Source organism: Paenibacillus sp. FSL P2-0136, assembly GCF_037975325.1.
Lineage (GTDB): Bacteria > Bacillota > Bacilli > Paenibacillales > Paenibacillaceae > Paenibacillus_AQ > Paenibacillus_AQ silagei.
Genome location: NZ_CP150244.1, coordinates 1,497,980 through 1,728,665 on the forward strand (window position 1 = coordinate 1,497,980; position 230,686 = coordinate 1,728,665).

At 54.6% G+C, this 230,686-nt stretch carries 179 protein-coding genes, 1 tRNA gene, 1 riboswitch and 1 other annotated feature (1 of these 182 only partly in view); of the genes, 140 read left to right on the top strand and 40 right to left on the bottom strand.

Annotation, left to right across the window (positions count from 1 at the left end; translation table 11 throughout):
- The first annotated feature begins 140 nt into the window (after positions 1–140).
- From iolG to NYE26_RS06340, 19 genes are all read left to right on the top strand, one after another.
- Positions 141–1,190, top strand: a complete 1,050-nt coding sequence (gene iolG / locus NYE26_RS06250; protein WP_339254688.1) for an inositol 2-dehydrogenase — start codon at positions 141–143, stop codon at positions 1,188–1,190.
- Between the two features lie 39 nt (positions 1,191–1,229).
- Positions 1,230–2,063 carry a 5-deoxy-glucuronate isomerase gene (gene iolB / locus NYE26_RS06255; RefSeq protein ID WP_036725770.1) on the top strand — a complete coding sequence of 278 codons (834 nt, stop codon included), beginning with the start codon at positions 1,230–1,232 and terminating at the stop codon, positions 2,061–2,063.
- A gap of 430 nt (positions 2,064–2,493) precedes the next feature.
- The gene (locus NYE26_RS06260) at positions 2,494–3,504 is read left to right on the top strand and encodes a LacI family DNA-binding transcriptional regulator (RefSeq protein WP_339254691.1); all 1,011 of its coding nucleotides are present in this window, start codon (positions 2,494–2,496) and stop codon (positions 3,502–3,504) included.
- A 1,260-nt stretch (positions 3,505–4,764) separates the two neighbouring features.
- Positions 4,765–5,775, top strand: coding sequence for a 5-dehydro-2-deoxygluconokinase (gene iolC, locus NYE26_RS06265; RefSeq protein ID WP_339254693.1), 1,011 nt, complete (start codon positions 4,765–4,767; stop codon positions 5,773–5,775).
- Positions 5,776–5,822: 47 nt separating this feature from the next.
- Positions 5,823–7,283 carry a CoA-acylating methylmalonate-semialdehyde dehydrogenase gene (locus NYE26_RS06270; RefSeq protein WP_036725762.1) on the top strand — a complete coding sequence of 487 codons (1,461 nt, stop codon included), beginning with the start codon at positions 5,823–5,825 and terminating at the stop codon, positions 7,281–7,283.
- Positions 7,284–7,306: 23 nt separating this feature from the next.
- A complete protein-coding gene (gene iolD, locus NYE26_RS06275) occupies positions 7,307–9,253 on the top strand; it encodes a 3D-(3,5/4)-trihydroxycyclohexane-1,2-dione acylhydrolase (decyclizing) (protein ID WP_339254697.1) in 1,947 nt (648 codons plus the stop codon).
- A 94-nt stretch (positions 9,254–9,347) separates the two neighbouring features.
- Positions 9,348–10,244 carry a myo-inosose-2 dehydratase gene (gene iolE / locus NYE26_RS06280; protein WP_339257353.1) on the top strand — a complete coding sequence of 299 codons (897 nt, stop codon included), beginning with the start codon at positions 9,348–9,350 and terminating at the stop codon, positions 10,242–10,244.
- A 916-nt stretch (positions 10,245–11,160) separates the two neighbouring features.
- Complete coding sequence (locus tag NYE26_RS06285) at positions 11,161–13,428, top strand: helix-turn-helix domain-containing protein (protein WP_339254699.1); 2,268 nt, start codon at positions 11,161–11,163, stop codon at positions 13,426–13,428.
- 411 nt (positions 13,429–13,839) lie between these two features.
- Entirely contained in the window at positions 13,840–15,453 is a 1,614-nt protein-coding gene (locus tag NYE26_RS06290) for an extracellular solute-binding protein (protein ID WP_036725756.1), read from the top strand.
- 137 nt (positions 15,454–15,590) lie between these two features.
- On the top strand, positions 15,591–16,430 hold the full coding sequence (locus NYE26_RS06295) for an ABC transporter permease subunit (RefSeq protein WP_235191891.1): 840 nt from the start codon (positions 15,591–15,593) through the stop codon (positions 16,428–16,430).
- A 25-nt stretch (positions 16,431–16,455) separates the two neighbouring features.
- Positions 16,456–17,328 carry a carbohydrate ABC transporter permease gene (locus NYE26_RS06300; protein WP_036725750.1) on the top strand — a complete coding sequence of 291 codons (873 nt, stop codon included), beginning with the start codon at positions 16,456–16,458 and terminating at the stop codon, positions 17,326–17,328.
- A gap of 31 nt (positions 17,329–17,359) precedes the next feature.
- The gene (locus NYE26_RS06305) at positions 17,360–18,310 is read left to right on the top strand and encodes a TIM barrel protein (protein WP_339254702.1); all 951 of its coding nucleotides are present in this window, start codon (positions 17,360–17,362) and stop codon (positions 18,308–18,310) included.
- A 69-nt stretch (positions 18,311–18,379) separates the two neighbouring features.
- Entirely contained in the window at positions 18,380–20,158 is a 1,779-nt protein-coding gene (locus tag NYE26_RS06310; protein WP_339254704.1) for a hypothetical protein, read from the top strand.
- A 353-nt stretch (positions 20,159–20,511) separates the two neighbouring features.
- Entirely contained in the window at positions 20,512–21,894 is a 1,383-nt protein-coding gene (locus NYE26_RS06315; protein WP_339254706.1) for a radical SAM protein, read from the top strand.
- 63 nt (positions 21,895–21,957) lie between these two features.
- Positions 21,958–22,098, top strand: a complete 141-nt coding sequence (locus NYE26_RS06320) for a hypothetical protein (protein WP_339254708.1) — start codon at positions 21,958–21,960, stop codon at positions 22,096–22,098.
- A gap of 77 nt (positions 22,099–22,175) precedes the next feature.
- Positions 22,176–23,546 (top strand): radical SAM protein, encoded by a 1,371-nt coding sequence (locus NYE26_RS06325; protein ID WP_339254710.1) that lies wholly within the window; start codon positions 22,176–22,178, stop codon positions 23,544–23,546.
- A 28-nt stretch (positions 23,547–23,574) separates the two neighbouring features.
- The gene (locus tag NYE26_RS06330) at positions 23,575–25,530 is read left to right on the top strand and encodes a radical SAM protein (RefSeq protein ID WP_036725741.1); all 1,956 of its coding nucleotides are present in this window, start codon (positions 23,575–23,577) and stop codon (positions 25,528–25,530) included.
- 41 nt (positions 25,531–25,571) lie between these two features.
- Positions 25,572–26,819: an MFS transporter gene (locus NYE26_RS06335; protein ID WP_339257355.1), complete on the top strand. Its 1,248-nt coding sequence runs from the start codon at positions 25,572–25,574 to the stop codon at positions 26,817–26,819.
- A gap of 225 nt (positions 26,820–27,044) precedes the next feature.
- Positions 27,045–27,485, top strand: a complete 441-nt coding sequence (locus NYE26_RS06340; protein ID WP_076079734.1) for a DUF5680 domain-containing protein — start codon at positions 27,045–27,047, stop codon at positions 27,483–27,485.
- 94 nt (positions 27,486–27,579) lie between these two features.
- Here NYE26_RS06340 and NYE26_RS06345 read toward each other — a convergent pair whose 3' ends face one another.
- On the bottom strand, positions 27,580–27,711 hold the full coding sequence (locus NYE26_RS06345; protein WP_339254713.1) for a hypothetical protein: 132 nt from the start codon (positions 27,709–27,711) through the stop codon (positions 27,580–27,582).
- Between the two features lie 16 nt (positions 27,712–27,727).
- Between NYE26_RS06345 and NYE26_RS06350 the strand changes: the two genes are divergently transcribed.
- Positions 27,728–27,952, top strand: coding sequence for a hypothetical protein (locus NYE26_RS06350; RefSeq protein WP_339254715.1), 225 nt, complete (start codon positions 27,728–27,730; stop codon positions 27,950–27,952).
- 82 nt (positions 27,953–28,034) lie between these two features.
- Here NYE26_RS06350 and NYE26_RS06355 read toward each other — a convergent pair whose 3' ends face one another.
- Positions 28,035–29,399, bottom strand: a complete 1,365-nt coding sequence (locus NYE26_RS06355; RefSeq protein ID WP_339254717.1) for a helix-turn-helix domain-containing protein — start codon at positions 29,397–29,399, stop codon at positions 28,035–28,037.
- 366 nt (positions 29,400–29,765) lie between these two features.
- Between NYE26_RS06355 and NYE26_RS06360 the strand changes: the two genes are divergently transcribed.
- The 8 genes from NYE26_RS06360 (at position 29,766) to NYE26_RS06395 (ending at position 39,537) form a co-directional block, all read left to right on the top strand.
- The gene (locus NYE26_RS06360) at positions 29,766–32,045 is read left to right on the top strand and encodes a glycoside hydrolase family 3 C-terminal domain-containing protein (RefSeq protein ID WP_339254719.1); all 2,280 of its coding nucleotides are present in this window, start codon (positions 29,766–29,768) and stop codon (positions 32,043–32,045) included.
- A gap of 61 nt (positions 32,046–32,106) precedes the next feature.
- A riboswitch (guanidine-I (ykkC/yxkD leader) is annotated at positions 32,107–32,218 on the top strand.
- A 58-nt stretch (positions 32,219–32,276) separates the two neighbouring features.
- Complete coding sequence (locus NYE26_RS06365; protein WP_076079730.1) at positions 32,277–32,636, top strand: multidrug efflux SMR transporter; 360 nt, start codon at positions 32,277–32,279, stop codon at positions 32,634–32,636.
- A 2-nt stretch (positions 32,637–32,638) separates the two neighbouring features.
- On the top strand, positions 32,639–32,953 hold the full coding sequence (locus NYE26_RS06370) for a multidrug efflux SMR transporter (protein ID WP_339254722.1): 315 nt from the start codon (positions 32,639–32,641) through the stop codon (positions 32,951–32,953).
- A gap of 110 nt (positions 32,954–33,063) precedes the next feature.
- A complete protein-coding gene (locus NYE26_RS06375; RefSeq protein ID WP_339254724.1) occupies positions 33,064–33,927 on the top strand; it encodes an aldo/keto reductase in 864 nt (287 codons plus the stop codon).
- Between the two features lie 399 nt (positions 33,928–34,326).
- On the top strand, positions 34,327–35,766 hold the full coding sequence (locus tag NYE26_RS06380; RefSeq protein WP_339254726.1) for a PTS mannitol transporter subunit IICB: 1,440 nt from the start codon (positions 34,327–34,329) through the stop codon (positions 35,764–35,766).
- Between the two features lie 108 nt (positions 35,767–35,874).
- Positions 35,875–37,941 carry a BglG family transcription antiterminator gene (locus NYE26_RS06385; protein ID WP_339254728.1) on the top strand — a complete coding sequence of 689 codons (2,067 nt, stop codon included), beginning with the start codon at positions 35,875–35,877 and terminating at the stop codon, positions 37,939–37,941.
- A 16-nt stretch (positions 37,942–37,957) separates the two neighbouring features.
- Positions 37,958–38,392, top strand: a complete 435-nt coding sequence (locus tag NYE26_RS06390) for a PTS sugar transporter subunit IIA (RefSeq protein WP_076079725.1) — start codon at positions 37,958–37,960, stop codon at positions 38,390–38,392.
- Positions 38,392–39,537, top strand: coding sequence for a mannitol-1-phosphate 5-dehydrogenase (locus NYE26_RS06395; RefSeq protein WP_339254730.1), 1,146 nt, complete (start codon positions 38,392–38,394; stop codon positions 39,535–39,537). The genes NYE26_RS06390 and NYE26_RS06395 overlap by 1 nt, the downstream gene beginning before the upstream one ends.
- A gap of 114 nt (positions 39,538–39,651) precedes the next feature.
- Here NYE26_RS06395 and NYE26_RS06400 read toward each other — a convergent pair whose 3' ends face one another.
- Positions 39,652–40,725, bottom strand: coding sequence for a M42 family metallopeptidase (locus NYE26_RS06400; RefSeq protein ID WP_209878110.1), 1,074 nt, complete (start codon positions 40,723–40,725; stop codon positions 39,652–39,654).
- Between the two features lie 148 nt (positions 40,726–40,873).
- Here NYE26_RS06400 and NYE26_RS06405 point away from each other — a divergent pair, with 148 nt between their 5' ends.
- The 17 genes from NYE26_RS06405 to NYE26_RS06485 all read left to right on the top strand — a co-directional run bounded on the left by NYE26_RS06405 (position 40,874) and on the right by NYE26_RS06485 (position 55,828).
- A complete protein-coding gene (locus NYE26_RS06405) occupies positions 40,874–41,050 on the top strand; it encodes a hypothetical protein (protein ID WP_209878112.1) in 177 nt (58 codons plus the stop codon).
- A 134-nt stretch (positions 41,051–41,184) separates the two neighbouring features.
- Complete coding sequence (gene spoVAC, locus NYE26_RS06410) at positions 41,185–41,682, top strand: stage V sporulation protein AC (RefSeq protein ID WP_076079722.1); 498 nt, start codon at positions 41,185–41,187, stop codon at positions 41,680–41,682.
- A 3-nt stretch (positions 41,683–41,685) separates the two neighbouring features.
- On the top strand, positions 41,686–42,720 hold the full coding sequence (gene spoVAD, locus NYE26_RS06415) for a stage V sporulation protein AD (RefSeq protein ID WP_339254734.1): 1,035 nt from the start codon (positions 41,686–41,688) through the stop codon (positions 42,718–42,720).
- On the top strand, positions 42,717–43,067 hold the full coding sequence (gene spoVAE, locus NYE26_RS06420; protein WP_036697920.1) for a stage V sporulation protein AE: 351 nt from the start codon (positions 42,717–42,719) through the stop codon (positions 43,065–43,067). The genes spoVAD and spoVAE overlap by 4 nt, the downstream gene beginning before the upstream one ends.
- Positions 43,068–43,298: 231 nt before the next feature.
- Positions 43,299–44,999, top strand: a complete 1,701-nt coding sequence (locus tag NYE26_RS06425) for a HAMP domain-containing methyl-accepting chemotaxis protein (protein ID WP_339254736.1) — start codon at positions 43,299–43,301, stop codon at positions 44,997–44,999.
- Positions 45,000–45,163: 164 nt separating this feature from the next.
- Positions 45,164–46,120, top strand: coding sequence for a MoxR family ATPase (locus NYE26_RS06430; RefSeq protein ID WP_076079719.1), 957 nt, complete (start codon positions 45,164–45,166; stop codon positions 46,118–46,120).
- A 1-nt stretch (position 46,121) separates the two neighbouring features.
- Positions 46,122–47,372, top strand: coding sequence for a DUF58 domain-containing protein (locus NYE26_RS06435; RefSeq protein WP_339254739.1), 1,251 nt, complete (start codon positions 46,122–46,124; stop codon positions 47,370–47,372).
- Positions 47,369–49,612, top strand: coding sequence for a transglutaminase domain-containing protein (locus tag NYE26_RS06440; protein WP_339254741.1), 2,244 nt, complete (start codon positions 47,369–47,371; stop codon positions 49,610–49,612). Before NYE26_RS06435 ends, NYE26_RS06440 begins: the two co-directional genes overlap by 4 nt.
- Before the next feature lie 95 nt (positions 49,613–49,707).
- Complete coding sequence (locus tag NYE26_RS06445) at positions 49,708–50,232, top strand: YqeG family HAD IIIA-type phosphatase (RefSeq protein ID WP_036697929.1); 525 nt, start codon at positions 49,708–49,710, stop codon at positions 50,230–50,232.
- An 8-nt stretch (positions 50,233–50,240) separates the two neighbouring features.
- Positions 50,241–51,362, top strand: a complete 1,122-nt coding sequence (gene yqeH, locus NYE26_RS06450) for a ribosome biogenesis GTPase YqeH (RefSeq protein WP_339257357.1) — start codon at positions 50,241–50,243, stop codon at positions 51,360–51,362.
- 20 nt (positions 51,363–51,382) lie between these two features.
- Complete coding sequence (aroE, locus tag NYE26_RS06455; protein WP_339254743.1) at positions 51,383–52,261, top strand: shikimate dehydrogenase; 879 nt, start codon at positions 51,383–51,385, stop codon at positions 52,259–52,261.
- A 51-nt stretch (positions 52,262–52,312) separates the two neighbouring features.
- Positions 52,313–52,606 carry a ribosome assembly RNA-binding protein YhbY gene (gene yhbY / locus NYE26_RS06460; protein WP_036697934.1) on the top strand — a complete coding sequence of 98 codons (294 nt, stop codon included), beginning with the start codon at positions 52,313–52,315 and terminating at the stop codon, positions 52,604–52,606.
- 12 nt (positions 52,607–52,618) lie between these two features.
- Positions 52,619–53,209, top strand: coding sequence for a nicotinate-nucleotide adenylyltransferase (locus NYE26_RS06465; RefSeq protein ID WP_339254745.1), 591 nt, complete (start codon positions 52,619–52,621; stop codon positions 53,207–53,209).
- On the top strand, positions 53,193–53,771 hold the full coding sequence (yqeK, locus tag NYE26_RS06470) for a bis(5'-nucleosyl)-tetraphosphatase (symmetrical) YqeK (RefSeq protein ID WP_339257359.1): 579 nt from the start codon (positions 53,193–53,195) through the stop codon (positions 53,769–53,771). The genes NYE26_RS06465 and yqeK overlap by 17 nt, the downstream gene beginning before the upstream one ends.
- Complete coding sequence (gene rsfS, locus NYE26_RS06475; protein ID WP_036725699.1) at positions 53,768–54,115, top strand: ribosome silencing factor; 348 nt, start codon at positions 53,768–53,770, stop codon at positions 54,113–54,115. Before yqeK ends, rsfS begins: the two co-directional genes overlap by 4 nt.
- The gene (locus NYE26_RS06480) at positions 54,112–55,035 is read left to right on the top strand and encodes a S1-like domain-containing RNA-binding protein (RefSeq protein ID WP_339254747.1); all 924 of its coding nucleotides are present in this window, start codon (positions 54,112–54,114) and stop codon (positions 55,033–55,035) included. Before rsfS ends, NYE26_RS06480 begins: the two co-directional genes overlap by 4 nt.
- Before the next feature lie 22 nt (positions 55,036–55,057).
- The gene (locus NYE26_RS06485; protein ID WP_339257361.1) at positions 55,058–55,828 is read left to right on the top strand and encodes a class I SAM-dependent methyltransferase; all 771 of its coding nucleotides are present in this window, start codon (positions 55,058–55,060) and stop codon (positions 55,826–55,828) included.
- 874 nt (positions 55,829–56,702) lie between these two features.
- On the opposite strand, the gene NYE26_RS06490 is transcribed toward NYE26_RS06485, so the two are convergent.
- Together NYE26_RS06490 and NYE26_RS06495 are read right to left on the bottom strand one after the other, a co-directional pair.
- A complete protein-coding gene (locus tag NYE26_RS06490) occupies positions 56,703–56,861 on the bottom strand; it encodes a hypothetical protein (protein ID WP_036725695.1) in 159 nt (52 codons plus the stop codon).
- Positions 56,862–56,979: 118 nt separating this feature from the next.
- Positions 56,980–57,942 (bottom strand): winged helix-turn-helix transcriptional regulator, encoded by a 963-nt coding sequence (locus NYE26_RS06495; protein WP_339254749.1) that lies wholly within the window; start codon positions 57,940–57,942, stop codon positions 56,980–56,982.
- Between the two features lie 461 nt (positions 57,943–58,403).
- Here NYE26_RS06495 and NYE26_RS06500 point away from each other — a divergent pair, with 461 nt between their 5' ends.
- The 4 genes from NYE26_RS06500 (at position 58,404) to NYE26_RS06515 (ending at position 62,780) form a co-directional block, all read left to right on the top strand.
- Entirely contained in the window at positions 58,404–59,801 is a 1,398-nt protein-coding gene (locus NYE26_RS06500) for a sugar ABC transporter substrate-binding protein (protein ID WP_339254751.1), read from the top strand.
- Positions 59,802–59,992: 191 nt separating this feature from the next.
- On the top strand, positions 59,993–60,883 hold the full coding sequence (locus NYE26_RS06505; protein ID WP_036725691.1) for a sugar ABC transporter permease: 891 nt from the start codon (positions 59,993–59,995) through the stop codon (positions 60,881–60,883).
- 18 nt (positions 60,884–60,901) lie between these two features.
- Complete coding sequence (locus NYE26_RS06510; RefSeq protein WP_036697963.1) at positions 60,902–61,744, top strand: carbohydrate ABC transporter permease; 843 nt, start codon at positions 60,902–60,904, stop codon at positions 61,742–61,744.
- Between the two features lie 73 nt (positions 61,745–61,817).
- Positions 61,818–62,780: a family 43 glycosylhydrolase gene (locus NYE26_RS06515; protein ID WP_339254753.1), complete on the top strand. Its 963-nt coding sequence runs from the start codon at positions 61,818–61,820 to the stop codon at positions 62,778–62,780.
- A 519-nt stretch (positions 62,781–63,299) separates the two neighbouring features.
- Here the strand turns inward: NYE26_RS06515 and NYE26_RS06520 are convergent.
- From NYE26_RS06520 to NYE26_RS06540, 5 genes are all read right to left on the bottom strand, one after another.
- Positions 63,300–64,607, bottom strand: a complete 1,308-nt coding sequence (locus NYE26_RS06520; protein ID WP_339254755.1) for a DUF4179 domain-containing protein — start codon at positions 64,605–64,607, stop codon at positions 63,300–63,302.
- Positions 64,546–65,142 carry a sigma-70 family RNA polymerase sigma factor gene (locus NYE26_RS06525; protein ID WP_339254757.1) on the bottom strand — a complete coding sequence of 199 codons (597 nt, stop codon included), beginning with the start codon at positions 65,140–65,142 and terminating at the stop codon, positions 64,546–64,548. Before NYE26_RS06525 ends, NYE26_RS06520 begins: the two co-directional genes overlap by 62 nt.
- 157 nt (positions 65,143–65,299) lie before the next feature.
- Positions 65,300–66,154: an AraC family transcriptional regulator gene (locus NYE26_RS06530; protein WP_339254759.1), complete on the bottom strand. Its 855-nt coding sequence runs from the start codon at positions 66,152–66,154 to the stop codon at positions 65,300–65,302.
- A 130-nt stretch (positions 66,155–66,284) separates the two neighbouring features.
- Positions 66,285–68,882 (bottom strand): beta-L-arabinofuranosidase domain-containing protein, encoded by a 2,598-nt coding sequence (locus NYE26_RS06535; RefSeq protein ID WP_339254761.1) that lies wholly within the window; start codon positions 68,880–68,882, stop codon positions 66,285–66,287.
- 222 nt (positions 68,883–69,104) lie between these two features.
- The gene (locus NYE26_RS06540; protein WP_339254763.1) at positions 69,105–69,632 is read right to left on the bottom strand and encodes a hypothetical protein; all 528 of its coding nucleotides are present in this window, start codon (positions 69,630–69,632) and stop codon (positions 69,105–69,107) included.
- 278 nt (positions 69,633–69,910) lie between these two features.
- Here NYE26_RS06540 and NYE26_RS06545 point away from each other — a divergent pair, with 278 nt between their 5' ends.
- The 5 genes from NYE26_RS06545 (at position 69,911) to NYE26_RS06565 (ending at position 77,542) form a co-directional block, all read left to right on the top strand.
- Entirely contained in the window at positions 69,911–71,314 is a 1,404-nt protein-coding gene (locus NYE26_RS06545; RefSeq protein ID WP_339254765.1) for a transcriptional regulator, read from the top strand.
- 149 nt (positions 71,315–71,463) lie between these two features.
- Positions 71,464–73,071: an ATP-binding protein gene (locus NYE26_RS06550; RefSeq protein ID WP_339254767.1), complete on the top strand. Its 1,608-nt coding sequence runs from the start codon at positions 71,464–71,466 to the stop codon at positions 73,069–73,071.
- 259 nt (positions 73,072–73,330) lie between these two features.
- A complete protein-coding gene (locus NYE26_RS06555; RefSeq protein ID WP_339254769.1) occupies positions 73,331–75,097 on the top strand; it encodes a sensor histidine kinase in 1,767 nt (588 codons plus the stop codon).
- Positions 75,084–76,715, top strand: a complete 1,632-nt coding sequence (locus NYE26_RS06560; RefSeq protein WP_339254771.1) for a response regulator — start codon at positions 75,084–75,086, stop codon at positions 76,713–76,715. The genes NYE26_RS06555 and NYE26_RS06560 overlap by 14 nt, the downstream gene beginning before the upstream one ends.
- Positions 76,712–77,542, top strand: a complete 831-nt coding sequence (locus NYE26_RS06565) for an AraC family transcriptional regulator (RefSeq protein WP_339254773.1) — start codon at positions 76,712–76,714, stop codon at positions 77,540–77,542. The genes NYE26_RS06560 and NYE26_RS06565 overlap by 4 nt, the downstream gene beginning before the upstream one ends.
- On the opposite strand, the gene NYE26_RS06570 is transcribed toward NYE26_RS06565, so the two are convergent.
- On the bottom strand, positions 77,529–79,037 hold the full coding sequence (locus NYE26_RS06570) for an FAD-dependent oxidoreductase (protein WP_339254775.1): 1,509 nt from the start codon (positions 79,035–79,037) through the stop codon (positions 77,529–77,531). The two genes, NYE26_RS06565 and NYE26_RS06570, sit on opposite strands and share 14 nt — an antisense overlap.
- Before the next feature lie 236 nt (positions 79,038–79,273).
- On the opposite strand from NYE26_RS06570, the gene NYE26_RS06575 reads away from it, so the two are divergent.
- The 13 genes from NYE26_RS06575 to NYE26_RS06635 all read left to right on the top strand — a co-directional run bounded on the left by NYE26_RS06575 (position 79,274) and on the right by NYE26_RS06635 (position 97,118).
- On the top strand, positions 79,274–80,497 hold the full coding sequence (locus tag NYE26_RS06575; RefSeq protein ID WP_339254777.1) for a hypothetical protein: 1,224 nt from the start codon (positions 79,274–79,276) through the stop codon (positions 80,495–80,497).
- A gap of 145 nt (positions 80,498–80,642) precedes the next feature.
- Entirely contained in the window at positions 80,643–82,061 is a 1,419-nt protein-coding gene (locus NYE26_RS06580) for an extracellular solute-binding protein (protein WP_339254779.1), read from the top strand.
- Positions 82,062–82,129: 68 nt separating this feature from the next.
- Positions 82,130–83,029 carry a sugar ABC transporter permease gene (locus NYE26_RS06585; protein ID WP_339254781.1) on the top strand — a complete coding sequence of 300 codons (900 nt, stop codon included), beginning with the start codon at positions 82,130–82,132 and terminating at the stop codon, positions 83,027–83,029.
- A 13-nt stretch (positions 83,030–83,042) separates the two neighbouring features.
- Entirely contained in the window at positions 83,043–83,942 is a 900-nt protein-coding gene (locus tag NYE26_RS06590) for a carbohydrate ABC transporter permease (RefSeq protein WP_339254783.1), read from the top strand.
- Positions 83,943–84,033: 91 nt separating this feature from the next.
- Positions 84,034–85,416 carry an FAD-dependent oxidoreductase gene (locus NYE26_RS06595; protein ID WP_339254785.1) on the top strand — a complete coding sequence of 461 codons (1,383 nt, stop codon included), beginning with the start codon at positions 84,034–84,036 and terminating at the stop codon, positions 85,414–85,416.
- A complete protein-coding gene (locus tag NYE26_RS06600) occupies positions 85,356–86,813 on the top strand; it encodes an SGNH/GDSL hydrolase family protein (protein ID WP_339254787.1) in 1,458 nt (485 codons plus the stop codon). Before NYE26_RS06595 ends, NYE26_RS06600 begins: the two co-directional genes overlap by 61 nt.
- Before the next feature lie 857 nt (positions 86,814–87,670).
- Positions 87,671–88,678, top strand: coding sequence for a glycoside hydrolase family 130 protein (locus NYE26_RS06605; protein WP_339254789.1), 1,008 nt, complete (start codon positions 87,671–87,673; stop codon positions 88,676–88,678).
- Between the two features lie 499 nt (positions 88,679–89,177).
- Positions 89,178–90,986, top strand: coding sequence for a sensor histidine kinase (locus NYE26_RS06610; RefSeq protein WP_339254791.1), 1,809 nt, complete (start codon positions 89,178–89,180; stop codon positions 90,984–90,986).
- A gap of 3 nt (positions 90,987–90,989) precedes the next feature.
- Positions 90,990–92,621, top strand: coding sequence for a response regulator (locus tag NYE26_RS06615; protein WP_339254793.1), 1,632 nt, complete (start codon positions 90,990–90,992; stop codon positions 92,619–92,621).
- 171 nt (positions 92,622–92,792) lie between these two features.
- On the top strand, positions 92,793–94,178 hold the full coding sequence (locus NYE26_RS06620; RefSeq protein WP_339254795.1) for a sugar ABC transporter substrate-binding protein: 1,386 nt from the start codon (positions 92,793–92,795) through the stop codon (positions 94,176–94,178).
- Between the two features lie 108 nt (positions 94,179–94,286).
- The gene (locus NYE26_RS06625; protein WP_036725649.1) at positions 94,287–95,189 is read left to right on the top strand and encodes a sugar ABC transporter permease; all 903 of its coding nucleotides are present in this window, start codon (positions 94,287–94,289) and stop codon (positions 95,187–95,189) included.
- Between the two features lie 14 nt (positions 95,190–95,203).
- Positions 95,204–96,040: a carbohydrate ABC transporter permease gene (locus NYE26_RS06630; protein WP_076079688.1), complete on the top strand. Its 837-nt coding sequence runs from the start codon at positions 95,204–95,206 to the stop codon at positions 96,038–96,040.
- 70 nt (positions 96,041–96,110) lie between these two features.
- Positions 96,111–97,118: a glycoside hydrolase family 130 protein gene (locus NYE26_RS06635; protein WP_339254798.1), complete on the top strand. Its 1,008-nt coding sequence runs from the start codon at positions 96,111–96,113 to the stop codon at positions 97,116–97,118.
- A gap of 701 nt (positions 97,119–97,819) precedes the next feature.
- Here NYE26_RS06635 and NYE26_RS06640 read toward each other — a convergent pair.
- Both NYE26_RS06640 and NYE26_RS06645 read right to left on the bottom strand, forming a co-directional pair.
- Complete coding sequence (locus tag NYE26_RS06640; RefSeq protein WP_339254800.1) at positions 97,820–99,022, bottom strand: ROK family protein; 1,203 nt, start codon at positions 99,020–99,022, stop codon at positions 97,820–97,822.
- Positions 99,023–99,224: 202 nt separating this feature from the next.
- Positions 99,225–99,680, bottom strand: coding sequence for a CBS domain-containing protein (locus NYE26_RS06645; RefSeq protein WP_036696539.1), 456 nt, complete (start codon positions 99,678–99,680; stop codon positions 99,225–99,227).
- Positions 99,681–99,799: 119 nt separating this feature from the next.
- Here NYE26_RS06645 and NYE26_RS06650 point away from each other — a divergent pair, with 119 nt between their 5' ends.
- The gene (locus NYE26_RS06650; RefSeq protein ID WP_339254803.1) at positions 99,800–100,234 is read left to right on the top strand and encodes a MarR family transcriptional regulator; all 435 of its coding nucleotides are present in this window, start codon (positions 99,800–99,802) and stop codon (positions 100,232–100,234) included.
- A 334-nt stretch (positions 100,235–100,568) separates the two neighbouring features.
- Here the strand turns inward: NYE26_RS06650 and NYE26_RS06655 are convergent, their stop codons facing one another.
- Complete coding sequence (locus NYE26_RS06655; protein ID WP_339254805.1) at positions 100,569–102,074, bottom strand: amidase; 1,506 nt, start codon at positions 102,072–102,074, stop codon at positions 100,569–100,571.
- Positions 102,075–102,178: 104 nt separating this feature from the next.
- On the bottom strand, positions 102,179–102,760 hold the full coding sequence (locus NYE26_RS06660; protein WP_036696546.1) for a TIGR00730 family Rossman fold protein: 582 nt from the start codon (positions 102,758–102,760) through the stop codon (positions 102,179–102,181).
- Between the two features lie 584 nt (positions 102,761–103,344).
- Between NYE26_RS06660 and tyrS the strand changes: the two genes are divergently transcribed.
- A complete protein-coding gene (gene tyrS / locus NYE26_RS06665) occupies positions 103,345–104,604 on the top strand; it encodes a tyrosine--tRNA ligase (protein ID WP_036725840.1) in 1,260 nt (419 codons plus the stop codon).
- A gap of 535 nt (positions 104,605–105,139) precedes the next feature.
- Here the strand turns inward: tyrS and NYE26_RS06670 are convergent.
- Together NYE26_RS06670 and NYE26_RS06675 are read right to left on the bottom strand one after the other, a co-directional pair.
- Positions 105,140–106,123, bottom strand: coding sequence for an IS3 family transposase (locus NYE26_RS06670; protein ID WP_339257364.1), 984 nt, complete (start codon positions 106,121–106,123; stop codon positions 105,140–105,142).
- Positions 106,009–106,305, bottom strand: a complete 297-nt coding sequence (locus NYE26_RS06675; protein WP_339223802.1) for a transposase — start codon at positions 106,303–106,305, stop codon at positions 106,009–106,011. The genes NYE26_RS06670 and NYE26_RS06675 overlap by 115 nt, the downstream gene beginning before the upstream one ends.
- Before the next feature lie 306 nt (positions 106,306–106,611).
- Here NYE26_RS06675 and NYE26_RS06680 point away from each other — a divergent pair, with 306 nt between their 5' ends.
- Positions 106,612–106,827, top strand: coding sequence for a hypothetical protein (locus NYE26_RS06680; protein ID WP_339254807.1), 216 nt, complete (start codon positions 106,612–106,614; stop codon positions 106,825–106,827).
- 74 nt (positions 106,828–106,901) lie between these two features.
- On the opposite strand, the gene NYE26_RS06685 is transcribed toward NYE26_RS06680, so the two are convergent.
- Together NYE26_RS06685 and NYE26_RS06690 are read right to left on the bottom strand one after the other, a co-directional pair.
- Positions 106,902–107,390, bottom strand: a complete 489-nt coding sequence (locus NYE26_RS06685; protein WP_339254809.1) for a YfbM family protein — start codon at positions 107,388–107,390, stop codon at positions 106,902–106,904.
- A gap of 42 nt (positions 107,391–107,432) precedes the next feature.
- A complete protein-coding gene (locus NYE26_RS06690; RefSeq protein WP_036722636.1) occupies positions 107,433–107,618 on the bottom strand; it encodes a hypothetical protein in 186 nt (61 codons plus the stop codon).
- A 221-nt stretch (positions 107,619–107,839) separates the two neighbouring features.
- Between NYE26_RS06690 and NYE26_RS06695 the strand changes: the two genes are divergently transcribed.
- The 3 genes from NYE26_RS06695 to NYE26_RS06705 all read left to right on the top strand — a co-directional run bounded on the left by NYE26_RS06695 (position 107,840) and on the right by NYE26_RS06705 (position 110,339).
- The gene (locus NYE26_RS06695) at positions 107,840–108,871 is read left to right on the top strand and encodes an FIST N-terminal domain-containing protein (protein WP_339254812.1); all 1,032 of its coding nucleotides are present in this window, start codon (positions 107,840–107,842) and stop codon (positions 108,869–108,871) included.
- Positions 108,872–108,888: 17 nt separating this feature from the next.
- Positions 108,889–110,049: a methyl-accepting chemotaxis protein gene (locus tag NYE26_RS06700; RefSeq protein ID WP_339254814.1), complete on the top strand. Its 1,161-nt coding sequence runs from the start codon at positions 108,889–108,891 to the stop codon at positions 110,047–110,049.
- A gap of 152 nt (positions 110,050–110,201) precedes the next feature.
- Positions 110,202–110,339 (top strand): hypothetical protein, encoded by a 138-nt coding sequence (locus tag NYE26_RS06705; RefSeq protein WP_339254816.1) that lies wholly within the window; start codon positions 110,202–110,204, stop codon positions 110,337–110,339.
- A 132-nt stretch (positions 110,340–110,471) separates the two neighbouring features.
- On the opposite strand, the gene NYE26_RS06710 is transcribed toward NYE26_RS06705, so the two are convergent.
- Entirely contained in the window at positions 110,472–112,460 is a 1,989-nt protein-coding gene (locus NYE26_RS06710; RefSeq protein WP_339254818.1) for a beta-galactosidase, read from the bottom strand.
- 524 nt (positions 112,461–112,984) lie between these two features.
- Here NYE26_RS06710 and NYE26_RS06715 point away from each other — a divergent pair.
- The 9 genes from NYE26_RS06715 to NYE26_RS06755 all read left to right on the top strand — a co-directional run bounded on the left by NYE26_RS06715 (position 112,985) and on the right by NYE26_RS06755 (position 127,689).
- Positions 112,985–113,956, top strand: a complete 972-nt coding sequence (locus NYE26_RS06715) for a sugar ABC transporter permease (protein WP_339254820.1) — start codon at positions 112,985–112,987, stop codon at positions 113,954–113,956.
- Positions 113,957–113,972: 16 nt separating this feature from the next.
- Positions 113,973–114,857, top strand: coding sequence for a carbohydrate ABC transporter permease (locus tag NYE26_RS06720; protein WP_036722627.1), 885 nt, complete (start codon positions 113,973–113,975; stop codon positions 114,855–114,857).
- A gap of 36 nt (positions 114,858–114,893) precedes the next feature.
- Complete coding sequence (locus NYE26_RS06725; protein WP_339257366.1) at positions 114,894–116,501, top strand: extracellular solute-binding protein; 1,608 nt, start codon at positions 114,894–114,896, stop codon at positions 116,499–116,501.
- Positions 116,502–116,591: 90 nt separating this feature from the next.
- A complete protein-coding gene (locus NYE26_RS06730; protein WP_339257368.1) occupies positions 116,592–118,958 on the top strand; it encodes an AraC family transcriptional regulator in 2,367 nt (788 codons plus the stop codon).
- 118 nt (positions 118,959–119,076) lie between these two features.
- On the top strand, positions 119,077–122,298 hold the full coding sequence (locus NYE26_RS06735; RefSeq protein ID WP_339254822.1) for a hypothetical protein: 3,222 nt from the start codon (positions 119,077–119,079) through the stop codon (positions 122,296–122,298).
- A gap of 20 nt (positions 122,299–122,318) precedes the next feature.
- Positions 122,319–122,990 (top strand): DUF1961 family protein, encoded by a 672-nt coding sequence (locus tag NYE26_RS06740; protein WP_339257370.1) that lies wholly within the window; start codon positions 122,319–122,321, stop codon positions 122,988–122,990.
- A 115-nt stretch (positions 122,991–123,105) separates the two neighbouring features.
- A complete protein-coding gene (locus tag NYE26_RS06745) occupies positions 123,106–123,906 on the top strand; it encodes a polysaccharide deacetylase family protein (protein WP_339254824.1) in 801 nt (266 codons plus the stop codon).
- Between the two features lie 112 nt (positions 123,907–124,018).
- Positions 124,019–125,215: an FG-GAP-like repeat-containing protein gene (locus NYE26_RS06750; RefSeq protein WP_339257371.1), complete on the top strand. Its 1,197-nt coding sequence runs from the start codon at positions 124,019–124,021 to the stop codon at positions 125,213–125,215.
- Positions 125,212–127,689 carry a glycoside hydrolase family 88 protein gene (locus NYE26_RS06755; RefSeq protein ID WP_339254826.1) on the top strand — a complete coding sequence of 826 codons (2,478 nt, stop codon included), beginning with the start codon at positions 125,212–125,214 and terminating at the stop codon, positions 127,687–127,689. The genes NYE26_RS06750 and NYE26_RS06755 overlap by 4 nt, the downstream gene beginning before the upstream one ends.
- A gap of 423 nt (positions 127,690–128,112) precedes the next feature.
- Here the strand turns inward: NYE26_RS06755 and NYE26_RS06760 are convergent, their stop codons facing one another.
- The gene (locus NYE26_RS06760; protein ID WP_036722620.1) at positions 128,113–128,292 is read right to left on the bottom strand and encodes a hypothetical protein; all 180 of its coding nucleotides are present in this window, start codon (positions 128,290–128,292) and stop codon (positions 128,113–128,115) included.
- 202 nt (positions 128,293–128,494) lie between these two features.
- On the opposite strand from NYE26_RS06760, the gene NYE26_RS06765 reads away from it, so the two are divergent.
- On the top strand, positions 128,495–129,880 hold the full coding sequence (locus tag NYE26_RS06765; RefSeq protein WP_339254828.1) for an MATE family efflux transporter: 1,386 nt from the start codon (positions 128,495–128,497) through the stop codon (positions 129,878–129,880).
- A 212-nt stretch (positions 129,881–130,092) separates the two neighbouring features.
- Positions 130,093–134,091, top strand: coding sequence for an endo-1,4-beta-xylanase (locus tag NYE26_RS06770; protein ID WP_339254830.1), 3,999 nt, complete (start codon positions 130,093–130,095; stop codon positions 134,089–134,091).
- A gap of 159 nt (positions 134,092–134,250) precedes the next feature.
- Here NYE26_RS06770 and NYE26_RS06775 read toward each other — a convergent pair whose 3' ends face one another.
- The 4 genes from NYE26_RS06775 to NYE26_RS06790 all read right to left on the bottom strand — a co-directional run bounded on the left by NYE26_RS06775 (position 134,251) and on the right by NYE26_RS06790 (position 138,159).
- Positions 134,251–135,432 (bottom strand): MFS transporter, encoded by a 1,182-nt coding sequence (locus NYE26_RS06775; RefSeq protein ID WP_339254832.1) that lies wholly within the window; start codon positions 135,430–135,432, stop codon positions 134,251–134,253.
- A gap of 17 nt (positions 135,433–135,449) precedes the next feature.
- Positions 135,450–136,364, bottom strand: a complete 915-nt coding sequence (locus NYE26_RS06780; protein WP_339254834.1) for an SDR family oxidoreductase — start codon at positions 136,362–136,364, stop codon at positions 135,450–135,452.
- Between the two features lie 175 nt (positions 136,365–136,539).
- Entirely contained in the window at positions 136,540–137,502 is a 963-nt protein-coding gene (locus tag NYE26_RS06785; protein ID WP_339254836.1) for an AraC family transcriptional regulator, read from the bottom strand.
- Between the two features lie 63 nt (positions 137,503–137,565).
- The gene (locus NYE26_RS06790) at positions 137,566–138,159 is read right to left on the bottom strand and encodes a TetR/AcrR family transcriptional regulator (protein ID WP_339254838.1); all 594 of its coding nucleotides are present in this window, start codon (positions 138,157–138,159) and stop codon (positions 137,566–137,568) included.
- Between the two features lie 116 nt (positions 138,160–138,275).
- Here NYE26_RS06790 and NYE26_RS06795 point away from each other — a divergent pair, with 116 nt between their 5' ends.
- The 3 genes from NYE26_RS06795 to NYE26_RS06805 all read left to right on the top strand — a co-directional run bounded on the left by NYE26_RS06795 (position 138,276) and on the right by NYE26_RS06805 (position 140,399).
- The gene (locus NYE26_RS06795; protein WP_339254840.1) at positions 138,276–139,694 is read left to right on the top strand and encodes an MDR family MFS transporter; all 1,419 of its coding nucleotides are present in this window, start codon (positions 138,276–138,278) and stop codon (positions 139,692–139,694) included.
- Between the two features lie 160 nt (positions 139,695–139,854).
- The gene (locus NYE26_RS06800) at positions 139,855–140,133 is read left to right on the top strand and encodes a hypothetical protein (RefSeq protein WP_339254842.1); all 279 of its coding nucleotides are present in this window, start codon (positions 139,855–139,857) and stop codon (positions 140,131–140,133) included.
- Entirely contained in the window at positions 140,133–140,399 is a 267-nt protein-coding gene (locus tag NYE26_RS06805) for a type II toxin-antitoxin system RelE/ParE family toxin (protein WP_339254844.1), read from the top strand. The genes NYE26_RS06800 and NYE26_RS06805 overlap by 1 nt, the downstream gene beginning before the upstream one ends.
- A 55-nt stretch (positions 140,400–140,454) precedes the next feature.
- Here NYE26_RS06805 and NYE26_RS06810 read toward each other — a convergent pair.
- Positions 140,455–140,531 (bottom strand) — tRNA-Pro (locus NYE26_RS06810).
- Between the two features lie 133 nt (positions 140,532–140,664).
- Between NYE26_RS06810 and NYE26_RS06815 the strand changes: the two genes are divergently transcribed.
- The 13 genes from NYE26_RS06815 (at position 140,665) to NYE26_RS06875 (ending at position 156,210) form a co-directional block, all read left to right on the top strand.
- Positions 140,665–140,886 (top strand): hypothetical protein, encoded by a 222-nt coding sequence (locus NYE26_RS06815; RefSeq protein WP_143803737.1) that lies wholly within the window; start codon positions 140,665–140,667, stop codon positions 140,884–140,886.
- A 152-nt stretch (positions 140,887–141,038) separates the two neighbouring features.
- Positions 141,039–143,672, top strand: a complete 2,634-nt coding sequence (gene alaS, locus NYE26_RS06820; RefSeq protein WP_339257372.1) for an alanine--tRNA ligase — start codon at positions 141,039–141,041, stop codon at positions 143,670–143,672.
- Between the two features lie 337 nt (positions 143,673–144,009).
- A complete protein-coding gene (locus NYE26_RS06825; RefSeq protein WP_036696603.1) occupies positions 144,010–144,285 on the top strand; it encodes an IreB family regulatory phosphoprotein in 276 nt (91 codons plus the stop codon).
- The gene (gene ruvX, locus NYE26_RS06830; RefSeq protein ID WP_200869510.1) at positions 144,285–144,701 is read left to right on the top strand and encodes a Holliday junction resolvase RuvX; all 417 of its coding nucleotides are present in this window, start codon (positions 144,285–144,287) and stop codon (positions 144,699–144,701) included. The genes NYE26_RS06825 and ruvX overlap by 1 nt, the downstream gene beginning before the upstream one ends.
- A 13-nt stretch (positions 144,702–144,714) precedes the next feature.
- Entirely contained in the window at positions 144,715–145,023 is a 309-nt protein-coding gene (locus tag NYE26_RS06835; RefSeq protein WP_036696606.1) for a DUF1292 domain-containing protein, read from the top strand.
- Entirely contained in the window at positions 145,016–145,321 is a 306-nt protein-coding gene (locus tag NYE26_RS06840) for a DUF1292 domain-containing protein (RefSeq protein WP_036722601.1), read from the top strand. The genes NYE26_RS06835 and NYE26_RS06840 overlap by 8 nt, the downstream gene beginning before the upstream one ends.
- Positions 145,322–145,503: 182 nt before the next feature.
- Positions 145,504–146,550, top strand: a complete 1,047-nt coding sequence (mltG, locus tag NYE26_RS06845) for an endolytic transglycosylase MltG (protein WP_339254847.1) — start codon at positions 145,504–145,506, stop codon at positions 146,548–146,550.
- Positions 146,551–146,597: 47 nt separating this feature from the next.
- Positions 146,598–147,530: a peptidase U32 family protein gene (locus tag NYE26_RS06850; protein ID WP_339254849.1), complete on the top strand. Its 933-nt coding sequence runs from the start codon at positions 146,598–146,600 to the stop codon at positions 147,528–147,530.
- Positions 147,531–147,786: 256 nt separating this feature from the next.
- Positions 147,787–149,109 carry a U32 family peptidase gene (locus NYE26_RS06855; RefSeq protein WP_036722597.1) on the top strand — a complete coding sequence of 441 codons (1,323 nt, stop codon included), beginning with the start codon at positions 147,787–147,789 and terminating at the stop codon, positions 149,107–149,109.
- 427 nt (positions 149,110–149,536) lie between these two features.
- A complete protein-coding gene (locus NYE26_RS06860) occupies positions 149,537–151,654 on the top strand; it encodes a methyl-accepting chemotaxis protein (protein ID WP_235191751.1) in 2,118 nt (705 codons plus the stop codon).
- Positions 151,655–151,888: 234 nt separating this feature from the next.
- Positions 151,889–153,787, top strand: coding sequence for a sensor histidine kinase (locus NYE26_RS06865; protein WP_339254853.1), 1,899 nt, complete (start codon positions 151,889–151,891; stop codon positions 153,785–153,787).
- 2 nt (positions 153,788–153,789) lie between these two features.
- Complete coding sequence (locus NYE26_RS06870; RefSeq protein WP_339254855.1) at positions 153,790–155,100, top strand: ABC transporter substrate-binding protein; 1,311 nt, start codon at positions 153,790–153,792, stop codon at positions 155,098–155,100.
- A 48-nt stretch (positions 155,101–155,148) separates the two neighbouring features.
- On the top strand, positions 155,149–156,210 hold the full coding sequence (locus tag NYE26_RS06875; protein WP_209878447.1) for a LacI family DNA-binding transcriptional regulator: 1,062 nt from the start codon (positions 155,149–155,151) through the stop codon (positions 156,208–156,210).
- 139 nt (positions 156,211–156,349) lie between these two features.
- Here NYE26_RS06875 and NYE26_RS06880 read toward each other — a convergent pair whose 3' ends face one another.
- Both NYE26_RS06880 and NYE26_RS06885 read right to left on the bottom strand, forming a co-directional pair.
- The gene (locus tag NYE26_RS06880; protein ID WP_339254858.1) at positions 156,350–157,525 is read right to left on the bottom strand and encodes a glycosidase; all 1,176 of its coding nucleotides are present in this window, start codon (positions 157,523–157,525) and stop codon (positions 156,350–156,352) included.
- The gene (locus NYE26_RS06885) at positions 157,525–158,754 is read right to left on the bottom strand and encodes an AGE family epimerase/isomerase (protein WP_339254859.1); all 1,230 of its coding nucleotides are present in this window, start codon (positions 158,752–158,754) and stop codon (positions 157,525–157,527) included. The genes NYE26_RS06880 and NYE26_RS06885 overlap by 1 nt, the downstream gene beginning before the upstream one ends.
- Before the next feature lie 256 nt (positions 158,755–159,010).
- Between NYE26_RS06885 and NYE26_RS06890 the strand changes: the two genes are divergently transcribed.
- The 8 genes from NYE26_RS06890 to NYE26_RS06925 all read left to right on the top strand — a co-directional run bounded on the left by NYE26_RS06890 (position 159,011) and on the right by NYE26_RS06925 (position 169,825).
- Entirely contained in the window at positions 159,011–159,775 is a 765-nt protein-coding gene (locus NYE26_RS06890) for a response regulator (RefSeq protein ID WP_339254861.1), read from the top strand.
- Between the two features lie 309 nt (positions 159,776–160,084).
- Complete coding sequence (locus tag NYE26_RS06895) at positions 160,085–161,461, top strand: extracellular solute-binding protein (protein WP_339257375.1); 1,377 nt, start codon at positions 160,085–160,087, stop codon at positions 161,459–161,461.
- Positions 161,462–161,568: 107 nt separating this feature from the next.
- Positions 161,569–162,450 (top strand): sugar ABC transporter permease, encoded by an 882-nt coding sequence (locus NYE26_RS06900; RefSeq protein WP_036722590.1) that lies wholly within the window; start codon positions 161,569–161,571, stop codon positions 162,448–162,450.
- 4 nt (positions 162,451–162,454) lie between these two features.
- On the top strand, positions 162,455–163,288 hold the full coding sequence (locus NYE26_RS06905) for a carbohydrate ABC transporter permease (protein WP_339254863.1): 834 nt from the start codon (positions 162,455–162,457) through the stop codon (positions 163,286–163,288).
- Between the two features lie 66 nt (positions 163,289–163,354).
- The gene (locus tag NYE26_RS06910) at positions 163,355–164,380 is read left to right on the top strand and encodes a glycoside hydrolase family 130 protein (RefSeq protein WP_036722586.1); all 1,026 of its coding nucleotides are present in this window, start codon (positions 163,355–163,357) and stop codon (positions 164,378–164,380) included.
- A gap of 27 nt (positions 164,381–164,407) precedes the next feature.
- Positions 164,408–165,367 (top strand): alpha/beta fold hydrolase, encoded by a 960-nt coding sequence (locus NYE26_RS06915; protein WP_339254865.1) that lies wholly within the window; start codon positions 164,408–164,410, stop codon positions 165,365–165,367.
- Between the two features lie 144 nt (positions 165,368–165,511).
- The gene (locus tag NYE26_RS06920) at positions 165,512–167,482 is read left to right on the top strand and encodes a methyl-accepting chemotaxis protein (RefSeq protein WP_339254867.1); all 1,971 of its coding nucleotides are present in this window, start codon (positions 165,512–165,514) and stop codon (positions 167,480–167,482) included.
- A gap of 525 nt (positions 167,483–168,007) precedes the next feature.
- Positions 168,008–169,825, top strand: coding sequence for a penicillin-binding transpeptidase domain-containing protein (locus NYE26_RS06925; RefSeq protein ID WP_339254868.1), 1,818 nt, complete (start codon positions 168,008–168,010; stop codon positions 169,823–169,825).
- Here NYE26_RS06925 and NYE26_RS06930 read toward each other — a convergent pair.
- The gene (locus NYE26_RS06930) at positions 169,774–171,015 is read right to left on the bottom strand and encodes an AI-2E family transporter (RefSeq protein ID WP_339254870.1); all 1,242 of its coding nucleotides are present in this window, start codon (positions 171,013–171,015) and stop codon (positions 169,774–169,776) included. The two genes, NYE26_RS06925 and NYE26_RS06930, sit on opposite strands and share 52 nt — an antisense overlap.
- A gap of 223 nt (positions 171,016–171,238) precedes the next feature.
- On the opposite strand from NYE26_RS06930, the gene NYE26_RS06935 reads away from it, so the two are divergent.
- Positions 171,239–172,612: a polysaccharide deacetylase family protein gene (locus NYE26_RS06935; protein ID WP_339254872.1), complete on the top strand. Its 1,374-nt coding sequence runs from the start codon at positions 171,239–171,241 to the stop codon at positions 172,610–172,612.
- Between the two features lie 209 nt (positions 172,613–172,821).
- Here the strand turns inward: NYE26_RS06935 and ilvD are convergent, their stop codons facing one another.
- Positions 172,822–174,507, bottom strand: a complete 1,686-nt coding sequence (ilvD, locus tag NYE26_RS06940; RefSeq protein WP_036722581.1) for a dihydroxy-acid dehydratase — start codon at positions 174,505–174,507, stop codon at positions 172,822–172,824.
- Between the two features lie 259 nt (positions 174,508–174,766).
- On the bottom strand, positions 174,767–175,807 hold the full coding sequence (locus NYE26_RS06945; RefSeq protein ID WP_339254874.1) for a fucose 4-O-acetylase: 1,041 nt from the start codon (positions 175,805–175,807) through the stop codon (positions 174,767–174,769).
- Between the two features lie 213 nt (positions 175,808–176,020).
- Between NYE26_RS06945 and NYE26_RS06950 the strand changes: the two genes are divergently transcribed.
- The 4 genes from NYE26_RS06950 (at position 176,021) to mgrA (ending at position 179,459) form a co-directional block, all read left to right on the top strand.
- The gene (locus tag NYE26_RS06950; RefSeq protein WP_339254876.1) at positions 176,021–176,770 is read left to right on the top strand and encodes an alpha/beta hydrolase; all 750 of its coding nucleotides are present in this window, start codon (positions 176,021–176,023) and stop codon (positions 176,768–176,770) included.
- A gap of 46 nt (positions 176,771–176,816) precedes the next feature.
- Positions 176,817–177,587 carry an HAD-IA family hydrolase gene (locus NYE26_RS06955; RefSeq protein WP_339254878.1) on the top strand — a complete coding sequence of 257 codons (771 nt, stop codon included), beginning with the start codon at positions 176,817–176,819 and terminating at the stop codon, positions 177,585–177,587.
- Positions 177,588–177,627: 40 nt separating this feature from the next.
- Positions 177,628–178,368: an NAD-dependent protein deacylase gene (locus NYE26_RS06960; protein WP_339254880.1), complete on the top strand. Its 741-nt coding sequence runs from the start codon at positions 177,628–177,630 to the stop codon at positions 178,366–178,368.
- Positions 178,369–178,460: 92 nt separating this feature from the next.
- On the top strand, positions 178,461–179,459 hold the full coding sequence (mgrA, locus tag NYE26_RS06965) for an L-glyceraldehyde 3-phosphate reductase (protein ID WP_339254882.1): 999 nt from the start codon (positions 178,461–178,463) through the stop codon (positions 179,457–179,459).
- A 110-nt stretch (positions 179,460–179,569) separates the two neighbouring features.
- Here mgrA and NYE26_RS06970 read toward each other — a convergent pair whose 3' ends face one another.
- On the bottom strand, positions 179,570–180,427 hold the full coding sequence (locus NYE26_RS06970; RefSeq protein WP_339254884.1) for an AraC family transcriptional regulator: 858 nt from the start codon (positions 180,425–180,427) through the stop codon (positions 179,570–179,572).
- A 229-nt stretch (positions 180,428–180,656) separates the two neighbouring features.
- On the opposite strand from NYE26_RS06970, the gene NYE26_RS06975 reads away from it, so the two are divergent.
- The 14 genes from NYE26_RS06975 to pulA all read left to right on the top strand — a co-directional run bounded on the left by NYE26_RS06975 (position 180,657) and on the right by pulA (position 200,330).
- The gene (locus NYE26_RS06975) at positions 180,657–181,835 is read left to right on the top strand and encodes a galactokinase (RefSeq protein ID WP_339257377.1); all 1,179 of its coding nucleotides are present in this window, start codon (positions 180,657–180,659) and stop codon (positions 181,833–181,835) included.
- Between the two features lies 1 nt (position 181,836).
- Positions 181,837–182,823 (top strand): UDP-glucose 4-epimerase GalE, encoded by a 987-nt coding sequence (galE, locus tag NYE26_RS06980; protein ID WP_339254886.1) that lies wholly within the window; start codon positions 181,837–181,839, stop codon positions 182,821–182,823.
- 81 nt (positions 182,824–182,904) lie between these two features.
- Positions 182,905–184,488, top strand: a complete 1,584-nt coding sequence (locus NYE26_RS06985) for a UDP-glucose--hexose-1-phosphate uridylyltransferase (protein WP_339254888.1) — start codon at positions 182,905–182,907, stop codon at positions 184,486–184,488.
- A 265-nt stretch (positions 184,489–184,753) separates the two neighbouring features.
- Positions 184,754–185,917, top strand: coding sequence for an iron-containing alcohol dehydrogenase (locus tag NYE26_RS06990; protein WP_036722565.1), 1,164 nt, complete (start codon positions 184,754–184,756; stop codon positions 185,915–185,917).
- Between the two features lie 178 nt (positions 185,918–186,095).
- Complete coding sequence (locus tag NYE26_RS06995; protein WP_339254890.1) at positions 186,096–186,632, top strand: protease; 537 nt, start codon at positions 186,096–186,098, stop codon at positions 186,630–186,632.
- The gene (locus NYE26_RS07000; protein WP_209878459.1) at positions 186,632–188,215 is read left to right on the top strand and encodes a flotillin family protein; all 1,584 of its coding nucleotides are present in this window, start codon (positions 186,632–186,634) and stop codon (positions 188,213–188,215) included. Before NYE26_RS06995 ends, NYE26_RS07000 begins: the two co-directional genes overlap by 1 nt.
- Before the next feature lie 325 nt (positions 188,216–188,540).
- Positions 188,541–189,248, top strand: coding sequence for an ABC transporter ATP-binding protein (locus tag NYE26_RS07005; RefSeq protein WP_076082681.1), 708 nt, complete (start codon positions 188,541–188,543; stop codon positions 189,246–189,248).
- A complete protein-coding gene (locus NYE26_RS07010; protein ID WP_339254893.1) occupies positions 189,241–190,860 on the top strand; it encodes a hypothetical protein in 1,620 nt (539 codons plus the stop codon). Before NYE26_RS07005 ends, NYE26_RS07010 begins: the two co-directional genes overlap by 8 nt.
- Positions 190,861–191,005: 145 nt before the next feature.
- Positions 191,006–191,869 carry a PRD domain-containing protein gene (locus tag NYE26_RS07015; RefSeq protein WP_339254895.1) on the top strand — a complete coding sequence of 288 codons (864 nt, stop codon included), beginning with the start codon at positions 191,006–191,008 and terminating at the stop codon, positions 191,867–191,869.
- Between the two features lie 252 nt (positions 191,870–192,121).
- Positions 192,122–194,179: a glucose-specific PTS transporter subunit IIBC gene (gene ptsG / locus NYE26_RS07020; protein ID WP_339254897.1), complete on the top strand. Its 2,058-nt coding sequence runs from the start codon at positions 192,122–192,124 to the stop codon at positions 194,177–194,179.
- A gap of 100 nt (positions 194,180–194,279) precedes the next feature.
- Entirely contained in the window at positions 194,280–194,555 is a 276-nt protein-coding gene (locus tag NYE26_RS07025; RefSeq protein WP_036696683.1) for an HPr family phosphocarrier protein, read from the top strand.
- Positions 194,548–196,260 carry a phosphoenolpyruvate--protein phosphotransferase gene (gene ptsP, locus NYE26_RS07030; RefSeq protein ID WP_339254899.1) on the top strand — a complete coding sequence of 571 codons (1,713 nt, stop codon included), beginning with the start codon at positions 194,548–194,550 and terminating at the stop codon, positions 196,258–196,260. Before NYE26_RS07025 ends, ptsP begins: the two co-directional genes overlap by 8 nt.
- 158 nt (positions 196,261–196,418) lie before the next feature.
- The gene (locus NYE26_RS07035) at positions 196,419–197,663 is read left to right on the top strand and encodes an MFS transporter (RefSeq protein ID WP_339254901.1); all 1,245 of its coding nucleotides are present in this window, start codon (positions 196,419–196,421) and stop codon (positions 197,661–197,663) included.
- 267 nt (positions 197,664–197,930) lie between these two features.
- Positions 197,931–200,330, top strand: coding sequence for a type I pullulanase (gene pulA, locus NYE26_RS07040; protein ID WP_339254903.1), 2,400 nt, complete (start codon positions 197,931–197,933; stop codon positions 200,328–200,330).
- 108 nt (positions 200,331–200,438) lie between these two features.
- Here pulA and NYE26_RS07045 read toward each other — a convergent pair whose 3' ends face one another.
- From NYE26_RS07045 to NYE26_RS07065, 5 genes are all read right to left on the bottom strand, one after another.
- Positions 200,439–202,043, bottom strand: a complete 1,605-nt coding sequence (locus NYE26_RS07045) for a sensor domain-containing diguanylate cyclase (protein ID WP_209878404.1) — start codon at positions 202,041–202,043, stop codon at positions 200,439–200,441.
- A 528-nt stretch (positions 202,044–202,571) separates the two neighbouring features.
- Positions 202,572–203,744, bottom strand: coding sequence for an ABC transporter permease (locus tag NYE26_RS07050; RefSeq protein WP_339254906.1), 1,173 nt, complete (start codon positions 203,742–203,744; stop codon positions 202,572–202,574).
- The gene (locus NYE26_RS07055) at positions 203,741–204,442 is read right to left on the bottom strand and encodes an ABC transporter ATP-binding protein (protein ID WP_339254908.1); all 702 of its coding nucleotides are present in this window, start codon (positions 204,440–204,442) and stop codon (positions 203,741–203,743) included. The genes NYE26_RS07050 and NYE26_RS07055 overlap by 4 nt, the downstream gene beginning before the upstream one ends.
- The gene (locus tag NYE26_RS07060) at positions 204,439–205,869 is read right to left on the bottom strand and encodes an efflux RND transporter periplasmic adaptor subunit (protein ID WP_339254909.1); all 1,431 of its coding nucleotides are present in this window, start codon (positions 205,867–205,869) and stop codon (positions 204,439–204,441) included. Before NYE26_RS07060 ends, NYE26_RS07055 begins: the two co-directional genes overlap by 4 nt.
- The gene (locus NYE26_RS07065; protein WP_339254910.1) at positions 205,866–208,412 is read right to left on the bottom strand and encodes a hypothetical protein; all 2,547 of its coding nucleotides are present in this window, start codon (positions 208,410–208,412) and stop codon (positions 205,866–205,868) included. Before NYE26_RS07065 ends, NYE26_RS07060 begins: the two co-directional genes overlap by 4 nt.
- Positions 208,413–208,631: 219 nt before the next feature.
- Positions 208,632–208,908, top strand: a binding site (T-box leader).
- Between the two features lie 59 nt (positions 208,909–208,967).
- Here NYE26_RS07065 and pheS point away from each other — a divergent pair.
- The 9 genes from pheS to NYE26_RS07110 all read left to right on the top strand — a co-directional run bounded on the left by pheS (position 208,968) and on the right by NYE26_RS07110 (position 224,329).
- Positions 208,968–210,002, top strand: coding sequence for a phenylalanine--tRNA ligase subunit alpha (gene pheS, locus NYE26_RS07070; RefSeq protein WP_339254912.1), 1,035 nt, complete (start codon positions 208,968–208,970; stop codon positions 210,000–210,002).
- 345 nt (positions 210,003–210,347) lie between these two features.
- The gene (pheT, locus tag NYE26_RS07075; protein WP_339254914.1) at positions 210,348–212,792 is read left to right on the top strand and encodes a phenylalanine--tRNA ligase subunit beta; all 2,445 of its coding nucleotides are present in this window, start codon (positions 210,348–210,350) and stop codon (positions 212,790–212,792) included.
- Between the two features lie 204 nt (positions 212,793–212,996).
- Positions 212,997–215,462: a hypothetical protein gene (locus NYE26_RS07080; protein ID WP_339254916.1), complete on the top strand. Its 2,466-nt coding sequence runs from the start codon at positions 212,997–212,999 to the stop codon at positions 215,460–215,462.
- Positions 215,463–216,203: 741 nt separating this feature from the next.
- Positions 216,204–217,193, top strand: coding sequence for a sugar-binding protein (locus NYE26_RS07085; protein ID WP_036722668.1), 990 nt, complete (start codon positions 216,204–216,206; stop codon positions 217,191–217,193).
- Positions 217,190–218,623: a sensor histidine kinase gene (locus tag NYE26_RS07090; protein ID WP_339254918.1), complete on the top strand. Its 1,434-nt coding sequence runs from the start codon at positions 217,190–217,192 to the stop codon at positions 218,621–218,623. Before NYE26_RS07085 ends, NYE26_RS07090 begins: the two co-directional genes overlap by 4 nt.
- Positions 218,624–218,659: 36 nt before the next feature.
- Positions 218,660–220,240 carry a helix-turn-helix domain-containing protein gene (locus NYE26_RS07095; protein WP_339254920.1) on the top strand — a complete coding sequence of 527 codons (1,581 nt, stop codon included), beginning with the start codon at positions 218,660–218,662 and terminating at the stop codon, positions 220,238–220,240.
- A gap of 265 nt (positions 220,241–220,505) precedes the next feature.
- Positions 220,506–221,534 (top strand): D-xylose ABC transporter substrate-binding protein, encoded by a 1,029-nt coding sequence (gene xylF / locus NYE26_RS07100; RefSeq protein WP_339257379.1) that lies wholly within the window; start codon positions 220,506–220,508, stop codon positions 221,532–221,534.
- 87 nt (positions 221,535–221,621) lie between these two features.
- A complete protein-coding gene (locus tag NYE26_RS07105; protein ID WP_209878383.1) occupies positions 221,622–223,133 on the top strand; it encodes a xylose ABC transporter ATP-binding protein in 1,512 nt (503 codons plus the stop codon).
- A gap of 2 nt (positions 223,134–223,135) precedes the next feature.
- Positions 223,136–224,329 carry a sugar ABC transporter permease gene (locus NYE26_RS07110; RefSeq protein WP_339254922.1) on the top strand — a complete coding sequence of 398 codons (1,194 nt, stop codon included), beginning with the start codon at positions 223,136–223,138 and terminating at the stop codon, positions 224,327–224,329.
- Between the two features lie 70 nt (positions 224,330–224,399).
- On the opposite strand, the gene NYE26_RS07115 is transcribed toward NYE26_RS07110, so the two are convergent.
- Positions 224,400–224,849, bottom strand: coding sequence for a hypothetical protein (locus tag NYE26_RS07115; protein ID WP_339254924.1), 450 nt, complete (start codon positions 224,847–224,849; stop codon positions 224,400–224,402).
- A gap of 156 nt (positions 224,850–225,005) precedes the next feature.
- Entirely contained in the window at positions 225,006–225,392 is a 387-nt protein-coding gene (locus tag NYE26_RS07120; protein ID WP_036722528.1) for a cupredoxin domain-containing protein, read from the bottom strand.
- 240 nt (positions 225,393–225,632) lie between these two features.
- Between NYE26_RS07120 and NYE26_RS07125 the strand changes: the two genes are divergently transcribed.
- Complete coding sequence (locus NYE26_RS07125) at positions 225,633–226,766, top strand: diguanylate cyclase (RefSeq protein WP_235191749.1); 1,134 nt, start codon at positions 225,633–225,635, stop codon at positions 226,764–226,766.
- A gap of 43 nt (positions 226,767–226,809) precedes the next feature.
- On the opposite strand, the gene NYE26_RS07130 is transcribed toward NYE26_RS07125, so the two are convergent.
- Positions 226,810–227,157, bottom strand: a complete 348-nt coding sequence (locus NYE26_RS07130) for a phage holin family protein (RefSeq protein ID WP_036696706.1) — start codon at positions 227,155–227,157, stop codon at positions 226,810–226,812.
- A gap of 152 nt (positions 227,158–227,309) precedes the next feature.
- Between NYE26_RS07130 and NYE26_RS07135 the strand changes: the two genes are divergently transcribed.
- The 3 genes from NYE26_RS07135 to NYE26_RS07145 all read left to right on the top strand — a co-directional run.
- Entirely contained in the window at positions 227,310–229,676 is a 2,367-nt protein-coding gene (locus NYE26_RS07135; RefSeq protein WP_339254927.1) for an endonuclease MutS2, read from the top strand.
- 32 nt (positions 229,677–229,708) lie between these two features.
- On the top strand, positions 229,709–230,128 hold the full coding sequence (locus NYE26_RS07140; protein WP_036696710.1) for a DUF350 domain-containing protein: 420 nt from the start codon (positions 229,709–229,711) through the stop codon (positions 230,126–230,128).
- Between the two features lie 130 nt (positions 230,129–230,258).
- Positions 230,259–230,686: the 5' portion of a hypothetical protein gene (locus tag NYE26_RS07145; RefSeq protein WP_339254929.1), read on the top strand. It continues 118 nt past the right edge of the window; only the first 428 of its 546 coding nucleotides appear in the window; the start codon lies at positions 230,259–230,261; its stop codon lies off the right edge, out of view.

Below are 230,686 nucleotides of genomic sequence, written 5' to 3' on the forward strand. Positions count from 1 at the left end.
ACTGTATCTATTTCCTATTTTATTTCGGCCTACGCTTATCTGATCTTTTTGAGAAAAGATTTGCTTGAAGCTTTCCCGGGCATGAAGTATACTGTTCTCGGGAAGGTTAAGCGCTTACCCTTCGAGGAGGATAAGCGAACATGGTTAAACCGATTGTAGTTGGCATTATCGGCGCGGGAAGAATCGGCCGCCTCCACGCAGACAATCTGCGTGCGCTGCCGTCGTTCAAGCTGAAGTCCATAGCTGAAGCTATGATGAGTGAGGAATTACTGGCCTGGGCAGAGAGCAGGGGGCTTGGCTCTGTTTTTGCTGCGGGTGAAGATATACTGAATGATCCTGAGATTGAAGCGGTGTTCATCTGCACGCCGACTGATTCGCATGCGTCCTGGATTGAGCGGGCTGCGCACGCGGGCAAACATATCTTCTGCGAGAAGCCGATCAGCCTCTCCTCGGAAGAGACCCAGCGGGCCTTGCAGGCGGCAGAGGACGCTGGTGTGCTGCTGCAAGTGGGCTTCAACCGCCGGATGGACCCCAGCTTCCGTAAGCTGAAGCGGCTGGTTCAGTCCGGAGAGCTGGGGAATCCTCATATTGTGAAGATTACCTCGCGTGACCCGCAGCCTCCCGGTGAAGCTTATGTACGTTCCTCCGGTGGGATGTTCATGGATATGACGATTCATGATTTCGATATGGCCCGTTATCTGGTAGGCAGTGAAGTGGCTGAGGTCTACACCCGGGGGGCGAACCTGATTGATCCGATGTTCGGCCGTTGCGGGGATGTGGACACCGCCGTCATTACATTGACGTTCGTGAACGGGGCCATCTGCGTGATCGACAACAGCCGGCAGGCCGTATACGGCTATGATCAACGGGTCGAGGTCTTCGGAACGCTGGGTTCGGCGACCGCCGACAACTGCCGCCCGACAACAGTGGAGGTATCCACCGCGACTTCGGTTACCCGCGATCAGCCGGAGCATTTCTTCCTGGAGCGCTATAACCAGGCATTCACGGAGGAGATTGCTGCGTTCGCCCGTTCCGTGCGGCTACAGGAGCCGGTGATCTGCAGCGGCCGTGACGGCGAAGCCGCACAGCTCATTGCTGAAGCAGCCAGAGAATCGTATCTGAGCGGACTTCCCGTCAAGCTGTCTGTAACTGCTGCGGAAGCAGGATTTTCTGAACTGCAGGCCTTGTAAGCGGATACAGATTCTGAAGACAGAGGAGGATGAACGAGGATGTCTGATCTACTGATTAAGGCCGGAGCGCCGGATAAGGATGGCTGTATCGCTGCGGTCAGCCCCGAGAGTGCCGGATGGAAGTATGTCGGGTTCGAGGTGTACCAATTGCAGGCCGGGGCTACCCTGGAGCGTGATAGCGGGGGGAACGAGATCTGCCTGGTGCTGCTGGCGGGCAAAGCAGATATAGAGGTGGATGGCGAGCGGTTCGCCGATATCGGCGGACGCATGTCAGTCTTTGAAGATATGGCTCCTTATGCTGTGTATGTTCCGGCCGGAGCGCATTATGAGGTTACTGCACTGACAGAGCTGGAGCTTGGAGTCTGTCTTGCTCCGGGAAGCGGCAAATATCCGGCACGGCTGATTACCCCGTCAGATGCGGCAATTGAGGATCGCGGCTATGGCAGTATGTCACGCAAGGTTGTTAATATCCTGCCTGAGCAGAGTGTGGCCGAGAGCCTGCTGGTGGTCGAGGTGCGTACGGGCGGCGGCAATTGGTCCAGCTATCCGCCGCACAAGCATGACCAGGATAACCTGCCGGCCGAATCCTATCTGGAGGAGACGTACTATCACCGGGTCAATCCCGCCCACGGCTTCGTGGTGCAGCGGGTCTATAATGATGACCGCAGTCTCGACGAGACTATTGCTGTTCCGGATAAGAGCATTGTGCTTGTGCCGGAGGGCTATCATCCTGTCTCAGCACCGCCGGGATATGATTCGTATTATCTTAACGTGATGGCCGGACCGGTGCGCACATGGGTGTTCCACAATGATCCCGATCATGAGTGGCTGTTCAAGCCGGGACAGAGCGGGTCTGCGGCAGCGGCAGAGTGAATAGAGTCGAAGAGGGTAGAAGGTATGTAGCTTGGTAGACAAGCGAATGGTTTATAATGGGGCTTCCGCGCAGCGGGAGCCTTTTTTACTGTAGAGGAAATTATGATTTTCTTCTGTTGTGGATAAATGGCGCTCAGGCATGTGGCCCGAATGTATGCGGAAAACAGCATACATTTGCTGGTACGCAGGCATGTGGCCCGAATATATGCGGAAAACAGCATACATTGTGCTCACATGCAGGCGCATGGCCCGAATGTATGCAAAAAACAGCATACATTTGCTGGCGCGTAGGTAATCTCATTCACCCGTAAGGGTTATTTAAATAGCTGGTTTGTTGAAGACACACATACCCGATAGATAGACAGCGTGGGAGGACTTCCTTATAATCGAAGGATAAGAAGGCATGAACGCAAAGGCGGGCTTAATAACAATGAAACCTACGATCTATGATGTGGCACGGGAAGCAGGCGTCTCTATCGCTACGGTGTCCAAGGTATTGAATAAAAGCGGCCGGATCAGCGACAAGACGCGGGAAAAGGTAGGGCGGGTCATGGAGGAGCTGAACTACCAGCCCAGTCTGGTAGCTTCTGCGTTGACCAGCCGCCGGACGGGTACCATCGGGCTGATGATCCCCGATATTGCCAATCCTTTTTTTGCGGAGACGGCCCGCGGCATCGAGGATTACGCCCAGGAGCAGGGCAGCGACTTAATCGTGTGCAGTACGGACCGCAGCGATGAGAAGGCGGCCCGGTACATCTCGCTGCTGCTGCGCAAACGGGTGGATGGCCTGATTATTGCCTCTCATACGGGGAATCCTGAGCTGATTCGCGGAATGGTGGCTGATCATGTGCCGCTTGTGCTGTTCTCAGCCGATATCCGTATGCTGGAGGGCAACAGTGTCACCGTCGATGATTACAAAGGCGGCTATCAGGCCACGGAATATTTGCTGTCCCTCGGTCACCGCAGGCTGGGAGTGATCTCTGACAATCTGCCGGGGAGCAGGCTGCGTGTGGAGGGATTCCTGGATGCGCTGAAGGCGGCGGGGGTTTCTTTTGACAATCCGGCGAATATGATTCACACCTCGGCTACGTTGGAGAACGGGCGCACCGCAGCGGCAGAGATGCTGAACCAGGCAGAGGACGTACGCCCGACTGCCATCTTTGCCTGCAACGATCTATTGGCGATCGGGGTGCTCAAGGAGGCGCGCAGTGCCGGCCTGTCCATTCCCCGCGACCTGTCCGTAGTAGGCTTCGACAATACGATGCTGGCCGAAATCTGCCATCCCTCGCTGACCAGTATCGCCCAGCCTCTGCGCGAGATGACCGAGCAGGCGATGCTTCTGCTGAATGAATCAATCAGTAACCCCACCAGCCCCAAGCGCAAAATCATGCTGATGCCCGAACTTGTCATCCGCCATTCGACGGGTCCGGTTCCGCACTAACCACACACTATCTATTCAAGACCTGTTCCGGCTGCGGCTGGGAGCGGGTCTTTTTTTGCGTGCTGTAGTGGGGGAAGAGCGCGAGTGTGTGGAGGGACGTGGCCGGATGTATGTAGAAAACCAAATACATTGGGCGGGGCGAGTGTGCGTGGGCGAGATGTAAACGAAAAACCGAACATAATGGATATTGCGGAGGCGCGTGGGCGGAATGTAAGCGAAAAACAGGCATGACAAGACAGAGGCCTTGTCACCCCCAGGAATGAAAATAAGTCGGGTGCATCAGTCGCATCCCGACTTTTATTTTCGTATTAAACCGAACACAATGCACCGCCGCGAGGGGACACAGCCGAATGTAGGCGAAAAACCGAACACAATGCACCGCCGCGAGGGGACACAGCCGAATGTAGGCGAAAAACCGAACACAATGCACCGCCGCGAGGGAACACGGCCGAATGTAGGCGAAAAACCGAACACAATGGGCGCTGTGGAGGCGTGTGGGCGAGATGTAAGCGAAAAACCGAACACAATGTGCCAGTTAGCAAGCGAGCGGACCGAATGTATGCCACAAACCGAAGACAATGGGCTAGCCGACTCTCCCCGCTAGGCAACAACGTGTGCTAAGTCGGAGAACAAGTGGATTTACTACAACTACTGAGGAACGATTGCCCGCCGGAGGAGCAGTAGTTGGAAAAAGGGCACTTAAATAATCCCGACACCCCCCGTGGAGGAAAAATCAATCACAGGAGTTGCTTTTTTTCCACTTGCTTGCTCCTAAGTATCAAAAAACGCGGAATTAAGCTGCGGTTTTCCACCTGTTTTTCCGGGGGGGGATATCCCCCTTCATCTCCTTCCACCCGATTATTGATATCGCTTTCAAATTGAGGATTGCCAAAAGCTCGCTTCTAAACTATACTAAAGTAGAAAATTAGGTTAAGCGCTTACCCTTCCCCCGAAAAGAAATGAAACATTCTGTGCCGAAGGAAACGATTAAATGTTGAAATGCTCAATCCACACGCCAAGCGACTCTTACAGCAGTATCAAAATAATCTTACGCGTATGCGATTTATAGCTGCACTGTACGATCTACAACTTCACCATGCGATCTACCTACAGCTTCACTGTACGAATTACAACTTCACTGTGTGAAATACAGTTTCATTGCTCGATTCACATCTTCATTGTCCAATTCATGACGTTTTACAGCCATTCGTATTACGGAACGAACTACCTTTTCCCTAGCTTGATCAAGGAGGCATCACTATGAACGGTTTACAGTTCGACCCTGACCGGCGGCTGGATGTAGTTGCTGTTGGCCGGTTGTGTATTGATTTGAACGCCAATGAGACCGGGCGGCCGATGGAAGAGACGATGACCTTCACCAAATATGTCGGCGGCTCTCCGGCCAATATTATCATTGGTGCAGCGCGGCTCGGCATGCGTACCGGCTTCATCGGCAAGCTGGCCGACGACCAGATGGGCAGGTTCATCCGCAGCTATCTGCGCAAGGATGGCATTGACGACAGCCAGGTGTGCGTGGACCGGACGGGTGCGGTGACGGGGCTGGCTTTTACAGAAATTAAGAGCCCGCAGGAATGCAGCATTCTAATGTACCGCGACCATGTGGCTGATCTGCTGCTGAACACGGAGGAGATCTCGGAGGAGTACATCGCCAGCTCCAAGGCGCTGCTCATCTCCGGTACGGCGCTGGCGCAGAGCCCTTCCCGCGAAGCGGTGTTCCTGGCACTGGAATTTGCCCGCAAGCATAATGTGACCGTGTTCTTCGATCTCGATTACCGCCCTTATACCTGGACATCAGCCGCTGAAACGGCGGTCTACTATAACCTTGCTGCTGAGAAAAGCCACTGCATCATCGGCACGCGCGAAGAATTCGACATGATGGAGAATCTGTATAATCTGGCTGGCGCCGATGATCAGGCCACGGCAGCCCGCTGGTTCTCGCATCAGGCAGAGCTGGTAGTCATCAAGCACGGCGGCAGCGGCTCAATTGGCTATACAGCGGATGGACAGAGCCACCGGAGCGGGATTTTCCCGGCAAAAGTACTCAAGACGTTCGGTGCAGGTGATTCCTATGCGTCAGCCTTTATCCACAGTCTGATGAGCGGGCACAGTGTCAGCGAGGCGATGCGGCGCGGCAGTGCTTCAGCATCCATTGTCATCTCCCGCCACAGCTGCTCCGATGCTATGCCAACCCTGGAGGAGCTGGAGGAATTCCTGCGAACCAACGAGGAGGTTACAGCAGGAGCGCAATAAGTAAGGTTAGTCAGCAGACTTTATATAGAACAGAAGGAGTGGACAGAATGACAGAGCAAACGGCACAAGTACTCAAAAATTATATCAACGGGCAATGGGTAACAGCCGATACGGAGCAGACGGAGCCGGTAGTGAATCCGGCCACAGGTGAGCTGCTGGGCAGAACGCCTCTATCCGGCAGAGCCGATGTAGACCGGGCGGTGGCGGCGGCTAAGGCAGCTTTTGCAGGCTGGTCCGCAACACCGGTGCCGCGCAGAGCACGGATTCTGTTCAAATATCAGCAGCTGCTAGTAGAGAATTGGGAGCCGCTGGCGAAGATCATCACCCTGGAGAACGGCAAAAGCTTCAAAGAAGCCTACGGCGAGGTCCAACGCGGCATTGAATGCGTAGAATTCGCAGCAGGTGCTCCGACACTGATGATGGGCCGGCAGCTGCCGGATATTGCGACTGGCATCGAGTCAGGCATGTACCGCTATCCGATTGGAGTGGTTGGCGGGATTACCCCGTTCAATTTCCCGATGATGGTGCCTTGCTGGATGTTCCCGCTGGCGATTGCCTGCGGCAACACCTTTGTGCTGAAGCCATCGGAGCGTACACCGCTGCTGGCGGCCCGCCTTGCGGAGCTGCTGGAGGAAGCCGGATTGCCTAACGGTGTGCTGAATGTGGTGAACGGCGCGCATGAGGTGGTGAACGGGTTGCTGGAGCACCCGGATGTGAAGGCGATTTCTTTTGTCGGATCGCAGCCGGTGGCGGAATATGTATACAAAAAAGGAACGGACCATCTCAAGCGCGTTCAGGCGCTGGCCGGAGCGAAGAACCACTCCATCGTACTGGCGGACGCGAACCTGGAGGCTTCGGCCTCCCAGATTGTGAATGCGGCCTTCGGCTCTGCCGGGGAACGCTGCATGGCCTGCTCGGTGGTAACGGTGCAGGAGGAAGTTGCTGATGAGCTGATCTCGATTCTGCTGCGGGAGTGCAACAGCATGACCATCGGGAATGGACTGGAGGAGGATACGTTCCTGGGGCCGGTGATCCGTCAAGGCCATAAAGAGCGGACAGTTAGCTACATTGAACAGGGGATCGCCGAAGGCGCGAAGCTGCTCAGGGATGGCCGTGAGGATGCGGCGGTACAGGGAGACGGTTATTTCATCGGACCTACGCTGTTCGACGGGGTGACAGAGGAGATGAAGATCTGGCAGGAGGAGATTTTTGCGCCGGTGCTGTCGGTGATCCGGGTGAAGGATGTAGCCCAGGCGGTGGAGATTGCGAATCGCTCGCGGTTTGCGAACGGAGCTTGTATCTTCACGAATGATGGCGGGAAAGTCCGTTACTTCCGCGAACATATCGAGTCCGGCATGCTGGGAGTCAATGTTGGAGTGCCTGCACCGATGGCCTTCTTCCCGTTCTCAGGCTGGAAGGATTCCTTCTACGGCGATCTTCATGCGAACGGAAGCGACGGGGTGGAATTCTATACGCGCAAAAAAGTCGTCACTGCCCGCTGGCAGTAGACAAGGCGAAGGGAGGACATGAAGTGGAACGTATCCGATTAACGACAGCGCAGGCGCTGGTTAAATTTCTGAATCAGCAGTATGTGGATTACGGCGGCGGGCCGGAACGCTTCGTGCACGGGGTATTCACCGTGTTCGGGCATGGCAATGTACTTGGATTGGGGCAGGCGCTGCAGGAGGCACCGGGAGAGCTGACGGTGTATCAGGGACGCAATGAGCAAGGGATGGTTCACGCGGCAACCGCGTTCGCCAAGCAGAGCCGCAGACGGAAGATTATGGCCTGTACGGCTTCAGTAGGGCCGGGGGCTGCTAATATGCTGACGGCTGCTGCAACAGCAACGGCGAATCAGATTCCTGTGCTGCTGCTGCCGGGAGATACCTTCGCTACCCGCCAGCCGGACCCGGTGCTCCAGCAGATGGAGCATACGTATAATCTGTCGATCACGGTCAATGACGCCTTCAAGGCAGTCAGCAAATACTGGGACCGGGTCACCCGGCCGGAGCAGCTGATGTCGGCAATGCTGAACGCGATGCGGGTGCTGACGGATCCGGGAGATACCGGGGCGGTTACGATTGCGCTGCCGCAGGATGTGCAGGGCGAAGCCTGGGAGTATCCGGCTGATTTCTTCCGCAAGCGGATTCACCGGGTCATCGCCCGGCTGCCTCATCCGCAGGAGATTGCGGCTGCGGCTGAGCTGATCGCCAGCAAGCAGCGCCCGCTGCTGGTCTGCGGCGGGGGTGTCCGGTATGGGGATGCCGGAGCGGCGCTGCGCGCTTTTGCCGAGAAATTCGCCATTCCGTTCGGAGAGACCCAGGCCGGCAAAAGCGCCGTAGCCAGCAGCTTCGAGTACAACCTCGGCGGCATCGGCGTCACCGGCAACGGCTGCGCGAATGCGCTGGCCCCTGAGGCCGATCTGGTGATCGGCGTCGGCACCCGGTTTACGGACTTCACCACCGCCTCGAAGAGTCTGTTCAGTCATCCTGAGGTGGAATTCCTGACGCTGAACGCCTCGCCATATCATGCGGCCAAGCTGGATGCGCTGGCGGTGGTCTGCGATGCTGCCGAAGGCTTGAACGCCTTAGCCGCAGCGCTGGAAGAGCGGGGATACCGCTCTGGGTATACGGATGAGATCACCCAGGCGAAGAAATCGTGGGCTGCAGAGAGGGAACGCCTGGCTGGTGTGGAGTATCCGGTGAACATCGGCAACACAGGTGCGTTCACCCCGGAGGTAGCCGGACATCTCGATGAGAAGCTCCCGGAATATGCAGAGGTGCTAGGTACTTCGCTGACCCAGACGCAGGTGCTGGGGATCATTAATGAAGCGATTCCGCAGGATGCGATTGTCATTGGAGCGGCGGGTAGTCTGCCGGGAGATATGCAGCGGATGTGGAACTCGGAGATACCGGATACCTACCATATGGAATACGGCTTCTCGTGTATGGGCTATGAGATTGCCGGGGCGCTGGGCATCAAGCTGGCTGAGCCGGGGCGTGAAGTCTACGCGTTGGTAGGGGACGGCAGCTACCAGATGCTGCATTCCGAGCTGGTAACCAGCCTGCAGGAGAACCGGAAGATCAACGTCCTTCTGCTGGATAATGCAGGCTTCGGCTGTATTAATAATCTGCAGATGGAGCAGGGAATGGACAGCATAGCCACAGAATTCCGCCACCGGGGTACGGACGGCCAGCTCAGCGGTGAGCTGATGCGGATCGACTATGCGGCGAGTGCGGCCGGTTATGGGGTGCAGACCTTCCGCGCGTCTACAGCCCAGGAGCTTCGCACGGCCCTGGCGGCGGCCCGCCAATCGGAACGCTCCACGCTGATCGACATCAAAGTGCTGCCGAAGACGATGACCCACGGCTATGGGGCCTGGTGGAATGTCGGGGTTGCGGAAGTGTCCGGCAAGGAAGCGGTACAGGAGGCTTATGACCGGAAGCACAGCGGACTCAAGAAAGCCCGGAGCTACTAAGCGGGCGCTGCATGTGCGCGAACCAAGGCAGACGGCGCACAGTGGATCAAGGATTCTGCCATACTTGGGATTGTGGAAGGGGTAGAACATGAGCATGTTCAGAGACAATGCCGTCCGGCTGGCGATCGCTCCGATTGCCTGGACGAATGATGATATGCCTGAGCTGGGTGGCGGCAATACGTTCGAGCAATGCATCAGCGAGATGGCGCTTGCCGGATATGAGGGCAGCGAGGTGGGCAACAAGTATCCGCGTTCCCCGGAGCTTTTGCACAAGGCACTGGAACTGCGCGGTCTGAGTATCGCCAGTGCCTGGTTCAGCGCCTTCCTGACGGTGCGTCCGTATGAGGAGACAGCGGAAGCCTTCCGTGCGCACCGGGATTTCCTGCATGAGATGGGTGCCAAGGTCATTGTCGTATCCGAGCAGGGCCGGAGTATTCAGGGGCAGATGGATACGCCGCTGTTCGCTGACAAGCCGGTATTTACCGAAGCGGATTGGGCTGCGCTTGCGGCAGGTCTTAGCGGGCTGGGACGGCTGGCGGCTGAGAAGGGCATGACGCTGGTCTATCACCATCACATGGGCACCGGGGTGCAGACCGCAGCGGAGATTGCCCGGCTGATGGAGCTTACAGATCCTAATGAAGTGTCGCTGCTATACGATACGGGACATCTGGCCTTCTCCGGCGAGAATCCGCTGGAGGTGCTGCGTGAGCATCTGCCGCGGATTAAGCATGTGCATCTGAAGGACATCCGTCCGGGGGTAGTCGAGCGGGTGAAGGCAGAGAACCTAAGCTTCCTTCAGGCGGTAAAAGCGGGAGCCTTCACCGTACCGGGCGATGGCTGTATCGCATTCGGGGAGATTTTTGCCGAACTGGCTGCCTCCCCCTACACGGGATGGTTCGTTGTTGAAGCGGAGCAGGACCCGGCGCTGGCCGATCCGCTGGAATATGCGATCAAGGCGCGGCGGTATATCCGGGAACATAGCGGTTTGTAGCCTGCGGGTTTAGGGCGAGCCGCCTCGGGATAGATGATGTATGGGATAGTATATGGTTTGAACATTTCACCCTTCGGGGTGATTTTGTTATTGTACGGGCTGGTAGCTAATTAAGGAAACAAGGGGCATTAGTGCACCTGAATTCGGCAAGTTTGAGCGAAATGAGGAAATGAAGAGCATTAGTGCACCTGAATTCGGCAGATGTGGGCGAAATGAGGAAATGAAGAGCATTAGTGCACCTGAATTCAGCAGATGTGGGCGAAATGAGGAAATGAAGAGCATTAGTGCACCTGAATTCGGCAAGTTTGAGCGAAATGAGGAAATGAAGAGCATTAGTGCACCTGAATTCAGCAGATAAGGGTGAGTGCGGAAGTCCTGCATAAATTGCAACAATGTTGCTCAACAGGAGCGGCCTGTGCGGAAATCCTGCACGAAAAGCAACAATGCCAGCCCTAATTTACTTTATACACTAGGATTCCTGCAAATGCTGCAACAATACGCCACAGCCAGTAACTAATTTAGATAATTCCTGCTCAAAGTGCAGCAATGCTGCTTAATTGGAAGTGGTGAGTTCGGCCCATCACAGTTCATCTAATTAGCCGGTCCCAGACAGAAGTTAGTCCACAGCCAGCAGCTAATCTCCACATTTACCCACTCCAGCCCGTTATTCCCAAGCGGGCATTGGCACAGGTGCGCGGGGAGGGAGGGGCTGCGGGTAGAATGACTTTATCTGGTTAGCTGGAGGGGAAGCGCATGTGCTATAATGGCAGGAATTCGAACGGCGGTCAGTATGGCCGGTTGCCGCAGATGAAATAGATCTGAAGTCCATAGCCGCCCCAGAGCAGCCTTGGACGATATGTATATGAAGCGGCCGGATGCGGCCGGGTATTCTGATGGTTGTGGAGGAGGTTGTCGAATGTCCCGTTCCTGGTATCGCCGGTTGCTGCTGTCTTATTTCCCTATATTTTTGCTGACGGTGACGATTCTGATCTTTGCCTCATTTGTGTTTATTAATGATATCTCCCGGACGGAGACGAAGAAGGCAGACCGCATCTCCGCCAGCTATCTCAGGGATAGTGTGGACCGGACGATCAAGGAAGCCGAGCTGTCGGTGCTGGATGCGGTAGAGCGGAGCGAGGTCTACAAACGTTATTTCAATACGCAGAGCCAGCCGGACCAGGCGACGGTCTATGCGGTTGCCCAGAGTCTGCGAAATCTGATACAGGAATCCTCATATATCCAGTCGGTGTATTTGTATGACCGGGTGCGTGGAAGCGTTCTAACCGATACGGGACTGAAGGAGCTGGAGGGATTCGCCGATGAGGACTGGATCAGGGCCATGACTTCGACTCCGGCAGTACCGGAAGGCTGGCAACCGGTCAGGGATTATCATTCGGGTCTGTCCCAGCGTACAGAAATTCGTGTGCTGACAACCAATAAAGCAATGCCGCTTCCCTTCGGCTCCGGGGGAATACTAGTCATTAACATCAAAGTGAGTGCCCTGGAGCAGCTCATAGACAGCATGGTTAACCAGCAGCTCTCGTTCATGACTATTCTGGACGGCAATGGCAACACCGTGTACCAGGCCCATTCCGATACGGAAGGTGCGGCTGACGGCAAGCTGCTGAACACACTTAAGCTGGAGAGAACCGGCTGGACGTTCGAGAGCGGAATCAAGGCGGGGAATCTGTTCAGTTGGGTCTCTGTGATCTCTTATCTCTGGGTAGCGATTGCGGTGGGGACCGTGCTCTGTGCGGTATTGTATCTGATCTATGTAACCCGGCGCAATTATAAGCCGATCCAGGTGATTATGAACCGGATTGAAGGCCATCAGATCCGCACGATGGATCAGTCTACCGACAGGCCGGACGAGATGATGCTGATTGACGGCGTGCTGGAGAATCTGATTAACCACATGACCGATTATGATACCAAAACCAGGGAGAACCTGCTGCTGCAGCGCAGCAAGCTGTTCACCGATCTGCTGCATAGCGAGCGGCTGGAGCAGGTGACCCGGCGGCTGGAGGAGCTATCTCCGCTTACCGGTGCGAATGCTTCCTCGCGCTTCATCGTTGTGCTTGGGGAGATCAACCGCTATGAGCAGGTATTCGAGGACCGGTATACCCGGGGGGATCAGAATACGCTGAAGTTTGCCCTGATGAATGTATTTCAGGAATTGGCACGGAATGCGGAGCTGCAGGGATGGGCAGAATGGGTGGGAACCGAACGCGCAGCGATTCTGTTCCTGGCGACTGGCAGCGATCAGGAGATGGAGGCCAAGCTCCGGGTCTTCGCGGAGGATTGCCGCTCCTGGGTCGAGCAGAATCTGCGGATCTCGCTCAGCTTCGGTATCGGCTCCGCTGCCGCCGGGCCGGGGATGATCCGGGAGTCTTATGCGGCAGCCGAATATGTGATGCAGCACAAGCTGCTGATTCATGAGGATATCGTCTTGGCAGGCAGCGGCGAAGCGCGCCAGCCGCTGCTTGAGACGTATAAATATCTGCAGATGATTGCTGAATTCGTGAAGTATTTCCGCATGTCGAGCGGCCAGTGGCGGGAGCAGCTGGAACGGATCTTCGAGTCGTTTGAACAGGATTTCCTGAAGGACGAGGATATCCGTTCCCTGATCCAGGCTATGCTGCAGATGCTGAGCCGGGAAGTGGCGGTGATGTCTGAACAGCTGCAGGACGAGCTGTCGGCAGAGAATGCTGAGGTCCGGCTGAAGCAGCTGGAGGAGGCCGAGGCGCTCCATGAAGTGAAGACGGTTCTATTCGAATATGTCACCGACTTATTCCGCACCTATGTCTCTGCCAGCGAAACGAAGAGCTACCGGGCCATGGTCAATGAGATGAAGGATTATATCGAAGAGAATTTCACGAATCCCGATCTCTCGCTGAAGCATCTGAGTGACCGGTTCCAGGTCTCCGGCAAATATGCCAGCTATCTGTTCAAGACCGAATTCAAAATGAAGTTCGTGGATTTCCTAACTGAGCTGCGGATGAAGCAAGCCGAGCAGCTGCTGATAGATACGGATTGTTCCCTCCAGGATATCGCACTTCAAGTAGGGTATGGGAATGCCATTTCATTCGGAAGAGTCTTCAAGCGGATTGCCGGCATCACGCCGGGCGATTACCGCTCCTCCAGACGCCGCGAAGCAGCCTCCAGATTGGAGCCGCAGGACTAGCGTAAGCTGGGGAAATGAAGGAATTCCGTTTGATGGTTAAGCATGGGATTCATCTGCCGCATTCGTGTAAGGTCCAGGCCGCATTTCTCTTACGCCAACCGCTGAACAAGGGGGGCGAATAGCGATGCGGCCTGTGTTTTTGCTGATATGAAAGCGGTTTATTGTACGAAAATCGTTAGTCTGATAAACCGGATGTCCGAATTCAGGCGCTTTATCGCATCCGAAACAGGTTTATTGTCAGACCTCCGAATGTTATGGAATACTGTGGTCATCCCGCAGCAGCAAGCAGCCTTGAAACACTGAGGCCGGCCTACATGAACGGGATGAACGAATAAGACATACGGGCATCATCAAGCTCGGGGGTATCATGAAGTCACCATTATAGCCTGCTAAGGCGAGGGAGATGGAACAATGACAGTGAACGTAAACCAAAGAGTTCTGAAGAAGGCAATCGGCATCGGCTTGACCGCAGTAATGGGAGCTACTCTGCTTGCAGGCTGTTCCTCAGACGGTAAATCGAATTCGGCAGCCGGAGGTACAGACGCACCCGGGAAGAGCGCGGAACGCGTAACCTTGAAGGTGGAGATCTTCGACCGCGGTAAAACGCCGAAGCAATACACCATTACCAACAACTTCGTGTCCCAGATGATTCAGAAAAATTTCGGTGATCCTAATAATATCAATGTAGAATTTGTCCCGGTGCAGCGTTCTGAAGAAGTGACCAAGTTGAACGTGTTGATGGCCAGTAATACGGATGTGCCGGATATTGTCTTCACTTATGATTCCAGTGTCTTCTACCGTTACGCCCAGCAGGGCGGGTTGACCGACGTAGGTTCCTTATTAGAGGAGCACGGCCAGACGCTGAAGAAATTCATTGGTGACGAGACGATGGCCTTCGGCCAGCTCGACGGCAAGCAGTTCGCTATCCCTGGTAAACGGGCGATTACAGGCCGCTACGCTTCATACATCCGCCAGGACTGGCTGGATAAGCTGGGGCTGCCGGTACCGAAGAACACCGATGAGCTATACACTACTTTGAAAGCGTTTAAAGAGAAGGACCCGGGCGGTCTTGGCAGCAAAACCATTCCGATGGGTATGTCCCTCGGCTCGGCTCAGCTGGAGACCCTGATCTACTCCTTCATCAAGCCGATCAGCGGTGACCTTACTTACAGCCAGCGCTACGAGCTGCCGCTGCATGAGGGCTTCAAGGATGCGGCACAGTTCCTCAACAAGCTCTACAATGAAGGGCTGGTCAGCAAGGACTTCAGTCTGGATGAAGACAAAGCCCAGGTATCCAAGGATATTCAGAACGGCAACGTCGGCTTCTGGTCGGAGGATGTGGATAGTATGTTTTATGCCGATGGCACTCTTGATAATCTCTACAAGAATGTGCCGGGCAGCAAGGTGCTGCCGGCGGATATCCTCACCAATGCCAAGGTGGACAATAAATATATCAAATCCCGCTATGCCTCGAACGGTATGTACATCATGATCCCTAAGAGCAGCAAGCGTGCGGTGGAAGCGGTGAAATATCTCGATTGGATGGCGACTGGCAACAACCTGATTGACATTTACAACGGTGTTGAAGGCGAGAACTATGATATGGTGGACGGCATCCCGGTCGTTAAGGCTGATGTTTCCCAGGAATTCCAAGACCGTCTGTTCACTTCCGGGGACACCGCGATTATCTCCAACGGTAAGAACCTCGGCGATCAGGCTACCAATGAGAAAGCCTGGATTCTGGGCTTCCCTGCCAACAACCAGGAGGCGCTGAAGCAGTCTATTGATATTGCCAACACAGATACTGTGGGTCCTATCGTCTTCGGCAAGCCGATTGAATCGGAATCGAAATACGGCACTACGCTCAGCGACAAGCTTAACGTGATCATCGTGAAGACTGCGATGGCGAAGCCGGATCAATTCGATACTATTTTCGAACAGGAAATGAAGGACTACATGTCTCTGGGCGGAGACAAGCTGAAAGCGGAGCTGGAGCAGGCGCTTACAGAGATTTCAGCCAAATAAACTAAAAAAAGTGAAAACCGGGGGGAGCTGGCATGCTGCTCTGCCCGGTTTTTTCTCCATAGGAGGAGAGGAACTTGAGCAAAGCGTCTTACATCAGAAGGTACTGGCAACTATACGCGCTGCTTTCACTGCCCATTATGTATTTCCTGATTTTCCGCTACGGCCCGATGTACGGGGTGCAGATTGCCTTTAAGGATTTCAACCTGTTCCAAGGCATCAACGGCAGTGAGTGGATCGGCTTCGATGCGTTCCGCGAAGTTTTTGGCATGAAGGAGTTTTACAGCAGTCTGCGCAATACGTTTATGCTGAATTTTCTCGATTTGATAGTGTCTTTCCCGGCCCCGATTATTCTGGCTATTATGCTGTATGAAGTGAAGTCGGTATGGTTCAAAAAAATATCACAGACCCTCCTCTACATTCCCCATTTCATTTCCTGGGTGATTATCGGGGGTATCGTCTATCAATTGTTCGGCAACCAATCCGGTATGGTGAACGGTGTACTGGAGAGCATGGGGCTGAATCCTATTCCTTTTTTGACCGAAAAAAATCCATGGCTGATTACCTACCTGTTCACGGGTGTCTGGCAAAGTGCCGGCTGGGGGACCATCCTGTATCTGGCGGCGCTTACCGGTGTCAACCGCGAGCTGTTCGAGGCTGCTGAAGTGGATGGGGCTACCCGGATGAAGAAGATCTTCTACATTACGTTGCCCAGTATCAAACCAACCATTATTACTCTGCTCATTCTCAACCTGGGGAAAATGGTCAGCATCGGCTTCGATCGTCCTTACATCATCGGGAATACGGCAGTGCGCGAATACTCCGATGTGCTTAGTACCTTCGTCTACCGGATTGGTCTGGAATCGGGCCAATATACGCTGGCAACTGTAGTTGGATTGTTCCAGGCGGTGGTTGGACTGGTGTTCATCCTTGGTTCCAATTATATATCGAAAAAAGTGACCGGCGACGGCATTCTATGATTATACAGAAAGGAGGCGGAGTACGATGAGTGAACGTACCTCTAACCGGATATTTGATATCGTTAACGTTACCTTTATTGCGCTGTTCGTGCTGTTCTGCCTGGCTCCGTTTATACACGTTATTGCGGTGTCCCTCAGCTCCACGCGGGCTATTACTTCCGGGGAAGTTACGATTTTCCCGATTGAGCTGAACTGGAAGGCGTATGTGCAGGTCTTCACCGACAATGCGATGATCCGCTCGCTGATCTTCACCATTATTTTGACGGTTGCGACTACGGTATTATGTATGCTTTTCACCGTTGCAGCTGCTTACCCGCTGACCAAAAGCAAGCTGAAGGGCCGTACGATGTTCATGTACCTGATCATCATCACCATGTTCTTCAGCGGCGGTATTATTCCTGAGTACCTGCTGATCCGTGATCTGCATATGATCGATTCTGTATGGTCGCTGATTCTGCCCGGTCTGGTCAGCCCGTTCAACCTGATTATCCTGATCTCCTTCTTCCGCAGCATTCCGCCGAGTCTGGAAGAATCGGCCGAGATTGACGGCAGCTCGCATATCCGCACCCTGCTCAAAATCGTTCTGCCGTTATCTATGCCGGTTATGGCTACACTTGCGCTCTTCTATGCGGTAGGACGCTGGAACGGATTCCAGGATTCCCTGATGTATATCAATAATCCCGATCTGTATCCGCTTCAGCTGAAGCTATTCCAGATGGTTCAGAACAATATGATCACTGAGCTGACGAACCTGGAGGGGGCGGCCCGCACCAAGCTGCCGCCGGAGAGCCTCAAGGCCGCCACTGTCGTCTTCGCCACGGTACCGATTCTGGTCGTCTATCCTTGGCTGCAGAAATATTTCGTCAGTGGTGTTATGCTGGGAGCTGTGAAGGGCTGATTGATATTACTTAGGCGTTGCGAGAGGAGAGATGGTCGTGGAGGATAAGGGAGAATTCTCCTTCTCCACCTGCTGGAATATGAGACGTCATTCTACAGGTGATGGATTACTTAATGAGATCCGGGAGCTGGGGTTCCGCAGGGTGGAGCTGAATTATAATGTGACGGAGGAAATGCTGGTTACCATCGAGCCGATGATTGAACGCGGGGAGATCGGTATATCGAGCGTTCATAATACGTTCCCCCATGTCCCGGACCCTGACTACGGCACGGATTCGGTCCTGCTGGGCTTCGAGGACAAGGAGAAACGGAAGCGGGCGATAGACCTGCTGGTTCGCTCGGCAGAGTACGCTCAGCGTTACGGCGGCGAAGCCGTGGTAGTGCATCCGGGCGAGGTACCGTTCCCGTATGATATCTCCGGGGAGCTGGAGCAGATCTACGAGGGGCAGGGCAGGGATTCGGCAGCTTACCGCAGCAAATGGGCGGAGCTGATGGAGCGGCGTGAAGCGTATAGTACAGGCTATGTGCAGACCATTATAGAGAGTCTGGACGAGGTGTGTAACCGCGCGGTGTCCAAGGGGCTGAATATCCGCTTCGGCATCGAGACCCGCTCCAAGCCGCAGCAGATTCCAACGCTCGCCGAAGCGAAGACGATAATCAATGCGTTAAAAGGAGCGCCGGTCGGCATTTGGTATGATACCGGCCATGCCATTATGATGGACCGTCTGGGCCTGTACGACAGTATCGTGGAAATGGAAGGGCTGATGGATGATATCGTCGGCGTCCATATTCATGAGACGATCGGCCTCTCCGACCACTGGTGCCCTTATGTGAACAGCGGAGATCCGGATTTCTACGATGCCTATCTGCCGATGATTGAACGGGCGCAGGTCAAGGTGTATGAACTGAAGGCGGCCTGCCGCCCGGAAGAGATACATGAGAGCCACCGTCTGCTTACAGCCAAGCTGGCGCGCAGAGGATAGGCCGCAGGCGGATGGGCATCAGAGGAATCAGAGAAATTAGCCAGAGAGCTTCCCGCAAGGAGGAACCTAATGTATAAGCAATTGGTAGAGAGTAATGACAGAGCAGTAGAGCAGGGAATTCCCCGGCAGGTGCTGGATCAGAGCAACCTGTATTATGGGGGAACCCTTGATCCCCATACGGGGATTGCCTGGGTGAATCACACCACTGGTACCCCGACGGATATGTGTTACTGGGGTGCGGCGCTGGTGAACCCGGATTCGAAGTATTACCGGGATGAGGAGCTGCTGGAACAGCTGAAGCTGGCGACGGAGTTCGTGCTGCGCTTCCAGCATCAGGACGGCTCCATCTCCCCGGGCTGGACGAATTATCATTCGCCGCCGGATACGGCCTTCGTTGTGGTCGGCTACGCGCAGTTATATCAGCTGCTGGCGAAGCAGGAGTGGCCGCCGCTTCAGCCGGTGCTGGACAACATGCTCCTGTTCCTGGAGCAGTCCCTCCCCGTAATGCTTACGGGCGGGGTCCATACTCCGAATCACCGCTGGGTGATGTGCGCGGCGCTAGGGTTTCTCTATGAGCTGTTCGGCAGAGAAGAGGCCCGGCAGCGGGCGGATGAATGGCTGGCAGAAGGAATGGACATCACGCCGGACGGGGAATGGACCGAGCGGAGCAACGGCATCTACAGCGCCGTAAGTGATATTATGCTGATTCATGCCGCCCGGCTGCTGGATAAGCCGGAGCTGCTGGAACCGGTGCGCCGGAACCTGCACATGATGGTCTACCTTGTTCACCCGTCCGGCGAAGTCGTGACCGATTATTCCGGGCGGCAGGATCTGGGGGTGCTCCATGATCTGTCTCCTTATTATCTGCCGTATGCGATCCTTGCCCGTTCGGACAAGGATGCCGTGCTGGCCGGTATGGCGGAATGGGCCGGACGCTCCTTGTCCAATCCAGGCGTCTGCTCGGTGAACGCCCTGGTACGTATGCTGCTGGAGCCGGAGCTGCAGCAGCCGCCGGAGGCTACAGCAGAGCTGCCTGTACAGTATGAGCAAATCCTGAACGGTGATTTCCTGCGGGAGCGCTATCTGCAAAGAATGGAGTCAGCGGGTCACCAGGGACGGATCTACCACAGCCGGCTGCATACCGACTTCGGGGCGCCTGTGGCCCGGCTCAGAGACGGGGCGACCAGCGTGACGCTGATCACGGAGACGCCTTCGTTCTTCGCGATGCGTCACGGTGCTGTAAGGCTACTGGCCGTGCAGCTGAATACCAGCTTCTACCCCGGGTTCGTGCCGATGCAGGAGATGACCCGGCTGCCGGAGGGCTACCTGCTGAAGGGCGTGCAGAAGAAGGGCTACTACGGTCCGGTGGAGAGTGCGCTTCTCCCGCCGGAAGCGGGTACGGCTGTCAGTCCGTGGTATCTTTTGCCGCATCAGAGCCGTTCGCTGACCCATGAACAGACGCTGTCTGTGGAGACAGAGATACACCGTACAGAGACGGGCTGGACGATCCGGCTGCACTGCGCGGAGCCTGCCCAGGTCCTGGCTCAATTGTCCTTCAAATTCGGCTGGGAAGGTAACTTCGCTTCAGGTGAGCTAGAGCCAGCGGATCAGAACAACTTCACCCTGGGAGAACTGCAGTCAGTGGACGAGGATAACTTCCTGTGGAGCGGCGGGCAGATTCGGTATACTTCTGGCGGAGAGTGGATCGACCTGACGGGCGGCGAAATGGCCCATCTCGGCAGAACATCCCCGGAACCCGGCCCGCCGAAGAGCTACAAAACCGTGCAGGTTAACCTGGTGACCCCGTTTGACAAGACATTTACGCTAACTCTCTCTCCTGCGCAGTAGAGTTGGCAGAAGTAGTAGCGTGTGGGCGATGGCATGTTCGCTTGGACATGCGCAAAGACACCAGCATCTTCGGAGGCTGGTGTCTTTGGCGTGAGGATACGGTTGGCACAATGAGGTACATTTGTGCACCTGATTTCGGAGAAAGTTGGCGGCAGGTGCGGACTGGAGTGGTTAACCGCTTCTATCTACTTATTGCAAGAGTAATTGGGAATTTCTATTTCCCTGTTTTTTTATCATTTAATAGATTTTTTCCTATTTTATGACTTTTATCATAGTTGTCCATCAGGAAAAGTTTTACATTATTTACAAGTTAGTAAATGCAACTCTATCAGTCCTGAGGAGGATGAGGGCGTATGAGATTGTCTAAGTATAACTACAAATACAGATTAAGCGATGATGTTCTGCTGATCATGAATACATTAACCGGCGCTGTAGACTTGGTTGAGCCTAAGGTAGCCCGTGTTCTTTTTAATAGAAGCTCCGATACATCTGCATTAAACGATCTGGATCCGGAAACGCGTACCCTGCTTAAGAGCAGAGGGTATCTCACGGATATGAACGAAGAACAATATGTCCGTGAATCACTCGAAACCTACTACCGCTCTCATCCGGCCTTACAATTCACAATCTGCCCCACCTACAAATGCAACCTCGCCTGCCCTTATTGCTTCCAATCGGACATTCACCAGGACTCGCCGACGCTTGACTTTGCACAGATTAATGAGATATTTCAGGCGATGGATCAGATGGTGCATCTGAAGCCTGAGGCGGCCGTCCAGTTCGAGCTTTTCGGGGGCGAGCCCTTCCTGGCCCGTAATCAATCTCAGGTGGAGTATATTTTACAGCAGGCTATTGAGCGGAGTTGGCCTATTCTCTCCATTACGAACGGTACCGAACTCGGTGCGTATTTCCCTTTTCTGCAGAAGCACTCGGCGCATTTCCGCCATATGCAAATCACACTGGACGGCCCGAAGGAGATCCACGACCAGCTGCGTAAATACAGGAACAACAGCGGCAGCTATGATCTTATCTGCTCGAACATTACTTTTCTCCTGGAGCACCATATACCCGTAACCGTCCGAATCAACACAGGCCGGGAGAATGTCCGGCATTTGCCGGAGATGTTCGCCGGGTTCGAGCGGCTTCAGTGGACAAGCTCATCTGATTTCTCCTGCCAGATTGCCCCGATCAATGATAATTTCAATACGGGGAAGGTTGCCGGCTTCCAGCCTGAATCTGATCTTCTGAAGCAGCTTCATTTACTCTTCCCGGATTGGGAAGCCACCCGGCGCAGGTATAAGGTCAGCCTGGGGTATTTCATGGAGAAGAAGCTGCGGATACTCCGCAAAGCTATGTTTGACACAGACGATGACCACTATTACTTCGATCTGTCCGGCTGCAGTGCTTCAAAGCGTCATAATCTCGTATTTGGTGCAGACGGGCGGCTGTATCCTTGTGTTGAAACCGTCGGATTCCCGGATTATTCGATTGGAAGCTACCTTCAAGGGCTGCATTTGGATGAAGAGAAGTGGCAGAGATGGCAACGGGATATCGTGGTGAATGACAAATGCAGACACTGTAATCTTGCGCCTCTCTGTGGGGGCGGCTGCGTACTGAAAGGAAGCAGAGACGGGGAATTACGGGATTTCGAATCGAACTGCAGCGATACAAGGCAGTATCTGAAGACCTATCTCGATCTGCACCGGGACCGTCTGCTCGAAAGCTATTGCCAGTGAACTCCATTACCCTGATGTCAAGGTATTTACCTTGCCATAAATATTCTTAGAGGAGAGGAGGTAATGTACATGAAATCACTGACGAAGAACAAGGATCTCTGGACGAATCTCTCAGCCAAAGACCTTGAAGAAATTACGGTTCCAATGGCATGTTGCCAGAAAGCATCCATTCAAATCAACAATCCTACCAAAAAAGCCATCTAACAGCATCCTTATATTTGGGAAATAGCGGGAAGCGCATCCTTATGCCTTCCCGCTGTTCATACCAGGGGGGATAGATATTGTATATTTCAGAATATATTCTTACGTATCGCTTAAGAAACGGCCGTCATCTTATCTTCAATTCCCTGTCGGGCGCAATGGATATTGTGGAAGAGCATATCAGCCAGTTCCTCCAGAAACAACAGCCTGTTGAATATACTCTCACCGCTGATGAAGAACAGTTTCTGGCCGGCAGAGGTTATCTGTACAGGGAGCGTGAAGAGGAGCAAGCCCTGATCCGCCGGTACAAAGAATACCTGGATCAGCATGGCTCGGGTGACATTTCCTTTGTGTTCTGTCCTTCCATGACCTGTAATTTGAAATGTGTCTACTGCTTTGAGCCCCAAGAGATCCGCTCCAGCCATGAACAGATGACTGAAGATCAGGTGCAGGCTGCCTTCCTGGCCATGGATCAAATCATGGAGCAGCAACAGTCTACCCGGCATCATTTTGTTATTTTTGGCGGGGAACCGCTCCTGCCCCTGAACCATTCTATCGTCGGACTTATTCTTGAGCAGGCCAAAGCTAGGGGAATTACAGGAACGGTCATATCCAATGGGGTGTTCCTGTCACACTATCAGGAATTGCTAGAGCCTTACAAGGACATGCTCAGAATCCAGTTAACCATAGACGGCCCCCAGGCGGTTCATGACCGGCGGCGGATCACCCGGGCCAATGAGGGAACCTTTATGAAAATAACCGCTCAGATTGACTCCTTCCTGGAGCATAATTTCGACATCGCTATTCGTGTCAATCTGGATGGTGAGAATATAGAGCATCTGAATGAACTCCTGGATTTCTTCCAGGAACGGCAATGGAATGCTTACCCTAACTTCTCGGTTTCACTGTCTCCCGTTGAGAATTATGCAGGGAATTCCGCCCCGGGCCTGCTGCCCAGCTATCAGCTCACGGAATTCATCAAAGTGCATGTGCCAAACGATAAACTAAAAAGGCTGAATGTCGTATTAAACAGTGATCTAACCAGACTCTCCCTGCCGTTCGAGCACGTGCTGGGAACAGGCCTCGCTAAAGATAACTATTTCCCTAACTATTATTTTTGTGAGGCGGCCGGAGGAAAAACATTCACCTTCTCGCCGGACCACCAGGTCTACCCTTGCACCAGTATTATAGGTAATCCCAAATGGAGTCTTGGAACGTATTACCCTCAGCTTAAGCTGGATGACCAGAAGCTGGCGCTCTGGAAGGAACGTCATGTCTTGAATCAGCCGGAGTGTAAAGGATGCAATATCGCTTTTCTATGCTCCGGGAATTGTCCGGTTCAAGCCGACCGAACCACCGGTTCGATCTTAGGCGCCTACTGCGGAAATGTGAAGCGTGACCTTGACAGCCATCTGGAGCTGCTGAATGCTTCGTTCACCGCCTTAAGTTAAATCTTCTCCTACGTGAGGTGACTGGGAAATGATTCAATTGATATGTCCGCCCTATAATGCAGCTGTGGATACCGTTGATCCTCCGCTCAACCTGCTTGTGCTAGGCGCTGCACTTCTTGAAGCGGGGTACGGGGTATGTCTCACTGATCTGGCATTACTCTATTCAGGCACCAGCCATTTCGATACAGCAGCCCTTGCCGGTATTGCCCGATTAATCATCGGCAAGCCCTCCAGAGTTCTCGGATTCACGGCGATGTGCGGCAATTATTCGATCGCACTGAGAATTGCGGAGGAATGCAAACGGCTGGACCCGGACAGAATCATTATTCTTGGCGGACCCCATGCGAGCTTCGTAGCGGCTGAAACCTTAACCCATTTCCCAGCGATAGACTATATCGTTGCCGGAGAAGGCGAGCTGACGCTGCCGGAGCTGATTGCGGTCCTGGAGTCGGGCCATCCGCTCTCAGAGGTAGAAGGAATCTGCTTCCGTGAAGAGGGGACAATCCGCACCAATCCGCCGCGGCCGATTCTGAGGAATCTCGATGATACGCCCTTCCCTGCCTTTCATCTAATCGAGGATATTGAAGCTTATTTTACCACTCCGGAGAGCCGGTTTTTTCCGGTTGAGGCGGGACGCGGCTGTCCCTTTAATTGCAGCTTTTGCAGCACCTCGACTTTCTTTTCACGAAAATACAGAACTAAAAGTCCTGCACGGATCATCGCCGAGATGAGATACGTCAGGGATCGTTGGGGAATCACCCATTTCAGCTTAACGCATGATAATTTCACGGTTAATCAGAAGTTTGTCAGACAATTCTGCCAGGAGCTGCTGGATTGCAGCGAGCCCTTCACCTGGAGCTGCTCCTCCCGGACGGACCACGTCAATATAGAACTGTTTGAGGTGATGATGCAGGCTGGATGTAATGGCGTCTTCTTCGGGATTGAGAGCGGCAGCCAGCCCATCCAGCAGGTCATTGGCAAAAAGCTCGATCTGAACCAGGCTTATGAGCTGCTCCGCGAGCTTCATCGGCTGGGTCTGTCATGTACGGCTTCATTTATTACCGGATTTCCCGAAGAGACAACCGAAGACCTTAATCAGACGCTGGATATGATTGTCCGGCTGCTCTCCATAGGAATAGCGGATGTGCAGCTGCATCAACTGTCCCTTTTTCCCGGAACCCAATTGTTTGACGCAGCGAAGGGCAGCCTGGTGCTGGACGAGCAGTTCTGGAGCACGAACGATATGAACAGTGATTTCCAGCTATCCGGCATTGAAAAGAACTGGATTGCCAGCTACCCGCAAATTTTCAGCAACTATTACTCCTTGCGGTCTGTGGATACACACACTCTGCACAGGATCAGAAAGCTCTACTACCCGCTGGCCCGTTCGTTCTTCCGCACCTTGTATTATCTCAATCATCTGGCGGCTGTTCCATACACCCGTACAATCGATTATGTCTCTGCCAGGCTGGATATGCATGAGGCAACACCGCCGGAAGCGGAGCTGGCCCTCATTCTTGATGAGCTGGTGCAGGGTCTTGTGCCGGAAACCGGGCGGGTCCTTAAGGACTTCCTGTCTTATGAGCGTGCGGTGATGGAACTGATGCAGCAGGATACAGCTCCGCAGGACACAACTGCTATGAAGCCTGTCAAAGTGATGCAACCGCACTATTCCATCCCTGCGCTGAAGCTGCACAGTCCCCTTCCTGCAGAGCTTGAGCTTGCGGAAGGGCATGAAGATTGGATTCTGCTGGTGCTGGAGAGCGCACCGGCTCTTGAAGGGCGCAGGCGCTACGTCCGGGTGATGAGCATGGACCCTTTAAGCATTGCTATTATTCAACAGATGGAGGACGGGAGCGACTTCAGGACGGTTGTACACAACCTGGCGTTAGAGAATCCTTTTGCTGCCAGCGAACAGGATCGGCAGGAATGGATCAGCCGGGTGTACGACCATTTCCATACGCATGAATTGCTGACTTCTTAGGGTGACAATACCGAAAGAGAGGGGGCCTTTCCTTGTGGAGTATGCTGAAGAACGGAGTGTTCCGCCGGTTATGGTGCACGCAGACCTTATCCTCTGTAGGAGATGAGATCAGGAACTGGGCCATCCTGTTCTGGGTATTTGCGGAAGCGGATCAAGCTGTCTTTTACCGGACGGCTCTTTTGTTTGCCCAGATGCTCCCGGTCTTTATCATGGCTCCTCTTGCCGGAACATGGGTTGACCGCAGGAAACCAAAGAAGGTGCTGCAGGCGACGCTGGTGATCCGGGCTGCGATGTCTTTTGTACTGGCCGGATTGATCTGGATGGAGCAGGTGCCGCTTTTGCTGGTCATGCTGGCCTTTGCGTGTACGGTTCAGCAATTTTTTCAGCCTGCCATCAGTAAATTAACGGTCACAGCCGTGGACAACGAGGATTACGGTACCGCCAGTTCCTCTGTAAAGACGGTAGATACGCTGATCAGTCTTGCCGGGCCTGCAATCGGAGCCTTTGTCTACCAATGGTGGGGGGCGTCAACTTCTTTAATTGTGGACGGCTTTTGTTTCATCGCAGGCAGTCTGTTCATTCTGAGTCTTAAGGTGAGCCCGGCCCCCCTGGCAGCACCCTCCGATTCCGGTCCGGCAACCTCCTTTTGGGTGGATGTCCTGGAAGGCTTCCGGTATATCTTCGCTTCTGCGCTCACCAAACGCTTATTTATCATGTTGGCGGTAATGGGGGCGTGCACAGGAGCGATTAATCTGTTAAATATATATTTCGTAGTGAAAGAGCTGCATTTAGACCAGAATTACTTAGCCTGGGCAAGCACCGCCGGGGGCATCGGTATGTTCGCGGGGGCGCTCGGTCTGAACCTGCTTGGGACAAAATTCAAAAATTATGTGCGAATCAACATTTGGGGAGCAGCGGTCATGACTCTGGGGCTGTTGCTGCTCACGCTCTCCTTCGGCGCTTGGTCCATGCTGCTCAGCCGTGTCATTATCGGGATTGGCATATCCCTGCTGAGCATTACGCTGTCGACTCTGTTAATGACCTATGTTCCTGAGAACCTGCTCGGACGCGTCGGTTCCGTGTTTGAAGGCGGTCCGCTGGCGACCAATATGCTGTCTTATCTATTCTTCGGATGGTTGTATGTGTACACTGGCGCCAGATTGATCTTCGGCATCTCCACTATGCTGTTCTTCATGGCGTTTCTGCTGGCCCTTAGCCTTCAGTCTGTACTCTCCCCGGCCCGGAGAGTCCGTGCCGATCAGCAGGAGTTCATCAGCCCGTCCCAGTAACAGCCTAACCCGGGATGCATCGGCGGAATGACAAATGAGGGGCATAGGTGCACCTGATTTCGGGAGAGGTACTAAGACTAACTGGTTTTAGATGTTGAGCGCCGCTTTTTACTAATTACGTTACGTTCCCTGTTCACGAAGATTTTGCTCTTATGAGATTAGTCACTGTTAAAACAGAACGTATGTTCTATTATGACGGAGATAAATTTCTGGAGGATGATTATTATGTTGGAGCAAATTCAGTTTCTGATTGAAGCCAAGAAAGCTACTTATGCAGGAAAAGGTCCGCAGGGACAATCCTCACGGCCAGCCTCTCATGATTTGGAGTTCATGCGCGGGAACCTAAAGTACATAGATACCTACCTGGGCGCAGAGAAGTTTGCCGGACAAGAAGCTTTGTGGGAGGATGACAAGCCGTTCTGGGCGATGAACTACATAGGGAGAGTAACCGCAGCAGGCTTCAACCCTGATTTTCTGAAGGCTGCTCTGCTCCGGGTCCCGGAAGAGAAGCCCTTTCGTGGACCGGAGCATTATTCGGAGGGTCAGCACAGCTATAAATGCTCCGTAACCGGAGATTTCTCCTGGTTCAGCGGGGTGGAGGAGATTTGGACTGGAGAGACGAAAGTGTATGAATGTGTGTTCCATGGCGGAAGCGTTAAAGAGTAGCCCATTCAGACGCAGCAAGCGTTCCCCGTAATCCATTTCACCACAGAAGCCTCCCAGGCTGCCGCTTCCCGGCAGTCTGAGAGGCTCCATGATTCTATCCGTCAGTCTCCGCCACCGCCACCAGAATCACCGCCACCAGAATCGCCACCGCCTCCGAAATCGCCTCCTCCATGGCTGCTGTGACCTCCGCTATCCCAGCCTCCGTGGCTGCCGTGATGATGATCATGGGTATGATTCCCGTGGTGATGACCCTGATGATGGCTGGCACCGCTGTGCCCGTCCGTGCCTGGATGGATTTTATGTGGGCTGTTTTCGTTGTAGCTGCCCGCATCGGCCCCGGTACCTGTGATGAAATAATGATCTCCCGCGTGAGAGCGGGTTCTATTTCCGTAATTTTTGTACCGCGCATTACGATTACTGCGATTAATAAACATCACCGCAACGAATATGACTGCAACTGCGAATAGTAAGCTTCCCATCATGCAGAACCTCTCCTTTATCCAAATGTAGGATTGCCCTCATAGCAGAATCATACCATAATTCTGGAATCTACCTGGAATGCTGCTTGAATTGTCCCGGGGTGAGGCCGGTGTACTTCTTGAATACCTTAGTAAAATAGCTTTGGTCGTTAAAATGCAGACGGGTAGCGATATCCGACAGCGTGATCCCGGGCAGCTGAATCAGCTGCTTGGCTTCTTCGACCCGCTGCTGCTGGATATAGTCGCTGATGGCGGTTCCGGTTTCTTTTTTGAACAGCTGGGACAGGTAACTTGCGCTCATTCCGGCGTATTCAGCCAGCCTGCCGAGCGGAAGCTCCTCATACAGATGGTTGTATATGAAATTCCGGCACCGGTCGGAGACGCGGGAGTGTCTTGCGCTGCGGCTGCCCTCTACCTGATCGGCGAAGTCGCATAGAGCGGCCAGCATGGCGCTGTCCACCGCCGGAATATCGCGGAGCTCCTCAATATACTGGATATGGAAGTCGCTTAGCGTATAGGCAATCTCCCAGAACAGCCCGCCTTCAATCGCTGCGCGGGTGGCCAGCGTGATGGAGGAGACAGCCAGATTTTTTTTGCTGCGCAGCTGGCTTTTGCGGGACAACCTTCCGTAGCTCTCCTCGCCAAAAGAAGCATGGGTCTGCAGCAGCCCCGCCTTGTCCCCATTGGTAATATAGCGGAACATTTCGCGCTCCTGCATCGGGTCATGGTGCAGCCATGTATGCTCGCGGCGGTAGGACAAGTCCAGATCCGGGCTGTCGTCCGCCGGATGCAGCGGTTCCGCCAGCGGACCCGCCGCCAGCAGCAGCTCCGTTACGGATAATGCCTGCCCGGTGACAAGCGTGTAGAGCAGCAGCGCCGCATGATACCAGCGCTTTCGGCTAATTATAGGGAGGTTGCCGTAATACTCCAGCCAGCTTGCCTGCTGCCCGGGCGGGATGTTGTGGTCGCGCAGCAGGCTGGCTGCATTATCACCGGTAACAGGTGCGTTCAGCGCCGGACCGGTGACGATGGCACCGTCAGCGCCGGGAAGCTGGAGAATAATGAAATTCTCCAGAAAGCCAGTCGTGTGCAGATACGGCAACGCGGGCGAGGCCGCAGCAGCAGTTCTGCCCGTCACCGCGTTAAGCGTCCCGCCTTCAGCTGCTGTCCTGCTACTAACTGTACTAAACGTCTCGACCGTCTCCATGTTAAGCTTCCTGCCCGCCGCCGCTCCTCCATGCCCCCGGACAAGCTCCATCACCTCAACCGGCAGGCCGCCCGTTCCCTGAACGGAAGGGCGGTTCAGTGCAGTCGGTCCCAGGGCTAGACGGGGCGCAGCCGCTTCATCAACCCACAAGACCGGGACCCGGTAAGCTTCGTAGACCAGCTTGCAGATGTACTGTATACCGTCGTCATTCCCGATTCCCTTCACCATAGGCCGCCCCCTTTTTTAAAATATAATTTATATATTTCACGCTATACATTATCTTTCGCCGTTTCCACTTGTTGTTTAGGAAATTATGATTTTCTTCTGTTGTGGTAACAGCATACATTGTGCTCACATACAGGCGCATGGCCCGATTGTATGCGAAAAACAGCATACATTTGCTGGCGCAAAGGCATGTGGCCCGAATGTATGCGGAAAACAGCATACATTTGCTGGCGCGCGTTAATCTCATTCACCCGTAAGGGTGATTTTGTTCTCTACTTAGAATACCAAAAATCGAATGAAAGTACCATAATTGGCGGGAACAGTCATATAGAATGGAGTCAAGAAACCGTATTCATAGGAGGCTATATAATGGCAAAGGACGTAACAGAGCTTCAAAAGCTCATTTCGCAAATGACACTGGAAGAGAAGGCCGGACTCTGCTCCGGGCTGGATTTCTGGAACACCAAAGGCATTGAACGTTTGGGTATCCCCTCAGTGATGGTAACAGACGGTCCCCACGGTCTCCGCAAGCAGCAGGGTGACGCAGACCATCTTGGATTGAATAACAGTGTACCGGCAACCTGTTTTCCGTCAGCAGCCGGACTTGCCTCCTCGTGGGACCGTGATCTGATCTTCCGGGTGGGCGAGGCGCTGGGAACGGAATGCCAGGTGGAGAATGTCGCCGTTCTGCTCGGACCAGGCAATAATATCAAGCGTTCTCCGCTGAATGGGCGGAACTTTGAATATTTCTCGGAGGACCCGTTCCTGGCCTCAGAGATGGCTGCAAATCATGTGAAGGGTGTGCAGAGCCAGGGAGTGGGGACGTCGCTGAAGCATTATGCTGCCAATAACCAGGAACACCGCCGCATGTCAGTGGATGCAGTTATTGATGAGCGGACGCTCCGCGAGATTTATCTAGCCAGCTTCGAAGGCACCGTGAAGCAGAGCCAGCCGTGGAGTGTGATGTGCTCTTATAATCAGGTGAACGGAGAGTATGCTTCCGAGAGCTATGAGCTGCTGACCAAGGTGCTGCGTGAGGAATGGGGCTTCGAAGGCTTCGTTGTGTCCGACTGGGGAGCTGTCAATGAACGGGTAAAGGCACTGGCAGCAGGGCTTGAGCTGGAAATGCCGTCAAGCGCTGGAATCGGAGACGCCAAGATTGTAGCGGCTGTGAAGAGCGGTGAATTGGCTATGGAGACGCTGGATCTCGCTGTAGAGCGGATGCTGGCCTTTATCTTCAAAAGTGTCGAAAACCGCAACCCGCAAGCGGTCTTCGATGCAGATAAGCATCATCAGCTTGCACGCGAAGTGGCCCGGGAGAGTATGGTGCTGCTGAAGAACGAAGGCGGGATTCTGCCCCTCGTGAAGAGCGGCCGGATCGCCGTGATCGGTGAATTCGCCAAGCAGCCGCGGTATCAGGGCGGGGGCAGCTCGCATGTGAATCCATCCCGGATGGATGATGCCTTCGTTGAATTGCAGGCCGTTGCCGGGGATGCGGCCAGCTTCCTGTACGCACAGGGCTATGAGCTGGAGAGCGATGACATCAATGCTGATCTGCTGCGCGAAGCCTGTGATACAGCAGCTAAGGCGGATGCAGCTGTGCTGTTCCTTGGTCTGCCTGACCGCTACGAATCGGAGGGCTATGACCGTAGCCATCTGCTGCTTCCTGCGAGCCATAAGGCGCTTATTGAAGCGGTGGCCGAGGTCCAGAGCGAAATTATTGTAGTGCTGAGCAACGGCGCGCCGGTCGAGATGCCTTGGCTGCATAGGGCGAAGGCGGTGCTTGAAGGCTACCTGGGCGGTCAGGCTTTTGGCGGTGCGGTTGCGGATCTGTTGTTCGGCGAAGTGAGCCCGAGCGGCAAGCTGGCGGAGACCTTCCCTATGAAGCTGAGCGACAATCCGTCATTCCTGAACTTCCCCGGTGAAGGTGATACGGTGGAGTACAAGGAAGGCTTGTTCGTAGGCTACCGTTATTATGACAAAAAAGAAATCGAGCCGCTGTTCCCCTTCGGCTACGGCCTCAGCTACACGGAATTCGAGTACAGCCGCCTGCTGCTGGATCAGACCCGCATTCAGGACACAGATACCGTTCAGGTATCGGTCACTGTCAAGAACACCGGCAGCAGAGCGGGCAAGGAAGTCGTACAGCTCTATGTCAGTGATGTGGAGAGCCATGTGATCCGTCCGCTGCAGGAGCTGAAGGGCTTCGGCAAGATTGAGCTGCAGCCTGGGGAAGAACGCAGCGTAACCTTCACTTTGGATAAACGTTCCTTCGCTTATTATAATGTGCAGTTAGGCGACTGGCATGTGGAGAGCGGGATGTTCAAGATCTCTGTTGGATCTTCCTCACGCGATATCCGACTGAGCACGGAGCTTGAGGTGGAATCCACCGTGAAGCTGACCACCCGGTTCCACCGCAACACCACAGTCGGTGACCTGCTTGCCAATCCGCTGACGGAGGAGAAGGCGAAGAGCTTCAGCAGCGTGTTCGGGCTGGAGGATGTGCTTGGCGACAATCCGGAGATGCTGCTGGCCATGATGAGATACATGCCGCTGCGCGCCATGATCGGCTTCGGTCAGGGCAAGTATACCGAGGCGGATCTGGAAGCGGATCTGCAGGAGCTGAACAGGCTGGCCGGACAGGAGTAAGAGATGCAGGGGTTGCATTCCGCAGCGTGATTTGCTAACATACGTTGTAAGTTCATAAGCAGTTATAGTTCTCTAGGGTTCCGCAGCAGGTACACACCGCTGGCCTGGTCCGAGGGAGAACACACGGATGAAGCCAATCCGTGTATACACGGAGGGACAAAAGCCCGGGAGGTATCGTCAATAATGACGATAACCTTCCGGGCTTATTTTATGACACAGGAGGCAAGGGAAATGAAGAAAAGCACTAAGAGCTGGATCATGATTGCAGGCGCTGCTTGCTTTGAAGTGGTATGGGTCATCGGGCTGAAGCACGCCTCCGCTCCATGGGAATGGGCGGTTACTGTAGCGGCTATCGTGATCAGCTTCTACGCCCTCATCTGGGCCAGCGGCAGGCTGCCGGTCGGGACGGTCTATGCTGTATTTGTCGGACTTGGAACCGCAGGTACCGTTCTGGCGGGTGGAGTTCTGTTCGGTGAACCGTTGCGTCCGTTGAAGCTGTTGTTGATTGGCCTGCTGCTGGCTGGGGTCGTCGGACTGAAGCTGGTTACCCCGGCTCAGGCTGAATCTGAACAGACAAAGGAGCTGAACTGATTATGGCATGGGTGATGCTGATTGCCGCTGGTATATGTGAAATGTTCGGGGTCGCCATGATTGGCAAGCTGCACAAGGACCGCAACTGGCAGTCTGTCTGCCTGCTGGTTCTAGGCTTCGGGGCAAGCTTCCTGCTGCTGTCTCTGGCGATGGAGAGTCTGCCGATGGGGATTGCATATGCGATCTGGACAGGGATTGGAGCGTCAGGGGCAGCGATTATGGGCATGTTGTTCTACGGTGAAGCGAGGGATGTGAAGCGGATTGCCTGTATTGTAGTGATTCTGGGAGCCGTAGCAGGCCTGAAGCTGATCGGCTGAGAATTCCGCTGAAACGTTACTGAGTTGGACACTGATCGGATGTTTCGTTGCCCTGGATATGGTAAGTATAGTAAGTAAGAACATTATTCTTATAAGGAGACTTATCACATATGAGCAGACCTGTATCTGAAAGTATCCGTCTGAAGGACGGAGTCGTGCTGCCCAGACTGGGGCAAGGGACGTGGCGGATTGGTGACCAGCCGGCGAAGCGGGCAGAAGAGATTGCTGCGCTTCGCCATGGCGTGGAGCTGGGGATGAATCTGATTGATACGGCTGAGATGTACGGGGACGGCCGCTCCGAGGAGCTGGTTGGTGAAGCGCTGCGGGGAATCCGCGACAGCGTATTTCTGGTCTCCAAGGTCTATCCGCATAATGCGGGCGGGACTAAGCTGATTAGCAGCTGCGAAGCCAGCCTCAAGCGGCTCGGGACGGACCATCTGGACCTGTACCTGCTGCATTGGCGCGGCAACATTCCTCTGGAAGAGACCGTGGAGGGGATGGAGGCACTGGTTGCTTCCGGCAAAATCGCCCGCTGGGGCGTATCCAATCTGGATACGGCAGATATGCAGGAGCTGCTGAGTATTCCCGGCGGCAATCACTGTGCAGTTAATCAAGTGCTCTATCATCTGGGCTCGAGAGGGATTGAGCATGAGCTGCTGCCTTGGCTGAGAGGACATAAGATTCCTGTCATGGCCTATTCTCCGCTGGCCCAGGCAGGCACGCTGAGAAAAGGGCTGACTGAGAATGAAGCTGTGCAGCAGATTGCCCGGAATTATGAGGTCACTCCGCTGCAGGTTCTGCTGGCCTGGACCATCCGGGACGGGGAGGTCATCGCTATTCCCAAGGCTGCCACCCGTGAGCATGTGAATGAGAATGCGGCTGCCGCTAGGCTTGTGCTCACAGACGACGAGCTGTGGCAGCTCGACGATGCTTTTCCCCAGCCGTCGTGGAAGGTTCCGCTGGACATGATTTAATCATAGCTTAACCGCTGTTGCATGGCATAGCTGTCTCCGTTGAGGGGGCGGCTTTTTTGTTGTCTGGGAAACATAGCCGTATGAGCTACAGCCCTAAGTTCTTACAATATCCATCCGCAGGTTGATTCTGTTCTTTACACTACCTAAGCCTTAAATGATATTATACGTGAAATTGTGCATCCTATGAGGAAGCTTGTAGGCCGATGGGAGCAGGGCGGATACCGGACTTAAGCCCCTTGGCAGGAGCTCTTAAATGTTGTCAACAATGTTCATGCCGAAACCGTGTTTTCAATTTGGTGACAAAGAAAGCGCTTTGATTTACGATGTGTTCAAAGGGAAAACACCTTTCAGTATGCGGTGCGGAAGGTTCCCGTTCATTACAATAAGGGGGCATCTCAAATGGCCACAACGGCAACGAAACAAACTTCATCCGGCGGTGGAAGGGTGAAGGTTCAACAATTCGGACGTATGCTCAGCGGTATGGTTATGCCGAATATCGGCGCTTTTATCGCTTGGGGATTGATTACAGCATTATTCATTCCAACGGGCTGGTATCCTAATGAGAGCCTTGCAGCTCTGGTAGGCCCAATCATTAACTACCTGCTTCCTCTCTTGATCGGTTACACCGGGGGACAGATGGTTCACGGCAAACGCGGTGCTGTCATCGGCGCGCTGGTGACCATGGGGGTTATCGTCGGCTCGACGATTCCAATGTTCCTGGGTGCGATGATTGTCGGTCCGCTGGCTGCCTGGGTGCTGAAGCAGTTCGACAGAGCTGTGGACGGCAAAATCAGAGCTGGATTCGAAATGCTGGTTAACAATTTCTCACTGGGTATCATCGGCGGCGCTTTGACGCTTGGAGCCTTAAAAGGCGTTGGACCGCTGGTTCAAGGGTTGACCAATATCCTCTCGAATGGCGTGGAGTTCCTGGTGAACCATAACCTGCTGCCGCTCATCAACATCATCATTGAGCCGGCCAAGGTATTGTTCTTGAACAATGCTATCAACCACGGCATCTTAACTCCTATTGCTACAGAGGAATCTTTAAGAATAGGTAAGTCCGTTCTTTACATGTTGGAATCTAACCCAGGTCCCGGACTTGGTATCTTGCTTGCTTACTGGCTGGTGGGTAAAGGCTCTGCGAAATCTTCTGCACCAGGCGCAGTCATCATTCATTTCCTGGGCGGAATTCATGAGATCTATTTCCCTTACATCCTGATGAACCCGCGTCTGATTCTGGCAGTAATCGGCGGCGGTGTTTCCGGTACATTCACGTTCCAGCTTCTTGGCGCAGGACTTACAGCGTCACCTTCTCCCGGTAGTATCTTTGCCTACTTCGCAATGACGCCAAAAGGTGGATACCTTCCAATGCTGGCAGGGGTAATTGTTGCTACCATCGTCTCCTTCCTGCTTGCGGCTCTCCTGCTGAAGTCTGTGAAGAAGAATGATGATGAAGAGATGGATCTGGAAGACGCAGCGGCTAAAATGAAAGACATGAAGTCGGCCGGTACAGCAGCACAGACCGCCGCAACTACAGCTGTAGCTTCCAATGTCCGCAGCAAAGCCAATGTGAACAAAATCGTCTTCGCTTGTGATGCAGGGATGGGTTCCAGTGCCATGGGGGCCTCGGTGCTGAGAAAGAAACTGCAGAACGCAGGGGTCAACATTACGGTGACGAACTCTGCTGTTAGTGAAATTCCTGCTGACGCGGATATCGTAGTTACCCAGAAGACGCTTACCGACCGGGCGATTGCCAGCAATCCGAAGGCAGAGCATATCTCGATCGATAACTTCCTGAAGAGTCCGAAATATGATGAGCTCGTAGAACGTTTGAAGTAAGCGGCACAAGTGTAAAATCTAAGTATATAGTTCTCGCTGAAACGGATGCCGTCCCTTATAGGACGGCATATCCGTTTGTACTTGATGCAAGGCGGAGGGTTAGCGGAAATGACGAAAATTACCGCCAGACAGCGCCAGATCCTGTGGCTTCTGCTTGAAGCAAGCGGAGAGATTACCGCTGTGAAAATTGCCGAGGCTACCGGGGTAAGCGTAAGGACCGTACACCGGGAGATGGAGGATATAGAGTCCGCGCTTGAGGACTTTGGTCTTGATCTGATCAAAAAATCAGGCAAAGGCATCCAGTTGAGCGGCCCGGAGGCCGGTCTTGCGGAGCTGCGCCTATTCCTGCGGGAAGAGAAGCCGGCGGATTATTCCGGCGAAGACCGCAAGGTATTCGAGCTCTGCGTGCTGCTGGAGGCAGAGGAGCCGGTGAAGCTGTTCACACTTGCGCATTCCCTCAAGGTTACAGTTGCTTCTATTAGCTACGATCTGGATGAACTGGAGCAATGGGTCCGTAAGTTCGGCCTGGAGCTGGTTCGTAGACGAGGCTACGGCGTAGAAATCACCGGCAGCGAGATCGACAAGCGCCGGGCGATTGGCCGGTTAGCCGCAGAGCATCTGGATTTGTCCGATCTGGTCGGCCATGGTTCTGTGGCTGAGAGCAATCCGGCTTTTCGTGTTCTATTAACTACAGTTGGACAATCCAACCTTATGGAAGTAGAGAATACGCTGTGGGATATGGAATGGAAATGGACGGCGGAGCTGCCCGAAATTGTCTATATGGAGATGCTCCTGGCCCTTGCTGTCACTACCCGGAGGATTGAGCTTAGCCGAAGCATCGACAGCGGGGCGGATGCGGGCTATTCCAGGGTGTCCGATCACCGGAACATTGCCGGAGCCGAGCGATTTGTGGGGCAGCTCGCTGAGGTGCTTAAGCTGAAAATCCCCCGGGTAGAGATTCTGTATATCGCCGGGCTGTTCGACCGGGTCCAGGATTCCTTCTCCTCGTCGGGCTACGCCTATGGCGATATTGAATTAATGGAGATTGTCTATAAACTGACGGAGAGTGTGGTCAAGCGGACAGGGCTGCCCTTCCAGAGTGACCGTACTCTGCGCGAGGGGCTGCTGGAGCATATTGATCCGGCGCTGAAGCGGATCCGGGAAGGCACACGCATCCGCAATCCGCTGCTCGGCCCGATCCGCAGGGATTACGAATATCTGTTCAACATCATCCGCGCAGCCGTGGAGGATATGCAGCTGGAACTGGAGATTCCGGATGAAGAGATCGGATTTCTGGTCATGCATTTCGGAGCTTCCGCAGAGCGGCTGAACCAGCTAAGGCGCAACGTAAGAGCCATTCTGGTCTGTGCCAGCGGCCTTAGCTCCTCCCGGCTGCTAGCCACCCGGCTGACCAAGGAAATGCCGCAGATTGAGATTCTCGGCAACATCTCCTGGTATGAAGCAGCACGCCTGCCGGATGAAGATTACGATCTGATTATATCTACCATTGATCTGCCGATTGATAAGGAGCGTTACATCAAGATCAGCCCCCTGCTCACAGCGGAGGAGATTGAGAAGCTGCTGAATTACATCCAGAATACTACCCTGCGGGAACGAGGGAAGGGGATGTCCGGTGAACCGGAACATGCGGCGCGGGAGGAAGCCTCGCTTGAACGGCTCAGGAGCTACAAGGGTATTCTGGATGAGATCGTCAGCTTGCTAGAGCGGTTCCGCTTCCATCCGATTGATAATAAGGGGATGGATTTGTCAGCGACGATAGTGGAGATGCTGGAGACATTGAATGGAAACGGCGTGGTCGGGGATGCCGGTATTGTGCTGGAGCGTCTGCTCGAACGGGAGCGGATGACCAGCCAAGTGATCCCCGATACCGCATTGGCGTTGTTCCATACCAGAAGCAGCCATATTCACCTGTCATCGCTGACCCTGTACCGGCTTGATCAGCCCGTAATTCTGGAGGGGGATACAGAGGTCAGAGTCATTCTGCTCATGCTGGCTCCGCGCAGACTCTCCAAGGAGAGCCTGGAGGTGCTCAGCGAGATCAGCGCACTGCTGCTGAATTCCGAGCTGGTTCAATTGCTGGAAGAACGTTCAGAGTCAGAGATCCGGGGGTATTTGTCCTCGGAGCTGCTTCATTTTTTCCAAAATAAAAGTTGAAAGCGGGAGAAACCATATGAGTATACTGTCAGAAAATAAAGTGATTATGCACGGTGCGGCAAACGATAAATACGAAGCCATCAAGATGGCGGGCAAGCTGCTGGTCGATGCAGGGCATGTAACGGAGGAATATGTTCCCAAGATGCTGGAGCGCGAGGAAGTGGTGTCCACTTATATGGGCGGCGGATTGGCTATTCCGCATGGTACCAAAGAAGCGCGGCCTTTTATTAAGTCAACTGGGTTGTCTATCATCCGCTTTCCGGACGGGGTGGATTTCGGCGGCGATGAGCCGGCGTTTGTAGTCATCGGCATTGCAGCCGCAGGTGACGGGCATATGGAGGTTCTGACGAACGTGGCGATGATTTTCACCGAGGATGATGCTATTGACCGCGTCATGAACGCCCCTACGGCTGCTGATGTTATTGCAATCTTCGAAGGGGGACTGGAGTAATGAAGGCGGTCCATTTCGGCGCGGGCAATATCGGCAGGGGCTTCATCGGGCTGCTGCTGTCGCAGGCGGGCTATGAAGTTACTTTTGTGGATGTGAATGAGGCCTTTGTTACCCAGCTCAAGGAACGCGGCGAATATCCGGTCACGCTGGCCAGCGACGGTCAGGAAACGGTCATCGTGAAGAATGTAACGGCTCTTAGCAGTGTCACGCATGCGGATGAAGTGGCGGCCGCCATTGCTGAAGCCGATTTGGTTACAACCGCGGTCGGCGTGTCAATTCTGAAGCACATTGCGGGAACGGTGGCGGACGGCATCCGCCGGAGAGTAGCTGTCTCCTCCGCACCGCTGCATGTTATTGCCTGCGAGAATGCGATTGGCGGCAGTGCACAGCTCAAGGAGCTGGTGTACGCGAAGCTCGATGAAGCTGCACGTGAGAAGGCTGAATCTTCGGTTGCTTTTCCTAACGCGGCAGTGGACCGGATCGTTCCGCTCCAGCAGCATAAGGATATTCTGAAGGTGGTCGTTGAGCCGTTCTATGAATGGGTGGTGGACGCCTCGCAGATGATCCCGGGCTATACGCCGGTTGAAGGTGTGCATTATGTAGAGAATCTGGAGCCGTATATTGAACGCAAGCTCTTCACTGTGAACACGGGGCACTGCTCTGCGGCGTACCTGGGCTATCTGCAGGGCTACGAGACCATACAGCAGGCTATGGCGGATGAGGCGTTAACGGTGAAGGTTCGTGAGGTACTTGAGGAGACCGGCGCGGTGCTGGTCCAGAAGCATGGCTTCGATGAAGTAGAGCACAGTAAGTATATCGATAAAATCCTGGAGCGCTTCCGCAATCCGGCGCTGACCGATGAGGTGTCCCGTGTAGGCCGTTCGCCGCTGCGCAAGCTGTCGCCAAATGACCGTCTGGTATCCCCTGCAACGCAGGCGTATGACAGAGGGCTGAGTTACACCGCGTTGACACGTTCCATGGCCGGTGCGCTGCTGTTCAAGGCAGGCGATGACCCGGAAGCGGTGGAGCTGCAAGCCGCAATCGCGGAGCTTGGAGCAGATGCAGCGCTGACGAAGTATACGGGTCTTGCTGCGGATCACCCTATTCATCAGTCGGCGATGGAGCAATACGCGAAGCTGAGCTAAGAACATATGAGCTAACAACATAAAAATACAGCCGCAGGGAAAGCCTATAAGCTTATCCCTGCGGCTGTTTGCGTTAGTCTGTGAGAGCTAACGCCCCACTTTGTGGGGAGGCTATTAGCTGTTCTCCAGAATCGTCTGCAGTGTCGTGCGGTCCAATCCTTGTACCAGCTTAATCAGCAGCTCTTTGGCTGCCGCATAATCATCACTGTGGATGATCGAGGTTGCCGTGTGGATGTAACGGGAGCAGATCCCGATCACCGCTGAAGGAATACCGATTCCGCTGAGATGCACCTGGCCCGCATCCGTTCCCCCCTGGGAGACGAAATACTGGTATTTGATCTTATGGGTGTCAGCCGTATCCTGCACATATTCAATCAGTCCCCGGTGGGTAATCATCGTCGGGTCAAAGATACGCAGCAGTGCGCCCTGGCCCAGATGGCCGAAGGCCTGACGGTCGCCGGTCATATCGGCAGCGGCGCTGGCGTCCAGCCCGAAGAAAATATCCGGCTGCAGCAGATTGGCAGCCGTCCTTGCACCGCGCAGCCCGACCTCTTCCTGAACGGTAGCGCCGCAGTAGAGCGTATTCGGCAAGGCTTGTCCGTGCAGTTCCTTCATTAATTCAATAGCCAGGCCGACACCGTAGCGGTTGTCCCAGGCCTTGGCCATAATCTTCTTCGGATTGGCCAGCGGTGTGAACGGGCAGACCGGCACGACCTGCTGTCCCGGAGCTACACCGAAGCTCTGCGCCTCTTCCCGGCTGTCTGCGCCGATATCGATGTACATCTTGCTGATCTCCCCGGCCTTGCCGCGTTCATCCGCGCTCAGCAGATGGATAGGTGTACTGCCGACCACGCCGTTCAGCGTACCCTTCGGCGTAATAATCTGCAGGCGCTGTGAGGCCACGGCCGAAGCCAGCCATCCGCCCAGCGGTGTGAAGCGGATCATCCCGTTGTCTGTAATGCCAGTAACCATGAAGCCTACCTCATCGAAATGGCCGGCCACCATAATCTTGGGACCGTTAGCTTCACCGCGCATCACACCGAACAGGCTGCCCAGTCGGTCCTGTACGAATTCGTCCGTATAAGGCGTCATTGCCTCTTTGACATAAGCGCGCAGTTCGCGCTCGAAGCCGGAGGCTGAGGGGAATTCAGTCAATGTCTTAAATAATTCAAGTGTGTCTGTATTCATACATATATCGCTCCTTTATGTCATCTAGTATGAACATTGTTGCGCCTCTTGTCCATGCTGGAAGGGCAAATGAACACAGAGGCTCATTGTGCGAATACTATACGGTAAGGGCTCTGCAGGCAGGGGCCGGAGAAAGGAAGCGAGGAGAATGTGGCTCTCGGGGAGCGTAGCCCAGGCAGGCAGCCGGAGCGGTTTCCGGAAAGTGCCGGTCCGCAGGCAGGGCTTGCCCAGGCGGTACCGCCGCCGGTACGGGCGGGAGAATGAGGCAGTGCTGATTCTGGTGCTGTTTCTGCTGCTGATTGTTGTGCTGTTTTATTTTTCCTGAGCAGGAGGGACATAACGGGGCCGCCTGAAGTGAACAATAAGGAAAACTTAATTCTGCATAGCACGAAGGAACGGGACTACAGCTTACCCGCTGCCCGTTCCCTTTCGTATCCAACAGTTCAGGGGGTGTCTGCATTGCCGGCAAAAACAAAAAAGTCAGGCGTCAAGCTGAACCTTGACGGTCTGACCCCGAAGGCTTATCAGGAATTGGCCAAGCCTTACGTGCCTTCTCGTCCTGTATTCAAGAATTGTATACGCGCCTTCCTCTCCGGGGGACTCATCTGTGTGCTGGGACAAGGCATCCAGGAAGCATTCATGGCGATATTCGATATGACCTCAAGAGAGGCGGCAAGCCCGACCGTGGCCATTCTGATTCTGCTCTCCGTCATACTGACCAGCTTCGGGGTGTATGACAAGCTCGCCCAGTGGTGCGGTGCAGGCACAGCAGTGCCCGTCACAGGGTTCGCCAACAGCATGTGCTCTGCCGCACTGGAGCACCGGGCTGAAGGGCTGGTACTGGGCGTGGGCGGGAACATGTTCAAGCTGGCCGGGTCGGTTATTGTGTTCGGTGTCGTTGCCGCTTTTATCGTGGGAGTAGTGTATGCCGTTATGGGCTGGGGAGGTGCACATTAAACGATGAAGCAGCTCGGTAGTCAGACCTGGGAATTTACGAACCGTCCGGTGATCCTTGGGACATCCGCTGTGGTGGGGCCTGAAGAGGGAGAAGGGCCGCTGGCCTCAAGCTTCGACTTCGTCTATGATTCGCTGGAGATGGGCGAGAAGACATGGGAGAAGGCAGAACGCGCCCTGTTCGAAAAAGCCGCCAAGCTCGCTCTGATGAATGCGAATCTGGAGCAGGAGAAGCTGGAGTTCTTCGTCGGCGGGGATCTGATGAATCAGATCATCAGCAGCTCCTTCGCCGCGCGGAAGCTCGGCGTGCCTTACTTGGGAGTGTTCGGTGCCTGCTCCACCTCGATGGAGAGCCTCGCCATCGCCTCCATGATTGTGGATTCCGGCGGCGGCAAGTACGCGCTGGCCGGCACATCCAGCCATAACTGTACAGTTGAGAAGCAGTTCCGCTACCCGACAGAGTATGGCTCGCAGAAGCCGCCCACCGCCCAATATACCGTTACAGGCTCCGGCTGCGCAGTGGTAGGAGTGAACGATGGGACGGTTCAAGGCCCGCATGTGGTGTACGCAACTCTTGGGCGCATCATGGACCTGGGGCTGAAAGATCCGTTCAATATGGGAACGGCCATGGCCCCGGCAGCCGCCGATACCATCACGGCACATTTCCGCGATACGGGGCTGTCGCCTGGTCACTATGATCTGATTGTTACGGGCGATCTGGCTTCCGTCGGCTTGCCGATTGCCAAGGATCTGCTGGCCAAGGAAGGCATCCCAATGGAGCAGACGGTCTTCAATGACTGCGGCCTCATGATGTACGACCTGGACAAGCAGAAGTATGTCATTGCCGGGGGAAGCGGTGCGGGCTGCTCGGCCACAGTAACCTACGGTCATATTATCGGCCGGATGAAGAAGGGTGAGTTGAAACGGGTATTGATCGTGGCGACTGGAGCGCTGCTCTCGCCGCTGTCTTATCAGCAAGGGGAGAGTATTCCGTGTGTAGCCCATGCGGTAGCCCTGGAGATCGGAGGTGAGGGAGCATGATTTATTTATGGGCTTTTCTGGTCGGAGGAGCGATATGCGTGATCGGCCAGCTGATGTTCGATGTGCTGAAGCTGACTCCGGCCCATACCATGAGTACGCTGGTGGTGCTTGGAGCGGCTGCCGATGCTTTTGGCATCTACGATCCGCTCGTGAAATTCGCCGGAGCCGGGGCCAGCGTACCCATTACCAGCTTCGGGAATTCCCTGGTCCACGGCGCGCTGACTGAGCTGGAGCGCGATGGCTGGGTCGGTGTCGTCACCGGGATCTTCGATGTGACCAGCGCCGGGATTTCCTCGGCGATTGTCTTCTCTTTCCTGGCTGCGCTGGTGGTCCGGCCAAAGGGGTAGTGCAGCATAGATAAGTATATTCGGGACCGCTTCAACTTCTGGCGGTCTTTTATAAACGGATGTCGTCCTTATAAGGGAGGCATCCGTTTATGCTTGTTTTTGGGTCTTAACAGGAATTTGAATAAAGAAAAAATATATAATCGAAATATTAACGAAATGTCAGCTTTTGTCGATATAGATGTATGCTTGTGCAATCAAGAGAATACATAAGTTAACGGGGGAAGCGTTGAGATGAAAATAAATATACGATTGAAGATGCTGCTTGCTTTTTTTGTTGTCGTAGCACTGCTGTTTGTCAGTAGCACTGCTTCTCTGCTCAGCCTGAACAAGCTTGGAGATACAGCGAAAGACATCGACTCACACTGGATGCCCAGTGTCACGATTCTTGGTACGCTGAATGGAGATGTCTCGGATGTTGAACGCCTTGCGCTGAATCTGGTGCTTGAGCAGAATACTGCGCAAAGAGACAAGGTTCAAGCCGATTATAATGATGTGCTTAAGAAGGTGGACGACGGACTTAAGGTCTATGAAGCCCTGATCAGCTCCGATGAGGAGAGGGAAATCTACAAGGGCTTTACTGAACAATATGCGTCCTATCTGGCCAAGCTGCCGGAGATTATTAGTGCCGGAGAGGCCAAGGACTATGGCAAGGCCAATATGCTGCACAAAGAATCCTATGGGCTGTGGTATAACGCAAATAACACCATTATGAAGCTGATTGAACTTAATAACAGCGGAGCCGCCTTGATGAACGATGAAGCGGTGGCGAATTACGTTTCAGGACAGCGGATGATCATTGTCTTCAGTGCTGCCGCGATCCTGGTTGCGATTGTGATCTCGATCCTGCTGTCGAACTCCATCTCGCGTCCGGTGCTGAGAATCAGCCGTGCTGCGGAACGTATTGCTGGAGGGGACCTGACCGGTGAACCGGTAACCGTGAAGAGCAGGGACGAGATGCATACACTCTCGCTTGCATTCAATGCAATGGTACAGAATCTCCGGAGCCTCATTCAGGCTGTAAACGCGACGACAGAGCTTGTAGTTACTTCCTCCGAAGAGCTGACAGCAAGTGCAGAGCAGAGCAGCCAGGCGTCTATGCAGATTACAGAGACAATGCAGGAAGTAGCCAGCGGGGCTGCACTTCAGGTGGATATGGTTGGGAAATCTACGCAGGCTATTGAAGAGATGTCCGTTGGTGTAGAACAGATTGCTGTACGCGCCCAGTCTGTCTTCGCATCTGCACAAGGAGCAGCCCAGAGGTCTGCCGAAGGGAATCAGCGGATTCAGGAAGCAGTGACACAGATGAACGCTGTGAATCAGTCGGTTACAGAGCTCGGCGGCATGATGTCGGCGCTCGGAGAACGTTCCAATGAAATCGGCAAAATCGTTAGTGTCATTACCGGCATCGCGGGACAGACCAACCTTCTGGCGCTCAACGCTGCCATTGAAGCTGCGCGTGCCGGAGAACAGGGACGGGGCTTTGCTGTGGTTGCAGGAGAAGTCCGCAAGCTTGCAGAGCAGTCCGCCGGCTCAGCCCAGCAGATTACCGAACTGGTAGAAGCCATCCAATCCGATACTGTTACAGCGATTGAAGCGGTAACGTTGAACGGACAGGATGTCGCTGCTGGTCTGGAAGCCGTCCGCAGCGCCGGTAATTCCTTCGAGCATATTCTGAATACTGTCAATCAGGTTACCGGAGAGATTGAGGAAGTATCGGCCGGATCAGAGCAGCTGTCAGCAGGAACGGATGAAGTGGTCAACTTCATCAAGCAGATATCTGTCGCAGCCGAGAATGGAGCGGCGGGAACACAGCATGTATCGGCTGCTACCGAGGAGCAGCTGGCTTCAATGGAAGGCATTTCGGCTTCGGCCACTTCATTGTCCACTATCGCTGAAGAGCTTCAGGAGCAGATCGGCAAATTCAAGGTTTAATGTCAAGTACGACAGGCACTGCAGCACAATTCCCTTATCCGGGATTTGTGCTGTTTGTTTTGGCATTTACAGTGATATCACCAGCCTAACATGTACTTTCGGTACTCCTATCATGTAAAATGTATATATTACTGCTTATTCTGATATAGGAGGGTTTAATATACATGCCCGTACGTCAAGAATCCACGCAAATTATGAACGCTGTCCGCACTAATCTGGAATCCTGTATTCTCGGTAAAAGCTTTGAAATAGAACTGCTGCTGACTGCACTGTTAGCAGGCGGACATGTCCTGATTGAGGATGTTCCGGGGACTGGCAAAACCCAGCTTATCCGCGCGCTCTCCCGGTCGATGTCCGGCGAATACCGGCGCATCCAGTGTAACCCGGATATTCTTCCGAGTGATATTACCGGCGTATCCGTCTATCATCCGCGTGATGAGATGTTCCACTTTCGTCCGGGTCCGGTGATGACCAATATCCTGCTGGCCGATGAGATCAACCGGGCGACCACCAAGACCCAGTCCGCACTGCTTGAGGTAATGGAAGAACGCAATGTTACGGTCGATGGAGAGACCTATCCTCTTCCGCATCCGTTCATGCTCTGTGCGACCCAGAATCCGATAGATTTCGAGGGAACCTATACCCTTCCCGAAGCTCAGCTGGACCGCTTCATGCTGCGGATCAGCCTGGGCTACCCCGATGCCGATACCGAGAAGAACCTGCTGCTAACCCATCAGCAGGGCCAACCGGTGGACAGGCTGGCTCCCGTAACCAGCATGGAGACGATTGCTGCCATTCAGGAGGAGATCCGCGATGTGTTCATCAGCGAGCCGGTGCTGAACTACCTGCTGGATGTGGTCCGCCAGACGCGGGTGCATCCGCTGGTGCTGCTCGGCGCAAGCCCCCGGGCATCCTTATCATTCATGATGGCCTGCAAGGCCTACGCTTTTCTCCAGGGACGGGATTATGTGCTGCCTGATGATGTGAAGACCCTGACCCCGTATACACTGGGACACCGGATCCTGCTGCGGCCGGAATCACGCCTGGACAACGTCAGTATGGACTCCCTGCTGCAGAAGCTGCTTCAGAGCATTAACGTGCCTGTAACCATGAGGCAATAAGATGAGGGCCTTACTTACGCGGGCTGCCGCTGCGGTTCAGCTGAGGAAGTTCACGGGCGTTCTGGCGATTTGGGTCATTACACTCTTCTACGTGCTGTTTCAGGGCGGCAAAACCTCGTTCATGCTGTTCATCATGGTCTCTGTTCTTTTTCTGTATCTGTTCATTGGCGGTCTTGAAGGGGTCCGGCGGGCCAGAGGCGCACGCAGCTTCTATTCCGAACAGGATAAGCCGGACCTGCTCTATGCCGGGGGTTTTTTAAAGGTGAAGCTGGAAGTGACCATTCCGGGATTTCTGCCTTTGCCCTACGTGGTTGTAAGAGAAATTTTGAAGCGCCATAACGGAGAGTCCTGGGTGTTCGAGGAGAGCCTGATTCCGAACATGGGCGGACGGGGCGAGCTGCTGTTCCAGACGCCGCTGCTGGAGCGGGGCCGTTATTCTTTTGAGAATACGGATATTCTCAGCGAGGATATCTTCGGTCTGATGGAGCATAAGGGGACCTTCAAGGCAGAAGGCCAATTCCGGGTGATGCCCCGGGCCGTCGTAGTGCCGCGCTGGCAGCTGTATGAGCGTAAGGCGCGGCTGTCGGGGCCGCAGGTATCGCTGCTTCAGTCCAGGCGCGAGACCACGCAGATCAACGGTGTCCGTGATTATGTCTACGGGGACCGGCTGACGCGCATTCACTGGAATGCAACGGCGAAGACCGGCGAGTGGAAGTCGAAGGAATTCGAGCATGAATCCGTTCCCAGAACCATTCTGGTGCTGGACGGAACCTCCAGCGGCTATTACAACTCCACACAATTCGAGCTGGCAGTCTCGGTCACGGCTTCTCTCCTCGGCTTCGGCATCCGGGAGCGGATCGGCATCGGCCTGTGCTGTCTGGATAAGCATAATAAGGTGTTCAGTCCGGCGGAAGGCAATGCCGAGCGGCAAAAGATGATTCAATATTTAATAGACATCAACGCAGAAGGCAAGGGGCCGCTGATTGACAGGCTGGAGAGTGTCCAGCGGATGTTCCCCAAGGGATCGTATTTCGTACTGATCAGTCCGCAGAGCGGCAGAGCGGTACTGGATACGCTGCGCTGGGCGGAGAACCGGGGGATGACCCCTTCCCACATTCATGTTCTTCATCCTTCCGGGAAATACCGGGCCGGAGAGTGGCAGAATATTCTGCACTCGCATGGCGTTACCGGACATAGTATCAGCACACTTCAGGAGCTTCCTGCGGTACTTGGAGGTGATTCTGTCCGATGAAGCACTGGTTCCAGGCGATACGTTCCTCATGGCATCACGGGCTGACGCTGCTATGGCTGAGCATTATCGCTATGCAGTGGGTGTCCTATACGGTGCCCTTCTGGCTGCAGGAGACCACCGTTTCTGTGGCGCTAACCCTGCTGGCTGTTACAGCTATTGAAATCATTTTTCCGTTTAAAAGAGTGTACCGCATGCTGCTGGAAGGCGCGGCAGTGGTATTTATTGTATACAACGTGATTATCAGCTACGGGATTTACATTCCCGATCCTCTGCTGCCGGCATTTCTTGACCGGCTGCCCGGGATAGCGGTATCGATGATTCCTTACATCTGGTTTGCGCTGGGGGCCTGGGCGCTGCTGCTTGTGTCCGCCTGGTGGGTGAACGGCAAGGCGCGGATTCTGATGTTCATCGCAGCGAATATCACGGCCTTCGCCGCGCTGGATTCATTCACGACAGCGGTAATGTGGCAGGAGGTAGCCTGGACGGTCTTTGCCGGTATGGGCTGGCTGGTCACCCGGCATCTGAGGAATTTCCAGCTGCATTATCCGCGCGGCTGGACCTATATGCTGAGGTATCCGATGAAGGTTGCCTTGAATATAGCGATTATTTTCTCACTGGTTATCCTTGCCGGGGTGAATATGCCGGGCGTGCGTCCCACCTTGACCGACCCTTATACCGCCTGGCAAAAGTGGAACGGTAACTCCGTCTCGTCCAGACCCTCCTCCGGGAGCGGGGATGCTGCAAGCGGCGGGTCAGCGGCGAACGGGACGACCTCGGGCTACAGCCTGAATGATGACAATCTGGGCGGGGGCTTCAACTTCGATTATTCGCCGGTCATGCAAGTGACCTCCGATCTGCGCACCTATATGCGCGGCGAGATCCGCAGTGTGTATTCGGGCAAAGGCTGGACAGACGATGATACCTCCGGCCGGGGACCGCATAACGAGGTGCAGGTGGGCGAGCCGCTGGAACGTGCTGCCGCCTCCAAGACGGAGACCCGTACGCTCAAGCAGACTGTCAAGCTGCTTGGGGGGAACAGCTATCCGGTTCTGTTCGGCGGCTATTCGATCTCGGGGGTAGACTCGGTGGATGGTCAGGAGCAGAGCAGCGGTTTATCCTGGAGGAGTAAAGACAGTGAACTGCTGTGGAATCCCGGAGGCAAGACAAGGGCTTATCCGCAGACCTATGTGGTCACCTCGGAGGTACCGATCGTTCCCCTTCAGGAGTTAAGCAAGCAGACCTTCGAGCAGCTCTACGGGAACAGGGATATTGACCCGCAGTACCTTCAGCTCCCGGATAACTATCCCGAGCGGGTAAGCGCGCTGGCTGAGGAGATTACAGCGAGAGCGCAGACACCTTACGAGAAGACGATTCTGCTGCAGCAATATCTGCAAGCTTCCTTCCCTTATACGAATCAGCCGGATACCTCACGGGCCAGAAGCAAGGACATGGTCGAGAGCTTCCTGTTTGAGATTAAGGAGGGATACTGCGATTACTATTCCACGGCGCTTGTCACCATGGCGAGGTCACTGGATATACCGGCCCGCTGGGTGAAGGGATATGCTCCCGGGGAGCAGGCCGAGATTCCGGATAGCGTAATGCTTCAGCAGGGCGCTGCCGGTTATGTGAATAACAACTACACGATTACCAATGCGGACGCCCACTCCTGGGCTGAGATCTATTTCGGCGATTACGGTTGGGTTCCTGTAGAGGCAACGCCGGGCTTCGATGTTCCGGTGCTGACGCAGAGTGAGCAGGATAATCCGGATCAGCCTGAAGTAGAGGTTGAGGAGCCCGAGGAGCTTGAACCGGCGGCAGCGGGCCAGACGGACAAGTCCTCCGGATTCCATCCCGGCACCTGGGCCGTGGCTGGAGCAGCTGCTGTACTCCTGCTCTGGACCCTATTCCTGATCTGGCAGCGCCGGCTGAGCCTGCGCTTCCTGATTACCCGTATGCGTCTCGGCGGTCAGCCGACTCCGGCGCAAAAAGTTGTCGCAGAAACGGAGCGCTGGGTAAGGTATATGCGCAGGAAGGGTATGCTGAAGAAAGAGCATGAAACCCTGCGCGAATCCGTGGCACGGTGGAGCGTGGAACGCCCGCAAGCTGCAGGCAGTCTTGCTGCGCTGCTGAAGATGTTCGAGCGGGCGAATTACAGCCCTGAGGTTATTGAAGACAAAGACTGGCACAGCGTGTATACTGAAGCTTTGCGGCTGCGAAAAAGCATGAAGTCCGGCAAGTAATGCCCACTGGTGATGAAATGCTGCCGGACCCTGGGGTTTTTGCAGTCCTATAGAGCCGGGTTACAAGTTTCCTGTATGAAAATGAGGTGAATGTATTGTTTGAAAGATTAGTCCCCAAGCTCCGGGTAAACACGGTGTTTGATATCGCTCTGGAGGAGCTGTACCGCCAAGGCTACCGGGGAATTATTACGGATCTGGATAATACGCTGGTCGGCGCCAAGGCGCCGCTGGCTACTCCTGAGCTGCTGCTCTGGTTCGCCAAGGTGAAGGAGCTGGGCTTCAAGCTTGTGATCGTATCCAACAACAATATGGACCGGGTGTCGCGTTTTGCCACCCCGCTGAATATTGAATTTGTACATCAGGCCAAGAAGCCCAGCAATTCCCCGTTCCTGCGGGCCATGAAGCTGATGGAGCTGGGACCGGAGCAGACGATTGTCGTCGGCGACCAGATGCTGACCGATGTATACGGCGGCAACCGGCTGGGTCTGTTCACGGTACTCGTGCTGCCGATCTCCGTCAAGGATGAGGGAATAGGAACAAGAATTAACCGCAGAGTGGAGCAGATTGCCTTGACCCGTCTGCGGAAGCAAGGATTGTGGCAAGAGGAGGATAAATCTTAATGAATGCAATGAACGATGGAACAGCGCGGCCTGAGAAATGCAGCGGCTGCGGCATTAAGCTACAGAGCGTAGACAAGGAGCTCCCCGGCTATATCCCGGAGGTCGCCTTCGAACGGGAGCCGGTAATTTGCCAGCGCTGCTTCCGGATCAAGAATTACAATGAAGCCTCTTCCGTATCGGTGAATCAGGATGAATTCCTGAAGCTGTTAAGCGGAGTAGGCGAGAAGAATGCACTGGTGATCCATATTGTGGATCTGTTCGATTTCGAAGGCAGTCTGATTTCCGGGCTGCAGCGGTTTGTCGGCAATAATCAGGTCATTCTGGCGGTGAACAAGATCGATCTGCTGCCGAAGGTGACCAACTGGAACCGATTGCGCAACTGGATGCAGCAGCGCTGTAAGGAAGAGGGATTGCGCACGGCGGAGATTGTCCTGGTCAGCGCGAAGCGCAATCAGGGCTTCGACCGTCTGCTGGAGGCCGTTACCGAGCTGCGCGGCCAGCGTGATGTATACGTTGTCGGGGCTACCAATGTAGGCAAGTCCACCTTGATTAACCGGCTGATCTCCGATTACAGTGACCTGGAAGAGGAGTTGACGACCTCCCGTTATCCGGGCACCACCCTCGATATGGTCAAAATCCCGCTGGATGACGGCCATTCCATCATTGATACGCCGGGAATCGTGTACCCGTGGAGGTACAGCGAGCTGGTCGAGCGCAAGGATCTGGGCGCAGTGATGCCCGAGAATCCGCTCAAGCCGGCGGTCTATCAGCTGAATGAAGGCCAGTCGCTGTTCTTCGGCGGACTGGGTCGCTTCGACTTCATTCAGGGGGAACGCCAGTCCTTCACCTGCTTCATCAGCGGCACCCTCAAGATTCACCGCACGAAGCTGGAGCGTGCAGATTCCCTGTATCAAGACCACCGGGGCGAGCTGCTGTCTCCGCCGGGGACTGCCGACATAGACAAGCTGCCGCAGTGGCAGCGCCATGAATTCCGTATCGCCAGGAATAGTGAGACCGACCTGTTCATCTCCGGTCTGGGCTGGATGAAGGTGAACGGTACAGCCGGAGCAGTAGTAGCTGTCCATGTGCCGCGCGGCGTCAAGGTGCTTACCCGTCCTTCGCTGATCTAATTGTACAGGAGGAAGGCGACATGACTGAGACAAACAGGAACACGCAGAGTCACGGGGAGCTCCTGCTGGGCGTGATGGGCGACCCGATTGCCCAGTCCAAATCCCCGCTGATGCACGGGGCGGCGCTCCAGGCGCTCGGTCTCTCCGGCGCTTATGTGCCGCTGCACATTACGCCGGACAAGCTGGGCGATGCGGTGCAGGCGATACGAACGCTTGGCTTCCGGGGCGTGAATGTAACGATCCCCCACAAGGTTGCCGTGATGGAGTATCTGGACCGGCTGGATTCAAGTGCGGTGGATGTCGGCGCAGTCAATACCATCGTCAACGACAATGGTATACTGACCGGCTTCAATACGGATGGGATCGGATATGTCCGCTCACTTAAGACAGAGGCTGCACCGGATCTCACCGGCACCCGTATCCTGGTGATTGGAGCCGGCGGTGCGGCCAGAGGGATTGTCTCGGCGCTGCTGAAGGAGCAGCCGGCAATGGTTCTGATTGCGAACCGTAATGAGGAACGTGCGCATCACCTGGCAGATAGTTTTAGCAGCCGGGGCAGCTTAGCCGGAGCAGGGATGGATGCCGTTCCCGGCGTACTTGCCAGCATGGATATTGTAATTAATACAACATCCGTAGGCATGTATCCGCATATGGAGGACATGCCGATCGATCCGGCCGGGCTGCACGAAGGGATGATCGTCAGCGATCTGATCTATAATCCGCTGCATACCCGGCTGCTTACAGAGAGTCTGAAGCGCGGCTGCACCGTTCACGGCGGGCTGGGCATGTTCGTCTACCAGGGAGCCTACGCCCTGGAGTATTGGACGGGGCTTGTGGCTCCCGCAGCGATTATGCGGCAGACTATTGCGGATTGCCTTGGCCAGGTGCCGGGCAAATGATTTTCACTGAACAGGGTAATAATATATGTTAATTAAGGAGTTTTCACATTTATGTTAACAGGCAAACAAAAACGTTATCTGCGCTCTTTGGCTCATCATCTGGATGCTGTATTTCAGGTTGGCAAAGGCGGCGTAAACGATCATCTGATCCGTCACATTGAAGAAGCTATTGAGAAACGCGAGCTGATGAAGATCAGTGTACTGAATAACAACGCTGATGATCCCAAGGAAATTGGTGCCGCGCTTGCCGAGCAGTCCGGTTCGGAGCTTGTTCAGGTTATCGGCAAGACTATCGTTCTGTACAAGGAATCACGCGACAACAAAACGATCGAGCTTCCAAGATAGGAGGTTGACCTCTTGAGAGTTGGCATAATGGGAGGGACCTTCGATCCTCTGCATATCGGCCATATGATGGCCGCTGAGACGGCGCGCGAGAGCTACAGTCTGCAGGAGGTCTGGTTCATGCCTTCGCATATCCCGCCTCATAAGCATGAGGCCGGGGCAACCGGTGAAGAGCGGCTGGCTATGGTGGAGGGAGCGGTGAAGAATCACCCTGCCTTTGGCATTCTTGACTGGGAAATCGTGCGGGGCGGAGTATCCTATACGCTGGAGACGGTGATTAGTCTGCAGGAGGAATATCCTCAGCATGAATTCTTTTTCATCGTGGGTGCGGATATGGTTCAGTATCTTCCCAAGTGGCAGGGGATCGAAGAGCTGGTGCAGCGGTTGACCTTCATCGGTGTCGGACGTCCGGGCACTCCGCTGGATCTGGGACTGCTGCCGGAGTTCATTGCCGGTAAAGTGCTGCTGGCGGATATGCCGCTGGTCGATCTCTCCTCCACCATGCTCAGAGCCCGGGCCGCCGAAGGAAAGTCGATCCGCTATATGGTTCCGGATGCTGTATATGAATATGTTCAAAGGAGTGGATTGTATGGAGTACAGCCGTGAAGCGCTGATTGAGGCGGTCTCCGGCCAGATGCCGGACAAACGCTGGAAGCATACACTCGGTGTGATGGAGTCTGCTGTGAAGCTGGCGCAGCGGTATGGCGCTGACCCGCAGCGGGCCGAGACCGCCGCCATCCTGCATGATGTGGCCAAATATTGGCCGGTGGAACGGATGCGGGAGATCATTGAACAGAACGGATTATCCGCTGAGCTTTTGAAATATGACAAGCAGCTATGGCATGCTGAGGTTGGTGCTTATACCGCCGAGCATGATTATGGCATTACGGATTCTGAGGTACTGGACGCGATCCGTTATCATACCTCGGGACGGGAGAACATGGGCCTGCTGGAGCGGATCGTCTGTCTGGCTGATTATATTGAGCCTGGACGGGACTTCCCCGGTGTTGAGGAGATCCGCAGGCTATCGAAGGTTAGCCTGGAGGAAGGCCTGATTGCCGGACTGGATTCCACTATACGTGTGCTGCTGGAGAAGCGCCGGGTCGTATTTCCGCTTACGGTGCTGGCGCGCAACGATTTAGTTAGAACATTGGAGGATAAACTATGAGTGTACAATCAAACAAGCTGTTTGAACTGGCGCTACACGCCGTTCAGGATAAAAAAGCAATGAACGTGGTGGCTCTCGATCTGCGCAGTGTGTCGCCGATCAGCGATTATTTCATCATCTGCCACGGTAATTCCGATACCCAGGTTCAGGCGATTGCCACTGAGGTGCGCAAGGTTGTTCATGAAGCTGGCGGAATGATCAAAGGCATTGAGGGGATGGATGCAGCACGCTGGGTACTGATGGACCTTGGCGATGTGATCGTCCATGTCTTCCACCGCGATGAACGTGAATATTACAATATTGAGCGTCTGTGGTCGGATGCCAAGGTCGTGGAGACGGTATGAGTCTGATTGCAGGAACTACGGTTACGCTTGAAGTGATGCGGGAGGTATCCCCTTACGGGTACTTTCTGAGCGCAGGCGACCAGGATATCATGCTTCATTACACCGAGCTTGTGGGCAGCAAGCCGAAGATCGGCGACAAGGTGGAGGTCTTCCTCTTCTTCGATACCGAGGACCGTCCTGCGGCTACGATGAAGAAGCCATATCTGACGCTTGGCGAGATGGCGCTGCTTGAAGTGGCGGATATCCATCCCCGGCTGGGCTGCTTCCTGGAGATGGGGCTTGGACGGCAGCTGCTGCTGCCGCTCAGCGAGCTTCCCGAGCTGGTGGAGCTGCGTCCGCAGATTGGCGACAAGGTCTTCGCAATTATGGAGCATGATAAGCAGGGACGTCTCCGTGCCAAGCTGGCCGGAGAGCAGGAGCTTGCGCCGCTGGCCTTGCCTGCACCGGAATCGTGGCAGGGGCAGACGGTCACAGCCCGGGTATACAAGCCGCTGCAGATGGGCACCTTCGTGCTTGTAGATGCCGGTGTGCTCGGCTTCGGCATCATCGGTATGGTCCACTCCTCTGAACGCGTTCGCTTGCTGCGTCTGGGTGAAGTGATTGAAGCGCGCGTGGCCCATATCCGTGAGGATGGCCGCGTCAACCTCAGCATGGGCCACCGCAAGGAAGTGGGCCGTGATGTGGATTCGGCGGCTCTGCTGGATTTTCTGGCTTCCCGTCCAGGCGGCGGAATGCCATATTCGGATGCTACGCCTCCCGATATTATCAAGCAGCGCTTCGGCATCAGTAAATCAGCATTCAAGCGCGCGCTTGGCAAGCTGATGAAGGAAGGGCTGGTTGTCCAGAAGGAGAACTGGACCTATCTGGCTGCCCGCGAAGAGGAGCAGGCCGGACCGGACAGCGATTCTGACAACCAATAGTATAGAGAAAGCGGTGTACGCAGTGTCTTCCTATGGCAAATTTGCTTATGTATACGATGCGCTTATGGCGGATATGCCGTATCCGGATTGGCTGGCCTTTGCCGAGACGGCATGGGGCAAATACGGCAAGCCGCGCACGGTAGTCGAACTCGGCTGTGGTACCGGCAGCCTGACGATTCCTCTAGCGGGGGCAGGGTATCACATGACGGGGATTGATCTTTCATCGGACATGCTGTCCGTTGCCCAGCGTAAGCTGGAGCAGCAGCCGCAGGGACGGCGCTTTTTGCGGGAGGGCTGTGTGCAGTGGGTTCAGCAGAACATGAAGGAATGGGAGCTGCCGGAGCCGGTAGACGCCGTCATCTCCTTCTGCGACTGCCTGAATTATGTGCTGGAGGAGCAGGACATCCGGTCTGTGTTCTCCAGTACATATGACGGACTGAAGCCAGGCGGGACCTTCCTGTTCGATGTGCATCATCCGAACACGCTGATCCGCTATGAGGAAGAGCAGCCTTTTGTACTGGATGAGCCCGAGGTATCCTACATCTGGACCTGTGAGCTGGATGTGCCGCGCCGGGAGATTGAGCATCACCTGTCCATCTTCGCCCGCGAGGAGGGCCGCTCAGACACGTACCGGCGCTTCGAAGAGACCCATACCCAGCGTGCCTATGACCCGGAGTGGATGAAGCAGGAGCTGCTTGCCGCCGGATTCAGCGAGGTGTCGGTGTATGCGGACTTCGAGTGGGTGGCGGCGGATGATTCGGCGCAGCGGCTGTTCTATGTGGCTGTGAAATGAAGCTGCAAAAGAAAACTAGAAGCGTAATCGTCACTGCGGAGAACATTTGGACTTTTAGCCGCTGGCGTCAACAGAGTTCTTTATTGTATAGAGCACAGATGAAAACTTGAAGCGTAATCGTCACTGCGGTGAACATTTGGACTTTCGGCCGCTGTTGTCACCAGATTTCTTGATTTAAACCACTGTTCGTGGTAGAAATCCGGCGACAAAGGCGGTCGCTACCGCTCCTACAGTTCCAAATTTCCCCTCCGTTCCTTTTTGCTTTTCGTTTTATTATCAAGTGCTTCTTATACAACCGCTTATAGCAGTTGAAATCTGTTGATGACAGCAGAAGTTCCAAATTTCCCTCTTCGTTCCTTTAGCTTTGGTTAAATTCTTTAGAGCTTCTTATGTGGTTTAGGTAGTATGGAGGTCCTTACCCGAATTGGGTAAGGGCCTTTTCGATCTTCAAACACTATAAATGCTGAGCTTGAAATATATGCGAAAAACAGAACACAATCGTCGCTACTGAGCTACACGGACCCAATGTGTGTGAAAAACAGAACACAATCGGCGCTGCTGAGGTACCTGGACCAAATGTATGTGAAAAACAGTATACAATAGGCGCTACTAAAGCATATGGACTGAATGTATGTGAAAAACAGCATACATTCGGCGCGACTGAGGCACATGGACCAAATGTATGTGGAAAACCGAATACAATAGGCACTGCTGAGGTACATGGACCAAATGTATGTGAAAAACAGCATACATTCGGCGCTGCTGAGGTACATAGATGCAGGCGCGAGGTGTGGTGTGTAGCCGTTCCTGCTTGCAAGACATAGCAAACCGGACCCTATCCGAAGGATAGGGTCCGGTCATCTTTCAAGCAGGCTTACCGGTGTTCGAACAAATCGATGGTGCCGAGTACAATATGCGCCAGACCAAATCCAAGAATGCCGGTTGCCGCGATCTTATATCTGCTTCCCAGAAAAGCTGCACTCGAAGCAGTAACTACGGTCCCCAGTACGGCGGGTATCATCCCTTCACGCATTCGAAACACTCCCTCACGGTAGTTTGAAAGACATTCGTTAGTTTGGGTTACGGAGGGAACAATTATACTTAGAGTTTATGCCAGCGGCGGCAGGGAGGCGGCTATCTGTCATAAACAGTCAATCTGCCACTCCTGCAGTGGTCGCCGGCCGGCCGGCCGGATCTTCGACCTCATGCACATTATAGAGCACACGCGCCAGCAGATCCTGGCTGTAATTGCCGAAGTGCTTGCCATAGATGGTCAAGCCGCGTTTGTTGACCGGCTTGTCGGTGACGGCAATGCGGAAGGTCAGTTCGCTCTTGTAATCCAGCTTAATGTCATCCAAGGTGATGTCCGAGATGCGGCAGCCGTCAATGAAGCTGCCCTCCTGGTTAATGCGGATCAGCTTCAGCATGCCATACTGGTTAAGGTGGGGTGGCCACCAGTCCGGGTTGAAGGTGCCGCGCGTATCGCCGAAGTCCCCGGGGCTGGTCCAGAAGCCGATCTCAATTCCGTTCACATAGAAGTACAGATCCGAGGGGTAATTGTCGCTGAACCCGGGAGCCTCGGAGCCGATCTCCATGGAGAACTGGATTTCCCGGAAGGTCTGGTTGGCTTTGAGATAGTTAGGGATGCGGTACTCCAGGAAGCCTTCGGCCATCCAGATAATCTCGGAATCGATCCGCTGGGGATCGGCGAAGTAACGCGGCTCGTCGAAGTCCCCGATGATGCTGTCCTTGGTGGCCAGACCGCAGGTTGGAACGGCCTGATAATTACTGTAATGGCCCACCTGAATCTCGACCTCGTACAGATTATCGACATCCTTGCTCCGCAGATCCACCATCAGCTTATCTTTATTCAGGTAGCAGACCTTCTGAATTCCGTGCTTGCCTACGGCCGTATTAATCTCAATTAAGCCGCTCTCCTCCAGCTTCTTGATATGCATTGTGATGGCCCCGTTGCTGAGATTCAGCTTCTTGGCAATTTCGTTGAGATTCAGGGCCTGATTGGTCGCCAGCAGCTCAAGAATCTGGATGCGGATTTCCGAGCTGAGCGCCTTGAAGATATCAATCCCGCTCATCAGATCTTTAATATAAATCATATTTAGGGTACCTTCTTCCACTGAGGTCATGAGAATCGAAACTATTTTATAAAATTATAAACTAACCCACCCTAAAAGGAAAGTATTCTGCCTTTTTTTGTAGAAAACGATTAAATTTAAGTTAAAAGCAAAAGTTTAAGGCTGTTTGTTTTACATAAATATGAATACTTAATGCGCGGTTAAGTCAATATTAAATGATTTTTTTCAGTAAAAAGACAATTTACAACGTTTAGTTTGAATATCTTTAAAAAGATTTAAACTTTTATATTTACACTCCACTTTATATATGCTATTTTATACCTGTAAGCGAATACATTCAATTGTTTCTCAATTATTTGATTAAAGTGTGAAATATAGTACATCATGCGGTAGCTTGAACTAACAGAGCCGGTGAGGTTCCCTAGTTCTTCTATATAGATTGTATCAATTGAATTGCTCAGCAAATCCTAGGAGGGGTTACAGTGTTAAAGAAAAAGGGCTGGTTCACACTGCTGTCGTTGGTTCTGATGGTATCGGTTGTACTTACAGGCTGCGGCGGGAAGAACAATGCATCGTCCGGGGGCAATAGCGGAAGCGAAGCTACGGCGAATGCCGGAAGCAAGGATTCCAAGGAAACCAAGAATCTTACCTTCATGTTCCGCGGGGGAACCGATGAGCAGAAGGCCTATGAGGGTGTTGTGAAAAAATATGAAGCCGATCATCCGAACGTCAAGGTTAAGATCGTCGTGACTGCGGCAGATCAATATGCAACTAAGCTGAAAGCCTCTATTACCGGGAACAGCGTTCCGGACGTATTTTATTTTGAATCCGGTGACCTGAAGGCTTATGTGAACAGCGGCGTGCTGCTGGACCTGACCAGCTATGTGGAGAAGAACCCTAACATTGATTTGAATAATATCTGGAAATATGGCGTGGATCTGTACCGTTACGACGGCACCATGGCCGGGCAAGGCAATCTGTACGGGATGCCCAAGGACGTAGGCCCTTTTGCACTCGGCTATAATAAGACCATGTTCGAAGCTGCGGGTATCCCGCTGCCGGACAAAGACAAACCGTACACCTGGGATGAATTCATCAAAGTCGCCCAGCAGCTGACGATTGATAAGGACGGGGACGGCAAGCTGGATCAATTCGGCGCAGGCTTCAACGTGCAGTGGGCCTTGCCTTCCTTCGTCTGGAGCAACGGGGCGGACTGGCTGGATGCGACTAAGACCAAGGTTACGATTGATGATCCGAAGTTTATCGAAGCCCTGCAATTTTTCACTGACATGCAGCTTAAATACGGAATTACGCCATCAACGGAACAAGCTCAGACTCTGGATACCTACCAGCGTTGGATGAAAGGTGAAATGGCCTTCTTCCCTGTAGGTCCTTGGGATATGAGCACTTACGAGAAGCTTCCCTTCGATTATGACCTGATTCCATATCCTGCCGGCTCTACAGGCAAATCCGCCACATGGACCGGCTCACTCGGTATCGGTGCTTCCGCCAAAACCAAGTATCCCGATGAAGCCGTGGATCTGATCAACTATCTGACGGCCTCCAAGGAGGGAATGGAAGCGCTGGTGAAGGCTAAGGTGCAAATTCCGAACCTGATGGATATGGCTAAGGAATGGGCTGCTGATACTACGACCAAACCGGCGAACAAGGAAGAATTCCTCCAGGTCGTGAATGAATACGGACGGGTGCTGCCTGGCCACTACACGTACAATGCTGAATGGTATAACCTGTTCTACACGGACATCCAGCCGGTGCTTGACGGCAAGGTTACCCCTGAGGAGTATGTGAAGACGGAACAGCCGAAGATGCAGAAGCTGCTGGATAAAGCGGTTGAGCAAGAGGCGAAATCCAAGAAATAAGCGGTACGCATCGTTCTTATCCAGCATACAAAGTGATGCTCGGTCTCCTGTAACAGCGGGCCGGCATCACTTTATTCTGAGATGAACTTGTATATATTTTGGGGACCCCGCAAAGTATCTGAATACTCATCGGAGCTGATGCATCACTTTGTGGGGAAAGTTATAGACTATCCGAATTTGAGGTGATTCTAATGAACACTAAGCTGGGTCTGTACCGCAAGGAGAAAATCTACGGATTTCTGTTTATCCTGCCTCCGCTGCTGGGACTGCTGATTTTTACGCTGTATCCGATGATCTATTCGATCTATGGCTCATTTACGGATTGGGATGGGCTCGGTCAGATGAACTTCATCGGCCTCGGCAACTTCAAGGATCTGTGGTCGGATGAGCTGTTCCATAAGGCCTTATTCAATACCTTGTTCATGATGCTTGGCATTCCGATCGGCATTACGCTGGCGCTGCTGCTGGCACTTGGGCTTAACCGGGGGGTGCCCGGGACTACAGCGTTCCGGGTCATCTATTATGTTCCGGTCATTTCTTCTCTGGCCGCAGTCTCGATCATGTGGAACTGGGCCTATAACGGTGACTATGGTCTCGTCAACCAGTTCCTCGATCTCTTCGGAATCAGCGGGCCGAACTGGATGGCGAATAAATATACGGTCAAGCCGGCGCTGATCATTATGGCGGTATGGAAGGGCCTCGGGTATACGATGCTGCTCTATCTGGCGGCGCTGCAGAGTGTCTCCAGATCTTATTATGAAGCGGCGGAGCTGGACGGAGCCAGCGGCTTCAAGTCCTTCTGGCATATCACCTGGCCGATGGTGCGCCCGGTAACCTTTTTCATCATCGTGACCAACATTATTGGAGGATCGCAAATTTTTACCGAGATGAACATTATGACCCCTACAGGCGGGCCTGAATATGCTTCAGCCTCCGTGGTGTTCTACATTTGGCAAAAAGCCTTCGGCAACTTCCAGATGGGCTATGCCTCTGCTATGGCGGTATTCCTCGGCGTGTTCATATTTGTTGTGACTCTTATCCAATTCCGAATGAACGAGAAGCAATCGTTCGATGTCGATTAACCGAAGAGGGAGGAGACCATAAATATGACGAGCAGAAGAAGAGTTACCCATAGCATTATCTTTGTTCTACTTTTAATCGGCGCGGTGTTCATGATCGGCCCGTTGCTCTGGATGCTGTCCACCTCATTCAAGGATAAGCAGGATGTGTTCGCCCTGCCTCCGGTGTGGATTCCGCGGCCGTTCCATTTCGATAAATATAGTGAGATATGGGAAGCGGGTCCGCTGCTGAGCGGGATCAAGAACAGCTTGATTATCGCCGTCACGGTAACGATCGTGGGTACGTTCACCTCCAGTCTTGCGGCGTTTTCGTTTGCTAAATTGCGGTTTCCTGGTAAAAATAAAATATTCCTGCTGATGCTGTCATCCCTGATGATTCCGTATCCGGCAGTCATGATTCCGCAGTTCTTCATGTTCTCGAAGCTGGGCTGGATTGATACGCTGCTGCCGCTGATCGTGCCGGGCTTGTTCGGCAATATCGTCATGATCTTCTTCCTGCGGCAGTATCTGAGCAGTGTGCCGAATGCCATTATCGAAGCGGCCAAAATCGACGGAAGCTCGTACTTCCGCCTGTACAGCTCGATTACCTTCCCGCTGATCAAGCCGGCGGTTGCAGCGCAGCTGATCCTGTGGTTCATGGGCATCTGGAACGACTACCTGTCTCCGATTATCTATCTGAATTCACCGGAGAAGCAGACCCTCCAGCTGGTTATCGCCAACTTCAATGCGACCTATGCGATCCAGACGGACTACCCGCTGATTATGGCGGCTTCGATTATTGCCCTGCTGCCGATGCTAATTATCTTCCTTGTTTTCCAAAAGCAAATTATTGAATCTGTTGCCATCTCTGGAGTGAAGGGCTGACCCTTCCTCCGGAATATCAGATTACCGGCTGAGCACTGCCAGCCACCAGTTCAAGACCAAAGGAGAAACCATAATGAATACAAATAGAGAGTACACTAACCCGCTTGTCGAACAGCGTGCAGATCCCTGGGTATACAAGCATACCGACGGCTATTACTATTTCACCGCTTCCGTGCCGGAGTACGACCGGATTGAAGTACGCAGAGCGTTAACGATTGAGGGACTTCGGGAAACACAGCCGGTAGTTGCCTGGCGCAAATATGAGAGCGGCCCGCTCAGCGCCAATATCTGGGCACCCGAAATCCATTATATTGATGGTAAATGGTATATTTACTTCGCGGCGGCCCGGACTACAGAGACGAAGGAAGGGCTGTTCGACCACCGGATGTACGCTCTGGAGAATACATCAGCGAACCCGCTGGAAGGGGAGTGGACGGAGAAGGGGCAGGTGAGAACCGCCTGGGAATCCTTTGCCCTAGACGCTACAACGTTCGAGCATAGGGGCGTGCACTACTATGTATGGGCGCAAAAGGACCCTGAGATTGACGGGAACTCCAATCTGTATATCTCGGCCATGGAGAACGGCTGGACCCTTAAGGGTCCGCAGACGATGATCTCAACGCCGGAGTATCCTTGGGAGGTCATCGGCTTCAAGGTAAACGAAGGTGCTGCTGTGCTGAAGCGGGGCGGCCGGATCTTCATGAGCTTCTCGGCCAGCGCCACCGATCATAACTATTGCCTGGGACTGCTTACCGCAGACGAGGACAGCGATCTGTTGGACGCCGCATCCTGGACCAAGCATCCCGAGCCGGTGTTCCAGACCAGTGAGGAGAACGGGCAGTACGGTCCGGGTCATAACAGCTTCACAGTGGACGAGAACGGCGAGGATGTACTGATCTACCATGCCCGCAGCTATAAGGAGATCACCGGCGACCCGCTTTACGACCCGAACCGCCACACCCGTGCCCAGCGCCTGCGCTGGAACGCGGACGGCACGCCGGACTTCGGCGTGCCGGTGAGGGATGGCAGGGAGTAGGGCAGATTTCAGTCGGGAATAGAGTGGGATAGCACGCTGAACTGCGGAGTTCCGTTGAAGGCCGCTCCGAAGGTGGGCTATCGGCTGCATAGAATGAAATGCCAAAAGTCCCGCAACCCTTTGAAGGGGAGCGGGACTTTTTGGTGCTGAGCTGCGGCAATAGGATATAGGAACAGTGGGGCTGTAACTGTACCTTGCTGTTGCAGTTTGTGCAGGACTTCCACGCTGGCAGCTTCTATTGAGCTACATTGTTGCACTTATTGCAGGAATTTTCTACACTTGTTACTGGCTGAGGCACATTGCTGCACTTTTTGCAGGAATTTCATCAATTCGGTGCTAGTTTGGGCTACATTGTTGCATTTAGTGCAGGAGTTTCGCATAGGCCGCTTCTAATGAACCGCATTGTTGCAATTTGTGCAGGATGTTGGCGTGACTGGCGTCTAATGAGTTGCATTGTTGCATTCCTTGCAGGATTTCCGAGCTGGCTGTTCGCTAGTGCTTTATTCTGCACGAATGCCCTTACTTTTCCCCTAGAGGAACCGGAATAGTGTGTCTATAGAACTTAATATAGTGGAAGCCGTCCATCTCCAGGAATTCCGGCTTCTCTGTGGTCTGGAAGGAATATGTGCGCTCCCACAGGATATTGCCGTTCTTGAGATCCCAAGGGCGGGAATCGGATATCGAACTGACGGGAACGGCGGCTCCTCCGGCTTGAACAGCCAAAGTATCCTTATCCAGCATAGTGAACTGCTTCCCGGCGACCACAATATCATAGCCGTCAGCAGTCCGGGAGACGCTGCGAATCCAGAGCTTCTCCTCGCCGACTGTAACGGAGTGGTCTGAGGGTGAGGCCAGCGGGATCGGCTGACCGACCTTCTGATATCCGCTGAAATTATCCAGTACAAGTTCAACACTTTGCAGCTTGTCTGTTGGCAGCACATCGTATTCAATTATAAATTCCGGGGTTCCCTTTTTGCTGGAATTCGTACCCCGCATCGACCGGGAATTCATTTCCGTCCCATTCACATACAGTTTGGTTACAGCAGAGAATCTTGGATTTTCTCCATTATCCATCTTATAATGTCCCTTTACGATGGTTGACGTAGGAGAAGCCGTAATCGTGTCATAGTAGACGGTTCCCTGATCCACCGCTACAGCCTGGTCAATATCCGCAACGAGCAGGCTTTTCATGGCAAGGTTCGGATCATATTTGAAAGAGATAGGGAATTGAACCAGTTCTCCGCTTGTCAGCTTTGCATTGAAATTCACGGTTAAATTTCTGGAAAAAGGGCTGACCGGCTCAAATTTGTAAACACCCTCGTACCGGGTCCTGTCCGGGCTGTAATCTCCGCCGCCTCCGATAGGATCAGAGTCAGTAAACAAGCCTTTAATATTATTGAAGGAGTAATTCGAGAAGGCCGTCTCATCAAACACCCGGCCGGCCGGAAGCTGTATACTGTAAAGCATCAGCAGATTATTATCGTCTGCAATCACACCTTTGACGGTGAAGACGGTCCCGTCCTTAAGTGTTTTGCTTTGGTTGACCGCTTGTCCGTAACCCTGCTTAACTACTTGAGTGAAGTTCACTGTATTCAGATCAGTCTGACTGAACAGCTTCCCGCCGTAATAGGCTAACGCCGGATACTGATAGACGCCCACTGTCAGTAACATGGCTGCGGCGGCTGTGGCGGCCCATGTTCGTGTCCGTCCAGCCCGTGATTTCCGTCTAACCGGAGCCTGCTCCAGCGCCTTCCGCAATCTGCCTTCAAGTTCTGACGGCGTCATGGTCTGCTGATGCTCCTGTAATCTCTCCTCGATCGTTCTCATAACGGTCACCTCCAATCATAGCTTTTAATTTCTGTATTCCCTGCGATATTCTGGACTTGATCGTGCCGACCGGCGCTTCGGTGATATCGGCAATGGTCTGATACGGCAGATCGTGGACATAACGCAGCTCAATCGCTTCCCGCTGCCGGGGATTCAAATGTGCGAGCAGGACGGACAGATCCATTTCAGACTCGGTATCGCGGTACGGGTTAGTTGCAGTCCATGCCTCCATTGCAGGCTCCGGCGCCTCGTCCTCCTCCAGGGGAACGAACCGGTTCTGGTTGCGGAGGACCGTTTTGCAGCGGTTGACCAGAATGGTTTTGCTCCAGCTGTAGAAGGCCTCGCGCTTCTTCAGTTGTTCCAGCTTCTCATAGAGCGTGACGATCATATCCTCCATTACATCCATCGCGTCATGCTCATTCCTCATGTAGCTATAGGCAAGACGATAATAAGCGTCCTGTTCGGCTAGGATTAGTTCTAATAATGCTTCTTTGTTACCGCGCTGTGCGGCTCTGACAAGACGGCTTATATTCATGTGCTCACCCCTTTCACAGATAAGAGTGCGTAGCGGCCCGGAAAGTTCATTATGCTCTCAAAAAAATATCCACAGCCTATTCCAGAGAAATCGTTAGTCTCTGGGTAGGCTGTGGAGGGAACGAAGAATAGGCAGGAGCTGGCGGATGCTCTCACGCTCATTCATAGAACAGCAGGCGCTTGGCATAAGCGTTGCGGAACTCGGTGGGAGTGAGGCCGACAATTTTTTTGAACGATTTCATGAAATTATGGCAATCCTTATAGCCTAGCTGCAATGACACTTCGCTGACGTTCTGGTTGGTGTCGGTCAGCAGGAATTTCGCCAGCTCCATCTTCTGCTGCAGAATATATTGCTTCAGGGAGATCCCGGAGATGACGGTGAACAGATGGGAGAGATACTTCTCGTTATAGCCGAAATAGGCGGCGATCTGTGATACCTTAATATGCTCGCTGCGGCTCCATTTGATGTAATCTAGAATATCGTTGTAGAGCTGCTCCTGCTTGGTTCTTTTGAACGGATCGGCATCGGTTGGCAGGGTCTGGCTGTACAGCTCGCACAGAATAACGGTAGACATATAGTTGCCCAGCACCGTCTGATTGTAGCTCCGCACCGAGTCCTGGAGCTGCTTCATCATGACGATGATTTTCTCGACATTCCGCAGGGTTCCGTATTGAGGCAGGTGAATTACATATTCTTCCTTGTCGCCGTTTGACGGAGGGGGGCCCGCAGTCTGACTACCGTTCGCAGCATGAAAATGCAGCCAATAAAAGCTACAGTCTGAAGACTTGTACCCGTATTGTCTGGTAAGCGGAGGCAGGAGCAGGAACTCGCCTTTGGAGACGACGAACTGCTGGTTGTCACCCGCCAGGTAGAGCACGCCTTCGGTCATAACTATCAGCTCATAATCCTGTAAAATCCGGCTTAAGTGAATCCACTCCGCCGAGGGGGCCACGAATTTGCCGGTCATCTCCAGATGTACCGGCTTATCTACCAGCAGTGTGAATGCAGTCATGTCATAATCCCCCTCGTTGTGGAAATAGTCTTATCCTATTACCATATCAAATAAGGGTTATCTTGAATACAGCAGAAGCTGCATCCGAGATAACCCTTGAGTGGAACAGTGTATTGCATTATGCCAACTGTTATTCTTTCACAATCTGAAGCTTATATTCCTGCACCGTAACATGATCCTCCGCCTTAACCGTGAGCTTCACCTCAGTGCGGCTATGTGGCAGCTTGATCTCGCGCGGGAGTGAATCCTCAATCAGAATCCCGTCTGCATAGACCAGGGCATTGTGATGGTGTGGTGAAACATTCAACTGTACACGGCTCGCAGCTTGCGGAACGCTCAGGCTATACGTGGTTATCCCGCCGCTGAAGGAGGTAGACAGCGTTCCTTCACTGAAGGCAAGCTGGCGCAGTCCGGTATTGTGATCATACCCGGTCATCATGCGCAGCAGGTCGAAGATGCCATTCTCCTTACCCGGAACCACGAATTTGACTTCCACCTCAGTCTTGCCGCCAACCGCTTCAGCAGGAATCAGATAACTACACTCGTAGAAGCTGCGGGCTTCATCCGTATGCAGCACCTCGCTCGCAATCCGCTCCCCGTCTACATAAATCGCTATTTTCTTACCATTATTTCCTGAGAAATAAGTAACCGAGAGGTAGTTGTCTGTACGCGGCGCCACCTTCATCCGGTAGCTGAACCAGCCGCCGTTCTCCGCTTTGCGGATGTTATATCCGTCCCATGTGGCTACGGAGGTGTTCTCTCCCTCAATGCCATGCTCCAGCTCATACTGGTCATTGCCGACAGGCAGGCTGTCCAGTGTAGCGTCTTGCACACGCTGCCGGATTTTCCCTTGTAAAATATGCTTCTGCAGCTCAGCCGAATCCGCCTCCACCAGACGCCAGTAGATGCCGTAACGCTCACTATGCTGCTTATAATGCGGGGTGAAGACCAGCCGCTGCTCCTCATCCGTTCCCCGCAGTGCAAAGGCCAGTTCTTCCTGCTCCAGCCGGACTACGCGGTCCGCAAGCTGCGCCAGCCACTCCTGCGGGCTCTCGTTCACCGTGGTGATGAAGTCCTTCACCAGCATGTTGCGGGTCGGGACACTTACTGCAACGCCTGTAGCAGACACCGACAGGTCACTCTGGCCCAGAGCGGCACTCAGCACCACGGGCCCATACTTGAATGCGACCACCTGGCGGGCATCCGGCAGGCTGAAATGTGTCAGCTTCATCGGAAGCTTGAGCTGAAGCGTGTCGCCGTCTTCCCATACTCTGCTCGACACCAGGTAACCTTCAATGACCGCTGAGTTCACAGGCTGCCCGTTCAATAGAAGCCCGGGTTCTCCGGCCAGCCAATCCGGCAGACGAAGCTTCAGCGTGGTGGACTGAGCCTGGGGCTGCATCACTGAAATTTTGAACTCTACAGTATCGCTATAAGGCAGATTGGCCGACTGGATCAGCATCAGGCCGTGCGCGGCAGAGTCCAGGGTAGAACTGAGGTACTGGTTGACCACTATGCTGTCCGCATCATGGAAATAAAGGCTGTCATTCAGCTTGGTGAAGCTCTCCATGCCGGTTCCCGTACAGCACCAGAAATGCTCGAACGGCGAGCTGTAGACCTTGAAATACCCGGTCGCCATCGGCTGGAAATACATCGTCATCCCGGTATGCGGGTGTTGTGAGGACACAATGGCATTCAGGTAGGTGTTCTCGTAGAAGTCGGCGTAACGGATATCGCCCGTGATTTTGAACAGCTCGCGGGTCAGCTTGAGCATATTGTAGGTGTTGCAGGTCTCCGCTGTGAAGTTGGAGCGTTCCCGGTCCAGCATATCCGGGTCACCGAAGTGCTCCCATTCGCTGTTCCCTCCGGTGATGTAGCTGTGATGATGAACAACCATCTCCCAGAACTGCACCGCCGCTTCCAGATAAAAGGCTTCGCTCTCCCCGAGCGTCCGGTAACGGTTCAGCGCACCGAGGAATTTCGGAATCGTGGTATTGGCGTGCTTGCCCTTGAGAATATCCTTGCCCTCATGGACAGGAGTGAACAGCGTCAGCTCGTCAAAGCTATGTGCGGCGCTTAAATGGCCTGCTTTTCCGGTGATTCTGTACAGGTCGTACAGGCAGTCATTCATCCCGCCGTATTCCACCGATAATACACGCTGATGAACCTCTTCAGACCAGGAGGCTGTGCGGCGGTACACCCAGTCACCGAGCGTATCCGCGAGGTCATAGGCCGTTTGGCTGCCGGTGGCAGAGTAGGACGCGGTGAGTCCGGCGATGATTTTGTGCATCGTATACCAGGGGACCCAGGCCGGCTGCTTGTTCTCTACATGATCGAAAAGGCGTTCCTCGAACGCGGACAGGTAACCGCTCTCATGCTGGCACAGGGCCAGCTCTCCCAGAAGATAGTTCAGCCTGAACGCCAGCGCGTCATCCCGCGTACAGGCATAGGCCTGGGACAGCGCCGACAGATAGTGGCCCAGCGTGTGTCCGCGGATCTCTGTGTTCTCCCAGCCGGGATATTTGTCGGCACGCTTCGGCAGTCCCCGGTTCTCGCGGAAGCCCGCCAGCAGGCGGTCTGGATCATAGCTGGTCAGATATTCGATCTCCTTGGCAAAGGCGTTCGCGATATACGGATCGGACACACGGACCTGGTCCATGCGGTATTCCTCGTACAAGGGCTTACCCTGAATCGGGGCCGCCAGAGGCTGATGGGGTGTAATTGTCATTTTGTATCCTCATTCCTATGGATTCTGTAGGGTTACTGCTGGATGAATATCCTATATTTAAGCTTATAGATAAAGGGCTTGCGGGTAAATAGTGATAGGATTGAATATGTGTGAAAAGGTTAGATTGGGGAGAGAGATTAGACGCAAAAAAGCCACAACCGCTGCTGGGCAACAGGCTGTGGCTTGAGGTTATTTTATGGAAGGGATTAAGATAGCAGCTCCTTATGGAGTGTACTGCTGCACGATCGATACAATCTGGCCATCCTTGATCGTGAGGTGATAAGGCGAACCGCTTAGATCGAATACATCCGTCTTGGCGAATTCATGAATGAACTTCTCCAAAGTGAGCGACTCGTTCCAGTTCGTATCCAGGTCTTCGAGCTTGCCGGTGCGGTCATAGATCTGCATGGTGACCTTGGCATCCGGGGCTACCGTATAAGTGGTCAGCGTGTCGCTGTCGTTCACGATATAGTAACCGTCCGGGGCACCGCCGATTTCGGCTGCGGATTCCGGCTCCCGCTGGGCGAAGACCGCGTCGGCTGCTGCGCCTTCATACCATTCGATCTCATCCCCGGTAAGGGTCGTCTGACCGTTATGATTCTCTAAGGAATGTATATACACCGTCAGATGCTGGGTTGACCCCTCGCTCTTAGCATCAGCGGTTTTTATGGTTGTGCTTGCCGTAGTCACGAGGGAAAGGAACAACAGGACCAGAACAGGAAGCAGGTAGACGTTTTTGTTTTTTAACATTATGAATTTCCCCCTTGGCGTAATCTTACACGGCGTGAGTCTACACTCTTTATTTACCCTGCCGGAATATTCTCAAACTTGTTTATACCCTAATAAACGTTGGATCAGCAGAAATGTTGCAAAAGATTTTTTAACTGGGTATATATAACAAATATTCCGTCTTTGTCAACCTCTTTTGAACCGTTCAAACCAGATTGACCTGCCTAATTAAGGGATTTATGATATAGGAATATCTGGATTTTTACTAGAATATCTGGTTCTTGAGGGGCGGTATTGGTTTGCAACAGCACACTACAATTCAAACAGAACTGGCTGCTTTTCTTAAAAAAGAAGGCCAGACAATCAATCAGTTCGCAGGAATCTCCGGTGTCAATTCGGGAACGCTCAGCAGCATTATTAATGGTAACCGTCCTATTGCCATGCAGCAGCTGGACCGGATTACCGCCGGAATGGGGCTTCCTGAAGGAACATTTTATGAGTTATATATAGATGAATGTGTCGTACATTCCGCACCCGACTGGCGGCGGCTGGGACCCTTCCTGCACCGCTGTGCGGAGCTGGACAAGCTGGAGTGTATCCGGCAGGTGGTTCAAATCATCATGGACAATATTACATATGCCCCGCTCCTGTTCGATACGGCGGAGGAATTCTACGGGCAAGGCAAGCTTCAGGCAGCGGCTCTGCTGTATGAAGGGGTAGCCGACACTGAGAAATATCAGCATTCGGAGCGGCTGGCCCTGTGTCAGTACCGGCTGTTCATGATCCGGATCGGGCAGAGCCCGGAGGCGGATTTTCGTGCGGCGACCCGGTTTGAATATTTTGTAGAGCGCCTGGAGGAAATAGACCAGTTGGAAGCGCTTCGGCAGCTGGCGGATATCTATATTGCTCTACAGCACTGGGAGAAGGCCAGATTACTGGCAGAGGAGCTCCGTCATAAGACATCTATCCAGTACGAAATCAGATTCTACAAAACGAAAAAGAAGAAGGAGCTGAGGCAGGCGCCCAGACCTCTTTGCTTCTATATACTGTATGCTTACTGGCTGCAATCCAAGGTATGCGAGGAATCCGGTGAATATGAGCGGGCGCTGGAATATGTGGGCCTTTACACTGAAATGAGCTGGATTGTCGAGGAATCGGAAGAGGTTCAGCAGATCCGGGCGCAGTTCAGCAGGCTGGGGACAGTCTACAAGTCTCTATACCGCCTGATGTGCGGTGAGCTGGAGGCTCTTCCCGAGGTGATGGAATCTATCGGCACCCCCGGGCTTGGACTGCTGGACGGGCTGCTTAAGGCAGTTCAAGCGGCTAACCGGTATGGCTGGAAGGTAGATGAGCTTATCAGCCGCTTCCAGCCGCTGCTTGTGCCGGAGGGAACGGCGCTCGGGCAAGCCGAAGGAACTCCGGGCAGGGAGACGCCGGAGCAATATCCGGTACTGCTCTATGAGCTGGCGCTGTACTCTCTCAAAGCAGAGAAGATAGAGCAGGGGATACGTTATATCTTCGGGAGCCTGGAGGCTTCCGCCGCACTTGGCAGCATAGCCTGTGTGATCCGCTGTGTAAGATTATTCGAGCAATTCCGGCCGCACGCTTCAGCGGAAGACCAGGATCGGTATAAGCGTCTGATCAATAAAGTCCAGCTGGCCCACACCGGAGCGAAGAGGACCACAGAATCCCTGCAGGAGTAACGAAGTATCTTTTTCATCCCATCCAATTCCTTCCTCAGCCTATTTTTGTGAATTTTGCAGGTTGTTGCTGTGTTTTTTCTGTTATGATAAGGACCAGTCATGTTTATGGTAACATATTTAGGTTTTGGAAATGGGGTTCTGGAACGACGATGGAGATGAACGATACCGGCAGTTCGGCGATTCGCAATATAGAGGATGCCGCAGACCGGATGATAGAGCTGTTAAGCCAACTTTTCAAGTCAAACACGATTCTGATTTCGGTGCATGGTGTAAGCTCAGATCCCCTGCTGCGGGTGTTCAACCGGGAAGAGCTGTTGGGGCCGGATACACAGGGATCTGTGTTGTTTGATTCTATTGGCAGTCTGATCCTTCTGAATGACAATGGACCGTTACTGGTCTCTGATACGCATAAACAGCCCGCGTCCCCTGCACTTGACTTCATACACACACAGGGAGTACATTCATTCATTGGCGTTCCTCTGCTTACCGAGGATGGCGAATCTCTGGGAACGATCTGCCTGCTGGACCCTGCTGCCGGGCGGCATACGAAGGAAGACCTGGACCTCTTAAGGGCTATGGCTTATTTTTTCACCTATATTATGAACTTGGAACGGAAGCTTGAAGATTTGGAACAGCGGAGACAAACGAAAATGGATCTGTTCGCCATGCTCAGCCATGAAATCCGCACCCCGATGAACGGCATTATCGGCATGACCGATCTGATGATGACGACTGAGATGAACGAGCAGCAGCAGTATTACATGGAGATCATTGAATCGAGCAATGCCAAGCTGCTGCAATTCCTGAACGATGTTCTGGATTTCAGCAAGATGGAAGCGGGCAAGCTGCTCATTGAAAAGGAACCGTTCGATATTATCACCGCACTGGAAGAGAGCGTCTATCTGTTCTCCACCAAGGCTTTTGAGAAAAACCTGGAGGTTATTCTGAATGTGGATTCGGAGATTCCCCTGTATGTTCTGGGGGATGCCCCCAAGATACGCCAGATCATCATGAATATCGTAAGCAACGCCCTGAAGTTCACCCACGCCGGGGAAATTCTGATTGAGCTGAAATCCTTGCCTGTTCACCGTGAAGAAATAGGGATTAGGATCACGGTTACGGATTCTGGAATAGGTATAGCGCAGGACAAGCTGAAGCTGCTGTTCAACAAATATACCCAGGTTCACCAGAGCAGCGAGCTGCATCATTACGGAGGTACCGGACTGGGGCTGGCCATCTGTAAACAGCTGGTGGAGCTGATGGGGGGAGAGATCTCAGCGGAAAGCCAGGAAGGGACAGGGACGAAGCTGGAGGTCACGCTGTATCTTGAGAAATATACAAGCCTGCCCTCGATTCCCTTTGAGAAGGATGTGCTTGACGCAATTAAGATTCTGGTTGTGGATGATAATCAGACCAGTCTGGATGTCATCTCTTCGGTACTTGAGGACTGGAGCGTGGCAGTGTCTTCTGCCCGGACTGCCGGAGAGGCCCTGGAGCTTCTGGCGGCCAATAACGATTATGATCTAATCCTTATGGATAAGGATATTGCGGGGACAGAAGCCACAGAGCTTGCCAAGCACATGCGTCAGCTTGTTCCGGGCAGGAAGCTGCCCGTTATTCTGCTTGCTCCCCTGGGGACGAATCTGGACGAGGAGACCAAAGCGCAGTTTTCCTCCATCATTATCAAGCCCATCCGTAAGGTGCATCTGCTCAATAACATATTGGCTTTGCTGAAGCACAGTAAGCCGGAGTCCTGATGGCGCATACTCCTCCTGGTGTTCTGCAACCAGTGAGATATTCATAGCCATACTTAATATAGCCTGTTTGAAGCCGGTGCCTGCCGGAATTCAAACAGGCTATTTGGTGCAGGCGGAGAGGGAGGCGGCGGGTTGCCCTGTACATACGGTAGATCCATGCTCCGCATACGGTGAATTCACTATTTCGTGCGCTGCGTATTGTCGGACCGGACGTTCAGGTGACATAATCGAAGAGCAGGGCATCTGCACACAGGAAGGCGTGAACGACTTGAACTATTTCCGGAAGCAATCATTCCGCAGCAAATTAAAAACTGCATTCTTAGCCGTGATCCTCCTCTCCGTACTGATGACCGGGGGATTGTCGTATTCCATCTCGGCGGCGACTCTGGAGAAGAATGCGCTGAAGCTTACCCAGGATAACGTTGTCAAATCAGCGCAGATCATCGATGAGAAGCTGAACAAGCTGATGCTGATTATGATGACCTTCATGATCAGCCAGCCTTTTCACGATATGATGCGGGATGTCGTCACCGGGGATACAGGCCGGTATTATACTCATCTGAATGATCTTGATAACGTTTTCTCACAAGCGCGGATTGCGGAGCCGCTGATCCATTCGATCTATGTGTCCACGCCGATCGGGGAGTTCTACCCTTCCTCGATGAACCGGAACCGTCTGACGGAGTTCAAGGATACCTTACTATATGAGCGGATCGAACAGGAGAAGAAGAATACATGGGTTGAAGGCCATGAGGACATGCTCTTCTCCGGGAAGGAACGGGTTATTTCACTGATTCTGGAGCCTATATTTGATACAGCGGTCCGCGGGGTCTATATTATCGTCAACATCCGTGAAGACGGCTTCCGCAAGCTAGTGAGCGGGGATACCGGCGGAGGGGCACGCAGCTTCCTGCTGAACGCGGCAGGCAGCCCCGTCTATTCTGTGAAGGACCCGCTCGTTCTGCAGGCGGTGGAGGGCAGTGATCTGACCGGCATGATCAGCAGCAGCCGGAATCTCAGCAATACCTTCAAGCTGGGCGGCGAATCGTATCTGCTGAACTATGCGCATCTGGGTATTGCTGATTGGACGATGACCACGATCCAGTCCAAGTCTGGTGTGCTGAAGGATATGATCTATGTGAAATGGCTGCTCGTGGTGGTAGCCCTCTTCGCCTTCACTGTTACCATGATGGTATCAGGAGCTTTTACCCGTTATCTGCTGCGTCCGCTGCAAGGTCTGATGAAGGTGATGAAGCGGGTGGAGAGCAATGATCTGACGGCAAGATTCGAGAGCGGGGGCGGAGACGAGCTGGCCCAGGTCGGGATGCGGTTCAACCAGATGCTGGAGCAGATCGTAGTGCTGATCGGAGAGGTCACACAGGCACAGACCAATAAGCGCTCGGCAGAGATCAAGGCCTTGTCGGCGCAGATGGACCCTCATTTCCTGTACAATACGCTGAATACGATCTACTGGAAGCTGAATCTGAAGCAGGTGAAGCAGTCGCAGAGCATGGTCATGTCGCTGTCCCGGCTGTTCCAGCTCGGGCTGAACAAGGGGCAGGAGATCACTACGCTGTCTAAGGAACTGGAGCATGTCCGCATGTATCTGGAACTGCAATGCAGCTGCTATGAAGGGCTGTTCCGTTATGAGATTTATGTCGAGGATGAAGCGCTGGTTACCCTCCCGATTCCGCGCATTCTGCTGCAGCCGCTGGTGGAGAATAGCATTCTGCATGGCTTCCGCAACCGGGAGAGCGGGGGGATAATTGATCTCGAAGTCTTCGATGAGGGAGCGCGCTGGTGTATCAAGGTCAGCGACAATGGAGCTGGTATGGACGAGGAGGCGGTCCGTGCATTGTTCCGGCGGGAATCGGAGAAGGGCTATGCCGTATCCAATCTGATCCGCAGGCTGCAGCTCTACTATGGGGACAGTGCAGCATTACGGGTGGACAGCGGGCCGGGCCGGGGGACGGCGGTTATTATATCTTTACCCAAACGGGAGGAGCATCAGGATGGACGATCATAGCGTAACCCTCTGTATCATTGATGATATTAAAAGCGTGGTAGAAGGCCTGACCTGCATGAACTGGGCGGAGCACGGCATCCGGGTGGCAGGGACCGCGGCCAATGGGGAGGATGGGCTGGACCTGATCGCGGAGCTGCGCCCGGATCTGGTCATTACGGATATCCGTATGCCAAGGATGGACGGGCTGGCCATGCTGCGTGCCGTACTGGAGCATCACCGGGACTGTAAAATCATTCTGGTCAGCGGATATGCCGACTTTGAATATGCACAGCAGGCGGTACAACTCGGCGCATTCGACTTCGTCGTCAAGCCGTTCACGGAAGAGGAGATCATGAAGGCGGTGCTGCGGGCAAAGGCGGAGATTATGGAGCAGCGTTCCAGGCTGGATACGCTCCGGGAGATGGAGAGCAAGCTGCGGGAGAGTCTGCCGGTGCTGCGGCAGGAATATTTCGCCCTGCTGGTCAGCCACCGAACGTCGTGGGAGCAGGCGAAGGCGCGCTGGGAATTCTTAGGCATCGATCTGAACCCCAAGGGGTTCGTGGTGATGCTGCTGGAGATCGATCACTTTCAGGAGCGGGCGGCAGAGCTGTCGATCCGCGAGGTGGAGCTGATCCGCTTCTCCCTGCTGAATATCACCCAGGAGACCATTGCCGGGCATACGCGCTGCGCGGTGTTCCGGGCCAAGCATAACCGCTATCTTGCGGTGATGAATGACTGTGGTCCGGCCAGTGCGGTCGAGATTGCCGAGCGCTGCTGCAAGAACATTGAACGGTATACCAAGTTCACGGTGTCGGCCGGAGTCGGTGGCCGGGTGGAGGAGACCAGCGAGCTGCCGGATTCCTACCGCCAGGCGCACCGGGCGCTGGCCCACCATTTGTTCACCGGAGGCAACGCGGCCATTATGTATGATGATGTTCACCAGAACGGAAGCCAGGAGCCGCTGGCACTGGAGTACAAGGACGAGCTGCTGCTGGCACTGCGCTCCGGCAATGTCAGCCGGACAGGCGCAATTCTGTCAGCCATTTCAGAAACGTTGCAGAGTCTGAGCTCCGGGCATAATCCCGATTATCTGCTCGTTCTGTATGAGGAGCTGGCCGCATCAGCGATCCGCACCTTCTATGAGCTGGTTCCGTACGGGGAGATTCAGCCGCTGATCCAGCGGTTCCGGGCGGTGCAGGGAACAGCGGGGCTGCCGCTTGCTACTCTCCAGCGGATGCTGCTGGATCTGTGTACAGAGGGGGCTGCCCTGGTTCGCAGGAGCAGTCTGTCCGAAGGGCAGAAGGTGATTTATGAAGCGATAGAATATATTAAAAGCCGCTTGTCCGAGGATATCACGGTCGGTGAATGTGCGGCCCATGTACATCTCAGCACCAGCTACTTCTCCAGCCTGTTCAAGAAGGTGAACGGAGTGACCGTTACCCAGTATATCACCGCAGAGCGAATTCACAGAGCCAAGCTGCTGCTGGTGGAAGGGGCACAGGTTCAGGAGGTGGCCTTCGCTGTGGGGTATGAGGAGCGCAGATACTTCAGCGAGATGTTCAAGAAGATCACCGGGCAGACACCGTCGGAGTTCAGGGCGGGGTACCACCCGGACCGCCAGGAGGAGCCCTACCATTGACAGCGTCCGATCCGCACCGGTGCAGCATCCTGTATGCCAACTATTTCACACATACCCAGCCTCACTCCGTTCAGTATCAGGACGGCTTATCCTTCTATCTCTTCAGACTTCAGATGGAAGGGACCTGCCGTGCTCTGGTAGACGGAAAATACGAGACGATCATCCCCGGGGATCTGCTGATCTATGCTCCGGATCAGCCGTATGAGCTGATCGTACAGCCCCGCAGCGCTCCAGGCTCTGGGGGAGTTCAGCCCGCCTCGGATTATTTCCTGATCGGCAAAGGGGAGTGGCTGGACTCCTGGTGGCAGGACCGCAGGCTGCCGGCCCGGACGAATATCGGCTTCGACGATACGGTCATTACCTTATGGAAGCATATTGCCGGCGAGAAGAGGAAAGTAATGCAGCATCAGGAGGAGCTGATGGATTATCTGCTTAGAACGTTCTGCCTGACGCTGGAGCAGATCGTTCAGGCACGGCGGCGCACCAAAGGGGCGGAGACCGCCTACAGGCTGAAGCAGTTCATTGACAATCATGCCCATGAACCGCTCAGCCTGGAGCAGATCTCCGCCTCCGCCGGGTTAAGCATCTCCCGCGCTTCCTCCTTGTTCAAAGCCGCCTTTGGCCAATCGCCGTTCGCCTACTGCATTGATGTCAGGCTGAAGTCTGCCGAGCAGCAGGTGCTCTACAGCACACTGTCACTGGAGCAGGTTGCCGACAATGCGGGCTTCCAGAGCTACGCCCATTTCTGCCGGATGTTCCGGGAACGGTATGGCGCTCCCCCGGGAGAGTACCGGCGCAGCTTCGGCTTCCGGTTCAACCCCGGCTGAGTCCGGTGGTGTACAGCACCTGATTGAACTCAAGCAGTACCGCTTGCAGCTGTCCATACTCCACATCCTGAACCATGCCGTCCCCCTCAAGCGCCAGTACAGCAGCGGCTGCCGCCGATTGACCCAGAATCATGAAGACCGGCTCCATCCGGATGGAGCCGTAGGCCGCATGAGTGGCCGACAAGCAGACCGGTACGATCAGGTTGGTGCATTCGCTGCGTTTCGGCACCATCGCCCGGTAGCTGATCGGATAAGGCTCGGCCAACCGGATATAGAATCCGCCCTCCGTGCTGACATGCCCGTCTTCGTTCACATAGTATTGGGTATGATGCGAGTCCATGGCGAAGGAGCCCATCCCGGCGGAGTCCGGCACCGGGTGCTCCCGCCTTACATCATGCTCTGTCACTACATAATCTCCAGTCATTCTGCGCGATTCCCGGATGTAGAGCTGGGACGGCCAGTGGCCGCTGTCCTCGAATTCATCGAGTGGCAGGCCCCACGGCTTGTAGGCCTCCCGGATCTCCTCCGGCACCCGCGGATGGTTCTGGATCGTCCAGACAACCCCCTGCTGGTAGATGCGGTGGGCCTCCCATATCTTGTCCCGCGCCGCATAATCCGCCTCTGGATAACTGTGGTTCATGCCGTTATAATCCGTAGAAATGCCGCTATTGTTATTGGAATCGGTCTTGTCCGCAGTGACCCGGTTCAGCTTGAAGAAGCGTGAGCGCTGCCCCTGCTCAATGGCCCGGAACAGAAGCTCATAATCGGCTTCGTTATAGCCCTCAGGCTTGCTGATCATCAGGCGATTGCCCGGATTGTCTGTCAGACACATGCGGAAGTTATAGGCTTGCAGCTTACGGTCTCCCTCGCCGGCATCGCCGCCACGGTCCGCATTTACACGCGGGAGTAGTCCGCTCGAAGGCATTCCTTTAATGACATAGGGGTCAATTCCCGGAGGGAGCTCGTTCAGTTCAGGGCCGGGCTGAATGCCGTTTAATGTCTCCCCATACTGTGCGTTCGGCTCCCGGCCGACCACATAAGACACACCGGAATGGCCCATCAGGTCTCCCTCATAAGAGGCGTCAATGAACATTTTGCCGTGATAGACCTTCCCGGATTCCATCGTAATGGACGTGATTCTTGAGCCTTGCCGGGTCACCCCATTCTTAAGCTCCAGCATTTCCCCGCAGACGACTTCAAGGTTATGCTCCGCAACCCAGTCCTGCAGCACCTCAAGCGCAACCTTAGGCTCGAACAGCCAGCAAGCCCGGTCCTGCGCATATTTCCGCGCGATCCGCTGGTAGAATTCCAGAGATAAGCCGCCGACTGCCTCTTTCATTCCTACATCCGTATCACCCAGCCCTCCGGTGGTCATGCCCCCAATTCTCCGGCTCGGCTCGATGACTACCGCACTTTTGCCCATAATAGATGCCTGGACAGCCGCTGTAATGCCTGCAGCCGTTCCGCCGTATATGACAAGATCATATTGTTTCATCCGGCGTACCCTCCTCCTTGGTAACGATTTTGCCTGCAAAAATGATTATAAGCCGCTGCCCGGACCCGCGTGAATGATGGATCTTCCTGTTTCATTTGACGGATCTTACTGTTTTGCCCGGAAGGCGGGTTTCAGGAGAAAAGTCTTTTGAATTCGCGGATGGCCTATGATAAGTTGTTTGCTGAAAACGGAATCTGCCCCTGACCTCAACCTCAGGAGGTAAACCAGGAGGAACTATGAAACCACAATTTCGCTATTTGGACAAACCGGCGCTTGAACCTGTACCAGGCTGTGACTGGGCGGACAAAATGGTTCTGAATCCGGCAATCATCCAGGACCCTGACTCGAATGACATTCATATGCTGTTTCGGGCAACGGGCCCGTGGCCGCAGAAGAGAAGAGAGGGCTGCCATGATCCCTATCCGATTTTTTTGGGATATGCGCGGAGCAGGGATGGGGGAGAGACCTGGGAAGCAGACTTTTCAAGACCTGCTCTTGCTCCGGCCCTCGGGTATGAAGAACATGAATTGTACATTACGGACATTTACGGACAAAGAGTGCGGAATTATGCCAACGGCTGTGTGGAGGACCCCCGTATCTTCTATGTCGGGAACGAGCTGTATGTCACGGTGGCCTGCCGGGCGTTTCCCCCTGGCCCTTACTGGCTTAGCAGCCAGCAGCCTCCGGTCCAGACGCGCTTTGAATACGTGCCGGATTGGATTTTTGCCGGAGAGGGTTCGGACCCGTTCATTCAATCAGCCCGGGCGAATGATACGGTCAGCGTTCTGTACAAGCTGAATTTAGCCAAGCTGAAGGAAGGGGAATATGAAGACGCTTTCGGGTACGTAGGCCCGCTTACCGAGGGGCATGTCAGCGATAACCGTGATGTGTTCCTGTTTCCCGGGAAGATGAGGATTGCAGGTAAATGGCAATATGTGATGCTGCATCGGCCGATGAATGTCCTACCCTTTGCAGGCGGGGGCCAGGCGGGCAAGCCATCCATTTATCTGGCGGCGGCGGAATCGATTGCGGATTTCGCTTCACCTGCGGCAGTCCACCGGCTGCTGGCCAGTCCGCTGTTTGATTGGGAGGAGGATCGAGTGGGGGCAAGCTGGCCGCCGATCGCCTTGGGGGATCAGGAGTGGCTGGTGGCTTATCACGCGAAGAAAAATGTGCAGTTTGGCTATACCCAGTCCTTCATGATCCTCAAGGAGCAGGACAATGATTTTCCGGTTATCATTCACCGGTGCTCTGACCGTCTGATGTATGCCGAGCGGGATTGGGAGATGCCGGAGGATTACCCTACGCCTTGTCTGTTTACCACGGGTGGTATTGTCGTGGGGGAGGATCTAATCATGTCTTATGGCGCTGCAGATCAAAAGGCGGGTATCGCTTGGGTCCATTTTGCGGAATTATTGGAGTATATCCGGACATTTGATGAGAACGGCATCCTGCTGTAACGGGAGAGCCCGGCCGCTGCCGCCTGCCGCAAAGAATAGAATTCTGTCCCTCAAGAGTGAGTCTGCCGCACTCCTTTTGCGGGAGGGGTGGCCTATAATAGAGAACGAGCTCACAATACAAATGTCAATCAAAGGGGTAGAACGTATGCAGAAAAAATGGTTGGGCCTCAGCCTGAGCCTCATGCTGGCCGCCGGAATCGCCGGCTGCGGCGGGAACGGGAACAATAACAAGAGCGGCGGTGCGGCAGAGGGAACATCCGGAGCGGCAACAGCGAGTCCGACAGCTTCGGCCGCAGCAGAAACAGGCGAGCCGGTACAGCTTAAGTACTGGACGGATGACCGTCATGACCAGGAATATATCAAGGAACTGATCAACAAGTTCAATGAGACGAACGGCGAGAATATCCAGGTGGAACTGACAGTCATGTCTGAGAATTACGCGCAGAGCGTTGACATTGCCTTCACCAGCAACCAGGCACCGGATATCCTGCGTTTGAAGAGCGGCAACACCCCCGAATTTGTCAAAAAAGGCTATCTGGCTCCGATTGACGATTACCTGACCGACGAGATCAAAACGAAATTCGGCAGCCTGCTGATCGATAATGTCAACCGTTTTGACGGCAAAGTGTATTCCTTGGCCAATACCGGCCTCACCCTGCGTCTGATCTACAATAAGGATCTCTTTGACAAAGCAGGCATCGCGAATCCTCCGGTATCGTTGCAGGAAATGGTCGATGATGCCAAAAAAATCACTGAAGCCGGCAAAGCCGAGGGCATATACGGCTTCGCGCTGAACTTCAAAAGCCCGAAGGCGGCCTTTGACCGTTCGATCCGCGAGATTCTCTCCTTGAGCGGCTACCAGGGCCTTGGCTTTGACCTGAAGACAGGCCAGTTCGACTTCGCGCCTTACTCTCAGGTTATCGAGTATTTCAAGCAGATGTACGAAGACAGAAGTATTCTGCCGGGGGCGGAGACACTGGATATCGACCCGCTGCGCGCCCAATTTGCCGCAGGCAAAATCGGCATGTACCTCAGCTTCTCGACGGAGCCCGGCGTATACCAGGACCAGTTCCCGACAGAAATCAACTGGGCAGGTGCCCTGGCCCCTACGCTGGACGGGCAGATTAAGGGAACCTCGGAGATCGTATCCGCCGGCACCTGGCTCGGGATCAGCGCGAAATCGGCACATCAGGAGGCCGCCTGGAAATTCATGCAGTACATGTACGGCGACGATATTCTGAAGACGTATCATGAGAAGGGCTTCGGGATTGCTGTAGTGCCGAGTATTGTGGAGCAGGCCAAAAAGCCGGAAATTGGCGGTATGGAAGGCTTCCTGGTCGGTGAGCATGACTCGCTCTGGCCTGCTGTGCCGAACGTCACGCCGGAAGGCTCTACCTATGCGGATGCTTTCTTCAAGTATATGCTCTCGGGCGGGGATGCCAAGGCCATTGCTGCTGATCTGAATACAAGATACAATGACGCATTGTCCAAAGCAGTGGAGAAGGGTGAGGTTACCGTTACACCGGACCCGGCCTTTGATCCAATGAAGCCGCAGGGAGAATAACGGGTTACACAGGGGCTTGTACGGGATTCCCGGATCAGCCCCTTTGCTTTCCCTGAAGGAGACTAATTATGATTTACAAATGGAAAAGACTTGGGGAGAATTCCCTGTTCCTGGCACCGAGCATCATTCTGACACTCACGCTCGGCATCTATCCTCTGATCTGGATGCTGCGCTATATGTTCTATGATTATGCCGGATACGGCGAGGCGCTGTTTACCGGGCTGGACAATTTCAGCCGGCTGCTGCGGGATACCCTGTTCTGGGAATCGGTCGGCAATACCTTCGTTTTTGCCGGAGGGAAGCTGCTGCTGACCCTGCCGCTGTCCCTGCTGCTGGCTGTTATTCTCAACGGCAGACTGCGCGGGTCGAATCTGCTCCGGGGCATTTATTTCATGCCGACGGTTATAAGTACCGCAGTGATCTCTGTTGTTTTTTATAACATCTTCAATTCCTATAACGGCATGGTTAACACAGTTCTGATGAAGCTGCATCTCGTCTCCCAGCCGGTCGACTGGCTCGGTCCGAAGCACGCCATGCTGACGGTTATTCTTGTGGCCGTATGGGGTGCCGTCGGGAACTATATGCTGCTCTTTCTCGCCGGGTTGCAGAGCATTCCGCAGGACCTGTACGAGAGCGCGTCCATCGACGGAGCGAACGCCGGAAGACGCTTCTGGAATATTACGCTTCCGATGCTGGCTCCGGTAGCCCAGATGGTCATTATGCTGGCGATTATCGCTTCACTGAAGGGCTATGAGAGCATCATGGTCATCACCGAAGGCGGACCGATCGGCAAAACGGAAGTCATGTATCTCTATCTCTACAAGCTGCTATTCCCTGTATCCACCGGTTCACCGGTAACGCAGCAGCTCGGTTACGGCAGCGCCGTGGGCTTCGCCACCGCTGTGATTGTCGGAGCGGTAACCGGCCTGTATTTCTTCTTCAGCCGCAAAATGAACAAGGTGTATTAGGAGGCTTATCCATATGAACGAATCTGTGATATCCAAGCAGCCCGGAGGGCGGCCGCAGACGGTGGACCGGACGCCCGGTACTGCCGGGAGAATCGTAACCCGGACACTGATGTGGCTTTTCCTGCTGGCAACGGCGGTCCTGACCTTGTTTCCGCTGCTGATGACGCTGACCGGTTCCTTGAAGACCGGGGCCGAGATGATGACTGGGGGAACGCTTTTTCCCGCCAAGCTGCAATTCAACAATTATGCTGAAGCCTGGAAGCAGGCTAATTTCGCCCGCTATACCTGGAACAGTGCATTTATGAGCGTAATGGTGACGGTGGGGACGCTGCTGGTGGCCTCGATGGCTGCTTATGTGGTGGACCGGCGTGATTTTCCGGGAAAAAGGATCTATGTCACGGTGCAGGCGTCCATGATGTTCATTTCAGTCGGGGCCATTGTCCTGCGCCCGCAGTTCGATCTGATGGTTGCGCTGCATCTGAATACTACGCTGTGGGGGGTTATTCTGATTCTGATCAGCGCCCATTCCAGCACCTTCTTCATGCTGCAGGGCTTCTTCAAGGCGATTCCCCGTGAGCTTGACGAGGCTGCGATGGTGGACGGTTCCGGCTTCATCCGTACGTTCTTCCGCATCATTCTCCCGCTGCTGACTCCGGGGCTTGGCGTGGCTGGACTCTTCGCCTTCCGGCATGCCTGGAACGAATACATTCTGCCGCTGGTCTTCACGATGACTAATCCGAAGCTGCAGACACTGACGGTCGGGCTGGCGAATCTCCGCTATGGCTCTTCGGCCGCGATGCAGATTCACCTGATGATGGCCGGGGCCTGTCTGTCCATCCTGCCAATGCTGCTGGCGTATGTTCTGGCGAATAAGACCTTCATCCAGGTGACGGCCGGATCGGTGAAGGGGTAATAAATTTGAAGATAAGCCTATGCTTCCGAAGCGAGTTTTGCGAGGTGGATTCAGGTGAAGCTACGCTATCAAAACTTTTAGGAGGATAACAATGAATTACGGACATATTACAGTACCACAGGCAGAGGTGCCGGTCTCCCGCGAGGTGGATGTGTTGGTCATCGGCGGCGGGGCGGCAGGGATTGCCGCTGCCATCTCCGCTGCCGAAGGCGGGGCAAGCACCATGATCGTGGAGCAGCGGGGGTATCTGGGCGGAATGGGGACCGTGGCGCTGGTGCCTGCCTTCTGTCCCTATACGGACAAGCTCAAGCCGATTATCCGCGGCCTCGGGCTGAAGCTGATGGAGCGGATGAAGCAAGCCTGTGATCCGGGTTATCAGGAGGAATACCGCGAGATGCTGGACTGGGTGCCGATTGATCCTGAAGTGTTGAAGCGCGTCTATGACAATGCGGTACTGGATAGCGGTGTGACGCCGCTGTTCCACACCTTTGTCTACGATGTGGTGCGTTCTCCGGACGGACAGACGATAGAGGGTGTAATCATTGTCAATAAATCCGGGAGATCCTTCATCCGCTGCCGTTATATCATCGACTGCACCGGGGACGGTGATATTGCTGCCCTGTCGGGCGTGCCGTTCCAGAAGGGAGGCGATGAAGGCGAGCTTCAGCCGGGCAGCATGTGTTATCTGCTTGCGAATGTGGACCGTCCAAGCTTCAACCGCTTCCTGGCGGAGACGGGAGATACAGGTCAATTGCACCGGACGGTGGAGCAGGCCATCCTGGAGGGAGCGCTGCCGGAAGGCCGCAAATCGATCTCCGGCCTGGCCTGGGTGAGCGATCAGCTGGTCGGCGTTAACTTCGGCCATGTGTTCGGGGTGGACGGAACGAAGGCTGAGGACCTGACACGCGGAGCGATTGAAGGCCGCCGGACGGTGCTGCGACAGCTTGAATTCTTCCGCAAGTATGTGCCTGGCTTCGAACAGGCGCATCTGGTGGCAAGCGGAGAGCAGCTTGGCATCCGGGAGACGCGGCGTATCCAGGGGGATTATACGCTGACTGTGGACGACTTCGTGGCCGCGCGTTCTTTTCCTGACGATATAGCGCGCAATGCTTACTATATTGACATTCATCTGGCGACAAGCAAAAGTGATATGACCTTCAATCATCTGCCGCCGGGCGTCTCCCACGGGGTACCTTACCGGGTGATGCTGCCGGTGGGCATCCGCAATCTGTGGGTGGCGGGACGTTCGGTGTCCTCGGACCGGGCGGTGCAAGGCTCCCTGCGCGTCATGCCGAACTGCTTCTCGATGGGCCAGGCCTGCGGCACGGCAGCAACGCTTGCGCTACGGGACGGCACGGACTCCCGAAGTATCTCGATTCCTGAGCTGCAGCAGCGACTGCTGGAGCAGGATGTGTGGCTCGGGGAGAATTTCGTTCCGGGGGCGGCGGAGCAGGATGCGGGGCAGGCGCAGTGAGCGGCGCGGAGAATGTGAAGAGTGTTAAGGGCGTGAAGAGCGTGGGGAACGTGGAGAGTGTGGAGAGCAGGAAAAGTGCGGAGCGAACGGAGAGTGTGAAGAGCGGGAAGAGTGTGGGGAACGGGAAGAGTGTGGGGAACGTGGAGAGTGTGGAGAGCGGGAAGAGTGTGGGGAACGTGGAGAACGAGAAGAGCGCGGAGCGAACGGAGAGTGTGAAGAGCGGGAAGAGCCTGGAGAGCGGGAAGAGTGTGGGGAACGGGAAGAACGTGAAGAGTGTGGAGAACGTTGAGAGTGTGGAGAGCGGGGAGAGCCTGGAGCGCGTGAAGAGCGTGGGGAACGGGAAGAGTGTGGGGAACGTGGAGAGTGTGGAGAGCGGGAAGAACGTGGAGAACGTGAGGAGCCTCCCTTTGCTGGAGGATTGGTTTCATGGGGCGGTCTCGCTGGAGCACCGGCAGGAGGGGATCAAGCCCTGGCGGATTCCGTTCCGGGACTATGATCTATATCCGCCGGATGGGATCGGCGGCAAGGCGGAGATCTGCTCCGGTATCCGGCTGGGGCTGTCCACCAGCTCCAGCACCTTCGCACTCTGGTTTGAACCGCTTGACGAGGACGCAGCGCTGGATTGCGTTGTTGACGGCCGGCTGGTGCAGACGCTCCGGCTTGCTGCGCAGTCTGCGGAGGCCCGCTTCACCGGGCTTCCCCCTGGTGTGAAGGAGCTGGAAATCTATCTGCCGCAGAATACCGGCATGACGATCAGCGGTCTTGCCATTGATGATGATGCCGTTGCCGAACCGCTGGCGGACCTGCGGCCCCGCTGGGTGACGTATGGAAGCTCGATTACCCAGTGCGTAGCGGCTTCTAGCCCGTCGCGCACCTGGCCGGTGATCGCCGCCGGAGAGATTGGCTATCACTTGACCAATCTAGGCTTCTCCGGCAACTGCCTGATGGAGCCGATGGCGGGCCGGCTGATCCGGGATCTGCCGGCTGACCTGATTACCTTGTGCGTCGGCGTGAACATCTACGGCGCAGCGTCCTCCAGCCCGCGGATGTTCAAGCCGCTGCTGATCGGCCTGCTGGAGACGATCCGGGAGAAGCATACAGAGACACCTATGGTTGTCATCTCGGCTATTTACGGAACGGAGCGTGAGACAGAGGAGAATCCGCTCGGCTTCACCCTGCCGCTGATGCGCCGGGAGATCGCGGATACAGTGAAGCTGCTGCAGGCGCGGGGAGACCGCCATCTGCATTACCTGGATGGGCTGGAGTGGTTCGGTCCGGCGGACGGAAACCTGCTGACCGATGGTCTGCACCCCGGTCCCGAAGGCTATGAGCTGCTGGGCAGCCGCTTCAACAGCAGGTTGGCGGCTGCACTTCAGGGCGGAATGCTGCACCAGTAGAGCATCAACTTTAAAATTGTAAGATGAACCTCAGGGGTGTTAAAGGCTGAGCATGAACATCAAGCTAGATGTTGGGCTGATCCTGCACCCGTTACCGCTTTCTGCTCTTACATTCAAGTAGTGATTGTATTTCCTGCAATAGAAAATGGATTACTGGCCGTAAAATGAGATTCTATTGTATTTCATACAGTAGAATGTTGTGTTTTGGGTGAAAACTGGCCTTTGTTCCACATTCAATTGTACGGAATACAATAGATTCACTTTCGAAGCCTTTTTTACAGTATTCTAATGTACAAAATGCAGTTACTATCGTTCCAGCGCCTAAGCATCCGAATGAGACGCTGGCTCGTTAAGGTCCGGTAATGGTCCCATATTCACAATATTAAATCTGATGCTGCACCAGTAGAGCATCCAATCTCACTCTGAGGGTTTGCTATGACCCGATTAAGTACCAGCAATAGGCTTAAGTGTATTTTGTACAACTAAATCTTATGATGTACCGCTGAATATGCATTTAGTTGTATTTCATACATTTAAACTGGCATCCCTACCTGGGTTATCGCCCATTCCGGCAGATTTAGTTGTACAAAGTACAGCTAGAAGAGGCGAACCTTTCTTTTCACGGTTTTTAGATGTACAGAATACAACTATCGCCGAATACTCGGTTCAAATGCAACTTTAACGTTACCATAATTATTAACTAAATTCAGTCCTTGTGCTCTAATGCTCTACTAGCTGAAAATGGAAGATTTCATGTGAACATTTTATAGATTAACTATGCAAGATGATGCATAATAGGGGATGCAAAGACACTGGTTGCGCTTTCATCTATTAACTTACAGAGGGGAATCTGCACAATGAACGATCTGAAGACAGGAACGCTGACTTCAAGTCCGGTGATGGTCCGGCATCCGCTTAACCCGATTCTGAAGCCTTCTGATGTACCCTATGGACCGGCGATGGTATTCAACGCCGGGGTGACGAAATTCAAGGGCAGATATGTCATGGTGTTCCGCAATGATTACGGGGATGAGAGCAAGGGAATCGTGGCTCCCCATCATACCACCAATCTGGGGCTTGCCTTCAGCGATGACGGCGTCCATTGGGAGGTACAGCCGGAGCCTTGCTGGTCCTGGCATGATGAAGAGGTGGTCCGGGTGTATGACCCGCGCCTGAGTGTCGTCGGAGACCGCTGTTATATGTGCTTCGCGGTCGATACGCGTCACGGGCTGCGCGGAGGGATCGCTGTCACTGACGATTTCCGTTCGTTTGAAGTGTTAAGCCTGTCGCTGCCGGATAACCGCAATATGGTACTCTTCCCGGAGTTGATCGGAGGCAAGTATGTAAGGCTGGAGCGCCCGCTTCCGGTCTACAGCCGGGGCGGCCGCGACCGCTTCGATATGTGGATGAGCGATTCCCCCGATCTGAAGTACTGGGGGAACCATAAGCTGCTGCTGGCCGTGGAGCAAGTGGCTTATGCCAACGATAAGGTAGGTCCAGGTGCGCCTCCGGTGAAGACGGACAAGGGCTGGCTGACCACCTTCCATGCAGTGGATCTCGATCCTGCCCGGGGCAAGAACGGCTGGGAGGACACCTGGAAGAAGCGCTACACCGCCGGAATTATGCTGCTGGATCTGGAAGATCCGAGCAAGATTATCGGCCGGGCGGAAGCCCCTCTGCTGGTGCCGGAGGCAGCGTATGAAATTTCAGGCGGCTTCCGCAACGATGTCATTTTCCCCGGCGGGATGATCCTGGAGGACTCGGGCGAGGTCAAAATCTATTACGGTGCAGCCGATACGGTGGAATGCCTGGCCACGGCTCATGTGGATGATCTGCTCCGGCTCTGTCTGGAGCCGAAGAGATAATTAGACCGGTTATATAGGCAGGGGGCCTTCCGTTATGCGGGGGGCTCCAGCCTTTTTTTGTTGAGAAATTATGATTTACGCCGCCTGTGGATAGGTATGTACTAAAAAAATGTATAGAAGAATGCTGCAAGAAGTGCAACAATACTGCCCCATAGAAGCGGCCTCTGCCGGAATCCTGCACAAACTGCAACATATCCAGCGATAACTTGCTCTAACTATCAAAATTTGTGCAAAAAATGCAACATTGTACTTCGACCCCGTAACATTTATAGATGAATCCTGCAAAAAGTGCAACAATGCTCTGCCCCCCATCCAAGCAATAGGTGAGAGAAGTCGTCAGCATCCCTTACCCGCAGGATGATTTTGTTCAAATAGGCAGCGGAATCTGCCGAATTATCATGCCCTGTCTTGACGCCGGGCCGGAGCAGCCGTATCGTACAAGTGACAAGAACCGATAACCAAAGGGAGGTACAAGGTACATGCTTCAGAAGGAAAAGCTATGAATACATTCACAGCCTATGGCCGGCAGCTCGGGCGGCAGATCGCCGGCAGGTATTACCGGATATCCATCAAACAGAGGATTCTGTTCTCGTTCATCGTGCTGATCACGCTGTCCATCGGTGCAATGGGCACCTTCTCATATTGGATTGCCGCGCAGGAGATCGAGGATAATGCTTACGCCGGCAGCCGGGAGACCGTAAGCAAAACGGCCCAGCTGCTGGATTCCCGCCTGAATGATGTAGCGCTGTCTGTACAGTCCCTGATGCTGAGCGATGCGTACCGCAAGATGATGCTCGATGTGTTCAGCCATGAGGTGTCGAATTACTATGTACACCTGTCCGATCTGCAATATGTCCTCTCTCAGGCAATGTTCAATCAGCCGATCATTGAGAGTGTGCTAATCGTAACCCCGATTGGCGATTTCTATCCCACTACGCAGATCCGGGCGCAGGACAACTCGTTCTACGGGTCGGAATTATATGATCTGAGCAAGGAGCAGCCGGGCGGCTACTGGGCCAAAGGACATTATGACCGGTTGTTCACAGGCAGCCAGAGGGTGGTCTCCTTCGTAGTCCGGGGAATTTATGAATACCCTTACACGCCGATCAGCAATGTATTTATTGTGGTCAATATCAGGGAGAGCCGGATCGATGAGCTGCTGAATACAGGCGGAGAACAAGCAGGGAGAAATTATTATCTGGTGAGCGGGGAAGGAGAGGCTGTGGTGGAGTCCCGCTGGCCGTTCCGGGGCAGGTTCCCCTGGAAGCCGGTGCTTGTCGAAGCCGGAAAAGCGGCCGATCCGCAGGATCACTACTACAGCTATGGCGGCAAGGAATATCTGGTGAATTATACAAGCTCAGCCGTATCACACGACTGGATCATCTCCGGCATGCAGTCGCGGGACCAGCTGCTGGGCAAGCTGCAGCGGGTGCAGCGGATCACCCTCTATGTCATCGTTGTTTTCCTGCTGGCGACCTGGCTCATTTCGAATAAGCTGACATCTGTACTGCTGAAGCCCCTGTTCAAGCTGCGGCGGCTGATGCGCAGAGTCGAAGAGAACCAGCTCAGTGTGGTGTATGAGAGCCGTTATGAGGATGAGGTTGCCCAGGTCGGCTTTCAGTTCAACCGGATGATGTCGGAGATTAAGACGCTGATCGCGGATGTGAAGACCAAGGAGGAGGGCAAACGGCATGCAGAGATCCGTGCCCTTACGGCGCAGATGGAGCCGCACTTTCTGTACAATACGCTCAATACCATCTATTGCAAATCGGTCATGGGCGAGAATGACGATGTAAATGAGATGATCCTGTCGTTGTCGCAGATGTTCCAGATCGGACTCAGCGGCGGCAAGGATCTGATTACCCTTGCGGATGAGCTGTCCCATATGCGGCAGTATTTTGCCATTCAGCAGAAATGCTATGAAGGTCTGTTCGAATACACGGTGACGGTAGAGGACGAGGCTCTGCTGTCCTGCCTGCTGCCGAAGATTATCCTGCAGCCGGTGGTGGAGAACAGCATTCAGCATGGCTTCAGCGACCGGACCATAGGAGGCAGGATAGACATCACGGTCAGCCGGGAGCAGGGGATGCTGCATATTTGTATTACCGACAACGGACGGGGACTTGATGCTGCACAGGTCAAGCAGGGGATGGCCACGGTTCCGCAGTCGAGGAAAGGTTATGCCCTGTTCAACATCAGGCACCGGCTGGCGCTGTATTACGGGGATGAAGCCCGTATGGATGTGGGCGGCGAGCCAGGTAAGGGATCACGGACGGATCTGTGGATTCCCTCAGAGGAGGAGCGTTGAAGGATGGACTGGAAGCTGGAGCCGGAAAAGTTCAAATTATGTGTAATCGACGATATCAAAAGTGTGGTGGAGATGGTCTCGCGCAAGCCGCCGTGGCAGGAGTACGGTATTGAGGTCGCCGGTACGGCGCTTGACGGCGAAGCGGGGCTGCAGATCATCCGCGAGACCCGTCCGGACATTGTGCTGACGGATATCCGCATGCCAAGAATGGACGGCCTGCAGATGACCCGGGCGATTCTGGAGGTGCTGCCGGACTGCAAGATTATTATTCTCAGCGCCTACTCGGAGTTCTCTTATGCCCAGGAAGCGATCCGGCTGGGGGCACTTGATTTCGTGAAGAAGCCCTTTTCCCTGGAGGAGATTGTGAATGCAGTGCTGAAGGCCAGGGAGCTGTGCCGGGAGGAGCGTCAGGAGACGGCCAGACTTGCTGTGATGGAGGCGAGAATCAGGGAAAGTCTGCCTATTCTCCGCCAGGAATATCTCACCTTCCTGCTGCACCACCAGACGACAGAGACAGATGCCCGTTCCCGCTGGGCCTATCTTGATATCCCGCTGGACCAGCATGATTTCTTCGTGTTTGTCGCCGAGATCGATCATTTCGCGGAGAAGCTGGGCGGCCAGCCTGTGCAGGAGGTCGAGCTGCTGAGGTTCAGCCTGCACAATATTCTTGAAGAGACGATTTCCGCCTGGACCCGCGGCATTATTATCCGGGAGGCGACAGACCGGTACGTCTGCATCATGAACGGTTCGGACCCGGAGACCGCCGCGCTGATTACGGAGGCCTGCTGTACGAATGTAAGCCGTTTCTCGCGTCATACCATTTCTATTGGCGTGGGGCTGGGCACGGCGGCGATTCAGGGGCTGGGTACGGCGTACAGACAGGCGCTGAGCGCCCTGGGGTATCATTTCTATACCGGGGGCAACGGGGTATTTCATTATAGCAATATCGAGAATAAACCTCTCTCGCTCCACAGCTATTCTGCCGCCGCCGAGCAGGAGCTGCTGTTCGCCTTGCGTTCCGGCAATTCCGCCAAAAGCCTGCAGGTGCTGGAGCAGTTGTTCGCGGAGCTGCTGGACAGCGGGCTTTGGCCTGAGCCGCGTTATGTGGAAAGTGTCGGCTATGAGCTGAGCTCCAGGATCTGCCGGGTCCTGCTGGAGCAGTTCCCTTACGGGCAGGTGGAGCCGCTGGAGCTCCGAATTTCCGCCCTGAAGAACCAGATGCATCCTTCCCTGCAAGATATCCGGGACCTGCTGTCCTGGCTGTGCCGGGAGGCCTGTGCGCTGGTTACGGAGGCCCGTTCTCTGGAGTCCACACGGATTATCCGCCAAGCCGTCGAATACATCCATAGTCATCTGGACACGGGGCTGTCACTGGAGCAGATGGCGAAGCAGATTAACCTTAGCCAGGGGTATTTCTCCAATCTGTTCAAGAAGGTGCAGGGAATTTCGTTCCAGCAGTATGTGATGCATGAGAAGATGGAGAAGGCGAAGGCGATGCTGATCAGCGGCCGGCAGGTTCAGGAGATCGCCCAGGATCTCGGGTATGAGCACAGGCGCTATTTCAGCGAGGTATTCAAGAAATATACGAGCATGACTCCGTCGGAGTTCAAATTGCATTATATTGGAAAAGAATAGCAATCAGCAGGGGAGGGATTTCCGCAGGGCGGAGATTGCCTCCCCTGTTTGTATACAACTCCTACAGAAATCTGCCCTTAATGTGGGCTTACCCGCCTTATCTGAATCCGCCTATAGAACTATAATCAAGTTGTAAGCGAATACAGCAGGGTATATAAGGGGGCACTACCAATGATGAAGCGTACGCTAATGACATCTCTGAGCCTGGTCCTGGCACTCGGCTTGGCAGCCTGCGGCAATGGTAACAGCGGCGGCAATGCAGCTGAAGGCAAGGGAGAAGGGGCGAAGGCCGGTTCGGGGGAAAAAACTAAAATCAGCTATTGGACAGGCGACCGCCACGATGCGGATTTTATAAAGGAGAAGGTAGCCGAGTTCAACGCATCCAATCCTGACGGGATTGAAGTGGAGCTGGTCGTCAAGGGCGATGACTTTGATACCGCACTCGATCTGTCCTTCCAGACCTCGGATGCGCCGGATGTGATCCGGGCGAAGGAGAATACCATCCAGACCTTCTACAAAAAAGGCTTTCTCGCTCCGATTGACGAGTTCCTGAGCGATGAGATGAAGACGAAATTCCCGGCCATGCCGGATCTGAACGAATTTGACGGCAAGCGTTACAGTCTGCCGAACTATGGAACGACCATGCGTCTGGTGTACAACAAGGATCTGTTCGCCAAAGCAGGCATTGAGCATCCGCCGACAACCCTGCAGGAGCTGGTGGATACCGCCAAGAAATTGACAGCAGCCGGCAAAACGGACGGTGCTTACGGCTTCGCCCTGAACTTCAAGAACCCCGGCAGTGCGTTCGCACGTTCGGCGCGGGTGGTTGCGGAGATGAGCGGCTATGGCGGCTTCGGGTATGATTTCAAGACGGCCCGCTATGACTTCAGCGGCTTCGAGCCGATCATCAATGCTTTTAAGCAGATCAAGGACGACGGCAGTATGCTGCCGGGTGTAGAATCGCTGGATATTGATCCGCTGCGGGCGCAGTTTGCGGAAGGCAAGATCGGAATGTACATGTCCTACTCCTCGGAGCCGGGCGTCTACAAGAATCAGTTCCCGGCCAAGATTGACTGGGCGGCTGCTCCAGTTCCGACCATCGACGGCAATGTGAAGGGGGCTTCCGGCTTCCTCGGGGGCCAATGGCTGGCGCTCAGCTCGAAATCAGAGCACAAAGAAGCAGCCTGGAAGTTCATGGAGTTCATGTACGGCGATCAGGTGCTGACGGATTATCAGGAAAAAGGCTTCGGCATCTCCATGGTTCCGTCCATCAGTGCAGCAGCCAAGACACCGGATGTGAACGGCATCGAAGGCTTCCTGCCGAACAAGTACGATGGAGTGTGGCCGGTCTATCCGTCTGTAGCACCGGAAGGCATGAAATCGGATGACGCCTTCTTCAAATATATGCTGAACGGCGGCGACCTGAAGGCGATTATCGCTGATCTGAACAAACGCTATAATGCTGCACTGGACAGTGTGATTGCGAATGACGGCGTGAAGGCCGAGCCGGATGCCGGCTTTGATCCCGCCGCTCTGGGCGGCAAGTTCGCCAAATAGACAAAAGGTTAGGGATAGAGATATATAGGCCGGGATAGCGGGGGATGAGGGAGCAGCTTCCTCATCCCTCTGCTCTGGCCGTAAAGGAAAGGAGCCGGAAGAAACCAGATGAACAAAACGAAACATGCCTTATTTTCATACAGCTTTATCTTTCCAAGTGCCTTGCTTACGCTGGTCCTCGGGATTTACCCGATTGCCTGGGCGTTCCGCTATATGTTCTATGATTACAAAGGGTTTGGAACGGCGCGGTTTACCGGTCTGGCCAATTTCAGCCGCATTCTGAAGGATACCCAGTTCTGGGATTCGGTGGTGAATACGTTTGTCTATGCAGGCGGCAAGCTGCTGATCACCATTCCGCTGGCCCTGCTGCTGGCCGCCATATTGAACCGGGGGCTGCGGGGCAGACAGCTGCTGCGGGGGATTTTCTTCATGCCTACCGTCATCAGTACTGCCGTAATGGCTGTAGTCTTCTTCACGATTTTCAACTCGTATAACGGAATTCTCAACCAGTTCCTGATCCGCTCTGGCCTCTCCGATTCGGGTGTGGACTGGCTGGGGCCGAAATATGCCATGCTCACCGTCATTCTGGTTGCGGCCTGGGGGGCGGTCGGCAATTACATGCTGCTCTTCCTCGCCGGTCTGCAGAATATTCCCGAGGATGTGTACGAGGCTTCTTCTCTGGACGGGGCAGGCAAAATCCAGCAGTTCCGCTATGTCACCCTGCCGATGCTCGGGCCTGTCATGCAGATGGTTATTATGCTGGCGATCATCACAGCCCTGAAGGGCTACGAGAGCATCATGGTACTGACTGAAGGCGGTCCTGTAGGCAAGACGGAGGTCATGTTCCTGTATTTGTACAAATTATTTTTCCCTGTCGGCGGGGGCAGCGCGGCGGTTCAGGTCCAGGAGTTCGGATACGGCAGTGCGGTCGCCTTTGTGTCTGCGGTCATTGTAGGGATGATATCACTCATTTATTTCTACGCATCCAGACGTATGAATCAGACCGATTGAGGAGAGAGGCTATTATGAGACTAAGAACCATACTGGGTAAAATCATCCTGTGGATTTTTTTGCTGACTGTTGCTTTTATCACCCTGATTCCGGTCGTAATCACGATCCTGGGCTCCTTCAAGACCAATGCTGAGCTTACTGCGGGAGCGACTTTCCTGCCGGAGAGCTGGCACTTCTCGAACTATGCCGAAGCCTGGTCGCAGGCGAATTTCTCCAGATATACGCTGAACAGCCTGATGGTTTCTCTGGCGGCAGTGGTCGGCACGCTTCTGGTATCATCCATGGCGGCTTATGTAGTGGACCGGATGGATTTTGCCGGCAAAAAATTGTATATCGGACTGCAGTCCTTCACCATGTTCGTGGCAGTAGGGGCGGTTGTGCTGCGTCCGCAGTTCGATCTGATGGTTAAGCTTCATCTGCACAACAGCCTGTGGGGCGTTATTTTGATTCTGATCTCCGCCCATGCTTCGATCTTCTTCATTCTGTTCAGCTTCATGAAGGGGATTCCCCGCGAGCTGGACGAGGCGGCGCTGATCGACGGCTGCTCCCCGGGCCGGACCTTCTGGCGGATCATTCTGCCGCTGCTCGGACCCGGACTTGGTGTAGGCGCCTTATTCACCTTCCGCGGCGCGTGGAATGAATATCTGCTGCCGCTCGTGTTCACGATGACGAAGCCGGAGCTGCAGACGCTGACCGTCGGGCTGGCGAACCTGAAATACGGGATTTCGGCCGCTTCCCAGACCCACTACATGATGGCGGGCGCCTGCTTATCCATTCTGCCGATTCTCGTCGCCTATCTGTTCGCCAACAAATCCTTCATGCAGATGACCGCCGGTTCCCTGAAGGGGTAGCTGTAGGGCTCTGCACAGACTATAGACAACATGAAACACTCAACATTCAACATTTAAGGAGGTACACCCCATGACACTACACATTCCGGCGATTCTGCAATCCGCCCCGTTCATCCGGCGGTATCCGGGCAATCCGGTGCTGGATGCAGCGAAGGTTCCTTACTCCACCGCACTGGTATTCAATGCCGGTGTAACGAAATTCAACGGCAAATATGTGATGATCTTCCGCAATGATTACGGCTCGCTGGCCGATCAGACGCTTGAGCCGCACCACACCACGGATCTCGGCATTGCCTACAGCGACGACGGGCTGAGCTGGACCGCCGGCCCGAAGCCGGTGTTCAAAATGCACGATGAGGAAATTATCCGTGCCTACGACCCGCGCCTGACCGTGCTCGGCGGCCGCTGTTATATGTGTTTTGCCGTGGATACACGCCATGGCATCCGCGGCGGAATTGCCGTCACCGATGATCTGGAACACTTTGAGGTACTCAGCCTGTCCACACCGGACCTGCGCAATATGGTGCTGTTTCCCGAGCTGATTGGCGGCAAATACGTCCGGCTGGAGCGTCCCTTCACGGTGTACAGCCGCGGCGGCCGGGATCGTTTCGACGCCTGGATCTCCGAGTCGCCAGACCTTGTGCATTGGGGCAACTCCAGCCTGCTGCTCGCCGTCGAGCAGGTGCCGTTTGCCAATGACAAGGTCGGTCCGGCTGCGCCTCCCGTCCGGACGGACAAGGGCTGGCTGACCACCTTCCATGCGGTGGATGTAGACCCGGCCAGAGGCAAGCACGGCTGGGAGGACACCTGGAAGAAGCGCTATACTGCCGGAATTATGCTGCTGGATCTGGAGGACCCCCGCAAGGTGCTCGGCATGAGTAAGCAGCCGCTGCTGGCGCCGGAGACGGATTATGAGATTGGCGGGGGCTTCCGTAATCATGTGATTTTCCCCGGCGGGATGATTCTGGAGGATGACGGCGAGGTCAAGATCTATTACGGCTCTGCGGATACGGTTGAATGCCTGGCGACTGCCCATGTGGACGATCTGCTCCGGCTCTGTCTGGAGCCGGGGGAATAAGTAAAGTTGCAAGCTGGCTGAAAGCGGGAATGAGGAGCGGCAGTGGTGGGATGGTGCATTAAGTGCAACAACGGTAGCTTAATAGGAGCGACTTGAGCGGAGAGTGTGCATAAAGTGCAACAATTCTAGCACGATAGTAGCAACCGTGGGCAGAATGTGCAAAAAGTGCAACATTGCAGCTCAATGGGAGCGACTTGAGCGGGGAGTGTGCTTAAAATGCAACATTTCTAGCTCAATTGCAGCGACCGTAGGCAGATTGTGCATAAAGTGCAACAATGCAGCCCCATAGGAGCAGCCAGCGCAGGAATCCTGCACAAATTGCAACAACACAGATCCAATTAGCACCGGTTCGCCGAAATTCCTGTAAAATCTGCAACAATAGCTCCACAGCCAGTAACCAATGTAGAGAAATCCTGCAAAAGGTGCAACATTGCCGGAACCCAGCCAAACCCGCTAACTGAAAGCGGGCGTTGGGGCGGGAATAAGGTGTAAAAGTGCACTTGAATTGGCCGAAAGTGGGCGATGGGTGGAAATGAAGTGCAGAAGTGCACCAGAATTAGCCGAAAGTTGGCGTTGGGCGAGAATGAGGTGTAAAAGTGCACTTGAAATCGCTGAAAGTTGGCGATGGGCAGGAGTAAGGTGCAGAAGTGCACCTTATCCCGGCCTAAAGCAGGCGCAGGGCGGGAATGCGGTACGCCCTCTCAGCTCGTCAACTGGTGCAGCACCAGAGCACATGCACCTGTTGCAACTGCGCGCTCGCCCAGGCTGCTCCGGGTGAAGCGGACATTGTACTGTCCGCGGTAGTAGGTCCGCTCCAGGGCGATCCGCGTGGCGGTCTCGTAGAAATCTGCGGCGAGGAACAGCGGGCCGCCCAGGATGACCTCCTCCGGGTGGAGGATGTTAATCAGGTTCGCCAGCCCGATGCCGCAGGCCACCGCCATCTCATCAAATAACCGGACCATCACACGATCGCGCTCCCGGAGCGCTTCCAGCAGATGGACGAATTCCAAAGCCTCCGCATGCTCTGCCAGAGCACGGAGGCTTGTGCTGCTGTCCAGCCGCCAGGCCTCGCGGGCCTGCCCCTCCAGCGTCCGGACCGACACATAGCTCTCCCAGGCCCCGGCGTTGCCGCCGGGAAGCTGCGGCGGTACTCCCGCGCGGTCAATGATCATCTGCCCGACCGCTCCCTCGGTATCGATTATGCCGTAGAGCAGCCGCCCATCGTTCATAATAGCGGAGCGCAGGCCGATTCCGGCATGGAGATAGAGAAGGTGCTGCTGCATCCGGTTGCTGCCGGCCCAGTATTCGCCGAGCAGTGCCGTATTGGCTCCATTATCCAGATAAACAGGCACCCCCAGGCGCTGCTCCAGCTGTTCCTTGATATGTACTTGTGACCAGCCCTCTGCAGGAAAACGGGCCGGATTCAGGATAACTCCGGCTGTGCGATCCAGCGGACCAACCGCACCGATGCCAAGACCGGCGACCCGGCTAAGCTGGACAGAGGCTGCGTCAAGCATCTGTAAGCCTTGTCTGTGGAGCGACTCCATTAGAAGCTCGGGGGTAAGCCCTGCATCCATGTTCCAGGTATGCTCGCCCAGCAAGCGCAGATGAAAGTCTGTCAGCACAAGCTTGGCATGGGTACGGGAGATCTCCAGCCCCAGCAGATAAGCGTAAGATGGATTCGTCTCATAGAGGGTAGGGCGGCGTCCTCCGGTGGATTCGCCGAAGCCGACCTCAACCAGAAGCTCCTGGGACAACAGTTCATCCAGGATGCGTGTTAACGTGCTTATGGTCAGTCCGCTTTCGTCCAGCAGGGTCTGCTTGGAGACGGTACCGTGTTTTCTGACCGTGAAATAGATCTCTCTGGCTTTGGGATTGGCGATGATTTCATGAATAGGCAGCACAGATGGTTCTCTCCTTATGAAAAGACTATACCTGACGAATGGACTACATCTGCTTCAACAATGACATAAAAAGCAGGGTGCCGCAACTATCACAAGGAGAGCGTAAGCGCCATTTCGAATATGTAGCCGCTGCCGGGGAGAGACGCAGGACAGTCAGGCAGCATATGAGGATAAGCAGGCGTAGTGGAGGGGATTGTTCATCCTAGAGCAGCGCCTTGAAGGAATGGCGGATCACATCGCCGCGGCTGATGATGCCGACCAGCACATGGTTCCGTTCAACGGGAACCTTTTTGATTTGCTTTTTGCCGAGGATAGTGGCGATGGCTTCAATATCTTCTTCGGCATGCACGGTGATGACCTTCTTCTTGGCGATAGCCATTACGTTCAGACCCAGCAGCTTCTGCGCCCGTTCCTCGAACAGATCATTATCCCCGACGAACACATTAATCTGGAAAAAAGAATCCACAATCAGATCCTCATGCCTGCCGATATAGCGCATAATATCCCCGTCGCTGAGGTAGGCGACAATCTCATTCCGGTCATTCACGACAGGCATACCGCTGATCCGGTGGGCAATACATTTCTCAATAAAAGTCCGTACGGTGTCCTCCTGCTTAACCTTATACACCTGACGGACCATGAATTCATGGGCTTTCATACCGGTTCCCCCTGAAAATTAGCTTTTGCAGAAATAAGTTGTATCATGAAAGTATATACTTGTATTATACAAGTGGAAAGAGTAAAGTCAATGAATAAAAGAGAAGAGGGGCAATCGGCATGGACAAACATTCAATTGAGACAATAGAGCTGGAAATGGCGGTTCTGTTCCGCCGTCTCACTTCAATTACCACGTTCAAAAAAATCGGCAATCTGGATCGTGCGGCTTACCTGCTGCTGCATCACATTGCCTCTCGTGAAGGAACTGCCGGGATAAAGGCAATCTCCGATGAGTTTCAGTTGGATATTTCTACGGTCAGCCGGCAGGCTGCCTCACTGGAGAGTAAGGGGTACATCACCCGGGTGCCGGACCCTGTGGACGGGCGGGCTTATTCGCTGCAGATTACGGAGACGGGCCAAGCAAGTCTGGAGGAGAACCGGCAGGTCCGGCAGGAGATGATCGAACAACTGCTAAAGGGCTGGTCAGAGGAGGAGGGACAGCTGTTCGGGGAGCTGCTGCGGAAGTTCAATGCAACTTTTCTGGTAGAGGGCTGATGGGTCGCTGTAGGTAACAGAAACCGCTTAATGGGCTGAAGGGGGCTATAGGCTAGAGGAACCGGACCAAGGAGAGTCGGGTAGGTGCCCGGCCCCGGAAGTATTCTATTGTATTTTGTGCAGTCAGATGAAGCGAAAAGGCTCTATTTCAGCGATCGATTGTACTTCGTACATTAGATTTTTGCGATACAGCCTGAACCGGGCGGATTTGCAGAATTCTATTGCAGTAAATACAGCAGAATGTGTTTTTAAAGGCTTTTACACGGATTCTGCTGTATAAAATACAATCACCTGCTTCATTCCCGCCCTGGGTTCGTATAGGCATCAGGCAAACTCAGGCAAATCCAGGATTCCCGCTCATCCCCACCCACAGCGGGGATTGCTCCAGACAAGCAGCGAGCTGGAGCAGCAGGTCCTCGCGCCCTTTGGAGGCCATGACCTGGACGCCGATCGGCATTCCTTCGGCCGTAAGATGCACCGGCACGCTCATGGCGGGCTGGCCGGTCAGGTTGGCAAGCTGGGTGAAGGGCGTGTACGTCAGGCTCGGCTCGAACATCTCGTAGATCATCCGCCGCTGCGCGTCCTTCGGCAGCCCGCTGATCTGCATCAGCTTCTCTGTCTCCGCCATGGTCTGGGTCAGCTCTCCGACCTTCGGAGCGGAGTCTGCATTAGCCGGAGTAATATACAGATCGAAGCGGTCCATCAGCGCAGCCATTTGCGCAGCGGCTACATCCCATTCGTGCAGACTGTGTACGAACTCTGCCGCCGAGACCTGCTTCCCGGCTTCGGCCAGCACCCAGGTGACAATATCCACTTCCTCTGCCTTAATTGCACGGCCCATGGCGCTCTCAAGCGACAGGAACATGGCGGATACTTCTCCGGCGTTCATCGTATAGTAGTTGTCCATCAGCCGCACCCCGTTGACCGGGCTCAGCTTCTCTTCCACCTCATAGCCCTCGGACTCCAGCCACTTGACCGTCTTCAGCACGGCCTCTACCGCCTCAGCGGATACCGGTGTTCCCACCGGCGAAGCGGTGGTGAAGGCGATCCGCAGCTTCCGCTGCGCAGGCCTCAACAGATCGTCCAGGTAGACGCCCGGATACAGCGGCGTCTGAAAAGCTGCTTCCGGCTGCACCACCTGCAGCAGATCCAGCATCGCGGCGCTATCCCGCACAGAGCGGGTCAGCGCAAAATCAATCGACGCGCCCTGCCACTGGCGGCCGATTCCCGGGCCGACCGGCGTACGCCCGCGCGTCGGCTTCAGCCCGAACAGGCCGGTGAACGAGGCCGGTATGCGGATGGAGCCGCCGCCGTCACTGGCTCCGGCGGCCGGGACGATCCCGGCGGCAACCGCTGCCGCCGCACCGCCGCTGGAGCCGCCGGGTGAACAGGCGGGGTTCCAGGGATTGCGGGCCGGGCCGTGAAGGAGGGGCTCGGTGATGTTTTTCAGCCCGAATTCCGGCGTATTCGTATGGCCCAACGGAATGAAGCCGCCACGCCGGATACGGGCCACATAGTTAGAGTCCCTTTTCGCTACATTGTCCTTCATCAGCAGAGCGCCCGAGGTCAGCGGTTCGCCGCCAATCGCCTGGGAGATATCCTTCAGCAGGAAGGGGACGCCGGCGAACGGACGGGGGGTATCCCCGGAATCAAGGGGCATCCCCGCAGCCTCCTTCAGCGCGGCCTCCCGGCGGGTGCGCACCACCGCATTCAGCAGCGGATTCACCTCATCCATCCGGGCATAGGCGGCTTCCACAAGCTCACTTGCAGAGACCTCCCGTGCCTTCACTAGGGCGGCAAGCCCCAGCGCATCATAACCGGAATAAGCAGACAACGACATAGGTATAACCTCTTTCTGGCAGGAACAGGCAGGCTACATAGTGGTCAGGCTATAGCTGCAGTCTCGCGCATAGTGTATTGCGTTATAAGGAGGGCAGAGACTTTTCAAGTACGCTCATCTGTAAGATATTGCTTCACTGGAGGCGGCGTATACTCTGCGAACTGCTGCAGAATGCCCTCCGGCGTGGTAGCGTTCAGCATGATGGAATGATGCTTCTCCTGCATGAATTGTTCCCGGGCCATGTTGCTGAACAGGGCAATCAGCGGATCATAATAATGATTCACATTAAGCAGTCCGCAGGGCTTCTGATGCAGGCCGAGCTGCGCCCAGGTGAAGATCTCGAAATACTCTTCCATCGTGCCCGGGCCGCCCGGCATAGCAATGAATCCGTCCGCCAGCTCAGACATCTTAAGCTTCCGCTCGTGCATAGAGTCTACCATAATCAGCTCTGTCAGACGGGTGTGCTCGATTTCTCTTTGCTTCAGAAAATGCGGCAGCACCCCGATCACGCGGCCTCCCGCCTGCATCACGCTATCTGCAATAGCGCCCATCAACCCTACAGTAGCTCCGCCATAGATCAGCGTAATGTTACGTGCGGCAAGCTCCTTGCCGAGTAGAATAGCGGATTCCTTGTATACGGGCGAAGCCCCTTCACTGGAACCGCAGAACACTGCGATACTCTTCATAAGCTGCTGACTCTCCTTTGTCTTAAGATAATTTGTAATGTGCTTTGAAGAACGGTTGTTTCCTCTACCTAATGTATCACGGATTCAGGTGCATGTAACATTTTTCTCGCTGCCGGAGCAGGCGGTTTAATTGCGGTGGTGCTCTGCATTGACAACCTTTTGCGGAGCGGCTATACTTTCTGTAATCTTATAGTTGGTATACGTTGAACGAGCCAGTAGCAGCCTTGTCCCTGTTCCCAGAGAGCCGGGGGTCGATGGAACCCGGTACACACAAGCGGACTGCGAATTACGCCTCGGGAGTATCTTGGGTAATGCCAAGCGGAGCTAAGCGAACGATAACTCGCCTGAGAGTGGTATGGACCTGCGTGCAGCATCAGGTCTGTGCAATTTGGGTGGTAACACGGTTAATGATAATCGTCCCTGTGTCTGAATAGACAAGGGGCGATTTTTTTGTTGTCTGTGCGGTTTGCTGGCTGGGTGCGTGGCGGGCTTAAGCTTCTGAGGCTGCTGCGGTAGGGCTGCTGTTTTTTTGACGGATACCAAGGGATATAGAACAATCACTTACACAAAAGGGGCTGTACATGTTGAACATTATCGACGAGCTATTGTGGCGCGATGCCATTAACCAGCAGACAGATGCGGACGGACTGCGTGAATTGACGGAGAGTAAGGCGGTATCGCTGTATTGCGGCGTGGACCCGACGGGCAACAGTATGCATATCGGCCACCTGATTCCATTCATGATGCTGCGGCGCTTCCAGCTGGCCGGTCACCGTCCGGTGATTCTGATCGGGGGAGCTACGGGAACGATCGGCGATCCGAGCGGACGCCAGAGTGAGCGCTCTTTGCAGACGATGGAGCAGGTGCAGGAGAATGTGGATGCGCTGACGGCCCAGATGAAGAAGCTGTTCATTACTGATGGCGACAATCAGGTGCGGATGGTGAACAACTACGACTGGACCAAGGATATGAACGTCATTGATTTCCTGCGTGATTTCGGCAAAAACTTCAGCATCAACACGATGCTCGCCAAGGATGTAGTCGCCAGCCGTCTGGACAGCGGCATCTCGTTCACGGAGTTCGCTTACCAGATTCTGCAGTCCATTGACTACCTGCATCTGTACCAGAACGAGGATGTGCAGCTCCAGATCGGCGGCTCGGATCAATGGGGGAATATTACGAGCGGCCTCGATCTGATCCGTAAAAAAGAAGGGAATGAAGCCAAAGCCTTCGGCCTGACCATTCCGCTCATGCTGAAGGCTGACGGTACGAAGTTCGGTAAAACCGCCGGCGGCGCCATCTGGCTCGACCCGAAGCAGACTACCCCTTACGAGTTCTACCAGTTCTGGGCGAACACCGATGACCGTGATGTGGTTAAATACCTGAAGTACTTCACCTTCCTGAGCAAGGAAGAGATTGAGGCGCTTGAGGAGAAGGTAGCCACTGAGCCGCATAAACGCGAAGCGCAAAAAGCGCTGGCCGAGGAAATGACCCGCTTCGTGCACAGCGAGGAGCTGCTGGAGCAGGCCAAACGTATCAGCGCGGCACTGTTCAGCGGCGATATCCGCTCCCTGACTGCGGACGAGATCGAGGAAGGCTTCAAGGAAATGCCGACCTTCACAGCGGGCACTGAGACCAAGAACATTGTAGACTGGCTGGTGGACCTGGGGGTTGAGCCATCCAAGCGCCAGGCGCGTGAGGATATCACCAAAGGCGCAATCTCGATCAACGGGGAGCGTGTGAATGAGCTGGAGACGGAGATTACAGCTGCAGATGCCATCGGCGGCAAGTTCATCATCGTCCGCAAGGGCAAGAAGAATTATAGCCTGGTGAAGCTGGTCTAAGCGCAAGCTGCCGGGCGATGGTTTGCGGAAGGCGAGTATAGCGGGCCGGATGTTGAGCCAGATCTGGAGCGGTGTTAGGCTGGAACGAGGCTGAGGGTCAACTGGAACGAGGTTGATGGTGGCTAGGGTGAGGTAGATTAGCTAGGGTGAGACAGAGATGAGTGAGGTTTGGCTAGATGAGCTAGGATGAGCCAGAAGAGTTAGGTTTGGCTAGATGAGGTAGAGTAAGATAGATGAGTTAGGTTGAGCTAGATGAGCTAAAGTAAGACAGATGACTTAGGTTGAGCTAGAGTGAGAATGGTGTGAAGTAACTGAGTGATTGGGCTATCCCACTGTCAGCAGTGACAGGGATAGCCTTTTTTGGTGGTCGCGGAAGGTGAGACGGTCTCCCGCCTTCCTCCCCTAATCACCGTAGGCCGGAAGCGTGGCTGCGTCGTGAAATCACAGGGATAAATCCATCTGATTTTTGCTGGATGTAAGCTAAATGAGGAAATCAAGTGTATAAGTGGACTCCTGTCAAGAAAGTAGACAGCAACTACATCGTTGTTCGCTTAAATGTGGCTGCAAACTGAACCGGAGAAACGTAACCGAGCGCCCCATGGATTCGTTTGCGGTTGTAGAAAAATTCAATGTACTGGAAAATGGCATCATACGCCTGTTGCTTCGTTTTAAATCGATTCCAGTACACCAACTCTTTTTTTAAGAGGCTGTGAAAAGATTCGATACAGGCGTTATCATAACAGTTCCCTTTGCGGCTCATGCTTGCCGTCATCTGGTACGTCTTTAGGCGTTCCCGGTAGTCTTCCGAGGCGTACTGGGAGCCTCGATCCGAATGGTGAATTAAGCCCTTCCCGGGGCGTTTGGCCTTGTAGGCAGCGTCCAGAGCGCCTTGTACGAGGTCAGTGGTCATCCGGTCGCTAAGCCGCCAGCCGACAATCTCCCGGGTACACAGGTCCAGCACACTCGCCAAGTACATTCGTCCTTCCCGGCAGGGAATGTAGGTGATATCCGCCACCCACGTCTGGTTCGGCTTTTCCGTGTGAAATTGCTGGTTTAACAGGTTGGGGGCAATGGGTAACGGATGGTTGGAGTCGGTGGTGCATACGCGAAATCTCTTTGCGACACAAGAGCGCAGACCCAGTTCTTTCATGTACTTGCCTACCGTGCGTTCACTGACCTGGTGCCCTTCACGCTCTAGGAGAACCTTGATTTTGGGGCTGCCATAGCGACCCTTAGAGTCATGAAAATGATAGGCAATCCGCTTCAGCAACAAGGTTTTGCGGCTGGCTTGAGGGCTGGGCTTTGCTGTTCTCCATTTGTAGTACCCGCTCCGGGACACCTGAAAGACATTGCACATCTTCTCCACGCGGAACTCGGAGCGATGATCTTCAATAAACTGAAATCTCAGTTCTTTGGATTGCTGAAGATGTGCACGGCTTTTTTTAGGATTGCCATCTCCTCTGTCAGCTCTGCGAGTTGTTGCTCCCGCTCCTTCAGTTGACGTTCCAGCTCTCTGTATTTGTCTGGAGTCACGATGGGCTCATTCTCAAACTGCCGGTACTGTCCTAGCCATTTATGCAACGTTTTGGCGGGGACATCCAGTTCCAGGGCCAGTTCCGCCACCGTTTTCGTCTGCTCCTGGATGTACTTTACGGTCTGTCTTTTGTATTCTTCATTGTAGCTTCTCCGTGTTCCACTCATGGGGACACCTCCTCGTTAAGCTTATTATCTCTATTCTCTTAACGGGTGTCCACGGTTAACACTAACAGCAAAATCCCTCTAATCTTGCTGGAAGTGGGCTGAATGAGGAAATCAAGTGTATAAATCCCTCTAATCTTGCTAGAAGTGGGCTGAATGAGGAAATCAAGTGTATAAATCCCTCTAATCTTGCTAGAAGTAGGCTGAGTGAGGAAATCAAGTGTATAAATCCCTCTAATAGCTGCCGGGTGGGAAGAGGGAGGCCGATGAGGAGCACAAGTGCACCCGAATTCGGCGCAAGCGGCCGAAATGAGCAAATCAGGTGCATTAGTGCACCCGAATTCGGCGCAAACGGCTGAAACGAGCAAATCAGGTGCATTAGTGCACCCGAATTCGGCGCAAACGGCCGAAACGAGCAAATCAGGAGCACAAGTGCACCCGAATTCGGCGCAAACGGCCGAAATGAGCAAATCAGGAGCACAAATGCACCTGAATTCAGCCGAAGAGGCCGAAAGGAGCAAATGAGGTGCATTAGTGCACCTCACCCGTCCAGCCCGCCCTCACCCGTCCAGCGCGCCATCTGACGGGAGAGCCAGGCTTTAAAACAAATAGAAAATAATGCCTTTACCAGCAGCGACAGTCTGGCTGTAGAACCGCTGGATCTCGGTGAAGAACTGGAGCAGATAGGCAAAGAACGCATCCGCGTCATCGTCAGACACCGTATCAGGGTCCAGCGGGTAGACCTCCTCCTCGGCCATGGTCCGGAAATCATAACGCAAGCGCAGCTGAGCTTCATCCAGCCGGGAAATAGCGTCAAGCGCTTCGGCCACTTGTCCGGCACGCAGGCAGAATGCCCCGTATGCCCCGAACTCAATACCCTGGTCTGAATGCAGCGGAACCACATATCCAAGCGGCGCAGGCCCATCCGATATATCACCGCAGAGCAGGTAGTGAATCGCCTCCCAGGTACGGTCGATATCCAGTCCCGGGTACTTGTCTATGTTCAAGCTCGCCAGCGGGGTGCTGCCTGCGGCAATTTGCTGCACCAGTTCATCTTCCATTGCAAAGTAATATCCGCGTATAGCCATTGTATCAGCCTTCCTTCCGTGGTGGGGATAGAGTAGTTGTACTTAATCCTCAAGCAGCGCAAGCTTGTCTTCGAGTTCAGCAATCTTAAGCCGGATAGCTTCTGCCCGGGGCTCGTCCTGCGCTTTCACCGCGACTGCTAATTCATCGGCAGCTATGCTGATCTGATATTCCAGATACGTGTAGTCGGATGCGGCGGCAGGGTGGGTGGAGCGTTGGGAATAGGTCATATGCCGAGGCCTCTTTTCTGTGATCTGTGATATATTCATGATACAGGGTTTGCAGGAACGGCTCAACCTTGTTACATGGGAACCCGGCACAGGCTGCGACATTGTTCACAGACAATGAACCCGGTTCTGGCTTTACCATGAGTAGTATTGAAAATTATAACTTAATTTTTCAGTAACAGTATGCGGGAGAAAATTCCGCAAAGGAAGGTTTGGTATACATAATGATTGCTGTATCTTTTAACACCTTGGACGAGGCCAGGCACCATCTGGAGGAGCTGGATGTGAACCGTGGGCTGGTGCTGTTCGCTGCGGCTGCGGCTGTCCGGGAATTATCCCGTCATGCGCCTTCGCGGGCAGTATTGTGCTCAACCAAGGGGGAATATACTCCGCAGGGCTACCGCAGCGGCGTAATTACTGGTTTTGAATACGAAGCCGGTATAGCGGATATTGTGGGCATTCTGCACCCTCCCGTGCTTAGCGCAAGTACGCTGGAGATTGCTTACCGCAAGGTCCGGGGCAATCCGAATGCTTTTCTGATGCTGCTCTGTGACGGCACAGGCGGGATGGAAGAGATGCTGCTCTCCTCGCTGCATTTTATGGACCCCCAATTCAAGGTGATTGGCGGCAGTGCAGCTGACGATGAGCGCGGCGAGACTTACCTCTATATAGGAACCCGCCGGGTGCGGAACCTGGGGATTTATTTCAATATGCCTGACCGCACCGCCCTGATCAAAGAGAATATATATGTCCCGGCCGGAAAGACGCTGCTGGTGACAGAAGCCGATGTGTTCGGCAGAAGGGTGTTTTCCTTCAACGGGCAGCCTGCAGCCGGGGAATACGCGCGTGTCCTGGGCGTGCCGGAGAAGGAGCTGGCAGAGCATTTTCTGAGCAGCCCGCTGGGCAAAAGATACGAGGATGATCTGATCATAGCCTCCCCGAAGGCGGTTCATCCGGATGGCTCTGTCACATTTTACAGTCAGATTATGTCTAGTACTTATGTGGAGCTGCTGAGTTCAGCCGATCCGCTGGCAGTGCTGGAGGAGACGCTGGGCGGCAGTCCGTTCAAGCCTTCGTTTGTCCTCAATATTAACTGTACGCTGCGGGACCAGCTGTTTACACGGGACGGTCTTTGGGGAGCTTTTGACGAGAGGATGCTTGGGTTCTGCGGCAACACTACAGGCTTCATCAGCTATGGAGAGCAATATTATACTAAGCATGCCAATCAGACTATGATTCTGCTGCTGGTTGAATAAGGGAGAGTTGAAATCGGATGGAGTGGTTAAGCAAACTGCGCACAGCTTGGGGGAGAACCCCCTCTGCTGAAGGCGTTCAAAGTCAGAGTAATACAAGCGGGTTAGCGGAGAGAGCCATGGCAGAGCGTGTGATCGCAGCTAAGGATACGGTTGCATTAACAGAAACGGTTATAGCAGAGGGAAAAGCCGCAGTAGAGGAAGCAGGCACTAACGCACATGTACCTCACAGCGGTAACGATAGCGTAGAACCGTCTGCACATGCTTCAGGCACGGTGTCTTATGGGGAACATGCATATGCCCTGGCGGAGCAGATCCGCCTTGAGACTGGAGCTATCCTGAAGGAAGAGGCCCAACTGGTGGAGGACTTCGAGGCCTTGCGGGCAGGCGGCGGGGAGATGATCGGCCAAATCGCCGGGACTCAGCAGCTCCTGGAGCATTTGAAGACCAACAACGGACAGACTGAAGATCTGATTAATGAAATGTATGGCAGCTTGTCCTACTCATCCAACAAAATCGAATTTGCCAAGGAAGCCAATATCCAGATCTCTGCGGAAATGCAGAAGGCCTCGGAGGTATTTACTGAGTTCGTTGCTTTGAACGAGGATCTGCGGGAGCATTTCCACAGCATTGAGCAGCTGGCCAAGATCATCACGGATATTGCCGAGCAGACGAATCTGCTCTCGCTGAATGCGGCGATTGAGGCGGCGCGGGCTGGTGAGCATGGACGCGGCTTCGCCGTTGTCTCCACGGAGATCCGCAAGCTTGCTGACAGCACCCGCAGCCATGTGAAGGAGATCATGGGTTCACTCTCAGGAATGACCCGCGTCATGGAGCAGATCCACAGCAAGTCCGGGGATGGAATGCTCGCGATGAACGAGACCACGGCGAAGATCGGTGAGTCCACCGTATATATGAATGAAATCGTAGTCGCGGAGGAGCAGGTCTTCGAGCATCTGGAGGCAATCCAGGAGTCCCAGGAGAGCAGCATGGAGGATGTAGAGCAGATCAACAGCGACCTGCTGCGCATTTTGGAAAAATCGGGCCAGGACACAGACCAGTTCCGTAAGCTGGTTCTTACCGTCCAGAAGAAGGCCGACCATTACCAGCAGCTGCTGAATCATCTGCATCAGATCGGGCTGCTCCAGCAGGCGGAAGAAGCAGAGAAGACTAACGTATAAGCAGATATGGTAAAAGGAAAACACCCGGCGGCGGGAGTGAAGCTGCCGGGTGTTTTTGTGTTGTGTCCGGCATGGGCACAGGTAACACTCCTCTTGCTGGTGAAACACCGCTAAGGGGGAGGGGCCCAGCCAGCGTAAGCTTCACGCGCCTTATGACTAGACAACTCGCGTATGATGCGGGAGGGAAAGAGTTGGATAAACTCCACCTGCTGACCGGCAACGGTCCTATGCCAGGACAGCAATTGGATAAACAGCACTTAAATGAACCCGTTTCCCCCAAACTGGCCTAAACGACCATAATTAGTTGTTGTTTATCCACTTGCTTCCGGAAATTCCTTGGAAACCAGCATAGCAAGCTGCGTTTTTCCACTTGTTTGCTGGGAGGCAGCGTTCTCCGCCATCGGCAGGAGGATATTCCACTACTACAGCGAGATCAGCCTGTATTCATAAGCGCCAATGGGCAGCGGACCGGCGGGCACAGGAGTGCCGGTCAACACATCCTGCCCGCTGCGCGGCAGGGTGACGCTGCCGCCAAGGCCGTCCATGTTGACGAGCGTCCACAGCTCCCCGGCAGCGCCGCTTCTCGGGCAGAGAATGGTGCCCGGCGTGACATCACTGCGCCGGGTGACTCCGGCCCGGGCGGCATAATGCTCAATCAGCGCGCATAGCTGCTTGTCGCCCTCGCTGCCCGAGGGCAGCGAGCCAAGCATAACGATGGCTCCCCGGCCATAGGGCTGCTCGGTCAGGTAGGCCAGGTCCGGCGTCCGGCCTTCCGTGATCATGCCGATCACGGTGGCTCCGCCCGGCAGCGGCTCGAAGACGGCGCTCCATAGCGACAGCGGTGCGGAGCATCCGAAGGCCTCCCCGCTGCTGCCCGTCCCCTCCATCGGGTAGACGAAGGTAGTCTTCACTCCGGCGCAGCGCTCCAGTTCTCCCAGCGCAGCATCTGTATGCAGGGTATGCTCGGCGGTGCGGCCTCCGCTAAGCGGGCCAACGATCCAGATGCCGCCAGCCGCGGTGAAGGCGAGCGCCCGCGCCATGTATTCCGGCGACAGATAATGGACAAAGGGCGTGAACAGCAGCTTATAGCCGCTTAAATCGCCGCCTTCCGGCAGCAGGTCACGGTGAATCCCCAGATCGAGAATCCGTCTGTAAAAGTCCCCCAGCAGGGAACGGTAGTTCAGCTGCCGGTGCGGCTCCGTGGCCAGGAACGCCTTGGCCCGGTCCGAATAAGTAATCGCCACCTCGGCCTGCACCGGCCGGGTATTCAGCATGTGCGGCTCGATCTGCAGCCTGGCGGCGGAAGCCGCGCGCACATTGTCATACCCGAGCGCAGGCTGGCCCCAGGCGCTGATAATCGAGCTGTGCGTCTGCTCGCTGCCCGTGCGCTGCTGCCGCCACAGCCAATAGCAGAAGGCGCCTGCCCCCAGCGCGTAGGCGGCCACGGCTTCAGCGGTGAGATAGCCGTCCGGGTGCGGCTCGCCGTAGCTTGTAAGCGAAGCGGCATAGGCCGGGCCAGTCTCCATCAGCCAGAAATTCCGCCCGTGCTTGAAGCCGCGCCAGAGATCACAGTTCAGCAGATAAGCATGCCTGTTCGTCTGGGAGGCATAGGTATCGAACGATGCGAAATCAAGCTCCCGGAACAGCTGCTCATTGTCCAGATGAAAAGGGACATTGCTGTTGTGCGTGATCGGAGCCGCCGAATAGCGGCGGATGATCGCCGCCTGTTCCCCCGCGAACTCCGTGACCTTCTCCATCTGAAACAGCCGGTATTGGGTGACGAGCGATGAATTATGCAGAAAAGGCGTAGCCACCGGCTGCGGCACCTGATCGAACCGCTGGTAGGTGTGGCTCCACACGCCGGTTCCCCACGCTACATTCAGCTCGCCGATGCTACCGTAACGGTGCTCCAGCCACTCATGCCACAGGGAGCGGCAGGACCCGCACATGCATTCCGCCACATGTGCCTTCAACTCGTTGTCGAGCTGCCAGGCAACTAGGCCGGGGAGCTGCCCCAGCACCCGGGCCAGTTCTTCCGTAATTACCGCAGCCCGCTGCCTGAAATAAGGGTTATTCGTGCAGACATGCTGTCTGGACCCGTGGCTCATCACCGCCCCGTCTGCCCGGATGTGCAGACGCTCCGGGTGCCCGTGGGTCAGCCAGACCGGCGGGGTCGCGGTCGGCGTACACATGACCGTATCGATGCCATGGGCATGGAGCTGCCGGATATGCTCAGCGAACGGCCGGACATCGATGGAGTCTTCCTCCGGCTCCAGCAGCGACCAGATGAACTCGCCCATGCGTACCAGATTAATCCCGGTCTCCTGCATGAGCTGAAGATCCTGCTGCCGTTCAGCCTCCCCCCACAGCTCGGGGTACCATGCGGCGCCGTAATATAGCTTTTGCTGCATTCTTATAACCTCCTGGAAAAAGCCCACACGGGCTCTGTATGATCTTATCTTTCTATTCCCCATCCCTAAGCTATATAGTTTGAACTTGAAAACATAAATTTTGGGAGGAGTGGCGGAAGGGAATTTTGGAGCTGCATTAGCGGTAGCGACCGCCTGAAAGCTTTCCGCAGGAAAGCTCGCTATCTACAGCATCAGCTGGCTGCGGATTTCAACCGCGAACAGCGGTCTAATCAAAGAAATCTGCAGACAACAGCGGCCGGAAGCCCAAAAGTTCTCTGGAGTCACGACTCTCCCAAAAATGAAATTATCATTTCAATCTATATAGTGTCCGCCCCCCACATGCAATAGTAAAGTTTTGCCGGTTTTGGACTTTATTGCGGAAGCGGCGCAGAAGGCGTTCAAAGCGCTGTCCAAAAAGTCCGATTGCCGGAAAAACACCCGCCAACCATAATAGAAAGCGCAGCCACGGCAATGTAGTGAAGTGTAGTAGCGGAGGCTGCTTATCCATACGGAGGTGAATGTCAATGAAGCAAGGAGCGGCATTGGGGGCAGCAGAGGTAAGCGCAGGTACAAGCTTCCGCCGCAGCAGGCGCGAGCAGCGCTTCAGACGTCTGAAGCGGGACAAATGGCTTTACATTCTGCTCAGCCCCGGACTCCTGTATTTCCTGCTGTTCAAATATGTGCCGATGTGGGGAGTGCTGCTCGCCTTTAAGGATTATCAGCCTTTTCTGGGCTTTTGGAAGAGCGGCTGGGTCGGCCTGGAGCATTTCCGCACGTTTTTTCAGAACCCTGATTTCTTCATGCTGCTGCGCAATACGCTGGTGCTGTCGCTGTATAATCTGGTGTTCTTTTTCCCGGCACCGATTATTCTGGCGCTGCTGCTCAATGAGATCCGGCTCTCCTTCTATAAAAGGACGATACAGACGCTGATCTATGTGCCCCACTTCATCTCCATGGTCATCGTCGCCAGTATCTCCTACGTGTTCCTTACGACACAGGGCGGCGCAGTCAACGAATTCCTCTTCACGTTCACCGGGCGCAAGATCGATTTCCTCGCCAGTCCCGACTGGTTCCGCCCGATGATTATTCTGCAGACCATCTGGAAGGAGTGCGGCTGGGGGACGATTATTTTTCTCGCTGCTCTGGCCGGTGTCGATGTGGAGCAATATGAAGCAGCCGTGGTGGACGGGGCCAGCCGCTGGCGTCAGACCTGGCATATTACGCTGCCCGCGATCCGCAGTACGATTGTCATTCTGCTGATTCTGCGGATGGGCACGATTCTGGATAACGGCTTCGAGCAGATCTATCTGATGATGAATGCGCTGAACCGTGAGGTGGCGGAGGTCTTTGATACTTATGTGTATGCGCTGGGGATTACCCAGGGAGCGTTCAGCTACAGCACCGCCGTCGGCTTGTTCAAATCGGTCATCGGGGTCGTGCTGGTGCTCGGCACCAACTGGCTCGCCAAGAAGTCGGGCGAATCCGGATTATATTGAAAAGGAGGCATTATGTGTGGCTAAACGTTACCGCAGCGCCGGAGAGATCACCTTTGACGTCTTTAATTACGTGGTGCTGGGCATCATCGGGATCGCAGCCATCCTGCCGTTCCTGTTTGTAGTCGCCGGTTCCTTCGCCACCGAGGCGGAAATTACGAAGCGCGCTGTCTTTTTGATTCCGACGACGATCTCGCTGGACGCCTACCGGTTTATTTTCTCCACAGATACCATTGTCCGGAGCATCGGGGTGTCGCTGTACGTGACAGTGATCGGGACGGCAGTCAATTTGTTCTTCACGGTTACCATGGCGTATCCGATGGCGAAACGGTACCTGATGGGCCGCAATCTGATCCTCAATCTGGTCATCTTCACCATGCTGTTCGGGGGCGGGATGATTCCCACCTATCTGGTGATCCGCGAGCTGCATCTGCTCGATACGCTGAATGCCTTGATTCTTCCGGGGGCGATCAGCGCCTTCAATCTGATTATTGTGAAGAACTTCTTCCAGGAGCTTCCGGCCGAGATGGAGGAGGCGGCACGCATCGACGGCTGTACGGAGCTGGGGCTGCTGTGGAGGATTGTGCTCCCGCTGTCGAAGCCGGTGCTGGCGACGTTCACCCTCTTTTATGCGGTCGGACACTGGAATAACTTCTTCTCGGCGCTGCTCTATATTAATGATCCATCCAAGTGGCCGCTCCAGGTGATGCTGCGTCAGATCGTCATGCTGTCCCAGTCGGCAGCGGGGGATCTCAGCTCCATGGACCCCAATTTCGTGCAGCCGCCGGAGCAGTCGATCAAAATGGCCGTCATCGTGGTCGGCACCCTGCCGATTATGTGCGTGTATCCGTTTCTGCAGAAGCATTTTGCCAAAGGGGTGATGCTGGGTTCAGTCAAAGGGTAACCGGTTAGTCAACATATAAAGGGAGGCCAAGTGATGATGAAGATGAAGCGGAGCCAAGGTTCACGGTCTGTGAAAAAAGGGTTGTTCATGCTGCTGGCTATGATTATGATTCTAAGTGTATTGTCCGGCTGCGGCGGGAATGGGGAGAATACGGGAGCAGGACAGAAGGAGACTGCCGGGGATAGCGGGAAGGCGGACGGCACCGCCAAGGCTGAGGAGCCGCTTGCGCTGACATTGATGCTGCCGATTTTCAAAACCAATTATCCGAAGGACGGCAGTCCGGTCGCCGCCAAGCTGGAGGAGCTGACGAACACCAAAATCCATTTCGAATGGGTGCCGAATGCATCCTATGCCGACAAATTTAACATTACGCTCGCTTCCGGCAAGCTGCCTGATATTATGTATGTAGGTGACGTGAAAGCGTCCAGCTTCGTCAATGCGGCCAGATCCGGCGCTTTCTGGGAGGTGGGTCCGTATCTCAAGGATTATCCGAATCTCAGCGGGGCGAAGGAGGTTATTCTGAATAACTCGGCCATCGACGGCAAGAATTACGGAATCTACAGAGGGCGGGCGCTGGGACGCAACGGTGTGGTGTTCCGCAAGGACTGGATGGAGAAGCTGGGGCTGGAGACCCCGAAGACCGTGGACGATTTCTATAATATGCTGCGAGCGTTCAAGGAGCAGGACCCGGACGGCAACGGCCAGGCGGATACGTATGGCATGGTGCTGGTCAAGTGGACCGGCCAGTGGGCCAGCGGCTTCGATACGATGAAGCTGTGGTTCGGAGCACCGAACAAGTGGGGTGTGCAGGAAGGGAAGCTTGTGCCTGAGCATGAATACCCCGGTTATTTGGAAGCGCTTAAATTCATGAAAAAGCTGTACGACGAGCAGTTGATCAACGCCGACTTCGCGGTGATGGACAGCTCTAAATGGAATGATCCGGTCGTCAACAACAAGGCCGGCGTCATTGTCGATGTGGTCGATAACGCGGCCCGGCTGGATGACAAGATTCATGCCGCTCTGCAAAAGGAAGGCAAAGACGAGCCGGAACGCCATTATATGGATGTCATCGGCGGTGTGAGCGGAGCGGACGGCGCGCTGCATACGCTTCCGACCTCGGGCTTCTCCGGCATGCTGGCGATTCCGAAGTCCTCGGTCAAAACCGAGGAGGAGCTGAAGCGGGTGCTGACCTTCCTGGACCGGCTGAATGACGAGGATCTGCAGACGATGCTGAACTATGGGATTGAAGGCGTGCATTACAAGCTGGTAGACGGATATATCGAACGCTCCAGCGATACCGTTCTGCTGGAATCGGAAGTGGAAGGCCTGAACCAGATGCTGCCGTTCATTCCTGAGGACAAGGCGAAGCAGGTGAAGCAGACGCCGCTGCGGCTGAAGCAGACTGAGGTACAGAAGACGAATGAAGCGACGATTGTGACCAATCCCGCCGAAGCGCTGATCTCGGCAGTCTATACGCAAAAGGGCTCACAGCTCGATAACGTGATCAACGATGCGCGCATCAAATTTATTGTCGGCCAGATCGATGAGGCCGGGTTGAAGTCCGCTTTTGAGGTATGGCGGAAGACTGGCGGAGATGAGCTTGTGAAGGAAATGAATGAATTGTACGCCTCAGGCGGCAAGTAAAGTCCGGTCCTGCTCCAGTCTCCGGCCGGTCTGTCCCCGCTGCGGCTGCATGGCGGCAACCCTAAACTAAGGATTCGGCTGGTGAAACGAATGGAGAATGAAGCGGCAGGAGCACGGAACAGGTATACCGGAGGCCGGGCGGGACGCAAGGGCCGTTATTACCGCAATAATCTCATTATTGTGCTGATCGTCTCGTCCATTCCCGGGCTGATCATTGGACTGCTGGTTTACTTTATGGCCGGGGGAAGTTTGGAAAAGGAGTTGCTCCGGATGCATAACCGGCAGATTGAGCAGCGGGCGGACAACATTAATGATCAATTGTCCAATCTGGAGCTGATGCTGGCCCATTGGGCGTTCGATCCGAAGTTCGACTACGGACTGAGCAACATGGATTTCACCCGGAATCATGAACGGGCCTGGGATATTACGAAGACGCTGGTAGTCATGCAGGGTTCCAATTCCATGGTGCGGCAGGTTGAGCTGTATTTGGCCGGTAATCAGCCGGTCCGCTTCGGCACGGAGTACGGGACGTTGTCTGCGGAGGAGGAAGTGCTGTACGGGAAGCTGCTGAAGCAGGAGCGGAGCACGTACTGGACGGAATGGGCTTTTGATCCGGTGAACCCGGAGCAGAAGGAGCTGACGCTTGTGCACCATATCCCCGGCGGCAGCCGGGAGCCCTTCGGGGCGCTGCTGCTGCGGATGGATACAGAGAAGGTATCCGCGATGCTGCGGACCATGACCCCGTACAACACGGGGGAGGTGTTCATGGAGCAGAAATCCGGCGGACTGTTCATCTCGGGGGGCGGGATGGATGCGCCCACGCCGCTGGTTACGGCGCTGCGGACGGCGATTACAGCCAAAGGCAGCCAGGATAGCGGATCCTTTTTGTATGACTGGAATGGGGTTACTTATGCGGTGACCTATGGTGATTTCTCGCGGATTGCCAGTGAATGGCGGTATGTGTCGGCTTCTCCGATCTCCAGCGTAACCTCTCCAGTGGTCTGGCTGTCCCGGATGATTATCCTGGTCAGCTTGTGCGCCTTGCTGCTGGCGGCGGTCCTGTCCTGGATTGCTTCCCGCAGAATCTATTCGCCGGTCCGCCGCCTGCTTCAGACGCTGCTCCCTGAGCATGCGGCCTCCGGGGACCGGGTGGATGAGCTGACGCTGATCGAGCGGCACTGGCAGAACCTGCACGGGCAGCAGCACGCCCTCCAGTACACGCTCTCGGAGCAGCTTCCGCTGGTGCAGCAGAGCTTCCTGCACCAGCTGTTCCAGGGGTATCTGTATGCCTATTCCGAACAGGATCTGCAGAGCCGGATGAAGCAGTATAAGTGGGAAGTGGAGAACTGTACGTTCGTGGTGCTGTATATCCAATTGACCGGCATCTCCAGCCTGGAGGCCAAGTTCCGCAGCGGCGACGAGAGTCTGGTATCGTTCGCGGCCGTCAATATTACCTTGGAGCTTGCCCGTGAGCATTTCGGCCGGGCGGAGACGGTCAATCTGCATGACCTTACCTCCGGTATGCTGCTGTTGGAACCGGGAAGCGGCCCTGATCCGGCCCGCGTGGGCGCCTTCGGTGAAGAGCTGGCGGCTACCTTGAGCCGGATGCTTAAGCTTCAGGCCACGGTGGCGTACAGTGCAAGGATCGGGAGCATCTCCGCGATTCCGCGGGCGTTCGAGGCGGCGAAGCAGGCGGCCAGCCACAGCAGGTACGGAGGCGGGAACCAGATCATCAGCCTGGAGCAGCTGGAGCGGGAGGGGCAGGGCGCCCCATTGCCGCAGTATTCCTTCGCGCTGGAGCGCGGGCTGATTCAGGCGCTGCGGACCGGTGAAGCAGAGGAGGCGGACCGGCTGCTGGAGGAATTCCTGGAGACGCTCTCCGCAGGCGGCGCGAAGGTGATCGACGTACAGCAGGGCATGCTGCATCTGCTCGGCGCAATCCTTCATGCGGTGCTGGAGGCCGGGATGGCCCAGAGCCAGTTATTCGGCGGCAGGAATCTGTATGCCAGTCTCTCGCAGATTCATGAGCCGGGGCTGATTCTCTCCTGGTTCCGCACGCAGGTCATCGCCCCCTTCCTGAAGGAACTGTGTGAACGATCGGACGCCGGAATAAGAAGGACGATTGATCAGGCGATGCTATACATTCAGCAGCATTATATGGACAATATCTCGCTGGACAGCTGTGCGGATTATACAGGGACCAGCCCTTTTCTGCTCAGCAAATCGTTCAAGCGGGTCACCGGGCAGAATTTCATCGATTATGTAACGGAACTGCGGCTCACCAAGGCGAAGGAGCTGCTGCGGGACACCGATCTGAAGATGAACGATGTCGCCTTGCAGGTCGGCTATCAGCAGAGCTATTTCAACCGGATTTTCAAAAAACAGGAGGACATCACGCCGACACGTTACCGTGAGCTGAGCCGGCAGGAGGGGGAGAAGGAGAACGGGACCCGGTAATCAGGGACCGGGTGAGAATGACAGCGGCTCACTTCCCGTGATCCCGGTGTCCGCAGGCCTCCTGCTCCGGGAACGGTTCATTCGTCCGGGTGATGTCCCATCTAGGAGATGACAGAAGATGACCTCTTTATCCTCAGCCCTGCCAGTCCAGCTACGGTGGCTGAACCCTCCTGCTGCGGCTGCGGGGGTGACCTGGGGTGTACCCTGGTCCAAGGGCGATCTGAAGCGCGGCGAACTGGACGCGCTATGTCTTAGCGGAGCAGACGATGGCTCCTGTCTGCCGCTGCAGAGCCGCCCGGCCGCGTATTGGCCGGACGGCAGCATCAAATGGTCTTTGCATTCTGCCGTATGCCCTGAAGGGAGTACGGCAGGATATACGCTGGAACGCTCTGCCGGGCAGAACACTGTGCCAGCAGCCTTTGAGGTATCCGTGGAAGAGACGGAGGAATCTTATATCGTCGATACCGGCAGCATTCGTTGCACCGTGGTCAAGCATGGCCCGGGTGTGATCTCGCGGATCATCCGCCGGGACACGGCGGAATCCGGGGGACCGGACGGCGATCATGGATATTATGGAGCTTCGGAGGCGGGGTTGGGATTAGGCTCGGGTGAGAGTGCGGGCTTGAGTGTGGGTACGGTGGCTGGTGAGCGTGCAAGTGCTGATGTGAGTGCAGGGGCGAGTGCTGATGTGAGTGCAGGTGCGAGTGCAGGGGCGAGTGCTGATGTGAGTGCAGGTGCGAGTGCTGATGTGAGTGCAGGTGCGAGTGCTGATGTCAGTGCAGGTGCAAGTGCTGATGTGAGTGCAGGTGCGAGTGCAGGTGCACGTGCGGATATTAGTGCAGCTTCAGATGGTGCAGCTGTTGACATAGCGCCGCAGTCCAGCCCTGTAGAGCAGTTGGTGTGCAGCGGTAGCGAATTAGTCTGTCTCCGCGAGCAGCGGGACCTCCTCAGCGGGGAGCTGACGATGCGGCAGGAGCGGTTCACCGGAGTGACGCTGAAGGCCAGTCTGGAGGAGCGGGGACCGGTGCGTGCCGTGATCCGGCTGGACGGGCGGCATAGAAATGCAAGCGGAGCCAGGGAATGGCTTCCTTATACTTTGCGGCTCTATTTCTATGCCGGGCTTGCGTCCATCCGGCTGGTGCATACCTTCCATTATGACGGCAACCCGCAGCAGGATTTCATCAAGGGGCTGGGCCTGCTGTTCAAGGTGCCGCTCAGCGGTCCGCTGTACAACCGTCATGTCCGGCTGGCGGGCAGCGGGGGGATTTTCAGCGAATCGCCAAAGACGCTCCGGACCCGCAGAACCCGGGGCAAATATGGCGAGATGTTCGCCGGGCAGCTCGAAGGGCAGAGCCAGCACTTCGATCCCGTGGAGGATGAATACTTCACCAGCCTGCTCCAGGATTCTGCGGTATGGGATGACTTCCGGCTGGTGCAGAATTCGTCCGAGCATTATGCCGTCCATAAGCGGACGGGGCCGGATTGCGTCTGGATTAAGGGCGCTGAAGGCCGGAGGGCCGGAGGACTGGGCTATATCGGCTGTGACGGCGGAGGACTGGCTGCCGGAGTGAAGGATTTCTGGCAGAAGCATCCGTCCGGGCTGGAGATCAGCGGCACCTCCGGCGCGGAAGCGGCGTTAACCGTCTGGTTCTGGACGCCGGAGGCGCAAGCGATGGACCTGCGCCATTATGATACGAAGACGCATGTCGAATCCTCCTATGAAGGCGCGGAGGAGCTGCGGGCAACCCCTTACGGCATCGCCAATACGAACGAGCTGACCTTGTGGTGTACCTTGCGGACGCCGGATTCCGGGCAGCTCCGGCAGATGCAGCAGCAGGCGGATGAACCGCCGCTGCTGGTCTGTGAACCAGAATATTATCACCGCAGCCGGGCGTTTGGACTCTGGAGCCTGCCGGACCGGAGCACCCCGGCCAAGGCGTACCTGGAGGAACGGCTGGACGGGATCATCCGTTTTTACCAGAAGGAGATTGAGCAGCGGAAGTGGTACGGCCTGTGGGATTACGGCGACTTCATGCACAGCTATGATCCGGTCCGCCATGTCTGGAATTATGATCTGGGCGGCTGTGCGTGGCAGAACGCCGAGCTGGTGCCGAATATGTGGCTGTGGGTGAGCTTCCTGCGGACCGGACGTGCGGATATTTACCGGATGGCTGAAGCAATGACCCGGCATACCAGCGAGGTGGATGTGTATCATTTCGGGGAATATGCGGGTCTGGGCTCCCGGCATAATGTTGTGCATTGGGGCTGCGGCTGTAAGGAAGCGCGGATTGCTATGGCGGGTCTGCACCGCTACTACTATTATCTAACCGGTGATGAGCGGACCGGCGACATCATGGACAGTGTGAAGGATGCGGATTATTCCACGGTGAATCTGGATCCGATGCGGGCATATTTTCCGAAGGATGAATTCAAGACGCATGTGCGCGTGGGGCCGGACTGGGCCGCGTTCAGCTCCAACTGGATGACCCGCTGGGAACGTTATGAGGATACCTTTTACCGTGACAAAATCCTAACTGGCATCGGCTGCATCAAAGCAACCAATCTGCGGCTGATCTCTGGTCCAACCTATGGTTACGATCCCGCAACGGGAATTCTCAGTCCCATGGGCGACGATAACTGGGGCCGGCATCTGGCGATCTGCATGGGCGGGCCGCAGGTATGGTTCGAGCTGGCGATGATGCTGGAGGACCCGGAGTGGGAGGACATGCTGGCGGAGTTCGGTGTCTTCTATAACTTGCCTGAGGAAGAACAGTTGCGTAGATCCGGGGGCGCGATTACAGGCAAGCAGCGCTTCGAGCATCCGGTGTTGAGTGTGGCTATTGCCGCCTACGGCGCATGGGTCAAGGACGATCGGGTGACGGCGGACCGCTGCTGGAGCATATTGCTTGAGAATCCGTTCGGCACCGTCAATCTGCAAGCGGAGCAGAAGCGGGTGAATTATACGGAAGCGCTGGATGAAGTGGACTGGATGAATACGAATGAGGCCTCACAGTGGTCGCTGAATACGATTATTGCACTGGAGCTGATCGCTGAAGCTCTGCCTGCACGGGAAGAAGGTTCCGAAGGAGAAGCCGGAGCCGCTGGAGCTGGAGCTAGTGCAAGAACTGGTGCGGAAACTGAAGCTAGTGCTGGTGAAGAAGGCTATGCGGAAGCTGGAGCCGCTGCAGAAGCTGCAGAAGCTGATACAAAAGCGGGTGCAGAAGCTGGCGCAGGAACTGGTGATAAAGCGGGTGCAAGAACTGATCCCGTAGCTGGGGGTAGCACACAGGCAGGAGCTATTGACGGTGCAGGTCGCGGGAAGGGAGCGGATGTCCGATGACGGTGCAGCAGAACTTAGCAATGATTCCGGAAGGCTGGCACAAGATCTACCGCAATACCCTGGAAGGACCCACACAGGTGGAAGGCTTCCGTATGGAAGGCGACGGAGCAGTTTCGTTTCCGCAGGGACGGCTGCGGCTGGAGAGCACCCGGAGTGCAGAGGAAGGGCAGAAGGCGAATGTGGTCTTTTGGTGCCCGGAGATATTCCCCGCCGAGGTTGCCGTATCCTGGAGGTTCCGCCCGCTGCACGAGCCGGGGCTGGCCATTCTGTTCTTCGCGGCAGCCGGTGCCGGGGGCAAGGATCTGTTCGACCCGTCCCTGCCGGTCCGCACGGGCGAATATGACCAGTACCATCATGGGGAGATGGATGCCTATCATATCTCGTATTTTCGCCGGATGTGGGAGGAGGAGCGGGCTTTTCACACCTGTAATCTGCGCAAAAGCTACGGCTTCCACCTTGTCGCCCAAGGGGCTGATCCGCTCCCGGATACCGCCGATATGACTGAGGCTTACCGGATGCTGATGATGAAGCGGGGGACTGCTGTGACTTTCACAATTAATGAATTGCCGGTACTGCACTGGGTGGATGACGGCTCGTCCTTCGGTCCGCTGCTCGGCGCAGGCCGACTAGGCTTCCGCCAGATGGCCCCGCTGATTGCCGAATATAGCGATCTGATTGTCTATGCTCCGTGAGGATCGCTGGCTGGGCGGATGAACATATGCGTCCACTCCAAACATTCTCTGGAGTCACGGATATCCCATAACAGAAAATATACAAGTTTCAATTTACGAAGGAGGTCTAACTGCAATGCCGGGAGTGTATTACTGCTATCCGCAAGGCCGTCATAAGGCGCTGACCATGAGCTATGATGACGGACGGCGGGCGGATGAACGGCTGGTCGGCCTGTTCAATCAGTATGGAATCAAGGGCAGCTTCCATCTGAATTCGGGGCTGCTTGGCGAAGGAGACCGCATCAGGGCGGACGAGGTTGCGTCTCTCTACCACGGACATGAGGTCAGCGTGCATACGCGGAACCATCCGACGCTGGCGCGCTGCCCGCAGGAGCTGGTCGTGGAGGAGATTATGGAGGACCGCAGGGTGCTGGAAGGACTGGTCCGCCAGCCTGTGCGCGGCATGTCTTACCCGAACGGCTCCTATACGCAGGAGATCAAGGCGCTGCTGCCGCACCTGGGCATTGAGTATGCCCGCACAGTGCAGTCTACCGGCGGGTTCGCCCTCCCGGAGGACTGGCTGGAGTGGCAGGCGACCTGTCATCATAACCGGGAGCTGCTGGCTCACGGGGAGACTTTTGTGGGGCTGCATAAGCGGCAGTATCTGTACCTGATGTATGTGTGGGGACATAGCTACGAGTTCGACAATGATAACAACTGGGAGCTGATGGAGCGCTTCTGCGCCATGGCGGGCGGACGCGGCGACATCTGGTATGCGACCAATCTGGAGCTGGTGCATTACATGAAGGCTTGCCGGGGGCTCCTGTTCTCGGCGGCAAGGGATTTTGTCCATAATCCGGGAGCGGCTGCTGTCTGGCTGGAGGTTGACGGTACGGTGATCGAAGTGCCCGGGGGACAGACTGTAGATTTGAGCTGATACAGAACAGGGATAGAGTGAAGGAGGAAGAATAGTGACTCATACGGATCATAGTCAAAAGCTGCACCGGCTGGCCGAACTGGATATCTCCGTCGCCGGTCCAAGATGCAAAATGCTGCTCGGCGATCTGGACGGGGACGGCCGGGCCGAACTGCTGCTGGTGCAGCCGGATAACCGCCAGGATGTCCGTTATATTCCGCATCAGGTGCAGTGCCTGACGGCTTATAATCTCGATGGCCGTCTGCTGTGGCAGACGGGAAAGCCGGATTCGAACGCAGGCAGCCAAGGCTCCGATTATCCGGCCCAGATTGCCGATATCGATGGTGACGGGGCGCTGGAGGTGCTGTGTGTGATGAAGGACCAGCTGCATATTCTGGAGGGGGCGACGGGCAAGGTCAAAGCAGTTCATCCGCTGCCGGCGAAGGAGGCTCATGACTGTATCATTATTGCCAACCTGTCAGGCGGCAGCTATCCTTCCGACATCATTCTCAAAGACCGCTACCATCAGCTGTGGGCGCTGGATCGGGACTTCCGGCTGCTCTGGACCCATCAGGGCAATGTGGGGCACTATCCTTGGGTGTACGATCTGGACGGTGACGGGCGCGATGAGGTGATGGCCGGATATGATCTGCTGGATGCGGACGGAAATAAGCTGTGGAGCTGCCATGATCTGGACGATCATGCCGATTGCCTGTGGGTCGGCGATGTGAACGGGGACGGGTTACCGGAGCTGGTCATCGGCGGCAGTGTGACGGTGATGTACGACCGCAACGGGCACGAGCTGTGGCGGTACGAAGGCTCTGTCGAGTCGCAGCATCTGGCGCTCGGGCGGTTTCGCCCGGACCTGCCCGGCCTGCAGATTGCCGGACTTGACCGTATGGTCCGCGAGGATGACGGCAAGGGTCTGCGGGGCAAGGATGCCATGTTCCTGCTGGACTGCTCCGGCCGCGAGCTGTGGAAGGAAGAGCGTACCACTGACGGCTGGCTGACCATTGTCGAAGCCGTCAGCCGGTTTTGGCCGGGTGCACCCGACTATATTCTGGCGTACCGCCGGGGCGAAGCGGTGCTTCCCGCACTCTATAACGGCCATATGAATATCGTAGCCGAATTCGCCGAGCAGGGCTACGCCGTGCACGGGGATCTGCTGGGCAGTGGAAGTGAGCAGGTCATTATTTATACGGATGAGCTGGCCGCTGTCTATGCCGGTGAAGCGCTCCCGCTGCAAGCGGCACACCCCGGGCAACAGCTGCCCCAGCCCAAACGGCTGTACAGCTCCACCCTGTACCCCGGCGGTGAGGTGACGTTGTGAAGAGCAGCGGGGAAGTTAGGGGGAGCGGTGCCTTAGAGGATGGCGGGTCAGACAACAGCGTTGAAGCTGTTATGGCTGCTGAGGCCAGCATTCCAGCCTACTTTCATCCGCGTCATTCCATCGTCCGCACAGCCGGAGAGCATACGGAAGCGATGCTTGCCATCATAGCGAACCGCTATATTGGTGCAAATCCGCCGCAGACTCCGGTCTACCGCGTTCATCTGGAGAACAGTTTCCCGCGCCTGTCGGATTGCCGGTATGAGATGAACCTGAAAGAACGGCTGCCTGAGCTGCGGGACGGGGAATTTGTCTATGCCTGGGGGAAGCTGTGGAGCGATACGGACAGCGATATTCCGCTCGCTCTCAGTTGCTTCGGTCCGGTGACGGTTTATGTCAACGGCATTGCCGTGTTCGCGTCCAATCTGAACGATGATGTGTTCCCGGACCGCAAGGCGTTCTTCCGTACCGGGCTGAAGGCAGGGTGGAATCACTTCCTGCTGGAGTGTACCGCAGTTGGTACCGGCTGCGGCGGGGTTTTTGGCACCGGCAGCGTGAAGGGCGCGCCGCTGCATTTTTTGGCCCCGACTGCGGAGCGCAGCGGCTGTGAGGGCTGGATCTATAGCGCGCCGCAGCAGAGCAGATGGACGCTGCAGCCGGAGGGGGGCGGCGTTCCTGAGGGAGAGGCTGCGGCGCACCGCGCGGAGCCTTCGCAACGCGTCCGCTGCGGCGAAGCCGCGGAGGCCGCCGAAGCTGCGCTGGCGGCCCGCTGTGCCTGGTATCCGGCGGCCGGATGGCCGGATACCCAGGTGCAGAGCGGGAACCTCGCGCGCGTTCTCGGCGAGGTTCCCGGCGCGAAGGCGCTGGCCTGGAGCAGGCTGGCGGTGACAGCGCCGGGCGGAATAGACGTCCGGCTGCTCCTCCGCAGCCGGGATGTAGCGGCACTCAAGGTCTGCGTGGATGGCAGGCTTGCCGCCATCCAGCCCGAAGTGAGTGCCGGCCTTGAGTGTGTGCTGCCGCTGAGCTTCGGCAGCCATGACCTGCTGGTCGAGGCTGTGTGCGGCGGCCCCGGGTGGAGCTTCCGCCTGGAAGCGGCGGAGGCTGGGGACACATCAGAAGTACAGGTGGAAGCGGAGTGTAGCGCGGCTTTTGCGGAAGCTTCACCCTGCTGCTCTCCGCAGGGAACCTTGAATAAGGGAGCTGGCGCCAGTGGAGTCCACGGCACAGTGAAGCTGGTGAGTCCTTGCCCGGTGGAAGGGCAGACCGGGCCATGGCTGTACCTGGGTCCGTTTCTGCAATCGGCGGCACCGCAGCCTGCGGAAGCGGCTTCTATGGATGCTCCCTTCGGTGAAGGGGCGGAGGAATGCTTTTGGCGGGTGGACCGTCCTGGCGGGGCAGTCAGGCCATATCTGGAGAGTGCGCTGTACGGACGCTGGAATTATCCGCTGGGAGTGACCCTCTATGGTCTACTGCGTACCGGTCAGGCTCTGGGCGATCCTCATTATTCCGCTTATGCCAGAGGACATATTGAGCAGTGCACCCGGCTTCATACTTATTCGCTCTGGGACCGCAGCCGCTATGGTGCTCCGGGTATTAACCAGCAGCTGGCGCTTATGGACTCACTGGACGACTGCGGCTCCTTCGGTGCGGTGATGCTCGCCGCTCATGCCGAGCAGCCGCTGCATGGAGCGCCCGAAACAGCGGCGTATATCGCCCGGTATATTCAAAATACGCAGTCCCGCGATGAAGATGGGGCGCTCTACCGTACACGGGGCACCACCGACTTCATGCAGGGAACGATGTGGTGCGATGATCTGTATATGAGCACTCCGTTCCTGAGCCGGTATTATCTGTTGACGGGAGATACCGCTTATCTGGATGATGCAGTGTCACAGTTTCTTCATTACCGTAATCGGCTGTTCCAGCCGGAGCTTGGCATTATGCATCATGTGTATGATTACAAATTCAGCAAGCCGAACGGTGTAGCCTGGGGAAGAGGCAATGGCTGGGTGCTGTTCTCGCTGACTGAGCTGCTGGAGGTACTGCCGGAGCAGCATCCGCAGCGGGAAGAACTGCTGGATTATTACCGGCTGTTGTGCGAAGGTTATTTACGGCTGCAGGATGCGGAAGGATTATGGCATCAGGTTCTGACTGATCCCGAATCTTATGCGGAGGCATCGTGTTCTTCGATGTTTGTATATGCTTTTGCACGCGGTGTGCGCAGAGGCTGGCTGACAGAGCCGTATCCATATGCCGATGCAGCGCTGCGCGGCTGGACGGCGCTGGCCGAATACTGTATCGACTATCAGGGGAACGTCTATGGCGTCTGCCGGGGCTCGGGGTATTCCTTCAACAAACTGTATTACAAGGAACAGCTCACCTGGCAGCTCAACGATACTCACGGAATCGGCATTGTGCTGCTGGCCGGTATTGAAGCGCTTGAGCTTAGGCGGGAGCTGGAGGCGCAGCGCATGTAAGAGTTGTAGAGTAATAGAGGCTGCTAAAAAAAGTAATTTATCAATCATAGGCTATTGCTACTCATGCAGAGTTATCTTCAATCTGCTTGAGTTCGATAGCCTCTTCTTCATATAGCCGTACAGCCGCAGAACCCGGGAATCGCGCGTATACAGAATACAGCGAAATGAAAGGGATAAATCCCTCTGAGCCGTCAGTATGAAGAGCAGAAGTGCCCCTGAATTCGCCGAAAGCGGGCGGAGAACGTAAATGAAGAGCAGAAGTGCCCCTGAATTCGCCGAAAGCGGGCGGAGAGCGTCAATGAAGAGCACAACTGCCCCTGAATCCCCCATAGCCACGCAAAAATCCCGCAGGCGAAAATTCGCTTCCTGCGGTTTTTTTGCGCGGAGTGCCTTACGGGTATGTAGCATAGGCAGGCTGTGCGGTTAATCTTTATCGATCAGCTCCAGCTTTTCAAGGATCTTAAGGGTGGTAACGGCGGACAATTGCACAGCTAGTTGAATGCTGGCTTGGCTGTTTCCGCTCTGCTCCAAGGCAGCTTGATTCTCGGATAACACTTCTTCCGTCACCTGCTGGATCAGACTTTTAACGATCTCATTGTTCATAATAGGCTCCTCCTTCCGAATGTAAATACTCTCATTCTATATTTCGGCCGGACCCAGGATTTTACTTAGGGAGCAGGGAATGTTATCCGGTAATCTGAACGAATTCCACTCTTATCACAGACTTGAAGCGGGATCTGTAGTAAACTGGAAGGAATGTATAGTACGCCTGCAATTATTCTACAGAAAAGAATGTGATCAATGTATGCAGCTTCAAGCTCCTCAACCGGCCAAGAAATGGCTGGAAAAATATCTGTCCGGAGACAGCATGGATTACCGGCAAATTATCGCCTTGTTTCTGCCTATTCTCATTGACCAGGCCTTCATTATCGGGCTGAATCTGGTCAACACTGCGATGATCAGCTCGTCGGGTATGGCGGCAGTCAGTGCGGTGAATATGGTGGATTCCCTGAATATTTTTCTGATCAATGTATTTGTGGCGATTGCGACCGGGGGGACGGTGGTGGTTGCGCAGTATAAAGGAAGCGGGAATGACCGCATGGTCTCCCAGGCCACGGCCGGATCGGTTACCTCGGTCTCGCTGCTTGCGGTGGGAATCGGTCTGCTGCTGATGTCCTTCCATACGCCAATTCTGAATTTGCTGTTCGGGACGGCCTCCGCCGATGTGCTGGATAATGCCCGGGTCTATATGATCGGCAGCAGCATTTCGTATCTGGGGATTGCCGTGGTTCAGGCTGTATGCGGTGCGCTGCGGGGCGTGGGCCGGACGCGGGCTTCGCTGATGCTGTCGCTAATTATGAACGTGTTGTATGTTATCCTCAACGTTGTCTTCATTAACCTGCTGGACATGGGTGTGCTGGGCATGACACTTGCGGTTAATATTGCTCGTTATGTGGGGATGGCCTGTGCCTTGATCTATCTGTTCAAGTTCGATTCGGTGCTGCGTGTGCAGTTCCGCGACCTGTTCCATGTACCACTTACGATGCTGCGCAAAATTATGTTCATCGGCGTACCGTTCGCCGCAGAGCAGATGTTCTTCAACGGCGGCAAGCTGCTGACACAGATCTTCATTGTCAGTCTGGGCACGTATGCCATCGCCACCAATGCGATTGCCGGATCGCTGGCGATGGTCTTTCAGATTCCGGCCAGTGCACTGTCGCTGACGATTGTAACCGTGGTCGGCCAGTGTATCGGACGGGGGGATGTAGCGGATGCCCGGAAGTTCATCAAGTCCTTCCTGTGGATCGGTTCCGCCTCTTACGCCCTGGTGGCCTTGATCCTGATGCCGCTGTTCCACCCGCTGGTCTCTATTTTCTCCCCGCCTGCGGAGATTATCGATGATCTATTCGTGGTGCTGCTGGTCAATGCGATTGCCCAGATTCCGCTCTGGGCCTTCAGCTTCATTCTGCCGTCCGCGCTGCGGGCAGCGGGAGACTCCCGCTTCACCTCGATCGCTTCGATGCTGACGATGTGGCTGTTCCGGGTGGTCTTCGGCTATATTCTTGGGATCGTGCTGGGCTATGGAGTGCTGGGGGTATGGCTGGCGATGAACTGCGAATGGGCAGTGCGCGGAGCGGTGTTCCTCTGGCGCTTCCGGGGCAAGAAGTGGTATGCGCACAAGCTGATATAGATACTGCCGGTTAGAAGACTCCTAATTCAGGGGTCTTCTTTGCTATGCAGTCAGCCGGAATCATCTATAAAAAGCACGGTACAACCTTTAGTTTCAGGTAAGACGCACTTTGGTCCGTATGCTACGATTTGGGTGGTGAAGGGGGAGGCTTCCACATTAGCTGTAAGCGCTTAACTCATTGAAACCCAAATTCATACAGAGGAGTGCAACGCATGAAGAGAATAATCAAGCAAGTCTCTCTGGTACTGCTGGCAGCCCTTCTGCTTCTTCCGGCAGGCGGATATCTTCCGGCTGCTCAGGCAGCCGAGGCACAGACCACGGTATATCACGAGACGTTTGCGAATGGCGCAGGCAAGACTAGCCAGTCTGGGGGAGCCAGTCTGAGTGCGGTGAAGGAGGTTCCTTTTGCAGGGAATGCCGATGGTGCAGCATTATACGTAAACAACCGGAAGGATAACTGGGATGGAGTTGATTTCAAGTTCACCGATCTCGGTCTCCAGCATGGAAAAACGTACACGGTAACGGCAGTTGTCTACGTTGATGCGAAGGTGACGCTCCCAGAGGGAGCAGAGGCAGCGCTGCAGACTGTGAACAGCTACGGGAATTATGCAGCAATACCCTATGTGGCAGGGCAATCGGTCACACTGACGAAGACATTTACTGTGGACACCAGTGCCACAGATTCTACTAAGAGAGACCATTCTTTGCGCATCAACTCCAACGATAAGGGAGCCACAGTACCCTTCTACCTTGGCGATCTTCTGATAACGACAGAGTCCACTCCGGGCGGCGGGGAAGAGCCTGTGCGTGAACCGGCTTTGCCGTTCAGTACAGTGACTTTTGAAGATCAGGAATTGGGCGGCTTCACCGGCAGAGCCGGAACCGAGACGCTGACCGTAACGAATGAAGCGAATCATACCGAGGGCGGTTCATATTCCCTGAAGGTCGAGGGCAGAAGCAATACCTGGCACGGGCCTTCCCTGCGTGTGGAGAAGTACGTGGACAAGGGCAGCGAATATACCCTGTCTGCCTGGGTGAAGCTGATCGAACCGGTGAGCGCACAGCTCCAGCTGTCTACACAAGTAGGCACAGACAGCAGTGCAAGTTATGTGACCCTGTCCCCTAAGACGATCAGTACGGCTGACGGCTGGGTGAAATATGAGGGCAGCTACCGCTATAACAGCGTGGGCGGCGAATATCTGACCCTGTACATTGAGAGTTCCAATAATGCAACCGCTTCCTTCTATATCGATGATATTAATTTCGAGCATACAGGTACCGCTCCGGTGGATATTCAGAGAGAACTGATTCCGCTAAAAACAGCCTATCAAAATGACTTCCTGATCGGCAACGCGCTATCCGCCGAGGATCTGGAAGGCGTACGGCTGGACCTGCTGAAGATGCATCACAACGTTGCTACCGCAGGTAATGCCATGAAGCCGGATGCGCTGCAGCCGACCAAAGGCAATTTCACTTTTACAGCAGCGGATGCGATGGTGAACAAGGTGCTGGCTGAAGGGATGAAGATGCATGGGCATGTACTGGTATGGTATCAGCAATCGCCTGACTGGATGAACCTGACGACGGATGCAGCAGGCCATAGCGTTCCGCTGGGGCGTGACGAAGCACTCGCTAACCTGAGAGCGCACATCAAGGGAGTTATGGAGCATTTCGGAGACCGGGTAATCTCCTGGGATGTAGTCAACGAGGCAATGAACGATAACCCGTCCAATCCGAATAACTGGCAAGCGGCGCTCCGTAAGGCTCCGTGGTATGATGCTATCGGTCCGGACTATCTGGAGCAGGCGTTCCTGGCGGCCAGAGAGGTGCTGGACCAGCATCCGGAATGGGATATCAAGCTGTATTACAATGATTACAATGACGATAACCAGAACAAGGCCCAGGCCATCTACAGTATGGTCAAGGAACTGAATGAGAAGTACGCGCTGGCCCATCCCGGCAAGCTGCTGATTGATGGTGTGGGGATGCAGGCGCACTACAATGTCAATACGAACCCAGATAACGTCAAGCTGTCGCTGGAGAGGTTCATCTCCCTTGGCGTAGAGGTCAGCATTACCGAACTGGATATTCAGGCCGGCAGCCAGAATACGCAGACAGAGAAGGAACGGATTGCTCAAGGCTATCTGTATGCGAGGCTGATGGATCTCTACAAGGCCCATGCCGACCATATTGCGCGGGTAACCTTCTGGGGCATGGATGACCGCACAAGCTGGAGAGCGGAGTCAAGCCCGTTGCTGTTCGACAGGGATTTGCAGGCGAAGCCGGCTTACTACGCGGTCATTGATCCGGCCAAATTCATGGCTGAGCATGAGCCGAATACGGCAGAAGCTAACGTGTCAGAGGCGGTCTACGGCACGCCGGTTATTGACGGGACAGCGGATGGAATCTGGGCCTCTGCGCCTGAGATGGCTGTGAACCGTTATCAGATGGCCTGGCAGGGCGCAAGCGGAACCACGCGTACCCTGTGGGATGACCAGAATCTGTATGTGCTGGTTCAAGTCAATGACGCTCAATTGGACAAAAGTAATGTGAATGCATGGGAGCAGGACTCTGTAGAGATTTTCCTGGATGAGAATTTCGGCCGTACGACCTTCTATGAGAGTGATGACGGACAATACCGGGTTAATTATGACAATGAAGCCTCCTTCAGTCCTGCAGCCATCAGTGCAGGCTTCGAATCGGTAACCAAGGTTAACGGAACCAACTATACGCTTGAAATGAAGATTCCGTTCAAAACAATCATGCCAGCCGGCGGAACTAAGGTCGGCTTCGACACTCAGATCAACGATGCCAAGAACGGCGTCCGGCAAAGTGTGGCCGCCTGGAATGATACAACCGGCAACGGCTATCAGGACACCTCCGTCTTCGGGGTGCTGACGCTTAAGGCCAAAGACGGCGGCGAGCCGCCAACGAAGCCGACGCCAACGCCGACTCCGGAACCAACACCTGCGCCAACGCCAACATCGGCACCGGATTCCGGCGGCACCAGCTATACCAGCAGCACACCTGCGCCTAAGCCTGCACAGTTTGATGTCAAGGACGGCGTAGTGACGATCAGACCTGAGGTGAAGACCGAAGGCACAGTGGCCAAAGCCACTGTGACGGGCGAGCTGTGGCAGCAAGCCTTGAAGCAGGCGGCCCCGGCAGCAGACGGGCGGAAGCAGATCATCATCGATCTGGCGAACCAGACAGGTGTGGCCTCCTATGAAGCCCAGCTGCCGCTTCAAGGCCTGAAGACGCAGGAGAAGTTCCTGCTTGTCCTCCAGAACGGCCTTGCTACGCTGTCCATTCCAAGTGAGCAGCTCGCAGGGATTACAGCAACTACTGAATATGTTAGCATCCGGGTCAAGCATTCCACAGCCGAAGGCATGGATGCCACTGCTCTCCTGCAGACCGGCAGCCGTCCGGTGGTGGAGCTGAGTCTGCTTGCAGGCGGGCAGAAGGTAGCCTTGTCTGGCAGCAGCGCGATGACCGTCTCTATTCCTTACAAACCGTCAGCAGCAGAGCTTGACAGCCTGGAGTCTCTTCTGGTCCGTTCACTCACCGGCAACGGCGCGTGGTCTGCTGTGGTGAACAGCCGTTATGATGCAGTGAAGGAAGCGCTGGTGTTCCGTACTACAGAGTTCGGCATATTTGCCGCAGCCTTCGCTCCGCCGGCCTTTACAGATCTCGGCAGCCTGTCATGGGCGAAGCAGGCAGCTGCTGCCATGGCTGCGCGCGATATCCTTCCGGGTGGTAACAGCTTCATGCCGGCGGCACCTATGAACAGAGCAGACTTCACAGCCTCGCTGGTGAAGGTGCTGGAGCTTAAGGCTGCTGCTGAAGCAGTTGCAGGCTTCAGCGATGTCCAGAGTAATGCGGCATACAGCAAGGAGCTTGCGGCCGCGAAGCAGCTCGGTATCGTCACAGGCTATGCGGACAATACCTTCAAGCCAGCGGGCGTCATCACCCGCCAGGAGATGATGGTAATTGCGGCGCGTGCCCTGAAGGCGGCCGGAATCATCGCTGAAGGCAGCGGATCGATAGCATCTTACACCGATGCCGGTCAAATCTCCGCCTATGCCAAGGACGGCGTGTCCGCTTTGCTGAAATACGGCGTAGTGAACGGTAAGAACAATAAGCTTGCTCCGGGGGACACCCTCTCCCGTGCGGAAGCAGCAGTGATTCTGTACCGGATCTGGAAGCTGTAAATCCGCATAACGATAGTGCAACCCGCAAATTTCTATAGCAGCCAGCCGCCGGGAGGAATTCCGGTGGCTGGCTGCTTGTGCGGCGGGTTTGCTTTTAACGGACCAGACTCTCGGCACTTGATGCGTACGCACAGCATTATAGCAGTTTATTTTAAATGGTCATGCTTCAGGCACCTTAATGAACCGGGACAACCCGAAGGCTGTAAGCAAAAGTGCAGCCAGTGCTTCGAATGCGGTCAGACTGCCGCCTGCTTGGATAAGATTCAGTGCTGCCTGCGGACCGGCTGAGGCACCAATGAACAACATCAGCGAATATAGGGTAATAGCCGGGCCGCGCCTCTCTCCCGCGAGCACGCCTATCAATGAGATCAGGACCGGGATCATGATGGAGATGCCCGCAATATACACAATGCTCATTATTACAAGTACAGGCAGGGTTGAGCTTAATCCGACCGCGCCCAGTCCCCCGGCGGCGAGCAGGAGACCGGCCTGGAGCGTGCGCTTGAAGCCGAATCTGGCTGCCAGACGTCCCGCGAACGGCGCCAGAATCATCCCCGCGAGTCCTGCCGCTCTTACCTGCATAAGCTGGGCGGCGGTCAGTGTAAAGGGAGTCTCCGTCAGATCGTTCTGAAATATCGTATACATGCCGACGAACGAGAGAAGAATCGTCAGGCAGATCAGGTAGCACAGTACAAGCTGTTTTTGAAGGAATAGCGCGGGCAGCTGTTTGTAGAGTGCAGTCATTCCTGCACGGGTCCGGCGCTCTTTGCCTCTTGGAACGAAGGCGCCGGTCAACCCTGCGGCAACGAGACATAAGGCGCCATGAATATAAAATACATAACTCCAGCCCCAGTATCCGCTGACCGCACTGCTGAATAACTGGCCGGCGATGGCTGAAACCAGAAACCCGGTGCTCACAAAACCCATGGCCGCCACTCTGCGTTCCGGCGGGAAGGTCTCGGCGACATAGATCATAACCGCCGGAGCGAAGGTGGCTGCCGCCAGTCCTTGCAGAGAACGGAGCGCTATGAGGGCGGACAAGTCCGGTGCCAGCCCCAGCAGAGGGGTGATGACACCAAGCGCCAGCAGTCCCCAGAACATCATCGGCCAGCGGCCGAAACGCTCCGAGAGTGGAGCGAACAGCAGAAATCCCAGGGCATAAGAGAACGTAAAAGCACTGCTTGCCCATGCCACCCTGGCCGGCGATGCCTCAAAGGCATCAGCCAGCAAAGAGCCTAACGGTAGCGTAACGTAGATGCCGGATACGACAATAAGCGAACAGAGGACCAGAACGGCGGTTACCACGGAATATCGAGTAGCCGAAGGACTTCCTTTGTACATAGGCTCTGTCACAAGAATCATCCATTCCTATGTGTATTCGTTGTGTAGTAATGCTCCTGGTCCAAATCGGGCAGGAGCGCCGGATGGACAGGCTGCCAGTCCAGCAGTGCCTGAGTCTTAAAGCTGCTAGCAGGGATGTCCAGTGAGACAAAATGCGCCAGCCAGCCGAAATGCTCCGCTGCCTCCTCAGAAGGCAGGCTGACTACGGGCAGGCCGAGCCGGGCGCCAATCACACCGGCAATCTCCATCAGCGGCACCCCCTCGTCGCCGATCGCATGAAGTGTGGTCCCGGCCGGGGCTCCTTCAAGCGCCAGGCGGTACAGCTGCGCGGCGTCCAGCCGGTGCACAGCGGGCCAGCGGTTCAGGCCATCACCGGGATAAGCGGAGATTCCCTTGCGGCGGGCAAGCTGGATCAGACCCGGAACAAAGCCGGTGTCGCCTTCGCCATGCACGGACAGCGGAAGCCGCAGCACCGATACGCGGACGCCCTGGTCGGCGAGTGCAAGCGCCGCTTGTTCGGACCCGGCGCGATGCTTGACTGAAGCTTCTGGATCGGGTGCAGTATCCTCCGTGGCCAGCTGCCCCGGGGTGAGGTGCCCGATGACGGATGTTACGACCAGCGGTCGGCCGGACCCCGCCAGCCCGGCTCCTATTGCCTCAATGGCCAGCCGGTCTGTCTCGCCTGCGGCCGTAAGATCCGCGTAGTTATGAATGAAGGCAGCGTGGATAACCCCATCCGCTGCCGCCGCTCCCCGCCTCAGACTGTCCGGATTGTCCAAAGAGCCGCGGTGTACGGCGGCCCCGGCCGCAGCGAGCGCCGCTGCGGCCTCATCCGAACGGGCAAGGCCCGTGACCTCATGCCCCGCCTCTATCAATTCCCTTACAACGGCTGAGCCGACAAAGCCGGTTGCACCTGTAACAAATACTCGCATATTCAATTCCTCCTCGTTCTCAAAGACTACAATCATTATAGTCTGCGATTCATCAGGAGCTTTGCCTGTTCCCTTTCCGTTTTTGCCCGATCCTATAAGAATTGTAGTAGGGTCATTGCAAGCAAAGAAGCCCGCAAGCCATCCGGCTGCGGGACTTTCATTAGGGATCATACAGTTATTGCGGTCTTTGGGCTTGCTGGCGTAATCTGGCGATGTCCCTGCTGGGCGGACTGCCGTAGAACCGGCTGTAATCCCTGCTAAACTGCGAATCGCTCACATATCCGACAAGCCGGCAGGCCGTGGCCGCATCCATGGGGCTGCTTAACATCAGCCGCCGGGCTTCGTGAAGGCGCAGCGCTTTTTGATATTGCAGCGGACTCATGGAGGTGACGGATTTGAAATGCACATGCAAAGAAGAAGCACTCATATGCACCAGCTCTGCCAGCTCGGCAACCTTCATCTGCTGGGAGAAGTTATTCTGCAGCCAGGCGATCACTTTCGCCACCCGCTGTACATCCGACCCTGCCAGGCCTGTCTCAACCACCTGAGCGCCGATCGGACTGCGCAGAATCCGCAGCAGAATCTCATCTGTCACCAGTGGAGCCAGCATCTCAATATCAACGGGATTCTGCACACATTCCAGCAGCCTCACCACAGCGTTAATGATACTCAGATTGGTGCCGGTGATGTACTCCCTGCTCATTTGACGCGCCGGAGGGAGACCTTGAGGGTATAGCTTCAAGACCCAGTCACTGATCCGCTGCGGATCAAGCTCCAGCTTCACGCCTAAGTACGGCTCGGCCGGGCCGGCTTCTGTAAGCTGCATCGCTACCGGCAGGGCAACTGGCATCAGGATCATCCGCGACTTGTCGAAATGATAAGGCTGCTGCCCGATCGTGATATTCTTGGCGCCTTGCGCCACGATTAACAGAGAGGTAGAGTAGAACGTCTTGATGGTATCTGTATCTGTCCTTGAATAGCGGCTGACATTCAAACCGGGTATAGGCTGGCTATAAATGCCGTCGTAAGGAGCAAGCGCAGAGATCAGGCGTGCCAGCCTGGCTGTTTCTGCCTCAAGCGGCCCGTCGTCGTTACCGGATACCGTTGCCACCGCATATTCGTTCTCAATCCTCCTCATCGGGTCCCAGCTCCTTTTGACGTATGTGAATCTTGATTTTAATAGAAATAAGCGTATGATGCTTTACCGTTTCAACACCAGCGGAAGGTACACCTCGTCCACAATATTGGCGATCGTCTCCTCTGACATGGGGGCGTTGTACAGCATCAGCTCATGGCGGGCCAGATCGGACGGCAAAGTGAGCATTCGGGGAGTCACGGCTTCGGCAGATACTTCTCCCCGCTCAACAGCCCGCTCTAGCAAAATCGACATGGTCCTGTTTTGACGCCCCTGGGGGAAAATAAAAGAGGCAAGCGGCATATCGCCCATTTCTGCTACAAGCCCGTAGAAAGCATTCAACATGACTTGAATATTATTCTGGTTCATGGCCCGCAGCACCCCGCATACATCGTCCCTCAGATTCCCGTTATCAGGCACTTCCTCCAGCGGCAGGGGCACTCGTTCCCGGATGGCACCAAGGACAAGCTCAGCGCGGTTCGCCCACCGGCGGTAGAGTACGGCTTTGCTGGTTCCCGCCCGCTCGGCCACACTGTCCATCGTAAGATTGGAATACCCCCGCTCTGTCAACTCTTCCCGTACGGCCTGGAGTATAGCGGCTTCGAGCTCCTTGCCTCTGCGTCTGTTCTTCAATTGATCCTGTTCTTGAGAAGTGGACATACCGGTCTCAACCACCTTTGGAGAATTTCGTTGCGTTTCTTATGAGGATAGTATATCATAAGCTCAAATAAGAAACTTTAAGTATCTTATTTGGCGACCAAAGGGAGATGATCAACTTGCAAAAGCAAGCTAAACCAGCACTTGAACCAGCTGAACAGCAGGCAGCAGCCAAGAATCTGATGTGGATTCTTATGCTTGGTATTCTGGCCCCGATATTCGATACGACGATAACCAATGTGGCGATTGATACGCTGGTCCGGGAATTTAATACCTCGGTGTCCACTGTTCAGTGGGTGATGACCGGCTATTTGCTGTCATTTGCGATGGTTATTCCCCTAACCGGCTGGGCTGTGGAACGGTTTGGGGGAAGGAAGATGTGGCTATTTTCGCTGGTTCTGTTTTTGCTTGGCTCTGTGCTGTGCAGCATGGCGTGGAACGTGGAGAGCCTGATTATTTTCCGTACCCTTCAGGGGATCGGAGGGGGCTTGCTGATGCCGATTATGCAGACCTTGGCCGTACGTGCCTATGGGGGCCAGGATATGGGCAAAAGAATGGCGACCATAGCTATGCCAGCGCTGCTTGGGCCCATTCTGGGACCGGTGCTGGGAGGACTAATCGTCAATCATCTGAGCTGGCGATGGATCTTTTTTGTCAATATTCCGCTCTGCCTGGCTGCCATCATTGTTGCGTGGAAGGGGCTCCCCCAAGAAGAGCATAATGCCAGGACGCTGCGGCTGGATGTGCCTGGACTGTTATTGCTGTCCCCGGCTATCGTGCTTATCCTGTATGGCCTTGGAGAAGTCAGCTCCCGCCACGGCTTCGGTCATGCAGCAGTCCTTGCTCCCGTTATAGCAGGTGTGGCGCTTTTGACAGTATTCGTAATCCATGCCTTCCGCAAGGGAGACGAAGCGTTGATTGATGTCACGCTGTTCCGGGTACGCTCTTTAACCGTGTCCTCATCGCTGCTGTTTCTATCCGGCTTGACCACCTATGGGGCAATGCTGCTGCTGCCGCTCTATCTCCAGCAAGTCCGGGGTGAATCTGTGCTTATGTCCGGCCTGCTGCTCGTTCCCCAAGGCATCGGGATGCTGCTGACCAGATCACTTGCCGGCAAGCTGACAGATCAGATCGGATCGAGACCCGTGGTGCTTGTAGGAACGGTCCTTACCATCCTTGGCACTTGGCCGCTGACGCAGCTTGGCGCAGATACGAGTTATTATTTTCTGAGTGCGGTTCTTATCGTGAGAGGTGCTGGATTAGGGGCTGTTTTTCTGCCGGTTATGGCTTCTGCCTATATCGGTCTGTCCTCGAAGCAGATCCCGCACGCCAGCAGCACCACCCGTATTATGCAGCAGATTGGCGGTGCCTTCGGCGTATCGGTTATCGCAATTATTTTACAAAATAAGCTGAATTCCGTCCTGACTCCTGACCCGGCAGCAATGACCGTTGCCTTCGATCATACGTTTATGTGGACGATTGCCTTCTCGGCTCTGGCGTTAATACCGGCGGCATTCCTGCCAAGAATACGGAAATAGTGTGGCTGGTGTGCATGTGCAATTATACTTCATCTCCCTGAGATCCATTGTTGCAAATGGTAGAGTGGGCGGGGCGGAGGTAAGCTGTATTTGTTATATCCTCAAGAGGTATCCGTTAATTCGAAATCAGGATATAATATTGAACAAAGGAGTGGTGAGTATGTACCTGGAATTAAAGGATAAGAGCGGCAAAGTGTATCGTTCTTTTATCAATGCCAGTCAGAAATCTGTGATTGTAATTAATGACACAGAGTATGAAGTATCTGAAATAAGCCAGTATCAGGACAACTCAAAGGCTCTTTCAGCTGCGCAAATTGCTGAACTGGATGCTGACCCCGAAATTGCAAAAATGATCCAAGAGTCCAAGCAGGATATTATACATGGTTCAATGATCTCTTCTAAGCAAATGATCGAGATGATAAGAAATGGAGAACTTTGATGCAGGTAGTTTGGACAAAGAGTGCGGCTCAGAGCTTTTCCAAGATCGAAAGCATCCGCTTCTCACCACAGGAAACAGCAGAATATAAATTAAAGCTGTTCATGCGGATTGAGGAAAAGGTGACTCGGTCAGGAAAGCTGTTTCCATCAAGAACTTATAAAGATACTTACTATATTCGTATTGATCGTTATATCGTTTCCTATCAGCCATCTGAGGATGGCTCTACATATATAATTACTGCTTTTAAACATGGAAGACAGAAATAGGCGATTTGATACACCAAAAAATCGCGGCCCCAAAGCCGCGAATCTGAATTAGATATGGTCGAGACGACAGGATTCGAACCTGCGGCCTCTTACTCCCGAAGCAAGCGCTCTACCAAGCTGAGCTACGTCTCGACGCTATGAATAATTAAATTATACGCCTGTGTGTAAGCGCTGTAAATAACCTTTTTTATAGCGATTATGGGCTTCTGTTGCGGCAAATTACGGCCTGTGATTGACAGATATCCACCCGCTGGCTATACTTGAAATGTTAAAAAGCAAATCGGACAAAGCGTTGATGAAAACAAGTACGCCGGAGAATGCTTCATCAGAGAACAGGTTCCTTTGCGGATGGTCCGCATCGGGTGTGAGAACCTGGGAGACAGACCGGCCGAAAGCTGATTTCGGAGTGCGGGGACAATCCCGCCGGGGGCACCCGTTAACAGCCGCACAAGGCGATCGTCTGCAGTTGTCCGTGTACACGGATTAAGGCGATAACCAGGGTGGTACCGCGATAATCATCGTCCCTGAATTTCATTCAGGGGCGTTTTTTGTTTTTGATTTTTCGTGTAACGGTTACGGCAACAATGTGTTTTCCGGCCAGCGTGCCGCATTTTAATGAAGAGACGGGAGCTGTACATGATGAAAGCAAGTGAAATCCGTTCCAAATGGCTGCAGTTTTTTGAGAGCAAGAACCACCGTATTGAGCCGAGCGCCTCGCTCGTGCCCCACAATGACCCTTCGCTGCTGTGGATTAACGCAGGTATGGCGCCGCTGAAGGCCTACTTCGACGGCCGGGAGATTCCGGAGAATCCCCGCCTGACGAACTCGCAGAAATGTATCCGTACCAATGATATTGAGAATGTGGGCAAGACGCGCCGCCACCATACCTTCTTTGAGATGCTGGGCAACTTCTCCATCGGCGATTATTTCAAGGAAGAGGCCATCACCTGGGCTTGGGAATTCCTGACCGGCAAGGAGTGGATCGGCTTCGACGGCGACCGGATCTCCGTTACCGTGTATGCTGAGGACGAAGAAGCGTTCAAGCTGTGGAATGAGAAGGTCGGCCTGCCCGCAGAACGCATCATCAAGCTGGGCGACGAGAACTTCTGGGATATCGGCGAAGGCCCGTGCGGCCCGTGCTCGGAGATTTTCTATGACCGTGGTGAAGCATACGGCAGTGATATGAGTGATCCGGAGATGTATCCGGGCGGTGAGAATGAACGCTGGCTGGAGGTCTGGAACCTCGTATTCTCGCAGTTCAACCATAATAAGGACGGCAGCTATACGCCGCTTCCGAACAAGAATATTGATACCGGCGCAGGCCTGGAGCGCTTCGCTTCCATTCTGCAGGATGTGGACTCCAACTTCGATACCGATCTGTTCCAGCCGATTATCCAGAAGACCGCCGGGCTTGCCGGTGTAACCTACAAGGATAATGTTGAACAGGATATCGCGCTAAAAGTCATTGCTGACCATGTACGTACCGTTACATTTGCTGTGGGGGACGGCGTGCTTCCTTCCAATGAAGGACGCGGCTATATTATCCGCCGTCTGCTCCGCCGCGCCGTACGCTACGGCAAGACGCTGGGACTGGACCGTCCGTTCCTGCATGAGCTGACTGAGACCGTTGGAGAGATTATGGGAGTCTATTATCCTTCCGTGGTCGAGAACCGCGATTATATCGCCAAAATCATCCGTCTGGAAGAGGAGCGCTTCCACGAGACGCTGTCCGATGGTCTGGCGATCCTCGGGGAGATCAGCGCCAAAGCCAAAGCGGACGGCCTGAGCACCATTGCCGGTGCCGATGCATTCAAGCTCTATGACACGTATGGCTTCCCGTTTGACCTGACTGAGGACTTTGCATCCGAGCAGGGGCTTGCCGTTGACCGCGCCGGCTTCGATGCCGCGATGCAGGAGCAGCGTGACCGGGCGAGAGCTGCCCGTCAGGACAGCGCCAGCATGAAGATTCAGGGCGGTGCCCTGGCCGAGCTGACGGTTAAAAGTGAATTTGTTGGATATAATGACACGGTAACAGAGTCCAAGGTACTGGCGATTGTGGTAGACGGTGCGCTTCGGGATACAGTAAGCGAAGGCGCCGAGTGCCAGGTCATCCTGGAGTCAACACCGTTCTATGCAGAGAGCGGCGGCCAAGTCAGCGATACCGGCGTTCTGACCGGCGGATCGGTGACCGCTAAGGTGACCGGCCTCTTCAAAGCACCGCACGGCCAGCATGTCCATCTGGTTACGGTGGAAGCAGGAGATCTGAAGGTTGGCGATACCGTCCGTGCCGAAGTGAACCGGGCGGAGCGCGAGGATATCGTGAAGAACCACACGGCTACTCACTTGCTGCACAAGGCGCTGAAGGAAGTGCTGGGCAGCCATGTGAATCAGGCAGGCTCTTTAGTAGAAGGCTCACGCCTGCGGTTCGACTTCTCGCATTTTGGAGCCATCACTCCAGAGGAGCTAAGCGATATCGAGCGGCGCGTGAACGCCCAGATCTGGCGCAGCCTTCCTGTAGTCATTGAGAATAAGCCGATAGATGAAGCCAAAGCCATGGGAGCGATGGCCCTCTTCGGAGAGAAATACGGCAATGTTGTCCGTGTCGTTCAAGTCGGCGACTACAGCCTGGAGCTGTGCGGCGGATGCCATGTGTCTAATACAGCGCAGATCGGAATCTTCAAGCTGCTCAGCGAGAGCGGCATCGGTTCCGGGGTGCGCCGGATTGAAGCTGTGACTGGCCGTTATGCCTATCAGTTCACGGAGAGTCAGCTGGACCTGCTGAAGCAATCGGCAGCCCTGCTGAAATCGTCGCTGACCGATGTGCCGAAGCGGATCGAGGCGCTGCATGCCCAGGTACGCGAGCTGGGCCGTGAGAATGAATCGCTTCAGTCCAAGCTGAGCGCAACCTTCGCAGCAGAGCTGACCAGCAGTGTAGTCACAGTAGGCGGAGGAACGCAGCTTCTTGCGGTCTCTGTGCAAGCCGGCAATATTGATGCTTTGCGCTCGACAGCGGACGAACTGAAGTCCAAGCTCCCGGAGGCCATATTGGTGCTCGGTGCTGCAATGGAGGACAAGGTGAACTTCGTGGTCGCCGTGCCTCAGGAGCTGGTGAAGAAGGGCTTCCACGCCGGCAAGCTGGTGAAAGAGATCGCTGCTGTCTGCGGCGGCGGCGGCGGCGGACGTCCGGATATGGCGCAGGCCGGAGGCAAGGACGCTTCCAAGCTGGGCGAAGCCCTGAAGAAGGCAGAGGAACTGGTAGCTGCACAGGCTTAAGCAGTATGCAGTGATTCTTGTCTGTAAGAAACTGTGGATTTCTATCAAGGGTTGGGAAGCAGCGGTGCTGAGGGCATTTCCTCGGTGCCGCTGCTTTATTCACACAATGTATATTTTTTGGGGTTATTCATTATTGACCCAGGGCTTGCAATAGCTTAAAACCCAAAAAAACATCTGGTTTTGTAGACAAAATGCCAAAAAAAGCGCTTTAACCATGGCAGGATTTCCTCGTTGGGGCATGAATATGTTATGATGAGGGCAGCAAGTGAGCTGTACAGCAGCAACTTTGCGAAGCCGCCCGAATCAGGGTGATTTTGCAGAAGGAAGGTGTCACCACATGGACTCCATGGACAAAACGGTCAAATTCAATGTGAAGGGCGACGAAAAGGAAGCCTCTCCCCAGGAAATACTGCTCGCCGTGTACGACGCGCTGGTGGAGAAAGAATATCATCCGATCAATCAGATCGTAGGATATCTTCTTTCAGGAGATCCGGCTTACATTCCACGCCACAACAATGCGAGAAGTTTGGTCCGGAGGAAAGAGCGTGATGAGCTGATCGAAGAACTGGTCCGTTTCTATCTGGCCAATCATCGGGTGGACCAGCCCAAATGATGAAGAAGCTGGGACTGGATTACGGCGACCGCAGAATCGGTGTCGCCACAAGCGATATTTTCGGATGGACAGCACAATCTCTGGAGACTATTGAGCGGCGCGGAAACGGCAATGAATTCGAACGTATCCGTGAACTGGTCAAGGAGTACGAAATCGGCGAGATTGTTGTCGGGCTGCCGAAGAACATGAACGGCTCCGTAGGACCCCGTGGTGAAATTTGCATCGAATTCGCAGATAAGCTGCGGGAGCAACTCGATTTACCCGTACACCTTTGGGATGAGCGTCTGACGACGGTATCTGCTGAGCGGGTGCTGATAGACGGGGACGTCAGCCGGAAGAAACGCAAGGGGCTGGTGGACAAAATGGCCGCAGCGCTGATTTTGCAAAATTTTTTGGATGCTAACAGTAAAAGGTGAGGGGTGTGCGGATATGACAAACGAACAGATCGGCCAAGAAGAGGAACCGGAAATTATCTATATTCCCGATGAGGAAGGTAATGAAGAGGAATTCGAGGTCATCATGAAGTTTGAAGTGGACGGATCGGATGCCAAGTATATGATGGTGGTTCCGCTTGATTCCGAGGATGAGGAGACAGATGAGGTCTACGCGTTCCGTTACGAGGAAGACGGTGACGATCTGCAGCTCTTCATGATTGAGAACGACGAGGAGTGGGCCATCGTAGAGGAGACCTTCAATACCTTGGTTGACGAGCTTGATGGAGGAGCAGAGAATGACTGAGTTTTCCGCTGATCAGGCGGTATGGACTTCTAAGCTCAAGGAAGTATATGGAGAAACAGTAGAACTGGAGGATGAGCAGGGCAAGTCTTCCGTTTACGATATTATTGCAGAATTTGCTGTGGGTGACCGTGCTTATGCCGTTCTGGCCGGATCGGGAAGAGCTGCGGAGCAGGAAATTCTGCGCATCGTAGTTTCTCCGGACGGACTTCCGGAACTGGAGAGCATTATGGACGATGAAGAGTGGGAGGATATTTCCGAGCTGTACGATGAGCTCACCTTCCCTGCGGATAGCGAGTAGGCGTCTATAGCAACTTCATGTATGGCAGATACGGAAGAGGGCGGAATTTTTCCGCGCTCTTTTTGCTTATGAGGAGCGAAAGGATCTTTCCGTTTGCCTGAAAAAAGCTTATGCTATAAAAATAGGTTGAATTTTGGACAATACAATTTTATACTTTATAGTCGGAAAGTGAGGCGTAACATTTGAAAGCCGTGATCCGCACTGTGCTTATCTTAATTCTGGTCCTGGCAGCAGCTGCAGGAGGAGGAGCATGGTACATCTGGAATGGAATGCAGCCGGTCAAGCCCGCAGGGCCGGCCGTAACGGTTACGATAGAGAAGGGTATGGGAAGCTCGCAAATCGCCGACCTGCTTGAGCAAGAGGGCATTATCAAGCACAGCCTGTTCTTCAAAGGCTATCTGAAATGGGTCCAGGAAGGCTCCAGCTTCAAGGCCGGCACGTATCAGGTAAGCCCCGGCGACTCCTACGATACGCTGATCAGCCGGTTGAATGCCGGAGATGTTGTGAAGGAAGCTACCGTTACTTTTACAATTCCTGAAGGGTATACTGCGGTCCAGGTGGCAGAGAAGCTGGCCGCTGCTTGGAATCAGAAGCCGGAGGTCTTCCTTGCGCTGATTGATTCCGGTAAGGGCATGGAAGCCGTAAGCAAGCTGGAGATTCCGGACAATCCGCTGCTGCGCCACCGGCTGGAGGGGTACCTTTTCCCGGAGACCTATGAACTGGCTAAGGACAGCACCCCGCAGGAAGTCATCGGGGCGATGCTGGAGCAGCTGGTGAAGAAGCTGGATACGATTCCAGAGTGGAAGGCCAAGCTGGCGAACCGCGGGCTCTCCCTGCATGAGCTGCTGACCGTAGCTTCACTGGTGGAGCGTGAGGTGGTAGTAGACAAGGAACGTGCGCTGGTGGCCGGTATTATCTATAATAGACTGGATAAAGGGCAGAAGCTGGAGATCGACGCTACCGTCCAGTACTTACTGGACAAGCAGAAAGAGCGGTTGTATGAGAAGGATTTGAAGGTGGATAGTCCTTATAATACGTATAAGCAGGCAGGCTTGCCGCCTGGACCGATCAGCAGCCCCGGGCTGGCGTCGATTGAAGCAGCTATGACGCCGGAGGTCTCGGATTATTTCTTCTATGTCACTAAGAAGGACGGCTCACAGGGACATTTATTTGCCAGAACCTACAAGGAACATTTAGCCAATATTCAAAAAAGTAAACAAAATCCGTAAGAACCCGCTACAATAGTAAGGATGAGCAACGCACAGGAGGTAACACAATGAATAACACACCGGAGCTGCTGGCGACAGCGGCTTCTCTGGAAGAAGCTGCAGCGCTGCTGGATGCAGGAGCGAGTGCGCTGCTGGTCGGCGATGACCGCTTTGGTATGCGTCTTGCCGGACATTTTACACTTGAAGATACGGCCGCAGTAGTTAAGCTGGCACATGCCCGGGGCGGTAAGGTATATGTAAGCATCAATGGATTGATTCCAAATACCATGCTGGAGGAGCTTCCGGCTTATGTGAAGGCGATCGGCGAGCTGGGTGTGGATGGGGTAGAGTTCGGTGATCCCGCCGTACTGGCGGCCGTCAAAGCCGAAGCGCCGGGAATGAAGCTGCACTGGAATGCGGAAATGACCTCGACCAACTATGCTACAGCCAATTACTGGGGCCGCAAGGGAGCCACGCGGGTCGTTCTGGCACGCGAGCTGAATATGGATGAGATGACCGAAATGGTCCCTCATCTGGAAGTGGAAGCCCAGGTTCAGGTACATGGCATGACGAATATCTATCATTCCAAGCGCAAGCTGGTTGCAAGCTATATGTCCCACCAGGGCCGTCCAAGTGATGGCGGAAGCCTGGGCAAGGAGCGCGGGCTGTTCCTGATTGAAGCAGAGCGTCCGAATGAGAAGTTCCCGATCTATGAGGACGAGAACGGCACGCATATTATGAGCTCGGATGATATTTGCATTCTGGAGGATCTTCATTTCTTGTTAAAAGCTGGCGTACACAGCCTGAAGATCGAGGGTCTGCTGAAGCCGGTGGCTTATAATGTAGCTGTCGTCAAGGCTTACCGTCACGCTATGGACGTCTACGCCGCTGATCCGGCTGAATATGCGTTCGAGGAATCCTGGCTGGATGAGGTCCGTGCCTTGCAGGACCCTGAGCGTGAGCTGTCGTTCGGCTTCTTCTATAAAGAGCAGGTATATTAATGTAAAAAAATCTTTGCTGTTCTAAAAGAGAACTTAAAGCTTTACCTTAAAGATGAAGTAACGGAGGGAAGGTTTGGAACTGTAGGAGCGGTAGCGTCCGCCTTTGTCTCCGGATGTTATCCGCTCAGCGGAGTAATCAAAAAACATCTGGAGACAACAGCGGCCGGAAGTCCAAACGCTTTCCGCAGTTACGTGCTATCTGATAGGAAGTTTTAGGTGGGTTTTTGACAGCAAAGACAACGAAAGGAGAACAGGAATGGGAACCATGACCAAGCCCCAGTTCAAGGGCAAGCGTTACCGTCTGGACAGACCGGAGCTCCTGGCTCCGGCAGGAAACTTAGAGAAATTGAAATTCGCCGTGCATTATGGCGCGGATGCAGTCTATATCGGAGGACAAAAGTACGGCCTGCGCTCAGGCGCAGATAACTTTACCTTTGAGGAAATGCGCGAGGGCGTTGAATTTGCCAAGAAATATGGTGCCAAAGTATTCGTAGCCACCAATATCTATGCTCACAATGAAGATGTCGCGGGGATTGAAGAATACCTGCGTAATTTATATGAGGCCGGAATTGCAGCGATTATCGTAGCCGATCCGGTGATTGTCGATACTGCCCTGCGCCTGGTGCCGGGTCTTGAGGTGCACCTAAGCACCCAGCAGTCCACGCTCAACTGGCAGGCAGTGTCCTATTGGAAGGAGGAAGGTCTGCCGCGCGTAGTATTGGGCCGGGAGACTAGCCTGGAGGAGATCGCCGAGATCAAGCAGCATGTGGATATTGAGATCGAGAGCTTCATCCATGGTGCGATGTGCTCCTCGTACTCCGGACGCTGTGTGTTATCCAACCACTTCACCGACCGTGACTCCAACCGCGGGGGCTGCTGCCAATCGTGCCGCTGGAAGTATGATCTGTTCGAAGATGCCCGTCCCGAAGGGAACTGGGTATCCGAAGAGGAACAAGCTGAAGCGCCTCAGGCCTTGCAGCCCGGAATTACCCAGCTGCCGCTGCATCAGCCCGAGGACAACCCGTTCACTATGGGATCGAAAGACCTGTGTATGCTGGAGAGTATTCCCGACCTGATTGAAGCCGGGATCGACAGCTTCAAGATTGAGGGCCGGATGAAATCGATTCACTATGTGGCGACCGTAGTGAATGCCTACCGCAAAGCCATAGATGCTTACATGGCCGACCCGGAAGGGTATGTACTGAAGCCCGAATGGCTGGAGGAGCTGCAGAAGGCGGCTAACCGTCCGCTGAATACTGGCTTCTTCTACGACACACCGGACCATGAGGACCATATCTATGAACCGGAAGAGAAGGCGGCTCCGTATGATTTCGCGGGACTGGTGCTGGAGTATGACGCAGAGAGCGGGATGGCGCTCGTTCAGCAGCGCAATAACTTCAAGCCGGGACAAGAAGTTGAATTCTTCGGCCCGGATGACACCTTCTTCAAGCAGACTGTTGGAGAGCTGTGGGATGAGGCCGGCAATCCGCTGGATGTGGCCCGTCACCCGCTTCAGCGTGTGCGGATGAAAGTAGATCAGCCTGTTGCTTATTTCGATATGATGCGCAAGCGAAAATAATGGCTTTACAAACTAAGGGATGCCCGTTTACACAAGGGCATTTCTTTTTTTTGCGTGCTAAAAAAGGAGGTGTTTTGGGGCCCCCGCAAAGTATCTGATTAAGCATCGAAGCTAAAGCTCCACTTTGTGGGGTTATTTTGCATCAAATTGCCTATGCAATTCGACAAAAATATATGAGTATTGAAGCAATTTGCAAATAATGCTAAGAAAAATGAGACTTTGTGCCGATATATAGGGCAGGTAACGCTTACATATATCTTCCATTCTAGGCGATAGGCAGGTGATGGTTATGGGAGCTCCCAATCCGGACAAAAAGACAGATAAAACGAAGGAGAGTAGGGTAAAAGTGGCGAAAAACAGTAAAAAGCCAAAGAGCACACAAAAGGCTAAGGCCCAGAAGACAGAAGCTTCACAGACAACAAGTACTATGGCAGAGAAGAGAAATTACAAGACAGTATTGAACGGCTCACTACGCCAGGTAAAGAGGGTGAACCCGACCAAATCCGTTGGGGTGAAGCTGTTCCTGATCTTCTTATCTTCTATCGTGGTGGTGGTCCTGTTCTTAGGACTTCTGTCTTACAACAAAGCGAAGAATACAATTAAAGATAATGTGTCTGAAGCGAACCGGCAGACGATTATTCAGACCTCAGAGAAGCTGGACATTACCTTGAAGCAGTATGAGAGTCTCGCACTTCAGTTATATTTTGATACACAGATGCAGGCGAATCTGACAGAGCTGTCTTCGGCGAAGAGCAGCTATGATAAGTTCGTGGCTACGGATGCGATCAGCAAGAAGCTGTCCAGCCAGACTACAACAGATGCCAATATCGTCGCCATATCACTTATTCCGGAGGACCCTGAGATGGGGATCGTCTCCAGCGGAAGCACCGGTCTCGCAGGTGATGATGTGAGAGCACAGGAATGGTACAAGACCGTGGTCAAGAATTCAAGCTCTTATGAGCCTTATTATACGGCAGAAGCCAAATCCGCCCAGAACTACTGGTTCCCTACAGCCGTTGAAGGCAGCGGCGGCAAGAATCTGGCCATGGTCAGAACGCTTAAGAATCTGGGCTCCAATGCCTCATATGTAGTCATGCTGGAGCTGAAGAGCACCCTCCTGGAAGAAGCCTTCAAGAGCGTAGAGCTTGGCGATGGCTCACGGATTCAACTCGTTGCCCCGGATGGAACGGTAGTAGCTTCCTCGCAGCCTGAAGAGGACGGCAAAGCCACCGTACTGAATTTCATCAAGGACAGCAAGGTGAACAATGAAAGCACGGAAGCGAAGGATGAGAACGGCCAGGATATCCTTGCTGTATACAACCCGATGCAGAAGGCAGACTGGAAGCTTGCCGGTGTAGTTCCTACCGGAGAACTGGTTCAAGCTGCCACGCCGATTCTGTTCACCACCTTCCTTGCTGCTGGAGCGGCAGCCCTGCTTGCTATGGTTGTCGGCTTCTGGATGGTCCAGATGATCGCCAAGCCGCTGGCACGCTTGAAGGACCTGATGCTGGAGGGAGCCGAAGGCAACCTGAGTGTCCGCACGCAGTATGTCTCGAAGGATGAGATCGGCCAGCTGTCGGCCTCCTTCAATATGATGATGGGTAAGATTACGGAACTGGTAGCCCAGACTACAGATACAGCCCGCGAAGTCCTTGAGACTGCGGGTGAGCTGGGGGATGCCTCGCGCAAGACGGCGATCTCCGCCAAGGAGATTGCTGCGGCCACGGAAGAGATTGCCGGTGGTGCGGGAAGTCTGGCCCAGGAAGCCGAGCGCGGCAATGAGCTGACTGACCTGATTGCTACGCAGATGCAGAGTGTTATTGCAGCCAACTCTGAGATGGATCAGGCAGCCCGTGGAGTCGGGGAAGCCAGCGGACAGGGTGCTGTACAGCTGGAAGAGCTACTGGATCAGACCGGACGCACAGGTGAAATGACCTCTGCTCTGGTGGATAGAGTCAATAACCTCAAGGAAACGGTATATTCCGTAATCAAGGTGCTGGATGTGATGAAGAATATTACCCAGCAGACGAACATTCTGTCTCTGAATGCAACGATTGAAGCAGCGAGAGCAGGCGAAGCCGGCCGTGGCTTCATGGTAGTTGCAGGGGAGGTCCGGCAGCTTGCCGACCAATCCAAGCAATCCATTGCTCTGGTCGCCGGAATTACAGATAAGATCGTAGCTGAGATGGATGAGACGGTTGCTGTCCTGTCTGAAGTGGCTCCGCTGTTCAAGCAGCAGATGGTGTCCGTGAAGAGTACCAGTGAGATCTTCGTGTCCGTGAAGGGTCAGATGGAAGACTTCATTATGAGTCTGGAGTCTGTAACAGGGGCCATCGACAGTCTGAACCATTCACAGGGTGTGCTGTCCGATGCTATGGGGAATGTGAGTGCGGTAGCGCAGCAATCCTCGGCAACCTCGGAAGAGGTAGCATCCCTCAGCAGTGAGCAACAGAATGTCAGTGACCATCTGGTAGCCTTGTCGAACAAGCTGCAAGGGGCTTCCACCCAGCTGGAGAGCAAGCTGTCGCTGTTTACGATCAAATAAACATCAGAACCGTTCCGGATCTGAAGCAGGGGCGTCACGCAAGCCGATATTTGGCTGCGTGACGCCCTTTTCAACAGATAAGAATTTATATGTTTTGGGGTTTTGGCATAGTTGGCCTTGCAGGGTTATAGGTCCTTGTACATCCTTAAGCGAATGCGTATAATGGTTTTGTTAGGGTTTTGTTATTGTTGTTTGCTGGATTAGTTATGTAATTTGAACCTGGGAGAAGGCCGAATGAGAGCAGCACGCAATCACAACTGGTGGTCTTATATCGAGGACATGTCCATGGAGCGCAAGCTGTTCCTGGTATTTCTGGTCATTATTACGCTCCCGCTGTCCTTCATCAGTGTGATCAGCTTCAAGAGCTATTCCGAATCCATCCAGGCGAACACGATCGCCTATTCCGAGAAGCTGATTGATCAAATGATGGATTCCATCGATGATTACATAGAAGATATGAAACGGATTTCTTCCATGCCCGCTTACGTCAATGAGATTAAGCAGAACCTGATCCGCTCGAACCGCTATTATGAGCAAAAGCAGATGATGGAAGGCAAGCAGGACACGGCTCAGGTGGCTCCCGGTGATTTGGATCTCCTGCTGTCCATTCAGCGCGGCATCGAAGAGAATATATCATTTATTAACAATATTAAGCGGGGAACCAATTCGGTCTATATTTTTGATGCCTACGGGAATGGTTATTATTCTGCCAAGGATGGGGGAGTTCGGCTGGATCTGCAGCAGAGCTACAGGTTCTGGAGCGAGCAGGTAAAGGGCTCCGGCGGAGAAGCGACCCTGTTGGGAACACAGGCATATACAAGCAATTTGCAGAGTACCCGATATGCTTTTACGGTGGTGCGTCCCATTCTGGACGGGCTATGGAAGCCAGCCGGCCTGATCGCAGTGGAGGCTAACTTCAGTAATCTGGAGAATCAGGTGGCGGAGCTGGACAAGGTGACCCGGGGGAAATCTATCCTTGTGGATCAAGCGGGCAAAGTCATCTATGACAGTGAGCAGAAGCTGCTGACTGCGGATATTTCCCGGTCCTCCTTATTCCGTGCTGCGGAAGGGAGCTCCGGGAGCTTTTATGACACCGTATCCGGCAAAGACCGGCTTAATATTTATTCAAGCTCAACCAAGACGAATTGGAAGGTGATTATTTCCATACCGGTGGACGAATTGACCCGTGGAGTGAAGCTGACCCGCAATGCAACTATAGGCGCTACTCTAATCATCATTGTGCTGGCCCTGATCATCTCGCTCATTCTGTCGTTTGCCCTGACCAAGCCGCTAACCCAGATGATCCAGCTTATGAAAAAGGTACAGAACGGTGACCTTGATGTGACCTTCCGCATTAAACGCCGTGACGAGATTGGTCTCCTGGGGCATCAATTCAACCGGATGCTGGCCCGTATTCGTCAATTGATTCAGGATATTTATCAGATTGAGGAGCAGAAGAAGGAGGCGGAGCTGCAGGCGCTTCAGAGCCAGATCAATCCGCATTTTATCTATAACACGCTTGAAACCATCCGGATGACCGCAGAGATTAATGATGATGTGGAAGCCGCTGACATGATCTCCATTCTGGGGAAGCTTCTGCGCTACAGCACCAGTGACTTGAGCGGCTGGGCGACGATGAAACAGGAGCTGCTGTATGTGCGTAACTACGTGGAGCTGCTGGGCAGCCGGTATCCTGGCAGATTTGAGCTGACGATTGATGTTCCAGAGGCGCTTGACAGCTATTCCATGATTAAGCTGGTGTTTCAGCCGATTATTGAGAATGCTGCTTATCACGGGCTGGATGATACCAAGTCCCGGATGCAGCTGAGCATCAAGTGTGAGTATACAGAGCAGAAGCTTCTGTTCCATATCCGTGATAACGGCTGCGGAATGGATCAGGTTACACTAGATAAGCTAAGAGAGCGGCTCCGGCACGAGCTCCCCCCGAAGAAGAGCATTAATGGAGGGATTGGCATGGCCAATGTACACCAGCGCCTTCAGCTTCATTACGGTCCGGCCTATGGGATTGAGGTGTTCAGCAAGCCGGGCGAGGGGACGGATGTAATCTTGTCATTACCGCTGCCGGGGCTTGCCGCCGGGAATGGAAGGGAAGATCCTTTTAAGGAGGAATGAGCTTGAGATGGAGGATTGTACGCTTTCCGGTGTATACTGTACTGCTGCTAATGCTGCTCCTGCTGGCAAGCGGCTGTAGCAGCTGGAGCAGTAGAGGGCCGGCATCGGTCCCGGCGGCTTCTGCCGGAGAGGAAGCGGCTTCCGGGCTGTCCGGGACCATTGTGATGCTGACGAACCGGATTGACCTGATTGAGAATGGGACCTTCAGGGACTACGCGGATGAATTCAGGAAGCGGTATCCTGAGGCGCATGTGGAATTCGAGGGGCTGTCTAACTATGCCACGGATATCCTGGTCCGCTTGTCCACCAAGGATACAGGGGATGTGCTGTTGCTGCCGGTCAATCTGCCTGCGAAGGAGCTGGAGCTTTTCTTCGAGCCTTTGAGCGGGGAGCTGGCGGCGCAGGAGCGATTCACGACCTTTGCAACCTTTGGCGGCAAGCGATACGGTCTGTCTACAGGTACGACTACGAGCGGAATCGTCTACAACAAAAAGGCTTTTGAGCAGGCGGGAATTGAGCAGGTACCGCAGACGCTGGATGAGTTCTACGCGGCCTGTGCCAAGCTGAAGCAGGCGGGCATTATCCCGCTGTATATGAATTACGGGGCAGTCTGGCCGCTGCGGGAGTGGGGCAATAACCTGGTTAATTATATGACGGGTAACCCTGATTATTTGAATGATATGGTCCATGAGGACAGCCCTTGGCAGATCGGTAACGAATGGGGGCAGGCTCTTGGAATTGCCAGGACGATGCTGGCCAAGGGCTATGTCGAGGAACAGCTATTCTCCAACAGCTGGGAGATCTCCAAAGCCAGGCTGGCCAAAGGAGAAGCGGGCATGTATCTCCAGGGGAACTGGACCATCCGGCAGATTATGGATGCAGGTGCTTCACCGGAGGATATCGGCTTCTTTCCTTTTCCCTATGATAATCACCAGGTCCACTATGCTGCGCTGAATCCCGACTGGTTCATGGGGGTTAGCAGGTACAGCGGCAATAAAGAGCTTGCGATGGCTTGGCTGGAGTATTTCATTACAGAAACGTCGTATGCGAGAGATTGGGGATTTCTTCCGGCGAAGGGTTCGGACGAACCTGCTTTACAGCAATACAGCGAGTTCCTCTCCTATCATCCGAAGCTGGTTGAGGCTACGGTGCAGACGGATGCTTTCATTGATCTGGCGAACCGGACGAAGCTGAGCTTCTGGTCGGGCGATTATATTCAGGATGTGCTCGCGGCACCGGATCTGCAGAAGTCCTTTGACCAGTTGAATGCGAAATGGAAGGAAGCGCGCATGAGTCAGCAGTCTGTCCCGTAACCGCCGGGGTCTGCGCAGTAAGCAAGATCAAATTCTGGAGGTAGTGTTGTGGCCAAAAAAGTAACGATGCAAAAAATAGCCGATCATCTTGGGGTCTCCAAGTTCGTCGTATCCAAATCGCTCTCCGGCAAGGAGGGGGTCAATGAGACCACCCGTGAGCGGGTGATTCAAGCCGCCTCTCAGCTTGGATATTTCACCCAAAAAAACGCCTATGTGCAAAGTCCCAAGCGCCGTTCTCTGTCTGGAGAGCAAGACCGCAATAAGCAGTCCGTGCTGGTGCTGATGCCCAATATCCGCTCTCAGACCCAGGATTCACTATATTGGGGCAAAATCGTCGATGGCATTGCGCTGGCGCTGGATCAGGAGGGGCTGGGCATGGTGATCATCTCAGAGCACCGGGCCGATAATTTCGTAAATGTCCTTAATCCGGACGGCCTGCTCGGTCTGATCGGAGTTGGGCAGATCTCCACCTCACTGCTGCTAGAAGTGCATCGGATCGGGCTTCCGCTGGTCATGATCGACCATGAGGATGCTTTAATTCCGTGTGATACGGTATTTGCGAATAACATCGATTCGATGACCCGGCTCGTCAATCATCTGATTGGCACCGGACATACGTTATTTCACTTTGTCGGCAGTATCCGTTACTCCCGCAGCTTCCGTGACCGCTGGATCGGGTTCCGCAGCGCGCTGGAGGAGAGTCAGCTGAAGCCCCCGGCTATAGATGATGAGCTGCTGCTGGAAGGGATGTATGACGAAGCGCTCCGTGAAGAATTCAGACGCTGGGTCGCCGCACGACAAGAGTCGGATACCTTGCCCACTGCGCTCGTATGCGCGAACGACTTCACCGCTCTTGCTGTTAGCGAAGTGTTGCGGGAAGCCGGGCTTGCTATTCCCGCTGACATTTCGGTCACAGGCTTTGACAATATCGAGGATTCCCTGCGGGGGGTTACTCCGCTTACAACCGTGCATGTTCCTAAGGAGGCTATGGGCCGGGCAGCTGTAGAGAAGCTGCTGAACCGTATCCAGAATCCCGCTGTACCGCTGGAGAAAATTCTGATCTCCGCAGATATCGTCCACCGGGACTCTGTGGGAAATCCCCGGGCTTGAAGCAACAAAATAACCCCACAAAGTGGAGCTTTAGCTTAAATATAAGAATTTATATGTTGCACACGATAACTTATCCTTCTATTTCTCGCGAAAACGGTACCGTCCTCTAAAAGGACGGTACCGTTTCCGCTTGTTTGCGTTATTTCAATTGCAGGTTCCGTTCGATCAAAGCGATACGCTGCTGTACGCAAGCATAGGAACGAAGCGGATCTTCAGGAGTATTCACGACATAATCCAGCAGTTGATCTATGGTAGTGGTGGCTACATGGATGCGGGTATCGGAGGAAGCGTAATAGATGAAGACCTCGCCGTTATCACGGGCGATTATACCGTTGCAGAAGACAACGTTAGATACGTCACCGACGCGTTCTTCGCCGTCCGGAGCAATGAAATGCCCGCCTGGGGCATGAGTTACGCGGTTAGGCTCTGCAAGATCAGACAAGAAGGCATACAGCACATAGCGCAGTCCGGCAGCGGTGCCCCGGACACCATGGGCGATGTGCAGCCAGCCGAGTGGAGTTCTGACCGGGGCCGGGCCTTGACCGTTCTTCACTTCTTTGATGGTATGGTAGTAGCGCTGGTCTATAATCGTCTCACGGGTGATAACGGCGTTCTCAATCTCCTCCGCTAAGCCCCAGCCGATGCCGCCGCCGGAACCGGCGTCGATGAACCCGTCCTGCGGGCGCGTGTAGAAGGCATACTTGCCGTCAACGAACTCTGGATGCAGGACCACGTTGCGCTGCTGGGCGGAGCCGGTCTTGAGATCGGCGAGACGCTCCCAGGTCTTTAGATCCTTGGTGCGGGCAATGCCGCACTGGGCAACTGCGCTGGACAAATCGCCAGGAGGAGCGTCCGGGTCCTTGCGTTCGCTGCAGAACAGGCCGTAAATCCATCCGTCTTCATGCTTCACCAGGCGCATATCGTAGACGTTAATATCCGGGTCTGCGGTCTCGGGAAGCACTACCGGGTGATCCCAGAAGCGGAAGCCGTCCACCCCGCTGCTGCTCTCGGCAACAGCGAAGAAGGATTTGCGGTCATGGCCTTCCACACGGGCAATGATGTAGAATTTGCCGTTCAGCTCAATGGCGCCGGGATTGAATACGCCGTTCACTCCGATTCTCTCTGCGAAATAAGGGTTGCTCTCTTCATTGAAGTCGTAACGCCAGATCAGGGGGGCGTGCTCCGCAGTGAGCAGGGGATACTTGTAGCGGTCATAAATACCGTTGCCGTCAGGCAGCTTCTCATTGGTGCGGCCGATGAGAGCTTCATAGCGCTGCGTCAACGCCTGCTTCCGTTGTTCAAAGATTGTGCTCATTAAATAATCTCCTCTACATGTAATGGTTCGCCAAGCCGTCTAATCATCTCGAAGCAGGCCCGGCTGTTATGATAGGGACATTTCCATGCGCTCACCTTGGGAGTATCAGCCAGCGGCTGCAGGGATTCATCTACACCCCAGTGCCATTCGCCCAGCTTATGATCAATTATATATTTCTCTGTGAAGCTCCATGAGTTCTCAGCGGCTTCCAGGAACCGCGAATCTCCGGTTAACTGATACGCATTGTAGAATCCGACCATGGCTTCAGCCTGCGGCCACCAGTCTCTGGACTCATGGGCTTTATCGATGAAGCCGCTACGATCGGCCTCATTCCAGATTCCGCCATCCACTTCAATCCCCTCTGCCAGCGCAGCTTCGGCCATCGACAGGGATGCCTTGCGCACACGCCCAAGCAGCTCCTCGTCCCCAAGGGTCTCCGCAGCTTCATAGAGCAGCCAGCTTCCTTCTATGTCGTGGCCGAAGGAGATAAGCTCTGACTTCACCCGCCACTCTTCATCCATGAACAGATGGAAGTGCTTGCCGTCCGAATCCAGAATATGCTCCAGCATGGTTTCGATCAGCTCAGCTAGCTTGTTACGAAGAAGCTCTGACTTCCACACCCGGTACAAGCCGGTGTACCCTTCCAGTACATGCAGATGCGTATTCATGGATTTCTTCTCATTCATATCCTTCGAACTGAGGCTTAGGGAGTCGGTCATCTCCCACTCCCGTGACAAGGCTTCGATATACCCTGTGTGAAGAGGATCATAACCGTGCTTCTCAATCAAATGGAACAATTGGGTTGCTTGGCGCAGGACGTCTTTCCGGCCGGTGGCATGATGGTACTCAGCCAAGGCATAGATGACAAAAGCGAGTCCGTAGATTTGCTTCTTAGGCTGGGAAGCAGCGCCGTGCTCATCCACCATCCAGAAGAATCCGCCAAATTCGGGATCTGTGAAATACTGAATGAGATAATCATAGGCGCGTTCCGCCATAGTCAAATATTCTGCCGTTCCATAGATTCTGTAAGCACTTGCAAATGTCCAGAGAATCCGTGCATTCAGTACAAGGCTTTTGTCTGCACCGGATATCACCTGCAGCTGGTTGTTCATCTCACCGATAAAGCCGCCATGAGTTTCGTCGATGGTCTGCTTCATCCAGAAGCCGAGAATGTTGTCTAACAGCTCAGCTTCCAGCCGGGTGCGCCACACTTCGGTTGCATTGTTCATCCTGTTCTGTTCACTCCTTAATATTGCTTGCTGGTATGGGAGTTGTCTTTTTTATAATTGTTATTATTATGTTAGTGTATAATAATAACTATATATAACCATGTTATAACCCTTTTCGGGCTGGAATTCAAGCGGGAAATGGATGAAGTAAATTGAAGACTATAAAAGTGGATATGGACACATTTTCTATTGGATCTGTAAAGTTTATAATTATTGATAACGCTATCATAGCGGATCAAATGACGGGGGCGATAAGGTGGTAATCCGGATCATGATTGCGGATGATGAGGAAGTGATTCGCCGCGGGCTTGAGAAGATTGCTTCCAGAATGGATGTGGAAGTCAGGGTAATCGGCTCATACGGCAACGGGCTTGAGGCCTGGAACCATCTGCAGGAGCTAAGCCTGGAAGAGATCGATCTTCTTATTACAGATATCAAGATGCCAAGAATGGATGGATTCAAGCTGATTGAAGAGGCGAGAGCGCATCTCAAGCAGTTGCCAATAGCTGTACTGAGCGGCTTCAGTGAATTCGACTACGCCCGTAAGGCGATGCGCTTCGGTGTGCTTGATTATTTGCTTAAGCCGATCGATAAGGCCCAATTATATGATCTGCTCAAAAGCGTAGAAGCGACTAAGCAGACGCCTGCGGCTGCTCTCCCGGAAGAAGTACCGCATCAGCCTTCTGAAGGCGGGGAGCATTATGTGGTAGAGCAGATGAAGAGTATTCTTCAACTGGAATACGGGCTTAATTTCGAGCTTGAGCGGCTGGCTGAGGCCGTGGGAATGAATGCGAGTTATATCAGCAGGCTGTTCAGGCATAAGACAGGGCAGACCATTACGGACTACCTGATCGGCATCCGCATTGTGGAGGCCAAGAAGATGCTGCTCCATCATCCGGACCTGAAGAATTATGAGATTGCTGACAAAGTCGGCTACAGTGATCCGGTCTATTTCAATAAGCTGTTCAAAAAGATGTGCGGCATGACTCCTAAGGAGTATAAAGGCCGGTACAGATCATGATATGCGTCTCTTAGAATGATACGAACACATTTGCACTGCCCTTCATCTCCCCAGAGGTGATTGAGCAGTGTTTTTCTTTATTGTATTTTTTATATAACAAAAATAACAAATTGAAGACTAGAAAAAGCAATTGAAACCATCGTTTTGAGGGGTTATACGGTCTATAATTGCGATGTAAGCGATAACAACAGCGAATCCAAGGTGAAGACAAGATGATTTAAGTTCTGTTTATTGGAATAACGGATCGTATTGTTATTGTTTTGTTATTAATCTATTTCGTTCTAAATGAAGAGAGGGGTCAGAAATATGATGAAAAAAACCAAAGCAGTTACCGGGTTGGCAGCGCTGACACTGATGGCCGGGCTGTTCTCCGGCTGTGCAGCTGACAACAATAACGCCACTAATGCGGCAGCAACCAATGCAGGCGGCAACACAGGTACCACTGCGGAGGCAACAGCCGCTCCAGAGGGAGGTGCCGCCAAGGATCTCAAGGGTGATATTACGGTGATTACACAGCGGACGGATATCGTGGATACCGTGTTCAAAGACTACGCCGCCAAGTTCAATGAGAAATATCCGAATATCAAAGTGAATTTCGAAGCCTTATCCAACTATGAGGATCAGATCAAAATCCGCATGAGCACCAGTGATTACGGGGATGTTCTGCTGCTGCCAACCAGCGTAGCGATTAAGGATCTGCCGGACTTCTTCGAGCCGCTGGGTAAAAAGTCTGACCTGGAGCAGCAATATACAGGCCTGGAAGAGCGGACAGTAGACGGGATTTCCTACGGCATTCCAATTACGGTTAATTTCTCCGGCGTGATCTACAACAAGCAGGTCTTCAAGGACGCCGGAGTGACCGAGGTTCCAAGAACCTTTGACCAGTTCTCTGCCGCTCTGAAGAGCATCAAGGAGAAGACGGATGCCGTCCCTCTCTACACGAACTATGCTGCGGGCTGGACGCTGACCCAGTGGGAAGCGGATCTGGCTACCGTTGCCGGAGACCGTGAATATGTCAACATCGGCCAGGTGGCCTCCGACGATAACTTCGTTCCAGGCCAGCCGCACTACGAGCTGTACAAGGTAATGTACGATGCGGCCAAAGACGGTCTGATTGAAGAGGACCCTACTACAACAGACTGGGAATCCTCCAAGGCAGATCTGGCAAACGGTAAAATCGGTACCATGATGCTTGGCTCCTGGGCGATCGGTCAGATCAAAGGGCTCGCTGCCAGCCCGGATGATATAGGCTTCATGCCATTCCCTACCAACGCCGACAAGATCCTGGTGCCTCTGTCTGACGACTATAATCTGGGGGTTAGCATTCACAGTAAAAACAAAGAGGCCGCCAGAGCCTGGGTAGACTGGTTCATCAATGAATCCGGTTACCCGACTACAGAAGGCGGGGGCATGAGTCCGGTAAAAGGAGCCGAATTGCCTGAAATTCTCAAGCAATTTGCAGGCACTGACATTACCTTTGACACGCTTGCTCCAGCCAAAGCCGGTGAAGAGGGCTGGGTGGATGCCATTGATAAAGAAGCTGAAATCGGTCTCTGGCAGCCTGACTTCAAGAAAGTAATTATCGAGGCGGCGATTGGCAACCGCAAGCAATCCTATGATGACATTATGAAAGAACTGAATGATAAATGGAAAGCAGCCAGAGCCAAAATTGTGACTGCCAAGTAAATTAAAGAACAAAAGAAAGGGGAGATGCCGGTAACGGCATAGTCCCCTTCACTTTTGCAGGGATGGAAGCGGACTTAAGAGCAGTAAGTTTTCTGGAGGTGTGGAGAGTGCCCAAATTGTCTAACATGAGCTATAAAAATCAACGGATTTTGATCATCTTTTTATTTTCGCTAGTACCCGTAGTTCTGCTGCTGACGTTCTCCTATTTACCTGTGTTTAAAATGTTTCAGTACAGCTTCACCAGCTGGAACGGGCTAAGCAAAAATATGGAGTATATCGGCTTTGACAACTACAAGACGATCTTTACCAAGCCGGAGTACTTCGCCGTATTCAAGGTCAGCTTGTATTACTTTTTTGCCACCTTTGTCCAGATGGGGCTGGCGCTTTATTTTGCCACGATTCTGAGCTTCAATGTCCGGATGAAGAACTGGTTCAAGGGGATTCTGTTCTTTCCGACCTTGCTGAACGGTGTGGCGATCGGGTTCATCTTCCTGTTCTTCTTCAAGCCGGAAGGCACGCTTAATACCATTCTTGATCTGCTTGGACTCGGGGCGCTGCAACAGAAATGGCTGCTGAATCCGCAGCTCATTAACATCTCTCTCGCTTTTGCCTCGGTATGGCGTTATATGGGGATGAACTTTATTATCTTCCTTGGCGCAATCTCCTCGATCGGCAGCGATATCTATGAAGCTTCTGAGATAGACGGCGCTAACCGCTGGCATCAGTTCCGGCATATTATTATCCCAAGCATCAAGCGTATCCTCCAGCTCAATCTGATCCTCGCGGTCAGCGGGGCCATCGGGGTGTTTGAGATTCCGTATGTCATGACCGGCGGCTCTAACGGCAGCGGCACTTTTGTCATCCAGACCGTCGATGTGGCCTTCAAATACAGCAAGCTGGGGCTGGCTTCTGCAATGGCTGTAGTACTGCTGGGCATCGTTGTTCTGGTTACCATTCTGCAGCGCATTCTGATCAAGGAGGAGAAATAGAGCGATGCATACCTTGAAATACAACCTGGCGGCTTTCTTCAAATATCTCTCCCTGGTGCTGGGTGCGCTGATGGCGCTGATCCCGATTGTCGTTGTCTTCTTCGCTTCCTTAAAGACCAATGCTGAGTACGCTTCAACCGGTCCGCTGACCCTGCCCGAGAACTGGCTGAATTTCGCCAACTACACCAAAGCCTTCGTAGACGGGAACATGCTGCTCGGCTTCATGAACACGATCATTATCGTCCTGATCTCCATTGCGGGCGCTACGCTTACCGGCTCGATGATGGCTTATATTCTTGCCCGCTTCAAATTCAGAGGCAGTAAGGCGCTGATGGGGGCTTTTCTGCTGGCTACGCTGATTCCCGGAGTAACTACACAAGTAGCAACTTTTCAGATTATCAATGCTCTGGATTTGTTCAATACCCGCTGGGCGCCGATTCTGATGTATCTGGGGACCGATATTATCGCTGTCTATATCTTCATGCAGTTCCTGGACTCGATCTCTGAATCGCTGGATGAATCCGCAATGCTGGATGGTGCCTCCTACTGGACGATCTACTGGAGAATCATTCTTCCGCTGCTGAGTCCGGCCATTGTGACGGTGATCATCGTGAAGGGTGTTAATATTTACAATGACTTCTATACCCCGTTCCTGTATATGCCAAAAAGCAGCCTGCAGGTCGTTTCTACCGCACTGTTCAAATTCAAAGGACCCTACGGCTCCCAGTGGGAGGTTATCTGCGCCGCGATTATGATCGCCATCATTCCGACGCTGATCGCGTTCGTAGCGCTGCAAAAATACATTTATAACGGCTTCGCCCAAGGGTCGGTCAAATAAAGCGCAAGCCGGGGAGCAACACACCACCGCAGCGGCTGCTGCAACTATCATTGGAGGGATTCTATTATGAGAGAAGTTAAACTGACGGCCAGCCAGAGTCTGCCGAATATGCCTTGGCAGGACAGACCTGCCGGGAATGACAATCCGGTCTGGAGACATAGCGATAATCCGGTGATCAAGCGCAATCCGGCGAAGGGGGTCGCCCGTATTTTCAACAGCGCGGTGATCGCTTACGAGGGCAGCTTCCTGGGAGTCTTCCGTGTGGAGGATCACACGACCCGCCCCCATCTGCGGATGGGCCGCAGCGCGGACGGCTTGGACTGGATTATTGATGAGCAGCCGATCCAATTCAAGGACGAGGCAGGCCATCCGTATATGCCGCGTTACGCATATGATCCCCGTCTGGTGAAGGTGGAGGATACGTATTACATCATCTGGTGCACGGATTTCTACGGGGCAGCGATCGGCGTTGCCAAGACACAGGACTTCAAGCACTTCGTCAGTCTGGAGAATCCGTTCCTGCCGTTCAACCGTAACGGTGTACTGTTCCCGAAGAAAATAGGCGGCAATTTCGTCATGCTCTCCCGTCCAAGCGACAGCGGACATACGCCGTTCGGCGATGTCTTCCTCAGTGAGAGCCCGGACTTCGTGTATTGGGGCAAGCACCGGCATGTTATGACCAAGGGCGGACAAGGCTGGTGGCAGAGCACCAAGATCGGCGGCGGACCTGCGCCCATTGAGACCTCGGAAGGCTGGCTGATGTTCTACCATGGGGTTACCGGGACCTGCAACGGTCTCGTCTACAGCATGGGCGCTGTGATTCTGGATGCAGATGAGCCTTCGAGAGTGAAATACCGCTCCCGGAACTTCGTGCTGACCCCGGAAGAATGGTATGAGGAAAGAGGCTTCGTCAACAATGTACTCTTCCCTTGTGCTGCGCTGAGCGATGCGGATACCGGCCGGATTGCCATCTATTACGGGGCTGCGGACACCTATGTCGGTGTTGCCTACACCACTGTCCAGGAAATCGTCAATTACGTTATCGAGACGCATGAAGAGGTTGGCGATGATGCCGGTCCTGGCAGAATCTAGGGTGACAACCGGAGAGGAGACGCTCAGATGAACCAAAGATCTATACCGCAATTGCTGGATTATCAGGGCAGCAGTCCGAAGCCCGGTGACTTTGATGTTTATTGGGAGCGCGCGCTTCATGAATTGGACCATCAGACACTGGCTTACGAGCTGGTGCCTGCAGGGTTTTCGAGTGAGCTGGCCGAGTGTTTTCATTTGTATTTTACCGGAGTGGGCGGTGCCAGAGTGCACTGTAAATATGTAAGGCCTAAGAAAGCGGGAGCAGGGAAAGGTGCAGGCCTTGTCATGTTCCACGGTTATTCCTGCGACAGCGGGGACTGGATGGAAAAGGTGGCTTACGCTGCTCACGGGATCAGCGTGCTTGCCATGGATTGCCGGGGGCAGGGCGGGTTATCCGAGGATAATCTGACTGTCCGGGGAACGACGGTCCGCGGGCATATCATCCGGGGCATTGATGATCCCAATCCCGACAAGCTATATTACCGCAACGTGTTCCTGGACACGGTCCAGACGGCACGGATTCTGATGACTATGCCGGAGGTAGACCCGGAGCGGGTGGGTGCCTTCGGCTGTTCCCAAGGCGGTGCACTCACGGTTGCCTGTGCTGCCCTGGAGCCAAGGGTTAGGCTTGCCATTCCGGTCTATCCGTTCCTCTCCGATTACAAGGGGGCATGGGCGCTGGATATTACAACCTCTGCCTACGAGGAGATTCACTATTATTTCCGCTTCTTTGATCCGCATCATCTGCGGGAGGAAGAGATTTTTAACCGGCTCGGTTATATTGACATCCAGAATTTAGCCGGTCGTATACAGGGCAGGGTATTATGGGTAACCGGTCTGGCCGATACGATCTGTCCGCCGTCGACACAATTCGCCGCATACAACAAAATCACAGCCGTAAAAGATCTGTTGGTATATCATGAATATGGTCATGAATATCTTCCCTATCTTTCTGATCGGACGCTTCAGATGTTCATGACCTTGTAACGGGCTCCTTCCGTTCAAGAATACATAGAATCTGGCGGTGGTTTTTTGAGCAGGTCAACAGTTCGGAGTACCTCTATTCTTTCTCGGCTGCATCCCTCCAAGTCGCTGGGGATGCGGCTCTTTCTGGTTTTTTTCATCGCGACCATGGGAATTGTGCTGTCTCTGGGTTATATTTCTTACGCTGTGGCCAGACATACGATTGAGAACAATGCATTGTCTGCTAATCAGCAGACTGTGGAGCAGACGGCTGAGAAGCTGGATGTCGTCCTGCTGCGCTATGAAGATAATCTGGGTCAGCTGTTCTACAATGAGGATATTCAGCAGGCGGTCGCACTGGCAGGCCCTGCTGCAGCAGATCCTGCGAAGCGTACAGAGCTGTCCACGACGATTAACGGGGAGCTCGATCAATGGCTCTCGGCTGTACCCGGCGTGCAGGCAGTGTATCTGGTTCCGCTGGATAAAGCGTTGCCCGCAACCGGAGCTGGTGAAGTGGATAATGATTTCCTAGCGGCTATCCGTGATGCAGCATGGTACAAGCAGCTGCAGGAGAAGCCGCAGAGCCGGTGGATTACCGAAGCGTTGAAGCAGGGAGAGGCTGAAGGAGTGGTGCGTTTCGCTAAGTCTGTGGCGGCGGAAGCGGATCACACCGGTTATCTGGCGGTCTGCGATATTAAGAGTACAGAGCTTGACAGCCAGCTGAAAATGGTTGATCTGGGTCAGGGTTCCTATATCCAGTTGCTGACTGCCACAGATGAGCTGATTGCCTCTTCCCAGCAAGAGGAGACGGACACCTATCTGCGCCTGGGGGGAACCCTGTTCAAGGGATTAAGTGACACCTCCGGCTCCCTGCCGACCAAGGATGAGAAGGGCAAATCCATTCTTGCGGTCTACGGTACGCTGCATACCTCCGGCTGGAGACTGCTCGGTGTGGTACCTTCCGGCAATCTGACCAAGGATGCGGGACGCATCCTTAACACGACCTACATAGCGGTGGCCGCCGCTGCTGCCGTTGCCGTACTGATAGGACTCTGGATGGTACGGATGGTCTCACGTCCGCTCTCACGTCTGCGGGATCTGATGGTCAAGGGGGCAGACGGGGATCTGCGCGTACGCACCGATGTCGTCACCCGTGATGAGATAGGCCAGCTGTCCGGCTCCTTCAACCTGATGATGGAGCAGATTACAGAGCTGGTCGTCCACACCAATGAGACCGCGCGTGAGGTTACGGAAGCAGCGGAAGCCCTTGGCAATGCCTCGCGGGACACAGCGGTGGCAGCGAAGGATATTGCCGCAGCCACGGAAGAGATTGCCGGCGGTGCCGGCAGCCTCTCACTGGAGGCGGACCGGGGGAATGAGATGACGGCTCAGATCTCGGAGAAGATGGAAGCTGTCATTGCAGTAGCCCATGAGATTGGCGGAACTGCGCATAGCGTGGAGCAAGCCAGTGCGGAAGGGGTAGTCAAGCTGCAGGAGCTGCTGGGCAGAACACAAGAGACTGGCGACAGGACAGGCAAGCTGGTCCTTAAGGTGAATGAGCTTAAGGATACTGCCTCATCGGTCATTCAGGTGCTGGAGGTCATGCAGAGCATCACCCAGCAGACCAATATCCTGTCGCTGAACGCTACTATTGAAGCGGCGCGGGCAGGCGAAGCGGGCAAAGGCTTCACGGTTGTCGCTGATGAAATCCGCCAGCTGGCGGAGCAGTCCAAGCGTTCGATTGCCGTGGTGGGCGAGATCACTGACCGGATCATGCGGGATATGCATGAGACGGTAGACGCCTTGTCCGAGGTTGCGCCGCTGTTCGGGGAGCAGATGGACTATGTTCAGAACACCAGTGAGATCTTCATTAGTGTACAGGGGCAGATGCATCAGTTGATTACCAGGCTGGATTCGGTATCTTCTTCGATTGACGGCCTGAACCACTCGCAGCAGGTCCTGTCAGAGACGATAGGTAATGTCAGCTCATTCGCCGAAGAATCCTCGGCCGCCTCTGAAGAGGTAGCCTCCCTTACCGGAGAACAGGAGAATGTAAGCGAATATCTGGTTACCCTCTCCAGTAAGCTGGAGAATGCCTCCTCCAGACTGCGGGAGCGATTATCCAAGTTCAGCGTATGAGCCTAACTTCTTCAGACCGCTTTCCTTTATGGGAAGCGGTTATTTTGCTTTTAGAGCTGGGTATACTAGTACAGCATCAGATTTAAAATGGAGGACTCGGTGTAGCGAACGAGGGAGCTCATATTCTGGAAGGAAGCCACCTTTAGCAAGTAAAGAACCCCATGGATTAAACAAAATATTCAGTTTGTAACGAACCATGAGAGATAAGTGTATTCGGTGCAACTAAAAACAGTTAAAAGGAAGGCCTGCCTCTCCTAACTGTATTCCATACAACTAAATTTGCCCGAATGGGCGAAAATCCAGGTATAGAGGCATTTTAATTGCACGAAATACAACTAAACAGAGATTCGGCGGCATATCCGGCGATTTAGTTGTACAGATTGCAATTAAGCCTCCCCCTTGGACCCTAATCGGGGCGCTGCTAACCCTCAGCAAGCAATTAGTTAAAGTGATTCTCACACTTTTAAATCTGATGAGCTGCTAGTAGCCAAGGTTTTTCAGCCCATTGGATGGAGGAATAGCAATTTGCACAAGCTGATTCATACACGCATATTTTGGGGTTGCCTGATCCTGTGTATGCTGCTGGCGGGCCTGATGATCAGGCTGGCCTGGGTACAGCTGCTGCTGAAGGATAGTGTAGTAAGCGGCACCCGTTACACAGTAGCTCAGATGGCAGAGCTGCAAAGTGAGCGGGAGACGGTGCTGGACAGCGGAAGAGGACGGCTGTATGACAAACACGGAAGGGCGCTGGCTGGAGAGACGGTCTGGACCGCTGCGCTGTTCCCGCCGGAGGAAGAGCTTCACCGGCATCATGGTGCCGGTGAATATAACGATGACCAGCAGCTTCACCGTCTGGCGGAGATTCTTGGCGTCAGCTACAGCCAGCTGCAGGCAAGACGGTTGGGGCTGAAGGAGCCGTTGCTCTGGCCTTCCGGCCAAGGCACGGGGCCGCTGGCCCTGACCCTGCCGCAGGCCAGAGAAGTGGAGGCGCTTGCGATTGAAGGTGTCCGGGCGCTGCCTTTTGCCCGCAGATATAACGGGTCTGCATCCGGCCGACAGTGGCTCGGTTATCTGTCTGAAGCTTCAGGAGAAGCTGTCACTCAATCCCCTACAGGGCTGAGAATTCCAAGAACCGGCACAGCCGGGCTGGAGAAGACGCTGGAGCCGCTGCTGCAGGGCGTGGGGCACACGGAGGCCGTTGCCCAGGTTGATGCGCGCGGCAAACGGGTTCCGGGAAGCCCGATCACAGTCAAGGCGCCGGGCAACCCCTATTATCCGCTGTCACTATATACCACAATTGATCTGAAGCTTCAGGAGAGCATTGAGCAGCTGGCGGCGGAAGCCGGGGTGAAGGTAGGGGCGATTGTGGTAATGGACAGCCGGAGCGGTGATATCGCAGCGATGGTCTCCTTGCCGTTCTACAATCCGCAGCAGGTCTCACCGCAAGGGGGAGAATGGAACAACCGTGCTCTTCAAGCGGCCGCTCCGGGCTCTATCTTCAAAATTGTTACGGCCGCTGCCGCACTTGAAGCCGGGCTGACCACACCGGAGGAGCCTTTCTTCTGTGCAGGAGCATATGGGAAATACGGATTGTCATGTCCCCACGGCAAAGGACACGGCGCCCTTACGCTTAAGCAAGGGTTCGCCGTGTCCTGTAATACTGTATTTGCTACGCTGGCCGAGCGGCTGAGCGGTCTGAAGCTTCAAGCTACCGCCCTTGCCCTTGGACTGGGCCGGAGCATCGGGTGGCAGGCGGAGAATACACTCGGTCTGCCGCTGCTCCGGCCGCTGGCCGGAGAGCAGCCGGGAACCATCTTCACCACGCTCCTGCCGGATGACGGCGGGGCGAGAGTCCAGACGGCGATCGGCCAGCGCGATGTGCGGATCACTCCGCTGCAGGCGGCGAATCTGGTCGTCACACTGCTGCATGGCGGTGAGGTGAGAGCGCCGCGGATTCTGGAGCGGGTTGATTTTGCCAATGGACAGACGCTTAAGGAGCTTCCGGGACATCTGGCGCCAGCGCCGGAGGGGCGGATCGCTCCGGCCACTGCCCGTGTGCTGCTGGGCATGATGCGCAGCGTAGTCACAGAGGGCACAGGCCGGATGCTGAAGCCTGCCGCTTGGCCGCTCGCCGGCAAATCAGGCACGGCCCAGACGCTGGTGCATGGCACACCGCGCAACAATCAATGGTTCATCGGCTATGGTCCGGTTGACCATCCGAAATATGCGGTGTCTGTGGCGATAGAGAATGTGGCTCCAGACAGTCCGCAGGCCGCCACCCGCCTGTTCGGTCAGGTGTTCGAGCTGTTGTCGGGGCTGGAAGGCGGATCAACCGGGGCCTGAGGGCCTGGACCGGCAGGCTGCGCATTAGACTCGGCATTCCCGGCCGGACTGCTGCTTACGGGAGCGCCTGCCGTAGAGGTTCCCGAGGCCGCGAAGGGCGAGACGACGAACTCCTCCTGCGGCAGATAGATCCACTGCTGGAGATATCCCTGCTGGAGCAGCTCCTTGAGCAGAATCAGCAGAATCGGCGACAGAATGAGTCCTGCTATCCCGAACAGGGAGGAGGACAGAATCACGAAGGAGAGCATCAGGAAGGCAGAGGAGACACCGATCGAATTCCCTGTGATTTTGGGCTCCAGCAGCTGTCTAACCACCATTACTACAGCCAGCAGAACGATGAGCCCGACAGCAAGCGAAGTATTTCCAACAATGAACAGATAGATGATCCAAGGGATCAGCACCGCAGGTACCCCGAGCAGCGGAAGCAGATCGACCACGGCACAGACCAGCGCGATGGTGAGTACATTGCCTGTCTGAAGAATCAGCAGGCCAGCAAGAATAATGACGAAGGTGATGCTGATCAGGATCATCTGTGCTTTGATATAAGAACCGATAGCCTTGAACACATTTCCCTGCAGGAAGGCGTAGGCCGTCTTGAACGTCTTCGGCAGCTTCTCGTGGGCAATTCGGCGCCAGTCCTTAATCTCCATGCTGAGGAAAAAGGCGAGAATGATCGCAATCCCGAAATTAGCCATAAAGGAAGAGAAAGAGCCAAGCACTCCGACCATATATTTGAAGAAGGCGACCATCCACTTCGAGAGAATATTGGTGGCATCTGTGAAATAACCGTTCAGCTTATCTGTCACATCGGATGGAAGCGAATCGATTTTGTGCTGAAGATAGGTCGTAGTCTCTGCGAAATGCTGCTGGACCACGTATGTATATTTGGGCAGATTATTCTGGAGGTGAATCGCCTGGGTCGTAATCAGCAGTCCGGCACCGAACAGGACGCCCAGCAGGATGACCAGGAAGAGCACCACGGAGATCGCAGAGGCGAAGGGCTTGGCCATTCCCTTGCGGTTCAGGAAGCGGGCCAGCGGCTCAATCAGCAGAAATACAAAAAAGGACAGGAACACCGGCGCAGCCAGCTGGTACAATTTACTGAAGCCGAGCATCACTAAATATACGGTTAGAACAAGCAGCCCAATGTCGAAAAAGGTGCGCCAATATTTTCTGTACAGCGGCAGCATAGATTTAAACGACCCCTTTGTGAAGATGAATTTGTAACCTGCACTTCAACTCATTGTACACGATTTTAATAAAAAACGTCTATTTCTTTGGCAGCTGTGTTAAACTAGGAGGTGATGTTTTTTAAAGCTGTCGCTTCTACTTACTCTACTTGGCCGTATCACATCTATCTCCTAACAGACGTAAGGCGAGCCAAAGTCAACTCTGGAAAAGCGGTGATTGTACATGCAGACTTTGCTGCTCTGGCTATTTTATATCTCTACCTTTTATGCTTTTATTCCCGGTATGATCAGCCGTTTATTTGGTTATCGTGTCTTCCGCAAAGGAATTGGGCGTACGGATTACGGCCTGACCTTTGATGACGGGCCAGACCCGCATTATACACCGCTGCTGCTCGATCTGCTTAAGCGCTACGATGCGAAGGCGACCTTTTTTGTCGTTGGCTCGCACGCGGAGCAGCACCCCGAGATCATCAAGCGAATGCATGACGAAGGGCATTTGATCGGAATTCATAATTATGTGCACAAGACGAACTGGCTGATGCGTCCCGCCACGGTGAGGAAGCAGATTGACCGGACGGACGAGATCATCTTCTCCATTACCGGCGAGCGCAGCACGTATTACCGTCCTCCTTGGGGAATCGTGAACCTGTTCGACTTCTCCAAACGCCGTCAGGTGCAGATTGTGCTGTGGTCGGCGATGTTCGGCGACTGGAAGGAAAAGCTTGGAGCGGAGAAGCTGACCGAGAAGCTTATTGCGAAGCTCGGCCCGGGGGAGGTGCTGCTGCTGCATGACTGCGGTACGACGATCGGCGCTGATCCGAATGCACCGGAGCATATGCTGATTGCGCTGGAGCGGATGTTGGCCGAGGCCGAGCGGCGCGGACTGCACAGCGTCCGGATTGACGAGATGATCAAGGCGGTGCAGCGCTCCCCGATCACGCATTTGTCCTTCGGCAAGCGGCTGCTTGTCGGTTTATGGCTGGGCTGGGAGAAGCTCTTTCAGCTGCTGTTCCAGATCAAGACAATCTCGCAGGAAGACCCGTTCCTGCATTACCGGCTGCGCAAGTACCAGGGCAGAACGGTCCACATGGATAATGGCGAGACCTTAAGCAAGGGCGACAAGGTGATCGAGCTGCATTTCGATAACAGGCAGCTATTCGAGCTGGGAATTCATTCCCGTTCCACTGCCCAGCTTGCGATCCGCCTGATCCGCCGGATGGAGAAGGATCTGCCGGTGCTGGCCGAGCGGATTTGTGGTGATGTGGAGCTAGCTGAAGCCAAAGCGCTCTACGGAGTCAGCATGATCAACCGCGGGCCGGAGAAGTTCGGCTTCATCGTACTGGATCTGCCCAGCGGACTGTTCGCCAGCAGCACCAAGTTCTACCTTAGTATTCTCATGAGTGTGATTCATCCGTCAGGCGGCGCAAGACTTAAGGAACGCAGTGACCAACTGGTGCCCAAGATGATACTGATGCCGGTATCGCAGCTTCTGGACCAGATGAACCGTCAGCTTCCGCACAAGCATGTGGAGCAGCGGGTACACGAAGAGGAACGGACGCTTGAAGCTGAGCTTCCCGGAGCAACGGTAGTTCATTGAAGATGAAGCATACGCAGTTTAATGCACTTATATTGATTACAATCTCCGCTGGCCTGAATGGGCTGGCGGTTTTTTAGTTCCTGCACATGATGCAACATTTTTCTCCTCAAAGCTTCAATTCCTGCAGCAAAAAGAGCAGCTCCAACCGAATTTGCGGTTGGAGCTGCTCATATCATCATTACATTTGCTTAAGGCTGCGGCTCTAACGATTAGATCTTCAGCACGCCGCCCTTGCTTGCATTGGTAACCAGCTTGGAGTAACGGGCCAGATAACCGGTCTTCACCTTCGGCTCGAATTCTTTCCAGCCCTGGCGGCGGACCGCCAGCACTTCCTCGTCAACCAGCAGCTCGATCTTGCGGTTGTTGAGGTCCAGCTCAATGATATCGCCATCCTCTACAAAAGCGATCGGTCCGCCCTCAGCCGCTTCCGGAGAGATGTGACCGATGCTGATCCCGCGGGAGGCACCGGAGAAACGTCCGTCCGTGATCAGGCCAACCTTGGCGCCCAGGCCCATACCGACGATCTGTGAAGTCGGCGCCAGCATTTCCGGCATGCCCGGTCCGCCCTTCGGACCTTCATAACGGATAACGACTACATGGCCTTCTTTGACCTTGCCGTTCGCGATACCTTCCAGTGCTTCTTCCTGAGAGTCGAAGCAGATGGCAGGTCCTTTGTGATAGCCGCCAACAGAAGCATCCACGGCACCCACCTTGATGATGGAGCCTTCAGGAGCCAGGTTGCCGTAGAGTACAGCCAGTCCGCCAACTTGGGAATAGGGGTTGTCAATGGTATGAATAACAGATGTATCCTGGATCTCATGGCCGGTTACATTCTCGGCCAGTGTCTTGCCGGTAACCGTCATGCAATCGCCGAAGATTGCGCCTGGCTTCTTCAGTAATTCGTTCAGCACGGCGCTTACGCCGCCCGCCCGGTCCACATCTTCGATGAAGATATCGGAGGCCGGAGCCAGCTTGGCCAGGTAAGGAACCCGGTTGGCTACTTCGTTGATGCGTTCCAACGGATAATCGATTTCGGCTTCCTGAGCCAGTGCCAGGGTATGCAGTACGGTGTTGGTCGAGCCGCCCATCGCCATATCCAGCGCGAAGGCATTGTCCAGCGATTCCTGGGTTACGATATCACGCGGCTTCAGGTCCAGCTTGATCAGCTCCATGAGCTGGGTTGCTGACTTGCGGACGAAGTCTCTGCGTTCTTCGGCTACGGCCAGGATGGTGCCGTTGCCCGGAAGCGCAAGGCCCATAGCTTCAGCCAGACAGTTCATGGAGTTGGCAGTGAACATGCCGGAGCATGATCCGCAGGTAGGACAGCCGTATTGTTCGAGTTCGAGCAGCTCAGCATCGTTGATCTTGCCGACCTGATGCGCGCCAACGCCTTCAAATACAGAAGTGAGGGAGAGCTTCTTGCCTTTGCTGTCTACGCCGGCCTTCATCGGCCCGCCGCTGACGAAGATTGTCGGGATGTTGACGCGCAGTGCGCCCATCATCATGCCCGGGGTGATTTTATCACAGTTGGGAATGCACACCATACCGTCGAACCAGTGCGCGGATACTACCGTTTCCAGAGAGTCGGCAATGATCTCGCGGCTTGGCAGCGAATAACGCATACCGATATGACCCATGGCAATCCCGTCGTCAACGCCGATCGTGTTGAATTCGAATGGAACCCCGCCGGCTTCACGGATGGCTTCCTTCACGATTTTGCCGAATTCCTGCAGATGCACATGACCCGGAACAATATCGATATAGGAATTGCAGACCGCGATGAACGGTTTGCCGAAATCCTCTTCTTTAACGCCTGCTGCCCGCAAAAGGCTGCGGTGAGGAGCGCGGTCGAAGCCTTTTTTGATCATATCTGATCGCATTTTCTTGTTTGCCATGATGACTTTTCCCCCTAACAATATTGGTAAAGCGAATATAGTGCCGCATTAACGCATTGCAATCCCGAAATATACGTACCCTGCGGTGATTGGTTACGAACGTTAATAGAGAGTCTATCACAAAAATCCTGTTTTTTCTACCGGGCAGTGTGAAGTTTGTCGGGGGGTCACGCATGTAAAGTCTGGGCTAATATACAGAAAGAAGCCTATTCCGTATAGGATAGACTTCGGCAAATTGATATAGCATGGCAGCTTCATTCTATAGAGAGCGCCGGATGGCGGCACGCTGCAGGGAGATCATCCACTCTACGGACGGCTCCACGAGCGGGTTCAGCAGACGTCTGACCGTAGGCTGGGCGAGCAGCACCGTACATCCTACTGCACCGGCGAGCAGCAGCGCTGCTCCGGCCGGGTTGCCGATATAAGTATACAATCCGGAAATCACCGCCGTGCGGACCACAAAGCCATGCAGCAGAAAAACATAGAGGGTCCGGCGTCCCAGGCCGGTCATGCGGCTTAACCCGTAAGGCACCAGGCCCAGAAATGCCAGAGAAGCGATGAATTGCAGGCCATAGACCGCGAGCCGGAACAGACCCGCGTACCATTCATGGGCGCCAAGCTGCATATAAGTCATACTGCCGTATAGCCAGCCTATGGGGAGATTACTGCCAAGCAGGCCGATAGCAAGGAGCAGCAGGAGCGAAGCGGCGGCGGCAATGCTTTTGACATACCGCTGGTACAGCTTCACGAAAGCCCCGAAGGAGAAATGGTACCCGATCACAAAAAAGGGCAGGTAGACAAAGGTGCGGCTGATGCTGAACCAGATCCCGTCCAGCTGCAGATAACCTACGGCCACCCCTGCGGTAAGAGCGAAGGCCAGCTGGGCGCTGCGGGTCCAGCGGCTCATGCCCAGCATCAGCAGGCGCCAGCAGATGTGGCTGGCCAGGAACCAGAGCAGCAGATAAGGAGCGAAGAACGAATGCTGTATATTATTCACATGAAACAGGGAGGCGTCAAGTAGGGAGTAGAGGCTCTGAAAAATAACATATTGCAGGGCAATCTGTAGCAGCATCTTGCGCCCAGGCGCTCCATGCAAGCTTGAACGGGCAAAGTATCCGGTTACCAGCACAAACAGCGGCATATGAAAACTGAAGATCCATTGGTAAAGCGTATGAAGTCCGCTCATTTCTTGAATCAGGGGTTCGATCGCATTGGCCACAAAGACAGTTACAATAAGCATGAAGCGCAGATTAAGAAAAAAGGTCTCTCCGCGCGTGTTAAGCGGGCTTACCCGGGTCATGACGTAACCTCCAATGAAATTAGGGTTTGCGTAGGGTTTGATACTTTAATTTTAAAATACATGATTTCCGGACAATAAATTGTGAAATACATCACAATAGTAAGCGCTATCATTGGAAACGGATAGGGCCAGATGTGGCGAAGTCTTGAAGGTTGTTTGAATTCACCGATTCCCTTATAATTTTCAGTATGCAGGAATCGGGAGTGAACACTAATGAAAAAGAATATAATCAGACGCCGTGTGCTTATTGGAGTGGTGTTGGTTCTACTGGTGGCGGGGGTGTTTATATGGAGATATCTGACCCCGTATAAGCCGGAGGCACGGGCTGAAACCGCTCTGATCTCTGCCGGGGGCGTCACTGTTGAACAGAATGACAATTGGATCTCGTTCGACCCTTCAGTGGTGCTCGGCACCGCCGTGATCTTTTATCCGGGCGCACTGGTCAAGGCGGAAGCATATGCGCCGCTGGCCCGTAAAGTTGCCGCTGCCGGTCACCCGTTCTACATTGCCAGAATGCCGCTTAATCTGGCTGTAATTAAAGGGGATGCCGCCGAAGAGATTATCCGCGTGCATCCGAAGCAGTCCTTTGTCCTGGGCGGACATTCGCTCGGCGGCGTAATGGCTTCACGCTTCGCTGCGGATCATGCCGGCCAGCTGGAAGGCGTTTTTTTTCTGGCCTCGTATCCCGATGAGAAAGGCAGCCTGAAGAACACCACGCTATCCGTCTTGTCTGTGCTTGGCACGCAGGATGAAGTCGTAGATCAGAAGAGCTATAACAAAGGGCGTTCCTATCTGCCGGGCAATACCGTATATGTGTCGGTTGACGGCGGTAACCATGCCCAATTCGGCAGCTATGGCGCGCAAAAGGGTGACGGGACCGCTACGATTACCGAAGATGAACAGCAGACCCGGACCGTCCGGGCGATGCTGGACTGGCTGGGGAATCTGCGCCAGAGCAAATGAACAACGAATACTTGAAGTAATATATCTTATGCAGAGGAGCGCTGGAATGCCTGTATTGCACATCAATGAACTCTCCGTTCCCGTAAGCGGCATCCTGTTCGATAAGGACGGCACGCTGCTTGATCTCCTGGCCACCTGGGGCAGCTGGGCTGAACTGGTGCTTGAGGGGCTGGGCAGCCAGCTGACTTTAATGGGCAGCAGACCCGTTACGGGAGCCGATCTGGCCCCGGTGCTGGGGACGACGCATGATGCTTCCGGACGAATTACCGGTTATGATCCCGCCGGTCCGCTCTCCATGGCAACGGCTGAGGAATCCACCGGAATTCTGGCCTGGCAACTCTATACAGCAGGTCTCCCATGGAATGAAGCGGTGACGCGCGTGAATGCCATCTCCAAGGAGGCCATGAATGAGCTTCGCCGCCGCCGTACGGCTGTACCCATGCCGGGAGTATTGCCATTCCTGGGGCAGTGTGCCGCCGCTTCCCTGAAGCTTGGCGTTGTGACCTCTGACAATCTGTCCACTACCCGTGAGCATCTGGAATGGCTTGGCATTTCAGAATACTTCGGGGCGGTGGTTACCCGCGACCAGGTAAAGTACGGCAAGCCTGCACCGGAGATAGCCGAGAAGGCCTGCCGGGAGCTGGAGCTGCGTCCCGAAGACACAGTGATTATCGGTGACAGCAATGCGGATATGCAGCTGGGCCGTGGGGCGGGACTGCGCCTTGCAGTCGGGATCTCACCGGACGGAAGGACAGACCATCTGCTGGATGCGGATATTGTGGTATCCGGCTATCCGGCGCTCCGCTTAACAATCTGAATGCATTACGAATGAGGTACAGAGAGGACAGGTGTAGATTATGGAACAATTACAGCTACTGGCTTCCTGGATTCAAAAAAGCAATAATATCGTCTTTTTCGGCGGTGCCGGAACATCGACGGAGAGCGGCATCCCGGACTTCCGTTCGGCAGCCGGTCTGTACCAGACACAGCACAACTCCCCTTATCCGCCTGAGGTGATGCTCAGCCGCAGCTTTTTTATGTCCTCGCCGGACATTTTTTTTGATTTCTACCGCAGCAAGATGATACATCCGGGAGCGAAGCCGAACGGGGCCCACCGGCTGCTCGCGGATCTGGAGGAGAGCGGGAGGCTGAAGGCGGTCATTACGCAAAATATCGACGGCCTCCATCAGATTGCCGGCAGCCGCCGGGTTCTGGAGCTGCACGGCTCTATCCACCGCAATCACTGCATGGGGTGCCAGCGCTATTACGGCCTGGAGGAATGGCTGGAGCAGGAAGGCTCTGTGCCACGCTGTGAGGACTGCGGGGGCATCATCAAGCCGGATGTGGTGCTCTATGAGGAAGCGCTCGATCATGAAGTGCTGGTTGAAGCCGTGGATGCCATTGCAGCGGCGGATCTGCTGATCATCGGCGGTACCTCGCTTACGGTTCATCCTGCTGCAAGCCTGGTTACTTACTTCAGGGGACAGCATACTGTATTGCTTAACGGCGAGCCTACCCCGTATGACGATCAGGCAGATCTGATTATTACAGAGCGTATCGGAGATGTGCTGGGTAGAGTGCAGGGACTGCTGGGCTAATGCCCAGTTTTTTTGTAGAGTGAGATTACTTATGAAGCCATGAGTTTAAAGAAGGGTATTCACACAAGAGATACGAGAGGCAGGGATATAACATGGTATATGTGGCTAGTGATGAACGGTATGAAGGAATGCGTTACAACCGCACCGGCAGGTCAGGTCTCAAGCTTCCAGCCATCTCACTGGGCCTGTGGCATAATTTCGGCGGCATTGATGCCTTTGAGAATGGCCGCGGGATGATTACCCGTGCCTTTGATCTTGGAATCACCCACTTCGATCTGGCGAATAACTACGGGCCTCCGGCCGGATCGGCGGAAGAGCTGTTCGGCAAAGTGCTGGCCCGGGATCTCGCGCCGTACCGTGACGAGCTGGTGATCTCGACCAAGGCGGGATATACGATGTGGCCCGGCCCTTACGGGGACTGGGGTTCACGTAAATATATCCTGTCCAGTCTGGACCAGAGCCTGAAGCGGCTGGGACTGGACTATGTGGATATCTTCTATTCCCACCGCCCGGACCCGGACACGCCCATGGAAGAAACGATGGGAGCGCTGGATCATGCTGTACGCTCAGGCAAGGCGTTGTACATCGGCTTGTCAAACTATTCGGCGGAGCAGACGCAGCAGGCTATTGCGATCCTGAAGGAGCTGGGCACCCCGCTGCTGATTCATCAGCCGAGGTATTCCATGCTGGACCGCTGGATTGAAGGCGGGCTTCAGGATGTGCTGGAGGAGCATGGGGTGGGCAGTATTGCCTTCACTCCGCTGGCGCAAGGTCTGCTGACGAATAAATATCTGAACGGCATTCCCGGAGATTCCCGGGCAGCCGGACCTTCGGCAGCGCTGAATGAGAGCCGGATTACGCCGGAGGTGCTGCGCAGAATCCACGCGCTGAACCAGATGGCCGTAACGCGCGGCCAGAGTCTGGCCCAGTTTGCCCTGCTCTGGACGCTGCGCGGCGGGCGGATCACCTCGGCGCTGATCGGCGCCAGCCGGGTCAGCCAGATCGAAGAGAATATCGCCGCGCTGTCCCACAGTGACTTCACGCAGGAGGAGCTGGACCGGATCGAAACGATCCTTAAGACAGAGGATTGAAGCTTAAGGCGCTCAGCCTAAGAGTTGCCATAAGGTCCGGCTTCCATAGATAACAATGCAAGCAGCCCGCTTCCTGTTCAGGAGACGGGCTGTTGCTCTAGGCGATATAGCTATTTCTCTCCAGGGTTCACTGTGGCCTGGCGGTAAGCGGTGGGGGACTGGCGGTAGAAACGCTTGAATTGCCGGGAGAAATACAGGGCATCGGTCAGTCCGACCGATGCCGCTACCTGCTCCACGGACAGCTCGGGACGTTCACGCAGCAGCTGGCGCGATTTCTCCACCCGCAGCTTCAGCAGGTAAGTGACCGGAGAGAGCCCCGTCTCCTGCTTGAAGATGCGGGAGAGGTAAGCACGGTTATACCCAAGAGAGCCGCACATCTGTTCAATCGAGACCGGATGGGCATACTGAGAAGCCATGTAGTGAATCATCTGCTTCACCGTCCGCTTGATCTGTGATTCCGCACCCGGCAGCCGGGTGGAGGAGACCAGCAGCTCCGCCGCTTCGCCAGCGATAAGGTACAGATACCCCAGAGAGGTCAAGGCGGCGCTCTCCTTATTGGCATAGAAGGCGGACATCATCCCGGCAAGCGCTCCGGGTATTACACTGCCGCCTGCGGTAGACAGCACCGGGGCGAGCGGCGCGAAGCCCGCCTGCTCCGCAAGCTGTCCGGCATCGGCGCCGGTGAAGGCGGCCCAGCGGTAACGCCAGGGCGCCTGCTGATCCGAGATGTAGCTGACCAGCTGGCCCGGGTGGATCAGGAAGCAGTCTCCGGCTCCCAGCTCGTACGTATGCTCCTCTGTCCGGAAGACCCCGGAGCCTGATTCAATATAATGGAGCAGATAGTAATCGTAGATCTTGGGACCCGCCTGATGCAGCGGGAGGGTCTGGCTCTCTCCCGCAAAGAGTACATGCAGCAGCTGCTTATCGTAATAGACAGGATTTGATCCTACTGAATAGGTATGTTGCACTGCAAGCCGCCTTTCCTGAGCAGAACGCTTCCATAGCTAAGTGTATAGGGAGCGCCCGTTCACTTTTCCTCATACCGAGTATAGTCTCTTCAGGAACGAAAGTCACATTTGTCCATATATTGCACACATGATTGCATTATCAGGGCAAGTCTGATTTTATTATAATGTAAGCATGAAGGACGTAAGTTGAATTCCAAAGCGCAAGCAGCGAAAGGGTGGAGTGGCAATGTTGAGCACACAGGAACTGAACAGCAAATTTATTGAGAAATATGGGGAAAGCAAGGAAGAAGCAAGGGTATTCTACGCTCCGGGCCGCGTGAATCTGATCGGAGAGCATCTGGACTACAACGGAGGTTACGTCTTCCCGGCGGCGCTGGACTTCGGCACCACGCTGATCGTGCGCCCGCGTGCAGACGGCAAGGTTCAATTCGCATCGACGAATTTACCTTACGAAGCTTCTATTGACTATAGCGAGATCGGCAAAGCCAAGACCGGCGAATGGATTGACTATCCGGTGGGTGTGCTGGTAGAACTGGCCAAGAAGGATCTTCCGCTATCCGGCGGCTATGACCTCCTGTTCCACGGTGAAATTCCTAACGGCTCGGGTCTGTCCTCTTCCGCTTCGATCGAGGTAGTCACAGGCTTCGCCTTCCTGACGCTGCTTGGCGGAGAGATAGATACGGTGGAGCTGGCCCTGCTGTCCCAGCGTGTGGAGAACCAGTACGTCGGCGTGAACTCCGGGATTATGGACCAGTTCGCTGTAGCCAACGGCAAGCGCGACCATGCCATCCTGCTGATGTGCGATACGCTGGAATACAGCCTCGTACCTTTTGTGACAGGCAGCTATAAGCTGGTCATTGGCAACACGAACAAGAAGCGCGGTCTGGTGGACTCCAAGTACAATGAGCGCCGCAGCCAGTGTGACGAGGCTCTGGCTATTCTTAAGCAAGAGGTGCCGGGCCTGTCTTATCTGGCTGAGCTGAAACCTGAACAATTCGAGCTTCATCAGGATAAAATTACGGATGAAACCGTCAGACGCCGGGCCCGCCATGTAGTGGAGGAGAATCAGCGTGTGCTTGACTCGGTGGAGGTGCTGAAGAACAATGATCTGAAGCAGTTCGGCCTGTACATGAATGACTCCCATGTCTCCCTCCGCGACCTGTATGAAGTCAGCTGCGAGGAGCTGGATGTAATGGTGGAAGAAGCGCAGCGCATTCCTGGCACACTGGGATCACGGATGACAGGGGCCGGATTCGGGGGATGTACGGTATCGCTGGTACACGAGGATGATGTGCAGCGGTTCATAACGGAAGTTGGAGAAGCCTACAAGAACAGAACCGGCCTGACCGGCGAATTCTATGTATGCGGCATCGGCAACGGCGTGGAAGAATTGAAAGGAGTGAAATAAGATGGCGATTCTGGTAACGGGCGGCGCAGGATACATCGGTTCACACACAGTAGCAGAGCTGCTGGACCGCGGGGAAGAGGTTGTGGTGATCGACAATCTGCTGACAGGGCACCGCGAGGCGCTGCTGGGCGGCAAGCTGTACGAGGGCGACCTGCGCGACAAGGCGCTGCTGGCGAAGCTGTTCTCCGAGAATGAGATCGAAGCGGTGATTCACTTCGCAGCCAGCTCCCTGGTGGGCGAGAGCATGAAGGACCCGGTTAAATACTACGACAACAATGTGTATGGAACGCAGTGTCTTCTAGAAGCCATGCAGCATGCTGGTGTGGATAAAATCGTCTTCTCCTCCACTGCCGCCACCTACGGCGAACCGGAAAAGGTGCCTATCGAAGAGACTGACCGCACCGAGCCTGCGAATGTCTACGGCGAGACCAAGCTGACCATGGAACGCATGATGGCCTGGTTCGACAAAGTGCTCGGTATCAAATACGTAGCGCTGCGCTACTTCAATGCCGCAGGCGCACACGCCAGCGGCAAGATCGGCGAAGACCACCGTCCGGAGAGCCATCTGATTCCGCTGGTGCTCCAGGCTGCGCTGAAGCAGCGCGAGAATATTGCAGTGTTCGGGGAAGACTATCCGACAGAGGACGGAACCTGCGTACGCGACTACATCCATGTCAGCGATCTGGCGGATGCGCATGTCCGTGCAGTCACTTATCTGCGCAGCGGCAGTGCAAGCAATGTCTTCAACCTTGGCAACGGCCTGGGCTTCTCTGTGAAGCAGGTCATTGAGACTGCGAAGAAGGTTACCGGCCTGGACATTCCGGTTGTGGTTCAGGACCGCCGCTCCGGAGATCCGGCAGTACTCGTCGCTTCCTCTGACAAAGCCCGCAAGGTTCTGGGCTGGGACCCGCAGCATGCCGATCTGGAAGGCATTATTCAGAGCGCCTGGAGCTGGCACTCTGCCAATCCGCAAGGGTACGGGGAGTAAGAAGCAATTCTGCTTGTTGCCCGAAGGTGAAATAGACAGAATGCAAAGCGCCGCATAAGGCACCATAGAAGGAGAAATGAAATGCAGAACGATAATAGTACGGCTGCTGCCGCTGAGAAGGCGCTGTATGCGATTGAACAGCTGGTTCTGTTTGCCGGACATACGGGACTTATTCAGCCAGCAGATGTGGATTACAGCCGCAATGAACTCCTGGACCAGTTCGGCTTCAGCGAGCCTTATCCCGGCGAGTTCACTGAAGGTCCGCTGGACAGCCCGCAGGCCCCGCTGGACCAGCTGATTGATTACGGGTTCAGTCTCGGGCTGATCCCGGAGAATACGGATACGTACCGCGACCTGCTGGATGCGAAGATTATGGGCCTTCTGATGGCCCGCCCGTCTGAGGTGAATGCGGAGTTCGCCGCGATCCAGGCGGCACAGGGCATTCAGGCGGCAACGGACCGCTTTTATAAGCTGAGCATTGATTCCAACTATATCCGTATGGACCGTGTAGCGAAGAATGTGTATTGGCTTCAGGAGTCGCCGTACGGGGATATTGAGATGACGATCAACCTCTCCAAGCCGGAGAAAAGTCCGAAGGAAATCGCCATGGCCCGGCTGCTTCCGCCTCCGGTCTATCCGAAGTGCCAGCTATGCCGTGAGAATGTCGGCTATGCCGGCCGGGTCAATCACCCGCCGCGTCAGAACCTGCGCGTGATCCCGCTCTCGATGAACAGCGAGAAGTGGTTCTTCCAGTTCTCGCCTTATGTCTACTATAACGAGCATTGCATCGTGTTCCACCACGATCATGTGCCGATGAAGCTGACGAAGGATACGCTGAAGCGTCTGCTTAGCTTCGTGGAAGCCTTCCCGCATTATTTCATCGGCTCGAATGCTGATCTGCCGATTGTCGGCGGCTCCATTCTGACGCATGACCACTTCCAGGGCGGACGGCATACGTTCCCGATCCAGAAGGCGCCCAAAGAGGACACCTTCACGCATGCCTCGTATCCCGGCGTCCGCTTAAGCACTGTGAAATGGCCGATGTCCGTGCTGCGGATGCATGCGGAAGATCCGGCGGTGCTGCTGGAGGCAGGCAACCATATCTACGAATCCTGGAAGACTTACAGCGATCCGGCCGCCGAAGTGCTGGCGTTCAGTGAAGAGGACGGTGAGAGTGTTCCGCATAATACCGTTACCCCTATCGTGCGCCGGGCAGAGGACGGCGGCTACGAGATGGATCTGGTGCTGCGCAACAACCGGACCAGCGAAGAATATCCCGAAGGGATTTTCCACCCGCACCGGGAGATGCACCATATCAAGAAGGAGAACATCGGCCTCATTGAGGTAATGGGTCTGGCGATTCTACCGGGGCGGCTCAAGGAAGAGCTTGACGCCATCGCTGGCATATTGGCGGGCGACACTGCGCTTCTCGGAGATGTCCAGAGCCAGGGCCAGGAGCATCCGCTGGCGCTGCACACTTCCTGGATTACCGAACTGGTAAGCCGCTTCGGTACCTCCTTGAACCGAGAAGAAGCGGTGAAGACCATCCAGAATGAGGTGGGTACGAAGTTCACTTACATTCTGGAGCATGCCGGAGTCTACAAACGCACGCGGGAAGGGCAGGCGGCCTTCCGCCGGTTCCTGAACAGCAGCGGCTTTAACTAAGTCTGGATAGAATGAATGTACAAAGAAATCGTTCCTTTGAGAATGGCTGGGTGGTCCCTCCATTTCACCAAATGAGCGATTTTTTTTGTTGCTTTGAAATCTGGACACAACAGCGATTGGAACAACGTTCTGTTTGCGGAGCGTCCACCCAAGTGCTCACGTTGATTCTAATCCAAAATAGAGAGCTGTGCGATTTGAATGCGCCAAGCTGGAGGACTATAATAGACAGTGCTTCACATTCACATACTCATGGAGGTTTACCCATATGCGCAAGTTTGAATTTTATAACCCGACCAAGCTTATTTTCGGACAGGGAACATTGCAGGCACTCCGTACCGAGGTGCCGAAATACGGTAAGAACGTACTGCTGATGTACGGCGGCGGCAGCATCAAGCGCAGCGGCTTGTACGATAACGTCATTGCCGAGCTGGCTGCGGTTGGTGCCGTAGTTACCGAGCTTGCCGGAGTGGAGCCGAATCCTCGTCTCTCAACGGTACATAAAGGTGTAGCGTTGTGCCGTGAGAATCAGATTGACCTGATTCTTGCCGTCGGCGGCGGCAGTGTGCTCGATTGTGCCAAGGCGGTGGCCGTCGGAGCGAAATATGAAGGGGATATGTGGGACTTCGTAGAACGCAAGGCCGCACCTCAAGGTGCGCTTCCGCTGGGAACCGTGCTGACAATGGCAGCCACCGGCTCCGAAATGAACAACGGCTCGGTCATCACCAACGAAGTGACCCAGGAAAAAATGGGCTGGGGCAGCATCCATGCCTATCCGGCCTTCTCGATCCTTGACCCGGAGAACACCTTCTCCCTGCCGCGCGACCAGACGGTGTACGGTATGGTGGACATCATGTCCCATACGCTGGAGCATTATTTCCATACAGACAGCAATACGCCTTTACAGGACGGCTTCTTGGAGACTCTGCTTCGTACCGTGATTGAGACGGCTCCTAAGCTGATTGAGGATCTGAACAACTACGAGCTTCGCGAGACTATTATGTACTGCGGGACGATGGCGCTGAACGGAATGGTCAGCATGGGCTTTGCCGGTGACTGGGCTACGCACAACATTGAGCATGCCGTATCCGCTGTGTATGATATTCCCCACGGCGGCGGCCTGGCGATTCTCTTCCCGCAGTGGATGAGATATAACCTCAGCACGAATCCTGCCCGCTTCCGCCAGCTGGCTGTGAACGTGTTCGGCATTGACCCTTCCGGCAAAACCGATGAACAGACCGGCCTCGAAGGCATTGAAGCGCTCCGCCGCTTCTGGGATTCCATTGGCGCTCCGAAGACGCTCGGCGATTACGATATCGACGACAGCGAAATCGGCAGCATGGCCGACAAGGCGGTCCGCTTCGGTCCGTTCGGCAACTTCCGCAAGCTGGAGCGTCAGGACGTAGTTGAAATTTATAAGCTGGCTTTGTAAGTCAGCCATCGACAGTACAGCCGCTTCCCGTCTAAGGGGGCGGCTTCTTTGGTCTGTTAATTTTCCCGCTTCCGGCATACATTAATGAGAGCAATACCCAACTTTGTGAAACCAAGGGCATGACAGTTGCGTTTATACTAGTATGACAGTCCGGAAGTATCGACGGGAGGAGACTATAATGCAAACGCTGTATTTGGGCTGTTTGGCGCTGGGTATTTTATTTGCCTTAGTGAGTGTAGTGTTGGGCGACCTGATCGGGAGCGCTCTGGACGGGATTTTTGACATCGTATCCTTTGATTTCCTGAATCCTACCCTATTGGCAGGAGGGATCACTGTATTCGGTGGAGCAGGCATGCTGCTGGGCCGCTACAGCGGACTGGGAGATGGCGTAATTCTTGCCTTGTCCCTGCTGGTTGCGGCATTCATGGGCGTATTGATGCATTTGGTGGTAGTGAAGCCAATGAGGAACAGTGAGATGTCGAACGGCTTCTCCATGAATGAACTGCCGGGTAAGATCGGTGAGGTTACCGTCCCGGTCCCCGGCACAGGCTACGGTGAGATTATGGTGAAGTTCGGTGCAGGTAACAGCCTGCATACGGCGGCCAGCTTCGAGCAGCATGCACTGCCGGCCGGAATCAAGGTTGTAGTAGTTGAGGTACGTGAGGGTGTAGCACTTGTATCTGAATTCGAAGAGAGAAAAGGAGTGGACTTATGATGCTAGAAAATATTCCAGAATCCCTGTTTATACCTGCGATAGTAATCGCTGTACTGCTTGTCCTCGGACTCGCCTTCTGGGCGCGTTACAAGACGGTTGGCCCGGATGAAGGTATGATCGTCACCGGTTCCTTCCTGGGCAACAATCATATATCAGATGATGGCTCCGGCCGCAAAATCAAAATCGTCCGCGGCGGCGGTGCGTTCATTCTGCCTGTCTTCCAGAAAGCGGAGTTCATGTCTCTGCTCTCCCATAAGCTCGATGTGACGACCCCGGAGGTCTATACGGAGCAAGGCGTGCCGGTCATTGCCGACGGGGTCGCCATCATCAAGGTAGGCAGCTCCACGGAAGATGTGGCAACAGCAGCCGAGCAGTTCATGGGCAAGCCGATTGAATCCCTGAAGAGTGAAGCGCAGGAAGTGCTGGAAGGACATCTGCGGGCGATTCTTGGTACGATGACCGTAGAAGAGGTCTACCGCAACCGGGACCGCTTCGCCCAGGAGGTTCAGGGGGTTGCCGCCCGTGACCTCAAGAAGATGGGACTCCAGATTGTCTCATTTACCATCAAGGACGTACGTGATAAGCACGGATACCTGGAAGCGCTGGGTAAACCGCGGATTGCCGCAGTGAAGCGGGATGCGGAGATTGCGGAAGCGGAAGCTGTCCGTGATGCGCGGATTCAGAAGGCCAATGCCGAGGAGCAGGGGCAGAAGGCGGAGCTGCTGCGGGATACCAACATCGCCGAAGCATCGAAGGAGAACCAGCTCAAGGTCGCAGCGTTCAAACGCGATCAGGATACTGCCAAAGCGGAAGCCGACCAGGCGTACCACATTCAGGAGGCGCGTGCCAAGCAGACCGTGGTGGAAGAGCAGATGAAGGTTGAGCTGGTCCGCAAGGAACGCGAAATCGATATTCAGGCGAAGGAAATCCAGGTACGCGAGAAGCAGTATGATGCTGAAGTGAAGAAGAAAGCGGAAGCAGACCGTTATGCGGTCGAGCAGGCGGCGGAAGCCGACAAGGCCAAGCGCATGCGTGAAGCCGACGCCCTGCAGTATAGTATCGAGAAGCAGGCTCAGGCTACGTCCGAGCAGAAACGTCTGGAAGGTCAGGCGATTGCGGATGCAGAGCTGGCCAAAGGTAAAGCAGAGTCTGAAGTTATCCGTCTGCGCGGTCTGGCGGAAGCGGAAGCCAAGGAGAAGCTGGCAGAAGCCTTCCAGAAATTCGGCGAAGCGGCGGTTCTCGATATTATCGTCAAAATGCTGCCTGAGCTGGCCGGGAAGATTGCCGAGCCGCTGGCGTCTATCGACAAGCTGACTGTGGTGGATACCGGCAACGGTGAAGGAGCTGCGCGTGTCAGTAATTATGTGACCCAACTGATGTCCACAGCCCCTGAAATGCTCAAAAGCGTGTCCGGCATTGATGTCGAGGCGCTGATCAAAGGGCTGACCAAGGGCAAGACGGAGCCTAAGGACGTGGTGAGACATACAGCGGCGCCCATAACCTCTGTCGTCACCAGACCGGCCCCAGCTGCTCCGGTCACTCCGGCACAACCGGTGGAACCTTCAGAACACCCTGAAGGATAAGAGCAGAGCAAGCCACCAAGGTATGGCAGGCAGCAGTAACGCCAGCCATACCTTTTTTACAAGAATTTAACTATATAAAGGGCACTATAGAAATAAACAAAAAGCAAAAGAAGCGGAGGGGAAATTTGGAACTGTAGGAGCGGTAGCGACCGCCTTTGTCACCGGATTTCACCCGCGAAGGCGGAATAAATCAAGAAATCTGGTGACAACAGCGGCCGGAAGTCCAAATGTTCACCGCAGTGACGATGAAGCTTCAAGTTCAAAACTTAAGTGCGTCTTATATAAGCAGAGATTCTTTATCATTCGCGCTGAAACGGAGGCAGGCATGGAGCTTATACTGGATAATATACGCAAGAGCTTTGACGGCAGAGAGGTGTTGAAGGGGATTGATTTTACCTTTGAGCAAGGCAAGATATACGGCTTGCTCGGCCGTAACGGCGCGGGGAAGACCTCGTTGTTCAACTGCCTGAGCGGGGAGATCCAAATGGATAGCGGCGGGGCTTTTCTGCGGAGAGATGAGGTGAGTCTTCCGCTGCTTGAGGAGGAGATCGGCTACGTCTTCTCCTTGCCGATTCTGCCGGACTTCCTGACCGGTTATGAGTTTGTGAAGTTCTACATGGACATCAATAAGGGTAAGATACAAGCGGACCGGACCATCGAGGAATATTTCGATATCATCCGTTTTGAGGAGGCGGACAGGCACCGTCTGATCAAGGGCTATTCCCACGGGATGAAGAACAAAATTCAGATGCTGTGCTTTATCATCTCCCGTCCGCCGCTGATCCTGCTGGATGAGCCATTAACCTCGTTCGATGTGGTAGTGGCACTGGAGATCAAGAAGCTGTTGCGGGAGATGAAGCAGGATCATATCATTATTTTCTCCACTCATATTCTGCAGCTGGCCGCCGATCTCTGCGATGAGCTGGTTATTCTGAATAACGGTACACTGCGGGAGATTCCGGCGGAGACCCTGCACAGTCCGGAATTTGAAGAGCAGATTATTGCCCTGCTGAAGGATGAGGATCATGATTAGGACGCTGAAGGCGATTCTGGAAGTGCGGGGGATGTCCGGCGCTAACCGCCTGATGTTCTATATCCGTAAGCTCCCGGTGCTGGGTAAGCTGGTCCCGGCCTCTGTCTACTCGGAAACCACGCTGAAGCGGACCTTATCTGTTATCGTGCATATCCTCAAGGTACTTATGGCCTTTGCGACGAAGTTCGCTTATCTTGGGATCATGATCTATCTGCCGGTGAAGTTCATCGGTAATGATATCAGCTTATCCCTTTCTGTTCAGTACCAGCTCTATTTGCAGATGCTGCTGTGTATAAGCTTCCTTACGGCCGGGGTTTCCAGCGCGGTTATTCTGGAGCCGAAGCGGGATAAATACATATTCGTGAAGCTGATGAGGCTGCCGGCAGAGCGGTATATGCGGACCACACTGACCTTGCGCGGGATCAGCTTCCTGGTTACTTTTATTCCGGCTATGCTGGTCTTCGGGATTCTTCTCGGTGCTCCGCTGTGGCATGGGGCGGTTCTTACGCTGCTGCTGACGTTCTGGCGTACGGCGTGCGAGGCGCTGCATCTGTGGGTGTTTGACCGCTACGGCATGGTTATTGTCAAAAAAACAAGCTGGATCTGGACCGCCATCGGCGCTGGCTATCTGCTGGCCTATCTTCCGCTGCTCCCCGGATATGCGGTAGTAGAGAGCGGAATGCTGTTCAATCTGCCTGTGGTGCTTGGCGTGCTGGTGCTGGGAACCTTAAGTGCGGTCTATATCGCCCGTTATAAGGACTATACGAATGCCGTCGATGCCGTCACCAAAATCGATGATCCGCTGCTCGACATGGGACGGATGATGAAAGAAGCACGGGTGAAGGATGTGGCCACCCAAGATCAGCACTACTCGGCGGAACAACAGAATCAAGAGAAGTTCGAGGGGAAAAGCGGGTACGCTTACCTGAATGCAATCTTTTTCTCACGTCACCGGCGGCTGATCACCAGTCCGATTCAACGGCGGCTGGTTATTATTGGATCGCTCTTTTCCGCGGCTTTGCTGACGATGCTGTTGTCGCAATCCGCTTTTACCAAACTGACTCATTATCTGATTACCGCGTTGCCGACCTTCCTGATCATTATGAACTACACGTCCATTGGCGAACGCCTCTGCAAGGCGATGTTCTATAACTGTGATCTCAGCCTGCTGCGCTACGGATTCTACCGTGAACAATCGGCGATTCTAAGCAACTTCCGTATCCGGCTGCTGCGTATCAGCGTGCTTAATCTGATCCCGGCTGCCGCGATCTGCCTGGCGGTGAACCTGCTATTGGTGCTGTCAGCGGAGAGTTGGGGCGCGGGGGATGCCGTACTCTTTTGCGTGACTATTGTGGCGCTGTCCCTGTTCTTCTCGGTGCATCATCTGTTCATGTACTACATCTTCCAGCCCTACAGCACGGAGCTGAATGTGAAGAATCCGTTCTTTACGATTGTGAACAGTGTGGTGCTGGGGGTCGGATTCATCGCGATGCAGTTCAAGAGTGAGCCTGGAATGTTTGCCGTGATCGTAGTGCTTTCTGCTGTGGTGTATATGCTGGCTGCGCTGATCATGGTATACAGGTTCTCAGGCCGGACGTTTCGGGTGAAATGAATGGAGCCCGCGGGCGGTTTGCGGCACCCTTCTAATTTGGGATTCTTGATGTTATGATAGGAGCTTAAGGTAACGAATCACACGCTGAAACATGTATCGTGCTGCTGGAATAGATCAGGATTCAGAAGTAAAAGAGGTGTCGGAAGTGAGCAGCATTACCGTGGGCAAGGTGCTTAATAATAACGTTATCATTGCCGAGCATCCCCAATATGCCGAGGTTGTGGTGATTGGCAAGGGGATCGGCTTCAACCGTAAAACGCGGGACCGGATCAATCTGTCCTCCGTAGAGAAGATGTTCATTCTGCGCAGCCAGGAGGAGCAGGAGCAATACAAGCAGCTGGTGCCGCAGGTAGATGAGAAGCTGATTGAGGTGGTCCAGGAGATTGTGCTGCATATTATGCAGAGCAGCCGCCAGACGCTGAATGAGCATATCCATATTGCCCTTACCGACCATATTTCCTTTGCGATCCGCAGAAGCGAGCAGCATATGGCTATTCATAATCCGTTTCTGTACGAGACCCGGGAGATTTATCCGGAGGAATACAGTCTGGCGGAATATGCGGTGGAGCGGATCAATGAGGTGATGAAGGTGACGCTGCCGCCGGATGAAATCGGGTTCGTGGCTCTGCATATTGTCAGTGCGCTCAGCAACCGCCATATCTCTGAGGTGAAGCAGCATTCCGAGCTCATCGGGGACATGGTGGGACTGGTCGAGGATAGCCTGGAATACCGCATTCCGCGGGATTCTCTGGACTATTCAAGGCTGGTGACCCATTTGCGGTTCGTTCTGGAGCGTCTGCGCCGGGGAGAGACTGTGCGCGAGACCTCGTCCCTGGATGGACTAATGAAGCGGGAGTATCCCGAGATGTACATGCTTGCCTGGAAGCTGACGAAGGTGATTGAGCAGCGGGTGCGCATTCCGGTATATCCGGCCGAGGTCAGCTATCTGACGATTCATCTGCAGCGTATTGCCCAGAAGAAGGAAGATGAGCCGGAGCTGGAGGAGTAGACCGGCTTCAGGCGATTTTGGGGCTTGCAACTTCAAATCAATGGTGCTACAATGATCCCTGTTATGAAACAGAAGCAGAATACCAACGTGTAACTGATACGATCAGGCATGAGTGATTTACAGTATTATGGTTGTCCTGCCCCAACTTGGGGTACTCTAACGTTAGCGTTAGTGTGGCAATCCATGTGCTGTATTGCTCATGCCTTTTTTGGCTTCTGTTGACAGAAATTAAGGATTAGGAAGTGACCTTGAATGTTTAAAAAATTATTTGGCGTTCTGCAGAGAGTCGGTAAAGCGCTAATGCTTCCTGTTGCCATTCTGCCTGCAGCGGGTCTGCTGCTTGGAATCGGGAACATGCTGGTGAATCCGGACTTCCTGCAATACGTGCCTGCACTGGAGAATAATATCGTACAGGCCATTGCCACAGTACTAATGAACTCCGGGCAAATCGTATTCGATAACCTGTCCCTGCTCTTTGCAGTCGGCGTAGCTATCGGGCTGGCCGGAGGTGAAGGCGTGGCCGGGCTGGCAGCGATTATCGGCTTCCTGGTGATGAACGTAACCATGGGTACGGTAGTCGGTGTCAATGCTTACGTGCTGACCTGGAAGGATTTCTCGTATTCCAGTGTGCTGGGGATTCCCACCTTGCAAACCGGGGTCTTCGGTGGTATTCTGGTCGGGATATTGGCCGCATCCATGTACAAAAGGTTCTTCCGTATAGAATTGCCGTCGTATCTGGGCTTCTTCGCGGGTAAACGTTTCGTACCGATTATGACGGCAGTGACCTCCCTGATGCTCGGTCTTGCGCTCACGATTGTGTGGCCGCCGATCCAGCATGGTCTGAACTATGTGTCACAGAGTATGATTAATACCAACCTGACGCTGTCGGCCTTTATCTTCGGGGTCATCGAGCGCTCCCTGATTCCGTTCGGCCTGCACCATATCTTCTATTCACCGTTCTGGTATGAATTCGGAAGCTATATTGACAAGGCCGGCGATCTGGTCCGCGGGGACCAGCGGATCTTCATGCAGCAGCTTCGTGACGGTGTGGAGTTCACAGCGGGTACATTTACAACCGGTAAATATCCGTTCATGATGTTCGGTCTTCCGGCAGCGGCTCTTGCGATCTACCATGAGTCGAAGCCTGAGAACAGACGGATTGTCGGAAGCTTGATGATCTCGGCTGCGCTGACCTCGTTCCTGACAGGGATCACCGAGCCGCTGGAATTCTCCTTCCTGTTCGTGGCTCCGCTGCTGTTCGCCGTCCATGCTGTATTCGCAGGACTGTCCTTCATGACCATGCACCTCTTGAATGTCAAAATCGGCATGACCTTCTCCGGCGGGTTCATCGACTATGTGCTGTTCGGTGTCATTCCGAACCGTACCGCCTGGTGGCTGGTTATCCCGGTAGGTCTGGTACTGGCTGTGATCTATTACTTCGGGTTCCGGTTCGTCATCCGTAAGTTCAACCTGAAGACTCCCGGCCGTGAGGATGCCTCCGAGGATGAGGATGAGGTAAGCTTGGAGAGTGTGTCCAAGGCAGGCGACGATCTGCCGCGCAACATTCTGTCCGCCCTGGGCGGCAAAGAGAACATCACCCATCTGGATGCCTGCATTACGCGCCTGCGGGTCGAAGTGAAGGACAAAGCGGGCGTAGACAAGAACCGGCTGAAGAAGCTGGGTGCGTCTGGTGTTCTTGAAGTGGGTAACAACGTACAAGCGATCTTCGGCACACGTTCGGACACGATCAAGTCACAGATTCAGGATGTCATGAACGGCAGAACACCGGCTGCAGCCCCTGCTGCTCCGAAGCCGGAGCTTGAACAACAGGCCGGCGAGCAGGGCGACGCTATTATCCATGAGGATATCGTATCCCCGGTAAACGGCGAGCTGATGGATATTACAGAGGTTCCTGATGCGGTCTTCTCGCAGAAAATGACCGGTGACGGCTTCGCCTTCCTGTCCGAAGACGGCAAGATTGCTTCGCCGGTATACGGCAAGGTATTCAACGTATTCCCTAGTAAGCACGCCATTGGCATCATGTCAGACGGCGGCAAGGAAGTCCTTGTGCATATCGGGGTCAACACCGTTAAGCTTAAGGGCCAGGGCTTCACGGTTCTGGTGGAGGAAGGCGATCTGGTAGCTGCCGGACAGCCGATTATGGAAGTGGATATGGAGTATGTGAAGGCGAATGCACCTTCTGTCATCTCTCCGGTCATCTTCTCCAACCTGCCGGAAGGCTCCTCCGTTACCTTGAATAAGCCGGGCAGAGTCGTCATCGGCGACAAGGATATCATCACCATTCAGTAAAATGTGCAATGGCGAAGCGCTTCCATTATAATGAAGGGGAGCGCAAGCCTTCACTATAATTCACCATCCCAAATTAACAGAAAGCGAGTTGGATTATATTATGCAAACAACTTTCAGAATTATTGACGAAGACGGAATTCACGCACGCCCGGCAACAGCGCTGGTAAATACAGCTACAAAATTCAAAGGCACTGAAGCTTTTGCAGAAGCTAAAGGCAAAAAAGTTACCCTTAAATCCATCCTGGGCGTTCTCTCCCTGGGCCTTGAAGCAGGAGATACCCTGACTCTTATTACTGAAGGCAGTGAAGAAGCAGAAGCACTGAACGCGTTGCAGGAGGTTATGGTTAAAGAAGGGCTGGGAGAAGTTCATGAATAAAATTTCAGGAATCGCGGCTTCCGCAGGTATTGCAGTAGCCCGTGCCTTTATCCTGGAACACCCGGACTATACCATTACCAAAACAGCGGTCACGGATGTGGACGCTGAGCTTGCGAAGCTGAATGACGCCCTGGACAAATCCAGAGGCGAACTTCAGACCATCAAAGAGCGTACCCTGGCTGAGCTTGGCGAGAAGAAGGCGGAGATTTTCGAATCACATCTGCTGATCCTTGATGATCCTGAGCTCATTACCCCTGTAATGGACAAAATCCGTGAGGAATCGGTAAATGCGGACTACGCACTGAATGAAGTAGCTAATCAATTCGTGGAAATGTTCCAGAACATGAAGAGCGCTTACCTGCAGGAACGTGCAGCAGATATGCGTGACGTAACCAAACGTGTGCTGAACCACCTGCTTGGCATTCACTATGTGAGCCCGGCTGAGATCAGTGAAGAGGTTATCGTTATTGCCCTGGATCTGACCCCATCGGATACAGCACAGCTTAACCGCAACTTCGTCAAAGGCTTCACCACCAATATCGGCGGACGGACTTCCCATTCGGCCATTATGGCCCGTTCCCTGGAGATTCCGGCGGTTGTGGGCACGAAGAACGTGATGTCCCTGGTCAAAGCAGGCGATCTGGTTATCGTGGATGGTCTGAGCGGCGATGTGCTGATCAACCCTTCCGAAGCTGAGGTAGCCGAGTATACAGCGAAGCAGGAAGCTTACAATCTTCAGATTGCTGAATGGAAAAAGCTCCGCGACGAGCCAACGGTATCTGCCGACGGCAAGCATGTAGAGCTGGCAGCCAACATCGGGACTCCGAATGATGTGACTGGCGTTATTGAGAACGGCGGCGAAGGTGTAGGTCTGTACCGCACCGAGTTCCTCTATATGGGCCGCGACAAGCTGCCTTCCGAAGAGATCCAGTATAATGCCTACAAGACCGTGCTTGAGAATATGCAAGGCAAGCCGGTTGTAGTGCGTACGCTGGATATCGGCGGAGACAAGGAGCTGCCTTATCTGGAGCTGCCGAAGGAAATGAACCCGTTCCTCGGCTACCGTGCGATCCGTCTCTGTCTGGACCGTCAGGATATCTTCCGCACCCAGCTGCGTGCCTTGCTCAGAGCAAGTGCCCACGGCGACCTGCGCATTATGTTCCCGATGATCGCTACCCTTGGTGAATTCCGTGCAGCCCGTGATCTGCTGCTGGAAGAGAAGGCCAAGCTGCGTGAAGAAGGCAAAGAAGTGTCCGACAGCATCCAGCTGGGCATCATGGTAGAGATTCCTTCGACGGCTGTACTGGCGGATCAGTTCGCCAAGGAAGTGGATTTCTTCAGTATCGGAACCAACGATCTTATCCAATATACAATGGCTGCGGACCGTATGAATGAACAGGTAGCCTACCTGTATCAGCCGTACAACCCGGCAATTCTGCGACTGGTCAAAATCGTCATTGATGCTGCACACGCCGAAGGCAAGTGGACCGGGATGTGCGGAGAAATGGCGGGGGATGCCACAGCTATTCCTCTGCTGCTCGGTCTTGGCCTCGATGAATTCAGCATGAGCGCTACCTCCATCCTGCCAGCACGCAGCCAGATCTCGAAGCTGTCTGCGGCCGACATGAAGGAAATGGCTGCCCAGGCCCTGCAGCTCGGCACGGCCGAGGAAGTAGCCGCACTGGTGCAGTCCCGCGTGAATTAATTCTTTACTCAAGCATTGGTTTATAACTCCAACTACTTTCCGGCCCCCTTTACAGGGGGCTTTTTTTTGCGGTTATTTGAATTTCAGCAAATCTGGAACCGCCCGCCCGGGCGTTATTTTATATAATGTGTCCATTACTTTCGGAGGGTGGAACCATTGTGCAGAGATTCAGTGCTTCACAGATTTATTTGATCCATGTGTTTATGTTGTCGCTTGCCGCCAGTACGATATTCACAACCTACAGTATTTATTATGTAGTTGACCTTAAGCTGAATCCGCTTCAGCTTGTGCTGATTGGAACGGTGCTGGAGATAACGGTGCTTGTGTTCGAGGGAATAACAGGGGTGGTCGCCGATACCTATAGCCGCAGGCTGTCAGTCATCATTGCCGTGTTCGTTGTGGGGAGTGCCTTTGTCCTTGAAGGGAGTATTATCTGGATCATGCATCCGGATTCCCTGTTGCCTGCCTTCGGCTGGCTGCTGATCTCCCAGATGCTGTACGGGATCGGCTGGACCTTCCTGAGCGGAGCGGATACCGCATGGATCGTGGACGAGCTTGGAGAAGAGCAGACGGGAAGACTCTTCATGCGCTCCAAAATATTTGGCTTAAGCGCTTCCCTGCTGGGCATCGCGGTCAGCGTAGGATTATCCCATGTTGCGTCTAATCTCCCTTTTCTGGCGGGTGGAGTCATCTATTTCGTCCTGGGGTTCATATTGATCCGGTACATGAAAGAGACGGGGTTCATACGCCGGAAGCGTGCGCCGCATTCCTCCGCTATTCGTGAGTTGGGCAAGACCTGGGTCAGCGGCGCCTCGATCCTGAGGCATCATCCGTTGCTCCTGCTGCTGACGGTTGTAACTTTATTTAGCGGCGCTGCGTCAGAAGGATATGACCGTCTGTGGCAAGTCTTTCTTATGAATGAAGTCGGGTTCCCGGAGATTGGAGTCTCGATGGCGGCTGGCTTCGGGCTGATCAGTGCGGCGACGACTCTGCTGGGTGTGCTGGCTGTCTATATAGCCGGGACAATCATTGATTTGCAAAAGGAACGTCAAGTAGCGGCCGCGTTGTTCCTCCTGACCTCCGTCCGTGCTGGCTGCATTATAATGGTGGCACTTGCTCCTAATTTCTACTGGGCTATCGGGGCGGTACTGCTCCTGGGGGTGGTCGCTTCGGTCAGCGACCCGATCTATACCACCTGGCTGAACACGAAGCTGCCATCCCGGAACCGGGCTACACTCTTGTCGATGATCAGCCAGTCCGATGCCCTGGGACAGAGTGCAGGCGGTCCGGTTGTAGGTTATATCGGCAGCCGGATCTCTATCCGAGCTTCGCTGCTGTCGGCAGGCTTCCTGCTGGTACCTGTGATTGCGTTATACGGCAGGGTGCTGCGGAAGCGGTCCTGATGTTTTGGAACTTAAATCGCTTAATTCCCCGGCGATCCATGCCGATATAGGATATATCCGGTGACACAATTCAACCCTTAACCCAGACCTGTGAACATAGTGTTACATATTATATAATGAACCCTATGTAGCAATTCCGGCGTCATCCGCTTGCAGAGCTGTGCAAGTACAAAGTATTAGTTAAGCAGAATGTGGACATAGCTTGATAGTAATAGAATGATAGTTCTCCGGGAGTATTACGGATGAGCATAGGGATGGTGAATAGCAATGAGCAGCAATTATATACAAGCAGAACAAGAAATCGATACCTATCAAGGCAATGACCTGGGCTTAACCTACACAGCGGAATACTGCGTGTTTAAGATCTGGGCGCCAACTGCCTTCACAGTGTCGCTCGTATTATATGCCACAGGCGGAAACGGGCTGACCCCGCAGACCGCAGATTACAAGGACAGCGGCAAAATTCTTAGTATGGAGCGGGCTGAGGGCGGAGTATGGACGATCCAGGTTCCCGGTAACCTCAAGGGGAAATATTATATGTACCGCGCTGTATTTGCGGACGGGTCGATTAATGAAGCGGCCGATCCTTACGCTACGGCTGTATCGGCCAATGGAACGCGCACAGCCATCGTGGATTTGTCCGAGACAGATCCGGACGGCTGGGAGAGCGATGCCTCTCCAGAGCTGCCGCATCCTGCAGATGCTGTAATCTATGAGCTGCATGTCCGCGATTTCTCATCAGACCCTAGCTCCGGTCTGACGCATAAGGGGAAATTCAAGGCCTTCACCGAGACCGGCCTGCGGGATGAGGCGGGTCATCTGCTGGGCATTGATCATCTGGCTGAGCTGGGCATCACGCATGTTCATCTGCTGCCGGTGTTCGATTATCAGACCGTGGATGAGCTGGGCAAGCCAGGGGAAGAACCGGCATCCTCCATCTTCACAGACTATAACTGGGGCTACGACCCCCAGCACTATAATGTGCCGGAAGGCTCCTACAGCACAGACCCGGCTAACCCGCTAGCCCGTATCCGGGAATTCAAGGAGCTGGTCCAGGCGCTGCACAGCCGCGGCATCTCGGTGATTATGGATGTGGTCTACAATCATACCTATGGTTTCCAGAAGGGCCCCTTCCAGCCGCTGGTTCCGGACTATTACTACCGTCATGATCAGAGCGGCCGGCTCTCTAACGGCTCGGGCGTCGGCAATGAGCTGGCTACAGAACGGCCGATGGTCCGCAAGTATATCAAGGATTCCCTATCCTACTGGGCTAAGGAGTACCATATTGACGGGTTCCGCTTCGATCTGATGGGGCTGATGGACAGCGTGACCATGCGAGAGATTACCGAGGAGCTGCGGCTGGAGATTAATCCGGGGCTGCTGATCTATGGTGAACCGTGGACTGGCGGCGACTCGCCGCTTGCCTCCAAGACGCTGAAGGGCGTGCAGCGCGGCAAAGGCTACGCTGTCTTCAACGACAACTTCCGCGCAGCCATCAAGGGAGACAGCGACGGCTGGGGCAAAGGCTTCGTGACGGGGGAATACGGCAAGGAGGGTGCGATCGCGTCCGGAGTGAGCGGGGCGATTCATGAATTCACCGATGCGCCTACAGAGACTGTGAACTATGTAACCGCACATGATAATCTCAACCTGTGGGACAAAATTCTGGCGACCCGGGGACTTCGCGGGGAAGCCGGACTGCCGGAGCTAGAGGGCGGCAAGCTGCGGGGCGGCGGGGATCTCAAGGCCGCAATAGAGCAGGCGAATCCGTATGTGGGAGTAGATCCCGAGAATGTGCTGGATAATGAGACAGTACGCCGTTCGTTGCTGGCTAATGGAATCATTCTAACCTCGCAGGGAATTCCGTTCCTTCATGCAGGGGATGAGCTGCTGCGCAGCAAATACGGAGATCATAACAGCTACCGCAGCCCGGACTGTATCAATGCGATCCGCTGGAAGAACAAAAGCAAATTCATTGCAGTATTTCAATATTACAAAGGTCTGATTGAGCTGCGCCGGACACATCCGGCCTTCCGCCTGCACGGACGCCAGGAGATTGAACGCAGTCTGGAGTTCCTGCGCTGTGACAGCGGAATCGTTGCCTACAGACTGAAGGATCACGCCGGTGGAGATCCATGGAATAATATCGTGGTGATCTATAATGCCAATATGGAGCCGGTCACCCAGTGCCTCCCGGAGACCTCCGGCTGCTGGAACATCGTAGTCGATCATACCCATGCCGGACCGGAGGCCTTCCGGCAAACGGAGAACGGCAGTGTTGAGGTATTCGGACTGTCGATGATGGTACTCTATGATAAATACGGAGAGCCTGAGCCGAGATCGAAGATTGTGGAAGTTCATTATGACCGCCCGGACGGCGATTACCGGGGCTGGAATCTCTGGGTGTGGGGTACAGGCATTCAGGATGGGCAACGGGACTTCCAGCACATGGAGGAAGGTCATGCCGTAGCACGGATTGAAGTGCTGCCGGGGACCTCCACGATAGGCTACATCCTCCGGCTGAACGATTGGGAGGAGAAAGACGGCACCGCTGACCGCTTCATCGACTGCTCGGGCAGCGGGGAGCAGGTTATCAAGGTGACGGTTCGGGAGCGTAGTCCGGAGCATAGGACAGAGCTGGCTGATCCGCTGCCGCAGACCAGCTAGAACATAAGAAGAGCTGATTAGTTCCTCCCCCAGGGATGGAACCAATCAGCTCTTTTTGGCTAAGAGTTATTAAAGAAGCCTTAGTATAGGAGTGAGCTTCCGCTGGTGCTAGTTCCGCTGATCACTGTACTTCTTATCCACATGCTCGCTGTACAGATTAGCCTCATTGCCGCCATGGTTCTTGGAGCGGTACATCGCCAGATCGGCGGCACGGAGCAGCTCGTTGATGCTGCTGCCGTGCTGCGGGTACAGGGCCACGCCGATGCTGGCAGAGGTGTGGAAGCTGGAGCCCTGGTTGACGGACCAGGATTTGTTGAACAGCTGGAGCAGACGGTTCAGCAGCTCGTCCAGCATTTGCGGGCTGGTGAACCGGTGCAGCACCACCGCGAATTCATCTCCGCCGATCCGGAAGGCCTGGCCGGAGCCCTTCACGGTCTGCTGCAGCTCCCGGGAGAGCAGCTGCAGGAATTCATCTCCGGCCAGATGGCCGAGCGTATCGTTCAGCTGCTTGAAGCGGTCGCAGTCCAGCAGCGCCACGGCGATCTCCTGCCGGCGCTCCTCGGGCTGGTTGATCAGGTTCTCCATGTACATTTTGAAATGGGCACGGTTGGGAATCGCGGTCAGATGATCATAGAAGGCCAGCTTGTGCAGGCGCTCCTCATATTGCTTGCGCTGGGTAATCTCACGCGAGACCAGCATGAACTGTGCCGGGAAATTGCGGCTGCCCGCAATAGGGGTAACCTTGGTCTCCAGCCACACCCAGTGCCCTTCGGCCGAACGCATGCGCAGCTCGGATATTCTCGGTGAAGACTGCACCACACTCTTGAGCTTGGCCCAGGAGATTTCGGCTTCACGGATATAGTTGGAGAGCGGTGCCCCTTTGCTGGGCACATAGCCCAGTGCAGTTGCATGGGAAGGCGAGGCATACAGGATCAGACCGTTCGGATCTGTCAGCACAATGAAGTCGGACATCGTCTCACCGATCAGCTGGTAGAGCGATTGCTCGTCCTGCATTTCGTTCTGCAGGGAGATCAGTCTGCGGCTGAGATAGATGATGACCATAACAAGCAGGAACAGAAATACAGAGTAGACGGCGAACAGGGAGCTTTTGAGATTATTGAACTCTGTCATCACTTGGCTTGCATAGGTGTCAATCTTGTCCTCTGCCTGATTCAAGCTTTCCCGTACCTCATTCAGCTCCGTATGTATGGTGAGGGCAGAATAAGAGGCGGGATTCCAGCTCTTCTGAACCCGCTGCGAGATCAGCTCCCGGCCGTTATCCCTCCACACGGTAAGCGTGGTTCCGAAGTGATCCAGCTCGTTCCTCAGCTCGTCCAGCAGCAGCTCGCTCTGCTTCATTCCATTGAACGGGCTCTTCACAGCATCCAGATTGTAGCGGGCGGTATTGACCCGCTGCAGCGCCTGGGCATTATTGTCCTCGAATTCCTGCGACAGCGTACTGCGCTGCGCGCTGGTCAGCGCCCCGCCGACTGTGGTCTGAAGCGCAAGGGCTGCCTGATAGAGATCGCGGTCGGCGTTCAGAATGAGCTCGGAATTCTGGTAGACGTCACTGTACAGCGAATCGGATAATTTGTTCATCGTATGATTCAGAAACAGCAGGGAGGCCACACTGATCCCAACCAGAAGAACGGTGATGGATGTGAATAATATAATCAGTCTGCGTGTACTTTTGTTTTCCGAAAAAACTGCCACTGTCATCCTCTCCCCGCACAGAACTTTTGCAAATCTCATGGGTGTAGCTTTGGTGCATGCGAAACTTATCCTTATGCGGAATATGGCTTCTTGCAGGCATGTAAGAGAGTATACGTTAGCGAGTCCTAGAAAGCAGGGGAAGAAGGAGGCAATGGAAAGAATAACTTCCGGTTAGATCGCGGTTTCTTTTCACCAGTATATAGGACATCCCTTAAGCAGAGCAATTGCTGAAAAAATAATAAGCCCCGTCAGCTTCCGCTGCGGATGACAGGCCGTGAAGCACACCCTGGAGCCAGAGGGGGAACAGTGGAGACATATCCGTTACAGCCGATACAAAGAACTATTATGTATACCCTACTACTATGTACAAGGTATTCTGACCTTTGAGTCCTATTACCCACTTTTGCTGCAAACGATACCCCTTTGGTATCAATTGTGCATTAAAAATAAAACAGAAAAATCCGCCAGCCCAGGGATCTGAGACTGGCGGATTGAAATGCTGATGATAACGCAGCGTCTAGGATGGCGCTACTCGTTGCGCAGCGCATAGATCGGGCGCATTCTTGCAGCCTTGCTTGCAGGAATCATTCCGAATACGACACCGATGATCAAGGAGAATGAAAAGGAGATGAGGACCATATTCCAGGAAGGCGCCACATTCAAGGTGGTATAGTTACCGACAGCCCAGCTGGCGCCAAGTCCCAGTGCGACTCCGATCAGGCCTCCGGTTCCGCTTAAGACTACGGACTCAATCATGAACTGCATCATAATGTTCTTTTTCTTGGCCCCGATGGCCTTACGGATGCCAATCTCTCTGGTTCGCTCATTGACCGAGACAATCATAATGTTCATAATCCCTATCCCGCCTACAAATAAGGAGATACCGGCGATACCGCCAAGTGCCATGGACAGAGTGGCGCTGGTTTCATTTACCGTTTCCAGCATCTCCCGGGAATCAAAGACAGAGTAGGCGTTCTCGGCGGCATTGAATTTGGCATCAAGGCTGGCCTCCAGCCTGGTTTTGACAGCATCCACATTGTCATTGGAAGTGGTTGTGATCGTAATGGAGCGGATTCCCCTGCTCTGCAGGAACCGTTCGGCTGTAGAGATGGGGATCAGCAGCTTCTCATCGCTTGAGCCGACGCTGGTGGAGCCTTTACTCTCCAGCAGTCCGACGATCTTGAAGCTGCTTCCGTTGATCTGTACCTTTTGGCCTACAGGATTATCTGTACCGAACAGATCCTCTGCCGTATCTGATCCGATTAACGCAACCTTTTGCCTGTATTCTGTATCCATCTCAAGCAGAAATCTTCCGGATTGCACATGGAAATCCTGGACCTCTTCGTAAGCAGGTGTAATGCCTTCAACGGATACGGAAACGTTCTCGGTACCGTGCTTGGCGGTAACGTTCCCGCTGATTACCGGCGATACATTGTCCACCCCTTCAATCTCATTCAGGGCCAGGGCCTCCTCGTAGGTCAGCGAAGTGGTGGCTCCGCGGCCCATAATGTTGACGGTCAGCTGGTTGGTACCCAGGGAGCTTAGGGACTCTGTAATCTGCGAGGTGGTGCCCTGGCCCACAGCGACAAGTGCAATGACGGAGGAGACCCCGATAATAATGCCCAGCATGGTAAGAAAGGCTCTTATTTTACTGCTGAGGATACTTTTGAAGGCCATTTTCATACTCTGGTACAGCATCATGAGGGCACCACCTTCCGATCCTCTACAAGATCCCCATCCTGAATCCGGATCACCCGTTTGGCCTGCTCGGCAATCTCCAGGTCATGCGTGATCAGAATAATGGTATGCCCTTGTACGTTAAGCTCCTTAATCATCTCCAGAACCTCCTTGCCTGTCTTGGAGTCCAGCGCTCCGGTTGGCTCATCGGCAAGCAAAATCGGGGGGGTTCCGGCAAGGGCGCGGGCAATAGCCACACGCTGCTGCTGGCCTCCGGACAGCTCGGAGGGACGGTGATTCATTCTGCTCGCAAGGCCTACCCGGACCAGGGCATTACGGGCAATTTCTCTACGCTCCCTGTGGGACATTCCACGATAGATCAAGGGCAGCTCCACATTCTCTACCGCTGATAACTTCGGCAATAGATTAAAGTTTTGAAATATAAAGCCAATCTTTTCGTTGCGGATCTGGGCCAGCCTGTTGTCAGACAGCTTGCGGATCTCCTGGCCGTCCAGGAAATAATCGCCTTCATTGGCGACATCGAGGCAGCCCAGCATGTTCATCAGGGTGGACTTGCCTGACCCTGACGGACCGATGATCGCAACGAATTCACCGTGATTAATGCTGAAGCTCAGGCTCTTCAGAACCGTCATCGATTCTCCGGCCATCGTGTAGCTGTGCTGCATCTTCTCAACCCGGATCAGCGGCTCTGGTGCGGTCATCGTCCGCCACCGCCTCCGCCGAAGCCTCCGCCGCTGCCACCGCCGCCGAAGCCTCCGCCCCCGCCGGGAAAGCCACCGCTCCCGCCGGTCATTCCTCCGCCGCTGAAGCCGCCGCCCATACCACCCATACCGCCTTGCTGCGGGGAGGTGGCATTGCCTGAGGAGATCACGGTCGGGAGGATTACTTCATCCCCTTCACTTAAGCCGCTGACGATTTCGATGCTGCTCTCATTGTGGATACCAACCTCTACAGCTATCCGTTTCATGCCTGAGGCGAAACCGGCTGCCCCTTTGCTTCCGGCTGCTCTGCCGGGGAACTCCGCACCAGCAGGGAACTCTCCAGACGGAAATTCACCGCCCTGAAATTCTCTGCCGCCGCGGACGCCTGTGCCTCGGGTCCCCGCTTCACTACCGGAGGGTTCACCGTCCGCTGCAGCGCCAGCAGGGGGCTTGGAGTCAGCAGCATCTCTGTCTGTTGTGTTAGCTTGCTCATCCCCGGTTCCCGGCACATTGACAAAGGATTTCCCGTTTATCTTCGTTACAGCTTCGATGGGAACGGTCAGAATATCCTTTTTCTCTTCGATCGTAACCGCCACCTCCGCAGACATGCCGATAAGCACACCCTCCGAGTTATTTAATCCTACAGTGACATTGAACAGGGAGACGCCATTAGAGGAGGTCCCTTCTTTGGCGATATCTATAACTTTACCGGTAAAAGATTTGTCCTCAAGGGCATCCAGTGTAATGGTAGAGGCTTGATTCAGCTTGATTTTGGGGATGTCCAGCTCGTCTACCTGCACGGTTACGCTTAGATTCACGTAGTCGGTCATGGTGAACAGCTCTGTACCATTCTGGGCCTGTTCACCGTCCGTAATATTCACGGCAGTGATCGTTCCATCGATCGGAGCGGTCAGCGGATCAGGCGGAGCCATATCTTCATGGATGGCAGCAATGGATTCCTGCCCGTCCACGATATCGCTATTGGCTTTATCGATGGCTTTTTTTGCCGATTCCAGCTCTTCCTCTGTCGCGTTATTCATAGCCAGCGTCTTGTAGCTCTCCTGTTTATTCTCAAGCTCCGTCTTGAGATTCTCCAGTGACTTTGTCGCTTCCTTCAGCTTATCGTCCAGATCGCCCGCAACAAATGTGATCAGCACAGCACCTTTTTTAACAACATCGCCTTTCTTAACCATGACCGTATCGACCTTCCCGGCTTCTTTGGTACGGATGCTCTCGCTGTTGATCGCCGATACTGCACCTGAACCCGAGACACCCACCAGGATATCCCCCTTACTGGCAACTGCCGTATTCAGCGGAGCGGCATTGATCTGCCGGTTCTGATCCGGCCAGAGCTTATAGCCCGCAATCCCTGCAATAGCAACGAGGACTATCGCTGAAGCGATAATGATGATCTTCTTCTTATTCATTGTGCAGCTCCTTCGGGGGAAGAGGTGGTTGCTTTGGCGGTAACCTCAAGGGAATAGGCCTGGCTGGCGAGCTCTGTCCGTACTCCCTGGAATTCATCGTAGAATTTAAGGGCGTAGGTGCCGGAGCTCAGATTTTTGAACAGGGCGCTGGTAAGGGTCGTAGAATAAGAGTTGTTGATTCCCAGTGTCAAGTCGGTTCCCAGCGTCAGTGCTTTCTCGTGAGATTGTCCATAAGGATCGATAACCTGAAGGATGAGCTTATGCTGGTAAGCACCTGTCTGGTAGGTAGTATCCTGATTGAGATTGTAATTGAACGTCACAGCAATGCTGCTTGCGCCCTTGGTGAGTTCCCCTGTAGAGCTGGTAACTGCCAGTGTATAAGGGAAAAGTGGAACAGAAGCCAGATTGGTCAGAGGCGTAACCTCTGCCGGTGTCAGTGTCAGCGCTGCCGTATTGACGTATCCCGTCACAGCCGTTCCTGCGGCAGTCAGCTTGCCATCCGCAATCGACTGGCTGATATACAGCTCAAGACCTGTGGTGTCCAGGGTGGCCGGGACTTTCGCCCAGAAGGTAACCAGTGTTTTGCCCCCAGGGCTGGTCGACAGCTCGGACTGGTTGGCAGTTGCTTCAAAATATTGCCCGTCAGCAGTCCTGAACTGTGCATATAGACGGGCCAGATCTGCCTGCCGGACTTCATCGCTGTTCATTTCCACTTCGCTGTACACCAGGTTCGAGCCGGTTCCTGTATACAGGAGGGTGGAGCGCTCCTTCACGGTGGCTTTTTTGCCGGTGGCGGTGATCTTGAAGGCTTCCCCTGCAGCCACCGGAGCTACACTCTTAACGGTGCTGTCGCTTGTGCTGAGAGTGAGGAACTGCGACACCTCTGTACCCTTGGTCTCCTGGAGGATGAGCTTGATTTGTCTGACCTCCAGGGTATATGGAATATGGCCTTGAACCGTGATCTGAGTGCTGGCACCCGGGGCAAGCACCGAAGAGCTGTTGTCCGTATAAGTCTGCGAAGAGGAACTGAGATCCTTCTGATCTACCAGGAGTACGCCGGTAAGAGCAGGTAAGGTAATGGATTTGGACGTTGCATTGCGTATCGTTAGTACAGCCTGTACGAGATCCTCGCTGCCCCAAGGCAGACGCAGCAGCGAGTCCAGAGTGACAGCGAAGGTGCCATAGGTATTGGTTACGCTGGTCTCAGAGGCGAGATGAATCTGTCTCTCAGGCGTATAAGGGATGCGGAAATAGGCCACAGGCAGCGTTACTTTATCCGCGCTGGCTGCGGGAGCGATCATTCGCAGCTCCAGCGAATTCTGAGCCAGCTCCAGCGGAACACTGGCGCTCAGCTCAATCAGCTTTTCTTCCAGCGGCTTCAGGGTCAGGCCGCTCAAGGCAGTGGCCGTCACCGGGAAGCTATAGCCTTCCGCCGACTTGACGTTAAGCTCATAAGCAGGCAAAGTAACGGCTGTGCTGCCGGTATTCTTCACCCGGAGCTGATAGCTCCAGACACCATTCCCGTTATCCGCATGCACACTTGCCTTCAGCAGCTGCAAGTCCACCAGATTGCTGTCGATGGAGACCTTTTTGGTATAGCCCGCTGCTACAGTGAAATCTGCATTTACTGCAGCCGGAAGTGCGTAGGAAGAGACAGGCAGGTACAGCTTGAGTCCTTCATCCAGCTTGGCAATCTGCAGTGTCATCTTGCTGAGATTCATGTAGGAGGGGATCTCGGTCATATAATAGAGCGTCTTCTTCTCCTGAGGCTGAAGCTTGAATTCGGAGCTGCTGTCATCCAGCGTAAGCGTGAAGACAGAGCCGCCCGAGGATTTCAGGTACAAGGTATAGCCCGGATCTGTAAGCACTTTGGTACCCAGATTGGTTAGGCTAAGCCCGACCTTGGCATAGACTTTGCTGTTATATTTGTAGATTTGCACGGATTCGGCTTTGGTGCCGGCAGTAATGCCGCCGAGTTCAACCTTTCGGGTCTCCCCTGTAAGTGAGGACAGAGAATAATTGGAAGGAATCGTGAACGTGCCTATACGCTGTTCATAATTAGCGGCGCTGAAATTCCAGCCGTAGATGTTGATTTTGAGTCCTTTGACTGAGGCGGCGGTTCCAATATTCGCATAGTATGTAAGACTGGTGCTTTGTTTAGCAGGGATTTTCTTGACCGCACTGTCTGCGCTGACCGGAATTCCCTTAATGATGCTGCCGCCCGCAGTTACAATTTTGGAGAAATAGTCCGCCAGATTGACGCTGCTGCCGGCAGTGTTGGTATAGGTAAGCGTGTAGGTGAGAATATTACCGCCGGTTTGGCTCTGAATCCCTACATGGCTCAGCTTCACCTGAAGCGCGGTACCGAGCTTGAGCGCACTTAGACCGTTAAGTGTGGAGACTTCCGTGACCGCGCTTGCTGCTGTGGCAGCCGTTGAACCGGATGAAGCGGCATAGGCCGCGGTTCCCGGGCTTCCTGCGGTTTGACTTGCGGCAATTGTGCTGAGCAGCAGCAGAACAAATGCTTTTTTTCGTGTAAGCATGTAATTTCCTCCTTGTGTGATCTCTTAAGGGAAAATATCAACATTGACTGAATGTCCGCTGAAAAAAAAGCCGTCAAACCGCGCTGAAGCTTAAAGGGAGCTTAAAAAAAGATAAAAAATAAGCGGAATTTGTGCGGCTTGTCAAACTGGCTGTTTTTGCATATAATAGATGGGCATATCTTCCCAAGTGAGGATCGAAGTGCAGAGGTTATAATCCGCATACATGCAATGATGGAGAAGAGTACGCAGTGCCTGGCTTACAGGGAGGAAGCGCCGCAGATTGAGAGCGTTTCTAAGAGAGCAGAGCTGCCGAAGTTCACTCCGGAGCAGTTCCCTGAATGTGCTTGAAGAGCACTAGTAGGGGGGACCGGCCGCAGACCGTTATTTCTGTATAAAGTGAGACAGGTCTTTGCCGCACCGAAAGAGGGAATAGTGCTCTTAAGGGAAGCGTACGGCCGTCTAACAAGGGTGGTACCACGGTCTTTTCGTCCCTTTACCGGGAGGAAAGGCCTTTTTTTGTTGAACAATACGAGATTTGAGGGGGCAGTACAAGCCATGAAAGACAAATTGGAAGCACTGAAGGCTGAGGCGCTGACGAAGCTGCAGGCGGTAAACGATCCGCAGATTCTGAATGACCTGCGCGTCAAATACCTTGGCAAAAAAGGCGAGCTGACAGAGGTTCTGCGCGGTATGGGCGGATTAAGCGCGGAGGAGCGTCCGGTGATCGGCCAGGTGGCCAATCTGGTGCGCAGCGCCATTGAAGAGGTGATCAGCGCCAAGCAGGAGCTGTTCCAGCAGCAGGAGACAGAGAGCCGCCTGAATGCGGAGAAGGTCGATGTAACCCTGCCGGGCCGCGGCCTGCCGCAGGGCGGGATTCATCCGCTGAGCCGGGTGCTCCAGGAGATCGAAGATATCTTCATCGGCATGGGCTTCCGGATCGCTGAAGGGCCGGAGGTGGAGACGGACTATTACAACTTCGAGGCGCTGAACCTGCCGAAGAACCATCCGGCCCGGGACATGCAGGATTCCTTCTATATCACGGATGATATTCTGATGCGTACCCAGACCTCGCCGGTACAGGTGCGTACCATGCAGGCGGCGAACGGGGAGTCTCCGGTCAAAATCATCTGTCCCGGCAAAGTCTTCCGCCGCGACGATGACGATGCGACCCACTCCTTCCAGTTCCATCAGATTGAAGGCCTGGTCATCGGCCGCAATATCCGCATGAGCGACCTGAAGGGTACCCTGCAGCAGTTCACCAAGGAGATGTTCGGCCCCGCAGCCGGCATCCGCCTGCGCCCAAGCTTCTTCCCGTTCACGGAGCCGAGTGTTGAAGTCGATGTGAACTGCTTCAAATGCGGCGGCAGCGGCTGCCGTCTCTGCAAGCAGAGCGGCTGGCTGGAGATTCTCGGCGCCGGTATGGTGCACCCGAATGTGCTGCGGATGGGCGGATACGATCCGGAAGTTTACAGCGGATTCGCGTTCGGCATGGGTGCGGAACGGATCGCGATGCTGAAATACGGCATCGATGACATCCGCTACTTCTACACGAATGATATGGGCTTTGTGAAGCAGTTCAAGGGTATTTAGGGATTTGGCGGGTGTGCGCGGGGGCGTTGGACGATTGCATGAAAAGGTAATGAGGTGCTGGTTTACTTTGAATCAAAGACTGTAATAGAAGGGCCGGAGGGGAATTTTGGAACTGTAGGAGCGCTAGCGTCCGCCTTTGTATTTGAATTTCTACCGCGTGAAGCGGTTCTGATCAGGAAATTCAAATACAACAGCGGCCGGAAGTCCAAATATTCTCTGTATCAACACTGCAATGCAGAATTTTCTTGCGCGAAGTTGACGTGGGCTTGTTTATATCCGCTTCCGCTCCCCAGCACAACCGGCATGGAGATCAATACATCTGAAACAAAAAGGAAGTGTGCGATTATGAAAGTATCAACCGCCTGGCTGGCCGATTATATATCGCTGGAAGGAGTGACCGCTGATCAACTGGCGGACAAAATCACCACCGCCGGCATTGAGATTGACGGAGTAGAACGCCGTAACAAAGGGATCTCCGGGATTGTGACCGGCTACGTGAAATCCAAGGAGAAGCACCCGGACGCCGATAAGCTGAATATCTGTATCGTCGATGCCGGGCAGGGCGAGGATCTGCAGATCGTCTGCGGAGCGAAGAATGTCGCAGCGGGCCAGAAGGTTCCGGTCGCGCTGGTAGGTGCCAAGCTGCCGGGCCTGGAGATCAAAAAAGCCAAGCTGCGCGGCGTGCTGTCGCAGGGGATGATCTGCTCGGCCAAAGAGCTGGGCCTGAACGACAAGCTGCTGCCCAAAGAGCTGCAGGAGGGCATTCTCGTGCTGCCGGAGCAGACCGAGGTGGGCCAGGATATTCTCAAGGTGCTCGGACTGAATGACGAAATCCTTGATTTCGACCTGACGCCGAACCGTTCCGACTGCTTGAGCATGATCGGTGCCGCTTATGAGGTAAGCGCGGTACTGGGCCGTGAGCTGAAGCTGGCTGATCCGGCGGCAGAGCTTGTAGAAACGGGCGGGAAGGCTGCGGACTCCATCACGGTTACGATTGAGGATGAGGCATTCTGCAGCCATTATGCCGTGCGTTATATTGCCGGAGTGAAGACCGCGCCGTCCCCGCTGTGGATTCAGAACCGCCTGATGGCGGCCGGGGTACGTCCGATTAACAATATCGTAGACATCACCAACTACGTGATGCTGGAATACGGGCAGCCGCTGCATGCATTTGACGGCGGGCAGCTCCAGGGCGGAACCATCGGTGTACGGTTTGCCCGTGAAGGGGAAGGACTGGTTACCCTTGACGGACAAGAGCGCAAGCTTGCGCCGCAGATGCTGGTCATTGCCGACGGCTCAGGCGCAATTGGCCTGGCCGGAGTGATGGGCGGACTGTCTACAGAGGTTACCGCAGACACCGTTAATATCGTACTGGAATCGGCCAAATTCGATGGCGGAACGGTACGCAAGACCTCGCGTCAGCTCGGTCTGCGCTCGGAAGCGTCCCAGCGGTTCGAGAAGGAAGTTGACCCGAATGCGGTCATCCCTGCGCTTAACCGCGCGGCTGCACTGATTGCCCGGTATGCCGGAGGAACGGTGCATGAAGGGATTGTCCAGGCCGGCAGCGCCGCTGCTCAGGAGAAGGTGCTGAACTTATCGCTGGAGAAGCTGAACCGCTATCTCGGGACAGATCTGTCATTGCTGGAAGTGAAAACCCTGTTCGGACGCCTGCACTTCAAGTGCGGTGATGCGGCTCAGGGAATCGTCGAGGTCGAGGTGCCGACACGGCGCGGAGACATTACGCAGGATGTGGATCTGATTGAAGAGATCGCCCGCTTGTACGGCTACGACAACATCCCGACCACCCTGATCGAAGGCACAACAACACCGGGCGCGCTTACCAGACAGCAATCTCTGCGCCGCGAGCTGCGCCGCCTGCTCTCGCTGGGCGGATATCAGGAGGTTATGGGCTATTCCTTCATCCAGCCGGAGCAGAGCACGCTCTTCCCTATGCTGGCGGAAGGCAAGCAGTCTGTGAAGCTGGCGATGCCGATGAGCGAGGAGCGCAGCGTGCTGCGTACCAGCCTGCTGCCGCAGCTGCTGGAGATTGCCCTCTACAATACGAACCGCCGCCAAGGCGATCTGGCGTTATTCGAAATCGGCAACGTCTTCTTCACGGAGGAGGAAGTCCTTACCCGCCAGCCGAGCGAGCTGCCGGTGCTGGGGCTGCTGCTGAGCGGTACGCGTGCAGCCAAGCAGTGGAACGTGGCTGCTGAGCCGGTGGATTTCTTCGACCTTAAGGGTGCGCTGGAGACTGTATTTGCACATCTGGGCCTTACGGAACGCGTAGTCTATGAAGGTGACGCGCCTGAAGGCTATCATCCGGGACGCTCCGCTTCCATCTATCTGCTTCAGGCAGAGGGCCGTGTGAAGATCGGTTCGATGGGGCAGATTCATCCCGAGCTGCAACGCCGGATGGATCTGGAGGATACCTATGTATCCGAAGTCCTGCTGCAGCCGCTCTATGATGCGGCACGCGCCCAGCTGCAGTACAGCGAGCTTCACCGCTTCCCGGGCATGGAGCGGGACATTGCGGTGGTAGTCGATGACGCGGTTCCGGCAGGTGACCTGATCGCGGCGATCCGTGAGCACGGTGGCACTCTGCTGCAAAATGTGCAGGTATTCGATATCTACACAGGAGGCAAGATGGAGGCAGGCAAGAAGAGTGTTGCCCTGTCGCTCCTGTACCGCCATACCGAGCATACGCTGACTGACGAAGAGGTTGTGGAAGTGCATGACAAAGTGGTCTCTGCCCTTGAACAAACTTTTGGTGCAGAATTAAGAAAATAGCAGGAATTGTGCAAAGCCGCAGCGAATCCATTTAGAAACAGAGATTCCCTGCGGCTTTTCTGTACCCTTGTGAAGTGCGGAGGAACATGCAAATAAATGCAATGGACGCGTGCTTTTGCCAAAGGTCAGGAAATCACGCTACAATAGGAGCAAGAGCAAAGAAACCAACTTAGAATCCGCACACATACAAAGGAGGGCACAACTGTGGCTATGGACCGGACCCGTGTCGCCGTGGAGATATACGGAACTTCCTACAAGCTTGTAGGAAGCAGCACAGAATATATGAAACAGGTCGCCCGTCATGTCGATGAGCATATGCGTGCAATATCGAAATCACATTCCAGACTGGATACGCCGCGGATTGCGGTGCTTACAGCTGTACATATGGCAGAGCAGGCAATCCAGGTTCAGGATTTCAAGAATGAGCTGAATATGCTGACCGGTGAACGTACCGAGCTTCGCGTGGAGGTGTCACGCCTTCAGGAAGCGCAGCGTGAACAGCAGGAAGAATATGAGAAGCTGGAAGCGGCTGCAAAGGAAGAGGCGGCGCGGCTGATTGCCGCTGCCGAAGAAGAACGCTCCAGGCATCTGGAGCAGCAGGAGCAGGAGAGGCAGCTGCATGCCCAGCTGCTGGAGGAAGAGAAGCAGGCTGCGGCCGCCGGCCGCGAGCAGCTGGTGCAGGAGCTGAAGGCACGCGAGGAAGAGCTGAAGGCGCTGCGCGAGGGCCATGAAGCAGAGCAGGCTGCAGGCCGCGAGGCAGCGCGTCAGGAGCTGGAAGCCGCAGAAGCCATGCGGCTGCAGCAGCTGGAAGAGATGAAGGCTGCCCATCAGCAGGAACTGGAGCAGCTGCGCGAGACGCTGATCCGCGAGAAGACAGAGACGTTGTCTGCCCTGGAGCAGGAGCTACATGAGACCCGGGAGTCGATGGGCAGCGAGATCGTGGAGATCCGCTCCACGTTAAGCAAGGAGCTGGCTGATACCAAGGCTGCGCTCACAAGTGAGCTTACCGGGGAGCGGGAAGCGCTTGAGAAGGAGCTGGCCAAGAACAAGGAGCTGCGGCAGTCCCAGGGGACGCAGGAGCACCGGCACAAGCAGCAGCTTCAGGAGCTGGAGAAGCAGCTTGGCGAGCTGCGCGGCGGAACCGGGCAGCTCCAGTCCCGGCTGCGTGCGGCGGAAGCCGGGCTTAAGGGTGAACGCGATGCGCGGCTGACGCTGCTGGCGCAGTACGAAGCTGTGCTGAAGCGGGAGGAGCAGCTTGGCGAAGAGCTGAAGCTTGCCGCTGAGCAAGGAGAGCAGCAGAGTGCGGCGCTGGAGGAAGTGCGCAAGCAGGCTGCGGCTTCGCAGAGCGAGGCGGAAGCGCTCCGGAGCGGGCTGCGGGACGCAGAGGACAAGTTAAGCGCTGCGCTGGAAGAACTGAGCACAGCGAACGAGATGGGCACCCTGCTGAACGAAGAGCTGGAAGGGCTGCGCCAGCAGGTTGCAGCTGCGCAAAGCGAGGCCGAAACGCTCCGCAGCGAACTGCGGGACGCAGAGGGCAAGCTAAGCGCTGCGATGGAGGAACTGCACACGGCGAGCGAGCTCGGCACCCTGTTGAACGAAGAACTGGATGAGCTGCGTAATCAGGTTGCGGCTACACAGAGCGAGGCGGTGGATATCCGCAGCGAACTTCGGGATGTAGAGGGCAAGCTAAGTGAAGCGCAGGAGGAGCTGCATACTGCTAAGGAGCTTGGCAATCTGCTGAACGATGAACTGGAAGGGCTGCGCCAGCGTTATGAGCTGACGCAGGAAGAAGCGGCAGCACTGCGCACATCGCTGCGGGAGACCGCAGATCAGCTCAGCCGGACGCAGGTCGAATTCGACCGTACGGCAGAGGAAGCGGCATCCTGGCAGGAGCGTGCGAACAAGCATATGGAGGATATCAGCGAGCTGGAGATGAACCTTCTGGAAGAAGGGGAGAAGTCGGCAGCCTTGCAGCGCGAAGTGGAGACTCTTCGCGGACAGGCAGACGGCATGGTTCAGCAGCTTGATCAGGAGGCGCGGCTTCGTGCCGAAGCGGAGCAGGAGCTTGCCGTTCAGCAGGAGGCGGCAGAGACAGCCCGCAAGGAACTGGCTGCGCTGCGCGGCCGTTACGAGGAGCTGATTGCCCAGTACGACGAGATTCTTCAGGACGGGGAGCAGCTGAAGGAACGCTACGAACTGCTGGAAGCCGAAGGCGAGGAAGCTGCGCGGCGTCTGGAAGAGCTGTATGAGGCGGGCCGTGAAGCTGCCGCTGCGGCGGCGGAGCAGCAGGAAGCACTCCGCGAGACCCGGGAGTACGAAGCTACCTGGAAGCAGAAAGTTGAGGAGCTTCAACAGCGCGAGCAGCAGTGGAATGAGCAGGAAGCACAGCTGCGTGAGGAGATTGAGATCTGGCAGCAGGAGGCCGGGGAAGCCGAAGCCCAGGCGGAAGCAGTCAGCCGCTCACGTACTGAGGCGGCGCAGCAGCTGGATGAGATCGGCGAGAGCTATGAGATGGTCCAAGGCCAGCTGCGGCTGGTTCAGGCCCAGTTCGAGCTGCAGCAGGGAGAGCTCGAGAAGCTGTCCCAGGAGCATCGCAGCTTGCAGGCGGAATATTCCAAGCTACAGAGTGAATATAATGAATGGATTCAACTGATCGAACAGGACAGTTGAATGGCGGATGCATCACAGGAAGAGCTGTTGTAAGCAGGAATGCTTAGAACGGCTTTTTCTGCTGTGCAGGGACGGGGGACGGATTCCTCCTTAGGGGGACTGCAGGGGGGGCTGCTGCTCTAAAGTTGGCTGAAGTGAAGTATGGGACAGAAGTAATTTCTACTGGGGGGGAAGTTGGTGAAGGGAAGGGGGGAGTGAAGAAGACATCTAGGCTGCCATCTTGGACAAATCCTGCACTAAATACAACATTCGTACCTCTGAGGCAGCAAATTGCGGGAAATCCTGCCTAGAATGCAATATATTTCAGCCAACGACCGCTCCACTGGTAACATTCCTGCAAAATGTGCAACATTTGGCGTTCTCAAGCTACAATCCGATATGAATCCTGCAAAATGTGCAACACTTGGCGATAACAGCTCATGATGAGGAGCACAAGTGCTCCTGATTTCACCAGAAGTTAGTCAAATGAGCAAATGAGGAGCACAAGTGCTCCTGATTTCAGCAGAAGTTAGTCAAATTAGTAAATGAAGAGCACAAGTGCTCCTGAATCCACCAGAAGTTAGCCAAATGAGTAAATGAAGAGCATTAGTGCTCCTGAATCACCAGATGTGAGCTAAATTAGTTCGAACATATCTACGAAGAATACATTAGCCTAACTGCCTCCTGCATGGAGTGTTTTTGACATAATAAGTATTGCAACCGGTTACAACCCGGGGTAGGATGTTGGTTGAGGTGAACGGGATGGATAAGAAATGGGTCAGCGGCGTTGGGGTTATTGTGCTTTTTATACTGTTGTCATATTTGTTTATAGGCTTCGCGCGCCATTCTGCCCGGATGGGCAATATTGTCAAGGAATTAAGCGGCCAGCCCAGTCAGGACAAGCCCGGATATCATATTGTGCTGATCGAGCAGGAGCGGTACCACCCTTACTGGGAGATGGTCGAGAAGGGGGCCGCAGAGGCCGCAGCGAAATACGGGATAGAGATCGAATTCACGGGACCGGTGCGCAATAACATGGAGGAGCAGATCAGCCTGCTGGAAAAAGCGATTGCCGCTAAAGCGGATGCCATCATCGTCCAGGGGCTCAACGACGAGAAGTTCACGCCGGTGATTGATAAGGCGGTGAACCGGGGGATTCCGGTGATCACGATTGACACGGATGCTCCGGCCAGCCGGAGACTGGCCTATGTGGGCACTGACAATGTGGCTGCAGGTGAGGCGCTGGGGCGCATGGTAGTGAAGACAACTGGCGGAAAAGGCAAAATAGGCGTGATTATCGGCAGCGAGCTGGCCAAAAACCAGCTTCAGCGTCTGGACGGCCTGAAAAATATCGTAAAAGACTACGGCGGCATGGAGATTGTCGATGTCCGCAGCTCCAACATCTCACATATGGAGGCGATCCAGCAGGCAGCGGATATGCTGCGCTATCATCCGGAGATCGATGTCATGGTCGGCACCAGTTCAACGGATGCGTTGGGCGTCTTGCAGGCATCGAGGAGCCTGAAGCGCGGTCCGCTGACCATTATCGGCTTCGATAATCAGGCGGAGACACTGGATGCCATCAGCCGGGGGGCGATCACAGCGACTGTCGCACAGCAGCCTTACCTTATGGGGAATATGGCGGTCCGGCTGCTCCATGATTATTTTAATGGTGCCCATTTACAGACCCGGTATTATACCGGAGTGAAGGTACTGGATAAGACCAATGTGCAGGAGGGAGAGAGCCTATGAGTATCCGCCTGAAGTTGCTGATCTGTATTCCGCTGCTGGTGCTGCTGATGAGCTCGGTCTCCTTCGTACTGTTCCAGAGCGGGAAGAATGTGCAGGAGAGCTACCACCTGATGATGAACCGGATCATGCTGTATAAGGAGGTATCCTATGAGGTCGGCGAGAATATGCGCTCCTTGAACCGCTTCATTATGCAGGTGGATACCGACAGCTTCCCGGAGGTGGAGAAGCATCTGGGCGCGGTACTGGAGCTGCGCAGCAGGCTGGACGGGATGAATACCATCGGGGGCAGCGGCCTTCCGCTGATGAACTATAGCCACCTTATTGATACTTTTGTCGAGCAGGCGGGCCAGATGATCACGGAGATTGACGGACAGGATGCGAATTCGCTGGCAGGTGCCTATATCGAGGCGGAGCAGACGCAGCGGTTCATCCGTGAGGAGGCCCAGGAGCTGGTCGATTTGGAGCTGGACCAATATAAGCCGATCTACGCCGAGATTATGTCTACGACAGCGAAGCTGAACCGGATGGGCAGTCTGCTGGTGATCACCGCGGCGCTGCTTAGCATCTGTATGGCCGTCTGGCTGTCCAGCAGCATTACCGGACCGATCCGCCGCCTGGTGGCAACGGCCAAGCAAATCTCGAAGGGACGGATGGATACCAAGGCGCCGGAGAGTGTTAATAACGATGAGATCAGCATACTGTGCCGCGCTTTTAACGGGATGATCGATAATATCCAGGAGCTGATGAAGGAGAACATTAAGAGTGCGGAGAAGGACCGGCTGGTCAAGGAGCTGGAGCTGAAAATGCTGCAGAGCCAGATCAATCCGCATTTCCTGTTCAACACACTGAATTCCATCGCCAAGCTTGCGTATCTGGAAGGGGCGGCGAGAACCAGCGATCTGACCGTGTCCGTCTCGCGTCTGCTCCGCTATAATCTGCAAAAGCTGGACCAGGCTGTTCCGCTGCGCGAGGAGGTCGAGCATGTGAACGAGTATATCAACATCCAGCGGGCCCGCTTCCGGGACCGGATTGCTTTTGAGATGGAGATTGATGAGCAGGCGATGGACGGGATGGTGCCGTGTCTGACGCTGCAGCCGATCTTCGAGAATGCCTTCGTTCACGGTCTGGAGCAGATGGAGGAGGGGGCTATACTAACGCTATCGATCCGTTACCGCAGCGGGCAGGTGGAGATTGTAATCAGCGATAACGGAGCGGGCATGAACCGCGAGACGGTAGCCCGGCTGATGGGATCGATTCAGCAGGAGGCGCCGCATTCCAGCGGCAAGGGCCAGTCTACAGGGCTTGGGACACATAATGTTTTTAAAAGACTGCATTTATTCTTCGACGGCCAGCAGCTCATCGAGATCAACAGCAGTGAAGGGAAGGGGACGGCGGTGCTGTTCCGGCTGCCCTTCCGGACCTCGGCCTAGAGGCACTCATATGAAGTGAAGGGGGAAGCGATAACGATGTACAAGCTGCTGATCGCAGATGATGAAGCACTGGAGCGGGAGGGGCTGGAGCTGATGATCCGGCATCTTATCCCGGACAAATTCGAATTCCTGCATGCGGGGAACGGGCGGAAGGCGATTCAGCTGGCGGAGGAGCACCGGCCGGATATGATTTTCATGGATATTAAGATGCCCGGGATTCATGGGCTGGAGGCGGTGCGGCAGATTCGGGAGAAGCTTCCGGCGGCGCAGATTGTGATGATTACGGCCCATGACTACTTCGCGTATGCCAAGGAGGGGCTGCTGCTGGGTGTCCGCGACTATCTGCTGAAGCCGGCCCGGCGGGAAGAGGTGGCGGAGGTGCTGAGGAAGCTGATGGCGGTCATCGGGGAGGAGCGGCGGCGCAGGAATGAACAGCTGGAGCTGCAGGAAAAGCTGGCCCATCTGCTGCCGCTGGCCGAGAATGAGCTGACCCTGATGCTCATGCTGGAGCATGTGCAGGATCTGGAGCCGGAGCAGCTGGCCGGGCTGCTGGAGCTGCATTTCAGCAAGGGCTACGCGATGGTCCTGTCATTCCCCCGGCACGGGGAGAGCGGCTGGGAGACGTTCCGGCAGTCCAAGCGGGAGATCTATGAGGCGGTCAAGCAGTTTGCCAAAACAGGACTGGGCTGCCTCGCCGGACCGCTGGCCGGGCATCAGCTGGCGCTGTTCATTCCCTTGCCGCCGGGGAGGACCGGATATTCCCAGCGCGTCAGCTCGCTGGACTGGGGAGAGCGGCTCCGCACCTATACCCGGGAGCGCTTCAGCCTGCCCCTTGGCGTCGGGATCGGCTCGATCCGTGAAGGCTGGGACGGGCTTAGCCGTTCCTACCGCGAAGCCGTCCGCATATGTGCGGACCACCAGCATTCATTCGGTGTGCACCATTACGATGATATGATCCAGAGCTCGGGGCAGACGGCGGTCTCTCTGGATGAAGAGAAGAAGCTGCTTACCGCCCTGCTCCAGCGCAGCAAGCAGGAGGCCGCCCAGCGCTTCAGCCTGCTGTATGACTCCTTCGAGCAAGGAGGGGACCAGCCGCTGTCCGCCGTGCGTGGGGAGGTCATCGGCCTGCTACTGTTCCTGGCCAGAGGCGTTCACTCCACGGCCGGTGCAGAGCTGCTGGCTTCGCTGAACGCAGCGGAAGATCCGCGTGCTCTGCGGTTAAGCGCGGAGTCCTGGCTGGAGCGGCTGATCGATGGCCTGGAGGAGGAGCAGGAGCATCACCGGTCCCATGTGCATCAGCGGGCGCTGCTCTATATCAGCCAGAAATATAAAGAGGATATCTCCATGGAGCAGACGGCTGAATATGTGAACCTGAGCCCGCATTATTTCAGCAAATTATTCCGGCAGCATGAAGGAGAGACCTTCATCGACTATGTCACACGGCTGCGGATGAATGAAGCGAAACGCCTGATCTCTGAGGATCAGCTGAACCTGAAGGAAATCTGCTATGAAGTAGGCTATAAGGACCCGAATTATTTCAGCCGGGTCTTCAAGAAGGCTGCGGGGATGACGCCAAGCGAATTCCGCCAGCAGCAGGAGAAGCCGGGTCCTTGCTGAGTGAGCAAGGACTTTTTTGTGCTGTTGCCCCGGATTATCCTATGAAAGCCGGGGCGGAGAATTACATTACAGCAGGCAAGACCAAGAATGCGGGTGGAGGGCAAATAAGTGCAGGGAATCGCTGCTCCCGGGGCGGTTTTCCCATGCTACACTTTTTTTGTAAGCGCAATCAAATATAAGGCTGACGAAAAGGGGCGTAGCAATCGTGAGAAAATACGGAAGAGCAATTTCCCTCGGGCTGGCGGCGATGGTGCTGGCTGCATCGATGGCGGGCTGCGGTGTGGTCTCAAGCGGTGACAACGAGAAGAAGGAGTCTGCGGGAGCGGCCAAGGACGGGGACAAAATTGTCATCGGCATGTCCATGGATACCTTGAAGGAGGAGCGCTGGCAGAAGGACCGGGATATTTTCACAGCAAAAGTACAGGAGCTTGGCGGTGAAGTGAAGGTGCTGGCCGCAAACGGGGATGATGCTACCCAGCTAAGCCAGGCGGAGCAACTGATCTCCCAGGGTGTGGATGTGCTCGTGGTCATTGCCCATAATGCGGAGGCTACGGCTCCCATCGTGGATAAGGCGCATAAGGAAGGCATCAAGGTCATTGCCTATGACCGGCTGATCAACAATTCCGAGGTGGATTATTACATCTCCTTCGATAATGTGCGTGTCGGTGAATTCCAGGCTCAGGCGGTTATCGACAAGGCTCCTAAGGGCAATATCGTCTACATCGGCGGCGCAGATACCGATAACAATGCCCACATGTTCAAGGAAGGCGCGATGAATATTCTGAAGCCGCTGGAAGAGAAGGGCGATATCAAAATCGTCTACGACCAGTTCTCCAAGGACTGGAAGCCGGAAGAAGCGCTGAAAAATATGGAGAATGCGCTGACCGCGAACAATAACGATGTACAGGGCGTTGTAGCAGCGAATGACGGGACAGCAGGCGGCTCCATCCAGGCGCTTACGGCGCAGGGCATGGCGGGCAAAATTCCGGTATCCGGTCAGGATGCTGACCTCGCTGCTGTACAGCGTATCGCGGAAGGCGCACAGCTGATGACGGTCTACAAGCCGATCAACGCGATTGCCACGAAGGCGGCGGAAATGGCGGTGGCAGCTGCCAAGGGCGAGGCTATTTCGACAGATAAGACTGTTAACAACGGTAAAATTGATGTTCCATCCGTGCTGCTTGATCCGCTTGCCGTCAACAAGGATAACCTGGATGTGCTGATCAAGGACGGCTTCCACAAGCTGGAGGATGTGTATAAGAACGTTCCGAAGGACCAGTGGCCGAAACAATAAGGGCAGCCTGTACGGCAAGCAGATGCGGCGCCAGTGGCGAACCCGCATCTGCTTGCTGCTTGAGGGCGGGAAGGAGGAACGGCAGGCATGGATGTACTTGAAATGGTAGAGATCAGCAAGAGCTTCCCCGGCGTGAAGGCGCTGGACCATGTGAACTTCAAGGTGAAGCAAGGAGAGATTCACGCCTTGTGCGGGGAGAACGGCGCAGGCAAATCCACGCTGATGAAGGTGCTGAGCGGACTGTATCCTGCGGGGACATATGAAGGCGAAATCCGCATCGGCGGGGAGAAGAAGGCATTCCACCAAATTACCGATGCCGAGCAGGCCGGCATTGCGATTATCCATCAGGAGCTGGCGCTCGTGAAGGAGATGACGGTCGGCGAGAATATTTTCCTGGGGGCAGAGCCGGTGAAGCGCGGGGCGATCCAGTGGAATGAGCTGTACCATCAGGCTTCGCTGTGGCTGAAGAAGGTAGGGCTGAACCTGTCGCCGGATACGAAGATCGGCAATCTGGGCATCGGCCAGCAGCAGCTCGTAGAGATCGCCAAGGCGCTCTCCAAGCATACCCGGATTCTCATATTGGATGAACCGACAGCGGCGCTGACCGAGAGTGAGGTGTCCATCCTGATGGGCATTCTGAACCAGCTGCGGCGCGAAGGGGTTACCTGTGTCTATATCTCCCACAAAATGCCCGAGGTGTTCGCACTGGCCGATTCGATTACCGTGCTGCGCGACGGACGGACGGTGGCAACCCTGGAGCGCCAGGCGACGAACGACGATCAGGTGGTATCGCTGATGGTCGGCCGTGAGTTGACCGAGCGCTATCCGCGCGTCCCGCATTCACCCGGAGACAAGGTGCTTGAGGTCGCAGACTATAATGTCTGGCACCCGGAGAAGCGTCAGCAGAAGGTGCTTAGAGATATTGGATTCACGCTCCGTCAAGGCGAGATTCTGGGCATTGCCGGGCTGATGGGGGCCGGGCGGACAGAGCTGGTCAGCAGCCTGTTCGGCGCATATGGCGGAAGAAGCGAAGGTACGGTTCTGATCGAAGGCAAGGCCGTTAAGATCCGTTCGATTGCCGAAGCGATCAAGGCCGGGATTGCCCTGGTCACGGAAGACCGCAAGCGTCAGGGGCTGGTCATGGGGATGGATGTCAAGCGCAATACGACGCTGGCCACACTCGGCAAGGTCTCAAGGCTGGGAGTGATCAATGAGAATGAGGAGATCAAGTGGTCTGAGCAGTACGTGAAGGATCTGAAGACGAAGACAGCTTCGCTGGAGACGCTTGTCGGCACACTGTCCGGGGGGAACCAGCAGAAGGTGGTTATCGGCAAATGGCTGATGAGTGACCCCAAGATTCTGATTATGGACGAACCCACCCGGGGCATCGATGTCGGGGCGAAGTACGAAATCTATAATCTGATGAACAAGCTGGTGGAGCAGGGAGTAGCTATTATAATGATCTCCTCCGAGCTTCCCGAGGTGCTGGGGATGAGCGACCGGATTCTGGTGATGTGCGAAGGACAACTGGTACGGGAATATGACTGGCGCGAAGCAACACAGGAGAATATTATGCTGGCCGCCACAGGAGGCAGATAGAGATGCAGCTGCAAAAAGAGCTTAAGGAACCTGAAGCGGTTCCGGCCGCCGGAGGATCGCGCTTGCGTACCCTGTTCGGCAAAATGGATATGCGCGCCTATACAATGATTGGCGCATTGATTCTGATCTGGGTGTTGTTCGGCGTGCTGAATCCGACCTTCCTGACCTCGCGGAACCTGTCCAATCTGTTCACGCAGATGTCGGTGACCTCTATACTGGCTATTGGCATGGTGCTGGTAATCGTGGCGGGCCATATCGATCTGTCCGTCGGCTCCATCGTCGGCTTGACCGGCGGGATGGCGGCGATTCTCAGCAATTGGCTGGAGTTGCCCGCTATCGTGGTCATCCTGGGCACGGTTGCGGCAGGTGCGGTGCTGGGTCTGGTACAAGGCTGGCTGGTCGCCTATAAAATGATCCCCGCCTTCATTGTCACCCTCGGCGGGATGATGGTGTTCCGCGGGGTGCTGATGGGCGTGACCGAATCCATGACCATTCCGGTATCTGATCCGGTGCTGGCGCTGCTCGGCAATGCCTATTTTGCCTCAGGCTTCGGAATCATTCTCGGCGTGCTCGCAGTGGCTCTGCTGCTGTATAGCGCGTTCACGAAGCGGCGCTCCCGCAAGAAATACGGGTTCACCGTCGCCCCGCTCGGCATGGATATCGCGAAGGTAACAGGACTGTCCCTGCTCGTGGTAGTCTTTGTGGCCTTGATGAACAATTACAAAGGGATTCCGTTCCCGATCATCTTCGTCATTGTGCTGGCGGTCATCTTCTACTTCCTGTCCACCAAGACGACCTTCGGCCGCCATATCTACGCCATCGGCGGCAATATTGAGGCTGCGCGGCTCTCCGGCATTAACATCAGACGCAAGACGATGCTGGTCTTCATCCTGAGCGGCTTGCTCGGCTCCATCGCCGCCATCGTGCTGACCTCCCGCCTGGCCTCGGCGACCATTACCGCAGGCAATATGGCCGAGATGGACGCGATTGCCGCCTGCGTCATCGGCGGAACCTCGCTGATGGGCGGAGCCGGAACGGTCATTGGCGCTCTCATCGGGGCGCTGGTGATGACCTCGCTCGATAACGGCATGTCGCTGATGGGACTGGAGTCGTTCTGGCAGTATGTGGTCAAAGGCTCGATCCTGGTCATCGCCGTCTGGCTGGACATTTCAGGCCGCAGCAAGGGTGTGAAGTAAGAGCAGGGGCTGTAGCAGCCGCTTAAGCATACAGAGCAAATAAGCCGGAAGGGATCTTGTCCCTTCCGGCTTATTTGCTGACTAGGAAATCATGATTTTCGTCCGATATGGATAAGTTGTGTGCGTAGGTGCAAGAACCGAATGTGATCGGAAAACCGATTACATTCGGCACGGCGGAGGCGAGTGAGCCGAATAAGGTCGCAAAACCGATTACATTCGGCACGGCGGAGGCGAGTGAGCCGAATAAGGTCGCAAAACCGATCACATTCGGCACGGCGGAGGCGAGTGAGCCGAATAAGGTCGCAAAACCGATTACATTCGGCGCTGCGGAGGCGAGTGAGCCGAATAAGGACGGAAAACCGATTACATTCGGTGCGGCGGAGGCGAGTGAGCCGAATAAGGTCGCAAAACCGATCACATTCGGCGCGGCGGAGGCGAGTGAGCCGAATAAGAACGGAAAACCGATCACATTTGGCGCGGCGGAGGCGAGTGAGCCGAATAAGGTCGAAAAACTGACCACATCCGGCTATACCGCAGGCATTTTGTTCAAATATAAGAATTTATATGTTCCACGCTATACATTATCCTTCTATTTCTCGCCAAAACGGTACCGTCCTTTAAAAGGACGGCAAAGCCGTTTCCACTTGCGTAATTCGGCCCCTTGGAACTGGAGTGCTTACTCCACAATAATCTTGGCGGTCATTCCGCTGTGGCCGGAGCCGCACATGATGGCACAGGTCATTTCGAAGGTTCCGGCTTCCTCGGGCAGGACAACCTGCGAGGCGTTCTTGGCATCCAACCGCAGCTTCATCTCCGGGATTAGTATGCCGTGATTGCCGCTCTCATTTTCGAAGATGATTTTGACAGGGACGCCCTTCTTCAAATGGTATTCCGGCTGGTCAAAGCTATAATTGGTGGCTGTAATTACGAGTTCTTCCTCCGCCGTCAGATTGCTCCCGGCAGCTGCGTTGTTTGCGCTATCAGAATTGCTCGTGTTCCCTCCGCAGGCCGTTAGCAGAAGCACAAATATAATAGAACAAAGAATAGCCGACTTCCTGATCATATGCATCCTCCTCATCTACTTGGGCAGTTGACCTTAGCATAGCCTAAATCGGTCAAGTTGTCTTGATCAATCTATGAAAAAGACTCCGACCGCCGCCGTCACCACCGCTGCAAACTTTGTCGAATTTTGCAAAAATATGATGCAAAAGAGTTTAAAATTAATTATAATTAAGCCTAATATAATTAAAGCTTCATATTATTCGGCTAGAAGCAGGGGAGTCAGATCATTATAGATTACGCGTTGCAAAGTGCAGAGAGATGGCACCGGAGAATATTGTATGGCTACTGGATCATCGTACTCTGTCTGCTGCTCGCCCAGTTCCTGTATATGCTGTACTCCCGTTCGGCTGAGATGGAGACGATCTTCAGTCCCGGTAAGGGGCATATGTTCATAGTCTGCAACCTGATGATTGTCCTGAGTATGGCTTCTGCCGAGGTCTGGCTGCGGCGCTCGCTCCGTTATCATAAGCAGGCGGTTGTGGTCTGCAGTTTTGTGGTTTCCTATTTGATGTATTTTGTGCTGGAGCCTTATGTAGACGGTGCCCAGATGCTGCTGCTGATGCCCCTTATGCTGGCCCTCATCTATTTCGACCAGCGGCTGCTGTACTCGCTTGGAGCATTTAGCATTGTATTCTACGCTGGGGTATACTTTGGGCTTGAACGGCCGCTGCTTGGCAAGCCGCTGCTGGAATTCGTGCTGGTGGAGTGTGTGTATGTTGTCTTTGCCCTGACGGCGCAGGCGGTGATCCTCCGTGGCCGCGAGACGCGCGAATATCTGGAGCAGCTCACCAAGTCGGAGCAGGAGCTAATGGTAGAGCGGGCGATTTCGGACAAGCTGCTGAAGATGGATGCGTTAACCGGCCTGTATAATCACAAGACGTTCCATGAGTATCTGGATTCGTTGTTGGAGCAGTGTGAGAACAACGGATTGAGGCTGCAGCTGGCGTTAATGGACATCGATAATTTCAAGCAGGTCAATGACAGATACGGACACTGGGTGGGCGATCTTGTGCTGAAAGAGGTAGCGGCCAAGATGGGCAGCCTGATCGGGTTGAATGACTTCGCGGCAAGGTATGGCGGGGAAGAATTCGCAGTGATTTTTACGGATAAAAGCTTCCAGGAAGCCTACGCTGCTGTCGAGCAAATGCGTATCAGCATTGCTGCCATGTGCCATCCGTATGCCGGGAACAAGCCCATTACGGTCAGTATCGGACTGTGTCACTACCAGCTTGGAGACGGCAAGGAGCTGCTGTTCCGCAAGACAGACGATTCGCTGTATACGGCCAAGCGCGGCGGGAAAAATGCTGTGGTGACCTCCGCGGTCACTTCCGGTGAAGTGCATAAACTTACAGAAAACCCCCAAATTCCGATATAGACCGGGAGCTGGGGGTTTCATTGTCTGCATGTGCCTTGCGCCGTTATTTGCCTGCTTCAAACGGAGTGGATACCGGCAGGAACAGATCGATGATCCCGATGACCAGTGCGGCAAGCAGGGCACCAAGCACCGAGACACTGACACCGCTGACGACAAACTGGGCAATCCAGATGACCAGGGCGCTGACCAGGAAGCCGACGATACCGCGGCCGAAGGGCGTTGTTTTTTTGCCGAAAATGCCTTCAACGACCCAGCCGAGCAGAGCGATCACCAGAGCAAGCATGAATGCGCTCCAGAATCCCCCGACCGTGAACTGCGGTACAATCCAGCCGACCACCATCAGCACGATTGCAGCGACCACGAACCGTACTACATGAGCTAAGAATCTCAATGAACTAACCTCCTTTGGCGTTCGCTTAAGGATATGTGCGTTGTTATTGTAGCCCGAAGCCGGTTTTCTATGCCCAGAAATCATACCCAAATAGCGAAAATGGGCTAAATTAGGTATAATGGTTCCATCTATGAAGGGAGCTGTGACAGTAATTGGACGACAAAATTTTGCATACGCTTGAATATCGCAAGATTTTAAATAAATTGATGCAGTATACGCAGACGCCGATGGGCCGGCTGACCGCCGAGCTCCTGAAGCCTTCCGGTGATTTCGAAGGGGTGAAGAAGCTCCTGCAGGCAACGGATGAGGCGGTAAATGTTGACCGGTTGAAGGGAATTCCTTCATTCGGCGGTGTAACCGATATCCGTCCTGCGCTGAAGCGTGCATCAATTGGCGGAATGCTGGGCACAGCAGAGCTACTTGCGGTAGGCAACACGATTGGCGGGGCACGCCGGGTGAAGCGGTTCATCCATGCCATGCATGACGATGAGAGCGTTCCTTCCCTCTTCGCACAGAGTGATCTGCTGTCGGAGCAGAAGCCTGTTGAGGATGCTATCCGCATGTGTATTGACGAGAATGCCGATGTAATGGATTCGGCGAGCACGGAGCTTGCCTCCCTCCGCCGCGAGCTGCGCGGGGGAGAGACGCGCATCCGTGAGAAGCTGGATTCGATGATCCGCTCGTCTTCGGTCTCGAAGATGCTCCAGGATCAGCTCGTGACGATCCGTGGTGACCGGTTCGTCATTCCGGTCAAGGCAGAGTACCGCGCCCACTTCGGCGGTATTGTGCACGATCAGTCGGGCTCCGGGGCAACGCTGTTCATCGAGCCGGAATCCATTGTAGCGATGAACAACAAGCTGCGGGAGACGCGGCTGCGCGAAGAACGTGAGATTGAGATCATTCTGCACCGGCTGACTGCGCTGGTCGGCGATATTGCCGAGGAGATGGCTTATGATATCGACATTCTCGGCGAGCTGGACTTCATCTTCGCCAAGGCACGTCTGGCACGCGACCTGAAGGCTACCCAGCCGCGGATGAATGACCGAGGATACCTGCGTCTGCGCAAGGGCCGCCATCCGCTAATTCCGGCCGAGCAGGTTGTGCCGCTGGATGTGGAGCTGGGCAATGATTACCGCTCCATCATCGTGACCGGCCCCAATACGGGCGGGAAGACGGTGACCTTGAAGACGATCGGCCTGCTCAGCCTGATGGCCATGTCGGGTCTCTTCATTCCGGCCGAGGAAGGCAGTCAGCTGTGTGTCTTTGATGCGATCTACGCCGACATCGGCGATGAGCAGAGCATTGAGCAGAGCCTCAGTACCTTCTCCAGCCATATGACGAATATTATATCCATTTTGAAGCGGATGACACCGAAGAGTCTGATTCTGCTCGATGAGGTCGGTGCAGGAACCGATCCGGCCGAAGGCTCCGCACTGGCGATAGCGATTCTGGAGAATATTCACCGGACGGAATCCCGGATGGTTGCCACTACACATTACAGTGAATTGAAGGCATACGCTTATGAACGGGCAGGCGTTATTAATGCCAGCATGGAATTCGATGTGCAGAGCCTGAGTCCTACTTACCGGCTGCTGGTCGGTGTACCTGGACGAAGCAATGCGTTCGCTATTGCTGAACGCCTCGGGATGCCAAATGCAATCCTTGAGCATGCGCGCGGTGAAGTGAAGGAAGAAGATATGCGTGTTGAGCATATGATTGCATCCCTTGAGGAGAACCGCCTTACCGCAGAGAACGAACGCATACGGGCGGAAGAGATTCGCCGTGAAGCGGAGGAGTTCCGGAAGCGGCAGCAGCAGGAGCTGGAGAAGCTGGAGGGCTCACGCGACAAACGCCTTGAGAAGGCAGAGAAGGATGCCAGCGAGCTTCTGGCCAAGGCGCGCAAGGAAGCCGAAGAGATTATCAGTGACCTCCGCCGCCTGGCGCTGGAGGAAGGCGCATCCGTCAAGGAGCATAAGCTGATTGAAGCGCGCCGCCGGCTGGATGAAGCAGAGCCTGCACCACGCAAGAAGGCTGTGCCGCGCAGCACGGTCAAGGCGCCGCGTAAGATTCAGCCAGGGGATGAAGTGAAGGTAGCGAATGTGAATCAGAAGGGCCTTGTGGTTGAGCTGAGTGGTACCAAGGAAGCGGTGGTACAATTCGGCATCATGAAGATGAAGGTCAATCTGAGTGATCTGGAATTCCTGGCCTCCGCCCCGGATGCTCCTCCGCCGGCTCTGCGCAGGGCCACAACGGTCAAGCGTACACGCGATGAGAATATCCGTAATGAGCTTGATCTGCGCGGTGCGAACCTGGAGGAAGCCATTATGGAGACCGACCGCTTCATCGACGAAGCTTTTCTCGGCAATCTGGGGCAGATCTCCATTATCCACGGCAAGGGGACGGGGGTCCTGCGGACAGGAATACAGGAATACCTCCGCAAGCACAAGCATGTCAAAAGCTATCGGCTCGGGAACTACAATGAAGGCGGCGCGGGTGTGACGGTAGCTGAACTGGAGTAGCGCCCATAGTCCGGCAGGGAAGAGGGAAAAGTGTGCAGGATAATATTGATCTTTTGCTGGAACATCCGCTGGGGGCGCTGCTAGGCTACTTCACTGTCGCCATATTGGGGCTGGTCGTATTCCTGTCCTTCTTCGAAATGGTGACGAAATACAACTGCTGGGAAGAGATCCGCAAGGGGAATGTGGCCGTAGCCATGGCAACCGGAGGCAAAATCTTCGGAATCTGCAACATCTTACGCTTCAGCATTGAAGCGGGGGCATCCATCTATGAGACGATGAAATGGTCGGTTGTAGGCTTTTTGCTGCTGCTGCTGGCTTACTTCCTGTTCGAGTTTTTTACTCCGGTCTTTTCAATTGATGAAGAGATTGCCGCAGATAACCGGGCCGTAGGACTGACAGCCATGCTGCTCTCCATATCCTTGTCCTATGTTATCGGCGCGGCCATATTCTGAATTAGGGGGCAGGGAGATGAAGCTGCTGATTCGGGTTCTGTTTTTTTCAGCCCTGGCTTTTATAGCGGCCGGCATTATATATTTAACGGTGAATTGAACCGAATGTGAGTAAGCGAAGGAGATTATACAGATGGAGACAACAGTTTGCCCATGGTGCCATACCGAGATTGTATGGGATGAGGAGTTTGGCCCCGAGGATACCTGTCCTCATTGCAATAACGAGCTTAGCGGCTACCGCACAGTAACGATAGGTGCAGAGGATCTGGAGGATGAAGAGCCGGATACGCAGGAAGCTTCCGGGGAGGAAGAGATCAGCGACGATAATTTGTGGGATGACGACGACAAGGATAGCGTGGTGCCTGTATGGGGTACGCTGGGTCAGTTCGGTGACGACTATGATCTGAAGCGTTATGAGGACAAGGTCACAGGCTTGCTGGCTGCCCAGCTGGAAGCTCCGGAATGTCCGCAATGTCATGAGCTGATGCTTCATTCCGGTACGCAGCAGGTGGACGGGTTCACCCCGGCAACGCCGGAAGCGCTAGGCGGCGCAGCCGTGCT

What these genes read in the sequence shown, in the direction of transcription:
- iolG (WP_339254688.1), top strand. Translation starts at nt 141, where the DNA reads ATGGTTAAACCGATTGTAGTTGGCATTATCGGCGCGGGAAGAATCGGC.
- iolB (WP_036725770.1), top strand. Translation starts at nt 1,230, where the DNA reads ATGTCTGATCTACTGATTAAGGCCGGAGCGCCGGATAAGGATGGCTGT.
- NYE26_RS06260 (WP_339254691.1), top strand. Translation starts at nt 2,494, where the DNA reads ATGAAACCTACGATCTATGATGTGGCACGGGAAGCAGGCGTCTCTATC.
- iolC (WP_339254693.1), top strand. Translation starts at nt 4,765, where the DNA reads ATGAACGGTTTACAGTTCGACCCTGACCGGCGGCTGGATGTAGTTGCT.
- NYE26_RS06270 (WP_036725762.1), top strand. Translation starts at nt 5,823, where the DNA reads ATGACAGAGCAAACGGCACAAGTACTCAAAAATTATATCAACGGGCAA.
- iolE (WP_339257353.1), top strand. Translation starts at nt 9,348, where the DNA reads ATGTTCAGAGACAATGCCGTCCGGCTGGCGATCGCTCCGATTGCCTGG.
- NYE26_RS06285 (WP_339254699.1), top strand. Translation starts at nt 11,161, where the DNA reads ATGTCCCGTTCCTGGTATCGCCGGTTGCTGCTGTCTTATTTCCCTATA.
- NYE26_RS06290 (WP_036725756.1), top strand. Translation starts at nt 13,840, where the DNA reads ATGACAGTGAACGTAAACCAAAGAGTTCTGAAGAAGGCAATCGGCATC.
- NYE26_RS06295 (WP_235191891.1), top strand. Translation starts at nt 15,591, where the DNA reads ATGTATTTCCTGATTTTCCGCTACGGCCCGATGTACGGGGTGCAGATT.
- NYE26_RS06300 (WP_036725750.1), top strand. Translation starts at nt 16,456, where the DNA reads ATGAGTGAACGTACCTCTAACCGGATATTTGATATCGTTAACGTTACC.
- NYE26_RS06305 (WP_339254702.1), top strand. Translation starts at nt 17,360, where the DNA reads ATGGTCGTGGAGGATAAGGGAGAATTCTCCTTCTCCACCTGCTGGAAT.
- NYE26_RS06310 (WP_339254704.1), top strand. Translation starts at nt 18,380, where the DNA reads ATGTATAAGCAATTGGTAGAGAGTAATGACAGAGCAGTAGAGCAGGGA.
- NYE26_RS06315 (WP_339254706.1), top strand. Translation starts at nt 20,512, where the DNA reads ATGAGATTGTCTAAGTATAACTACAAATACAGATTAAGCGATGATGTT.
- NYE26_RS06320 (WP_339254708.1), top strand. Translation starts at nt 21,958, where the DNA reads ATGTACATGAAATCACTGACGAAGAACAAGGATCTCTGGACGAATCTC.
- NYE26_RS06330 (WP_036725741.1), top strand. Translation starts at nt 23,575, where the DNA reads ATGATTCAATTGATATGTCCGCCCTATAATGCAGCTGTGGATACCGTT.
- NYE26_RS06335 (WP_339257355.1), top strand. Translation starts at nt 25,572, where the DNA reads ATGCTGAAGAACGGAGTGTTCCGCCGGTTATGGTGCACGCAGACCTTA.
- NYE26_RS06340 (WP_076079734.1), top strand. Translation starts at nt 27,045, where the DNA reads ATGTTGGAGCAAATTCAGTTTCTGATTGAAGCCAAGAAAGCTACTTAT.
- NYE26_RS06345 (WP_339254713.1), bottom strand. Translation starts at nt 27,711, where the DNA reads ATGATCATCATCACGGCAGCCACGGAGGCTGGGATAGCGGAGGTCACA.
- NYE26_RS06355 (WP_339254717.1), bottom strand. Translation starts at nt 29,399, where the DNA reads ATGGTGAAGGGAATCGGGAATGACGACGGTATACAGTACATCTGCAAG.
- NYE26_RS06360 (WP_339254719.1), top strand. Translation starts at nt 29,766, where the DNA reads ATGGCAAAGGACGTAACAGAGCTTCAAAAGCTCATTTCGCAAATGACA.
- NYE26_RS06365 (WP_076079730.1), top strand. Translation starts at nt 32,277, where the DNA reads ATGAAGAAAAGCACTAAGAGCTGGATCATGATTGCAGGCGCTGCTTGC.
- NYE26_RS06370 (WP_339254722.1), top strand. Translation starts at nt 32,639, where the DNA reads ATGGCATGGGTGATGCTGATTGCCGCTGGTATATGTGAAATGTTCGGG.
- NYE26_RS06375 (WP_339254724.1), top strand. Translation starts at nt 33,064, where the DNA reads ATGAGCAGACCTGTATCTGAAAGTATCCGTCTGAAGGACGGAGTCGTG.
- NYE26_RS06380 (WP_339254726.1), top strand. Translation starts at nt 34,327, where the DNA reads ATGGCCACAACGGCAACGAAACAAACTTCATCCGGCGGTGGAAGGGTG.
- NYE26_RS06385 (WP_339254728.1), top strand. Translation starts at nt 35,875, where the DNA reads ATGACGAAAATTACCGCCAGACAGCGCCAGATCCTGTGGCTTCTGCTT.
- NYE26_RS06390 (WP_076079725.1), top strand. Translation starts at nt 37,958, where the DNA reads ATGAGTATACTGTCAGAAAATAAAGTGATTATGCACGGTGCGGCAAAC.
- NYE26_RS06395 (WP_339254730.1), top strand. Translation starts at nt 38,392, where the DNA reads ATGAAGGCGGTCCATTTCGGCGCGGGCAATATCGGCAGGGGCTTCATC.
- NYE26_RS06400 (WP_209878110.1), bottom strand. Translation starts at nt 40,725, where the DNA reads ATGAATACAGACACACTTGAATTATTTAAGACATTGACTGAATTCCCC.
- NYE26_RS06405 (WP_209878112.1), top strand. Translation starts at nt 40,874, where the DNA reads ATGTGGCTCTCGGGGAGCGTAGCCCAGGCAGGCAGCCGGAGCGGTTTC.
- spoVAD (WP_339254734.1), top strand. Translation starts at nt 41,686, where the DNA reads ATGAAGCAGCTCGGTAGTCAGACCTGGGAATTTACGAACCGTCCGGTG.
- spoVAE (WP_036697920.1), top strand. Translation starts at nt 42,717, where the DNA reads ATGATTTATTTATGGGCTTTTCTGGTCGGAGGAGCGATATGCGTGATC.
- NYE26_RS06425 (WP_339254736.1), top strand. Translation starts at nt 43,299, where the DNA reads ATGAAAATAAATATACGATTGAAGATGCTGCTTGCTTTTTTTGTTGTC.
- NYE26_RS06430 (WP_076079719.1), top strand. Translation starts at nt 45,164, where the DNA reads ATGCCCGTACGTCAAGAATCCACGCAAATTATGAACGCTGTCCGCACT.
- NYE26_RS06435 (WP_339254739.1), top strand. Translation starts at nt 46,122, where the DNA reads ATGAGGGCCTTACTTACGCGGGCTGCCGCTGCGGTTCAGCTGAGGAAG.
- NYE26_RS06440 (WP_339254741.1), top strand. Translation starts at nt 47,369, where the DNA reads ATGAAGCACTGGTTCCAGGCGATACGTTCCTCATGGCATCACGGGCTG.
- yqeH (WP_339257357.1), top strand. Translation starts at nt 50,241, where the DNA reads ATGAACGATGGAACAGCGCGGCCTGAGAAATGCAGCGGCTGCGGCATT.
- aroE (WP_339254743.1), top strand. Translation starts at nt 51,383, where the DNA reads ATGACTGAGACAAACAGGAACACGCAGAGTCACGGGGAGCTCCTGCTG.
- yhbY (WP_036697934.1), top strand. Translation starts at nt 52,313, where the DNA reads ATGTTAACAGGCAAACAAAAACGTTATCTGCGCTCTTTGGCTCATCAT.
- yqeK (WP_339257359.1), top strand. Translation starts at nt 53,193, where the DNA reads ATGGAGTACAGCCGTGAAGCGCTGATTGAGGCGGTCTCCGGCCAGATG.
- rsfS (WP_036725699.1), top strand. Translation starts at nt 53,768, where the DNA reads ATGAGTGTACAATCAAACAAGCTGTTTGAACTGGCGCTACACGCCGTT.
- NYE26_RS06480 (WP_339254747.1), top strand. Translation starts at nt 54,112, where the DNA reads ATGAGTCTGATTGCAGGAACTACGGTTACGCTTGAAGTGATGCGGGAG.
- NYE26_RS06490 (WP_036725695.1), bottom strand. Translation starts at nt 56,861, where the DNA reads ATGCGTGAAGGGATGATACCCGCCGTACTGGGGACCGTAGTTACTGCT.
- NYE26_RS06495 (WP_339254749.1), bottom strand. Translation starts at nt 57,942, where the DNA reads ATGATTTATATTAAAGATCTGATGAGCGGGATTGATATCTTCAAGGCG.
- NYE26_RS06505 (WP_036725691.1), top strand. Translation starts at nt 59,993, where the DNA reads ATGAACACTAAGCTGGGTCTGTACCGCAAGGAGAAAATCTACGGATTT.
- NYE26_RS06515 (WP_339254753.1), top strand. Translation starts at nt 61,818, where the DNA reads ATGAATACAAATAGAGAGTACACTAACCCGCTTGTCGAACAGCGTGCA.
- NYE26_RS06520 (WP_339254755.1), bottom strand. Translation starts at nt 64,607, where the DNA reads ATGAGAACGATCGAGGAGAGATTACAGGAGCATCAGCAGACCATGACG.
- NYE26_RS06525 (WP_339254757.1), bottom strand. Translation starts at nt 65,142, where the DNA reads ATGAATATAAGCCGTCTTGTCAGAGCCGCACAGCGCGGTAACAAAGAA.
- NYE26_RS06530 (WP_339254759.1), bottom strand. Translation starts at nt 66,154, where the DNA reads ATGACTGCATTCACACTGCTGGTAGATAAGCCGGTACATCTGGAGATG.
- NYE26_RS06535 (WP_339254761.1), bottom strand. Translation starts at nt 68,882, where the DNA reads ATGACAATTACACCCCATCAGCCTCTGGCGGCCCCGATTCAGGGTAAG.
- NYE26_RS06540 (WP_339254763.1), bottom strand. Translation starts at nt 69,632, where the DNA reads ATGTTAAAAAACAAAAACGTCTACCTGCTTCCTGTTCTGGTCCTGTTG.
- NYE26_RS06550 (WP_339254767.1), top strand. Translation starts at nt 71,464, where the DNA reads ATGGAGATGAACGATACCGGCAGTTCGGCGATTCGCAATATAGAGGAT.
- NYE26_RS06560 (WP_339254771.1), top strand. Translation starts at nt 75,084, where the DNA reads ATGGACGATCATAGCGTAACCCTCTGTATCATTGATGATATTAAAAGC.
- NYE26_RS06570 (WP_339254775.1), bottom strand. Translation starts at nt 79,037, where the DNA reads ATGAAACAATATGATCTTGTCATATACGGCGGAACGGCTGCAGGCATT.
- NYE26_RS06575 (WP_339254777.1), top strand. Translation starts at nt 79,274, where the DNA reads ATGAAACCACAATTTCGCTATTTGGACAAACCGGCGCTTGAACCTGTA.
- NYE26_RS06580 (WP_339254779.1), top strand. Translation starts at nt 80,643, where the DNA reads ATGCAGAAAAAATGGTTGGGCCTCAGCCTGAGCCTCATGCTGGCCGCC.
- NYE26_RS06585 (WP_339254781.1), top strand. Translation starts at nt 82,130, where the DNA reads ATGATTTACAAATGGAAAAGACTTGGGGAGAATTCCCTGTTCCTGGCA.
- NYE26_RS06590 (WP_339254783.1), top strand. Translation starts at nt 83,043, where the DNA reads ATGAACGAATCTGTGATATCCAAGCAGCCCGGAGGGCGGCCGCAGACG.
- NYE26_RS06595 (WP_339254785.1), top strand. Translation starts at nt 84,034, where the DNA reads ATGAATTACGGACATATTACAGTACCACAGGCAGAGGTGCCGGTCTCC.
- NYE26_RS06605 (WP_339254789.1), top strand. Translation starts at nt 87,671, where the DNA reads ATGAACGATCTGAAGACAGGAACGCTGACTTCAAGTCCGGTGATGGTC.
- NYE26_RS06610 (WP_339254791.1), top strand. Translation starts at nt 89,178, where the DNA reads ATGAATACATTCACAGCCTATGGCCGGCAGCTCGGGCGGCAGATCGCC.
- NYE26_RS06615 (WP_339254793.1), top strand. Translation starts at nt 90,990, where the DNA reads ATGGACTGGAAGCTGGAGCCGGAAAAGTTCAAATTATGTGTAATCGAC.
- NYE26_RS06620 (WP_339254795.1), top strand. Translation starts at nt 92,793, where the DNA reads ATGATGAAGCGTACGCTAATGACATCTCTGAGCCTGGTCCTGGCACTC.
- NYE26_RS06625 (WP_036725649.1), top strand. Translation starts at nt 94,287, where the DNA reads ATGAACAAAACGAAACATGCCTTATTTTCATACAGCTTTATCTTTCCA.
- NYE26_RS06630 (WP_076079688.1), top strand. Translation starts at nt 95,204, where the DNA reads ATGAGACTAAGAACCATACTGGGTAAAATCATCCTGTGGATTTTTTTG.
- NYE26_RS06635 (WP_339254798.1), top strand. Translation starts at nt 96,111, where the DNA reads ATGACACTACACATTCCGGCGATTCTGCAATCCGCCCCGTTCATCCGG.
- NYE26_RS06645 (WP_036696539.1), bottom strand. Translation starts at nt 99,680, where the DNA reads ATGAAAGCCCATGAATTCATGGTCCGTCAGGTGTATAAGGTTAAGCAG.
- NYE26_RS06650 (WP_339254803.1), top strand. Translation starts at nt 99,800, where the DNA reads ATGGACAAACATTCAATTGAGACAATAGAGCTGGAAATGGCGGTTCTG.
- NYE26_RS06655 (WP_339254805.1), bottom strand. Translation starts at nt 102,074, where the DNA reads ATGTCGTTGTCTGCTTATTCCGGTTATGATGCGCTGGGGCTTGCCGCC.
- NYE26_RS06660 (WP_036696546.1), bottom strand. Translation starts at nt 102,760, where the DNA reads ATGAAGAGTATCGCAGTGTTCTGCGGTTCCAGTGAAGGGGCTTCGCCC.
- NYE26_RS06675 (WP_339223802.1), bottom strand. Translation starts at nt 106,305, where the DNA reads ATGAGTGGAACACGGAGAAGCTACAATGAAGAATACAAAAGACAGACC.
- NYE26_RS06680 (WP_339254807.1), top strand. Translation starts at nt 106,612, where the DNA reads ATGAGCAAATCAGGTGCATTAGTGCACCCGAATTCGGCGCAAACGGCT.
- NYE26_RS06685 (WP_339254809.1), bottom strand. Translation starts at nt 107,390, where the DNA reads ATGGCTATACGCGGATATTACTTTGCAATGGAAGATGAACTGGTGCAG.
- NYE26_RS06690 (WP_036722636.1), bottom strand. Translation starts at nt 107,618, where the DNA reads ATGACCTATTCCCAACGCTCCACCCACCCTGCCGCCGCATCCGACTAC.
- NYE26_RS06695 (WP_339254812.1), top strand. Translation starts at nt 107,840, where the DNA reads ATGATTGCTGTATCTTTTAACACCTTGGACGAGGCCAGGCACCATCTG.
- NYE26_RS06700 (WP_339254814.1), top strand. Translation starts at nt 108,889, where the DNA reads ATGGAGTGGTTAAGCAAACTGCGCACAGCTTGGGGGAGAACCCCCTCT.
- NYE26_RS06705 (WP_339254816.1), top strand. Translation starts at nt 110,202, where the DNA reads ATGACTAGACAACTCGCGTATGATGCGGGAGGGAAAGAGTTGGATAAA.
- NYE26_RS06710 (WP_339254818.1), bottom strand. Translation starts at nt 112,460, where the DNA reads ATGCAGCAAAAGCTATATTACGGCGCCGCATGGTACCCCGAGCTGTGG.
- NYE26_RS06715 (WP_339254820.1), top strand. Translation starts at nt 112,985, where the DNA reads ATGAAGCAAGGAGCGGCATTGGGGGCAGCAGAGGTAAGCGCAGGTACA.
- NYE26_RS06725 (WP_339257366.1), top strand. Translation starts at nt 114,894, where the DNA reads ATGAAGATGAAGCGGAGCCAAGGTTCACGGTCTGTGAAAAAAGGGTTG.
- NYE26_RS06730 (WP_339257368.1), top strand. Translation starts at nt 116,592, where the DNA reads ATGGAGAATGAAGCGGCAGGAGCACGGAACAGGTATACCGGAGGCCGG.
- NYE26_RS06735 (WP_339254822.1), top strand. Translation starts at nt 119,077, where the DNA reads ATGACCTCTTTATCCTCAGCCCTGCCAGTCCAGCTACGGTGGCTGAAC.
- NYE26_RS06740 (WP_339257370.1), top strand. Translation starts at nt 122,319, where the DNA reads ATGATTCCGGAAGGCTGGCACAAGATCTACCGCAATACCCTGGAAGGA.
- NYE26_RS06745 (WP_339254824.1), top strand. Translation starts at nt 123,106, where the DNA reads ATGCCGGGAGTGTATTACTGCTATCCGCAAGGCCGTCATAAGGCGCTG.
- NYE26_RS06750 (WP_339257371.1), top strand. Translation starts at nt 124,019, where the DNA reads ATGCTGCTCGGCGATCTGGACGGGGACGGCCGGGCCGAACTGCTGCTG.
- NYE26_RS06760 (WP_036722620.1), bottom strand. Translation starts at nt 128,292, where the DNA reads ATGAACAATGAGATCGTTAAAAGTCTGATCCAGCAGGTGACGGAAGAA.
- NYE26_RS06765 (WP_339254828.1), top strand. Translation starts at nt 128,495, where the DNA reads ATGCAGCTTCAAGCTCCTCAACCGGCCAAGAAATGGCTGGAAAAATAT.
- NYE26_RS06770 (WP_339254830.1), top strand. Translation starts at nt 130,093, where the DNA reads ATGAAGAGAATAATCAAGCAAGTCTCTCTGGTACTGCTGGCAGCCCTT.
- NYE26_RS06775 (WP_339254832.1), bottom strand. Translation starts at nt 135,432, where the DNA reads ATGTACAAAGGAAGTCCTTCGGCTACTCGATATTCCGTGGTAACCGCC.
- NYE26_RS06780 (WP_339254834.1), bottom strand. Translation starts at nt 136,364, where the DNA reads ATGCGAGTATTTGTTACAGGTGCAACCGGCTTTGTCGGCTCAGCCGTT.
- NYE26_RS06785 (WP_339254836.1), bottom strand. Translation starts at nt 137,502, where the DNA reads ATGAGGAGGATTGAGAACGAATATGCGGTGGCAACGGTATCCGGTAAC.
- NYE26_RS06790 (WP_339254838.1), bottom strand. Translation starts at nt 138,159, where the DNA reads ATGTCCACTTCTCAAGAACAGGATCAATTGAAGAACAGACGCAGAGGC.
- NYE26_RS06800 (WP_339254842.1), top strand. Translation starts at nt 139,855, where the DNA reads ATGTACCTGGAATTAAAGGATAAGAGCGGCAAAGTGTATCGTTCTTTT.
- NYE26_RS06805 (WP_339254844.1), top strand. Translation starts at nt 140,133, where the DNA reads ATGCAGGTAGTTTGGACAAAGAGTGCGGCTCAGAGCTTTTCCAAGATC.
- NYE26_RS06815 (WP_143803737.1), top strand. Translation starts at nt 140,665, where the DNA reads ATGTTAAAAAGCAAATCGGACAAAGCGTTGATGAAAACAAGTACGCCG.
- alaS (WP_339257372.1), top strand. Translation starts at nt 141,039, where the DNA reads ATGAAAGCAAGTGAAATCCGTTCCAAATGGCTGCAGTTTTTTGAGAGC.
- NYE26_RS06825 (WP_036696603.1), top strand. Translation starts at nt 144,010, where the DNA reads ATGGACTCCATGGACAAAACGGTCAAATTCAATGTGAAGGGCGACGAA.
- ruvX (WP_200869510.1), top strand. Translation starts at nt 144,285, where the DNA reads ATGAAGAAGCTGGGACTGGATTACGGCGACCGCAGAATCGGTGTCGCC.
- NYE26_RS06835 (WP_036696606.1), top strand. Translation starts at nt 144,715, where the DNA reads ATGACAAACGAACAGATCGGCCAAGAAGAGGAACCGGAAATTATCTAT.
- NYE26_RS06840 (WP_036722601.1), top strand. Translation starts at nt 145,016, where the DNA reads ATGACTGAGTTTTCCGCTGATCAGGCGGTATGGACTTCTAAGCTCAAG.
- NYE26_RS06850 (WP_339254849.1), top strand. Translation starts at nt 146,598, where the DNA reads ATGAATAACACACCGGAGCTGCTGGCGACAGCGGCTTCTCTGGAAGAA.
- NYE26_RS06855 (WP_036722597.1), top strand. Translation starts at nt 147,787, where the DNA reads ATGGGAACCATGACCAAGCCCCAGTTCAAGGGCAAGCGTTACCGTCTG.
- NYE26_RS06860 (WP_235191751.1), top strand. Translation starts at nt 149,537, where the DNA reads ATGGCAGAGAAGAGAAATTACAAGACAGTATTGAACGGCTCACTACGC.
- NYE26_RS06865 (WP_339254853.1), top strand. Translation starts at nt 151,889, where the DNA reads ATGAGAGCAGCACGCAATCACAACTGGTGGTCTTATATCGAGGACATG.
- NYE26_RS06880 (WP_339254858.1), bottom strand. Translation starts at nt 157,525, where the DNA reads ATGAGCACAATCTTTGAACAACGGAAGCAGGCGTTGACGCAGCGCTAT.
- NYE26_RS06885 (WP_339254859.1), bottom strand. Translation starts at nt 158,754, where the DNA reads ATGAACAATGCAACCGAAGTGTGGCGCACCCGGCTGGAAGCTGAGCTG.
- NYE26_RS06895 (WP_339257375.1), top strand. Translation starts at nt 160,085, where the DNA reads ATGAAAAAAACCAAAGCAGTTACCGGGTTGGCAGCGCTGACACTGATG.
- NYE26_RS06905 (WP_339254863.1), top strand. Translation starts at nt 162,455, where the DNA reads ATGCATACCTTGAAATACAACCTGGCGGCTTTCTTCAAATATCTCTCC.
- NYE26_RS06910 (WP_036722586.1), top strand. Translation starts at nt 163,355, where the DNA reads ATGAGAGAAGTTAAACTGACGGCCAGCCAGAGTCTGCCGAATATGCCT.
- NYE26_RS06915 (WP_339254865.1), top strand. Translation starts at nt 164,408, where the DNA reads ATGAACCAAAGATCTATACCGCAATTGCTGGATTATCAGGGCAGCAGT.
- NYE26_RS06920 (WP_339254867.1), top strand. Translation starts at nt 165,512, where the DNA reads ATGGGAATTGTGCTGTCTCTGGGTTATATTTCTTACGCTGTGGCCAGA.
- NYE26_RS06930 (WP_339254870.1), bottom strand. Translation starts at nt 171,015, where the DNA reads ATGCTGCCGCTGTACAGAAAATATTGGCGCACCTTTTTCGACATTGGG.
- NYE26_RS06935 (WP_339254872.1), top strand. Translation starts at nt 171,239, where the DNA reads ATGCAGACTTTGCTGCTCTGGCTATTTTATATCTCTACCTTTTATGCT.
- ilvD (WP_036722581.1), bottom strand. Translation starts at nt 174,507, where the DNA reads ATGGCAAACAAGAAAATGCGATCAGATATGATCAAAAAAGGCTTCGAC.
- NYE26_RS06945 (WP_339254874.1), bottom strand. Translation starts at nt 175,807, where the DNA reads ATGACCCGGGTAAGCCCGCTTAACACGCGCGGAGAGACCTTTTTTCTT.
- NYE26_RS06950 (WP_339254876.1), top strand. Translation starts at nt 176,021, where the DNA reads ATGAAAAAGAATATAATCAGACGCCGTGTGCTTATTGGAGTGGTGTTG.
- NYE26_RS06955 (WP_339254878.1), top strand. Translation starts at nt 176,817, where the DNA reads ATGCCTGTATTGCACATCAATGAACTCTCCGTTCCCGTAAGCGGCATC.
- NYE26_RS06960 (WP_339254880.1), top strand. Translation starts at nt 177,628, where the DNA reads ATGGAACAATTACAGCTACTGGCTTCCTGGATTCAAAAAAGCAATAAT.
- mgrA (WP_339254882.1), top strand. Translation starts at nt 178,461, where the DNA reads ATGGTATATGTGGCTAGTGATGAACGGTATGAAGGAATGCGTTACAAC.
- galE (WP_339254886.1), top strand. Translation starts at nt 181,837, where the DNA reads ATGGCGATTCTGGTAACGGGCGGCGCAGGATACATCGGTTCACACACA.
- NYE26_RS06985 (WP_339254888.1), top strand. Translation starts at nt 182,905, where the DNA reads ATGCAGAACGATAATAGTACGGCTGCTGCCGCTGAGAAGGCGCTGTAT.
- NYE26_RS06990 (WP_036722565.1), top strand. Translation starts at nt 184,754, where the DNA reads ATGCGCAAGTTTGAATTTTATAACCCGACCAAGCTTATTTTCGGACAG.
- NYE26_RS06995 (WP_339254890.1), top strand. Translation starts at nt 186,096, where the DNA reads ATGCAAACGCTGTATTTGGGCTGTTTGGCGCTGGGTATTTTATTTGCC.
- NYE26_RS07000 (WP_209878459.1), top strand. Translation starts at nt 186,632, where the DNA reads ATGCTAGAAAATATTCCAGAATCCCTGTTTATACCTGCGATAGTAATC.
- NYE26_RS07005 (WP_076082681.1), top strand. Translation starts at nt 188,541, where the DNA reads ATGGAGCTTATACTGGATAATATACGCAAGAGCTTTGACGGCAGAGAG.
- NYE26_RS07010 (WP_339254893.1), top strand. Translation starts at nt 189,241, where the DNA reads ATGATTAGGACGCTGAAGGCGATTCTGGAAGTGCGGGGGATGTCCGGC.
- ptsG (WP_339254897.1), top strand. Translation starts at nt 192,122, where the DNA reads ATGTTTAAAAAATTATTTGGCGTTCTGCAGAGAGTCGGTAAAGCGCTA.
- NYE26_RS07025 (WP_036696683.1), top strand. Translation starts at nt 194,280, where the DNA reads ATGCAAACAACTTTCAGAATTATTGACGAAGACGGAATTCACGCACGC.
- ptsP (WP_339254899.1), top strand. Translation starts at nt 194,548, where the DNA reads ATGAATAAAATTTCAGGAATCGCGGCTTCCGCAGGTATTGCAGTAGCC.
- pulA (WP_339254903.1), top strand. Translation starts at nt 197,931, where the DNA reads ATGAGCAGCAATTATATACAAGCAGAACAAGAAATCGATACCTATCAA.
- NYE26_RS07050 (WP_339254906.1), bottom strand. Translation starts at nt 203,744, where the DNA reads ATGATGCTGTACCAGAGTATGAAAATGGCCTTCAAAAGTATCCTCAGC.
- NYE26_RS07055 (WP_339254908.1), bottom strand. Translation starts at nt 204,442, where the DNA reads ATGACCGCACCAGAGCCGCTGATCCGGGTTGAGAAGATGCAGCACAGC.
- NYE26_RS07060 (WP_339254909.1), bottom strand. Translation starts at nt 205,869, where the DNA reads ATGAATAAGAAGAAGATCATCATTATCGCTTCAGCGATAGTCCTCGTT.
- NYE26_RS07065 (WP_339254910.1), bottom strand. Translation starts at nt 208,412, where the DNA reads ATGCTTACACGAAAAAAAGCATTTGTTCTGCTGCTGCTCAGCACAATT.
- pheS (WP_339254912.1), top strand. Translation starts at nt 208,968, where the DNA reads ATGAAAGACAAATTGGAAGCACTGAAGGCTGAGGCGCTGACGAAGCTG.
- pheT (WP_339254914.1), top strand. Translation starts at nt 210,348, where the DNA reads ATGAAAGTATCAACCGCCTGGCTGGCCGATTATATATCGCTGGAAGGA.
- NYE26_RS07085 (WP_036722668.1), top strand. Translation starts at nt 216,204, where the DNA reads ATGGATAAGAAATGGGTCAGCGGCGTTGGGGTTATTGTGCTTTTTATA.
- NYE26_RS07090 (WP_339254918.1), top strand. Translation starts at nt 217,190, where the DNA reads ATGAGTATCCGCCTGAAGTTGCTGATCTGTATTCCGCTGCTGGTGCTG.
- NYE26_RS07095 (WP_339254920.1), top strand. Translation starts at nt 218,660, where the DNA reads ATGTACAAGCTGCTGATCGCAGATGATGAAGCACTGGAGCGGGAGGGG.
- xylF (WP_339257379.1), top strand. Translation starts at nt 220,506, where the DNA reads ATGGCGGGCTGCGGTGTGGTCTCAAGCGGTGACAACGAGAAGAAGGAG.
- NYE26_RS07105 (WP_209878383.1), top strand. Translation starts at nt 221,622, where the DNA reads ATGGATGTACTTGAAATGGTAGAGATCAGCAAGAGCTTCCCCGGCGTG.
- NYE26_RS07110 (WP_339254922.1), top strand. Translation starts at nt 223,136, where the DNA reads ATGCAGCTGCAAAAAGAGCTTAAGGAACCTGAAGCGGTTCCGGCCGCC.
- NYE26_RS07120 (WP_036722528.1), bottom strand. Translation starts at nt 225,392, where the DNA reads ATGATCAGGAAGTCGGCTATTCTTTGTTCTATTATATTTGTGCTTCTG.